Origin of the sequence: Enterococcus sp. DIV0358 (assembly GCF_051713465.1) — a bacterium.
Classification (GTDB): domain Bacteria; phylum Bacillota; class Bacilli; order Lactobacillales; family Enterococcaceae; genus Enterococcus; species Enterococcus faecalis.
Genome location: NZ_JBIOPX010000001.1, coordinates 1,115,515 through 1,346,200, shown reverse-complemented (window position 1 = coordinate 1,346,200; position 230,686 = coordinate 1,115,515). Strand labels below are relative to the sequence as shown.

Annotated in this window: 212 protein-coding genes, 3 tRNA genes, 1 pseudogene, 2 riboswitches and 1 other annotated feature (2 of these 219 running past the window's edge); of the genes and pseudogenes, 45 read left to right on the top strand and 171 right to left on the bottom strand. The window is 37.3% G+C overall.

The genetic code is table 11. The annotated features are described in order from the left end of the window. Positions 1-1,240, top strand: the 3' portion of a protein-coding gene (locus IGK70_RS06645) for a fructose-1,6-bisphosphatase (protein ID WP_104855917.1). 641 nt of this gene lie to the left of the window's left edge; the window shows 1,240 of its 1,881 coding nt (coding positions 642-1,881); its start codon lies beyond the left edge, outside the window; it ends in the stop codon at positions 1,238-1,240. Between the two features lie 154 nt (positions 1,241-1,394). Continuing rightward, the gene (locus IGK70_RS06640) at positions 1,395-2,282 is read left to right on the top strand and encodes a serine hydrolase (protein WP_162783037.1); all 888 of its coding nucleotides are present in this window, start codon (positions 1,395-1,397) and stop codon (positions 2,280-2,282) included. Positions 2,283-2,391: 109 nt separating this feature from the next. On the opposite strand, the gene IGK70_RS06635 is transcribed toward IGK70_RS06640, so the two are convergent. From IGK70_RS06635 to IGK70_RS06580, 12 genes are all read right to left on the bottom strand, one after another. Next, complete coding sequence (locus IGK70_RS06635; RefSeq protein WP_104855915.1) at positions 2,392-3,489, bottom strand: hypothetical protein; 1,098 nt, start codon at positions 3,487-3,489, stop codon at positions 2,392-2,394. Then, positions 3,490-3,999, bottom strand: a complete 510-nt coding sequence (locus IGK70_RS06630; protein WP_002357670.1) for an RNA polymerase sigma factor — start codon at positions 3,997-3,999, stop codon at positions 3,490-3,492. It lies immediately after the preceding gene. A gap of 137 nt (positions 4,000-4,136) precedes the next feature. Further along, positions 4,137-4,526, bottom strand: a complete 390-nt coding sequence (locus tag IGK70_RS06625; RefSeq protein WP_104855914.1) for a hypothetical protein — start codon at positions 4,524-4,526, stop codon at positions 4,137-4,139. Positions 4,527-4,598: 72 nt separating this feature from the next. Further along, entirely contained in the window at positions 4,599-5,234 is a 636-nt protein-coding gene (locus IGK70_RS06620) for a V-type ATP synthase subunit D (RefSeq protein WP_025187302.1), read from the bottom strand. Between the two features lie 4 nt (positions 5,235-5,238). Further along, the gene (locus tag IGK70_RS06615) at positions 5,239-6,615 is read right to left on the bottom strand and encodes a V-type ATP synthase subunit B (protein ID WP_438775199.1); all 1,377 of its coding nucleotides are present in this window, start codon (positions 6,613-6,615) and stop codon (positions 5,239-5,241) included. Beyond that, positions 6,608-8,389, bottom strand: coding sequence for a V-type ATP synthase subunit A (locus IGK70_RS06610; protein WP_162783011.1), 1,782 nt, complete (start codon positions 8,387-8,389; stop codon positions 6,608-6,610). The genes IGK70_RS06615 and IGK70_RS06610 overlap by 8 nt, the downstream gene beginning before the upstream one ends. A 17-nt stretch (positions 8,390-8,406) precedes the next feature. Continuing rightward, positions 8,407-8,718 (bottom strand): V-type ATP synthase subunit F, encoded by a 312-nt coding sequence (locus IGK70_RS06605; RefSeq protein ID WP_002357676.1) that lies wholly within the window; start codon positions 8,716-8,718, stop codon positions 8,407-8,409. Continuing rightward, positions 8,708-9,709 (bottom strand): V-type ATPase subunit, encoded by a 1,002-nt coding sequence (locus tag IGK70_RS06600; RefSeq protein WP_002366645.1) that lies wholly within the window; start codon positions 9,707-9,709, stop codon positions 8,708-8,710. Before IGK70_RS06600 ends, IGK70_RS06605 begins: the two co-directional genes overlap by 11 nt. Before the next feature lie 16 nt (positions 9,710-9,725). Beyond that, positions 9,726-10,307 carry a V-type ATP synthase subunit E gene (locus IGK70_RS06595; protein ID WP_010817260.1) on the bottom strand — a complete coding sequence of 194 codons (582 nt, stop codon included), beginning with the start codon at positions 10,305-10,307 and terminating at the stop codon, positions 9,726-9,728. A gap of 16 nt (positions 10,308-10,323) precedes the next feature. Next, positions 10,324-10,797 (bottom strand): V-type ATP synthase subunit K, encoded by a 474-nt coding sequence (locus tag IGK70_RS06590; protein ID WP_002363905.1) that lies wholly within the window; start codon positions 10,795-10,797, stop codon positions 10,324-10,326. Positions 10,798-10,824: 27 nt separating this feature from the next. Further along, on the bottom strand, positions 10,825-12,804 hold the full coding sequence (locus IGK70_RS06585) for a V-type ATP synthase subunit I (RefSeq protein WP_104855912.1): 1,980 nt from the start codon (positions 12,802-12,804) through the stop codon (positions 10,825-10,827). Next, positions 12,794-13,117: a V-type ATPase subunit F gene (locus tag IGK70_RS06580; protein WP_002381927.1), complete on the bottom strand. Its 324-nt coding sequence runs from the start codon at positions 13,115-13,117 to the stop codon at positions 12,794-12,796. The genes IGK70_RS06585 and IGK70_RS06580 overlap by 11 nt, the downstream gene beginning before the upstream one ends. 116 nt (positions 13,118-13,233) lie before the next feature. Beyond that, positions 13,234-13,281: a sequence feature (sodium ion sensor (DUF1646 type); this cis-regulatory element may regulate processes involved in with the transportation of sodium ions), on the bottom strand. A 208-nt stretch (positions 13,282-13,489) separates the two neighbouring features. Between IGK70_RS06580 and nrdI the strand changes: the two genes are divergently transcribed. Together nrdI and IGK70_RS06570 are read left to right on the top strand one after the other, a co-directional pair. Next, entirely contained in the window at positions 13,490-13,933 is a 444-nt protein-coding gene (gene nrdI, locus IGK70_RS06575) for a class Ib ribonucleoside-diphosphate reductase assembly flavoprotein NrdI (RefSeq protein ID WP_104855911.1), read from the top strand. A 58-nt stretch (positions 13,934-13,991) separates the two neighbouring features. Then, positions 13,992-14,171 (top strand): hypothetical protein, encoded by a 180-nt coding sequence (locus tag IGK70_RS06570; RefSeq protein WP_002357684.1) that lies wholly within the window; start codon positions 13,992-13,994, stop codon positions 14,169-14,171. A 65-nt stretch (positions 14,172-14,236) separates the two neighbouring features. On the opposite strand, the gene IGK70_RS06565 is transcribed toward IGK70_RS06570, so the two are convergent. Both IGK70_RS06565 and gdhA read right to left on the bottom strand, forming a co-directional pair. Continuing rightward, entirely contained in the window at positions 14,237-15,586 is a 1,350-nt protein-coding gene (locus IGK70_RS06565; RefSeq protein WP_002357685.1) for a glucose-6-phosphate isomerase, read from the bottom strand. Between the two features lie 181 nt (positions 15,587-15,767). After that, positions 15,768-17,114 carry an NADP-specific glutamate dehydrogenase gene (gene gdhA, locus IGK70_RS06560; protein ID WP_002360402.1) on the bottom strand — a complete coding sequence of 449 codons (1,347 nt, stop codon included), beginning with the start codon at positions 17,112-17,114 and terminating at the stop codon, positions 15,768-15,770. 137 nt (positions 17,115-17,251) lie between these two features. Here gdhA and IGK70_RS06555 point away from each other — a divergent pair, with 137 nt between their 5' ends. Continuing rightward, a complete protein-coding gene (locus tag IGK70_RS06555) occupies positions 17,252-18,538 on the top strand; it encodes an NAD(P)/FAD-dependent oxidoreductase (protein ID WP_220421657.1) in 1,287 nt (428 codons plus the stop codon). 40 nt (positions 18,539-18,578) lie between these two features. Here IGK70_RS06555 and abc-f read toward each other — a convergent pair whose 3' ends face one another. Beyond that, complete coding sequence (abc-f, locus tag IGK70_RS06550) at positions 18,579-20,045, bottom strand: ribosomal protection-like ABC-F family protein (protein WP_174114810.1); 1,467 nt, start codon at positions 20,043-20,045, stop codon at positions 18,579-18,581. A 245-nt stretch (positions 20,046-20,290) separates the two neighbouring features. On the opposite strand from abc-f, the gene IGK70_RS06545 reads away from it, so the two are divergent. Beyond that, positions 20,291-20,797, top strand: a complete 507-nt coding sequence (locus tag IGK70_RS06545; RefSeq protein WP_162783010.1) for a hypothetical protein — start codon at positions 20,291-20,293, stop codon at positions 20,795-20,797. Between the two features lie 25 nt (positions 20,798-20,822). On the opposite strand, the gene IGK70_RS06540 is transcribed toward IGK70_RS06545, so the two are convergent. After that, positions 20,823-22,217 carry a 6-phospho-beta-glucosidase gene (locus IGK70_RS06540; RefSeq protein ID WP_438775198.1) on the bottom strand — a complete coding sequence of 465 codons (1,395 nt, stop codon included), beginning with the start codon at positions 22,215-22,217 and terminating at the stop codon, positions 20,823-20,825. Between the two features lie 141 nt (positions 22,218-22,358). Between IGK70_RS06540 and IGK70_RS06535 the strand changes: the two genes are divergently transcribed. Next, positions 22,359-23,345 (top strand): LacI family DNA-binding transcriptional regulator, encoded by a 987-nt coding sequence (locus IGK70_RS06535; protein WP_104855430.1) that lies wholly within the window; start codon positions 22,359-22,361, stop codon positions 23,343-23,345. A 12-nt stretch (positions 23,346-23,357) separates the two neighbouring features. On the opposite strand, the gene IGK70_RS06530 is transcribed toward IGK70_RS06535, so the two are convergent. From IGK70_RS06530 to IGK70_RS06360, 35 genes are all read right to left on the bottom strand, one after another. Further along, on the bottom strand, positions 23,358-24,878 hold the full coding sequence (locus tag IGK70_RS06530) for a MucBP domain-containing protein (RefSeq protein ID WP_104855429.1): 1,521 nt from the start codon (positions 24,876-24,878) through the stop codon (positions 23,358-23,360). Positions 24,879-25,154: 276 nt separating this feature from the next. Next, on the bottom strand, positions 25,155-26,417 hold the full coding sequence (locus tag IGK70_RS06525; protein ID WP_002357698.1) for an ABC transporter permease: 1,263 nt from the start codon (positions 26,415-26,417) through the stop codon (positions 25,155-25,157). Further along, the gene (locus tag IGK70_RS06520; protein ID WP_104874310.1) at positions 26,410-27,309 is read right to left on the bottom strand and encodes an ABC transporter ATP-binding protein; all 900 of its coding nucleotides are present in this window, start codon (positions 27,307-27,309) and stop codon (positions 26,410-26,412) included. The genes IGK70_RS06525 and IGK70_RS06520 overlap by 8 nt, the downstream gene beginning before the upstream one ends. 104 nt (positions 27,310-27,413) lie before the next feature. Next, complete coding sequence (locus IGK70_RS06515; RefSeq protein ID WP_002363898.1) at positions 27,414-27,671, bottom strand: DUF3884 family protein; 258 nt, start codon at positions 27,669-27,671, stop codon at positions 27,414-27,416. A gap of 222 nt (positions 27,672-27,893) precedes the next feature. Next, the gene (tnpA, locus tag IGK70_RS06510; protein WP_000063801.1) at positions 27,894-28,349 is read right to left on the bottom strand and encodes an IS200/IS605 family transposase; all 456 of its coding nucleotides are present in this window, start codon (positions 28,347-28,349) and stop codon (positions 27,894-27,896) included. A gap of 207 nt (positions 28,350-28,556) precedes the next feature. Further along, positions 28,557-30,353 carry an excinuclease ABC subunit UvrC gene (gene uvrC / locus IGK70_RS06505; RefSeq protein ID WP_438775197.1) on the bottom strand — a complete coding sequence of 599 codons (1,797 nt, stop codon included), beginning with the start codon at positions 30,351-30,353 and terminating at the stop codon, positions 28,557-28,559. 164 nt (positions 30,354-30,517) lie between these two features. Further along, positions 30,518-30,832: a thioredoxin gene (gene trxA / locus IGK70_RS06500; protein ID WP_002357703.1), complete on the bottom strand. Its 315-nt coding sequence runs from the start codon at positions 30,830-30,832 to the stop codon at positions 30,518-30,520. 97 nt (positions 30,833-30,929) lie between these two features. Next, the gene (locus tag IGK70_RS06495) at positions 30,930-33,296 is read right to left on the bottom strand and encodes an endonuclease MutS2 (protein WP_104855427.1); all 2,367 of its coding nucleotides are present in this window, start codon (positions 33,294-33,296) and stop codon (positions 30,930-30,932) included. Between the two features lie 110 nt (positions 33,297-33,406). Next, positions 33,407-33,955 carry a CvpA family protein gene (locus IGK70_RS06490; RefSeq protein WP_002357705.1) on the bottom strand — a complete coding sequence of 183 codons (549 nt, stop codon included), beginning with the start codon at positions 33,953-33,955 and terminating at the stop codon, positions 33,407-33,409. A gap of 19 nt (positions 33,956-33,974) precedes the next feature. Then, entirely contained in the window at positions 33,975-34,418 is a 444-nt protein-coding gene (gene zapA, locus IGK70_RS06485; RefSeq protein ID WP_002357706.1) for a cell division protein ZapA, read from the bottom strand. A 268-nt stretch (positions 34,419-34,686) separates the two neighbouring features. Next, complete coding sequence (locus IGK70_RS06480) at positions 34,687-36,789, bottom strand: heavy metal translocating P-type ATPase (protein WP_010712414.1); 2,103 nt, start codon at positions 36,787-36,789, stop codon at positions 34,687-34,689. Between the two features lie 121 nt (positions 36,790-36,910). Then, on the bottom strand, positions 36,911-37,915 hold the full coding sequence (locus IGK70_RS06475) for an ATP-binding cassette domain-containing protein (RefSeq protein WP_002384570.1): 1,005 nt from the start codon (positions 37,913-37,915) through the stop codon (positions 36,911-36,913). Then, positions 37,912-38,583 (bottom strand): molybdate ABC transporter permease subunit, encoded by a 672-nt coding sequence (gene modB, locus IGK70_RS06470; RefSeq protein WP_002357709.1) that lies wholly within the window; start codon positions 38,581-38,583, stop codon positions 37,912-37,914. The genes IGK70_RS06475 and modB overlap by 4 nt, the downstream gene beginning before the upstream one ends. Positions 38,584-38,591: 8 nt before the next feature. Further along, positions 38,592-39,392: a molybdate ABC transporter substrate-binding protein gene (modA, locus tag IGK70_RS06465; RefSeq protein ID WP_104874309.1), complete on the bottom strand. Its 801-nt coding sequence runs from the start codon at positions 39,390-39,392 to the stop codon at positions 38,592-38,594. 18 nt (positions 39,393-39,410) lie between these two features. Beyond that, the gene (locus IGK70_RS06460) at positions 39,411-40,382 is read right to left on the bottom strand and encodes a molybdopterin-binding protein (protein ID WP_104855425.1); all 972 of its coding nucleotides are present in this window, start codon (positions 40,380-40,382) and stop codon (positions 39,411-39,413) included. Between the two features lie 3 nt (positions 40,383-40,385). After that, entirely contained in the window at positions 40,386-40,868 is a 483-nt protein-coding gene (locus IGK70_RS06455) for a MogA/MoaB family molybdenum cofactor biosynthesis protein (RefSeq protein WP_104855424.1), read from the bottom strand. Then, positions 40,861-41,295, bottom strand: a complete 435-nt coding sequence (locus IGK70_RS06450; RefSeq protein WP_002357714.1) for an MOSC domain-containing protein — start codon at positions 41,293-41,295, stop codon at positions 40,861-40,863. The genes IGK70_RS06455 and IGK70_RS06450 overlap by 8 nt, the downstream gene beginning before the upstream one ends. A gap of 2 nt (positions 41,296-41,297) precedes the next feature. Next, positions 41,298-42,272 (bottom strand): GTP 3',8-cyclase MoaA, encoded by a 975-nt coding sequence (moaA, locus tag IGK70_RS06445; RefSeq protein ID WP_104855423.1) that lies wholly within the window; start codon positions 42,270-42,272, stop codon positions 41,298-41,300. After that, positions 42,269-42,778 (bottom strand): cyclic pyranopterin monophosphate synthase MoaC, encoded by a 510-nt coding sequence (gene moaC / locus IGK70_RS06440; protein WP_104855422.1) that lies wholly within the window; start codon positions 42,776-42,778, stop codon positions 42,269-42,271. The genes moaA and moaC overlap by 4 nt, the downstream gene beginning before the upstream one ends. A gap of 263 nt (positions 42,779-43,041) precedes the next feature. Next, positions 43,042-44,244, bottom strand: coding sequence for a molybdopterin molybdotransferase MoeA (locus tag IGK70_RS06435; RefSeq protein ID WP_104855421.1), 1,203 nt, complete (start codon positions 44,242-44,244; stop codon positions 43,042-43,044). Positions 44,245-44,261: 17 nt separating this feature from the next. Continuing rightward, on the bottom strand, positions 44,262-46,982 hold the full coding sequence (fdhF, locus tag IGK70_RS06430; RefSeq protein ID WP_104874308.1) for a formate dehydrogenase subunit alpha: 2,721 nt from the start codon (positions 46,980-46,982) through the stop codon (positions 44,262-44,264). A gap of 2 nt (positions 46,983-46,984) precedes the next feature. Beyond that, positions 46,985-48,283, bottom strand: coding sequence for a complex I 51 kDa subunit family protein (locus IGK70_RS06425; protein ID WP_162783009.1), 1,299 nt, complete (start codon positions 48,281-48,283; stop codon positions 46,985-46,987). Between the two features lie 11 nt (positions 48,284-48,294). Next, the gene (locus IGK70_RS06420) at positions 48,295-48,783 is read right to left on the bottom strand and encodes an NADH-quinone oxidoreductase subunit NuoE family protein (RefSeq protein WP_002357722.1); all 489 of its coding nucleotides are present in this window, start codon (positions 48,781-48,783) and stop codon (positions 48,295-48,297) included. After that, complete coding sequence (locus IGK70_RS06415) at positions 48,771-49,352, bottom strand: hypothetical protein (protein ID WP_002357724.1); 582 nt, start codon at positions 49,350-49,352, stop codon at positions 48,771-48,773. Before IGK70_RS06415 ends, IGK70_RS06420 begins: the two co-directional genes overlap by 13 nt. Next, the gene (locus IGK70_RS06410; protein ID WP_002380244.1) at positions 49,342-50,166 is read right to left on the bottom strand and encodes a formate/nitrite transporter family protein; all 825 of its coding nucleotides are present in this window, start codon (positions 50,164-50,166) and stop codon (positions 49,342-49,344) included. The genes IGK70_RS06415 and IGK70_RS06410 overlap by 11 nt, the downstream gene beginning before the upstream one ends. Before the next feature lie 15 nt (positions 50,167-50,181). Then, entirely contained in the window at positions 50,182-50,757 is a 576-nt protein-coding gene (mobA, locus tag IGK70_RS06405; RefSeq protein ID WP_002380243.1) for a molybdenum cofactor guanylyltransferase, read from the bottom strand. Between the two features lie 140 nt (positions 50,758-50,897). Further along, positions 50,898-51,926, bottom strand: a complete 1,029-nt coding sequence (locus IGK70_RS06400) for a lysylphosphatidylglycerol synthase transmembrane domain-containing protein (protein ID WP_002360426.1) — start codon at positions 51,924-51,926, stop codon at positions 50,898-50,900. Between the two features lie 19 nt (positions 51,927-51,945). Then, complete coding sequence (locus tag IGK70_RS06395) at positions 51,946-52,212, bottom strand: DUF1294 domain-containing protein (protein WP_002360427.1); 267 nt, start codon at positions 52,210-52,212, stop codon at positions 51,946-51,948. Positions 52,213-52,357: 145 nt separating this feature from the next. After that, positions 52,358-53,587 (bottom strand): peptidase T, encoded by a 1,230-nt coding sequence (gene pepT, locus IGK70_RS06390; protein ID WP_220421797.1) that lies wholly within the window; start codon positions 53,585-53,587, stop codon positions 52,358-52,360. A 29-nt stretch (positions 53,588-53,616) separates the two neighbouring features. Next, a complete protein-coding gene (locus IGK70_RS06385; RefSeq protein WP_104855419.1) occupies positions 53,617-54,735 on the bottom strand; it encodes a Nif3-like dinuclear metal center hexameric protein in 1,119 nt (372 codons plus the stop codon). Further along, entirely contained in the window at positions 54,719-55,435 is a 717-nt protein-coding gene (locus tag IGK70_RS06380) for a tRNA (adenine(22)-N(1))-methyltransferase (protein WP_104855418.1), read from the bottom strand. The genes IGK70_RS06385 and IGK70_RS06380 overlap by 17 nt, the downstream gene beginning before the upstream one ends. 202 nt (positions 55,436-55,637) lie before the next feature. After that, positions 55,638-58,280 (bottom strand): alanine--tRNA ligase, encoded by a 2,643-nt coding sequence (alaS, locus tag IGK70_RS06375; protein ID WP_104855417.1) that lies wholly within the window; start codon positions 58,278-58,280, stop codon positions 55,638-55,640. A 345-nt stretch (positions 58,281-58,625) separates the two neighbouring features. Beyond that, positions 58,626-59,309 (bottom strand): helix-turn-helix domain-containing protein, encoded by a 684-nt coding sequence (locus tag IGK70_RS06370; RefSeq protein WP_002381934.1) that lies wholly within the window; start codon positions 59,307-59,309, stop codon positions 58,626-58,628. 547 nt (positions 59,310-59,856) lie between these two features. Continuing rightward, positions 59,857-61,215 (bottom strand): DEAD/DEAH box helicase, encoded by a 1,359-nt coding sequence (locus IGK70_RS06365; protein ID WP_002419772.1) that lies wholly within the window; start codon positions 61,213-61,215, stop codon positions 59,857-59,859. 53 nt (positions 61,216-61,268) lie between these two features. Further along, positions 61,269-62,450 carry a VanZ family protein gene (locus tag IGK70_RS06360; RefSeq protein WP_010712400.1) on the bottom strand — a complete coding sequence of 394 codons (1,182 nt, stop codon included), beginning with the start codon at positions 62,448-62,450 and terminating at the stop codon, positions 61,269-61,271. Between the two features lie 55 nt (positions 62,451-62,505). On the opposite strand from IGK70_RS06360, the gene IGK70_RS06355 reads away from it, so the two are divergent. Beyond that, positions 62,506-62,904, top strand: a complete 399-nt coding sequence (locus IGK70_RS06355; protein ID WP_025187065.1) for a hypothetical protein — start codon at positions 62,506-62,508, stop codon at positions 62,902-62,904. Positions 62,905-62,964: 60 nt separating this feature from the next. On the opposite strand, the gene IGK70_RS06350 is transcribed toward IGK70_RS06355, so the two are convergent. The 5 genes from IGK70_RS06350 to IGK70_RS06330 form a co-directional block, all read right to left on the bottom strand. Then, positions 62,965-63,303 (bottom strand): zinc ribbon domain-containing protein YjdM, encoded by a 339-nt coding sequence (locus IGK70_RS06350; protein ID WP_002357741.1) that lies wholly within the window; start codon positions 63,301-63,303, stop codon positions 62,965-62,967. A 113-nt stretch (positions 63,304-63,416) separates the two neighbouring features. Then, positions 63,417-64,370: a DHH family phosphoesterase gene (locus IGK70_RS06345; protein WP_002357742.1), complete on the bottom strand. Its 954-nt coding sequence runs from the start codon at positions 64,368-64,370 to the stop codon at positions 63,417-63,419. 13 nt (positions 64,371-64,383) lie between these two features. Next, positions 64,384-65,703 carry a DRTGG domain-containing protein gene (locus tag IGK70_RS06340; RefSeq protein ID WP_002357743.1) on the bottom strand — a complete coding sequence of 440 codons (1,320 nt, stop codon included), beginning with the start codon at positions 65,701-65,703 and terminating at the stop codon, positions 64,384-64,386. A 9-nt stretch (positions 65,704-65,712) separates the two neighbouring features. After that, positions 65,713-66,387, bottom strand: a complete 675-nt coding sequence (locus IGK70_RS06335) for a metal-dependent hydrolase (RefSeq protein ID WP_033601185.1) — start codon at positions 66,385-66,387, stop codon at positions 65,713-65,715. Positions 66,388-66,591: 204 nt separating this feature from the next. Next, entirely contained in the window at positions 66,592-68,025 is a 1,434-nt protein-coding gene (locus IGK70_RS06330; protein WP_002357746.1) for an MFS transporter, read from the bottom strand. 191 nt (positions 68,026-68,216) lie between these two features. Here IGK70_RS06330 and IGK70_RS06325 point away from each other — a divergent pair, with 191 nt between their 5' ends. Next, positions 68,217-68,567 (top strand): helix-turn-helix domain-containing protein, encoded by a 351-nt coding sequence (locus tag IGK70_RS06325; RefSeq protein WP_002357747.1) that lies wholly within the window; start codon positions 68,217-68,219, stop codon positions 68,565-68,567. A gap of 162 nt (positions 68,568-68,729) precedes the next feature. On the opposite strand, the gene IGK70_RS06320 is transcribed toward IGK70_RS06325, so the two are convergent. Continuing rightward, positions 68,730-69,098, bottom strand: coding sequence for a hypothetical protein (locus IGK70_RS06320; RefSeq protein WP_010777603.1), 369 nt, complete (start codon positions 69,096-69,098; stop codon positions 68,730-68,732). A gap of 143 nt (positions 69,099-69,241) precedes the next feature. Here IGK70_RS06320 and IGK70_RS06315 point away from each other — a divergent pair, with 143 nt between their 5' ends. The 8 genes from IGK70_RS06315 (at position 69,242) to tnpA (IGK70_RS06280) (ending at position 76,030) form a co-directional block, all read left to right on the top strand. Continuing rightward, positions 69,242-69,937, top strand: coding sequence for an ATP-binding cassette domain-containing protein (locus IGK70_RS06315; RefSeq protein ID WP_104855820.1), 696 nt, complete (start codon positions 69,242-69,244; stop codon positions 69,935-69,937). Then, entirely contained in the window at positions 69,938-70,249 is a 312-nt protein-coding gene (locus IGK70_RS06310) for a hypothetical protein (RefSeq protein ID WP_224798929.1), read from the top strand. It begins immediately after the preceding gene. Between the two features lie 20 nt (positions 70,250-70,269). Next, positions 70,270-71,070 carry a hypothetical protein gene (locus IGK70_RS06305; RefSeq protein ID WP_224798930.1) on the top strand — a complete coding sequence of 267 codons (801 nt, stop codon included), beginning with the start codon at positions 70,270-70,272 and terminating at the stop codon, positions 71,068-71,070. A gap of 287 nt (positions 71,071-71,357) precedes the next feature. Then, entirely contained in the window at positions 71,358-72,479 is a 1,122-nt protein-coding gene (locus IGK70_RS06300; RefSeq protein ID WP_002365588.1) for a baeRF6 domain-containing protein, read from the top strand. A gap of 297 nt (positions 72,480-72,776) precedes the next feature. Then, the gene (locus IGK70_RS06295) at positions 72,777-72,977 is read left to right on the top strand and encodes a cold-shock protein (protein WP_002357750.1); all 201 of its coding nucleotides are present in this window, start codon (positions 72,777-72,779) and stop codon (positions 72,975-72,977) included. Between the two features lie 154 nt (positions 72,978-73,131). Continuing rightward, positions 73,132-74,337, top strand: a complete 1,206-nt coding sequence (locus tag IGK70_RS06290) for a YdcF family protein (RefSeq protein WP_162783007.1) — start codon at positions 73,132-73,134, stop codon at positions 74,335-74,337. A gap of 16 nt (positions 74,338-74,353) precedes the next feature. Continuing rightward, a complete protein-coding gene (locus IGK70_RS06285; RefSeq protein ID WP_002357754.1) occupies positions 74,354-75,406 on the top strand; it encodes an AI-2E family transporter in 1,053 nt (350 codons plus the stop codon). A gap of 168 nt (positions 75,407-75,574) precedes the next feature. After that, positions 75,575-76,030 (top strand): IS200/IS605 family transposase, encoded by a 456-nt coding sequence (gene tnpA, locus IGK70_RS06280; protein WP_000063801.1) that lies wholly within the window; start codon positions 75,575-75,577, stop codon positions 76,028-76,030. Between the two features lie 122 nt (positions 76,031-76,152). Here the strand turns inward: tnpA (IGK70_RS06280) and IGK70_RS06275 are convergent, their stop codons facing one another. Next, positions 76,153-78,561 carry a hydroxymethylglutaryl-CoA reductase, degradative gene (locus IGK70_RS06275; protein ID WP_104855994.1) on the bottom strand — a complete coding sequence of 803 codons (2,409 nt, stop codon included), beginning with the start codon at positions 78,559-78,561 and terminating at the stop codon, positions 76,153-76,155. 185 nt (positions 78,562-78,746) lie between these two features. On the opposite strand from IGK70_RS06275, the gene IGK70_RS06270 reads away from it, so the two are divergent. After that, entirely contained in the window at positions 78,747-79,898 is a 1,152-nt protein-coding gene (locus IGK70_RS06270; RefSeq protein WP_002357756.1) for a hydroxymethylglutaryl-CoA synthase, read from the top strand. Positions 79,899-79,970: 72 nt separating this feature from the next. Here the strand turns inward: IGK70_RS06270 and IGK70_RS06265 are convergent, their stop codons facing one another. The 5 genes from IGK70_RS06265 to IGK70_RS06245 all read right to left on the bottom strand — a co-directional run bounded on the left by IGK70_RS06265 (position 79,971) and on the right by IGK70_RS06245 (position 84,026). After that, positions 79,971-80,753, bottom strand: coding sequence for a hypothetical protein (locus IGK70_RS06265; protein ID WP_162783006.1), 783 nt, complete (start codon positions 80,751-80,753; stop codon positions 79,971-79,973). A 123-nt stretch (positions 80,754-80,876) separates the two neighbouring features. Next, positions 80,877-81,479, bottom strand: coding sequence for a dihydroxyacetone kinase subunit DhaL (dhaL, locus tag IGK70_RS06260; RefSeq protein ID WP_002360441.1), 603 nt, complete (start codon positions 81,477-81,479; stop codon positions 80,877-80,879). A 12-nt stretch (positions 81,480-81,491) separates the two neighbouring features. Beyond that, positions 81,492-82,475, bottom strand: a complete 984-nt coding sequence (gene dhaK / locus IGK70_RS06255) for a dihydroxyacetone kinase subunit DhaK (protein ID WP_033599758.1) — start codon at positions 82,473-82,475, stop codon at positions 81,492-81,494. Then, a complete protein-coding gene (gene dhaM, locus IGK70_RS06250) occupies positions 82,476-82,874 on the bottom strand; it encodes a dihydroxyacetone kinase phosphoryl donor subunit DhaM (RefSeq protein WP_033599757.1) in 399 nt (132 codons plus the stop codon). A 12-nt stretch (positions 82,875-82,886) separates the two neighbouring features. Further along, the gene (locus IGK70_RS06245) at positions 82,887-84,026 is read right to left on the bottom strand and encodes a glycerol dehydrogenase (protein WP_002363858.1); all 1,140 of its coding nucleotides are present in this window, start codon (positions 84,024-84,026) and stop codon (positions 82,887-82,889) included. 160 nt (positions 84,027-84,186) lie between these two features. On the opposite strand from IGK70_RS06245, the gene IGK70_RS06240 reads away from it, so the two are divergent. Next, positions 84,187-85,173 carry a PocR ligand-binding domain-containing protein gene (locus IGK70_RS06240; RefSeq protein ID WP_002382271.1) on the top strand — a complete coding sequence of 329 codons (987 nt, stop codon included), beginning with the start codon at positions 84,187-84,189 and terminating at the stop codon, positions 85,171-85,173. 112 nt (positions 85,174-85,285) lie between these two features. Here the strand turns inward: IGK70_RS06240 and lpdA are convergent, their stop codons facing one another. The 9 genes from lpdA to IGK70_RS06195 all read right to left on the bottom strand — a co-directional run bounded on the left by lpdA (position 85,286) and on the right by IGK70_RS06195 (position 100,026). Next, positions 85,286-86,692, bottom strand: a complete 1,407-nt coding sequence (lpdA, locus tag IGK70_RS06235; protein ID WP_002357765.1) for a dihydrolipoyl dehydrogenase — start codon at positions 86,690-86,692, stop codon at positions 85,286-85,288. Positions 86,693-86,699: 7 nt separating this feature from the next. After that, a complete protein-coding gene (locus IGK70_RS06230) occupies positions 86,700-88,319 on the bottom strand; it encodes a dihydrolipoyllysine-residue acetyltransferase (protein WP_104855516.1) in 1,620 nt (539 codons plus the stop codon). Positions 88,320-88,461: 142 nt separating this feature from the next. Continuing rightward, positions 88,462-89,439 carry an alpha-ketoacid dehydrogenase subunit beta gene (locus tag IGK70_RS06225; protein WP_002357767.1) on the bottom strand — a complete coding sequence of 326 codons (978 nt, stop codon included), beginning with the start codon at positions 89,437-89,439 and terminating at the stop codon, positions 88,462-88,464. A gap of 2 nt (positions 89,440-89,441) precedes the next feature. Beyond that, on the bottom strand, positions 89,442-90,557 hold the full coding sequence (pdhA, locus tag IGK70_RS06220) for a pyruvate dehydrogenase (acetyl-transferring) E1 component subunit alpha (RefSeq protein ID WP_002357768.1): 1,116 nt from the start codon (positions 90,555-90,557) through the stop codon (positions 89,442-89,444). A gap of 598 nt (positions 90,558-91,155) precedes the next feature. Continuing rightward, positions 91,156-93,768, bottom strand: a complete 2,613-nt coding sequence (gene mgtA, locus IGK70_RS06215; protein WP_002413922.1) for a magnesium-translocating P-type ATPase — start codon at positions 93,766-93,768, stop codon at positions 91,156-91,158. A gap of 223 nt (positions 93,769-93,991) precedes the next feature. Next, positions 93,992-94,159: riboswitch (M-box (ykoK) riboswitch) on the bottom strand. A gap of 81 nt (positions 94,160-94,240) precedes the next feature. Beyond that, the gene (locus tag IGK70_RS06210; RefSeq protein ID WP_104846120.1) at positions 94,241-94,822 is read right to left on the bottom strand and encodes a TMEM175 family protein; all 582 of its coding nucleotides are present in this window, start codon (positions 94,820-94,822) and stop codon (positions 94,241-94,243) included. 169 nt (positions 94,823-94,991) lie between these two features. Further along, positions 94,992-96,605, bottom strand: coding sequence for a glycoside hydrolase family 13 protein (locus tag IGK70_RS06205; protein WP_104855515.1), 1,614 nt, complete (start codon positions 96,603-96,605; stop codon positions 94,992-94,994). Position 96,606: 1 nt separating this feature from the next. Beyond that, a complete protein-coding gene (locus tag IGK70_RS06200) occupies positions 96,607-98,232 on the bottom strand; it encodes a glycoside hydrolase family 13 protein (protein ID WP_104855514.1) in 1,626 nt (541 codons plus the stop codon). 27 nt (positions 98,233-98,259) lie between these two features. Next, complete coding sequence (locus tag IGK70_RS06195; protein ID WP_220421796.1) at positions 98,260-100,026, bottom strand: glycoside hydrolase family 13 protein; 1,767 nt, start codon at positions 100,024-100,026, stop codon at positions 98,260-98,262. A gap of 259 nt (positions 100,027-100,285) precedes the next feature. On the opposite strand from IGK70_RS06195, the gene IGK70_RS06190 reads away from it, so the two are divergent. The 3 genes from IGK70_RS06190 (at position 100,286) to IGK70_RS06180 (ending at position 103,832) form a co-directional block, all read left to right on the top strand. After that, positions 100,286-101,536, top strand: a complete 1,251-nt coding sequence (locus IGK70_RS06190; RefSeq protein WP_002395113.1) for an extracellular solute-binding protein — start codon at positions 100,286-100,288, stop codon at positions 101,534-101,536. Positions 101,537-101,621: 85 nt separating this feature from the next. Beyond that, positions 101,622-102,965: a carbohydrate ABC transporter permease gene (locus IGK70_RS06185; protein WP_002357775.1), complete on the top strand. Its 1,344-nt coding sequence runs from the start codon at positions 101,622-101,624 to the stop codon at positions 102,963-102,965. A gap of 3 nt (positions 102,966-102,968) precedes the next feature. Further along, the gene (locus IGK70_RS06180) at positions 102,969-103,832 is read left to right on the top strand and encodes a sugar ABC transporter permease (protein ID WP_002360454.1); all 864 of its coding nucleotides are present in this window, start codon (positions 102,969-102,971) and stop codon (positions 103,830-103,832) included. Between the two features lie 38 nt (positions 103,833-103,870). Here IGK70_RS06180 and IGK70_RS06175 read toward each other — a convergent pair whose 3' ends face one another. Next, positions 103,871-104,380 (bottom strand): MarR family winged helix-turn-helix transcriptional regulator, encoded by a 510-nt coding sequence (locus tag IGK70_RS06175; protein WP_162783005.1) that lies wholly within the window; start codon positions 104,378-104,380, stop codon positions 103,871-103,873. Positions 104,381-104,504: 124 nt separating this feature from the next. Between IGK70_RS06175 and IGK70_RS06170 the strand changes: the two genes are divergently transcribed. From IGK70_RS06170 to IGK70_RS06160, 3 genes are all read left to right on the top strand, one after another. Beyond that, entirely contained in the window at positions 104,505-106,844 is a 2,340-nt protein-coding gene (locus IGK70_RS06170) for an ABC transporter ATP-binding protein/permease (protein WP_104855511.1), read from the top strand. A gap of 119 nt (positions 106,845-106,963) precedes the next feature. Beyond that, positions 106,964-107,464: a plasmid sex pheromone cAM373 precursor gene (gene camE / locus IGK70_RS06165; RefSeq protein WP_002366593.1), complete on the top strand. Its 501-nt coding sequence runs from the start codon at positions 106,964-106,966 to the stop codon at positions 107,462-107,464. Between the two features lie 196 nt (positions 107,465-107,660). Further along, positions 107,661-108,122, top strand: coding sequence for a hypothetical protein (locus IGK70_RS06160; RefSeq protein ID WP_002355960.1), 462 nt, complete (start codon positions 107,661-107,663; stop codon positions 108,120-108,122). 41 nt (positions 108,123-108,163) lie between these two features. On the opposite strand, the gene trxB is transcribed toward IGK70_RS06160, so the two are convergent. The 21 genes from trxB to IGK70_RS06055 all read right to left on the bottom strand — a co-directional run bounded on the left by trxB (position 108,164) and on the right by IGK70_RS06055 (position 132,700). Then, positions 108,164-109,078 carry a thioredoxin-disulfide reductase gene (trxB, locus tag IGK70_RS06155; protein WP_002357780.1) on the bottom strand — a complete coding sequence of 305 codons (915 nt, stop codon included), beginning with the start codon at positions 109,076-109,078 and terminating at the stop codon, positions 108,164-108,166. Between the two features lie 157 nt (positions 109,079-109,235). Continuing rightward, on the bottom strand, positions 109,236-109,586 hold the full coding sequence (locus IGK70_RS06150; protein WP_240185194.1) for a hypothetical protein: 351 nt from the start codon (positions 109,584-109,586) through the stop codon (positions 109,236-109,238). 232 nt (positions 109,587-109,818) lie between these two features. Continuing rightward, positions 109,819-110,268, bottom strand: coding sequence for a DUF5085 family protein (locus tag IGK70_RS06145; protein WP_002361728.1), 450 nt, complete (start codon positions 110,266-110,268; stop codon positions 109,819-109,821). An 8-nt stretch (positions 110,269-110,276) separates the two neighbouring features. Beyond that, on the bottom strand, positions 110,277-110,723 hold the full coding sequence (locus IGK70_RS06140) for a hypothetical protein (RefSeq protein WP_025189366.1): 447 nt from the start codon (positions 110,721-110,723) through the stop codon (positions 110,277-110,279). 239 nt (positions 110,724-110,962) lie between these two features. After that, complete coding sequence (locus IGK70_RS06135; RefSeq protein ID WP_104855401.1) at positions 110,963-111,694, bottom strand: hypothetical protein; 732 nt, start codon at positions 111,692-111,694, stop codon at positions 110,963-110,965. A 20-nt stretch (positions 111,695-111,714) separates the two neighbouring features. Then, a complete protein-coding gene (locus tag IGK70_RS06130) occupies positions 111,715-112,365 on the bottom strand; it encodes a hypothetical protein (protein ID WP_174115020.1) in 651 nt (216 codons plus the stop codon). A 25-nt stretch (positions 112,366-112,390) separates the two neighbouring features. Continuing rightward, entirely contained in the window at positions 112,391-113,101 is a 711-nt protein-coding gene (locus IGK70_RS06125) for a hypothetical protein (RefSeq protein ID WP_029655937.1), read from the bottom strand. Next, positions 113,098-114,633: a T7SS effector LXG polymorphic toxin gene (locus tag IGK70_RS06120; protein WP_104855399.1), complete on the bottom strand. Its 1,536-nt coding sequence runs from the start codon at positions 114,631-114,633 to the stop codon at positions 113,098-113,100. Before IGK70_RS06120 ends, IGK70_RS06125 begins: the two co-directional genes overlap by 4 nt. Positions 114,634-114,648: 15 nt before the next feature. Next, entirely contained in the window at positions 114,649-115,293 is a 645-nt protein-coding gene (locus IGK70_RS06115; protein WP_002407018.1) for a DUF4176 domain-containing protein, read from the bottom strand. Positions 115,294-115,306: 13 nt separating this feature from the next. Then, complete coding sequence (locus IGK70_RS06110) at positions 115,307-115,579, bottom strand: hypothetical protein (RefSeq protein ID WP_002407019.1); 273 nt, start codon at positions 115,577-115,579, stop codon at positions 115,307-115,309. Between the two features lie 19 nt (positions 115,580-115,598). Next, positions 115,599-116,045 carry a YwqH-like family protein gene (locus IGK70_RS06105; RefSeq protein WP_002361714.1) on the bottom strand — a complete coding sequence of 149 codons (447 nt, stop codon included), beginning with the start codon at positions 116,043-116,045 and terminating at the stop codon, positions 115,599-115,601. A 12-nt stretch (positions 116,046-116,057) separates the two neighbouring features. After that, positions 116,058-116,930 carry a DUF6232 family protein gene (locus IGK70_RS06100; RefSeq protein WP_002361713.1) on the bottom strand — a complete coding sequence of 291 codons (873 nt, stop codon included), beginning with the start codon at positions 116,928-116,930 and terminating at the stop codon, positions 116,058-116,060. Positions 116,931-116,944: 14 nt separating this feature from the next. Beyond that, positions 116,945-121,393: a type VII secretion protein EssC gene (essC, locus tag IGK70_RS06095; protein ID WP_104855398.1), complete on the bottom strand. Its 4,449-nt coding sequence runs from the start codon at positions 121,391-121,393 to the stop codon at positions 116,945-116,947. After that, on the bottom strand, positions 121,374-122,546 hold the full coding sequence (essB, locus tag IGK70_RS06090) for a type VII secretion protein EssB (protein ID WP_104855397.1): 1,173 nt from the start codon (positions 122,544-122,546) through the stop codon (positions 121,374-121,376). The genes essC and essB overlap by 20 nt, the downstream gene beginning before the upstream one ends. Next, entirely contained in the window at positions 122,543-122,812 is a 270-nt protein-coding gene (locus tag IGK70_RS06085; RefSeq protein WP_010712367.1) for an EsaB/YukD family protein, read from the bottom strand. Before IGK70_RS06085 ends, essB begins: the two co-directional genes overlap by 4 nt. 14 nt (positions 122,813-122,826) lie before the next feature. After that, the gene (locus tag IGK70_RS06080; RefSeq protein ID WP_271854991.1) at positions 122,827-123,144 is read right to left on the bottom strand and encodes a hypothetical protein; all 318 of its coding nucleotides are present in this window, start codon (positions 123,142-123,144) and stop codon (positions 122,827-122,829) included. A 29-nt stretch (positions 123,145-123,173) separates the two neighbouring features. Then, positions 123,174-123,323: a hypothetical protein gene (locus tag IGK70_RS06075; RefSeq protein ID WP_010716970.1), complete on the bottom strand. Its 150-nt coding sequence runs from the start codon at positions 123,321-123,323 to the stop codon at positions 123,174-123,176. A gap of 2 nt (positions 123,324-123,325) precedes the next feature. Next, entirely contained in the window at positions 123,326-126,802 is a 3,477-nt protein-coding gene (gene esaA / locus IGK70_RS06070; RefSeq protein WP_104855395.1) for a type VII secretion protein EsaA, read from the bottom strand. A gap of 27 nt (positions 126,803-126,829) precedes the next feature. Continuing rightward, the gene (locus tag IGK70_RS06065) at positions 126,830-127,123 is read right to left on the bottom strand and encodes a WXG100 family type VII secretion target (RefSeq protein WP_002357798.1); all 294 of its coding nucleotides are present in this window, start codon (positions 127,121-127,123) and stop codon (positions 126,830-126,832) included. 415 nt (positions 127,124-127,538) lie between these two features. Continuing rightward, the gene (locus IGK70_RS06060) at positions 127,539-128,246 is read right to left on the bottom strand and encodes a GntR family transcriptional regulator (protein WP_002357800.1); all 708 of its coding nucleotides are present in this window, start codon (positions 128,244-128,246) and stop codon (positions 127,539-127,541) included. A gap of 206 nt (positions 128,247-128,452) precedes the next feature. Next, complete coding sequence (locus IGK70_RS06055; protein WP_438775330.1) at positions 128,453-132,700, bottom strand: acyl-CoA dehydratase activase-related protein; 4,248 nt, start codon at positions 132,698-132,700, stop codon at positions 128,453-128,455. A gap of 175 nt (positions 132,701-132,875) precedes the next feature. On the opposite strand from IGK70_RS06055, the gene IGK70_RS06050 reads away from it, so the two are divergent. Then, complete coding sequence (locus IGK70_RS06050; RefSeq protein WP_002357803.1) at positions 132,876-133,487, top strand: TetR/AcrR family transcriptional regulator; 612 nt, start codon at positions 132,876-132,878, stop codon at positions 133,485-133,487. Positions 133,488-133,609: 122 nt separating this feature from the next. On the opposite strand, the gene tnpA (IGK70_RS06045) is transcribed toward IGK70_RS06050, so the two are convergent. From tnpA (IGK70_RS06045) to IGK70_RS06005, 9 genes are all read right to left on the bottom strand, one after another. Continuing rightward, positions 133,610-134,065 (bottom strand): IS200/IS605 family transposase, encoded by a 456-nt coding sequence (tnpA, locus tag IGK70_RS06045; protein WP_002411089.1) that lies wholly within the window; start codon positions 134,063-134,065, stop codon positions 133,610-133,612. 210 nt (positions 134,066-134,275) lie between these two features. Further along, entirely contained in the window at positions 134,276-134,455 is a 180-nt protein-coding gene (locus tag IGK70_RS06040; protein ID WP_002357804.1) for a hypothetical protein, read from the bottom strand. Between the two features lie 154 nt (positions 134,456-134,609). Continuing rightward, positions 134,610-134,681, bottom strand: a tRNA-Gln gene (locus tag IGK70_RS06035). Positions 134,682-134,690: 9 nt separating this feature from the next. After that, a tRNA-Tyr gene (locus IGK70_RS06030) sits at positions 134,691-134,771 on the bottom strand. Positions 134,772-134,867: 96 nt separating this feature from the next. Then, positions 134,868-135,101 carry a DUF2969 domain-containing protein gene (locus IGK70_RS06025; protein ID WP_002357806.1) on the bottom strand — a complete coding sequence of 78 codons (234 nt, stop codon included), beginning with the start codon at positions 135,099-135,101 and terminating at the stop codon, positions 134,868-134,870. A 146-nt stretch (positions 135,102-135,247) separates the two neighbouring features. Then, entirely contained in the window at positions 135,248-136,717 is a 1,470-nt protein-coding gene (locus tag IGK70_RS06020; RefSeq protein WP_002357808.1) for a flotillin family protein, read from the bottom strand. Positions 136,718-136,733: 16 nt separating this feature from the next. Next, positions 136,734-137,267: a hypothetical protein gene (locus IGK70_RS06015; RefSeq protein ID WP_002357809.1), complete on the bottom strand. Its 534-nt coding sequence runs from the start codon at positions 137,265-137,267 to the stop codon at positions 136,734-136,736. 183 nt (positions 137,268-137,450) lie between these two features. Further along, positions 137,451-140,087 carry an ABC transporter permease gene (locus IGK70_RS06010; protein ID WP_104855942.1) on the bottom strand — a complete coding sequence of 879 codons (2,637 nt, stop codon included), beginning with the start codon at positions 140,085-140,087 and terminating at the stop codon, positions 137,451-137,453. A gap of 9 nt (positions 140,088-140,096) precedes the next feature. Further along, on the bottom strand, positions 140,097-140,798 hold the full coding sequence (locus IGK70_RS06005; protein ID WP_002379385.1) for an ABC transporter ATP-binding protein: 702 nt from the start codon (positions 140,796-140,798) through the stop codon (positions 140,097-140,099). Positions 140,799-140,958: 160 nt separating this feature from the next. Here IGK70_RS06005 and IGK70_RS06000 point away from each other — a divergent pair, with 160 nt between their 5' ends. Both IGK70_RS06000 and IGK70_RS05995 read left to right on the top strand, forming a co-directional pair. Beyond that, the gene (locus tag IGK70_RS06000; RefSeq protein WP_033626447.1) at positions 140,959-141,618 is read left to right on the top strand and encodes a DNA/RNA non-specific endonuclease; all 660 of its coding nucleotides are present in this window, start codon (positions 140,959-140,961) and stop codon (positions 141,616-141,618) included. Positions 141,619-141,631: 13 nt separating this feature from the next. Next, the gene (locus IGK70_RS05995; protein WP_002395104.1) at positions 141,632-142,018 is read left to right on the top strand and encodes a hypothetical protein; all 387 of its coding nucleotides are present in this window, start codon (positions 141,632-141,634) and stop codon (positions 142,016-142,018) included. 42 nt (positions 142,019-142,060) lie between these two features. On the opposite strand, the gene nagA is transcribed toward IGK70_RS05995, so the two are convergent. Both nagA and IGK70_RS05985 read right to left on the bottom strand, forming a co-directional pair. Then, positions 142,061-143,209 carry an N-acetylglucosamine-6-phosphate deacetylase gene (nagA, locus tag IGK70_RS05990; RefSeq protein ID WP_002357814.1) on the bottom strand — a complete coding sequence of 383 codons (1,149 nt, stop codon included), beginning with the start codon at positions 143,207-143,209 and terminating at the stop codon, positions 142,061-142,063. 100 nt (positions 143,210-143,309) lie between these two features. Next, positions 143,310-144,137: a helix-turn-helix domain-containing protein gene (locus tag IGK70_RS05985; protein ID WP_002381942.1), complete on the bottom strand. Its 828-nt coding sequence runs from the start codon at positions 144,135-144,137 to the stop codon at positions 143,310-143,312. 177 nt (positions 144,138-144,314) lie between these two features. On the opposite strand from IGK70_RS05985, the gene IGK70_RS05980 reads away from it, so the two are divergent. Further along, on the top strand, positions 144,315-144,491 hold the full coding sequence (locus IGK70_RS05980; RefSeq protein ID WP_002357816.1) for a hypothetical protein: 177 nt from the start codon (positions 144,315-144,317) through the stop codon (positions 144,489-144,491). A gap of 65 nt (positions 144,492-144,556) precedes the next feature. On the opposite strand, the gene IGK70_RS05975 is transcribed toward IGK70_RS05980, so the two are convergent. From IGK70_RS05975 to mgtA (IGK70_RS05920), 12 genes are all read right to left on the bottom strand, one after another. Beyond that, entirely contained in the window at positions 144,557-145,774 is a 1,218-nt protein-coding gene (locus IGK70_RS05975; protein WP_002357817.1) for a pyridoxal phosphate-dependent aminotransferase, read from the bottom strand. Positions 145,775-146,020: 246 nt separating this feature from the next. Beyond that, positions 146,021-146,104 (bottom strand) — tRNA-Leu (locus tag IGK70_RS05970). Between the two features lie 68 nt (positions 146,105-146,172). After that, positions 146,173-146,634, bottom strand: coding sequence for a SprT family protein (locus tag IGK70_RS05965; RefSeq protein WP_002365561.1), 462 nt, complete (start codon positions 146,632-146,634; stop codon positions 146,173-146,175). 26 nt (positions 146,635-146,660) lie between these two features. Then, complete coding sequence (locus IGK70_RS05960) at positions 146,661-148,853, bottom strand: Tex family protein (protein WP_002366578.1); 2,193 nt, start codon at positions 148,851-148,853, stop codon at positions 146,661-146,663. Positions 148,854-148,950: 97 nt separating this feature from the next. Further along, entirely contained in the window at positions 148,951-149,685 is a 735-nt protein-coding gene (locus IGK70_RS05955; RefSeq protein ID WP_104855715.1) for a metallophosphoesterase family protein, read from the bottom strand. Positions 149,686-149,923: 238 nt separating this feature from the next. Then, positions 149,924-151,093 carry a molecular chaperone DnaJ gene (gene dnaJ, locus IGK70_RS05950; RefSeq protein ID WP_002357822.1) on the bottom strand — a complete coding sequence of 390 codons (1,170 nt, stop codon included), beginning with the start codon at positions 151,091-151,093 and terminating at the stop codon, positions 149,924-149,926. Between the two features lie 54 nt (positions 151,094-151,147). Then, positions 151,148-151,270 (bottom strand): hypothetical protein, encoded by a 123-nt coding sequence (locus IGK70_RS05945; protein WP_002357824.1) that lies wholly within the window; start codon positions 151,268-151,270, stop codon positions 151,148-151,150. A gap of 114 nt (positions 151,271-151,384) precedes the next feature. Beyond that, a complete protein-coding gene (gene dnaK / locus IGK70_RS05940) occupies positions 151,385-153,214 on the bottom strand; it encodes a molecular chaperone DnaK (RefSeq protein ID WP_002357825.1) in 1,830 nt (609 codons plus the stop codon). Positions 153,215-153,273: 59 nt separating this feature from the next. Continuing rightward, a complete protein-coding gene (gene grpE, locus IGK70_RS05935) occupies positions 153,274-153,813 on the bottom strand; it encodes a nucleotide exchange factor GrpE (protein WP_002357827.1) in 540 nt (179 codons plus the stop codon). 54 nt (positions 153,814-153,867) lie between these two features. After that, positions 153,868-154,911: a heat-inducible transcriptional repressor HrcA gene (gene hrcA, locus IGK70_RS05930; RefSeq protein WP_002357828.1), complete on the bottom strand. Its 1,044-nt coding sequence runs from the start codon at positions 154,909-154,911 to the stop codon at positions 153,868-153,870. Between the two features lie 225 nt (positions 154,912-155,136). Further along, a complete protein-coding gene (gene hemW, locus IGK70_RS05925; RefSeq protein ID WP_002357829.1) occupies positions 155,137-156,285 on the bottom strand; it encodes a radical SAM family heme chaperone HemW in 1,149 nt (382 codons plus the stop codon). A gap of 243 nt (positions 156,286-156,528) precedes the next feature. Continuing rightward, positions 156,529-159,189, bottom strand: coding sequence for a magnesium-translocating P-type ATPase (mgtA, locus tag IGK70_RS05920; RefSeq protein WP_002397224.1), 2,661 nt, complete (start codon positions 159,187-159,189; stop codon positions 156,529-156,531). Positions 159,190-159,302: 113 nt separating this feature from the next. Next, positions 159,303-159,473: riboswitch (M-box (ykoK) riboswitch) on the bottom strand. Positions 159,474-159,725: 252 nt separating this feature from the next. Between mgtA (IGK70_RS05920) and IGK70_RS05915 the strand changes: the two genes are divergently transcribed. Next, positions 159,726-160,601 (top strand): LysR family transcriptional regulator, encoded by an 876-nt coding sequence (locus tag IGK70_RS05915; protein ID WP_002382245.1) that lies wholly within the window; start codon positions 159,726-159,728, stop codon positions 160,599-160,601. Between the two features lie 23 nt (positions 160,602-160,624). Next, positions 160,625-161,512: a LysR family transcriptional regulator gene (locus IGK70_RS05910; RefSeq protein ID WP_002357832.1), complete on the top strand. Its 888-nt coding sequence runs from the start codon at positions 160,625-160,627 to the stop codon at positions 161,510-161,512. 61 nt (positions 161,513-161,573) lie between these two features. Here IGK70_RS05910 and IGK70_RS05905 read toward each other — a convergent pair whose 3' ends face one another. The 24 genes from IGK70_RS05905 to IGK70_RS05790 form a co-directional block, all read right to left on the bottom strand. Continuing rightward, positions 161,574-162,722, bottom strand: coding sequence for an FtsW/RodA/SpoVE family cell cycle protein (locus tag IGK70_RS05905; protein WP_010827350.1), 1,149 nt, complete (start codon positions 162,720-162,722; stop codon positions 161,574-161,576). Continuing rightward, a complete protein-coding gene (locus tag IGK70_RS05900; protein WP_002377695.1) occupies positions 162,688-163,863 on the bottom strand; it encodes an FtsW/RodA/SpoVE family cell cycle protein in 1,176 nt (391 codons plus the stop codon). Before IGK70_RS05900 ends, IGK70_RS05905 begins: the two co-directional genes overlap by 35 nt. A gap of 157 nt (positions 163,864-164,020) precedes the next feature. Beyond that, entirely contained in the window at positions 164,021-164,281 is a 261-nt protein-coding gene (locus IGK70_RS05895; protein WP_002360471.1) for a DUF2087 domain-containing protein, read from the bottom strand. 24 nt (positions 164,282-164,305) lie between these two features. Continuing rightward, positions 164,306-164,647 (bottom strand): DUF1048 domain-containing protein, encoded by a 342-nt coding sequence (locus IGK70_RS05890; RefSeq protein WP_002395093.1) that lies wholly within the window; start codon positions 164,645-164,647, stop codon positions 164,306-164,308. Positions 164,648-164,650: 3 nt separating this feature from the next. Next, positions 164,651-164,974, bottom strand: coding sequence for a PadR family transcriptional regulator (locus IGK70_RS05885; RefSeq protein ID WP_220421774.1), 324 nt, complete (start codon positions 164,972-164,974; stop codon positions 164,651-164,653). A gap of 149 nt (positions 164,975-165,123) precedes the next feature. Then, a complete protein-coding gene (locus IGK70_RS05880) occupies positions 165,124-165,720 on the bottom strand; it encodes a GNAT family N-acetyltransferase (RefSeq protein WP_010827349.1) in 597 nt (198 codons plus the stop codon). Next, positions 165,720-166,670 (bottom strand): riboflavin biosynthesis protein RibF, encoded by a 951-nt coding sequence (gene ribF / locus IGK70_RS05875; protein WP_002363808.1) that lies wholly within the window; start codon positions 166,668-166,670, stop codon positions 165,720-165,722. The genes IGK70_RS05880 and ribF overlap by 1 nt, the downstream gene beginning before the upstream one ends. A 25-nt stretch (positions 166,671-166,695) precedes the next feature. Then, a complete protein-coding gene (gene truB, locus IGK70_RS05870; protein WP_002357840.1) occupies positions 166,696-167,616 on the bottom strand; it encodes a tRNA pseudouridine(55) synthase TruB in 921 nt (306 codons plus the stop codon). 152 nt (positions 167,617-167,768) lie between these two features. After that, a complete protein-coding gene (locus IGK70_RS05865) occupies positions 167,769-168,866 on the bottom strand; it encodes an SH3 domain-containing protein (RefSeq protein ID WP_010827348.1) in 1,098 nt (365 codons plus the stop codon). A gap of 142 nt (positions 168,867-169,008) precedes the next feature. Continuing rightward, the gene (tnpA, locus tag IGK70_RS05860) at positions 169,009-169,464 is read right to left on the bottom strand and encodes an IS200/IS605 family transposase (protein WP_000063801.1); all 456 of its coding nucleotides are present in this window, start codon (positions 169,462-169,464) and stop codon (positions 169,009-169,011) included. Between the two features lie 281 nt (positions 169,465-169,745). Then, a complete protein-coding gene (locus tag IGK70_RS05855) occupies positions 169,746-170,141 on the bottom strand; it encodes a phage holin family protein (protein ID WP_010827347.1) in 396 nt (131 codons plus the stop codon). A gap of 23 nt (positions 170,142-170,164) precedes the next feature. After that, complete coding sequence (locus IGK70_RS05850; protein ID WP_104855713.1) at positions 170,165-171,934, bottom strand: hypothetical protein; 1,770 nt, start codon at positions 171,932-171,934, stop codon at positions 170,165-170,167. 32 nt (positions 171,935-171,966) lie between these two features. Next, a complete protein-coding gene (locus tag IGK70_RS05845) occupies positions 171,967-173,424 on the bottom strand; it encodes a phage tail protein (RefSeq protein ID WP_104855712.1) in 1,458 nt (485 codons plus the stop codon). 12 nt (positions 173,425-173,436) lie between these two features. Next, positions 173,437-174,363, bottom strand: a complete 927-nt coding sequence (locus IGK70_RS05840) for a distal tail protein Dit (protein ID WP_002365553.1) — start codon at positions 174,361-174,363, stop codon at positions 173,437-173,439. Position 174,364: 1 nt separating this feature from the next. Then, positions 174,365-177,298, bottom strand: a complete 2,934-nt coding sequence (locus tag IGK70_RS05835; RefSeq protein ID WP_104855711.1) for a phage tail protein — start codon at positions 177,296-177,298, stop codon at positions 174,365-174,367. Then, on the bottom strand, positions 177,288-177,656 hold the full coding sequence (locus IGK70_RS05830; RefSeq protein WP_002361692.1) for a hypothetical protein: 369 nt from the start codon (positions 177,654-177,656) through the stop codon (positions 177,288-177,290). Before IGK70_RS05830 ends, IGK70_RS05835 begins: the two co-directional genes overlap by 11 nt. Before the next feature lie 17 nt (positions 177,657-177,673). Continuing rightward, the gene (locus IGK70_RS05825; RefSeq protein WP_104855710.1) at positions 177,674-178,033 is read right to left on the bottom strand and encodes a tail assembly chaperone; all 360 of its coding nucleotides are present in this window, start codon (positions 178,031-178,033) and stop codon (positions 177,674-177,676) included. A gap of 32 nt (positions 178,034-178,065) precedes the next feature. Continuing rightward, complete coding sequence (locus IGK70_RS05820) at positions 178,066-178,578, bottom strand: phage major tail protein, TP901-1 family (protein WP_220421773.1); 513 nt, start codon at positions 178,576-178,578, stop codon at positions 178,066-178,068. A gap of 12 nt (positions 178,579-178,590) precedes the next feature. Further along, positions 178,591-179,007, bottom strand: a complete 417-nt coding sequence (locus IGK70_RS05815; RefSeq protein ID WP_002382237.1) for a hypothetical protein — start codon at positions 179,005-179,007, stop codon at positions 178,591-178,593. A 221-nt stretch (positions 179,008-179,228) separates the two neighbouring features. Then, positions 179,229-179,636 (bottom strand): RinA family phage transcriptional activator, encoded by a 408-nt coding sequence (locus IGK70_RS05810; protein WP_002360491.1) that lies wholly within the window; start codon positions 179,634-179,636, stop codon positions 179,229-179,231. Between the two features lie 19 nt (positions 179,637-179,655). Then, positions 179,656-180,048 carry a hypothetical protein gene (locus IGK70_RS05805; RefSeq protein WP_002360492.1) on the bottom strand — a complete coding sequence of 131 codons (393 nt, stop codon included), beginning with the start codon at positions 180,046-180,048 and terminating at the stop codon, positions 179,656-179,658. Positions 180,049-180,114: 66 nt separating this feature from the next. Continuing rightward, positions 180,115-180,957, bottom strand: coding sequence for an ATP-binding protein (locus IGK70_RS05800; protein WP_104874305.1), 843 nt, complete (start codon positions 180,955-180,957; stop codon positions 180,115-180,117). Between the two features lie 18 nt (positions 180,958-180,975). Further along, entirely contained in the window at positions 180,976-181,731 is a 756-nt protein-coding gene (locus tag IGK70_RS05795) for a DnaD domain protein (RefSeq protein WP_162783035.1), read from the bottom strand. Between the two features lie 45 nt (positions 181,732-181,776). After that, positions 181,777-181,959 (bottom strand): hypothetical protein, encoded by a 183-nt coding sequence (locus IGK70_RS05790; RefSeq protein WP_104855707.1) that lies wholly within the window; start codon positions 181,957-181,959, stop codon positions 181,777-181,779. A 168-nt stretch (positions 181,960-182,127) separates the two neighbouring features. On the opposite strand from IGK70_RS05790, the gene IGK70_RS05785 reads away from it, so the two are divergent. Both IGK70_RS05785 and IGK70_RS05780 read left to right on the top strand, forming a co-directional pair. Further along, positions 182,128-182,610 carry a helix-turn-helix domain-containing protein gene (locus IGK70_RS05785; protein WP_002361687.1) on the top strand — a complete coding sequence of 161 codons (483 nt, stop codon included), beginning with the start codon at positions 182,128-182,130 and terminating at the stop codon, positions 182,608-182,610. A 34-nt stretch (positions 182,611-182,644) separates the two neighbouring features. After that, positions 182,645-183,130, top strand: coding sequence for a toxin (locus IGK70_RS05780; RefSeq protein WP_002382232.1), 486 nt, complete (start codon positions 182,645-182,647; stop codon positions 183,128-183,130). A gap of 372 nt (positions 183,131-183,502) precedes the next feature. On the opposite strand, the gene rbfA is transcribed toward IGK70_RS05780, so the two are convergent. The 8 genes from rbfA to IGK70_RS05740 form a co-directional block, all read right to left on the bottom strand. Then, positions 183,503-183,853, bottom strand: a complete 351-nt coding sequence (rbfA, locus tag IGK70_RS05775) for a 30S ribosome-binding factor RbfA (protein ID WP_002360497.1) — start codon at positions 183,851-183,853, stop codon at positions 183,503-183,505. Between the two features lie 24 nt (positions 183,854-183,877). Beyond that, on the bottom strand, positions 183,878-186,268 hold the full coding sequence (infB, locus tag IGK70_RS05770; protein ID WP_016617232.1) for a translation initiation factor IF-2: 2,391 nt from the start codon (positions 186,266-186,268) through the stop codon (positions 183,878-183,880). A gap of 12 nt (positions 186,269-186,280) precedes the next feature. Then, positions 186,281-186,586 (bottom strand): YlxQ-related RNA-binding protein, encoded by a 306-nt coding sequence (locus IGK70_RS05765; RefSeq protein WP_002357860.1) that lies wholly within the window; start codon positions 186,584-186,586, stop codon positions 186,281-186,283. Continuing rightward, on the bottom strand, positions 186,576-186,875 hold the full coding sequence (gene rnpM, locus IGK70_RS05760; protein WP_002363794.1) for an RNase P modulator RnpM: 300 nt from the start codon (positions 186,873-186,875) through the stop codon (positions 186,576-186,578). The genes IGK70_RS05765 and rnpM overlap by 11 nt, the downstream gene beginning before the upstream one ends. Before the next feature lie 20 nt (positions 186,876-186,895). Next, on the bottom strand, positions 186,896-188,095 hold the full coding sequence (gene nusA, locus IGK70_RS05755; RefSeq protein WP_002357862.1) for a transcription termination factor NusA: 1,200 nt from the start codon (positions 188,093-188,095) through the stop codon (positions 186,896-186,898). 143 nt (positions 188,096-188,238) lie between these two features. Further along, complete coding sequence (gene rimP / locus IGK70_RS05750) at positions 188,239-188,712, bottom strand: ribosome maturation factor RimP (RefSeq protein ID WP_002357863.1); 474 nt, start codon at positions 188,710-188,712, stop codon at positions 188,239-188,241. Between the two features lie 205 nt (positions 188,713-188,917). Beyond that, positions 188,918-190,804 carry an Ig-like domain-containing protein gene (locus IGK70_RS05745; protein ID WP_104874304.1) on the bottom strand — a complete coding sequence of 629 codons (1,887 nt, stop codon included), beginning with the start codon at positions 190,802-190,804 and terminating at the stop codon, positions 188,918-188,920. Positions 190,805-190,945: 141 nt separating this feature from the next. Beyond that, a complete protein-coding gene (locus IGK70_RS05740; protein ID WP_104855706.1) occupies positions 190,946-193,366 on the bottom strand; it encodes a cation-translocating P-type ATPase in 2,421 nt (806 codons plus the stop codon). A 218-nt stretch (positions 193,367-193,584) separates the two neighbouring features. Between IGK70_RS05740 and rnhC the strand changes: the two genes are divergently transcribed. Next, on the top strand, positions 193,585-194,502 hold the full coding sequence (gene rnhC, locus IGK70_RS05735) for a ribonuclease HIII (protein WP_002390139.1): 918 nt from the start codon (positions 193,585-193,587) through the stop codon (positions 194,500-194,502). A 66-nt stretch (positions 194,503-194,568) separates the two neighbouring features. Here rnhC and IGK70_RS05730 read toward each other — a convergent pair whose 3' ends face one another. After that, positions 194,569-195,741 (bottom strand): class I SAM-dependent rRNA methyltransferase, encoded by a 1,173-nt coding sequence (locus IGK70_RS05730; RefSeq protein WP_104855705.1) that lies wholly within the window; start codon positions 195,739-195,741, stop codon positions 194,569-194,571. 257 nt (positions 195,742-195,998) lie between these two features. Between IGK70_RS05730 and IGK70_RS05725 the strand changes: the two genes are divergently transcribed. From IGK70_RS05725 to IGK70_RS05715, 3 genes are all read left to right on the top strand, one after another. Further along, on the top strand, positions 195,999-198,107 hold the full coding sequence (locus IGK70_RS05725) for an LTA synthase family protein (RefSeq protein ID WP_002357869.1): 2,109 nt from the start codon (positions 195,999-196,001) through the stop codon (positions 198,105-198,107). A gap of 105 nt (positions 198,108-198,212) precedes the next feature. Next, positions 198,213-198,914 (top strand): hypothetical protein, encoded by a 702-nt coding sequence (locus IGK70_RS05720; protein WP_002360505.1) that lies wholly within the window; start codon positions 198,213-198,215, stop codon positions 198,912-198,914. 14 nt (positions 198,915-198,928) lie between these two features. Further along, positions 198,929-199,480 (top strand): hypothetical protein, encoded by a 552-nt coding sequence (locus IGK70_RS05715; protein ID WP_002360506.1) that lies wholly within the window; start codon positions 198,929-198,931, stop codon positions 199,478-199,480. Between the two features lie 38 nt (positions 199,481-199,518). Here IGK70_RS05715 and IGK70_RS05710 read toward each other — a convergent pair whose 3' ends face one another. Then, positions 199,519-200,976: a sensor histidine kinase gene (locus IGK70_RS05710; protein WP_002407008.1), complete on the bottom strand. Its 1,458-nt coding sequence runs from the start codon at positions 200,974-200,976 to the stop codon at positions 199,519-199,521. Continuing rightward, positions 200,976-201,695, bottom strand: coding sequence for a response regulator transcription factor (locus IGK70_RS05705; protein WP_104855966.1), 720 nt, complete (start codon positions 201,693-201,695; stop codon positions 200,976-200,978). The genes IGK70_RS05710 and IGK70_RS05705 overlap by 1 nt, the downstream gene beginning before the upstream one ends. Positions 201,696-201,909: 214 nt before the next feature. On the opposite strand from IGK70_RS05705, the gene IGK70_RS05700 reads away from it, so the two are divergent. Next, entirely contained in the window at positions 201,910-202,689 is a 780-nt protein-coding gene (locus IGK70_RS05700) for a Cof-type HAD-IIB family hydrolase (protein WP_025186293.1), read from the top strand. A 17-nt stretch (positions 202,690-202,706) separates the two neighbouring features. On the opposite strand, the gene IGK70_RS05695 is transcribed toward IGK70_RS05700, so the two are convergent. Further along, entirely contained in the window at positions 202,707-202,913 is a 207-nt protein-coding gene (locus IGK70_RS05695; protein ID WP_002357875.1) for a hypothetical protein, read from the bottom strand. Between the two features lie 231 nt (positions 202,914-203,144). Between IGK70_RS05695 and IGK70_RS05690 the strand changes: the two genes are divergently transcribed. Both IGK70_RS05690 and IGK70_RS05685 read left to right on the top strand, forming a co-directional pair. Continuing rightward, positions 203,145-203,921, top strand: coding sequence for a threonine/serine exporter family protein (locus IGK70_RS05690; RefSeq protein ID WP_002378231.1), 777 nt, complete (start codon positions 203,145-203,147; stop codon positions 203,919-203,921). Between the two features lie 11 nt (positions 203,922-203,932). Further along, positions 203,933-204,394, top strand: a complete 462-nt coding sequence (locus tag IGK70_RS05685) for a threonine/serine exporter family protein (RefSeq protein ID WP_002357877.1) — start codon at positions 203,933-203,935, stop codon at positions 204,392-204,394. 75 nt (positions 204,395-204,469) lie between these two features. Here IGK70_RS05685 and IGK70_RS05680 read toward each other — a convergent pair. The 5 genes and pseudogenes from IGK70_RS05680 to IGK70_RS05660 form a co-directional block, all read right to left on the bottom strand. Continuing rightward, positions 204,470-205,872 (bottom strand): annotated as a pseudogene (locus IGK70_RS05680) (IS3 family transposase). 72 nt (positions 205,873-205,944) lie between these two features. Then, positions 205,945-206,712 (bottom strand): ABC transporter ATP-binding protein, encoded by a 768-nt coding sequence (locus tag IGK70_RS05675; RefSeq protein WP_002357878.1) that lies wholly within the window; start codon positions 206,710-206,712, stop codon positions 205,945-205,947. Next, positions 206,709-207,596, bottom strand: a complete 888-nt coding sequence (locus tag IGK70_RS05670; RefSeq protein WP_002357879.1) for an ABC transporter permease — start codon at positions 207,594-207,596, stop codon at positions 206,709-206,711. The genes IGK70_RS05675 and IGK70_RS05670 overlap by 4 nt, the downstream gene beginning before the upstream one ends. Positions 207,597-207,620: 24 nt before the next feature. After that, on the bottom strand, positions 207,621-208,610 hold the full coding sequence (trpX, locus tag IGK70_RS05665; protein WP_104855901.1) for a tryptophan ABC transporter substrate-binding protein: 990 nt from the start codon (positions 208,608-208,610) through the stop codon (positions 207,621-207,623). Between the two features lie 859 nt (positions 208,611-209,469). Further along, the gene (locus IGK70_RS05660) at positions 209,470-210,129 is read right to left on the bottom strand and encodes a hypothetical protein (RefSeq protein WP_025191118.1); all 660 of its coding nucleotides are present in this window, start codon (positions 210,127-210,129) and stop codon (positions 209,470-209,472) included. A gap of 219 nt (positions 210,130-210,348) precedes the next feature. Here IGK70_RS05660 and efbA point away from each other — a divergent pair, with 219 nt between their 5' ends. The 3 genes from efbA to IGK70_RS05645 all read left to right on the top strand — a co-directional run bounded on the left by efbA (position 210,349) and on the right by IGK70_RS05645 (position 212,895). Beyond that, positions 210,349-212,061 (top strand): fibronectin-binding protein EfbA, encoded by a 1,713-nt coding sequence (gene efbA / locus IGK70_RS05655; RefSeq protein ID WP_104855902.1) that lies wholly within the window; start codon positions 210,349-210,351, stop codon positions 212,059-212,061. 155 nt (positions 212,062-212,216) lie between these two features. Then, positions 212,217-212,480 carry a hypothetical protein gene (locus IGK70_RS05650; protein ID WP_002381957.1) on the top strand — a complete coding sequence of 88 codons (264 nt, stop codon included), beginning with the start codon at positions 212,217-212,219 and terminating at the stop codon, positions 212,478-212,480. 73 nt (positions 212,481-212,553) lie between these two features. Further along, a complete protein-coding gene (locus tag IGK70_RS05645) occupies positions 212,554-212,895 on the top strand; it encodes an iron-sulfur cluster biosynthesis family protein (RefSeq protein WP_002391631.1) in 342 nt (113 codons plus the stop codon). 38 nt (positions 212,896-212,933) lie between these two features. On the opposite strand, the gene IGK70_RS05640 is transcribed toward IGK70_RS05645, so the two are convergent. The 3 genes from IGK70_RS05640 to IGK70_RS05630 all read right to left on the bottom strand — a co-directional run bounded on the left by IGK70_RS05640 (position 212,934) and on the right by IGK70_RS05630 (position 216,373). Further along, positions 212,934-213,392 carry a DUF441 domain-containing protein gene (locus tag IGK70_RS05640; RefSeq protein WP_002357887.1) on the bottom strand — a complete coding sequence of 153 codons (459 nt, stop codon included), beginning with the start codon at positions 213,390-213,392 and terminating at the stop codon, positions 212,934-212,936. A 473-nt stretch (positions 213,393-213,865) separates the two neighbouring features. Further along, the gene (locus tag IGK70_RS05635; protein ID WP_002419153.1) at positions 213,866-214,915 is read right to left on the bottom strand and encodes an oxidoreductase; all 1,050 of its coding nucleotides are present in this window, start codon (positions 214,913-214,915) and stop codon (positions 213,866-213,868) included. 24 nt (positions 214,916-214,939) lie between these two features. After that, positions 214,940-216,373 carry a glycoside hydrolase family 1 protein gene (locus IGK70_RS05630; protein ID WP_002366531.1) on the bottom strand — a complete coding sequence of 478 codons (1,434 nt, stop codon included), beginning with the start codon at positions 216,371-216,373 and terminating at the stop codon, positions 214,940-214,942. 242 nt (positions 216,374-216,615) lie between these two features. On the opposite strand from IGK70_RS05630, the gene IGK70_RS05625 reads away from it, so the two are divergent. Both IGK70_RS05625 and IGK70_RS05620 read left to right on the top strand, forming a co-directional pair. Continuing rightward, positions 216,616-217,329: a GntR family transcriptional regulator gene (locus IGK70_RS05625; protein ID WP_002366529.1), complete on the top strand. Its 714-nt coding sequence runs from the start codon at positions 216,616-216,618 to the stop codon at positions 217,327-217,329. Positions 217,330-217,599: 270 nt separating this feature from the next. After that, positions 217,600-218,130, top strand: a complete 531-nt coding sequence (locus IGK70_RS05620; RefSeq protein ID WP_002395822.1) for a DUF5067 domain-containing protein — start codon at positions 217,600-217,602, stop codon at positions 218,128-218,130. Between the two features lie 32 nt (positions 218,131-218,162). Here the strand turns inward: IGK70_RS05620 and IGK70_RS05615 are convergent, their stop codons facing one another. The 10 genes from IGK70_RS05615 to IGK70_RS05570 form a co-directional block, all read right to left on the bottom strand. Continuing rightward, a complete protein-coding gene (locus tag IGK70_RS05615; RefSeq protein ID WP_002357893.1) occupies positions 218,163-219,128 on the bottom strand; it encodes a LacI family DNA-binding transcriptional regulator in 966 nt (321 codons plus the stop codon). A 15-nt stretch (positions 219,129-219,143) separates the two neighbouring features. Continuing rightward, on the bottom strand, positions 219,144-222,419 hold the full coding sequence (locus tag IGK70_RS05610) for a GH36-type glycosyl hydrolase domain-containing protein (RefSeq protein WP_104874235.1): 3,276 nt from the start codon (positions 222,417-222,419) through the stop codon (positions 219,144-219,146). 17 nt (positions 222,420-222,436) lie between these two features. Beyond that, positions 222,437-224,587 carry a glycoside hydrolase family 3 N-terminal domain-containing protein gene (locus tag IGK70_RS05605; protein ID WP_104874236.1) on the bottom strand — a complete coding sequence of 717 codons (2,151 nt, stop codon included), beginning with the start codon at positions 224,585-224,587 and terminating at the stop codon, positions 222,437-222,439. Positions 224,588-224,591: 4 nt separating this feature from the next. Beyond that, entirely contained in the window at positions 224,592-225,356 is a 765-nt protein-coding gene (locus IGK70_RS05600) for an endonuclease/exonuclease/phosphatase family protein (protein WP_010822724.1), read from the bottom strand. Next, positions 225,337-226,254: an acetylxylan esterase gene (locus IGK70_RS05595; RefSeq protein WP_104855664.1), complete on the bottom strand. Its 918-nt coding sequence runs from the start codon at positions 226,252-226,254 to the stop codon at positions 225,337-225,339. Before IGK70_RS05595 ends, IGK70_RS05600 begins: the two co-directional genes overlap by 20 nt. Beyond that, on the bottom strand, positions 226,247-226,840 hold the full coding sequence (locus IGK70_RS05590) for a DUF624 domain-containing protein (protein WP_002357898.1): 594 nt from the start codon (positions 226,838-226,840) through the stop codon (positions 226,247-226,249). The genes IGK70_RS05595 and IGK70_RS05590 overlap by 8 nt, the downstream gene beginning before the upstream one ends. Positions 226,841-226,896: 56 nt before the next feature. Continuing rightward, positions 226,897-228,495, bottom strand: a complete 1,599-nt coding sequence (locus IGK70_RS05585; protein ID WP_002357899.1) for an ABC transporter substrate-binding protein — start codon at positions 228,493-228,495, stop codon at positions 226,897-226,899. 17 nt (positions 228,496-228,512) lie between these two features. Then, a complete protein-coding gene (locus IGK70_RS05580; RefSeq protein WP_104855665.1) occupies positions 228,513-229,394 on the bottom strand; it encodes a carbohydrate ABC transporter permease in 882 nt (293 codons plus the stop codon). A gap of 14 nt (positions 229,395-229,408) precedes the next feature. Beyond that, positions 229,409-230,320, bottom strand: a complete 912-nt coding sequence (locus tag IGK70_RS05575; protein ID WP_002382199.1) for an ABC transporter permease — start codon at positions 230,318-230,320, stop codon at positions 229,409-229,411. Between the two features lie 291 nt (positions 230,321-230,611). Continuing rightward, positions 230,612-230,686 carry the 3' end of a metallophosphoesterase gene (locus tag IGK70_RS05570; protein ID WP_002382198.1) on the bottom strand. Its footprint extends 816 nt past the window's final position, so only the last 75 of its 891 coding nucleotides appear in the window; its start codon lies beyond the right edge, outside the window — the gene reads right to left on this strand; the stop codon is at positions 230,612-230,614.

Here is a 230,686-nt window from a genome sequence, read left to right as displayed (position 1 = left end):
TATGATTTGGCTGGCTGCTTATAGTGGTTCACTGGCTTGTTTAGCCAATGTAGTACGTATTTGTGCTCGCTATGGAAATTTAGATTTGTTAGAAGAACGTTATGCTATCGATTTAACCGCCTTAAAAAAATTTAGTTTAGAAACGTATAAAGAAAATCCTGCTTTTGCACCCAAGAAAAATCCCTATCGTGCGTTAACTGAAGATGAAAAACAAGTAGCGATGCGTGTGCAACAAGCCATTGCCATTATTCAAGAAAAACTAGAAGGGCAAATTATTGGTCGACGCCCTGATTTTAACTTGGCACATCGGCTACGCTTAGATAAGATTCAAGGGGAAACTATTACTTTTGACGAATGTCGTTATACATTAATTAACAGCTGTTTTCAAACCGTTTCTGAAGAGCAGCCTTACCAATTAACACGTGAGGAAAAACAGATAATTGATGACTTATTAACGCAATTTCAGTCTTCGCCGCGGTTAACAAAACACATGCGCTTTCTAATGGAAAAAGCTTCTCTTTACCTTGTGTATAATCAAAATTTATTGATCCATGGCTGTCTGCCTCTGAATGCGGACGGTACTTTTCAAGCTTATACATTTAAAGGCCACTCCTATTCAGGAAAAGCTTTAGTTGACTTCTTTCAGAAAATGTTAGAAGAAGCTTACGCTCAGCCTGCTATTAAAGATGACTATGCGACAGATTGTTTATGGTATCTTTGGTGCGGCGAAGGCTCCTCATTATTTGGCAAACGAGCTATGAAAACCTTTGAGCGTTATTTTCTCGCTGAAAAAGAAACACACCATGAAGAAAAAAATCCTTACTACTCTTTGCGTGATACGGTTGAAGTTTGTGAAAGAATCCTAGATGAATTTGAAGTGACTGGTGAAAATCGACATATCATTAATGGCCATACACCAGTTAAACGAACAAAAGGCGAATCGCCAATCAAAGCAAATGGCACGCTTCTCGTAATTGACGGCGGCTTTTCAAAATCTTATCAGACAATTACTGGAATTGCTGGTTATACATTGTTGTACAACTCGTTTGGGTTACAACTGACCGCGCATAAATCTTTTTCTAGTAAAGAAACAGCCATTTTAAATAATCAAGACATTCATTCCATCAAACAAGTCATCGATCGCCCCTTACAGCGGCTATTGGTGAAAGATACCACTATCGGCAAAGAGCTATTAAAGCAATCGCAAGCACTCCAAAAACAAATGAAACAAAACCAGTAGTGCCGTTAAAAAGACGCTTGCGCTCTTATCCGAAAAATGATTAAATGGAGGAGTTGAGAAAAATATCTATTAGAGAAACGGAAAGGGTTTTACATTGAAGAAACAGCAACTCTCACTATACGGCATCATTTTCTTTCTTTGCTTTTTCCTAATTGTGGGCTTCTTCTTCTCAAGTCGTGGCGAAGATTATGCCAAAGAATCTGAACAAAAAGTTACAATTGATTCCGCCAAACATGAGAAGCATACGAAAGACAAGGAAGAAAATAATTCAGTAAATACAGTATTTTTTGATAAAATAAATGACCTGCTCGTCGCTTCTGTCAAAGAATTTGAAGGAACGGTCGGGATTAGTTATTTAGATTTGGAAACTGGCGAACAGCGTTCTGTGAATGGCCAACATGAATTTTATACAGCTAGTACTATTAAAGTGCCGCTGACGATGCTAGTCGCCGACACGGTTGCTTCTGGTCAAAAAAAATGGACAGACCTGATTCCCTACAACGCCGAAGAAGATTATGAAGAAGGAACTGGGATCATTGCCTATAATATCCAACCAGAATATCCATTAAAAACGTTACAAGAATATGCCATCACCTATTCTGATAATATCGCTAAAAATATGCTCTATGATACATTGGGTGGTGATGAAAAAGCAAAACGAGAAATGTATCAGCGTTATTTGCACAAGTCACCTTCGATTGAAGAACCACAATTTTCTTCGGAAGATGCGCTAGTTATTCTACAAAGATTATATACTGAAAAAGCAACAAAACCAGATTACCAAGCGATTTATGATTCTATGAAACAAAGTGTTTTCCATGAAAGAATGGAAACTCCCACAACTCAAGGAAAAGTTGCTCATAAAATTGGTTCCTATGATGAATTTATTCATGATATGGGGATTTTAGAAACACCTCACCCCTTTGCTTTAGCAATTTTTACTAAAGGACCTGATAATGCTAAGAGTGCTGCGTTTATTGCTTCAGTGACAGATAAGTTATGGCAATTACAGGTGTCTGAATATCCTAATGATAACCATTGATAATGAAAATAAAAGCATCTTTTTTTAATGACAACGCTCAATAAAAAAGATGCTTTTTTAGTAGTTATATTAATTAAAATATTTGTATTTTCCATAACCTTTTTAGCAATTATTTCTGAGTATTTTTTAACTCCAACGAACCTAATTCTTTTCCTGCTACATCATCTTCATAAGAATTTCTAACGATTACTTTATATAATGACTTATGATCCAAACTACTTAAGTCAAAAGAAATGTTAATTGTAGCATCTTCCCCTTTATTAAAGCCACTACCAATTTGACGTGCAATAGGTATCTCAAGACCGTTTTTATAAACTGAAATTAGAATCTCACGACTTTTTTTATTTTTTTCTGGATTTGGAATATCCATAATCAGCGTAGTTTGAAGTGCATCACTTTGGGCCTTAATATTTTTAATTTTTTTCACGTTTTTAATACTAGGTTTCGTTTCTTTCATAATGGGTTGGTAAGGAATTTTAAACGTCCAATCGCCTTGATACTCTAATGCATTCTCAACACTAAAAGATCGGCTACTTGCTTTGATTGCTTCTTTTAATTCATTATCATGCTGTTCTTGATCTTCCCAAGCTAATCGGTAGATATGGAGCGTTAATTGATCTTGACTAACAAGTTTTTGCTTATTGAAAGTTGAAATCACTGAACCATAAAAAACATCCTTCTCGATTCTATATAACGATGTTGAACTTACACCCCCAAATAAATCTTCTTTGCTTCCTTCTCTAAATAACCCTAGTTGAATATCTTGAGAATAATTATTTCTAGCGATTTTTTTCTGTAACAACTCTTTTAATTTTTGATCTTTAATCTTAAATTGATAATCAAACGCCATTTTATTTTTTGTCGATACAAATTTTGTTAATACGATTTCTCGCTCATTTTGTACACTCCGCAATTCTAGTTTTGTTGGAACACCAGAAGATTCTACTGTTTGAACACCTGTATCTTGACTAATCCCCAATACCTCTTCTATGGCACGTCCAATGGGTGTTTTTACTATCAAAGTAAAAGTCGTAGCAATACTAATTAGCCCTATAATTAAATGTTTACGCGATATTTTTTTCTTTGGCTGTCTGTATTGTTTTATTTCTCCCATTAATATCTTAGTTCTTTGTGTGTTTAAACGTTCCACTGTTTCTAAAGGCATCTTTTTTTCATATTTTAATATATCACTTCGTTTTCTATCCATTTACCATGTCTCCTTTAAATATATCCTTAATTTTTTTCGACCACGAGAAAGGCGAATTTTGATGGTATTTGTTGAAACATCAAGTTGCTGAGCGATTTCTTTTATACTAAAGCCAACATAATAGTACATAACTAGCGGAACGCGATAATTATCAGGTAATTTATGTAATCCTTTATCCAAATCATATAAATCATCAAAAGCAGGAACAGGAGAATAAGTATCCATCCAGTGAGTTGTTTTCTGCTTTTCTCTAAAAATATTTTGAACTTGGTTTAACATTATTTTAAAAATCCATGAATTAAACGCATGTTCATTTTTTAATGTTGTTATTTTTTCCCATGCACATAGTTCAGTTTCTTGTAAACAATCAGCAACGTCGACTTCGTTTAATAGCATTTTATATGCAGCATTGTATAAAACTGTTTCATATTTTTGACAAAGGTGAACAAATGCTTGCCCATCTCCTTTTTTTGCTTTCTGAACTAATTTTTTTGTTGAAATTTTATCCATAAAACACCTCTTTTCATTTAACTAACTATTAGACGTTAAGTATCTGTAAAAGGTTTCATATTTTTATAAAAAAATATCTGGGACAAAAGTCATTTTGACTACTGTCCCAGATACTAAAATCCACAATGAGTAGCTGGCTACTTTACAGACAACAACTTCGTAAAACGTTCTGCCAACATTTGGTGGCCATCAATTTTTTTGGTTCCTTGTGCTTTTGCTGCAAAACTAGCAAAGTTTAAGCCAGCCCCAAATAGTTGTAATGCACCGTTGCCTAAATCTCCCTTTTTAAGGGCTTCAAGCCCATCTTCGATAAACTGGTTACTTTCATCTAAATGACACTCAGGAAGATATTTCACGCCGTGATGATAACGTTTTATATTCAGAATGATTTGCTTCGCGGCTTCTTCTGAAATAGCTGCTCCCAAGTTTAACAGTAGCTCATTAATTGGTTCCACCAAGCGAGCATAGTCACTTTCGTATTTTTGACAATTCAGTGCAATCGCTTTGCGGCGTTCTTTATTTTTCATTTTTTCCACTCCTTTTTATTAAAAACGAGTACGAAAGCTACCAACTGGCTTCGTACTCGTTCTTTCTAACCACTAATTTTCTTTGTTCATGCTTTTAATTTTAATTAGACGTGTAATTTCGCCACGTTCATTTTCTTCTAATTTCATTTGAATGTAGTAAATTGTTTCTTCTAATTGTGGAATCGTCATGTACTCTAAGGCGTTGACACGACGACGCGTTTTTTCAATTTCTTTTGATAATAATTGGCACGTCTTTTCAACATTTGCAAGTGCTAATAATTTCGGTAAAATGCTTGAAATTTTAGCAAAAGCTTGATCAAGCTCGCTGTTTGAATTCACGTAGCCATAGTCTAAGGGGGCTTCTTGAACCGATTCATCGTAATCAAAAATCATTTTAGGAACTGGCACACTTAAGATGTTCTGTTCAATAATTTCTAATTCAACTTTTTCGGCTGGAATTGCCACTAACTCTTCAATAAAGGCTTCGTTCAACGTTGCGTTTGCCAATACAAAATTTGATAACGCCTCCGTCACTTCTTGTTCAACCTGAATACGTAACTCATTGTTTTCTTTGACTAGCGCAATAAACCGTCGCATCAATTCATCTTGTTTGTCTTTCAGCAACTTATGACCTCTCGTGGCCGTAGTTAACTGTTTTTTCAATCGGGAAAGTTCCATACGGGTTGGATTAACATTTAATCGAGCCATTTTTCTACTTCCCTTCAGTTAAGTATTGATCGAGCATATCCTCTTTAATTCGTTTTAGTTCTGTTCTCGGTAGCATACTTAATAGTTCCCACCCAAGATCTAACGTTTCTTCAATCGAACGGTTTGTATCGAATCCTTGATTGACATATTCTTCTTCAAAACGTTGGGCAAAAGCTGCGTAAATTTTATCGACATCGGAAAGAGCTGATTCTCCTAGAATGACAGCTAATTCTTTGGCTTGTTTCCCTTGTGCATAGGCTGAGAACAATTGATTCATCGTTGCTGCGTGATCCCCGCGCGTTTTGCCTTCGCCAGTTCCTTTGTCTTTAAGACGGGAAAGTGATGGCAAGACATCAATTGGTGGCTGGATACCGCTCTTATATAGTTCCCGGGACAAGATAATTTGCCCTTCTGTAATATAACCAGTTAAATCGGGAATTGGATGTGTTTTATCCTCCTCTGGCATTGTTAAAATAGGAATCTGTGTTACGGAACCTTTTGAGCCACGAATTCGTCCTGCCCGTTCATACAACGTTGCTAAGTTCGTGTAAAGATAACCTGGGTAACCCCGACGTCCTGGAACTTCACGGCGTGCTGCTGAAATTTCTCGCAACGCTTCGCAATAATTGGTCATATCCGTCATGATAACTAAGACATGCATGCCCTTTTCATAAGCTAAATATTCAGCAGCTGTCAAAGCCATTCTAGGTGTTGCAATCCGTTCAATGGCTGGATCATTCGCTAAGTTCATAAACAAGACTGAACGATCAATTGCGCCTGTTTGACGGAAATCTTCCATAAAATATTTCGCTTCTTCAAAGGTAATCCCAATGGCCGCAAAAACTACGGCAAATTCTTCTTCACTATTTAACACGTTGGCTTGTCTGGCAATTTGTGCTGCTAATTCTTTATGAGGTAAGCCAGATGCTGAAAAAACAGGTAATTTTTGACCACGAACTAAGGTATTTAAATGGTCAATCGCTGAAATCCCTGTTTGGATGAACTCATCGGGATAATCACGAGCAACTGGATTGATAACTTCGCCGTTAATATCTAATTTTTTCTCAGGTAATAATTCTGGTCCATTATCTTTTAAGCGACCTAAGCCGTCAAAAACGCGCCCCATCATATCTGGCGAAACCCCTAATTCTAAAGGATGTCCCAGAAAGCGAACTTTTGAATCACGAATATTGATGTTACTCGTTCCTTCAAAAATTTGGACCATCGCTTTATCTCCATTGATTTCTAAAACTTGCCCTTGGCGAATTTCGCCATTTTGCATGCGTACTTCAATTAATTCTTCGTACTTTACGCCTGCCACTTTTTCAACAATCATCAGAGGACCAACGACTTCATTGATTGTGCGATATTCTTTAATCATTCGTCATTCCTCCTTCAGCAATGATTTCTTTTATCGTTGTTTTAATTTCTGCTTGTAAACGATCCAATTTTTCTAATTCTTCTTCTGGTAAATACTTGCTACGAGCAATCCGATCACGGATTTCAACTGTTCCCGCCATTAACTCAGAGAAATAAGTGCCTAAACTTAAGGCTTTTTGACCTTCTTCACCAAAAGTTAGAATCAATTGCAACATTTTCGCTTGTTTGGTTCGAGAAGTGAACGTATCCACGTCATCAAAAGCATTTTGTTGCAAATAGTCTTCCCGTAATGATTTGGCTGTTTCCAACGTTAAACGGTCTTTATCCGACAAGGAATCAATCCCAACCAAACGAACAATTTCTTCCAGTTGAGATTCCTCTTGTAAAATCCGCATCCCTTCAGCTACCATAGCGGCCCAGTTTCCTTGCAATTCCAAGTCTAAATATTGCCCTACTTCTGTGGAGTAAAGAGAATAACTTTGCAACCAGTTAATAGAAGGAAAATGACGTTTTTGTGCTAATTGAGAATCTAAGCCCCAGAATACTTTAACAACGCGTAACGTATTTTGGGTGACAGGTTCTGATATGTCCCCACCAGATGGCGAAACCGCACTAATCGCTGTAATGCTTCCTTCACGATGATCTTTTCCTAACGCGATGACTTGTCCTGCTCGTTCATAATATTCAGCTAAACGGCTACCTAAATAGGCTGGATAGCCTTCATCACCAGGCATTTCTTCTAACCGGCCACTCATTTCTCGTAACGCTTCTGCCCAACGAGAAGTAGAATCTGCCATAATTGCGACTGAGTAACCCATATCACGGAAATATTCTGCAATGGTAATCCCTGTATAAATCGAGGCTTCCCGTGCCGCTACCGGCATATTTGACGTATTCGCAATTAAAATCGTCCGATTCATCAAAGACTCACCAGTTGTTGGATCAATTAATTCTGGAAATTCATTTAAAACATCTGTCATTTCATTCCCGCGTTCCCCACAACCAACGTAAACGACTAAGTCGACATCGGCCCACTTAGCAATTTGGTGCTGAACGACTGTTTTTCCAGCGCCAAATGGTCCTGGGACTGCTGCCGCTCCGCCTTTCGTAATAGGGAAAAAGGTATCAATTACGCGTTGTCCGGTCACCATCGGTACTTTGGGACTTAGTTTTTCTAAAATGGGACGTCCCCGCCGAACGGGCCATTTTTGCATCATGCTAAAACTTTTTGTTCCTTTAGCCGTTTCCACTGAGTAAACTGTTTCATCAATGGCAAAGTCACCTGCTTTAATTTCGTCAATCGTTCCTGAAACGCCGAAAGGCACCATAATTTTATGTTGAATAATCGGTGTTTCTTGAACCACACCGACGATGTCACCTGCCGACACTTCTTCACCAACTGCCACAGTCGGTTCAAACGTCCATTTTTTCTCACGATCTAACGCATCAATTTTAACGCCACGACCTAAAAAGTTACTGTGGGTTACTTCTTGAAATGTATCCAATGGTCGTTGAATACCATCAAACATTTCGGCAATTAAACCTGGGGCTAATTCAACAGATAATGGTTCTCCTGTTGAAATAACTGGTTCTCCTGGTCCAATGCCTGTTGTTTCTTCATATACTTGAATCGAAGCGACGTCGCCTCGCATTTCAATAATCTCTCCGATAACGCCTAAATCTCCTACATGACAAATGTCTTGGATACTAGCATCTGACATGTTTTCAGCTAAAATCAAAGGACCTGAAACTTTGACAATTTTTCCAATTTGCACGCTCATTCTCCTTTGCATTATAAAATATTTTGTCCAATTGCTTTTTCAACATTTTTTTCAATCTCACTTAAACCGATTCCGATTGTACCATTATGACTTGGGATTAAAATAATCGCTGGTGTCACTTGTTCTTTGTATCGTTCAATCGTTTCTTCTGCTAAAGTAGAGGCTTCTTCCGTTATGAAAATGACCCCAAACTTATTTTTCGCCATAGTTTCAATGGCTTCTCTAACTTGCATTTCTGAAATGGCATGATGGACCTCAAAGCCAAACAGTTTAAATGGTAAGATTGAATTTTTGTCTCCAATGACACCAATTTTATACCCCATTGACTTTTCGCATCCTTTCTCGAATTTTTTCATTTGAAAACCCACTATGTTTTCCGACCAAAATTAAACGTAGATTTTTCCATTCAACCTCTTTCGCATTCAAAAAGGCTAGTAATGGGAGCGGCCCAAAAGCAACCGTTCGACCGTTTTCATACATTGAGGTCAGGTAATCATCTTTGAGTTTTTCAAAAGCCAATAAATTTAATTCATTGGTTTCTTTATTGATAATCTTTTCTAATAGTTGTCCGTAATTCGTTGTTCTGACAAATGCTGTAAATTCTACAAGTGACTTTTCCGCATAGGTCAACAGTTCTTTCTTTGAGATACTGCCAGCGCTAGAAAGCACGGTTGATAAAAAGTTACTGTTTTGATGTTGAACAATCCCTCTAGCCATCGTTGATAGATTGGTTAAATCAATAAAAGCGATGACTTCCTTCGTTAACTCTTCATAGCCCAATTCATCCGCTAATTTTCGCTGTTGCTGTAAAAATGCTCGATCATAAAGGATATCAATTGCTTGTGGCAAACCGCCTTCTTCCAGATAGGCAAAAACATCACGGATCACTTCTAATAATGCTGGCTCAAGTTCGGAAGAGTTTTTTGTATGAATGGCACTTTTGACTGTGTTTAGAGAATAACGACCATCCTCTAAATAAAGATAATCAAAATCTTTACCTGTTTGCTCAGCTTTCGTCAAAATTTTCAAGTTATGGAAGGTAAAACGCATCGTATACAACGTTACTACAGCTGGTTCTGGAGCCATTTCATATAACCAGCGATAAAGATTTCCCAGCGCTTCAGAAGAATGGTAGTCAAATTTTTCTTCAAAAGTTTCGGTTAAATAAGGTTGATAAACCGTACTTTTTAACATATTTTTAACGTCTTCAACTGTTTCCGCTTCTAAAAGTTGTTGAAACTGTTGCTCAGAAAGCAGCTCCGTTTCTTTTAAACGAATCAGCGGATTAATTTGATGATACGTTGGTTTTCTCATGCTACGTCCTCCCTTCTTAACTGAAAAGTTTTTCTGCTACTTTAAAGCCTTCTGTTTTTTGAATCTCTTCAACTAATGCTGAAAAGAGAAAATTATAATCCAAACCGTCTTTTGCAACGATAAAGCCACTTTCTTTTGGAACAACTTCCTCTGAAAGCTCCCATTGAACAGTAGCATCAGAAAGAGCGGTCAGCCATTCTTGCGTCACTTTCGTTTGAGAATACTCGCCTAAAAGAATGGTTGCTTTTCCTGTTAATTCAAGTGAGCCTAATTGTGCTTTCATAAATTGTTGAAATTCTTCCGCTGACCATTCATTCATCTTTAAGACCACTTCGTCAAATAATTGGTTAAGATATGCTTGTTTTTTATTTAATGCATCCTGACGAATTTCTAGTGTTTGCCGTTGTTGGCGTTGTTTAAATTCTTTTAATAATTGTTGTTGTCGTTTTTCTATTTCATGTTCTTGCTTCAGCAAAATTTCTTGTTGTGCTGCTTGGAATTCTTGATCGATGCGCGTTTGTTCACTGGTGACATAGGCTTCGACTTCTTGCTTTCCTTGCTGCTTAATTTCACTGATGATTTTTTCAATGGCATCCATCCATCTGCCTCCTCAATTATTTGACGTTCAATACAAGTAAGAAGGAAATTACGAACCCTAAGATGGCATAAGTTTCAACCATGGCAGCATAGATAATTCCTTTTGTTGCATGTTCTGGTTTCTTCGCTAAAATTTGGATCCCCGCAGCGGCTACACGACCTTGGGCAATCCCAGAGAACAATCCTGCAAAAGCAATTGGTAAAGCTGCTACAAAATAGTTCAATCCTTGAACCATACTCATATCGTTTCCTAAGTTAATATAAATTAAGAAAGCAATAACGAAACCGTATAGTCCTTGTGTACCTGGTAATAACTGTAAAATCAACGCTTGACCAAATTTTTCTGGCTGCTCCGTCGTTAAAGCTGCTGCTGCTTCCCCAGTAAAGCCAACCCCTTTGGCTGATCCAATCCCAGCAAAAATTGTCGCCATCGCCATTCCTAATACTGCAAAAACAATTCCACCATTATTATTAATTAAGTAATCCATCATCTCTATTTTCCTCCAATAAATAATTTTCTATTTTTTCTCAACATTGACATACTTTTCTTTTGTTTTTAGCGGATTAAACGCCCGGCCACCGCCTGTGTAAAATTTTCCAAAGAACTCAACATATTGCAAACGTGCGCCATGAACATACGCACCTAATAACGATAAGAATATGTTTAACGCATGTAAAACAATTAACAGCAAGATGCCCACGCTAAAACGGGCAACTGGCGGCATGAACTCAACGAGCATATTAAACGCTGAAGCAATACTTCCCCCAGCAATTCCTAACGCCATCAAACGTGTATAACTAACTAAATCACCGACATAACCTGTCACACCGTATAGTCCATACAGTCCTTTGGCTAAGCCTTTTAATTTGGCCTTCGATTGAATCATTGGAATCACAATAATTGCAATGGCAGAAAGGCTTGCTAAAATCGCACCTGCTGTAAATAAGCCTTCATTTTTAACCACTAATTTACCAACGACTAACAATGCTAAACCAAACAAAATCCCTAACCAAGCGTAACTTTCGTTAATACTATCTAAATAGCGCTTTTGTTTTGATAACTGAATCCCATTAATCATTAAACCGACAACCAATTGGATAAACCCAAAAATAACCGATAAAATAAGAATCGTATTTACATCTTCGGTCGTTGATAAAATCGGAAATGGTGATTTGATTCCAAACATTGTTGGCGGTAATGCTGCACCGAAAAACGAACCGTAAATGAAGCCCCAAATAATTGTTGGAAATGATAAAATCAAGAAAAAGTCGGCAAAACGTTTCATGCCTCTCGGTAACACAAATGCTTTCAAAGCAATAATAGACAAGAGTAGCATCAGTAAGCCATAGCCAATATCCGCTACCATCATGCCAAAAAAGACTAGATAAAACGGCATCATCGCAGGTGTCGGATCAACTTCTTCATATTTTGGTAAGCTATACATCTCTGTTAACATTTCAAACGGCTGCACCAATTTATTATTCGCTAGTTTAACTGGTATATCCGTCTCAATTTCCGCCTTCGTAGGATTTTCAAAAGTAAGAGCTATTTCGTCCTTAGGAACTTTTTCTTCAATCGCTGTCAAAATATCGGCTTTTTCTTCGACTGGAATCCACGTTTGCAAGATGAAAAATGATGAAGCATTTAACAAATGTTGACGTGCTTGTTCTCTTTGGATAACCGCCAATAAGACTTCTTCAGCCAAGCAAAACGTTTCATAGAAGTCATGATAAGAAGCAAGTTGTTGCTTTAAGGCTTTTTCTTCTTTTTGTAAAATTTCATATCGTTCTTTGACTTGTTGATATGCCTCTTTAGGCGGAACATCATAACGGTATTGGAGTGGTTCAAAACTATATTGGTTTAATAACTCGGTTACACTCTGCTGATGTTCCTTCAGGTAAACGAGTGTAAAGTAACTATGATGCATACTTTGATAAATTTCTTCAAAATAAACCGTTGGCCATTGAGACAAAGCGCTCAAGAAACTGGCTTTATTGGCTAGATTTATCGAACCATGAACGACATAACTACTTTTTAACTGCTGTTTGTGTGGTAGAACATCCAGATATTGCCAGCGGCCTAATAATTCTTCTTCTGCTTCTAATCCTTGACGATCCGTTTGAATTTGTTTCAAAGATTCTTGAATATTCTTTAATTCCGTCAAATAGCTTTGTAATGTTTCTTCATCAAAGGTTTGTTCCAACTCTTCTAAGGTATAGACTTTTCTTTTTATCTTTAACCCTTTTCCTGAAGAGCGTGTCAAAAATAAAAGAAGCTCTTGCAATTGTTGTAGCATCGTTTCATATTTACGTAGCTGTTCAGTTGACTGTTCTGCTTGTAAAAAAGAATATTGACTCTTTAAGGCTTGTTCTTCTTCAGGCGAATGAAAAATCCGTTTTACTTCGACAATTTGCAGGCCTTGAATGGCTTGTAGAATTGCTGCTTCTTTTTCGGCAGCGGCAATTATTGTCATTTTTTCCATTTTACTAACTGCCATAAACGTCTTTCACCCTCTCAATAATTGAATCAATGACTTGTTCTTTGTTCGCTTCGTAACGTTCGTGAAGCGCTTGTTCAGTGCGCTTTGTTTCATCTAAAAGTTGTTCTTTTTCAAGTTGTAACATCTTTTCTTGCGTTGCTAGTGAATCCGTCAGCACTTTTTCAACAGCTTCTTCACTCTCTTGACGTAGTTCAGCTAAACGTTCTTGCTTCTGTTCTTCATATAAACGACAATTCATCTTAGCTTGTTGCCGATGCTCTTCCACCGCATCTTCCGCTGCCTTGATTTGCTCTAGTACTTCTTGTACCATTGTCTCCACCTCCTTAGTTTTTACACCTTTAGCATATAAGAAAAAGGACTAGCGAAATAGAGATACGCTCAGCCCTTTTGTTTTAGGTATGCAAAAAGGCGCAAACTCAAAAATTGTTCTTCTCACCCCTTGAAGAACTGAATCCTTGAAGCTTTCGCCCAACCATTCTTTATTCAATACTCTACCATCTTAGCAAAGTTTTTCGCAAAATTCAATACTTACCCAAATGAATTAAAATAACAAATTTTCACTTTTATAATAGGTAATAAAAAGGCATTATTTTTTTCGCTTTATAATTATTAATCTTGAATTTTTTTCACATAGATGTGCTATACTTACGTAAACAATTAAATTTATTTGGAGGGATCTCTGATGAATATACGATATATTTCAATCTCTGGTAATACACGCTCATTTGTTCAACGTTTAACAACTTATGCTGAAGAGCAACATCAGCACAACGAAAAAAATCCTACGATTACTTTCAAAGAAATTTCGGAAAATTCTCCGTTAGAAGTAGAAACAGAACCATTTTTTACCTTTGTGCCTACCTATTTAGATGGTGGCGATGGCATCAACAACGGCAATACCGAAATTTTAACAGAAGTCATGCGAGAATATCTTGCTTTTGAAAATAATTATCGTTATTGCTCTGGCGTGGTGGGCAGCGGCAATAAAAACTTTAACCACCAATACTGCCTGACAGCTAAAAAGTATGCGGAACAATTTAACTTCCCCTTCTTAGCTGACTATGAATTAAGAGGTACCCAAGCGGATATTGAACGAATTTATGCTACTTTAAAGGAAAACCAATAAGCAAGTTTCATTACTAAAAAGCTCACCTATGATAGACTACATTTTGAGGTGAAGAAAAATGAGAAATACATGGTTAGCAGAACAACTTCAGTCAATCAGCGAAGAACCCAATTCTTTTATTATCGAGGAAACCATCAAATATATTGAACAATTAGAAGATGATAATGAAAGTCTTCAAGTTGCATTGGAAGGAACTATTTGGAGTCCTAAAAAATGGAACGAACCATTGGAAAAATAATTTAAACAGAAGAAAAGAGCCAGAAACGTAAGTGTTTCTGGCTCTTTTCTTCTGTTATTTACAAATTATAGACGTGCATTCAAATCTTTTGCTAATTCTTCAAAACCTGGTTTACCTAATAAAGCGAACATGTTGCGTTTGTAAGCTTCAACACCTGGTTGGTCAAATGGATTAACCCCATTTAAGTAACCTGAGATGCCCACCGCAATTTCGAAGAAGTACATAACATAACCTAATGAATAAGCATCCATTGTTGGCACTTTAACGATCATGTTTGGCACACCACCATCTGTGTGAGCAAGCAACGTACCTTCGAACGCTTTTGTATTGACGAAGTCGATTTCTTTTCCTTGTAAATAGCCTAGGCCATCTAGATCTTCATTTTGTTCTGGAATTGAAATGCTATGGCGTGGATTTTCAATTTTAACCACTGTTTCAAATAAGTTACGCATACCTTCTTGAACATATTGACCCATAGAATGTAAGTCAGTTGAAAAGTCTGCGGCTGCTGGGAAAATACCTTTGCCATCTTTTCCTTCTGATTCACCATATAATTGTTTCCACCATTCAGAGAAATAGTGCATACCAGGCTCATAGTTAATTAACATTTCAGTTGTTTTGCCTTTACGATATAAAATGTTACGTAACGCAGCATATTGATAGGCTTGGTTTTCTTTTAAATCGCTCGTTGCGCCGTATTCTTTACGGGCATCATTTGCACCTTCCATTAAACGATCAATATCTGCACCGCTAACAGCGATTGGTAAAAGACCTACTGGCGTTAAAACAGTGAAACGGCCGCCCACATCATCAGGAATCACAAATGTTTCCCAACCTTCCGCATCGGCTTCAACTTTTACTGCTCCTTTAGCACGGTCAGTTGTCGCATAAATACGTTTATTGGCTTCTTCTTTGCCATATTTATTAATTAATAACTCTTTAAAGACGCGGAAAGCAATCGCTGGTTCTGTTGTCGTTCCAGATTTTGAAATAACGTTGACGGAAAAATCACGATCACCAATCACATTGATTAAATCAGCTAAATAAGTTGAGCTGATGCTATTTCCAGCAAAGAAGATTTGTGGCGCTTTCCGTTCTTCTTTTGATAATAGATTATTAAATGAATGTGTCAAAAATTCAATTGCTGCACGGGCACCTAAATATGAACCCCCGATACCAATGACTACTAATACCTCAGAGTCAGATTGAATTTTTGCTGCTGCTTTTTTAATACGCGCGAATTCTTCTTTGTCATAGTTTTCTGGTAAATCAATCCAGCCAGTAAAATCATTACCAGCTCCTGTACCTTCACGTAATGCTTTGTCCACTGCAGTGACTTGTGTTTGCATGTATTCCAATTCATGGTCAGCAACAAATGGTGCTAATTTGGAATAATCTAATTGAATGTGTGACATTCCTTTTCCTCCTCGAAAGTAAACTTACTACATGTATACTTTACGTGTTTTTAGACATTTTTTCAAGCAAATTCTTTTGGATAGACCAATTGTTTAATTTTAACTATTTAATTAGAGATATTTATTCTCTTAATCAAACAAATCAATAAAAAATGCTAGGAAATCCTAGCATTTTTTGTTATTAAACGAGTCCTTGACTTAGCATTGCTGCCGCTACTTTTTCAAAGCCAGCAATATTCGCACCTAAAACAAAGTTATCTCGTGCCTGATATTCGTTAGCTGTATCACGACAAGTCTCATAAATGTTTTGCATAATTTGATCTAGCATACCGTCAACTTTTTCAAAGGACCAAGCTAAACGTTCAGCATTTTGGCTCATCTCTAATGCAGAAACCGCAACACCACCTGCATTAGCGGCTTTGCCTGGACAATAAATTACAGCTGATTTAGCAAAAACGGCGACTGCTTCTAGTGTACAAGGCATATTTGCGCCTTCTGCCACGACTTTCACACCGTTTTTCACTAAAATAGCGGCTTGCTTTTCGTTGATTTCATTTTGTGTTGCACATGGTAACGCAATGTCATACGCTGTTTCGAAATCCCAAACAGATTCTTTGTCATAATAAGTTGCGCCTTTACGTGTTTCAACATATTTTGAAATGCGTTCACGATTTTTTTCTTTTAGTTCTTTTACTAACGCCACATCAATTCCTTCTGGATCATAAACAAAACCAGACGAATCGGAACATGTGATTACTGTGGCGCCTAGCTCAGTTGCTTTTTCCATGGCATAAATTGCGACATTCCCACTACCAGAAACAGCGACTTTTTTGCCTTCAAACGTATCGTTTTTATCTGCTAATAAATGTTTAACAAAATAAACCGTTCCATAACCCGTCGCTTCTGTTCTTGCTTGGCTTCCCCAGTATCCTAAAGGTTTTCCAGTCAACACTCCTGCATCATAGTTGCGCAAGCGTTTATACATGCCAAACAAATAACCAATTTCACGAGCGCCTACGCCAATATCGCCTGCTGGAACATCTGTACTTGGACCAATATGTTTTTGAAGTTCGGTCATGAAACTTTGACAAAAACGCATCACTTCAGCATCTGACTTGCCTTTTGGATCAAAATCACTACCGCCTTTGCCGCCACCGATTGGCAAACCAGTTAAACTATTTTTAAAAATTTGTTCAAAGGCCAAAAACTTCATCACACTTAAATTCACACTTGGATGAAACCGCAAACCACCTTTGTATGGTCCAATCGCTGAATTATATTGGACACGATAGCCTCTGTTCACATGCCAGTTGCCCTGGTCATCTTGCCACGGCACACGAAATTGAAAAATACGTTCAGGTTCAATCAAGACACCTAAAACATTTGCTTCAATGTATTGAGGATTTTTTTCTAAAAAACCTTCTACGGTTGGTAAAAACTCATCGACTGCTTGTAAATATTCTGTTTGACCTTGGTCTAATTGGTGAATCTTTTCTTGAATATTTTTAACATATTGTTTTGCGTCCATTTAATCATCCTCTCATTGTTATAGGTTTATTTTAACTGAAAATTCAAAAATTACCATAGTCAAACGTTTATTTTTTCCTTAAATCCAGAAAAAATCCCGTAATTATGGTACACTACCTATTGAATTGGAGGAGAACTATGAAGAAATTTGATGTAATTATTGTCGGTGCTGGGACGAGTGGTATGATGGCCACGATTGCGGCCGCAGAAGCTGGTGCTCAAGTATTATTGATTGAAAAAAATCGCCGTGTTGGGAAAAAATTATTAATGACTGGTGGCGGCCGCTGTAATGTAACCAATAATCGGCCCGCAGAAGAAATCATTTCATTTATTCCTGGGAATGGAAAATTTTTGTACAGCGCATTTTCACAATTTGATAACTATGATATCATGAACTTTTTTGAATCCAATGGTGTTCACTTAAAAGAAGAAGATCACGGACGCATGTTCCCTGTTACAGATAAATCGAAGTCAATTGTTGATGCGCTATTTAACCGTATTAACGAATTAGGAGTCACTGTTTTTACAAAAACACAGGTCACAAAATTACTACGAAAAGACGATCAAATAATTGGCGTTGAAACCGAACTGGAAAAAATTTATGCACCGTGTGTTGTATTAACAACTGGCGGCCGCACTTATCCTTCCACAGGAGCAACTGGTGATGGCTATAAACTAGCCAAAAAAATGGGGCATACCATCAGCCCACTCTACCCTACCGAATCGCCTATTATTTCTGAAGAACCTTTTATCCTTGATAAAACGTTGCAAGGTCTCTCTTTACAAGATGTTAATTTAACTGTTTTGAACCAAAAAGGAAAACCTTTAGTTAATCATCAAATGGATATGCTGTTTACACATTTTGGCATTTCAGGACCTGCCGCGCTCCGCTGTTCTAGTTTTATTAACCAAGAATTAACTCGCAACGGCAATCAACCTGTCACGGTAGCCTTGGATGTGTTTCCGACAAAATCTTTTGAAGAAGTGCTGAAAAATGTTGATTACATGATTGAGGAACAGCCAAATAAAGTGGCAAAAAATGCCTTTCATTCTTTAATACCAGAACGGCTGCTCACTTTTTATCTAGAGAAACTAGCAATTGAAGAAGTGCCTGCCAAACAACTGACAGAAAAGCAACGTCTTTCCTTTGTGGAACTACTGAAAGACTTTCAGTTCACTGTTACGAAAACATTGCCTTTGGAAAAATCTTTTGTCACAGGCGGTGGGATTTCCCTCAAAGAAGTGACCCCTAAAACAATGGAGAGCAAATTAGTCAATGGTTTATTTTTTGCTGGTGAACTTTTAGATATTAATGGCTATACTGGAGGCTACAATGTTACAGCTGCATTTGTCACTGGACATGTTGCTGGCTCCCATGCCGCAGAAATTGCAGAATACACCTATTTACCAATTGAAGAAGTCTAAATAAAAAGTCGCTAAAATAGCGACTTTTTGTTTACTTTTTTTATTTATCAATAATTTTCCCGTTTTCTAAATAAATAGTGCGGGTGGCTACTTTTTCCACAAACGTTTCATCATGCGAGGTAAAAATTACTGTTCCTTGATAGGCACTTATAAATTCTTCAAGTGCTTGGATTGTCTCTAAATCAAGAAAATTGGTGGGTTCATCCAATAAGATAATATTATTTGGTTCTATAAACAGTTGCGCCAAAGTAATTTTTATGGCTTCGCCACCACTTAGAGAAGATATCTTTGTCTGTAAATTTTCTTGTTGAAAACCTAGCCGATATAAAAGTGAACGCACAATCTTTTCAGAATAATTTGTCCGCTTCAATAAATAAGTCAACAGTGGTTCATCATTTTTTAATCGATAATCTAATTGATGATACGTTCCTAACCGGACTTTGGGAGAAAAGTAAATGGCCGGGTGACGAGCTTCAATTTGTTGAAGGAAGGTACTCTTCCCAGCACCATTTTTTCCACAAAGTGCTATTTTTTCGTTTAAAGGAATTTGAACGTTCACTTGGTTAAGAATTGTTCGATTCTCATAAGCGAAAGTTAAATTTTCAATTCTAATTGGATATGGATTGTATAAAGAGAACTGATTATTAGTAGGAAAAATAATTTTTCGCTCTTGTTTTGCTTGCGCAACATCGGGTAATTTGTCAATTCTGGCATTAATCGCTTTCGCTTGTTTTTGGAGTGTTTTTTGTACGGTATCTTTTTGTTTAGAACCAGCTAAACGACTAGGTTTAATTTGCTTTTGTTTTTGTTTTTTTGAAACATGACTAGATTTTTGCGCTTGTGCTTGTTTCTTTGCGTAAGATTCCTGTAATTTTTTCTTTTCCTTTTGATATTGATGATAGACATTATATTGTGTTTGCTGTTCCAATTCTTTTTGACGACAATACGCATCGTAGTTTCCTAAATATTCTTTGACATGTCCATCCGAAACTTCCCAAATTTTCTCTGCTAATTGATTCAAGAAAAAGCGATCATGACTAACAAACAAAACGGTCCCATAATAATACGTTAAATCTGCCACTAACAACTGACGATGTTCTTTATCTAAATGTGTGGTTGGTTCATCTAAAATAACCCCGGTTGGATACTCTGAAAATAATGTTGCTAAGCGTTTTTGGACTTTTTCGCCACCACTTAGTTTTTGATTTTTCTGATTTAGCAAACAGTTTTTGTCAGCTTTCTCTGATTCATTCGTTATTTCTTCAGCTACTTGTGCCAAGTAATGAAAGTCGTTCAATCTTTGAACTTTTCCTTTGTCTGATTGAATCTTACCCATAATTAAATTGAGCAGTGTTGATTTTCCTGCGCCGTTTTTACCAATAATCCCAATTTTTTCATTTTCATATACAAATAATTCATCAATTTCTAGAATTGGTTTTCCCGAAAAGTGAATACTTACTTCTTTCAGATGAATACTTAATTTTTTCATTTTGCCCTCTTCTTTCATTTCTGAAACGAAAGAATCTTGGGTACGCAAAAAAGGACAGCCTAATCGCTATCCTTGTAGTTTCGTATAAAAGTACACACGCCACCCATGAATTTTAATTTCAGACTTTTTGATAAGATTTATTCAATTTATTTTGTCAAAAAGTCAATCCAAATTCTGATAGATGCCAACATACAATTATACCTCCTCGTTTAATTACTCCCACATTAACACCTCTGCTTTCTTTTGTCAATTCTGACCCTAAAATGAGAGAATCGGACTTTAGTAGGATACAATTTTACCCAAACTATGGCAAAATAAAGACGGAGGTGAAAACCATGAAGATTACATTGACACGAAAAACATCAGCTTGGGGCGCGTTACGCTATTTTACATTTTATAAAAATGGTGTGCATCAAGGGAAACTTTTTACTAATGTACCTATTGAAATTGAGGCTGATCATGGGGATGTTTTAACGTTCTATGAAGGCTGGTTCCAGTTTTATCGGCGCATTGAAGTTACTGAAGATACCAAAGAAATCACGATTATCAATTCTAAAAAATTGCAACATGTTTTTTATACCTGTGTCGTCTTATTTTTAATTTTAACGCTATTATTCCTTTCCGCACAGAAACTTTCGACATTTATTATTGCTGAAATTTTAATTTACTCTGGTATTCAGTGGCTGTTCCGCCAACAAACCTATCATTTTACTGTCAAGAAAAAAACGGAATCCTTTGCTTCCTATTCTAAAAAAAATATCGCACACTAAACGAATCTTTAGCGTGCGATATTTTTTAATTACTTTTCATTAATTTGGCCACATATGTGACTGTTTCTGGTTGTGTTTCTTCAATTTTATTAATCGCATCTGCAAAATTCGGTAAATGCGCTTTGTGGGCAATTAATAATTCGTCCAACAAGGTCTTCGCCATGACGCCGCCAGGAACTAATGGATTAATAGTGAAAGCATGCAATGCTGCGCCGTAATCACCATTGATGGCTGCTCGAATAACCGTTTCTTCCATAGCTTTCATATTTTGAATAATTCCTCGTGCTGCTGGCGGAAAGGCCCCCCAGTTGTAAGGTTCATGGCCATGTGCTGTCACAGGACCAGACACTTCTACAACACAATCATACGGTAAATCAGTAATTGTCCCATTGTTTTCAGTAGAAACAACCATATCCGTTCGTTTATCATTATAAATTGATGCAATCATTTCACAAGCTGCATCGCTATAGTGTGTGCCGCCCCGTTCTTCTAATTCTTTTGGTTTGTAATCTAGTTTGGGATCTTTATACAATTCAAACAGACGACCTTCCGTTTCTTTAACCACTTGTGCTCTTGTTTCGCCCCGTTCATACTCTTCGATGGAATGCTTCAACATCTCATCTTCAATATAATAATAGCGATGATAACCACATGGTAACATTCCTAAATCTTTTAACTGTTCATAATGGAACGGCGCATCAAAAATATTTTTCAAATGACTTTCTTGCTCTTGCTTAGGTCCGTAAATTAAATCAATGAGTTCTTGTGTTCGCTCTTGTCCTTCTTTGTCCCAAACGCGGTGCCAATGGAAATGATTAATTCCAGCAAATTTAAAGAATAAGTCTTCTTCTGGAATTCCCAGCATTTCGGCCGCTTGTTTTCTATGACCAATCGGCACATTACATAAGCCAACTGTTTTTTTCCAACCGCCATGTTTAATTGCAGCTTCCGTAACCATTCCAGCTGGATTAGTAAAATTCACTAACCAAGCATCTGGGCAAAGGCGTTTCATATCGTCAATAATAGATAAAATGACAGGAATTGTTCGAAATGCTTTAAACATTCCTCCCGCGCCATTTGTTTCTTGGCCTAATACTCCATGAGACAAAGGAATCCGTTCATCTTTAATGCGAGCATCTAATAATCCTACACGAAACTGTGTTGAAACAAAATCCGCCCCTTTTAAGGCTGCTTCACGGTCCAAGGTTAAATGAACTTCCCAATCTAAACCAGCAGCTTTAATCATGCGCTTCGCCATCGCACCAACGATTTCCAATTTTTCTTTACCAGCTTCAATATCGACTAACCAAATTTCCTTAATTGGCAGTTCATCTTTTCTTTTAATGTATCCTTCAATTAATTCAGGTGTATAACTAGAACCGCCACCAATTGTTGCAATTTTTAATGCTCCTCTTGTCATCCGTCTTCTTCCTCCTTGATTAAATTGTTATCGTTTACATATTTAGGATAAATTATGGGAATGTTCCCATGTCAAGCACTATTTTCAAAAAAATGTATGCTATACTTCTTATAAGAATACATTCCACTTTGGAGGTAAAAAATGACGTCTATCATTGATGTAGCAAAAGTTGCCGGTGTCTCGAAATCGACTGTTTCTCGCTTAATTTCTGGAAAAGGATATGTGAGTGCCGATAGTCAAGAAAAAATTCTCAAAGCAATGAAAGAATTAAATTATACCCCGAATTATGTGGCGCGGAATTTACGAGCAGGTGCCACAAAAACCATTGGCTTTTTAGCCCCTAGCTATTTAGGTTCCTTAGGCATTTTCTTGAATCGCTTTATTTCAATTGCCAAAAAATACAATTATTCCGTAACCTTATTTTTTACAGATGGCGATCAGCAGAAAGAAATTGATGCCTTGAACCAATTAAAATACAAACAATTAGATGGCTTGTTTTTATTGACACGAACAAATGAATGGTCGGTGATTGAGCCATACAGCGCGTATGGCCCTTTAGCAACCTGGCATCGTATCGATTCACCCAATATATATTCTTCCTACATTGATCATTACTCTGGTTATTATCGTTCCTTAGAATATTTACAACAACAAGGATACCAAAAAATTGGTCATGTCCTCGGTAATCCCGAAAATTTAAACACGCACGCACGAAAACGTGCAATGAAAGATTTTTATGAAAACACTCAGGCACCTTGGCAAGCTGAGTGGCTGATTAATGATCAGTATACTAACCATTCTGGTCGCAAAATTGCCCATTACTGGCAACAATTAACCGACAAGCCAGAAGCTTTGGCCTTTTATAATGATCACGTAGCAGCTGAGTTTATTTCAGAACTTGAAAATCTAAATTATGCCGTTCCTCGCGATGTCGCTGTCATTGGCTTTGATAATAGTTATGTCAGTGAGTTGATGCATATTACGACTGTTGATTATGCCATTCAGTATCAAGCTGAAAACTCATTTATTTACCTATACAACCAATTAAATCAGACGAACATTCCTGAAAAAAAATTAACCGTTCGTCTAGTTGAACGACGAACGGTGCCTAAAAGACTTGAGTATTAATACTTAAGTCTTTTATGGTTCAGGTACATAAATACCATAGCCTTTTATTTGATACGTAACAATTGTTTCTTTATCTTGAATTATCCCTTGATAATTAGTGGGAATCTCGTCATAATTTTCCCAGTAACGAACACCTGATGAACTACCATTTGTATTTTGACTAATTAAATAGTCAACTGGCTGACCTTTTTCATCTTGAATAGTGAAACGAATTTTTTGTGGTAATTCATAATGATCCCCTATTTTTTTCTCAAATTCGATTGGTCCCACCAATTGATTTTGTTGATAATTATATGTTTGACCTGCTACCTCTTGTTCCATCCGAACTGTATATTTTTCCAAGTTAGGATACAATGGGACGAAATCCCCATTTTTCAATGTTGTAAAATCACTAATGGTAAACGGCGCTCCCGTTTCATTTACAAATCGAATGATTAATTTTGCAGTTTCTAATTCTTTTTGATACTTGTATGTTACCGATTGTGCTTGATTCGTAAAGGTTCCTTTTGCATTTTCTGGTAAATCATTTTGATTTAAAAGATAGCCTTTGATAGTTAATAAATAATCGGCAGTTGTTGCATCATAGGTTTGGCCGACTATTCCCGTTAACACTTTTTTATCAGCAATTTCTTTTCCTTGCTCATCTACATAATGGATAATGACAGGTGCAGCCACTTCATCATACACAAATATGATAACTTGTTTTTCTGCTTTAAAAAAGCCAATAGCGGAGCCCTGTACTTCTTTTTGAACATACCCATCGATTTCCTTTGTTTCAGCTTGATAAGATTCACCAATTGTTCCTTTTAAAATAGTAGGATCTGCTAGTGTTTTACCATGTACTGATTGATAACGGATCTCAACTTGTCCTTTTTCAAGCGGTATCGGCTGTGGTTTTTCTTGGTTACGATGCATGTGTAAATAACCGACATAGGTATACCCCTCAATTATTGGTGGCTGCTCATTTAAAATAGTTCCCTTTTTTATATCTTTGATTACTATCGGTTTCAATAAATCCGTCGATAGTGCATAACCTTTTGTCGTTTTCATCATACTTAAACCATTTATCACTAGGATAATCAATACCACTTGTTTTAATCGTTTTCTTTTCCATAGAAAAACTAGGATTATCATAATACTAAGTACTGATCCACCAACAATCAACCACTGACTTGTTCTCAAAGAACCTGTTTTAGGTAAGGTTTTCGTAACTCGATTAACTGTTTTATTTTGATCAAGACTCGTTAATGAAGTATCTTGGTCCAAGCTCTTATTAGAGCCCTGCTCTTCTGAAGATGGATTGACATTATTTTTTTGATAAATAAACTGGTATTCTTCTTCATCAAATGAAATTGTTTCATTAGGAACACCTTGAACAATGTTTGATTGTTCTTGGTTTGTTAACTGATCCATTGGTAAATAGTTAAACGTTACCCTTGCGTGGTTCATCTGTTCTGCCCAAACAGAGTTTGTAGCAACCAAACAACATAGCATGAAAATACTACTTAAAAAAATTTTTATCGAACGATTCATTGTTACCTCCTTGAAAATGTGAAAATGACGAAAATAGTCTGATATAATCTTAACACATTATCAAGAAACTGTTGTTTTTATATTTAAAAAATCTAAAAAAATAAAATAAAAAGGACTTGAGATAAAAATTTTTAACTCCAATAAATAAGAAAGGTATGCTTTTGTTCAGCTGATTATCTTCAGCTTTAAAAAGTGGGAAACAAGTTGAGCCGACCCCGAAAAGTTAGACCTATAAATCTAACTTTTCGGGGTCACTACCCACTTTCTTTATTTTTATTATTTATGCTTTTGTTCATTTTTTAAAATAGAAATTGACTGTTTTAAGGATTGAATCATGCCGCCTTCGCTGTATACAAGAACGTTTGATTTGTATAAACGAGCAGAGAAGATTGTTAAAATGATTCCAAAGACTGCCAAAATCACTAATGAGACAATTGCTTCCATTGTTGATGCCGTTTCGGTCGCCAAGCGCACTGGCATGATATATGACGAAATCAGTGGAATAAAGGAAGTTACTTTCACCACGATATTCTGTGGATCATTCGTTCCAAACGTAATGCCAATCATATAACCGATTAAACCAATATACATGATGGGCTGAACTGCTTTTGCTGTATCCTCTGGTTTGGAAACAAGAGAACCACAAAGTGCTGCCAAAACAGCAAAAACGAGAATACCAATAATGAAAAAGCCTAATGTAAAAATAAAGGTTGATGAAAAAATACTTTGTGGTGAAATACCACTTAATAGACTTTTCATAAAATCAAGATTTTTCAATTGAGAATAGCCGAGAACAAACGCCACTCCGTAAATGAAAATTTGTGTTAAAGCTACTAGAATAACCCCAGTTAATTTGCCATAAAAATGGGTTTGCGCTTTTGTACTAGAGAGAATAACTTCCATGATTCTAGTGCCTTTTTCAGAAGCAATCTCTTGGGCAATAATTGAAGAATAACTGCTGATGAAGACAAATAACAAAATTGTTATCCCCATTGCTAACGCCATTTGAATCCCTGTGTTATCTTCTCCTGTTTTTATTTTGCCATTTTCATCAAAACTAATTTTGGCTTTTTTAAATGTTGCTTGTTGATTCAACATGGCAACTTGCTCAGCTGTTAGGTTTAAACGATTGGCATTCGCCATTGTTTGTAATTGGTTTAACATTTGAGGGATTAGCATCTCGGTTGCATTTCCTAAAGAGCGTTCAGAGTAAAGCTGACCAGAAATCTGATTATCTGTAGTGTCCAAAAGTAAATAGGCATCAATTTTCTCGTCTTTTAATTGTTCTTGGGCCTTTTTCTCAGAAGAAACAGCTTTGAAAGAAAAGTCCTCTGTTTTATTCTTTGTCAACTCTTTAACGAGCGCTTGATTTTCCGAAACCAGACCAATGGTAGTATCTCCTGAAAAACCGCTAGCTAGAGAGCCCGCTAAGTAAACAATTCCTACAAGAAGAAATGGCGCTAAAATCATGATTAAGAAAGACAGCGACTTCACATTTTTCTTATAGACATCAGTCGCAATAATCCAAAATTTACTCATCTTGCCCACCTACTTTCATTTTGAAAATTTCTTCCAATGTTGGTGGTTGTTGATTAAACATTGGAATGTAGCCGTTGGCTGTCGCTTTATCAAACAACACTTTGCCCACTTCAGCGTTTTCTAATGTCGCTTCTAAGACGCCATCTTGTCGCAAGTGTGCTTCTTTCACACCTGCTGTAGCAGCAACTTCCTCAACAGATAACGGTGATTCTAAAAATAATTTTGTTCGACCAAATTGTTCTCGAATTTCATGAACCTGACCATCTAAAACCATGCGTCCATTTTTTAACATGACTAAATGGTCACAGATTTTTTCCACATTGTCCATATTATGACTGGAAAAAATGACACAAGAACCTTGATTTTTCAATTCAATAATGCCGTCTTTTAATAATTCTGCATTAACTGGATCCAAGCCACTGAATGGTTCGTCTAAAATAATTAACTTCGGTTCATGAATAAGTGTCGCAATCAATTGAACTTTTTGTTGATTGCCTTTTGATAAAGATTTAACTTTATCCGTTTTTTTGCCTTTAACTTGAAATTTTTCCATCCAAAAGTCAATTTTAGGTTCAATTTCTTTTTTAGTTTTTCCCCGCAATGAAGCGAAATAAATTAGTTGGTCTTCAATCGTAATTTTAGGATATAAACCCCGTTCTTCTGGTAAATAACCAATAATATTGTACTCTTTTTCGTTTAATGATTGACCATTCCATAAAACTGACCCGCTATCTTGTGTTAAAAAATTTAAAATCAAGCGAAACGTAGTTGTTTTCCCGGCACCATTTTGACCAATTAATCCTAAAATTTTCCCGTCCGGTATCGTAAAGGATACATGATCAACTGCTTTAAAATCCCCAAAGGTTTTGACTAACTCTTTTACCTCTAACACATAAACGCCCCCTTCACTTTTTCTAAACCGCTGTTTAGTTACTCATATCGTATCTTTACTGTGTTGGCTTGTCAATGACAATTGTTATGGAAAGATGTTGCACTTTAATCAGATGCTTTATTTTCTGCTAAACGAAAAAGGCCATCCGTCTCGGTAGAAATATGCACTTCATTTGCGGTCAAGCCTGTGCTTTCATAAAATGTATTTTTAAATTCCTTTGCCGATTTTGATGATTGACAGGCCCAAATTCGACCTGTACGATTCAGCCACGTACCCAATTCATTCATTAAACGCTCATCAATCAGTAATTGATTTGGTACTTTTTTAAATTTTATTTGATAAACGGGTGTTAGTATTTTCATGATCAGACGTCCTCTCTTTTAAGTTAGTATTAGTATATCACGAAAGAAATCGTTATCATATTTTCTTGAGAGTTCAACTTTTCATGAAAAAATTGAGTAAATATCCACCCGCATAGCGGGTGGCTTTTTAATAGCCCTAGAAGGGCTCGCTACCTGCTGCTCCCTTTAAGGGAGCTTTTTTTAGAGACTGCCAACCGCTACCATTCTATTCTTATCTAGTTGTTACTTCCTAAATGGATCTTTATACTCTCTTTTGTTTATACTATCCCTTATTCGATCTTCTGCTTCTTGTTCTCGTATATACTTAGCTATCGTTTTTTGGTTCAATCCTACAGTGCTCACATAATAGCCTTTTGACCAAAAGGATCGATTTCCATAATTGTATTTTAAATTCGCATGACGTTCATGAATGATTACTGCACTTCTTCCTTTTAAGAAACCCATAAAACCTGATACACTCAACTTCGGCGGAATTCTTACCAACATATGGATATGGTCGGGCATTGCATGCGCTTCAATGATTTCGACTTCTTTCATCTCACACAATTTCCTTAGTATTTTCCCTATATCTCGCCTCAATTGACCATAGATTACTTTTCTTCTATATTTTGGTGTAAACACAAGATGATACTTACAATTCCAACGAGTATGTGCTAAACTTTTATCGTCGTTCGACATTCAAAAACTCCTTTCGATTTGATAACGGTTGGTAGCCTTTATCTATTATATCGAAAGGAGTTTTTATCGCTAAAGCTCTGGCCTCCACGCGCAGTACGCGTGGTTTTTTTGTCGAAATCTCTTTAGAGATTTCGACTGACTAAAGTCATTAATAAAAAAAAACAGACAAATTAGGAAAAGCACCTAATTTGTCTGGTTCATTTTCATTTATTTTTCTATCTCAGAGGTTGTTTCTTGGTGCAAATGACGATACACATTCTTTGCGACAGTTTCAGGTAACCCAGCTTTTCTTAATTCTTCAACACTGGCTGCCGTAATATTTTTAAGCGATTTAAATTCTTTTAAAAGATTTTTTTTACGTTTTGGTCCCAAACCTTCAATGTTATCTAATTTGGAAGCAAAACTATTTTTACTACGTAATTGACGATGGAATGTGATGGCGAAACGATGGACTTCATCTTGGATTCGTTGCAACAAGAAAAATTCTTGTGAGTTTCTTTCCAATGGTACAACTTCTAAGTTTGGACCAAATAAAAGTTCACTCGTTTTGTGCTTGTCGTTCTTGGCTAATCCAGCTACAGGAATATCGACTCCTAGTTGATTGGCTAACACATCTTTGGCAACATCGACTTGACCTTTACCACCATCGATTAAAATTAAATCAGGAAAAGGCAAGCCTTCTTTTAAAACTCGTGAATATCTGCGATAAATGACTTCTCTCATAGAAGCGTAATCATCAGGACCTTGGACGGTTTTTATTTTATATTTTCGATACTCATTTTTAGCTGGCCGTCCGTCAATAAACACAACCATTGCAGAAACAGGGTTGGTTCCCATAATATTTGAATTATCAAATGCTTCAATTCGAATGGGCGCAGGTATGTTCATCGCATTGCCTAATTTTTCAACTGCGCCAATTGTTCGTTCTTGTTTCCGTACAATCAAATCGAATTTTTCATTTAGAGCAACTGCAGCATTTTTACTGGCTAATTTAACCAGTTTTTTCTTTTCTCCCCGTTGCGGCTGCAAGACTTTCGTAGCTAATAAAGCTTCGACGCTTTCTTTATCAATGTCATCAGGAATCAAGACTTCTTTTGGCACAAAATGCTCATTCTCTTGATAGAATTGTCCAATAAAAGTTAAAAATGCTTCACTGGCATCATCATAAAATGGGAAAATCGATACATCACGTTCGATTAATTTTCCTTGTCTGACAAAGAATACTTGGACACACATCCAGCCTTTATCAACAGCATAGCCAAACACATCACGATCAATTAAATCCACATTCGTCATTTTTTGGCGGCTCATAACTGTTTCAATCGCTTTAATTTGATCGCGAAATTCTGCAGCTTTTTCAAATTCCATATGCGCAGCTGCATAAGCCATTTTTTCTTGTAAGCGGTCTTGAATTTCTGTATGTCCACCAGAGAGAAACCCTTTAATCTCTTCCACCATATCTTTGTAGACTTGCGGATCCACATCAAAAGCATAGGGACACAGACATTGTCCTAAATGATAATACAAACAAGGTGTTTTTTGCGACGGATTACATTTTCGCAAAGGAAAAAGCCGATCTAACAGTTTCTTTGTTTCATTCGCTGCATTTACATCTGGATATGGGCCAAAATATAACGCTTTGTCTTTTAAAACCTTTCGAGTAATCATTAAACGAGGATATTTTTCGTTTGTGATTTTAATAAAAGGATAGGTTTTATCGTCTTTTAACATGATGTTATATTTGGGATTATTTTTATGGATTAAATTAATTTCTAATAAAAGTGCTTCAATATTCGATTCTGTCACAATATATTCAAAATCATCGATTTCACTGACTAATCGTTCTGTCTTAGTATCATGGCTACCACGAAAATAAGACCGGACACGGTTTTTCAAAATTTTGGCTTTCCCAACATAGATAATCGTGCCGTTTTTATCTTTCATTAAATAACAACCAGGTTGATCAGGAAGCAGTGCTAATTTATTTTTTATTCGTTCGTTCATACGATACTTCCTTTCTAACAAAATGCTTCATCTATTATACACCTCTTTTTGTAATTAAACAAAAAAAGCCGCTACTTTATGTACGAAAGAAACAGCCTGAAAAGACAATCGCTAATGATTTCTCTTCAGACTGAATCAGACTATTCGTAATGACTAATCAACGTTTATAAGTGTTTGGCAATCATTGCTTGCAATTGGTCTTTTGTATGAACACCGACTGCTTTTTCAACAACTTCGCCATCTTTTTTCAATAGCAATGTTGGGATGCTCATGATTCCAAAACTTGCTGGTGTTGCAGGATTTTCATCCACATCCATTTTGACGATTTTCACTTCGTCTTCATCATATTCTTCAGATAATTGTTCTAAGATGGGTGCTTGCATACGACAAGGGCCACACCAAGTTGCCCAAAAGTCGATTAAGACTAATCCTTCATCTGTTTCTGTTGCAAAATCTTTATCGGTAATTGCTTGTGTCATTTCACAAACCTCCTACTCTTTACTCTTATTACATGCTTAGTATAACACGTCATCTCTAAGATAGCGAGTGTTCTGCTTACTTATTGTAAGTCCTTATTTATTGGAATTTCACGACAGTCGCACCATTACCACCTTGGTTTTGTGGCGCAAATTCATAGCTTTTCACACTACGGTGATTTTTTAAAAATTCCGTTATTCCGGTTCTTAATGCACCTGTTCCTTTGCCGTGAACAATGGTTACTTGTGGATAGCCCGCTAGAATCGCAGCATCAATGTATTGGTCAACTTCTGCCAATGCTTCTTCGTAGCGTTTGCCACGTAAGTCTAGTTGTGTGCTAACATGACTGCTTTCTGCAGAACGAACCGTTGTAACTCTTGGTTTTGCTTCTTTTTGTGGAGCGACAGGCGTCATATCCTCTTCAGATACGTTCATTTTTAAAATGCCTAATTGGACTTGCCATTGTCCTTTGCCGTTGTCTTTTAATAAGGTCCCTCGTTGGCCGTAGGTATTGACAATTACTTCATCGCCAGCTTTTAATTTTTTCTGCTCTTTCGCCTTCTTCAGCACTTTGTTTTTAGCAAGCTTGGTTTCTTCGTGGTGTAATTGAGAAAGTTGTGTTTTCGCATCAATTAACTGATGTTCTTTGACACCACCTTGTTGGCCACTTTCCAATTGCATTTTGCGAATATCAGAAATAATGGTTTCTGCGTTTTCTTCCGCTTCTGCAATAATTTTATTCGCTTCTTTCCGCGCTTTTTGTAATTCTTTTTCTCGTTCTTCAAAAAATACTTGATAGGCTTCTTTCAGTTCCTTATGCAAAGCGGCCGATTCATCGACATAGTGGCGAGCTTCTAAATATTCAGTTTCGGCCATTTTGCGACGGTTTTCCAAGTCTTCAATCATTTCGTTTAAATCTTGACTTTCACCGTCCATTATTTGTTTTGCAGCTTCAATAATACTGTTGTCTAATCCAAGACGTTTCGAAATTTCAAAAGCATTACTTCGGCCAGGCACGCCAATTAATAAACGATAGGTTGGACTCAAAGTATCTACATCAAATTCCATACTGGCATTGATTGTTCCAGCTCGATTATAGCCATACACTTTTAATTCAGGATAATGGGTTGTTGCCATCACATAGGCTCCTTTAGCACCCAATGAATCTAAAATGGCAATCGCTAAAGCGGCTCCTTCTTGCGGATCTGTCCCAGCACCTAATTCATCAAATAGTACTAAACTTTGATGATCGACTTTCTTTAAGACAGACACGATATTCGTCATATGTGAAGAGAAAGTACTTAAACTTTGTTCAATCGATTGTTCATCCCCGATATCCGCAAATACTTCTGTAAAAATCCCCATTTTACTCTCTTCTTCAACTGGAATAGGTAATCCAGCTTGACCCATTAATTGTAAAAGACCTAACGTTTTCAGAGTAATGGTTTTCCCGCCGGTATTAGGCCCTGTAATCACAATTGCTTGATATTCTTCACCAATCACAATGTCATTGGCTACAGCTTTTTCTGGATTCAATAGTGGGTGCCGGGCTTGTTTAAAAACTACATGATTTGCTTGACTAATTTCTGGAACAACTGCTTTTAGTTCTTTTCCTAGTCGCGCCTTAGCATTAATAAAATCAAGTTTACCGATGACATAAGCATTATGCGTAATTTCTCGGCGATAAGGGACCAACTCAGCCGACAGTTCTGCCAAGATGCGAGTAATCTCATTTCTTTCGGCAATTTGTTGTTGTCGCAAGCGATTATTCATTTCTAAAATTTGTTTAGGTTCAATAAATAAGGTTTGTCCTGAAGCACTTTGGTCGTGAACCACGCCACCAAAAATATTTTTATATTCTTGTTTGACTGGAATCACGTAGCGTTCATTTCGCATAGTAACAAGGGCATCACTAAGGTAACGTGCGTTTTTCCCACGAATAATACTATCTAGTTCTTCTCGAATGGTCTGCTCACTACGTCGAATATTTTGCCGAATTGCCTTTAAGGCTGGCGAAGCTTCATCTGTGACGTAGCCATCATCATCAATGGCTTGTTTGAGTTGGCGATTTAATTCAGGCAAAACTTCTAGTTGCTCTCGCCACATATATAAACGTTCAAAATCTACTTCATTTTCACTTAACTCATCAAAAAAACGAGTCAGTTCTGAAGTAGTCGACAAGACACGGCCTACTTGTGCTAATTCTATGCCATTTAAATCCGCACCAATTTCAATCCGTTTCATGTGTGGTTGGATATTTTCTAATTTAGGAATGGGGATTCCACCACGTAATCGTTGAACTTTTAAACCATCCTGTGTTTCATTTAGCCATGATTGAATTTTATTTTCATCAGCAATCGGTAATAATTCCGAAACTTCGTTTGTCCCCTGAGCTGTCACAATAAATTGCAACAACTGTTGTTTTACTTTATCAAACCCTAATGTTGATAGAATACGCTGATTCATTTTTCCACCTACTTTTCAAACTTTTTCATTTGTTGAAAAGACTGAGACATAACATAAGAAGTTTCGCTTTGCTCACTTACTTCTTATCTCTATCTCAGTCCCATTCAGCTTTATTTCGTAATTGGTTCAACCCATAATTCATATGCTTGTTTTGTTAGAATTGGGGTATTTTTTACAATGCCTCGTGCCAAGCCACTTGACCGAAACTGATTTTGGACAATATCTGACGGAATCATTGACGCCGTAGCTAACACTAGAAAAAGACCCACGTATAATACAAGAACACTTAATACGCCACCTAATAGTCCATTTACCTGTTTCAAAACTGGAATAAATGTTAATCCATGTAAAAAGATAGCTAAAAAACGAACGACTAACCAGCCTGCAAACAGCAATAATAGAAACGCAACCGCTGAATAAAAGGCTTTGTCCAAGTCTAAAGAAATCTCTTGATTAAAAAAGACAAGCTTTGACGTTGGCGTAACCGATGGATATGGAATATACAATTCTAAATGAGAAGCGACCTCTTTATAATAGGTTCGAGCAACAAAATATGAAATTAAGTAACCCACCGAATAGAGCACTTGTAAAATCAAGCCTCGTTTAGCTCCTGTATAAAATCCAAAGGCTAAAAGTAATAAAATAAGTATTGTTAACATCTTGTCATCCTTTCAGGAACTACTCCGAAACACCTTTATTTTGAATCTGCTGTTTTCGATTTTCATTCAAAATTTGTTGGGCTTCCACATGATTATGAATTTCTACATCTTCTTGTCCATTCTTTTTCAAAACATCTCGTGCTTCTTCTTCGATAATTTCCATTCGGCGCACACGATTCTCTAATTCAGCCAAACGAATGGTTTTCTGTTTTAAGTCTGCTACTTGTTTTTCCAATTTTAAAGCATATTCTTGTTTTTTTAGTTGATCTGAAATTGCATTAATTGCTAATAAAACAGAAGCTTGTTCCGTATCAGTTTGCGGAGAAAGATGTTTAATTTCCGCCAGTTGTTCGTTGACAATTTTTGTGACTAAATCCATATGTTGTTTTGACTCTTGGCCAATAATTGTATACGTATGGTCTGCAATGATTGCTTTATATCGTGTTTTTTCATTTGATGCCATGTTGAGGTTCCCTCCTGTAAATCAATCCATTCTTGCTTATTGTACCATGAAAAAAAAGCGAAGCGCAATTTTCGTACAAATTCTCTCTTATTATATGCCACAAAGCGAAAAATTTAAAGATTTCTTTACAAGAACTCTGGCAATTTAAGAACGAATAGAAATTGTGTAGGAGAAAAAGCGTGGAACAAAAAGTCAAAGTGATTTTTGTCCCACGCTCAAAACCTGATAATCAGCTAAAAATGTTTGTTTCAGCTGTACTTTTTAAGGCTTAGTTATTATCTTGCATCTTTTCTACACGTAAACAACGCATAGCATTTAAAACAGCGATAATAGTTACACCAACATCAGCAAAGACTGCTGCTTGCATTGAAGCCAAGCCTAATGCACCTAGTACCAAGACAATGATTTTAACAGCAATTGCAAAGATAATGTTTTGTTTAACAATTCTCAATGTTTTTCTTGATAATTTAATTGCAGAGGCGATACGACTTGGTTCATCATTCATAATCACCACATCAGCTGCTTCAATTGCCGCGTCACTTCCTAAACCACCCATGGCAATCCCAACATCAGCCCGGGCTAAAACAGGTGCATCATTCATGCCGTCACCAACAAAGGCAACTTTGTTTTTAGGTGAAGATGCTTTTAACAACTCTTCTAAACGATCCACTTTGCCATCTGGTAAAAGTTCTGCATAAACTTTGTCAACACCAACTTCTTTTGCAATAGCTTCTGCAACTTGTTGATTGTCTCCAGTCAGCATAACAGTTTGTTTGACCCCTTCAGCTTTTAATTCTTTTATTGCTGAAATGGCGTCTGGTTTCAATTGATCCGCAATCACTAAGTAGCCTGCAAATTGATTATCAATAGCGACAAAAATTAAAGTTCCCGCTTCCTTCACTTCTGGTGCTTCGATACCAAATTGTTTCATTAACTTCGCATTACCGACTAAAACTGTTTTACCTTCAATTGTGGCTTTGATACCGTGTCCGGCAACCTCTTCAATTGCTGTTGCTGGAACAGTTTCTTTGCCATAGCTTTCTTTAATAGAAATAGCAATAGGATGAGTGGATAATTGTTCTGCTGTTGCTGTTAAACGTAACAACTCTTCTTCAGGTAAAACAACACTAGTTATGTTTTGAACCACAAAATTTCCTTTTGTTAGCGTACCAGTTTTATCAAAAACAATCGTTTCCGTATTCGCTAAAATTTCTAAATAGTTGCTTCCTTTAATTAAAACACCTAGTTTGCTGGCTCCGCCAATTCCACCGAAGAAACTTAAAGGAACAGAAATGACTAAGGCACATGGACAAGAAATAACCAAGAACGTTAATGCCCGATAAACCCATTCATTAATAGAAGTATCAGGGAAAATAAATGGTGGAATCACTGCCAATAAGACAGCTAAAACAACGACAACTGGTGTATAGTAACGAGCAAATTTAGAAATAAAGTTTTCTGCAGGGGCTTTTTTACTGCTAGCATTTTCAACTAAATCTAAAATTTTGCTAACTGTTGAATCCCCAAATTTTTTCGTAACATTAATGGTCAAGGCCCCATTTTTATTGATAAAACCACCTAAGATTTCATCGCCGACTTTAACCGTTCTTGGAACGGATTCACCAGTCAACGCAGAGGTATCTACCATACTTGATCCATCAATAATTTGACCATCTAATGGAACTTTTTCACCTGGTTTCACTAATATTTGTTGCCCAATTTCAATTGTATCTGGAGCGACCGCTTTTATTTGTCCATTTACTAAAAGATTTGCTGAATCTGGACGAATATCCATTAATTTGGCAATTGATTTTCTGGATTGATCAACCGCAGCACTTTGGAACCATTCGCCGACTTGGTAGAACAACATTACTGCCACAGCTTCGGGATATTCCCCAATAAAGAATGCCCCGATCGTTGCCACAGACATTAAGAAATTTTCATCAAACACTTCCCCACGAAAAATATTCGTTACCGCTCGTTTGACAATGTCGCCACCAATTAAGACATAAACGACTAAATAAGACGCCAAAGCAACCCAATTATTACTTGGCTTAATGATAATAAGTGCTAAAAATAAAACAAATGCAATAATGATACGAATTAAGCGATTCTTATTTGGATTACGTCCCTCTTCTTCTTTGACATCTTTTAAAGAAATAACTTTGACATCTGGTTCTAACTTACCAATCACTGCACGCGCTTCATTTTCGACTTCTAAATCATGTCCTGATTCAACTTCCAGTGTCATTTTTTCAGCCATGAAGTCTACACGCGCTTTTTCTACTCCGTGAATTTTTTGGACAGATTTTTCAATTTTATCTGCACAACTTGCACAATCAAGTCCTTCTAGTTTATAACTCTTTTGCATTTAAACACCTTCACTCCCTATATAATAGCGATTATTCCGTTTACATGAATAACCTTTCATGAATCTATTATAAATGAAGATGCAATCATATGTCAACCGCTTCACGTAATCTTTTTCTATTTTATAGACATAATGGCATAATTGCTGTAGGTGGAATGGATAACTGAGTAATAACTTTCGGATTGAGTCTATTGCTGCCTTTCCACCAAATTTTGGTTTGTTGGTGTTGAAACCAAGCACTTTGTTCAAAAGGTGCTGACAATGTTTGTAAGTGATGCACTTCGATCTGATTGGTTGCCTGCGGTTCTGTTGTGAAATCATGGGCCCGAATTCCAATAGAATGACAAGAAATAGGAACTTCTTGTGTAACCGTTAGTGTTTGTTGCCAGCCAATCACTTGGACTCTGTGCGCATCTATGCGTTTGACAGGCCAAATATTTTTACAACCAGTGAGTTTAGCTGCTTCAATCGTTTGAGGTTGGTTAAATAATTGATTTGTTGCACCAAAAAGTGTTTTGCTTTTTGTGATTATCACTAAACTCTGACATAACTTATACAGTTCATCTAAACTATGACTCACAATTAAGGCATGTTGATTTAAATTACTTAATCGCTGTTGAAGTTCAATTTGCAGCTCTTCCTTTAAGGGTGCATCTAATGCGGAAAATGGCTCATCTAATAACAGGTAAGCCGGCTGAGCCGCTAGCATTCGCGCAAAAGCCACTCGCTGTCTTTGTCCTCCAGAAAGTTGACTAGGATATTGTTCTTGGACTTTAGTTAAGTGAAAAGATGCAAGCAATTGAGTGACCAATTGTAAATCTTTTGTCACGCACGTCAGATTTTCTACTACCGACAAATGAGGAAACAACGCATACTGTTGAAATAAAAGACCAATTTTTCGTTGTTGCGGCGACAAATTGATCTTTTGTTCAGCATCGAATAAGACTTGATCATTTAAAACAATCTGACCTTTATCCGCAGTCTCAACACCCGCAATACATTTTAATAACATACTCTTGCCACAACCAGAAGCACCTAAAATTCCTGTTGTTTGAGTCTTTGTTTCAAACTGAATTTGCAAAGTATGACTTTTCAATTCTTTTTGAATATCAACAATTAATCTCATTCCGATCTTCTCCAAGCGCGCTGACTAAAAAATTCCGTAAAAAATAAAATAATCAGGCAAAGTAATAACATAATTACAACATATTGATTGGCTAAGCGCCAATCCCCACTTGCTACAGCAGAGTAGATAGCTAAAGGAAGCGTTCTTGTTTTGCCAGCAATATTCCCTGCTAACATTGTCGTCGCTCCAAATTCGCCTAACCCACGGGCAAAGGCTAACACGCCACCGGCCAAGAGACCGTTCATCGACAAAGGTAACGCAATTTTTCTAAAATATCGACTTTCCGAAAATCCGAGTGTCTGGGCCACCGCCAACAATTCACTATCCATTTGTTCAAACGCCGTTAAGGCTGAACGATACATTAAAGGAAATGAAACAGCAACGGCAGCAATAACCGTAGCTGGCCACGAAAAAACAACTTGAATGGCAAAAAAATCAAGTAAAAACTGGCCCACTGGTTGCTGAACACCAAAAATAGTTAAGAGAAAAAAACCAAAAACAGTCGGCGGTAAAACTAATGGCAACGTAAATAAACTATTCAAAAGAATTTTTAATTTACGATTTTTCAAACGAAAAACAATATACGCAACGCCTGTTCCTAAAACAAAAGTAAATAAAATGGCGATTATTGCTGTCTGAAAAGATAAAAGAATTGGTCGAACATCCATTTTCCCACCTACTTTGTTAACTTAAAGCCAATATTTTCAAAATATTTTCTGCATTGTTGACTCTGTAAAAAATTTAAAAAAGCATCCGCTGATTTTTGTTTCTTAGAGGCGGCAACTTTACCAACTGGATAGATGATTGGCTTTTTCAAAGCAGCTTCAGGCATGGCCGCAACAATCGCTACTTTTGAATTGGTTGCTGCATCTGTCGCATAAACTAAGCCAGCTTCTGCACTTGCATTAGCTACCCATTCAAGGACTTCTGTTACATTCGTGCCAAAGCTTGCGTGTTTTTCTACATAGGACCAAGCACCTAAAGCTTTTAAGCCTTCTTCGGCATATTGACCAGCTGGAACACTCGCAGGATCACCAATTGCTATCATTTGGGCCTTTTTTAAATCAGAAAAATCATGCCACTTTGCTTGATCTTGATTAGGTACGATTAGAACGAGCTGGTTTTCCAATAAAGGAACGACACTTTTCTTACTAATTAGTTTTTCTGCAACCAATGCATTCATTTGTTTTGTCGAGGCCGAGAAAAATACATCGGCTTTTAGGCCTTTTTCAATTTGCATCTGTAATTTTCCAGAACTATCATAGGTTCCAGTTACCTGAATATCTGGATGCTCTTTTTCAAAGGCTGGAATAATTTTCTTCTCCATGACTGATTCTAAGCTAGCTGCTGCCGCAAAGGTTATTTCTTCTTTTTTTGTTGAAACTGTTTCTTTTTGCGGCTGATTTGTACATGCAGCAATTAGGGCAACTAAACTGAATAAACTAAGCAAGAACACAGCCTTTTTTTGTTTAGACATTTGAACGCCTCTTTTCTTTTATAAATACCCGCCATAACTCAAGTCAATAATTTCAGATTTTTTTATCACTTCTTTGGCCATTAATCTTGGTAACAACAAATCAAAAACCGTTTTTTCTGAAAATAAAACACCACCTGGTAAGCCAATGATCGTTTGCTCTCCTTTATAAGCCAGCAAAAACATTGAGCCTGGTAAGACTGGTGTCCCATGGGTTACGATTTCAGCACCTGTCTGCTTAATTGCTAACGGTGTCAAGTCATCAGGATCTACACTCATACCACCTGTACAAACAATCAGATCAAGCCCTTGTGCTAACATCTTTTTGATCGCAACAGTAATTTTTTGCGGCTGATCATCGACAATTTCTTGCTTGACAATCGTAACTAAAGGATACGCGGAGAACTTGGCTTTTAACACAGGGTAAAAAGCATCCTCAACCAATCCTGTGTAAACTTCACTGCCAGTAGTTACAATCCCGACCCGTATTTTTTTGAAAGGTTTCACAGAGATTAGTGGCTCAGACGCGCTGAGCTGGCGTGCCTTTTCTAATTGGCTTTTAGAAATTGTTAGTGGAATCACTCGGAAGGCTGCAACTTTTTCATCTTTCTGAACTTCTATATTGGTAACTTTAGTTGACAAGGCGAGACCTTCAATTTCATTTAAAGCAATTAATTTTTCTCGATTGACTTTTAAAAGACCTCTCGTGCTAGCTTTAGCAACAATTTTTCCTTCATGGACTTCACTCGGCTGACATGAGTCATCTGTTAACAGGTTATACAAAAATGTCGCTGCCTCTTCTTCATGTATTTCTGCTGGATCCAAGGAAACAAACAGATGTTTTTTCCCTAATGATAAAAGAATTGGAATATCTTCTTGAACAACTATATGTCCTTTTTTAAAACACACTTCCTTGGTCTTCCCATAGTCAATTCGCGTAATATCATGACTCAACGGAAGGCCAACTGCCTCTTCTGTTCGAATTGTTTTCATGGTTTATTCCTCATCATGTATGATTTTTTTATTTGTGATTAAATCCAAAGCGTGGGGCAAAACAGGCAACAAAAAATGCAAATGTTCTGTTACACTTTTCGGGCTACCAGGCAAATTAACAATGAGCGTGCGTCCTCTTTGAACAGAAACGCCTCGACTTAACATAGCAAATGGTGTTTTTTCCAAGCTAAGTTGACGCAAGCCCTCACTGATCCCAGGAATGATTCGCTCTGCTACACGTAAGGTAGCTTCTGGGGTCCGATCCCGTTCACTCAACCCTGTGCCGCCTGTCGTTAAAATCAAATCACAGGTCTTAGACCACTCTTGCAATAGCTCTACTAATTGATTTTCTTCATCTGGTAAAATGGTTTGTTTGGTTACCTGGTAGAGCCCAGGTAACTGTTCACGAATCAAGGGACCCGATTGGTCGACAGCAAGCCCTTGAAAGCAACGATCACTTAATGTTACAATTCCCACTTTAAACAACGTCTAACTGGTCTCCTTTTTTAATATGACCTTCTGTCACAACGACTGCAAAGATTCCTTCTCTAGGCATGATGCAATCGCCCACTCGCGCGTAAATCTGACAGTGTTTATGGCACTCTTTCCCAATTTGAGTAACCACCAATTCGGAATCGCCTATTTTCATTTTCGTTCCAACAGGTAATTGACGTAAATCAATCCCTGAGACGATTATGTTTTCCCCAAAAGCACCATTGCCAACCCGAGCTCCTTTTTCATTGAAAGCCGTTATTTCTTCAAAAGATAACAAACTGACTTGTCGATGCCAATTACCGCCGTGCGCATCATTTTCTAATCCAAAGCCTTTAATTAAGTTGACTTCAGGAATTTCCTTTTTCTGTGTGCCTCTTCGTGGGCTAATATTTATTGCAATAATTTCTCCTGTTTTCATACTTACCCTCCTATTTGTGACATAAATCGTTGTTCTCCTTGTTGTTCCAAGAAAAGATGTTTTTCAGGCTTACAGGCAATACCACTCTTGATAATCCCTAACAATTCTGCTGTTTGTTCCTTAGCTAAAGCTTCCTTTAACGAGTAGCCGTCTGCAGAATGCAGGCACGTTTTTAAATGGCCGTCTGCAGTAATTCGGATTCGATTGCACGTCTCGCAAAAACAATGCCCTAATGCACTAATAAAACCTATTTTTCCTTTAAAATCTTTTAAGGCGTAATAACTAGCAGGGCCATTGCCCAATGGTTTTTGGTATGGTTGCAACGTTCCATAATGTTTGGTTAAAATGGCTTCTACTTCTTCTTGTTGCTTACCTGGATGCGCCTTCCCTAATCCAATTGGCATCATTTCAATGAAACGAAGATGCACAGTCTCTTTCTTAGCGATTTCAGCCAGTTCTACAATTGTTGCTTCACTTAGCTCTTTCCTAGCTACAGTATTAATCTTGATATTAGGTAGTCCCACATCAATCGCTTGTTCTAAGCCCGCCAGAACATTCCTTAACTGACCAACTCTTGTTATTTCTCGAAATTCTTCTGGATCCAAAGTGTCTAAGCTAATATTAATGCCGTCCAAGCCCGCCTCTTTTAACCCTTGAGCCTCACGAGCTAACTTCATACCATTAGTTGTTAGGGTTACTTTTTCGATGCCTGATATTTGCTTTATCCTTTTAATTAAAGAGAGTAAATTCGGTCTAACAAGCGGTTCACCACCTGTTAATTTAACTTTTTTGATGCCTTCTTTCGCTAATATCCTCAATAAAAAAATAATATCATCATCTGTTAGAAGCTGCTCTTTTTTTAAAAAGCAAAGACCTGTTGCTGGCATGCAATACGTGCAACGTAAGTCACAACGATCTGTTAAAGACAAACGAACATAATCAATTTCACGGTTAAATGCATCTTTCATGCTGTTCACTCATCACTTTCCTTTGATTTAATTGAAGAACGAATGAAATGACCACTGCGTCCACCATTTTTCTCTAATAAACCAATGTTTGTCATTGTCATTCCTCGATCAATTGCTTTACACATGTCATAAACTGTTAAGAGTGCTGCCTGCGCACCTGTTAGCGCTTCCATTTCAACGCCAGTTGAACCCACTGTTTTTGTAAAGCAACGTACTTCTAAACAAGTTTGATTGCGCCAATTAAACTGAATTTCACACTTTGTCAAAGCAACCAAATGACACAAAGGAATCCATTCAAACGTTCGTTTTGCGGCGGTAATCCCAGCGACTCTTGCTACCTGTAATACTTCACCTTTTTTAATCATTTGGGTCTGGATCGCTTCTGCTGTCGCTTCCAACATGTGAATTTCTCCATAAGCGAGGGCTGTTCTTTCAGTGTTATTTTTTTCCGAAATATCAACCATATGCACTTCTCCTTGTGTATTCAAGTGCGTAAATTCCTTACTTTGAACCATTTCTCCACCTCACATTTGACATTTGTTAACGTTTACACAATACTTCTTTTTCAAGTGTATCACTCTTGCATCAAAAAAACAATCTGGCATCCACAATTTTTTTTAGCGATAAATCGAAGTAAAAAAACGTTAAGCGACAAAAATTACGTGCTTCGCTTAGCCTGACCAGACTTTTGTCTAAGTCTTAAAACTTGATAAGCAATAAGCCACCAGTCGACTCGACTGATGGCTTACTTTCATACTAATCTTAGGTCAGGTTGTCATCAAGTTTGCCAATAATAGACTTTTACAAGCGCGCCTTTTTTGAGTAGTACACCAGCTGGTTGTTCTAGCAGGCAATTTGTTTCTAAAGTATTTGATAAATTGGATGAAAGATGACTTTTTGTCACTAAATTTACTGTGCCATCTATTTCTTTCGCTCGGTAAAATCGACGTAGTCTACTAGGGGCTAATTCATGCGCTAAAATTACTGTTCGTTCCTTGAGATTTAACTCGACACAATTAAAAAAAGTAGCTAATAATGTCCAGTAAAAAAGATGTAAATTAACCATTGCAGCAAACGGATTGCCTGAAACGCTTAAAATGAGTGTTTCTTGAAATTGACTTGCCATAACTGGGGTTCCAGGTTTCATATTTACAAAATGAAACAACTCTGTTCCTCCGATACGTTTAATCGCTAAAGGTAAATTGTCCTTTTCACCTACCGAAACACCACCACAAGTAATTAATACATCAAGTTTTGGTGAAATCTCAATCAGCCTATTCGCTAATTCTTCAGGGTCATCTGAACAATGGTCTAGGTGGATTACTTCATTACCACTCGCTTTGACAAAAGCTGCTAACATGTAGAGATTACTATTATAAATTTTCCCAACTGACAGTGGTTCTTCCAAAGAAACTAACTCACTACCGGTCGCTAAAATTCCCACCTTCATGCGCTTCAAAACAACAACTTTATCAATCCCTTGCATTGCCAACAAACCAATCATGCGACTATTAATCTGTTGATGTTTTGCTAAAATTTTTTGCTGAAAAGCAATATCTTCACCAATTTCCGCATAGTTTTGGCCCGCAGTGACAGAGCGAAAAATTTTAACATGGTCTTGCCCAAAATCCGTCCATTCTTGTGGCACTACAGCATCAAAATCGGTTGGAATAAAAGCACCTGTTGTTATTTTAATCGCACAGTTATTCGTCTGATTACAATAAAACATGGAATCCCCTGCCACTAAAGAACCGACGACTTTTAAACAACTTGGGCTTTCAGCAGTCGCACCTCGTGTTTCTACTGCACGAACGGCATACCCATCCATCCCGGCACGAGGAAAATGAGGAATCGCTGTCTCTGCAAAAATGGTTTCTCCGCTAATCCGCCCCAAGGAATCAAGCAGCGCCACTTCTTCTGTTTCACATTGACTCTTCATATGTTGGGTCATTTTCTCTCGTGCTTCTTCCAACTCGATCATGTTTTAACCATCCTTTTTTATTTATTCACTGGTTTAATCGCAACGGCACAAACTTTATATTCAGGAATTGTGGCGATATCATCAAATACAGCATTGGTGATTTCGTTAACATTCCCATCTGGAAAGTGGAATGTCATAAAGACTTCTTGCGGAAATACTCGATTTCCGACAGCCGCATAGGTTTCAATTTTGCCACGTCGAGAATGAACTTCAACTTTGTCACCTTCTTGGATTCCCAGAGCTTGTGCATCGACTGCATTTATCTCAATATAAGAGTGATTCGCTATTTGGTTAATCCCTTCCGTTCGTCCTGTCATTGCTCGAGTATTGTAATGGTAAAGCATTCGGCCTGTCGACATTAAATACGGGTACTCTTCATCTGGTAATTCTTGTGCTTGCTTATACGGAATTGCTTTAAATAAACCTTTCCCACGAGCAAAACTGCCCACATGCATAATCGGCGTGCCTGGATCTGTCAAGCTACGACAAGGCCATTGTAAGCTCTCCTTCTCTAATCGTTCATAATTAATTCCACCAAACGAAGGCGTCACAGCTGAAATTTCTTCCATAATTTCTTTTGCAGATTCATACGCACAAGGATAGCCCATCCGTGTCATGACTTCACAAAAAATTTCATAGTCTTCTCGCGCTTGTCCCCTTGGTTCAACAGCTTTACGGACTCTTTGCACGCGCCGTTCTGTATTTGTAAATGTCCCGTCTTTTTCTGCATAACTAATGCCAGGCAAAACGACATCTGCATAAGCAGCCGTTTCTGTCATAAATAATTCTTGAACGACTAAAAAGTCTAAACTTTCTAAAGCTTGGCGAACATGTCCTGTGTCTGGATCCGTAACAATTGGATCTTCTCCAAAAATATAAAGGCCTTTGACGTTTCCTGCCGTTGCTGCTGGTAAGACTTTAGTAGAAGTTAAACCGGTGTTGCGATTTAACGGCACATGCCAAGCTTTTTCAAATTTGTCGATTACTTCTGGATTATTGACTTTTTGATAGCCTGGGAAATCATAAGGCATACAGCCCATATCACAGGCACCTTGAACATTATTTTGACCTCGCAAAGGATTGACACCACAGCCAGGTTTTCCAACTTTACCAACCAACATTGCCAAATTAGACATACTCATAACACCCTCAGTTCCTGTCGAATGTTCCGTTACGCCTAAACAATAAATGATTGGTGCTTTCTCTGCTTTTGCATACATGCGTGCTGCTTGAATTAAATCTTCTGGATGAATATGACAAATTTCTGCGACTTTTTCCGGCGTATAATCAGCCACCATTTTTTCTAAATCTGAAAATCCTTCTGTCCGTTCTTCAATAAAGTGGCGATCTTCTAAACCTTCTTTCAAAATCACATGCATCATGCCATTAGCAAATGCGACATTCGTTCCCGCCTGAACTTGTAAATGCAGTGCACTATCCTTCACTAAGTTAATTTTCCGCGGATCAACAACAACAACTTGCGTTCCTCTTTGGATGGCTTGGCGAATTTGCGCACCAATAACTGGATGAGCTTCCTCTGGATTGGAACCTACTAATAAAATCATGTCGACATCTTCAGTGATATCAGCAATAGGATTGGTCATCGCACCAGATCCTAAGGTTTGGGCTAAACCATGGACCGAAGCCGAATGACAAACACGGGCACAGTTATCAACATTATTGGTACCAAAAGCAGCACGCACCATTTTTTGAAAGACATAATTATCTTCATTTGTTGCTCTAGAGCACGAAAAACCAGCAAGAGCATCCGCGCCGTTTTCTGCTTTAATTTCGTTAAATTTTAACGAAACAAGCGCTAAGGCTTCTTCCCAAGAAGCAGGTTCAAAAATGCCATTCCGTTTAATTAATGGCTCCGTTAAGCGATCTCCTGACCCAACAAATTTATATGAAGCAAATTTTCCTTTCACACAAAGTAAATTTTTATTAGCTGGTCCATCCAGGGGTTCAACACCCACCAAACGATTATTTTTAACGAGTAAATTCATCTGACAGCCTGTCCCACAATGCGGACAAGTTGTAGGGATTTTCTGGGTTTCCCATTTGCGGTACTCTTTCGTATCTTTTGCTGTTAACGCACCTGTAGGACAGGAAGAGACACAATTGCCACATGATTCACAGATAGATTGATCAAACGGATGCCCATAACTTGGCATCATTTTTGTTTCAAAGCCACGATTAGCAATACTAAGTACATCTCTTCCCTGCCGCAATTGACAGACACGGGCACAACGACGACACATGATACACTTTTCTGGATCATAAGAGAAAAATGGATTACTGGTATCTTCTTGGTGGCAAGGCATTCTTTTCCCCTCGGTAAAGCTAGTGGCATCAATCCCATAATCTAGCGCATACTGTTGTAATTGACAATCCCCGTTTTTTCCACAAGAAAAACATTCTAATTTATGATTACTCAATAATAAATCAAGAATAAAACGTCTGGAATCAGCAACTTTTTCAGAATGTGTTGACACAACCATGTCCTCTTGACAATGTGCCGTACAAGCAGTTGTTAAGCCACCACGTCGGCCGCCTTCCACCTCAACCACGCACATCCGACAAGAACCATCAGGTGCTAATTCCTTTAAATGACAGAGCGTTGGAATTTCAACACCTAGCGTTTTCGCTGCTTCGAGAATAGTAGTCCCTTTAGGCACAGTTACTTCTTGGTTATCAATAGACAACGTAACTGTTTGCGTATGCAACTTTGTTTTCATTTTTACCAACCTCCTTTGCTGGTGGCATAGATTTCTGTTTCAGCAGTCGTTTCAAATTCTTCTGGAAACAAAGCCAATGCACTCTTCATTGAAGTTGCGACGGATTGGCCCAAACCACAAGCTGATAATCGCGTGACATGCGTGAGCATCTTTTCCAATCGTGGCAAATCACTAGCTGTTGCCTCTTTCCGATTGAATTTACTCAATAATTCCAAAATCCTAGTTGTTCCCAATCGACAAGGGGTGCATTTACCACAGGACTCATGAGCAAAAAAGGCCGCCACGTGTACTAAATAGTCCACAACATTGACTGAATCATCCATTACTACAATTGCACCAGAGCCGACAGATAAGTCATGGGCCCATAAATCTTCGTAGGAATACAAACAATCCCTTAACGTTGCGACAGCACCAATTGGACCGGATTGTCCACCGAAGTGAATAAATTTCAATGCTCGACCAGTTGCAGAGCCTCCGCCGTATTGCTCGCCATAAATTATTTCTTCTAATGGTGTTCCAAGGTTGACCTCGTATAAGCCCCGATTTTTAATATGTCCAGACAAACAAATTAGCTTTGTTCCGCCACCATCGGCAGTACCCATCTCTAAAAAGGCTTGTCCACCTTCTCGTAAAATTACAGGAACACTTGCAAATGATTCAACATTATTCACTAATGTTGGTTGCAAATATAAGCCAACATCTGCTAAGTGTGGTGGTTTGACACGCGGCCGCCCCGTTTTTCCTTCAATTGAATTTAAAAGTGCTGAATTTTCCCCACAAATATAGGCGCCAGCACCAGAAATAATCGTAATATCATAATTGAATCCTTCAATTCCTAAAATGTTTTCCCCTAAAAAGCCAGCTTGTCGTGCATTATCCAGTGCTTCTTGAAATGTTTTTTGGATTCTGCGATATTCTCCTCGCATATAAATATAACCTGCTTTTGCTGAAAATAAATAGCCAGCAATGATCATTCCTTCAATCACACTCAATGGATCTTCAGATAAAAGTACTTTATCCTTAAAGGTCCCTGGTTCGCCTTCATCAGCATTACAAACAATGTACTTTGTGGTTCCTTTTGCATGATAAAGATGGCGCCATTTTTTTCCTAAAGGATAGGCTGCTCCACCGCGACCTCTTAAGTGAGCAACATCCAGTTCGTTTAAAATTTCTTCATCCGATAGTGAAATTGCTCTTTTTAAACCATCAAATCCATCGTATTTACAATATTCAGCAACATCGGTCGCAGATTGCATTTTTCCCATTCTCTCTAATAACATTGGTTGGTTTCTCTTAAGCATTGACTCACCTCCTACAGTCCTTCATAGCAATCATTTTGTAAATGTTGAATTAATTGATAAATTTTCTCTTCTGTTAGTTGACTAAAAACGGTGTCCTTAATTTTAATTACTGGACCTAAATCACAAGCCCCGATACAAGGAATACTGTGATACATAAATAAGCCATCTGGTGTCGGCTGATTCTCTGGCACTTCTAAAATGGTTTCTAAAACTTCGGCAACCATCGCCCCACCAGTATAATGACACGGTGTGCTGTTACAAATCTTCAAGACATACTTCGCTTGCGGTTCCGTCTTTAAAATGGCATAAAAACTGACGATTTCATAGACTCGCGCTTCCGTTAAATGTAGATGCTCTGCAACTAATTGAGCTGTCTCCTGATCGATATACCCTTCTTCTGAAGCAAATTGTAATTCAATTAAAATATTTAAAATTCGTTGTGGATCAGCATCGTTTTCTAGAATAATCGCTTCTTTTTCAATTAAGCTTAATGCACACATTCCTTTTTATTCCCCCTTTTTAGTGAAACTTGAAGTTGTTCTCCTTGATAATAGATACGCAATTCTTTTGGTATTTCAGCAGATAGTAAACAAAAATCGGCTTTATCTATGACTTTTTTTGCTGATTCTTTTTGGCGATTCTGGTTATTCATCATAAGAAATAGTCCTGGCTGCACAACATTACGTAATGAATTTGATTCACAAATGATTAATGCTTGGGCCGGCACAGCTTTCAGAAATTGCTGAATGGCTTCCGCCAAATTTTCTTGAAAAACTTTCAATAGAAAAACTTTTTGACAGCCTGCAGCTAATAATTTCATGGTATCTTTATTGCCAATCGTCTCTTGCTCTTCTACTAATTCATAACCAGCTGTAATACTGGTACAAATTCCGCATCCTTTTGTGCCTCGTTGACACACCCCTCGTTGACCACTAATCGTAATAATCTTCAAGCCATAAATTGGATAGACTTCTTGGTACTGTTTAATAAGGGCTTCGGCTAATGTCGTTTTGCCACTATTCCGACCAGTAGAACCAATTTGAATCATGTTTGGTATCTCAATTGCCATAGAGCTCCTCCGTCTGAATCGTTTTCTCAACTCTTGGTTTGACAGTTGCTGGTTTTGTCATAAAGATCAATGGTACGGCCATAAAAAGACTGCCACCTACTGCATTGCCTAAAAATACCCATAATGTATTCTGCAAATAATCCCACCAACTGATTGTGGTACTTTGTGAAAAAATTGCCGCTGGAATAATAAACGCATTGGCGACCACGTGTTGAAACCCACAAACAACGAAAACCATGACAGGAAACCATAAGCCAAACATTTTACCTAAATATGATTTTGCCAACGCTCCGAGATAAACCGCTAAACAAACAAAAATATTACAGCCAATCCCTGAAACAAAAGCAACTAGCGGTGGATCAGCAATTTTCGCCTGAGCAACTGCGACTGTTTTATCCAGAAACGCACCTTCAGTTAACCCAACAATATGGCCAAATAAATACGCCACAAGAAATCCGCCTAGACAATTGGTCAATAAAACAACTAGCCAGTTATAACAAAGAGCGCCCACTCGAACCTTTTTCTGTAATACGCCTAATGTCATTACCATCATATTGCCTGTTGCTAACTCACCACCAACAAAAGTAAGCGCTATCAATCCAACTGGAAATAAAGCTCCACCCAGAAAGTTGTTAAAACTTCCCCATTCTGTGGGGGCAGTTCCAGTGATACGAATAAACGCCAAGTAACCCAGTGCAATACAAAAACCAGCCATGATGCCTAAAATACAGAGTCGAACAAACGATAATTCCCCTTTCATTTTTGCCTTATCACCTAAGCTTGCAACTATTTCTTCACTACTGAAAAAATCCATTACGATTCCTCCTTTTTATCGATACCACTGAGACAATTCTTCTTTTCGATTGACATTTTTAAGTTGATTCTCTTTTGATAGTTGCACCGTTTTTACAGATAGACGCTCAAATTCTTGGCGAACCTGATAGTTATTTTGCGCAAGCTGTTTTTGAAATGTTGGTAAACAAGAACATCGATAAAAGCCAAATAATGGTTCTTGACGACCTTCAAAGTCAAAGATTGTTATTTGATTTTGTCCACGCTTAGAGGCTAACTGATACACAAGTTTAGGAGAAAAAGTTGGTATATCACAGGCAATTACAAACACTTCAGCTTTCTGAGTATAGTTCATTGCTGTCACAATCCCACCTAATGGCCCCTTTCCAAGATACATATCTTGAATGATTGTGCATTTTCTAAACGCCTTAGGAAATTTTTGACTATCATTCGTTACTAAAATAACCTCTTCGAACAGTTCCATTAACTTTTCAGCTGTTTGCAAGATCACGTATTGGCCTTGAATTTTCAATAATGCTTTATCAAATCCCATCCGTGAACTTTTCCCGCCGCATAACAGCACTGCTGTACAATCAGCAATAATTTTCGCCACCCCTTTACCATAATTTTTATTAGTTCAAAAAAATATTTTTTAGTCATGTATTAAGTCTATTATAAGACATCCCTCGTACAAGTCAATTCCTTTTAAAAAAAAAGAACGAGAAAAAGAGTCGCTCTTTTTCTCGTTCTATCTTATTCATCTGTTTGACGTTTTATTTCTTCAATCTCAATGCGTAATGATTTTCGTTTCTCAATGGCGACATAAACCAAGCCAATCAAAAAGGGTAACACAAAGCTACCAAATCGATACAGTAAAACAGATGCTACAGCATCAACATTGCCGACCAATGGTTTAAACAACAATAAGTAAACAAATTCAAATGGACCAATGCCAGCAGGTGTCGGAATAACTCCTGAAAGAATAACAGCAAAACTGGTAAAGGACATCACTAATAATAAATCAATATTCGGGTGATTTTCTACTAAAACAATGTAAGGAATAATGTACCAAAATAATAATTTAAATACATTCCATGAAAAGATTCGAAGCAACGCTGAGCGATCTTGTGTAATTGTTTGGACAGCTGCCCGCAAGGAATAGATTTGTAAATTACAATTATCCACCCAATCTCTTAGTTTTGGTCGTTTAAACCAACGATTGGCAAACTTAACCAATAAAACTTGCAACTTTAAGCTACTAGATAAAATAAGTAATGCTGCAATTATTACTAATGTTAAAATAACACCTGCTAAAATGAACGGAATCATCTTAGGCGCATTTTCATAAAACAGGGAAAATTGAATAATCAAACCAATAATTGCTAAAAAAATCACGGCTGCTTTGTACATAATCATATGTAATGCCGTTATCCCCACACTTTTAGAAACAGGAATTCCCTTTTTCTTATAAAAATAAATTTCTGAAAGCAAGGTTCCCGTGCCAAATGAAATAATCCGATAAAATGCTACATAACAAGAAGTAAAAAAACCATCCACTGTTGTAAAGTCTTTGTTAAAATAACGAGCTATTTCCTTGATTGAGCGCCCTTCTGCAAATTGATAAACTACTCCAAAAAAAATAACAGCAATCAGCACCAGCCAACTCGTTTCCATCAGTTGAGCAAAAATATCACTTAATGAATTATCCATGACATAAAAGATTACGCCTAAAACGATAATCATTAACAACATATTTAAGCCAATTTTTACTTTTCCTTTCATCGCTTCTCCTTTTTTGTTCTTACTTAAACGTTAGATAGATGCAACTAATCATCGCGATTACGCCAATTGAATAACACAATGCAAAAACTGGTTTTTGGGTTTTATGATGAAATTTCTTTTGTCCCATTAGCCCACCTAGACCGCCACCGACAAGTCCTATCGTCAATAAGCGGCGTTCTGGAATACGCCAGTTCCCACGTTTTGCTTGTTTTTTATCATAACCCATCATACTAAACAATACTAAATTAATGACGAGGAAATAAATGATTACTATCCACTGAAGCATTCTTTCTGGCCTCCTAACTAGTTACTGTACTAGGATACCTTGTTCTGATTCTAATTGCAAAAAAATTTTCAACGACTCATGAAACTACAACAGGAAAGTAAGTTCTCGGTTGCCCGTTTTCTTACTTTCCTATTGAGTGCCTCATTTATTTTGCATTTAATTCAGCAATTTTAATAATCACATTGGTCGCTTTTTCCATGGCTTGTAATGAAACAAATTCAAAACGGCCATGCATATTTTCGCCACCAGCAAAGATATTTGGTGTTGGAATCCCTAAATAAGAAATTTTTGAGCCATCCGTTCCACCGCGAACAGGTTCAATAATTGGAAGAATTGACAATTCTTCCATTGCTTGTTTAGCAATTTCGACAATGGACATATCTTTTTCAATCACTTCTCGCATATTATAGTATTGATCAAATAAATCAACTTTGATTCGTTCTTCATCAAATGGTGCATTCAATGTTTGCTGAATTTCTTTAATTTTAGCTTTACGTGCTTCAAAAATCTCGCGATTGTGATCGCGAATAATATACGTCATTGTAGCTTCTTCTGGCGTTCCAACAAACGCTGCTAAATGATAAAAGCCTTCTTCACCTGCTGTTTTTTCTGGAACTTCGTCAGCAGGTAAGGCATTATGGAAATCAATTCCTAATTGTAACGCATTAATCATTGTATTTTTTGCTGTTCCTGGATGAACGTTTTTCCCTTGAATTGTAATTTCTGCTTGCGCCGCATTAAACGTTTCAAATTGTAATTCACCTACTGGTCCGCCATCCATTGTATAAGCAAAATCCACGTTAAATTGAGCGACATCAAATTTGTCGGCACCTACACCAATTTCTTCGTCAGGACCGAAAGCCACACGAATGGTGCCATGTTTAATTTCTGGGTGATTAATTAAATATTCCATGGCTGTCATTATTTCCGCAATACCTGATTTATCATCAGCTCCTAATAAAGTGGTACCATCGGTTGTGATAAGTGTTTCACCACGATAATTTTTTAAGTTAGGAAAGTCTTTCGTATTTAAAGTGAATTTGCCTTCTTTATCTAAAGGAATCGTTGATTCTCCGTCATAGTTCTCAACAATTTGCGGAGAAACATTCACTGCATTAAAATCAGCCGTATCCATATGGGCAATAAAGCCGATTGAACGAACGTCTTTCTCCACGTTACTAGGTAACGTAGCAATCACAAAACCATTTGTTTCGTTATAAATAACATCGCTCATCCCTAATTCTTCTAATTCTTTTTTTAAGGTTTGTGCAAAGGCTACTTGTGTTTGTGTTGATGGTGTCGTTGTGCTTGTTGCATCTGAGCGTGTTTCTGTTTTCACATAGCGTAAAAAACGAGGTAATAAATTTTCATACATAAAAGAACACTCCTTTAATCTTCATTTTTTTATTTAAAACGAAATGGGTTGGTATTCGCTTCTGATTCAAAAATGGATACAGCCCACTCATTTTCTTGTTTCCATTGATTCATTAATTCCACAAGTTTTGGCTTACAAAGCGCTTCAATGTAATGACCAGGATCGATGACTGGTAAATCTTCAGCAATCATGTCATGTGCCGTATGATAATACACATCACCAGTAATATAGACATCGGCTTGTTTACGTAATGCATCATGATAGAATTTTTCACCACTTCCACCACAAATGGCTACCCGTTGAATCATTTTAGTGTCATCTTTTGCAATGACCCGCAAGCCATCCAATTGGAAAGCTTCCTTGACTTGCTGTACAAAATCAGAGAGTCTCACAGGCTTGTCTAATACTCCAACCCGACCTAAACCAAATTCTTTTGATTGATTTTCAATGGTATAAACATCATACGCCGGTTCTTCATAAGGATGCGCTTGTAACATAGCTGCAAGAACTTGTTCCTGCTTAGTTTCAGGGAAAATCACTTCGATTTTTGCTTCTTGGACGACACTTTCTTGACCAATTTCGCCAATCGTGGGATTTGCTCCTTGTGTTGGTGTAAAACGTCCTGTTCCAATTAAAGAGTAACTTGTTTTAGAATAATCACCTTGAGCTCCAGCGCCAGCTAGACCTAAAGCTTCTCTCATTTGCGGAGCTTCATCAACTGGCACAAAAACGGCTAATTTTTTATAAGGAACAGTATGTGTTTTAGTTAAAAAGGTGGTCTGTTTAATTCCCAATAATTCACAAAACCAATCATTTAGCCCATTGTCAATAATATCCATGTTAGTATGCGCTGCATAAACAGCAATATCGTGTTTTAATAAATCAGCGTACATTTTTTCTTGAAAATTATCTGTGGTTAATCGCTTAACTGGGCGGAAAATAGGTGGGTGTTTCGCAATAATTAAATCAACCTGCTTCTCAATTGCTTCTGCAACGACCTCAGGACGAACATCTAAGGTAACCATCACATTTTCAATTGGTTTATCTAACATACCAATGTGCAAGCCCACAGGATCTCCCGTTTCTGCTAACCATTCGGGACAATAGTCATTGAAGCGTCGAATCAATGTCTTACCGTTCACAGCCATTGGCCAGCACCTCCTCAATTAATTGTTGGTCTTGCTGTAGTTTTACTTGTTTTTCAATATGTTCTCCACTTGCTTTTGCTAGTTGTGCAAGAACAGTTTTGCGCTGTTTTAATTCTCGATGCCATTTTTTGGTAAAAACCGGTCCTTGTTTTTTAATTAAAACTGGCCCAAATAGTAATTCTCGGTCCGTATAAGAAACGGATTGCTCTGTTTTTTCGGCTACGATAATTTCATACAACTTACGGTTTTCTTCCACGATTGTTTCATCAATAATACTGTAGTCATTTGCCATTAACCAGCGGCGTAAAGTTGGTTCACCAATATTCGGTTGTAAAACAAGGCGTTCCTTCCCTGTTAAACGATTTTTTTTGCGTCCAGCTTCTAAAATATCTCGGATTAATGTGCCGCCCATTCCACAAATACTAATGACGTCTATTTGATCTTCAGGTTCAATTGCATCTAGCCCGTTCGCTAAACGTACGATAATTTTATCCGTCAAATTGGATTTACTGACTTGGGTTTTGGCAGATTGATAAGGGCCTTCTACCACTTCCCCAGCCACAGCAAAAGACAGTTTATTTTCTAACATTAAAGCAACTGGTAAATAAGCATGGTCTGAACCAATGTCTGCTAAGCGACTTCCTCTAGGGATTAAATCACCAACCGTTGCGAGACGTTTTGATAATTGATTTTCATTCATATTTTTGATTCCTCCGTTGCTTATTATACCATTGTCAATTGAAGATGAAAACTTACACATTCGTGCAATCTACTGTTTTCTCTCCGTAATCACTTATAAAAAAGAACCCCCTTCAAAATCAATTTCATAACTTTGAAGAGGGCTGTCATTATTGCTATAAAGAGCATTCTCCTTATATTAATAATAGGGAAAACATTTTTAATTAGGCATTTGCCAACCAGTTTTCAACTTCTGCTAAGGCATCCGCAATCCCTGCTGGATTTTTCCCACCAGCTTGAGCCATATCAGGACGACCACCGCCGCCACCGCCAACTTTTGGCGCAATTGCTTTGATTAAGTCACCGGCTTTTAAGCCTTTTCCGTTCATGTCTTTTGTCATAGCCGCTAACAAGCTTACTTTTTCATCTTGTGCAGTTGCTAGAACTAGTACATCAGACAATTCTTTTTGTTTCCATTGGTCAGCCAATTGGCGTAATTGATTCATGTCTTTAACATTGACTTGAGCGGCAATATAACGAACACCGTTGACGTCTTTGACATCTTTAAAAATGTCACCAGCTTGTTGGTTCGCTAATTTGCCAGCCAATTGTTCGTTTTCTTTTTGTAGATCACGTAATTGTTGTTGCAATTGCTCTGTTTTCGTAACCACTTCTTTTAATTGAGGTGATTTAACTAGTGTAGCAATCTCTTTCAATTGACGTTCTTCTTCTTGTAAAAGTTGATACGCTTCTTTACTCGTCACTGCTTCAATACGGCGTACTCCTGCACCAATCCCAGATTCAGAAACAATTTTGAAAATCCCGATATCTTCTGTATTAGCAACGTGTGTTCCACCACATAATTCGATAGAGTAATCCCCAATATTAACTACACGGACTTCTTTGCCATATTTTTCGCCAAATAACGCCATTGCGCCCATGTTTTTCGCTGTATCAATATCTGTTTCAATTGTGACAACAGGAATAGCTTCCCAGATTTTTTCGTTAACGATGGCTTCCATCCGCGCTAGTTCTTCTGATGTAACTTGCCCAAAGTGAGTAAAGTCAAAACGTAGATGTCCTGGTGCAACTAATGAGCCTGCTTGGTTGGCATGCTCCCCTAACACATCTTTTAAAGCACGATGCAATAAATGGGTTGCCGTATGGTTTTTCAAAATACGTGTCCGCATCCGTTCGTCCACTTGCAATTGATAAATTTGGCCTTCAGCTAATGGCGCCAAAACTTCTACTTTGTGTAAAAATTGACCATTTGGTGCTTTTTTCACATCCACCACGTTGGCAACGACTTCCCCTGCGGTATTTTTTACATAGCCGCGGTCAGCAATTTGTCCACCCATTTCAGCATAAAATGGTGTTTCAGCAAAAATTAATTCGGCTGTTCCTGCAGATGCTTCATTTACTAGTGCGTCACCTTGAATAATAACAAATAATTCACTATTATGTGTTAATTCTGTATAGCCAACAAATTTACTTTCTACTTTAATATCTGTTAATAAAGCAGATTGAACACCCATTGAAGTTTCTTTACTGCGGGCAGAACGAGCACGTTCACGCTGTGCTTCCATTTCTGTTTCAAACCCAGCATGATCGACTTTCAAGCCTTCATCTTCCGCAACTTCTTCCGTTAATTCTACCGGGAAGCCAAAAGTATCATAAAGTTTGAAGATAATTTTTCCATCTAATGTATCGCCTTTTGCATATTTAACTTCTTTAATAACCTCATTTAACATGCTTAAACCTTCATTGATGGTTTCATGGAAACGTTCTTCTTCTGTCCGAACCACTTTTTCGATGAAATCTTTTTGTTGTAATACTTCTGGATAGTAACTTACCATGATTTCGCCAACAACAGGCACTAATTTGTATAAAAAGGCTTCATTAATGCCTAATTTTTTCCCGTGCATTACCGCACGACGTAATAAACGACGTAACACATAGCCACGACCTTCATTTGAAGGAAGCGCACCATCACCAATTGCAAAGGATAAGGCACGAATATGGTCAGCAATCACTTTAAAGGAAACATCCGTTTGTGGTGCATCTCCATATTTTACGTTGGTACCTAAAGCTTCTACCGCATGAATGATTGGCATAAATAAATCAGTTTCAAAATTTGTTGGTGCATCTTGAATAATAGATACAACACGTTCCAAGCCCATGCCCGTATCAATGTTTTTATGTGGTAATGGTTCATACGTATCTTCTGGTGTATGGTTAAATTCAGAGAACACTAAGTTCCAAATTTCTAAATAGCGTTCATTTTCGCCACCAGGATAATTTTCTGGATCATCTTCTGGAATATCTAAAAATTCTTCGCCGCGATCATAAAAGATTTCCGTATCCGGACCACTTGGACCAGCACCGATATCCCAGAAGTTATCTTCTACATCAATAATATGGTCTTCAGATAAACCAACTTCATCACGCCAAATGCGTTTTGCTTCTGTATCTTTCGGATAAACAGTCACATATAATTTTTCTGGGTCAAAAGCAAGCCATTCAGCACCAGTTAAGAATTCCCAAGCCCAGTGAATCGCTTCATTTTTAAAATAATCTCCAATTGAGAAGTTCCCTAACATTTCAAACATTGTATGATGACGAGCCGTTTTCCCAACATTCTCAATATCATTTGTACGAATAGATTTTTGAGCATTCGTAATTCTTGGATTTTCTGGCACAACAGAGCCATCAAAATATTTTTTCAAGGTTGCAACACCAGAGTTAATCCATAATAATGTTGGATCGTTTACTGGTACTAAAGAAGCGCTTGGTTCTACTGAATGTCCTTTAGACTTAAAGAAGTCTAAATACATTTGGCGAACTTGACTACTTGTTAATTCTTTCATTGATTTTCCTACTTTCTATTAATAATTAACTATTTATATTTTGTACCCTCTTAAGTGGCAGATTGTGAACACAAAAAACACCATTGCAGTCAAGGACGATTGCTCGCGGTACCACCTTGATTGCAATGATGTTGGATCATTACCTCTTAAGCTCTATAACGCAGAGTCGCGTTGATATTTCTATCAAGTCCATCTAAAGGGAGCAAGTAAATTTATCTGATGCCCTTCTCTCAGCAATGAACGGCTTTCTGTGATCAAAATAAGATTCCTCATATCCTTTAGCTTATAGTCAAAAGTATAAGAAAGATCTGCTAAAAAGTCAATTGTTTTCGTAGGAATCTTTCCTTACTGAGCTGTTTCAAATAACGTTTGCTCTAAATAAGGCAAAATTTGTTCATTTATTTGATACCCTTTTCCCCAAGAGGTTGTAATAATCTCTTCGTTCATACCTGCATCACTAAATTTTTGTTTCACTCGTTTACATACGAAAGACAGCTGCGATTTTGTAGAAGCATCTGGTTCTTTCTGCCAAAGCAAGCGACAAATTTGATCACGATCCAACCCTTCGTGGGCATGCTGATACAAGATTTTTAAAAAGCGTTGCTCGTTTTTTGTAAAGCGAATCTTTTTTACTTGGTCATCAAGTAGCTCGGCTGTTACTTCGGCAAAACTTTGATCGACAGTGTCAATTTTTTCACGAATATCTTCCAATGAATCTTTGAGGCCTAACCACCGGATAATACCTCTTTCCTGCCAAATCTCTGCTTCACGTTTATTACACATCGATTGTGAACGTCGATAAATCGGCTTCTCTAACGATGAAAGACTTCCTAATAATCTCAAGCAATCGTTCTGAGAAAGTGTTTCGCTTAATACAATTGCATCAAAATAATTAAAAAAAGTTAACTCATGTTCTATAGTTTCTTCACAGCAGTTCGTACAAAAGACTTCATAATTTAAATGTTGTAATTGCTGCTGAAATGTTTGCTCAACTAAAATGTTCTTTGTTAATACCAAAATCCTTCTCATTTCTTCTTTCCTCCTAGAACTCTTTCTGCTACCAATAACTAAACGCACCAATCAAAATACGTTACCAAATCGCGTGTTTTCTCCATCGATTGGTTAATAAACACCTTTTTATCTTCATCTCTCTTCGCTCCTTTATTCTTTATTTTGGTGGTTATTTATATTATATTAGAAAATGATTTTTTTTGTGTGTAAAACTTTTTTATCCTCCGTAAAAAAAAATGAATTTCCTTTAATATCAACTAATAAAGCCGATTTTTTTACAAAAAAAAGGCCGAAACTTCCTACTTTTTGCTAAAACATGCCAAAAAATCTGTAATTTTATCATTTTTTTCTTGAGAAAACATCAAAATGTTAGTTCTAAACACCAACATTTTGATGTTTTTGACAAAATTCTTTACAATTAATTGGTAAATTTCTCTACTTTTAGCAATAGTCACTTTAAAAAAAGAGTTATTTTAAAAGTGACTTAAATATTTATCATATAAAAAAGTAAGGGGCTAGAATCTTTACGATTCTAGCCCCTTACTTTAAATAATCCACAACATTGTTAGTTAGAAGAATTCTTTTTTGCTTTTCTAGCAGAACGATCTTTTTGACGACGTTCAATTTTACGTTTTTTCTTATTGCTGTCTTCAATTGCCCAATTAATTTTTTTCTTGTATCCTGGTTTAATTTTTTTCTTTTTCTTTTTCACTAAACCAATTAACGTTGGGTCTAATTCTTCTCGAGATTTTTCTCGTTTTGTTCGACGATTGCGATCATATGTCTCTACAATCTCACCATTTTTAATTTCTTTTGGTTTGAAAGAAACACCTAACTGCTCAATCTGAGTAATCGCTTCATCATCTGCTGGTGAATATAATGTTATGGCAGTCCCATTCAATCCATTACGCCCTGTGCGACCAACCCGATGGATAAAGAAATCCAATTCATGTGGAACTTCTGCATTGATGACATGTGAGACCCCTTCAATATCAATCCCACGTGCGGCTAAATCAGTAGCTACCACATATTGGTAGTCAAGATTTTGAACTTGACGCATCACACGTTTTCTTTCGCGTGGTGTAATGTCTCCATGAATTTTGGCAACTTTTAGGCCTTGATCTTTTAAGTAATCGGTGATTTCATCAACTCTTTGTTTAGTATTTGCAAAAACAATCGCTAAATAAGGATGCCCGATAGTCAATAATTGATAAATTATTTGATTGCTGTTTTTTCCTTTGGTGGAAATCAACCAATTGTCAATTGTTTCTGAAATAACTGCTTTTGGTTTGATGTGTTCAATCACTGGATTTTCTAAATATTTTTTTAAAAATGGTCGTAATTTTTCTGGAATGGTTGCAGAAAAAACGAGCATTTGTAATTTTTCTGGCAAACGACCGGCAATTTGATCGACTTCTGCTAAAAAGCCCATATCTAATGTCATGTCTGCTTCATCGACAACAAAGGCAAAAGCTGTATGCACTTTCAAAGCTTGTTCATTCATCATATCTAAAATCCGCCCTGGTGTACCAATCACCACATGAGGTTGCTGATGCTTTAATTTAGTTAATTGACGTTGTTTATCTGTTCCGCCAACAAAATTTGATACGCGAATTTCTGGTTGACTGAAACGAGCCAGTTGCTGCGCTTCTTGATAAATTTGATTGGCTAATTCACGACTAGGCGCAGTAATCACAATTTGTACTTCGTCGATAGTTGGCTTAACTTTATCCATTAATGGAAGTAAAAAAGTATGCGTCTTTCCACTTCCTGTTTGCGATTGTCCAATGACACTTTTCCCTTTCTTAATGATTGGGATTAATTTTTCTTGGACTTCTGTTGGTTCTTCAAACCCTTTTTCTGCGAGTGCTTCGTTGATAAAAGGTTGAAATTGAAATTGTTTAAATGAAGGCACTTGCCTCACCTCTTCTCGTTAAATTCTTTATGCACTTTGGCATTATAACACAAAAACAACTTTTACTCACCTGCTGATTCCTTTGTTTTCGCAACTTCTAATGTACTGACTGTATAAGTATGGCTGGCTTTTTCATAAAACAAACGCCGTTTTTTACGAATCAAGGTTAACAAAACGTTGATCAAAAATAGTAAATATAAAATTAAACAGAATAAATACAGAAGCAGTGACACCATTTGCAACATCCGATTAGAAGAATTCAATAAATCAGTGGCATTAGCTAGATAAATACTAATTAAACCATACACAAAATACAAATAACCGTAGCGAACAAACAAGGCTTTTAAACGAATTTTTTCATGTCCTGTTTCAACCACCCGAATGCGAACAACTTTTTTCCCTAACGTTTGACCATTTGTCAGTTTCATCATGATGATAAAGACCGCAAAAACCATGATAAAGAACCACATCCGATCTGAAAAAATCGGATAATTGGTTGCCCAATTTTTATAAGCTGGAATGAAATTTAGTCCAAAAACGAGCAGGCCTTGCACAAAGCCAATCACCAACCAATCAATCCCCCATGCAAAGAAACGTCTTAACAGGCTAACTGTCTGCCCTTTTTCATAAGAGGTGGCATCAATTTCTTCTCTTGTTGGCAATAAAAAGGTAAAGAGTGGCGTCAACCAATAACCGACCATGCCTCCGACGGTATTATTAATTAAATCATTGACATCCGCCAGGCGATACGAACGTGGATAAATAAAATAAAGGCCAGATAACTGTGTTAATTCAAAAAATAATGACAATAAAAAACTCGCAAGAACTGTTTTTAAAAATGAACATTTGAAATAATACCGTAAATACACACCAAAAGGTAAAACTAATAAAACATTAAACAGTGGTTCTAAAACGGCATGCTGTTTTAATGCTGGCAAATACGTACTAGGATCTTTGAGCGAAAAAACAGTTTCGTTTAAAATCCCTGAAATAAAATGAAAAGGCCGCAGTTCCATTGTTGGTCCTGTGTATTGAGCCACTTCTGCCCGAGATGGCAAAGGTAAAATCACCAAGAAATAGGCACATAATAAATAAAAAACAAATGAATACAAAATCATTGCTCGTGTCCAAACAAATGAACCATATTTGCGGTATTCATAGATTAATAATGCCCCAGAAATAAAAAATGCTAGAAACGGGAAAATAATGATTGCCCATTTAATTGGTTCGCTATATACTGCCATAAAAATCCCTCCAAGATAAACAATTTCAAGTATGAATGCCTCAATAACACTATACTTGTTTCTAGAAAAATGTACCAACAATAAATTTTATTTTGCAAATCCTCTTCTTTGCAGTATCATTAAGAAAAAGGAGGACGTTCTCATGTTACAGCCATATTTTGCGTTTGGAGTGCCGCTATTTTTACTTGTGCTCTACTTACTCTTTGCACTGATTCACCGTCAAACAACGATTCATTATTTACGGTTTATTTTGTTACTTATTTCAACATTTCTCATGGTTTTTAGTTTCCAAGTATTGCAAGAATCATGGACCATCAACCCTGAAACGTTAAAAGATGCCGCTTATTCTCCGCAATGGTTATGGATTCCTTTAGGTATCGGGTTAATCCTCACACTTTACAACGCTTGGCACGGCCTTCGTACAATGATAAAATACAAGACCGATAAACATTAGTAAGAGTCTAGGACGATGGTTGTGTCCTAGACTCTTACTGTCTCATCATTCAAATGAAATTTAATTTTTCTTAACAAACTCTGATTTTAACTTCATTGGACCAAAGCCATCTACCTTACAGTCGATGTTATGATCACCTTCCACTAAACGAATGTTTTTCACTTTTGTGCCTTGTTTAATTGCGCCACTGGCACCTTTAACTTTCAAATCTTTAATTACAGTAACACTGTCACCATCCGCTAAAAGATTGCCATTTGAATCCTTGACTACTAAGCCTTCTTCTGCAACTTCTTCTGTTGGTGACCATTCATGACCGCATTCTGGACAAATAAATAATCCGCGATCTTCATAGGCATATGCCGACCCACATTCAGGGCAGTTTGGTAATTGCTCTGTCATTAACGTTCTCCTTTGTAAAAAATAATTCTTTTTCATTTTACCTTATTTTCTAGTGAATGAAAAGTAGTCCTAATGATTTATCAACGTCCGATAACTACTTTCTAATTACTTATTTATTTTTGCGCCCACTCTTGGCAAGCTGCTTGGATTTCTTGGTAAATCACTTCAATTTCAGCCGCATCACGGGCATTAGCGCCACTTGCCAAAGGATGGCCGCCGCCATGATGTTTTTTAGCAATTGTATTAATGATTGGTCCTTTGGAACGTAACCGAACGCGATAATAACCTTCCGGCTGTTCAACAAAGATTGCCCATGAGAGAACATCTTCAATTTTTCCTGGCATTGAAACAATGGCTGCCGTTTCAGAATCGACAATATCATAACTGTTTAAAATACTTTGTGGTAAAACGACACGAGCAGCGCCATTTGCGTCGATTTCTAAATTTTGATAAATATAACCCGCTAATTTAGCAACCTTTAAAGGCATTTGGTCTAACTCACGATTTAAGTCTGCGGCATTAAAGTTAAACGTACGCAATTGCGCAGCGACAGCGAGTGTATGCGCCGAAGTGGAAGGATAAAGAAAACGTCCTGTATCCCCCACAATCCCAGCATACAATAAACGAGCTGCATTATCTGTCATCGTTAATTCTGCTAAATGCTGTTGCCAAAAATCAACAATAATTTCACTACAACTACTTGCATTTGTATTCACCCAAACTAAATCTCCATAAGGTTCATCATTCGGATGATGATCGATTTTAATTAATTGATCGCCTAAAGAAAAACGCGCATCACTAATTCGTGGAGCATTTGCAGTATCTGTTACAATGACTAATGCACCTCGATAGACATCGTCAGTAATAACATCCATTTCAGCTAAGAACTCTAAGCCTTCCACTGGTCCGCCTACTTGATAAATATTTTTTTCAGGAAAGCTCGCTCTTAAGAGTTCTGCTAACCCAACCTGTGAGCCAATCGCATCTGGGTCGGGCCTTTGATGTCTATGAATAATAATTGTTTCATATTGTTTAATTGCTGCCATAATTTCTTTTACTACGTCCATTCTTTGTAGCCTCCTACGTTCTCTCCATCACTTGGCAAACAACAATTGCTTTTGCCACAATGACATTTTCTAAATAAACTTCAATATCTAATTTTGCAGAGCGACGACCAATTTCTAAAATCCGTGGACGAATGTCCAATTCACTTTCCAACTGGATTAGCCGCAAATAATGTAGATTCACTTGTTCAATTAGTACATTTCTTTTTTGATTCATCAACATTGTTCGTTGTGTCACATTAGAAATAATTTCACTTAGGACACCAAACGAGATGGTACCAACACTGTTAACCATTTGGGGCGCAACCGAAAAACGAAAACGGGTTGTTTCTTTGCCATTTTCTTCAACAGGCATCACTTCCCCGGAAATTTGATCTGAAATTGTATCTGCAATTTGTGGTTGTCGTTGCACCAATTGCATGGCTTTCATCACATCTTGGCGAGAAACAATTCCAACAAGCGCTAAATCATCTTCCACCACCGGCATGACTTCTAGACCATCCCAAATCATTTGATGACTGACACTCGCTACACTCATCATCTTTTTCACAACATTGGGATCCTTGGTCATGACTTTATCCACGGTTAAATGTTCACTTTTACCAATGACATCTTTGGCTGTGACAATCCCCACTAAACGTAATTTCTTATTTACTACTGGGAAACGAGAATGATGGGTACTTTCAGATAATGCCTGATAATCTGCAATCGTTTGAGTTGTCAACAAATAATTGGTTTTTTCAAGCGCTGTATAAATATCACTGACGAGTAAAATGTCTTTTTTAATCAGCTGATCACTTAAAGCACGGTTAATCATAGTAGCCACAGTAAATGTATCATATGTGGTTCTCAAGACAGGCATACCCAGACGATCTGCTAACTGCGCAATCTCTTCAGATGTTTCAAATCCACCTGTAATTAAAACGGCTGCCCCATTTTCTAAAGCAAGCTTTTGCACGCCTTGGCGGTTACCAACAATCATTAAGGATCCGGGAGTAATATATCGCGTCATCGCGGTTTCTGTCATCGCACCAATTACAAATTTATTAAGGACTTTGTCTAGACCAGAGCTACCGCCTAACACATCCCCTTCAATAATCCGGACCACTTCACCAAATGTTAATTTTTCAATATGTTTTTTTAACTTCCGCTCAATTCGTATCGTACCAACACGTTGAATGGTGGAAACAAGCCCAATATTTTCTGCATCTTTGATGGCCCGATACGCTGTTCCTTCACTAACACTTAAACTTTTGGCAATGCTTCGAACAGAGATTCGATCGCCAATCGGTAATTCTTCAATATGTTTTAAAATTTGATCATGTTTCGTCGCCATAATTTCCTCCTAAACTAGGATCGTCTCTCCTGGGTTTAATACTTTCCCGCCAACTACTTGCTCTACGAATATTGCTGGATTTTGTTGGATAACAGGAAAGGTATTGTAATGAATTGGAATGGTTATTTTGGGATTTAAGTAAGAGACTGCTTCTAGCGCATCCTCTGGTCCCATCGTGTAATTATCGCCAATTGGTAAGAACGCTACATCAATGGATTTGTCTTTTGCAAAAAGGCGCATATCTGAAAACAACGCCGTATCACCAGCGTGATAAATTTTTTTATCTTCTGCTTCTAAAATAATCCCACTTGCTTCGCCCATGTAGGTCATTACGCCGTCTATTTCATAACCGGAACTATGCAAAGCTGGCACAAATTTAACCGAACCAAAAGGAAAGACATAACGCCCACCTAGATTCATTCCATGCGCTTTTACCCCTTGCGACTGCGCATACGTAGCCACTTCAGCTATCGCAATAATTGTTGCCTTGTTGGCTTGAGCAATTGCTAGCATATCGCCAATATGATCGCTGTGTCCGTGAGTGATTAAGATGTAATCAGGGTGTAAGTCTGCAAGTGAAACGTCCGTTAAAGGGTTTCCATTAATAAAAGGATCAAATAAAAGGTTCGTGCCGTCGTTTAGACGAATTTCAATACATGAATGTCCATGTCCTATCAGTTCCATTTGTATTCCTCCTACGGTATTTTCTACACAATCTTATGATAATTAATCGTCAAATTCATTTTTAAAAGTAGTACAGTTTAGTACAGTTTACTTTCTTTATTGTAACAGAGAATTAGAAATATACAATCGCATTTGCTTATTTTCTTAGCTAGTAAAGAAACAGACGAGAAAAATCATGAATCTTTCTCGTCTGTTTCTTTTTACTTATTTGGTTGTTTTCCGAAAACGTAAAATCGTTAATATAAAGGCCGCCACACATAATAGAAAGGCGACAAAAAAGGTTTCACGCATTCCCACAATAAATATATCTGGGCGATTAGCCAGATACGTGGTTACTCGTTCACCATAGGCTTCGCTCATGCCACGATATAAAATGGTCGTTGACAACGCAATCCCAATGACCATTCCTAAGTTTCTAGCAAAAGAATTCATACTTCCTGCTACACCTAAATCTTGCTTTTCAACACTGCTCATAACCATTGTATTGTTTGGAGACTGGAAAAGTGCATTTCCCAAGCCCATAATGGCTGTTGCAATCACATAATACCAGATAGGCGAATTCATATCTAAAAACATATACATTAACGACGTACAGCACAAGAGCAACAATCCGCCAAACGTTAAAATACCTGGGCCAATCTTATCCGTCAAATAGCCACTCAGAGGAGCCCCAACCACCATTAATAACGGAAATACCATCATTAATAGACCAGCATAACTAGCACTTAGTTTGCGTGCATCCTGCAAATAAAATGGAATGACAACATTTACAAAAAAGTTTGAGGCAAAAATTAAAACGGCAGACAATAAACTTAAAGTAAAAATTTTGTTTTTAAAAATTGCGAACTTAATAAGTGGGCTTTTTCTTTTCCGTTCAACCATTATAAATAATCCTAGTGCGATTACTGCAATAATGAACAATAAATAGGATTGTAACGAGCCAAACCCGCTCTCTTGTCCGAGGAAAATCCCGCCGAAGAACGTCATAATCGCAATGGCAATACAAGCGAATCCTGAAAAATCGATTTTTTCTTTTGTTTTTGTAATATCTTTTGGTAGGAACTTTTCGCCAATTAAAATTGTAACTAGCCCTACGGGAACATTAATCCAAAAAATATACGACCAAGAAAAGTTTGATAAGATCAATCCACCAATCCCAGGACCAGCAATCGCGCCTAAAGAGACAAAGGCACCTACTGCACCAAGCGCCCGCCCTCTTTCATTTAAAGGGAATACTTCCGTAATAATTCCTGAATTGGTCGCCATGGTCATGCTAGCACCAATACTTTGAACGACTCGCGCAAATAATAGAAAGCTCAGCGATTGATTAAAGCCACAAAGTAACGAACCAATCGTAAAAATAACCGTGCCAATTCGATAAACTTTTATTTTTCCAAAACTGTCGCCAATTTTTCCAAATAATAATAAACAAGCACAGACAACCATTAAATAAATAGATACGACCCATTCCGCTTGATTCATGGGTACGGACATTTCTTTTGAAATAGTCGGTAAAGCAATATTTACAATGCTGGAATCTAATGTAGACATGAAGGTAAACATAGCCACAGAAACTAAGATCCACCAACGATTTTTCTGCACTTCAGAATCCTCTTGGTAACTTTTAATTTTCTCCATTGATTCATCCCCTCTCGCTCCAAAACAGTTTACTTACTAATAATAACTCTATTTCTTCTTTTTTTCATCGGAAATTTTCTAAAAAATCACTCATGAGATGTTCACCTTCTTATTACACGCTCGCAATTGACAACCATTCGCTTTTACGCTAATTTAAAATTAGCAAACGGAAAACGCAAGGAGGACTTGAAATGACCTTAATTTCTCGCATTAAACAACTAGCTCAGTCAAAGCAATTAACCCTCGCCCAATTAGAAAGAAACGTCGGCATTTCCAATGGACAAATTCGTCGTTGGGATACCTCTTCGCCTAAAGTAGAGAATCTTTTAAAAATAGCAGACTATTTTTCTGTTTCCTTGGACTATTTAATGGGCCGCACCCAACAAACAGAGATTAATCATCAGGCACCTATGACAAGCACACAAAAAGAATTACATATTCACATTACTACGGAAGAGTTAACAGAAGAAGAAATTACTCAGTTAGAGGAAGAAGCAAATCGTTTCTTGCGGTTCCGTAAATTTGAAATGACAAATTCTTAAGTAATACGACAGTCAGTGGCTCTGTGTTGTTTGTACTTATTAATTTATTCGACAACTAGCGTATTCATTGTATAATAAACCAAATAAATGCCAGAAGGAGACACCTTCTGGCATTTATTTGGTTTATCTTCTTTATTTATCCTTACTTATAAAATAATCGATTCACCATACTCGATAATTTTGTCTAAACTTGTGTTCAATCGTAAACCAATTAGAATTATTCGTTGTTCCCAAATACGTCCATCCATTCGCAGAATAACCATTACGCACATTGATTTTCCCATAAACATATCCATGTAAATTTGGCGCCCAGTTCCCTGTTGCTCGAGTTTGATATTGATGGAAATACCTCACGACCCAACCAACATAAGCTCTGTTTCTTGGGTTAACAGATTGACTACCAATCTCGTTTTGCAATTCAACTAACGCATCATTTTGAATGACTTCTTCTGCCTCTACTGGTGAATTAAACACCAAACTAACACCCAACAAATTTGTTAGAACACAACCATACACAACTTTCTTTTCCATTGTTTCTACTCCTAACATAATATATTTTCACTATTTATAATTTTATACTACCAAATAATTATTTGAAAAACAACCTTTCTCTTTCTTTAATTTAATGTTAATATAATCTATATAACTAATTTCTAATAAAAGGAGGAAAAAAATTGAATAATTCAATAGAAATAACCAAGATCTGCGTAGCATTGAACAATAAAAACATCTTGAATAACTTGTCGCTTACATTAAATACGGGATCAATCACATGTATTGTTGCCCCAAATGGTACAGGAAAAACGACTTTTTTTAAATCAATCGTCCAACTTATCCCGCTCGAATCTGGTGAAGTAATAGTTGACAAAACATCAATCAAAAACAGAACTGACTACAATAAAAAAATCTTTTTCATAGAATCCGCGAATCAATTATTTGCAAATCTTACCGTTTACGAGAATATGCAAGTAGCGGCCAAGTTATGGAAACATGATGCTAATTTTGAATCAATCATTAACTTAGCCGGTGTTAACACGTACATAAACAAAAAAATTAAACACCTTTCTGCAGGTATGAAGCAAAAAGCCTTGCTCTCAGTCGCCATCGCTAGTGGTGCGTCTTTTCTGATTTTTGATGAGCCATTAAATGGTCTCGATATTGAAAATGTTGAGTACCTAGCAACCGTCTTTCTTACTTTAAAAGAGCAAGGAAAAACATTACTTTTGTCATCTCATAATATTTTCGAAATAAGCAAGCTTTGTGATGCAATTTATTTTTTAGATAGCGGTATTCTGAAATCAGCGTCACTAGACTATCTACAATTAAAAGAAGAATACTACGAACTATATGCAACGAAAGGTCGTGCCTAAATGATAAAATTTGAACTAATTAAAATTTTTCGAGAGAAAACCACTTATTTTCTGTTTGCATTATTCGTTCTCGTTATTAGCGTTCCTTTTTTTCTAGGAAATGCCAATTTTAATTATGTAAAATATTACGAAGATAATTACTATGCCGGCATAACAACGATTGAAAGTATCAAAGATGACCCAACTGCAACAAGAATCGTTGAAGACATCAAGGAAACAAATGGTTATTTAAAAAAACTCATTGATTCTCTAAAGAAAGGAGATCAAAAAGCGATTGTTGAAAATGAGTATAACTTGGAAAAAAAACGCTAGAAGGAATTCTAGATGGTAGTTTGCAAGCTAGATCAATTAGTGAACAAAAAAGTATAGTGGCCGTACTGGAGTATTTAAAAAACAATGGGCTAAATAAAACGAGTGATAATCCAAAAAAGATGGGCGTGATCCAATATCTAAATTTGGTTTTTTCTTCTCCTCAATTAATGCAAATTATTTTAATTCTGATTAGTTTCCAGATTGCTTATTTATTTAATTTAGACTATAAAAAACATAATTTCATTTGGTATTGTGTTTCTCCTAACTCTTATGTACGAACATATTACACCAAACTTTTTGCCATTGTTTTGTCGCTCTTTGCAAACCTACTCAGCGCATTTCTCCTTGTACTTGCATTTGTCTTTCTGAAAAATGGACTGGGTGCGTTTAATTACCCGATTGCCACCAGTTCGAAAAATATGGAAGTCAGTTTGATAGCAACAGGTGACTTTGTCGTTAAAACAATCTTCTTTTTTATATTATTTCTAGCATTTCTAGCATTGTTAAGTTTAGTATTCAGCATTCTAACAAGTAATTTAATTCTAAATCTCTCTGTTTTAATTATTCCATTAGTGATTGGACAATACGATGTACTCAATACGTTACTTAACGAGAACTTAAAACCTTACATTCTCTTAAGCTACTTGGATATGCCTCATATTCTATTAGGTGGTGACATTATGAGACCTTTGCGAAATCCATTGTTAACCTATCAAAACGGGATCTTAATAACTCTTCTCACCATTCTCGTACTTGTCATAATCTCTCTAACTATCTTACTCTGTCCTTCTCAAAAGTTAATAGCAAAAACTAGAACCTAAACAAAAAAACCACCACGACCGTCGTCTGTGGTGGAAATGAAGGTTGTTATTTACTCTTGGTAGGAGTAAGTATGAAAAAACCAATTCGGGATAATTGGCATAACGTAAGTATAGTAGTTTGTGCCTTTTTTATCATGAGTTTCAGCTATATTTTTTATAAAACTTTTATTAGAACACCATTAACAGTCCTTTATTTAGATTATTTAAAGCGTTTTCTTTTATTGAACATATTGTTTTAAACATTCGATTTCCTGTGCTACACTTACTTTTAGAAGGGGGATTTTATTATGGCAAATCAAAAAAAAGATAGCTTATCAACATTATTTTCTGAAGAAGTTCATGGACCGTTTGTTACTTTCTTGTTTAACACCCATGTCGCTCATCAAAACGTAGAAAAAGATTCGCTTGTTTTGAAAAATTTTGCAAAAGCGGCAAAAACACGCTTTGAAAAAAAATTTCCTGAGGAAAAATGGTCTGTTTTCCAAGAAAAAATTGACGCACTTCTAGCTGATGCTTCCTTCTGGCGCAACGGCACAGCAAGTGTTTCAATCATCTTATCTCCAGAGAACACCTTTGTTCAACGATTAGATGTGCCCGTTGACGATCAATATTACGTGGACACGATTCCTTATTTACTTGGACTAGTCAAAGACAAACAATTTAACTACCATTATTACCTACTTGCTCTAAATCGCGATTCAATGAAACTTTACAAGGTCGATCATACGACTGTGACTCCTGTTGAATTGCCTAAAGACGCGCCAACAGACGTGGTTACAGCTTTAGGTGATGAATTAACGGGGGGTAATTTAAACTTTTCAACTCAAGGTAGTTCTAACGGTTCTAAAGAAGGTGTCGCTTATCATAGCATCAATACTAAAGATAAAGAAGTTGAAATTGATTGGGTGAACTACTATCAAGCAGTCGATACTTTCTTAAAAGATCAACTGGATAATCCTGAAAAATTACCGCTTTATCTTTATGCTTTACCAGAAAACCAAACACTCTTTAAAAAGATTGCTAAAAATCCTTATTATGATTGCTCGATTTCAGTTGCTGCTTCACCTGCACAAGCAACCATTCAAGATATCCGCAGCGCTAGTGAAAAAATAGCTGCAGAGTTAACAGAAAAAGAAACAGCTTCTTATAACAAATTACTAGATCGTAAATTCTTAGATCAATTTACAGATATTTCGCCAGCGGCAGCTGACGGCAAAATTTCCCATCTTTTTATTGCAACGTCACTCTTTGTTACTGAAAACAATGAAATGTCATCTGAAGAGTACGATCGTCGCAAACTTTTAAACACCATTGCTTACCAAGTCATTCAAAACGGCGGTCAAGTTTTTGTTTTAGACCAAAAAGCTGCACCAGATGAAAAATCTTTAGCGGCTATCCTCCGTTATTAAAAACAGGCAAAAAGCCCATTGTAAGAAAGCGCCTTACAATGGGCTTTTTTTCTGAGACTTATTGAAACAGCACTATAACAGCCTTATCTTCACTTTCTAGTTTTTAAAAAACATCCGATAAAAAAGAAAATAAGGTTATCGCTATACAAAAACCAGTTAGTATGCTATAGTAATAGATGTAGTTTTTGTTCGGTAATATGGGTAGCTGTTTCAAATAAACATCTTCCACATTTTTCACCTTTCAAGTAATTGCAAAATATGAATGTGTTATAACACACATCTAGGAGGATATTTATTATGGAAACAGGTACAGTAAAATGGTTTAACTCAGACAAAGGCTTTGGCTTCATCACTGCAGAAAACGGAAACGATGTATTCGTACATTTCTCAGCTATCCAAGGTGACGGCTTCAAAACTTTAGAAGAAGGTCAAGCAGTAACTTTCGAAATCGAAGAAGGTCAACGTGGCCCTCAAGCAACTAACGTTACTAAAGCTTAATTAAACAATACTGACTCAAAAACCTGACGTTAATCGTCAGGTTTTTTTTATAAAAAAAGAACAAGAAAACTTTCTGAAACTAAGTGCTTCCTCTATTTTTTTTGAAGAGTTTTCGTTATACTGAAGAGGAAAAATGTTTTAAAGGAGTTTATTTATGCAATTTTATGGTGATTTAACCTTTTTAGGTGTTTATTTATTGGGTCTCTTTTTCATTCCCTCGTGGCGTAAAAAGAAAAAAGAACACGATTGGTTGCCGTGGATGTTTGGCTGGACTGTCTTTATGTTCTTCTCATATGTTTTATATTTAGAAATCATTCGTGGTACAGCCTTCTTTTTAATTCCCATTGCTTTTTTTGGCTTGTTTGCGCTCTTCTACTTCAAAGAAAAAAGGCGTTTACTGAACGGAACATTGTTTAATATTTTTCTTGTGGTTCTAGCGACTTATTTAGGAATTACCGCGATTCGTACAAGCAACTACTTTCTAATCACCTTAGCAATTATTGCCCTGCTGGCGATTTTTATCGCTTTGGCTTTAGGACTCTATGCCTTAATTATTTTCCTCTATTGGAATGCGGTCGTTGTTATGAGAAAAGAGGGTCGTTCTTTAGGGAACTTGTTGACTTTGTTACTGGCGATTGGTTTGACATTATTGTTAATTTATAATTTCTTTTTCCAATCATTATTACCGACTTGGCTCTCCTTGCCACTAACTATTGCGCCATTTATTTTGACTTATTTCGCGTTTGTTTTTTATAATTTTTTAACTGTTTCTACGTTGTATCAATTTAATCAGCCAAAATATACACAGGATTATATTGTTGTGTTAGGTTCGGGGTTAATCAATGGTGAGATTGTGCCGCCGTTATTGCAAGCCCGCATCAACAAAGCCATTCAATTTTACAAGGCTCAAAATCGCGCAACGTTAAACCCACCAAAAATCGTCATGTCTGGTGGCCAAGGCCCTGATGAATTACTTCCTGAAAGTGTCGCGATGAAAATGTATGCTTTGACACAAGGTATTCCTGATGATGATATTTTAGTAGAAGCTCATTCAAAAAACACACTAGAAAATATGCGTTTTTCCAAAGAAACAATGATTGAGGATTTTGGAAATGCTAATTTCCAAGCCATTTTTACTACAAACAATTATCACCTTTTCCGAGCGGGTCTTTTCGCTCGAATGGCTGGCTTAAAAGCTGATGGCATTGGTGCAAAAACCGCTTTTTATTTTTTACCTAACGCGTTTATTCGAGAGTTCATCGCCATTGTAGTGATGTACAAACGCCGCCATATTATTGTTTGCGGCCTAGCTGCCATCGGTATGGTTATGTTATTCTTAACAGGATTGATTATTCAGTAAAGAAGGAGTTTCCCCTATGAGTTTGTATCAAAAATTTATTCAAAATGAACGTTTGCGACGTTTTTGCGTCCTTGCTTTGATTATTTTTGTGCTTTATTTATCCAGAAGCATGATTACAACAATTCTTTTAACATTTATCTTTACCTATTTAGCTGTTCGTTTGGTCCATTTTGTTCAACGCTATATGAAAATCCCGACGATTGTCATCGTTCTCTTAACCTATGCATTGGTTGTTTTTCTAATCTATTTAGCGATTACTAAATATGTTCCCGTTCTAGTTAACCAAACGACTCAAATGATTAATTCTGTAGTTGATTTTTATCAAAGTCCACATACAGATACAAATCAAGTATTGCAATTTATTGATCAATACTTGGAAAAATCTAACTTACTCTCTCAACTCCAGAATGGCGCTTCAATGATTTTACGCTACATTCAAGATATTGGCGCTGTCGGCTTATCATTTGTCATGTCCTTTATTTTAAGTTTCTTCTTTATGATTGAGAAGAAGCAAATGGCTGATTTTTCTAAGTTATTTTTAAAAAGTGATTTTGATTGGTTTTTTCAGGATATCTATTATTTTGCCAACAAGTTCGTCAACACATTTGGTGTCGTAATGGAAGCTCAGTTTTTCATTGCTGTGGTGAATACAGTCATTACTACCTTGGCCTTGGCGATAATCGGCTTTACTCAGTTACCTAGTTTAGCCATTATGATCTTCATTTTGAGCTTAGTCCCAGTTGCTGGTGTGATTATTTCCTGCATTCCGCTAAGTTTCATCGCTTATTCCCAAGGTGGCTTGAACGATGTGATTTATATCTTAGCTTTAATTACAATCGTTCATTTATTTGAATCTTACGTGCTAAATCCTAAATTCATGTCTAGTAAAACAGAGTTACCAATCTTTTATACGTTTGTCATTTTATTAGTTAGTGAGCGTCTCTTTGGTGTATGGGGACTTATTGTAGGAATCCCTGTGTTCACTTTCTTCTTAGATGTCTTAAAAGTAAAACCAATTCGTGGCCTGAAACGTCTACCTAATGTGAAAAAAAATAGTTCAGCAGAATAATTTCTGCTGAACTGTTTTTTTATTGTTAATGACTTTAGTCAGTCGAAATCTCTAAAGAGATTTCGACAAAAAAACTGCGCGTGGAGGCCAGAGCTTTAGCGATAAAAACTCCTTTCGATATAATAGATAAAGGCTACCAACCGTTATCAAATCGAAAGGAGTTTTTGAATGTCGAACGACGATAAAAGTTTAGCACATACTCGTTGGAATTGTAAGTATCATCTTGTGTTTACACCAAAATATAGAAGAAAAGTAATCTATGGTCAATTGAGGCGAGATATAGGGAAAATACTAAGGAAATTGTGTGAGATGAAAGAAGTCGAAATCATTGAAGCGCATGCAATGCCCGACCATATCCATATGTTGGTAAGAATTCCGCCGAAGTTGAGTGTATCAGGTTTTATGGGTTTCTTAAAAGGAAGAAGTGCAGTAATCATTCATGAACGTCATGCGAATTTAAAATACAATTATGGAAATCGATCCTTTTGGTCAAAAGGCTATTATGTGAGCACTGTAGGATTGAACCAAAAAACGATAGCTAAGTATATACGAGAACAAGAAGCAGAAGATCGAATAAGGGATAGTATAAACAAAAGAGAGTATAAAGATCCATTTAGGAAGTAACAACTAGATAAGAATAGAATGGTAGCGGTTGGCAGTCTCTAAAAAAAGCTCCCTTAAAGGGAGCAGCAGGTAGCGAGCCCTTCTAGGGCTATTAAAAAGCCACCCGCTATGCGGGTGGATATTTACTTTCTTAAATCATTTAAAATAGCCAAGGCTCGGTCTTGGTTCATCGTTTTTTGACGTTTTAATTGTTGAGCGACTGCCTCAACTTCTTTACCAGTAGCTCCGACCGTCATCGCTAAAGAACGTGCTTGTAGAGCCATGTGTCCTTTTTGAATTCCTTCAGAGACTAAGGCCCGTAACGCCGCTAAATTTTGTGCCAAACCAACAGCCGCTACTACTCGACTTAGTTCTTTTGCATCCGTCACTGCTAACAAATCAGCAGCTGCTTGAGATTTAGGTAAGACTTTTGTGGCACCGCCAACCGTGGCTAACGCAAGCGGAACTGAAATTTCACCAATTAGTTGTTCGCCATCCAGCGTCCAACTAGTCAAACCTTGGTAGCGACCTTCCTTCACCGCAAAAGCATGACAAGAAGCGCTAACAGCGCGTGTATCATTTCCTGTAGCTAAAACGACAGCTTCAATGCCATTCATGATCCCTTTGTTATGCGTGACTGCCCGATAAGGATCTAATGAAGCATAGCGTGAAGCTAAAACAATTTTTTCAGCAATTTCCCGGCCATTGCTCCCCTTACTTAAACGTGAAACTGGAATAGCCGTTTTCATCGTAACAACCGACTCCGTTGCGTAATTGCTTAAAATACTGAATAAAATCTTTTGCTCCGCAAACCATTCACGGAACAACTCGGCCACACCTTCCAACATAGCATTAACGATATTTGCCCCCATTGCATCCTTAACATCTACTAAAAAGTCGACAGATATAAATGATTCATCAAAAGCACGATACTGCAAATCTCTTAAGCCGCCGCCCCGTTTTACGATAGATGGATAACTTAACTCTGCTTGTTGAAAAATTTCCGCTTCTCTTACTTGTAGTTTATCAATCAATGACTCGGGATCTGCAACATCGTAAAAAACGATTTGTCCACGCATTAAGCGTTGTTGATTCACTGTTTTAAATCCTTGTGCTATTTTTGCACCATTACTCAAAGCCGCAATAACTGAGGGCTCTTCTGTCGCCATTGGTACCAAATAATCAGTTTCGTCCACTGTTAAATGTAAGCCAACGCCCATCGGCACTTCTGTTTCACTGATTTGATTTTCAATCATATGATTGGCAATCTGCGAAGATAAAGCCGTATTTTCAAATTCTTTTTTTGTATCAGCAGAAATCTGGCCTTCATTAAGAAGAGAAGCCAGGCGTTCCTCAGGACTCATTTGATAAAATCGGCTGTTTTTTTTTTGCTGAGGTCTCTCTAGTAGCATAGCGAGTCCTAAGCCACCGCCGATACATAAAGAAGCCACTCCATATTTCTTTTCTTTTTGATTTAATTGATAACTTAAACTCGTTAATAAACGAGCACCTGTGGCACCAATCGCATGACCTAATGAAATACCGCCACCATAAATGTTGACCTTTTCCTCTGGTAAAGCCAGTTCTCTTTGGACCACGATTGAAGTTGCTGCAAATGCTTCGTTGATTTCATACAGATCAATTTCTTCCGTAGTAAGTTGATTGCGCGCTAACAGTTTTTGAATGGCTTTAATCGGCGAAATTCCCATATAGGCTGGATCAATACCGACTTCCACACTGTCTCGAATAATAGCTAAATAAGGAAGACCGTGTGCTTCGGCATATTCTTGTGAAGCAATAATCAAAGCAGAAGCCCCATCATTAATGGTTGATGCATTCCCTGCTGTTACAGTACCGTCTTCTTTAAAAACTGTTTTAAGCGTTCCTAGCTTCTCAACGCTCGAATTAGGGCGAATCCCTTCATCTTTCTCCACAAGCGTTCCTGATACTTCTAATGGGGCTATTTCGTCAGCGAATATCCCTTCTGCTTGTGCTTGAGCTGCTTTTAATTGTGAATGTACAGAAAATTGATCTTGCTCTTCTCTAGTTACATGATACTTTTCGGCCACATTTTCAGCAGTTAAGCCCATTGCCTGACCACTAAAGGCATCCGTTAACCCATCGTACATCATACTAGAAAAAGGCGCATCATAGCTTTCTGTTTCGTAATTAAATCGTTGTAATTTAGGTGCTTGGGACATATTCTCAATCCCGCCAGCAATTAAAACTTCCGCTTCTCCTAATTGAATCAATTGTTTCGCCAAAATAACGGCCTTCATTCCTGATCCGCAGACCTCATTAACCGTCATTGCGGGAATTTCATGAGACAAACCGCTATTTATTGCTATTTGTCGTGCGGGATTTTGGCCATTTCCAGCTTGTAAAACATTTCCAAAGATTACTTGATCAATTTCTTCAGAAATAGTGGAATGTCTTTTTAAAAGTTGTGTTGTAACATGTGTTCCTAAGTCTACGGCACTTACTTGACTTAAGCTGCCTTTATATTTTCCAATTGGTGTTCGTAATGCATCAATAATAACTACTGTTTTCAACTAAATGCACCTCCATCTTGAAATATATCATAAAATCCCAGAATCACAAGTGCCAATTACTGAATGTTAACAGACTTATAAGATATTTTTTAATAATCTATGAAGTTAATACAAAAATTCCCCATTTTGGTTCATTTCGTGCTATTTTATATAATGAATCTATTTATCGTAAAGGAGTTAAAGAAATGACAATTGGGATTGATAAAATTAGTTTTTTTGTGCCCCCTTATTATATTGATATGACGGCACTGGCTGAAGCCAGAAATGTAGACCCTGGAAAATTTCATATTGGTATTGGGCAAGACCAAATGGCGGTGAACCCAATCAGCCAAGATATTGTGACATTTGCAGCCAATGCCGCAGAAGCGATCTTGACCAAAGAAGATAAAGAGGCCATTGATATGGTGATTGTCGGGACTGAGTCCAGTATCGATGAGTCAAAAGCGGCCGCAGTTGTCTTACATCGTTTAATGGGGATTCAACCTTTCGCTCGCTCTTTCGAAATCAAGGAAGCTTGTTACGGAGCAACAGCAGGCTTACAGTTAGCTAAGAATCACGTAGCCTTACATCCAGATAAAAAAGTCTTGGTCGTAGCGGCAGATATTGCAAAATATGGCTTAAATTCTGGCGGTGAGCCTACACAAGGAGCTGGGGCGGTTGCAATGTTAGTTGCTAGTGAACCGCGCATTTTGGCTTTAAAAGAGGATAATGTGATGCTGACGCAAGATATCTATGACTTTTGGCGTCCAACAGGCCACCCGTATCCTATGGTCGATGGTCCTTTGTCAAACGAAACCTACATCCAATCTTTTGCCCAAGTCTGGGATGAACATAAAAAACGAACCGGTCTTGATTTTGCAGATTATGATGCTTTAGCGTTCCATATTCCTTACACAAAAATGGGCAAAAAAGCCTTATTAGCAAAAATCTCCGACCAAACTGAAGCAGAACAGGAACGAATTTTAGCCCGTTATGAAGAAAGCATCATCTATAGTCGTCGCGTAGGAAACTTGTATACGGGTTCACTTTATCTGGGACTCATTTCCCTTTTAGAAAATGCAACGACTTTAACCGCAGGCAATCAAATTGGGTTATTCAGTTATGGTTCTGGTGCTGTCGCTGAATTTTTCACTGGTGAATTAGTAGCTGGTTATCAAAATCATTTACAAAAAGAAACTCATTTAGCACTGCTGGATAATCGGACAGAACTTTCTATCGCTGAATATGAAGCCATGTTTGCAGAAACTTTAGACACAGACATTGATCAAACGTTAGAAGATGAATTAAAATATAGTATTTCTGCTATTAATAATACCGTTCGTTCTTATCGAAACTAAGTATTTAAATCCCCCGATTCAATCAACAAAAGAGCTAGACATTCAAGCAAAAACTTGAATGTCTAGCTCTTTTTATGAAAGCCAAACTTCTTTGACCCCGTCTGTCACGGCGATACCATCTGTCAAAGCTAAACGTTGTGAATAAGAAACGTAGCCATAATAAACATCAACACCGCCGCCATTGTTCCAAGTAACAGTGATTTTAACATTTGGAGTAATCGATTTTATAGCTGGTTGGGTCGTCGGGCGATAACTAGTCGTATCATAACTTAAAATAGTGCCCGAAGCTCCACTTATTTCGGCTTTTCCTGTGTAAATTTCGCCATTCGTATTCGTCTGCGTGACCGCTCCATTCGCTTCAATGATTAAACCCGCTTGCTTTTGATCTCCTCGTGGATAATAAAAAAGATACGTGGTTGCCCATTTAGCAAATTCATCTGGAATTGGTTTAAGTGATTCCGTTGGAGCCGGACTCGACTTCGTTTGCTTTTCAACTGCGACTTCTTCTTGTCTTTTTAAGCCTTCATTATTTTGATTATTTAGTTTCTCAACCGTTTCTTTAACGATTGAATAGTGAGGTTTCCCTAAATCGCTAACAGGGATCGTAGCTAATTTTTCTTCTGATTCTTTATATTGCCCCTCTGCCGTTAACTTTTTAGCTTCTGTAATAATGGCATCATACTTGGTTTGGTCTACAGAAGAGGATGTGCTTTGTCCCGTAGCTTCGACTTGTTTTGTGACACTGGTTTTTTCTGTGGTCACGTCTGATGAATTTCCACAAGCACTTACAAACATTGTGCTAACGATTAATAAACATCCCACAATCACATGCTTTTTCATTTTTAAATCCCCCATTTGTCTATCTTTGTTATTTTTTGTTACTTAAATTATCCCATAGATGAACAAAAGAAACCATTATTTATAAAAAAGCTTAGCAAGCGCTTCAAGAGAGGCACTTGCTAAACTTTTTTCTCACTGTTATTGATTGATTACTTTGACTAGTTCTTCAAATAATAATGCACTAGATGCTGCTCCTGGATCAATATGACCAATTGCTCGTTCCCCTAAATAAGAGGCACGTCCTTTTTTCGCCACCCAATCTTTTGTTGCTTCAGCAAATTGTTCAATTTTTTCTTCATTAAATTGTTCCGTTCCAATTACTTCAGCAACAGGTGCCCAGACATCAACCATCGTTTTATCTCCTGGTTCAGCTTTGCCGCGCATCTGAATCCCAGCTAGACCTTGCTGAACAATTTCTTTTAATTGCTCTGGCGAACTGATGGTTTCCAAATCTTTTGTTGCTTTAGTCATATTCATAAACGCAGTACCATATAAAGGACCAGAAGCTCCGCCAACTTTTGAAATCAAAGCCATGGATAGGACTTTAAATGTCTCCGTGATTGTTGTTGGTACTTTTTTGTCAAACGCAATTTTGTATTCAGCCATACCACGAGCCATGTTGTTACCGTGATCCCCATCACCAATCGGCGTGTCTAATTCACTTAGATAGTCTTTTTTTTCTTCGATAACTTTTGAATAATTGTCTAACCATGTTTGAATGTCTTTTACTGTTAATTCCATCTTTTATCACCCTTACCAAGAAATTGTTGTTACTTTGCTTTCTAGCGCTGTTTGCCAGTCTTTTGTTGCCAAGTCAATCATCGTTAAAGATAATCCTTGCATGTCAATAGACGTCATATAGTTACCCACTTTATGGAAGGTCACTTGAACACCTTTATCTTCTAATAATGTTAGCACGTCGTTCATAAATACAAATTGTTCCATTAATGGCGTGCCGCCCATGCCATTGACAAGTATCCCCACTGTTTGTGGTTGTTGTTCATAGCTACTTAATGTTTTTTCAACTAATTCTTTCGCTAACTCTTTCGATGGTTGGATTTTTTCACGACGATAGCCTGGTTCTCCGTGAATCCCTACGCCAAATTCAATTTCATCTTCTGGTAAAGTAAAACCTGGTTTGCCAACTTCAGGCACAGTGGCTGCTTTTAAAGCCACTCCAATTGTTTTCGTGGCTGCTACAATCTTTTCTCCTAAAGAAACGAGCTCTTCTAAAGAAGCACCTTGGCGGGCATGATGTCCTAAAATTTTATGGACAAGAACAGTCCCGGCAACGCCGCGTTTTCCAGCGGTATAGGTGCTATCTTCGACTGCAATATCGTCATCGACAACGACCATTTCTACATGAATGTCTTCCATATCAGCCATATCTTTGGCCATTTCAAAGTTCAAAATATCGCCTGTATAATTTTTTACGATTAACAGAACACCGGCCCCTTGGTCCGCCGCTTGGATCCCTGTTAAAATTTGATCTGGTGTTGGTGAAGTAAAGACATCACCTAAAACTGCGGCATTTAACATTCCATCACCAACAAACCCAGCATGTGCAGGCTCATGACCACTTCCACCACCAGATACTAACCCAACTTGTTTGTTTGAGTCGTTGCGAGCAATCACGCGAGAATCTTCGACTTGATGAACAAGGTTTCCATAGCTTTTCACAATTCCTTGGAGCATTTCTTCGACAATTTTACCAGGTTCATTAATAATTTTTTTCATTTAGTTCCACCCTTTCTTACCAGCATTTTGAGCTTCTGCTAAAATTTGCGTCAAATCATCTGAGACACCTGCAGTAATTGCTGCCGCAAAGGCACCTTCAACCAATGGTGCATCGACTAAATGATAATGTTTCTGTTGGTCTTCTTCTAGCATATCAAAAGCTAATTCTGAACTTAAAACGGCACTGCCTAAATCGGCAAAAATTAAAAATTCTCGGTCAGAGTCCGCTTCGTTAATCGTGTCAATGATTTTCATTGGATCTGAACCTAATGAACCATCTGATGTACCACCAAGTGAATGAATTGTAATTTCTTCACCGGCGTTCATCTGTTCAATCATCTCTTTAATACCATCTGTAATCATTTTGCTATGTGAAACGAGTAAAATATCTGCTTTCATGTGGACACTTCCTTAATCTAATTTATGTCTTGTTTTATATTCTTGTCCGACTTTATCTGCAACAATGATTGCATTCGCTACTTCTTCAACGACAATTGGGAATGGCATTGAATGAATTGATTCTTCTGGAATGCAAGCAATTTTGGCTACTTCCAACGCTTCTTCATAAGTGATTTCATCGACACCAATGTCTGAAAGCGTTAATGGTAAACCTACAGAAGCGCTAAAGTCTAAAACAGCTTCTAATTCGTCTTTTGCTGCATCTTCTAATACAAGTTGTGCAATCGTTGCAAAAGCTACTTTTTCACCATGTAAATAACTGTGCGCACCAGGTAAGACTGTCATACCGTTATGAATCGCATGCGCTGCAGCTAAACCACCACTTTCAAAACCTAAGCCTGAAAGTAAGATATTTGTTTCGATAATCTTATTCAATGATTCAGTAACCACATTTGCATCACAAGCTAATTTCGCTTTTAACCCATCTTCCTGGAGGTTTTCCCAGCAAAGTTTCGCCATGGCCAAAGCTGCATATGTGCCGCTAGCAGCGGGCGTTAAGCCTTCTCTTGAACCCATTGGCAAACTAGCATTAACCCGAGAATATGAATTGTGTGTTGCGCGCGCTTCAAAATATGTGGATAAGGCATCCCCCATTCCAGCAACTAAAAATCTAGTTGGCGCTTTGGCAACCACTTTTGTATCAACCATCACGACGCTTGGACTTTGTTTAAAGTAAGCATAATCATCAAATGAGCCATCTTCATGATATAGTACAGCTGAATGCGAAGTTGGTGCATCTTGAGCCGCAATCGTTGGTACAATAATTAAGTTTTCACCTTCTGCTACGACTTTTGAAGCATCGATTGCTTTACCGCCACCTAAACCAATGATACAGTCTGCTTGTTCTTTTTGTCCAACGTTTTGCAAGCGCTTTGTTTCTTCACGCGTTACTTCTCCACTAAAGCCACCCTCTACGAAGGTAATGTCAAACTTTTTCGCTGTTTCTTCCAATTGTGGACGTACACGATCAACGTCAGCAGGATTTGCAATTAGTAACGCTTTTTTTCCAAAAGTTGAAACGAAGTAACCTAAGTTTAGTAATTCATCTTCCCCTTGAACATATTTCGTTGGTAAAATCAATGCTTTTCTCATGTTGATAGCCTCCTATATTTTGTTTACATACATAGTATAAAACGCTTTCATCAAAAAAGCATTGAACTTTTGGTATCGTTTTCTTGCAAAAAATGATAGAATTATTTTGTGAAATAATAAAATATTATGATTTTTAAACTTTAGATTGAAGGATTGCCTTATGACTGTAGAATTAAAAAATATTTTAGATTTAGAAAAGTGGGAAAAATTGCAAGAATCATTGGCCTTAAGCACTCGTTTAGCCATTATTTTAGTCGATTATAAAGGGCGACCTGTGACGAAACATAGTCAAGTTCAACCCTTTTGCCAACTGGTACGTCACTCCCCTGAGCTCTCGAAACTTTGTGAAAAATGTGATGCTCGTGGTGGCTTGGAAGCTGTTCGCACTGGTCAGCCTTTTATCTACCGTTGTCACTTTAACATCGTTGATATGGCCATCCCCATTATTGTTGATGACCAGTATGTAGGAGCCATTATGGCTGGTGAAGTTTTGCTCGAAGATCACCAAGAAGAGTTAGAACAGGTTTTAACCATGAATGATGCCTTCATTCAAGAATTTTTAGTAACACACCAAGAGCTGTATCAACAATACCCTGTTTTAGAACTAGCAGACTTAGAAAAGAGCGCGACATTAATCGCTGATCTAAGCCAATATATTATTTCTGAAGCCATCAAAAAAGATTATTTAATCAATACGTACAAACAGTCCTTACAGATTAGTTCGCGAAAAGAAGAGCTGGAGCCATTGAATATGATCCAAAAAGATATTCAACAAACTTTGTTAACTGCTCAATTAACTCCTTCAAGTGCCTATCAAACTAAAAATAAGCAATTGCAACCGGTTTTAGATGCCCTTTGGGAAAACAAATCGCTGCGTTTAAATTTACAAGAACTGGCAGACCTTGTTCATTTGACACCGACGTATTTAAGTCGTTTATTAAAAGAGGAGTTTGGTATTCCCTTTAGTCAATTTTATCGACAATTAAAAATCACATGGGCTAAACAGCTTCTTTTGGAGACAGATAAAACGATCGCCCAAATCAGTGAAGATTTAGGGTTTGTTGAAGATAGCTATTTTGTCCGGATCTTTAAACAAGAAACGGGTGAAACACCCCTTAAATACCGTAAAAGAAAGAACAGAGCATAAAAAAACAACGACTTCTAGGAGTCGTTGTTTTTTTACACCTTTTGCTCTTGCTGTGGCTAATGCAACAAGTGCAAAAGGCGCATTATATCTGTCGTGCGACAAAGTGATACTATTAAATATGAATTGGTAAACCTAAAGCCAATTCAGCTGTATCCATAGTAATTTCGCCCAATGATGGGTGTGGGTGGATTGTTAAAGCAATGTCTTCTGCATTCATGCCAGATTCAATAGCTAAAGCTAATTCAGAAATCATGTCACTTGCACCGACACCGGCAATTTGTGCACCGATGATGACATTGTCTTCTACAGTTGTAACTAAACGCATGAATCCTTCAGTTTTATCTAAAGAGATTGCACGGCCGTTACCAGCAAATGGGAATTTGTAGCCTTTTGCTTCGATTCCCGCTTCTTTTGCTTCTGCAACAGTCATACCAACGCTTGCCAATTCTGGATCAGTAAAGGCAACAGCTGGCATTGCTTTGTAATCAACTGCAACTTTCTTACCAGAAATTGCTTCAGCAGCAATTTTTGCTTCGTAGCTTGCTTTATGCGCTAACGCAGCACCTGGTACGATGTCGCCGATTGCGAAGATGTTTTTCACGTTAGTACGTCCTTGGTTGTCAACTGGGATTAAACCACGTTCGCCAATTTCAACGCCCGCTTGTTCTAAGCCTAAGTCGTCTGTGTTTGGACGACGTCCAACAGTGACCATTACGTAATCTGCTTCAACACTTTCTTCTTTTCCGTTAACTTCATATTTAACAGTGACGCTATCACCATTGTCAACAGCTTCTTTAGCCATTGCAGAAGTCACGATTGTTACGTTTTTCTTCTTGAAGTCGTCTGTGACAACTTTAACCATATCTTTTTCATAAGTTGGTAAAATTGATGGGCTACCTTCTAAAATTGTTACTTCTGAACCTAAGTTAGCATAAGCGCCACCTAATTCAGCACCGATGACACCGCCACCGATAATAACGAATTTTTTAGGAACTTCTTTTAAGTTTAAACCGCCTGTAGAATCTAACACGCGTCCGCCAAATTTGAATCCTGGGATTTCAATTGGACGAGAACCTGTTGCTACAATAGCATTATTGAATGAGTAAGTTTGTGCTGAGTCTGGGTGAATAACACGCAATGTATTTTCGTCAACGAAGAATGCTTCGCCTTCAATAATTTCTACTTTGTGTTTTTTCAATAACATGCCAACGCCGCCTGTTAATGATTTTACAACTGTGTTATCTTTCCAGTCTTGTGTTTTTGCAAAGTCTAATTCGACTCCTTTAGCTGTTACACCAAAAGTTGAAGAATCTTGTGCTTCTTGGTAATGATGTCCAGCAGCAATTAAAGCTTTTGAAGGAATACATCCAACGTTTAAACAAACGCCTCCGATGTATTCACGTTCGATAATCGCAACTTTTTGACCCATTTCTGCGGCACGAATTGCGGCAACGTATCCTCCAGGACCAGCTCCGATTACGACTGTATCTAGTTCAATGGCGAAATCTCCTACTACCATTTGTTAATCATCCTTCCATTAATAGTAATTCTGGATCAGCTAATAAGCGTTTAATGTTGTTCATTGCTTTTTGAGCAGTTGCGCCGTCAACGATACGGTGGTCAAAGCTTAATGATAATTTCATCATGCGTCCCACAACGATTTCGCCGTCTGCATTAACAACTGGTTCTTGTGCAATTGTACCAACGCCTAAAATAGCAACTTCAGGGTAGTTGATTACTGGTGTAAACCAGCCGCCACCGACTGAACCAATGTTACTAATTGTGATTGTACCATCACGCATATCTTGTGCAGTTAATTTACCTTCGATAGCCAATGCTGCTTTTTCGTTGATTTCATCAGCGATAGCAAACATGCTCTTCGTATTAGCATTTTTAACATTTGGTACATATAAGCCATGATCTGTATCAGTAGCGATACCAATGTTAAAGTAATTTTTGTAAACAATTTCTTGTGCTGCGTCATCGATTGATGCATTCAAGATTGGGAATTTTTGAACAGTTGAAGTCAATGCTTTTACAACGTATGGTAAGAATGTTAATTTTGTACCATTTGCAGCAGCAACATCTTTAAATTTCTTACGGTGATCCCATAATTTAGAAACTTCTACTTCATCATGTAATGTTACGTGAGGAGCAGTGTGTTTGCTGTTAACCATTGCTTTAGCAATTGCTTTACGTGTTGGTGTCATTTTTTCACGTGTTTCCATTTCGCCTAAATCAGAAGTAAAGGCTTTTGGCGCTGCTTTAGGTGCAGCTGCTTCCGCTTTAGGTGCTGCTTCTGTTGCGGCAGCTTCAGTAGCTGGTGCTGCTTGAGAGCCACCAGAAACAAAGGCATCAATATCCGCTTTAATGACACGGCCACCTTTACCAGTTGCAGTTACTTGTGTAATATCAACGTCTTTTTCACGCGCATACTGACGAACAGATGGCATTGCTAAAACGCGTTTGTTTGGATCAGCGGCTGCAACTACGCCTGTTGAAGCGGCTGGAGCTGATGCTTCCGCTTTAGGAGCGTCAGTAGCTGGTGCTGCGGCTGCCGGTGCTGCTGAATTATGACCAGGTGCGTCAATTTCAACTAACACGTCACCCACATTGGCAACTGTTCCTTCTGGTACAACGATATTTTTTACAGTACCTGTTACTGGTGATGGAATTTCTTCTACTGATTTGTCATTTTGTACTTCTAATAATGAATCATCTTCATTAATTGTGTCGCCCGCTTTAACGAACCATTTAACGATTTCGCCTTCGGCAATTCCTTCACCGATGTCTGGTAATTTGAATTGGAAAAATCCGCCAGCTGCTTTGGTTGTTGGTACAGCAGCAGGTTGTGCTGGTGTTTGTTCTTGTGCAGGAGCTGCTGGTGCTGCATCGTTATCTTCGTGACCAGGTGCGTCGATTTCGATTAACACGTCACCAACGTTTGCAACTGTTCCTTCTGGTACAACGATATTTTTTACAGTACCTGTTACTGGTGATGGAATTTCTTCCACTGATTTGTCATTTTGTACTTCTAATAACGTATCGTCTTCGTTGATTGTATCGCCAGGTTTTACAAACCATTTAACGATTTCGCCTTCGGCAATCCCTTCACCGATATCCGGTAATTTAAACTGATAAGCCATTTTTTAAGTCTTCCCTTCTTCGTTGGATCTGTCTATTTTCTTAGGAGCAAAACGCGGGGAAACGACTATAGTAGCTGAACATTTCATGCCTATAGCCGTATTCCACCTGTTTAATTCTTCGTTTATCTACTTCGAATAACTATTAAAATTCGACGATTTCTCTAGCTTTTGCTTCGATATCTTTCGCATTTGGTAACCAGATATTTTCTGCTTGTCCGAATGGGAAGATTGTATCTGGAGCAGATACACGTCCGATTGGTGCTTCTAATGATAATACGGCACGTTCAGAAATTTCAGAAACAACCATAGCGCCAACGCCAGCTTGTTTTTGTGCTTCTTGAACGACAACCACACGGCCAGTTTTTTCAACAGAGTTAATAATTGTTTCCACATCTAAAGGAGCCACTGTACGTAAGTCAATGATTTCTGCTGAAATATTGTCTTTCGCTAAGCTATCAGCTGCTTTAATCGCTTCACGAACCATAGCGCCGTAAGTGATGATTGATACGTCTGTTCCTTCACGAGTTACAGCCGCTTTATCTAAAGGCACTTCATAAGCTTCGTCTGGCACTTCCTCACGGAATGAACGGTATAATTTCATGTGCTCTAAGTAAACAACTGGATCGTTGCTACGAATAGATGAAATTAATAGTCCTTTTGCATCGTAAGGGTTTGATGGAATAACAACACGAACACCTGGTGATTGTGCGATTAATCCTTCTAAGTTATCTGAGTGAAGTTCTGGTGTATGAACACCACCACCAAATGGGGCACGAACAGTAATTGGCATATTACGAGTTCCACCCATACGGTAACGCGTACGAGCCATTTGACCAACGATTTCGTCAAATACTTCAAAAACGAAACCAAAGAATTGGATTTCAGGAACAGGACGGTAACCTTGCAAGGCAAGACCGAAAGCCAATCCACCGATACCAGATTCAGCTAAAGGTGTATCGAAGACGCGGTCTTCACCAAATTTTTCTTGTAAACCTTCAGTTGCACGGAAAACCCCACCGTTGTTACCAACGTCTTCACCGAAGATTAAGACATTTTCGTCTTTCTCTAATTCAAGAGCTAAGGCATCTGTAATTGCTTGGATCATAGTTTTTTGTGCCATTTTTATTTCGACTCCTTCGCTTCATAAAATGCAATTTGTTCTTTAATTGTTTGAGGTTGAACTTCAAACATATTTTTCAAGAAATCAGAAACTTTTTGTTTTGGCGCTTTATCCGCTTCTGCAATCGCTACTTTGATTTCTTCTTTTGTTTTTTCAATAATTTCTTCTTCTTTTGCTTCAGACCATAAGCCTTTATCTGTTAGATATTTACGGAAACGAGTCAATGGATCTTTTTGTACCCATTCGTCATCCATTTCTTTTGAACGGTAACGTGTTGGATCGTCTCCAGATAAAGTATGTGGACCATAACGATAGGTTAATGTTTCAATTAAAACTGGACCGTTTCCTGCAGCTGACCAATCACGTGCTTCTTTTGCAATTGCGTAAACTGCTAATGGATCCATACCATCAACTTGAATACCAGGAATTCCTGCTGCAACAGCTTTTTGAGCTAAAGTTTTAGCCGCTGTTTGTTTTTCACGAGGTGTAGAAATCGCAAAACCATTGTTTTGGATAATGAAGACACCGTTTGCTTGGTAAGCACCAGCAAAGTTAATTGCTTCATAGAAGTCCCCTTGTGAAGAACCGCCGTCACCAGTATAAGTGAAGACAACATTTTCTTTTCCACGTTTTTTCAATCCTAAAGCAACACCAGCTGCTTGGATGTATTGAGCACCAATGATAATTTGTGGTGGTAATGCATTTAAATCTTCCGCGTAGTAGTTCCCTGCTACGTGACCACGAGACCATAAGAAAGCTTCTCTTAATGGTAAACCATGTTGTACTAATTGAGGTACATCACGGTAACCTGGTAGTAAGTAGTCTTCTTTTTCCATTGCAAATTGACTTGCCAATTGGCTTGCTTCTTGTCCAGCTGTTGGTGCGAAGAATCCTAAGCGTCCTTGACGGTTTAATGCAGTAGAACGTTGGTCTAACACACGAGACCAAACCATGCGTGTCATTAATTCAACTAATTCCTCATCCGATAAATCAGGTACTAAATCTTCATTCACAATTTTTCCATCTTGATCCAAGATTTGGAAAGTTGGGAAATCAGCGTCGACTTTAGCCATTAGCTCTTTAAAGTCAATAGGTTTTTGTTTCTTAGCCTTTGCCATTTTGTCACACAATCCTCTCTATTACGTTTCTTTAATTTCGATAAAAGTAAAACAGAGTGCGAAACTGTATTACTTTTTATCGACTACACTTAACAAATTATCACTAAATTCGAAAAAGCGCAAGAAAAAAACTCTAATTTCTTCATTTTTTCACAAAAGAGCAAAACCGCATGTTTTTGCGGTTTAGTGATAATTTTCACAAACAAGAAAACGGTTTCTGTTCCACACTTCTTCTGTACTATTTTTCTCCTAACTGTTATATTCTATTTTGAAAATATTATATAACAGTTCTATTAATTCGAGCTCTCTCATCCCCGAGCTGGCTAGTAATCTGATTTCCGAACTTTGCGTTTTCATGAAAATTATCTTGAAAAAACCAAAAAATAAAAACCGTCAGCCGAGTAACCTACTCAGCATGCGGTTTTTTATTTTTTAGAGAACAAAGTTTTTTTCGTTAATTTTTATTTTTTTTGGCTCGTTTTTTTGCCAAATACTTTACCTTAGGTTTTATCACGAACATTCATTGCTTAAAATCACCAAATTTTCGCAAAACGAGTAATACAGCTTAGCAAATTCTTTTCTCTTTCAGTAGATTTTACTAAATCCATTCCTTGGTAATTTTAATATATAAACGTTTAGCTACTTCAACAGTTAACATGTACGCAATGATGATTCCAAAGAACCATGGCCAGTAGTTAGCCGGAAGTTTCACAAAGTCAAAAACCTCTCTTATAGGCGTTGCTACAATCAGGAAACCGAGTAAAATTGCGCCTAAACTACTTAACATCACAGGCATTGACGCACGACTTTGAATGAATGGTATTTTCCGCGTCCGGACCATATGAACAACTAACGTTTGACTAACAAGTCCCACCATAAACCAACCTGTTTGGAATAAATGTTGAGTGGCCAAACTATTGGCGCTAAACACAAACCACATGACAAGATACGTTAGAATATCGAAAATACTACTTACCGGGCCAATACATACTGTAAATTTCGCTAGTCCGTTCGTTTCCCAACGAACAGGGCTTAATAACTCTTCTTCATCGACATTATCCCAAGGAATTGTCAACTGAGCCACATCATAAATCAAATTTTGAATCAAGAGTTGTAAGGAAAGCATTGGTAGAAATGGTAAAAAGGCACTGGCTACTAAAATTGAAAAGACATTCCCAAAATTAGAACTGATGGTAATTTTAATATATTTCATCATATTGCTAAATACTTTTCGTCCTTCAATCACACCAGATTCCAGTACATTTAAACTTTTTTCCAGTAAAATAATCGAACTAGCATCTTTAGTAATATCAGCTGCAGTATCTACTGAAATGCCCACATCAGCTTTTCGTAATGCCGGTGCATCATTAATGCCATCCCCCATAAAACCAACCGTATGACCTTTTGCTTGTAGCAATTCAATAATTTTAGATTTTTGCATCGGATTTAATTTGGCAAATAAATTAGTTTCTTCTACTTGCGCCCGCAACTCTTCATCTGTCATTGCTTCAATTTGAGAACCTAATAACACATGGGAAACTTCAATACCTACATCTTTACAGACTTTTTTGGCGACAATGTCATTATCGCCCGTTAGCACTTTCACGTTGACACCATGTTCATGTAAGGAGCGGATAGCGCTGACGGCTGACTCTTTTGCTGGATCAAGAAAACCCATAAACCCAATCAATGTCATCTCTTTTTCATCTTCAACTGAATAAACTGCTTCTTTATGGACATCTTTTTTTACAGCTACCGCTAACACACGCATCCCTTGTTTGTTCATTTGAACATTCACTCGGCGTAGTTCTTCTCGTACAGCACTGCTTAATGGTACAATTTCGCCATTAATTTGCGCATGCGTGCACACTTCTTCCATTTCTTCCACGGCGCCTTTCGTAATCATCAATTGATGATCATCTGCATTCACGACAACCGTTAAGCGGCGTCTGGAAAAATCAAAAGGAATTTCATCAATTTTAGTGACATTTTTAAACGGCGTTTTCCATTGATGCTCTTCATAAAAATTAATAACGGCAATATCCATTAAATTTTTCCAACCTGTTTGATAAGAAGAATTTAAGTAGGCTAAATTTAGAACCTCGTCACTCAAATCACCTAATGGATTCAAATGTTGAACCAAAACTACACGATCTTCGGTAATCGTTCCAGTCTTATCTGTACAGAGCACATCCATACCACCCAAATTTTGGATAGCCGCTAATTCTTTAACAATGACTTTATGTTTCGATAAGGATAATGCACCCTTGGCTAAGTTACTCGTAACAATCATTGGCAACATTTCTGGTGTTAAACCAACTGCAACGGCAATCGCGAAGAAAAACGCTTCGCCCCAAGCACCTTTAGTTAAACCATTAATCAAGAAAACGATTGGAAACAAAATCATTACCATTCGTAATAAAAACTTACTGACTTTTGCTAAGCCTAAGTCAAAACTAGTTTTTCCTCGTTGTGTTGTAGCATTTTTAGCAATATCACCAAAAAATGTATGTTGCCCAGTTTTTAAAATAATCGCTTTTCCTTGTCCACTCAAGACATCTGTGCCCATAAACACTAGGTCTTGCATATCTAATGCAGAAACCTCTGTTTGTTGACGATCTACACCTGCATCCACAAATTTTTCGACGGGCATGGATTCGCCTGTTAGCGACGATTGATTAACGAATAAATCTTTGGTCCAAATCAACACGGCATCTGCAGGAATCATGTCTCCTGTAGCTAAAGTTACAATGTCTCCTGGAACAATTTCGTCCATTGGAATTTCTTTCGTAATCCCTTCCCGTGTCACTGCAGCGGTATTTTCAATTAATTCTTTTAAATCCAAACTCGCTTTTTGAGAACGATATTCTTGTATAAAAGCAATCAAGACACTGGCTAAAATCATCACGCCCATCACGATAGCGGCTTCGAAATCTTTCGTTAAAGTTGAAACGACCATCAATAAGGCTAAGACATAGACAAATGGATCTTTGAATGCACTTAAAAATAAAATAATTGCTGGGGTTGGCTTTTGTGCAGAAACTTCGTTTGGTCCAAATTCCTCTAATCTTTTTTCGGCATCTTCATTCGAGAGTCCTTTTTCAGATGTCCGTAATTCCATCATTAATTCCCGTTCAGAAAGCAACGCCAATTTACGTAATTCTTGATCTTTGGTTGCTTTTCTCATATCCATTGTTTTTTTGTTCATCATTTTCTTTTCCTCCAAGGTTGTGGTCACCTGCCGAAAAGAGCGCTAAAATCTTCTCCTTTCGTTGGTGACTGTATTTTGTTTCTCTGTTCACTTCCAGGGTCTTCCATGACAGTCATCCTTTCTTTTTCTTATTTATACTTCCAGTGAATAATTGTTTTTTTGCCAAACACACAAAAAAGGACCTACTCAACAATAGAGTACGTCCCAAAATACCATCTTTAAATAAGATTCTCTATCGTTGAGCTTTAGCACTATAGGGCGTAGATAACATGTATCAGCTACATTATGAATAACCTTCACGATTATTCCTGTTCAACCAACTAAGGGTCTCTCGATCCTTTCGCGGCAGCAGCATTTGTCCAAATAGGAGCCTCACCTAACAATTATTCAGTTTTTATCCACTTCTTATAATAGAGGAGTTTGACATTCTTGTCAAAAGATTTATGACTTTTTTGTTATAAATAAAAAATGACTACTTTAAAATTTCCTTTATTTCTGCTTTTCGCTCAGGAATAAACCACATGACTAAAACAATCGTATCAATAATCAGGACAGCGATTGGCGCTACCATTTTACCCACAATCAACGCAATAATATTCAACACAATCGAAAGCGTTAATTTTGGATAGTGGCCAAACAAACGTTGTACTTCGGATTTGGGCCCATTTGCCTGAATCAATGCCCGCACCACTAGATAATAAGCAACATCAGCTCCTAATACTACTAAGCCATACAAAGCTTGTGGCGGCCAAGAAAACGGATGTTCACCTACCCAACCAGTAACAAACGGGAAAAACGTCAACGTCAAAATTAAAAAATTATTCATCCAAAGGACACGTCCATCAATTTTACGGACACTTTGAAATAAATGATGATGATTGTTCCAATAAATTAATAAAGTAATAAAACTAATTAAATAAATAATGATTTTGTGTCCAGATTGGGTCAGAGCAGACCAATCTGCTTTTTCAGGAATTTTTAATTCTAAAATTAACAACGTTAAAATAATCGCAATGACTGCATCTGTAAATGCTTCTACACGTGTTTTCGGCATCATTTCCCCCTACTTTCATAAAATTAAATAACTTACCCAAAGTAAGTATAACGCATTTCTGCAAAAATTCAATTATTTATGAAGTCTCTCGGTTGTTGAAGTTCCTAAAAACGAGTGCAAGAGCCCCACTTAAAAGTAAGCCTTTTGCACTCGTTATAGAACAAATCAGTTATTGGAATACGCCTGCCTGATAAGGTGCTAACTGCATCCGTTTATTCACCGTAAAATCTTGATTCCCTAACAATTGTTGCCACTTTCTGCCTAGTAATTTATTCGGCAAGTCAAATTGGCACTTTTCTCCACTTAAATTGACAATCACTAACGCTGTTGCCTCAGTTGTTTTTCTTAAAAAAGCAAAAACAGACGGATGATTGGGCGCTAATAGTTCAAACTGTCCATCTGTAAAGACTGGATTTTCTTTCCGCAGCGCAATTAACTTTTTATAATAATTCAACACGGATTGCGCATCCGTTTCTTGGTCAGCCACATTTATTTCTTTGAAATTGGGATGAATTGCTAACCACGGATGCCCCGAGGTGAATGAACTTGCCTCTTGATTCGTCCACTGCATAGGCGTACGCGAATGGTCCCGCGTCCAATGCGCCACTTCTTTCAATGCTTGTTTCGCATCGTAGCCATTTTCTATAAGCAAACGATAATGGTTATGGGAATCTTTAGCATCTAACTCGTCAATCTGTTGAAACGGATAATTAACCATGCCGATTTCCTGTCCTTGATAAATAAACGGCGTTCCTCGCAAGAGCAAGGTGATTGTTCCAATCGCCTTAGCAGAATGAGAGGTTTCATTGCCTAAAATTGAATTGATTCTGGGATTATCATGATTTTCTACATATAATGCATTCCAGCCTTCTGTCCCTAAATGCTTTTGCCAGCGAGCCATTACTTTTTTATAGCCTAAAATATTTAACCGTTCTTCTCCTGGCTTTCCTTCTCGAACATTGTGCTCTAATTCAAAAATCATATTCAGATAGCCCGCATCATTGGTCCATTCCACCGCTTTTTTACTTGAAACGCCGCTAGCTTCCCCCACTGTCATGATGTCATACTCAGCAAAAATAGCTTTCAAATCTAGCATATAGTCTTCAATGCCTTTTACATTCATAAAGGGAGCCCACGGATTCGTGGTAATTTTAAAATCCCAAGGTTCTTTTTGGATATGACTAATCGCATCCAATCGGAAACCATCAATTCCCAAATCTAACCACCAGCGAATCATCGCATAAATCTCTTCACGAACTTTAGGATTTTTCCAGTTCAAATCAGGTTGCTCTTTTGCAAACACATGAAAATATGCTTGCTTTGTACCCTCGTCATACGTCCAAGTCGAGCCACCAAAAAAGCTTTGCCATTCATTCGGCATACGATCTGGTGTCGCATCGGCCCATAAATAATACTCACGATACGGATTATCTAAACTTTTTTTCGCTTCAGCAAACCACGGATGTTGATCACTTGTATGATTGACCACTAAATCAAGAATAATCTTCAAACCTAATTGATGCGCTTGGTCCAAAAGTTCTTGAAAATCTTCCATCGTACCAAATTCTGGCTGAATCCCTTGATAATCCGCAATATCATAACCATTGTCAACGTTTGGCGAAGTGTAAATCGGATTTAACCATAAAAAATCGACCCCTAGTTCTTTTAAATACGGTAATTTCTCAATAATTCCCTGCAAATCACCAATGCCATCCCCGTTGCTATCTTTAAAACTCCGAGGATAAATTTGATAACCGACAGCATTTTTCCACCATTGTTCCATCTTATTGACTCACTTTCACAACAAATGCTTGCCAAGGCGCTAACGAATAGTCTGCTAAAGCAGTGACATCTGTCGGCATATTTTCAATCATTACTTGTTCTACATGAACGTCTGCAGAAAATGGCTGAACTTTGTCAGAAAAGTTTGTTACAACAAGCCAGCGTTCCTCACCATAGGTACGATAAAAACTGATCACTTCGTCCACTGTTTCTAGCAATTCAAAGTTGCCCCAAACAATTAAAGGATGTTCTTTTCTCAAACGAATCATTTCTTGGTACGTATAGAATAGTGAATTTTTATCTGCCAAAGCAGCAGCGACGTTAATCGTTTGATAATTGGGATTAACATCAATCCAAGGTGTACCAGTCGTAAAGCCCGCATTTTTTTCAGCGGTCCACTGCATAGGCCGGCGTGCATTATCACGACCTTTAGTATTAATTTTCAGCAAAATTTCTTCTTTAGAATATCCTTTTTCTAGATACTCATGGTACATGTTAATCGTTTCGATGTCCCGCGCTTCACGAATATCTGTAATCGGCGTATTGGTCATACCAATTTCTTCCCCTTGATAAATATAAGGTGTGCCTTTCATCATGTGCAGTAAAATAGCGAATAACTTACTACTTTCCAACCAATATTCCTGATCATTTCCCCAACGTGAAATCATTCTCGGTAAATCATGGTTATTCCAAAACAAAGAATTCCAGCCATCATTTCCTAATTCTGTTTGCCATTTTGCAAAAACCTGTTTCAACTTGGCAACTTCCATTGGCTGAAGATCCCATTTTTCTTTACCTGGTTGTTGATCCAAGCTCATATGTTCAAACTGAAAAATCATAGATAATTCATGACGCTCTGGACTAGAGTACATTTTTGCAATCTCAGGTGTGGCCCCCCATGTTTCACCTACAGTTAACAGCTCTTTGCCGCCAAATGTCGCGGCGTTCATTTCTTGTAAATAACGATGTAAATGAGGCCCATTCGCGGTGATCTCTTCTCCTGGAATTTTACCCACTAAGTCAATTACATCTAAACGGAAACCGCCAATTCCTTTATCAATCCAAAAATTCATCATCTCGTAAACCGACTGACGCATTTGTTGGTTTTCCCAATTTAAATCTGGTTGTTTTTTACTAAACAAATGCAAATAGTATTGCCCACTCGCTTCATCAAACGTCCACGCCGAACCCGAAAAGGCAGATTTCAATCGGTTAGGCACACCGCCATCTGAAGCAGGATCAGCCCATACATAATAGTCTCGGTAGGGGTTCTCCTTGCTTTTTTTCGCTTCAATAAACCAACGATGTTCATCTGACGTATGGTTAACAACTAAATCCATAATAATTTCAATCTTTTGCTTTTTCGCTTCCTCAATTAGACGATCCATATCCGCCATCGTCCCAAACTCTGTCATAATCGCTTCATAATCAGAAATGTCATAACCATTGTCATCATTGGGTGATTGATAAACTGGTGATAACCAAATAGCCCCAATGCCTAACGTTTCCAAATAATCCAGTTTTTCAATAATTCCTGGTAAATCTCCAATGCCATCTCCATTGCTATCCTTAAAACTGCGAGGATAAATCTGATAAACCACGACTTCTTGCCACCAATGTTTTTCCATTCTTCTTCACATTCCTTTGCTTAATTATTATGCTTGATATAAAAGAAAACCTTTTGGTAAAACCATTATCTGTTCTGAAGCAATTTCGATAGAAGAACTTAGCAAAACTTCTCGATCAGTTCTATCAACAAATTGTGTCTCTTGGCCAGTATTAAAAATCCCATAGATCGTTTGTTCCTCCAAACGACAAGCGAGTCTAATCAACCCCGTTTCAAAAGAAGTTCCTGCCCAATCGATTGTTCCACCAGAAAAAACAGCCGCATACTTTTTGCGAAGGGCAATCAATGATTTTACAAATTCCTTCAAATCCAAATCTTGCTGATTTTCCTCCCAAACCATACAACGACGACAATCAGGATCCATATCACCTGTCATACCAATTTCATCACCATAGTAAAGACAAGGGACGCCTGGTTGAATATACGTAAACGCTAATACTTGGCGCATCAGCTCTTTATCCTCTTTCGTTTCATGCAATAAGCGTGGTGTATCGTGGGAATCTAAAACATTAAACTGCATTTGATTCGTTTGTTGTCGATAGAGCATTAACTGGTTGTTCATTTCAGAAAGCATCTTTTCCAAGGACAGTTCTTGCTTGACAAAGTAGCCCATAATCGCATCTGTGTATGCATAATTCATCACTGCATGAAATTCGTCTCCTTGGAGCCAGCTTTGCGACGAGTGCCAAATTTCTCCTAAAATATAAAAATCTTCTTTTGCGTCATCACATGTTTGCCGGAATTTTTTCCAGAACGCATGATCCACTTCGTTTGCCACATCTAAACGCCAGGCGTCAATATCATATTCCTCGATCCAATAACGAGCAATTTCTAAAAGATAAGCTTGCACCTCTGGATTTGCTGTATTTAATTTAGGCATATGCGGAGTGAATGCAAAAGTATCATAGGTAATGTTGCTTGCTTCTTCAAAATCAGCACTTTCTTCATAGCTAGCTGGAAACTCATTTACGTGGAACCAATCGGCATAAATTGAGTCCTGGCCATTTTTTAACACATCTTGCCATTGAGGGGAAGTGTCCCCCATATGATTAAAAACGGCGTCCAACATAATCTTAATGCCCCGTCGATGACACTCTTCGACTAAACGCTTAAAGATAGCGCCATCACCAAAAGCTGGGTCAATTTTTAAATAATCAATCGTATCATATTTGTGATTAGAAAACGCTTCAAAAATTGGGCAAAAATATAAGCCGTTAACACCTAAATCTTCAATGTAATCAAGATGATCTAGCACCCCTTGCAAATCCCCACCAAAAAAATCTTGTCGATCTGGTCTTTTAGATCCCCACGGCAACGTCCCTTCAGGATCATTGGCGGGATCACCATTTGCAAAACGCTCTGGAAATATTTGATACCAAACCGTTTCTTTTACCCATTCAGGTGCTTTAAAACGATCGATTTCATGAAAATACGGCATCCGAAAATAATTATTCGCCATCGCTAAATACTTTTCTTCTAAAGGATAAATGCCGTGTTCGCCATAAAACGCCGTCAAGCCATCCGCCCCTACTAAAGTAAAAGCATATGAAAGGCGTTTAAATTTTGCACTTAATGCAATAAACCAGTAATCATATAACTCCGTAGATACTAACTTCTCCATGGTTAACGACTGTTGGTACCACTTTTCTTTTCCTAAAAGATAAGGATCTCCTTGCATTAATCGGACAGAGGCAATGTCGCCTTTTGCCGTACGCAAACGAATATGCATGGTTTCTTCTGTATAAAGATAAGCAAATTCACTTTCTGGACGATGGTAGATTGCAGCAGTGTTCATTTAATTCTCTCCTTTAATTGTCGCTTTTCGTGTATTTTCTAATACTCGAACACATTTTAGCGCAAACGATTGCATTTGTATACCCTTTTTTATTTTTTTATTTAAAATGCTTAATTAGTGGTATACACCACTTTAAATAAACAGCATGTTATTTATAACAAAAAAACTTTTTTAACTTTCTCGATGAAAAACACTTGATTATTTCCGCAATCGGTTGCATAATAAGACTTGTAAAAAATAATTTTTGGAGGGTTCAAAAATGAAAGCGAATTGGAAAAAGATTTTAATGGGCGGTATCCTTTTAAGTGCTTCCGCGGTTTTACTTACTGCCTGTGGTGGTGCAGAAAAAACGAAAGCTGAAAATGAAAGCGGTTCAGCAAATAAAGCAGCTGGTGACGTAAAATTATGGGTTGATACTGAATATATGGGCGTCTTTAAAAAAGTTGTCGCCGATTTTGAAAAAGAAAACCCCGATATTAAAGTTAACTTAACTGCTGGAAATTCGGCAGATGCTAAAAAAGACATTGCAAAAGATCCTAAAGCTGCCGCAGATGTTTTCATGATGCCACATGATCAAATTGGTCAAATGGCAGAAGCTGGTCTGATTTACCCTAACACAAAATATGAAAAAGAAGTCAAAGAAAACAATATCGACTCAGCAGTTGCAGGGGTCACTTGGAAAGACAAAGTCTATGCCTACCCTTATGCCGTAGAGTCACAAGTTCTTTATTATAACAAAGATACGTATTCTCCAGAGGAAATCAAAACTTGGAAGTCTTTAACTGAAAAAGGCAAAATCGGTACCAATTTTGGCGAAGATGGCGCAAATTATATCTTCGGTCCTCTATTTATGAGTAACGGCGATTACTTATATGGTGAAAATGGCGAAGATCCAAAAGGTACCAACTTTAATAACCAACAAGGTATAGAAGTATTACAATGGATTGCCGATCAAAAAAATAATCCTGGTGTGATCCAATCAAATACAGAAGCATTGTCTAATCTAGGTTCTGGCAAAACGGATGCCTTCCTTTCTGGTCCTTGGTCTAAAAACGATGTAGAAAAAGCTCTTGGCGACAAAATGGGGGCTGCTGCCTATCCAACCATTGATTTTGGCAATGGAGAAAAACAAATGAAAGCTTTCTTGGGCGTTCGTAGTTTTGCTGTCAACCAACAAACACAAGCACCATTGGCCGCAATGACATTAGCAAACTATTTAACAAGTGAAAAATCACAAATGACTTACTTCAAAGAAATCGGTTTTGTCCCTTCAAACAAAAAATTACAAACAAACGAAGAAATCACACAAGATACTGTTGCAAAAGCTATCTTAGAAATGGCGCAACCAACTCACTCTGTGGTAATGCCAAAAATCCCAGAAATCGTTTCATTCTGGCCTGCGATGGATGCAGTGATCAATGATACGTACAAAGGCAATATCAAACCTGCGGATTATCAAGCAAAATTAGATAAATTAGTCCAAGACACATCAAAAGAAGCAAAAGAATAAAAAGAGTAAAGAAATGGGACGAGCTTCAATCTGCTGTCCCATTTCCTCTATCTTTTTTATTTAAGTAGAAAGTGAGTGAACGAAGATGTTCAAGAAAAAGAAAGCCCAGACGTCATTTCGAGAGGTCTTTAAAAAAGGCGACTTCGCTACAAAACTATCTTTTTTAGTTATGGGTGCTGCAAACTTCGCCAACAAGCAGTGGTTAAAGGGAATCATCTTTTTAACAGCTGAAATTGGCTTTATCTATTGGTTAATCCGTAATGGTTTCCACGCATTAATGATGCTAGGAACCCTAGGGACCCAACAGCAAGGATTAGTATATGATGATTCTTTAGGGATTGAAGTTCTAAAAGAAGGCGATAATTCAATGCTCTTATTATTATTCGGAATTGCAGCAATTTTAGTCTGTTTATCGCTAATCATTTTATATGTAATCAATTTAAAAAGCGCCCGTCACCTATATGAATTAAAGACAGCCGGCAAAAAAATTCCAACAACTATGGATGATTTACGTAGCTTGTTAAACGAACGTTTCCATGCAACTTTAATGACGATTCCCTTACTAGGCGTTCTTTTCTTTACCATCTTGCCGTTGTTATATATGATTTCCATTGCCTTTACCAACTACGACCATAACCATTTGCCACCGAAAAACCTTTTTACTTGGGTTGGATTGGCAAATTTAGGTAATGTAATCACAGGCGATATGGCTTCAACGTTCTTTCCAGTACTTGGCTGGACCTTGATTTGGGCTGTTTTTGCAACCGCAACTTGTTTCTTTTTTGGAATCATTTTAGCCTTGCTTATCAATACAAAAGGCTTAAAATATAAAGCGTTTTGGCGGACTATTTTTGTCATCACGATGGCCGTACCTCCGTTTGTTTCACTTTTAATTATGCGAAACCTCTTAAATGGTTCCGGACCTATCAACGCTCTGTTGTTAAACTGGGGCTTAATCGATTCTTCTATCCCCTTCTTAACAGATCCGAATTGGGCAAAATTAACCATTATTGTTGTCAATATGTGGATTGGTATTCCTGCTACGATGTTAATCTCTACAGGGATTATCCAAAATCTCCCTGAAGATCAAATCGAAGCTGCTAGAATTGACGGCGCCAATAAATGGCAAATTTTTAAAAGTATTACATTTCCACAAATTCTATTTGTGATGACCCCGGCGCTGATTCAACAGTTTATCGGCAACATCAATAACTTCAATGTCATTTATCTATTAACAGGCGGTGGTCCAGCCAATTCTAACTTCTACGGTGCAGGCTCAACTGACCTTTTAGTTACCTGGCTATACAAATTGACTGTCGATACAATGGATTACAATTTAGCCTCTGTGATTGGTATTTTAATCTTCATTCTCTCCGCAGTCTTCAGTTTAATTGCCTATACACGGACGAATTCATTTAAGGAGGCGTAACTTATGGCTAAAGCAAAAAGTTACCAGAAAAAACAACGCACTGCACTTACCAGCGTTTACATCATTCTAACCATTTTAGCAGTTTTTTGGATGTTCCCCATTGTGTGGATTATCTTAACAAGTTTTCGTGGCGAAGGCGGTGCATTTGTTCCCTATATCATTCCCAAAACATTCACTTTAGAAAACTATAAAGTATTATTAACAAATCAGACTGGCAACTTCCCCTTTGTCCGTTGGTTTTTGAACACCTTGTTCGTTTCCATCGCAAGCTGTCTGTTATCAACTTTTATTACAATCGCAATGGCTTATGCGCTGTCACGGTTGCGTTTCCGCTTAAGAAAACCATTTTTAAAAGTGGCGCTCGTTTTAAATATGTTCCCTGGTTTTATGAGTATGATTGCCGTTTACTATATTTTAAAAGCCTTAAATTTAACTGAAAGTTTATTCGCTTTAATTCTGGTTTACTCTGCAGGCTCGGCGCTAGGTTTTTACATCGCCAAAGGGTTCTTCGACACCATTCCGATGGCTTTAGACGAATCGGCTATGATTGACGGTGCCAACAAGTGGCAAATTTTCACAAAAATTACGTTGCCATTGTCGAAACCAATTATTGTCTATACTTCTTTAACCGCCTTCATGGGCCCTTGGATGGATTTTATTTTCGCAAAAGTTATTATGGGTGATAAAGTTGAAAATTACACCGTTGCGATTGGTCTCTTTTCGATGATGACCAAATCAACAGCCAATTCACTATTCATGGCTTTTACAGCAGGATGTGTGCTAATTGCCATTCCAATTACTATTTTATTTATATTAATGCAACGTTTCTATGTAGAAGGCGTGACTTCCGGCTCTGTCAAAGGCTAGAAAAAAACATCGTTTGGTTTATAGCCAAACGATGTTTTTTATTTTTTGGCGTTGTTTTCCTTACACGTTTTTCTTCGTAGCGCTTGATAATTGGACAAAATTTTCATGACCGCCAAAAAGTGTTGATTGACTTCTTGATAATCCTCTAACGAAAGAACACTAAGCGTTTCAGATAGTTGCTGTTTTACTTGATTTTCTTTTTGTTTAAAGAGCTTCTCGCCTTCTTTTGTCGTATAAACATTAACCATGCGGCGATTTTCTTGATTATGGCGACGTTGAACAATCGCTCGTTCTTCTAACCCCGCAATAGAGCGACTCACTTGAACTTTCGACGTTCCTACTTGGTTGGCTAACTCTGTCATACTGATTCCTTCATTCGTTGCCACAATTAATAAAATTAACATGTCTAACTTTGTTAATTTTAGATCCTCCAAGTCTAGGTCTTTAAAAAGCAATTGGCTCATATATGAAAAAATTTCAGTAAAGACACTAATATCTAAATTTGATGAATGCTTCTCTTTATCCATATGTTCTCCCTCGTTTCCCACCTAGTGTATACTAAATTCACTTGATTATCAAATGGTAATGATTGATTTTTGTTAACTATTATGTTACGTTATACACTAACTTAAGGTTGTGTTGTTGATAAATTGGAAGAAGGATGCGAAAAATATGCTAGAACTCAAAGAGATAAAAAAATATTATACTGTCGGCGGAACGACCACTAAAGCTTTAGATGGCGTCTCTGTCGCTTTTCGAAAACAAGAATTTGTAGCCATTCTGGGTCCCAGCGGCTCTGGTAAAACGACGATGTTGAATGTGATTGGCGGATTGGACAATTACGATTCTGGTGACTTAATCATTAACGGCAAATCAACAAAAAATTTTAAAGAAGCCGACTGGGATGCTTATCGGAATAACTCAATTGGTTTTATTTTTCAAAGTTACAACTTAATTAGTCATCAAGGGATTTTGGATAATGTCGAGCTTGGTATGACACTGAGTGGTATTTCAAAAGCAGAAAGACGCCAAAAAGCCGAAGATGCACTCATCCGTGTCGGTTTGAAGGACCATATCCATAAAAAACCTTCCCAATTATCTGGCGGTCAAATGCAACGGGTTGCCATTGCTCGCGCTTTAGCTAATGATCCCGATATTTTACTTTGTGATGAACCAACTGGTGCATTGGATTCAGAAACCAGCCTGCAAATTATGGCACTTATCCAAGAACTTTCGAAAGAAAAATTAGTTATTATGGTGACCCACAATCCTGAATTAGCTCACGAATACGCTGATCGAATTATTGAATTTTCAGATGGCCAAATTCGTCATGACTCGCGTCCTCATATTGAACATGAAAAAAAAGAACCTTTCGAATTGAAACGCACCAAAATGAAATTCACGACTGCGCTGCGTTTGTCTTTTAATAATATCCGCACTAAAAAAGGGCGAACTTTTTTAACCGCCTTTGCTTCAAGTATCGGGATTATCAGTATCGCGATTGTCCTTTCTCTTTCAACAGGATTCCAGAGACAAATTGATAAAACTCAGTCGGAAACGTTAGCGCAATTTCCGATTACCATTTCTAAAATAGCGACCGATCAAGATCCAGAAAGTTTCAATAATCAGGACAAAAAAGGGACCTTCCCGAAAGAAAAAGAAGTGACTGCTAAAATTAGCGATGCGGACCGTGCGCAACACACGAATTTAATTGATCAAAAGTTTATTGACTATGTCAATCACATTGATCCTGAATTAAGTAATAATATCGGCTATACTCGTCTAGTCAATATGAACTTATTAAGAGAAATCAACGGGAAAGCACAAACTGTCAAATTTTCAAACGATGCACCCGACGGCCAATCAAACGCGATGGCTTCTATGATGGCCGCCCAAACTGGCGTCGGCGTTTCTGCTTTTCCTAAACAACTAGAAAATGGAAAAAACAATTTCTTAAAAGACAATTACTCGTTGCTTGAAGGAAATTATCCAGAAAAAGAAACCGATGTCGTTTTAATCGTCGATAGTAACAATACCACCAATATTAATGCTTTAAAAAATCTTGGCTTTGACGTGAAAGATAATCAAAAGATTGCCTTTTCAGACATTGTTGGCACAAAAATGAAATTAGCCAATAATAATGCATTTTACACCAAATTACCGACAGGCAACTTCATTCCTAACCAAGATTTGCAAGCTGTTTACGATAACCCAGAAAATACTGAATTAACAATTTCAGGGATTTTGCGAATTAAAGATTCTTCAACAATGAATCTATTAGCACCTGGAATTGCTTATAGCGATGCACTTTCAACTAATATGATTGCCAAAAACAAAACCTCTGACATTGTTAAAGCGCAAGAAGCCAGCAATACTAACGTTATGACTAACGAAACATTAGATGCTTCCGCGAAAGAAAACCTGTTGTCTTATTTAGGAGCGAATGAAATTCCTTCAAGTATTATGATTTATCCAAACGATTTCAAATCAAAAGATAAAATTCTTGATTATTTAGATGCTTATAACAAAGGAAAAGATAAAAAAGACCAAATCATCTATTCTGATTTAGCTGGAACAATGACCCGCTTAACAGGTGGTTTAATGGATGCCATCACCTATGTGCTGATTGCATTTGCTGGGATTTCCCTTGTTACAAGTATGATTATGATTGGAATCATCACCTATACTTCTGTCATTGAGCGAACCAAAGAAATCGGTATCCTGAAAGCGTTAGGAGCTCGTAAAAAAGATATTACCCGGGTGTTTGATGCCGAAACTGCTATTTTAGGTGTTGCCTCTGGCATTCTTGGTGTTGTGATTGCTTTTCTCGCAACATTTCCGATTAACGCAGTACTCTATAACCTGACTGATTTAGAAAATGTTGCCACCTTAAATCCAATTCACGGTATTATTTTGATTGTAATTAGCACAATCTTAACCATGATTGGTGGCCATATTCCTGCCCGAATGGCAGCGAAAAAAGATGCGGCAGTTGCTTTACGTGCAGAATAAATAACAAAAAAACAATCCTTTAATTTCTCTTAAAGGATTGTTTTTTATTTGTATTTCTTATAAAACCTCCGTATACTAAGTGATTGTGAATACTTAATAAAAGGAAACGAGGTAATTTCATGTTAAAAAAACCATTTTTACTATTTTTTTCACTTTTAGGAGCTATTTTTATTTTAGCTAGTTGCGGCGTAGGAAAAGATGCCGTCACGGATACAAAGTACAAAGTTAGTTTGCAGCAAGCTGCTGAAATCTACGAAAAAGAAGCCGGCAACAGCAAACCATTAGTAAATGTCCAATTTGATACAAAACCAGAAAGTGACTACAGCTATATCTTTACCAACGATACAGAAACACTTTACGTGAATCCTGAAACAGGAAAAGTCACCAAAAATACTGAAGCAAATCAACTTGGCGAAAACGAGACAGCCTTTTCAGCTGCTGAAGTCAAAGAATTAGGCGCTGTTAACGACGTCTTAGCCAAAGCAAAAAAAGAAGTTGGAGGACTTTCTCCACGTATTTTGACTTGGAAGTTAACCAAAAATAACAACAAACTTGTTTATACAGTAGATGTTAAAACGACTACAGCAGATGAAAAAGTTACCTTAGATGCCAATAAATAAGTACAAGCGTATAACTTATCACGAAATAACCAAATCTTAAAATACTCTTCGGGACAGAACCTACGCTTTCGGAAATCTTAACATTTTCCGAAAGCGTAGGTTCTGTCCCAATTTCATTCTTTTAAGTAATAATAATTGTTCGTTACCCCTGCTGCCGTTATACTTAGTTTAAAAGAAAAGATGGGAGTATCAATTCATGGTTTATACAGTTGATTTTAAAGAAGTAGCCACTATTGGTTTAGAAAGTTCACCAGTGGCACCTGCTCTGGCTGGACTAAGAGCGAATGAAGCTCGCTATTTTTGGAATAAATACAAACATCGCTTTACGACCGTCCCTGCCTCTGAAGCTCCAGAAACATTGGCCTGGATTGAAAAAATTTTATTAGAACGAGAATTACATTTCCCTTACAAGCCACTTGAAATTTCTTCTTTCACTTTAGATGGCATAAAAATGGCCTATGTATTTTATGAAAACGGCTTAGCAGTTAACGTGATGTACACATTAGCTGAGGAAGGCAAACGCGCCGTTGGGTTTAAACTTTCAGATGGTATGGCAATCCCTGCAGAATTTGAAGGAAAATTCAAATTTGCTCGTCAAAAATCAAAATTAGCTGGAACCATTCGTGGCTCTTATTTTGTCATTAAAGGAACCTATTAAAAAATGCTTTTGCCTTTAATAATAAAGGCAAAAGCATTTTTTTATTTTAATTCTTCAATGTAGTTAAATACTTGTTGTCCAGCAATACCGCCTTCACCGACCGCTGTCGTGATTTGACGCAATGTTTTTTCACGGACATCACCAATGGCATAAACACCAGGAATTTTTGTTCTCATTTCTTGGTCTGTTTCAATCCAACCAGCCTCATTCGTAATACCAGCTTTCTTAAATGGTTCTGTTAATGGATCTAGCCCCACGTAAATGAACACGCCGTTTGCTTCAATTTCAGAAACTTCATCTGTTTTGACATTCCGGGCTTTCACACCTGTCACAACCATTTCATTGCCAACAATTTCTTCGACAACTGTATCCCAAACAAAGGAAATCTTTTCATTTGCAAAGGCACGATCTTGAATGATTTTTTGCGCACGCAATTCATCACGACGGTGAACAATCACTACTTCAGAAGCAAATTGCGTTAAATAGATTGCTTCTTCAACTGCAGAATCGCCGCCGCCAACGACTACTAAGCGTTTATTTTTAAAGAAAGCACCGTCACAAACGGCACAATAAGAAACACCACGGCCAGCAAATTCTTCTTCGCCTTTTACACCCAATTTTCGGTGTTCACAGCCTGTTGCAATAATTACCGCTTTAGCTTCATAAGATTTGTCATCACAAATCACTTCTTTATAGGATCCGTGGTCTTCGATGCCCATCACAATGCCATACGCATTTTCCGTACCAAATTTTTCTACATTTTCATACATTTTATAGGCCAATTCTGGACCCATAATAGAATCAAAGCCTGGGTAATTCTCTACCTCAGCAGTGTTGTTCATTTGCCCACCAGGCGCACCGCGTTCAATCATCAATACAGAAAGATTAGACCGTGATGCATAAAGTGCTGCCGTCATCCCAGCAGGACCGGCACCAATGATAATTACATCATACATTTTATTTCCCCCAAAATTTTAAGTAAGTTTACTTTACTCCTTAAACAATTTCTTGTCTACTTTTCTGCCCTTTTTTGACATTCGGAGTAGGTGTGTCTATTACGTAAGTTATTGTACCACGGTTTTGTGTTTTCTAGGAGGGGGAATGAAGATTAATTTAGCTATTGTATTTAAACCAGAATTCTTCAATTTTTTCTTTGAATGCTATCGTTGGATAATTCCCTCTTAAATCAAAAGTGTGTCTATCATCATCACTAAATTTTATTTGATAATTATAAATAACTTCACTTTCCATTTGTCTGAAAAGTCCTACATCAATGACCTCCGACCAACTACGCACTATTAGAAATCCCTTTTCATGATATGACAAACCACGACTGTCCATTCTATATAAAATGCCACCATATTTTCTGATATACTTAGTCTCATTAATCCCGGTTTCGATTATCAAAAAAGCAAACATACATATTAATTTAAGTAAGGATAAAGCACTGATTAGTATAGCCACTACTGTTAAAAAAACAAAAAAATTATATTACTTGTCACTGGATTTTTATAGAGTGGAAAGTAAAACCATACCAAGCAACTAAGTGTGACAAAAATAACACCTAGTCCTATACCAATTTTTTTGTACCCATCTGCCTTAGTCAGTCTCACTTCAAATATCTCTTCCTCATTTATAAGCAAACTCAAACTTTTCTCTCCTCTTTCCTTACAACAAAACTCTAATCAGTTCAAAACTATTTAACACCAATCATCAAATCAGTGTATACCTTATTATCTATTACTTGCGGACAATAGAAAATTGGTGAAACAATTGTCAAATCTTCCTGAACAACTATAGTGATTAACTCTTCTAATGCTTTAGAGAATTCAGATAGCTTATCGCCTTTTGCTCTAGTTGCTAACATATTGTTCACCTGAAAATAAGATTGGAAACGATATTCTGCTGGAAGATTCTCTTGGCATTCTTCATTGACAGGTAAAAAAACTTGAATCAGCAATTCTTCTTCACGAATGTCAGAATTCATTGAATAGAAAAAGCTGTCTGATAAAGAATAATCTGCTTCAAAAATTGTTTCCAAAGCATCTTCTAAACAACGACCCATCTCCTCTGAAGTCGTTACATAATAACGACTGATGACATTTTGATAATGTAATGATTGTTTATAGCCAATTGTTTTTCTCATTTTTTCACCTACTCTTTTGTTGGGATTAAAACATCTACCCAATATTCATCATAAACTAAGGTCATTACCAACAATAATTTATCATCAAATTCAATCTTTTGTTCCAGCAAGTAATCCGTCATTTCCTCAATATTAGCGCCAAGTTCATCATCAAAAGGAATTCTTTTACGAACTAGATGATCATAGTGAATATTTTCTACAGTAAAAATCTCGCCACTTTCAACTGGCTCATTCACAGGAATATAAAATTTATACGTTTGTTGTTCTTCACTTAATTCAGTTGGTTTTAGTTCAATCATTGTTGGTCCATTTTTATAAAAACCTTCTTCATAAGTTAATTCTTCTGATTGTAAAATTAAATCCACTAATTGATCTGTTGTTGCTCGTTTTTCAATATACACTAAATTGTTCATTTCCAATGAAACTTTTTCAATCATCTTTTTCCCTCTTTTCATTAAATTAATTTCCTAAAATCGATCTATTTTTAAATTTTTCAATACCTACCAATTCCTTTGATTGAATCTTTGAAGGCTGGTTTTAAGCCTCCTTGCGTGCTTGGAGTCAAGTAAAGTCTTTACCTTTTCTCATAACGTTATCAATGCCAGTTAATTTATCTCATTTATTCAACCATTTCCCGGCTTTTTTGATCACTAAAGTACCTTCTGACATTCGTTTAATCATGGAAGAAGTATAGCTATTTTTTGGTTCTCTTGTTCTTCATCATTTCAATGGAATTTCCATATGCAGATTTGTTTAAGTCAATCTCTGGTGGTTTCTTCCAATATCGTATTACGCGAGGGAAATGGAAAATTCCAACACATAAAAAACTACTTATTGCCATTAACATTCCAGTATGAAGAAGATTTTCATTATTTATTTGAGTTGCTAAAACAATCAAAATACCACCTATTATTGTTATCAAATTTATATAGTAATTGGCTCCTTTATCTCGAATAGACAAATTTGATTTAGACAGCGAAATACTCACCAGTATAAAATTATATAGAACCTCTATAGTTACAAGAATGATTACAAAAAACAATTTAAAGATAAAAGTTTCATAAGACCTATTCACTAAAGAAGTTAATAAAGCGACTATACATACACAAAAGAACATTCCCGAAAAATACAAACCTAAAGCAAAATATTTCTGAAATTCAATTTTTTTATCAAATAAAAGAAAGCCAATGATATTAAATAAAATAATTAATATCATTAAGTACGAAAAAGTATTGATAAAACTATTAGATACCTTAGATATAACTCCTTCTGAATTTCCTGCCCACTTACCCACTAACCAAAAAATAAGAAAGGAAAAATAATATCCTACAACAATCAAAAAAGATTTTTTTGTATATATTTTTTTGCTAGTTTTTTTATAAAAGTTTGGAAGGAAGTTTTTAAAGATTTCTTTTATTTGAACCATCCAGACACTCCTTTTATCATTTAATTAATTGCCCCTTTAGCTTTTTCCGTAAATTTATTATCTTTATCTACTTTATTTACAAGCCAACCAACTCCCATCCCTGCTACCACAACTCCCCATACAGGTGTTCCAACTATAGCCAAAGCTGCCCCAGCCGCTCCTATCGCCACTTTCCCGACATCCATCAATGCACCGCCAACTTTACTTGCGGTAAATTCATGCCCTTTCAAGCCATCTTTTCTGGCTTGTTTTTCACTCTTGCTTATTCCTTGCACGACATCTATAGCTCCTAAGGCTATGTTCAACCCTGGCACAATTTTTCCTGCACCTTTTGCATTCACTAAGGTCTTGACATCTTTCACAACACCGTTAATCCCAAAACTTACGCTTTTTTTCAAAGCATTTCCAGCTCTCTTTAAAGTTCCTTTGCCAATTCCTTTGATTGCTTCTTTAAATGCTTGTTTTGATCCTTTTAACACAACATTTTTATCCACTAATTTCAATTTATCTAGTAATGAATCACCTAAATCTGTAAATTGTTTTAAGCCTCCTGAGGTGCTTAGGCGTGTAAATGATTTCCCTTGTTTTACGTATTTATCAATCCTTGTTAATTTATCTAGTTTGCTTAGATATTTTCCAGCTTTATTTATGACCAACTTACCATCTGCCATTCACTTAATTCTTGAAGAAATATAGCTATTTTTTTGTTTTCTTGTTCTTCATCATTTCAATTGAATTACCATAGATTGACGTTTGATCATTATTCGAATTATTTGGTTTCCACAGAAGAAGGATTCTATTTAAATGAATAGTTGCTAAAAGAAGAGTCATGATTAAAATACATGCACAACCTAAGATTCCCAAAAACCAATTATCTGTAAAATCTGATATAAACAGAAATACTATCCCTAATAAACTAACTCCATTGAGCAGAAAGTTAAAAAATTTATCTCTTATTTTATAATTATTTTTGATAACTGAGCGTTTAATAGAGAATAGATATAAAATTTCAGCTATTACAAATGTAACTAAAGTAGCTATACTAACTTCGACAAAAGTTTCAAAAGAATTATCTAATAAAAATGATATACAACCTAGTATCAAAAATATATCCACTATCATAGATACATAGAAAAAAATTCCTGCCCACTTATTTATACTGCTTTTGAAAACATAATTTAAATATATACTTAGATTTACAACTATTATAAATATAGTGATAAAGGTTAATATATCTAGAAATAGCTTATCAATTACTATATCATTACCAAATACATAATAAAAAATCTGCAATAAGAATGTAGCTAAAAGTATATACAAGCCTCTTTTTATTGTTCTGGTTGTTATTTTTTTCTTGCTCCTTATTTTGTATTGATTTGGAATGTAATTTTTTATTATATCTTTCATTTTCCCCACCCCCGAATGCCTTTTATCATTGAATTAACTCCATGTTTTAAATTTTCTGTTGCTTTAAACTTCTTATCTAAGAAATTTATTCCCCAGGACATTGCAATACCTGCTCCTACCACACCCACAACAGGAGCGCCAAAAAATCCTGCTACAGCACCTGCCGCTCCTATCGCCGCCGTTGTCACCGCCACTTTCCCGACATCCACCAATGCACCGCCAACTTTACTTGCGGTAATTTCATTCCCTTTCAATCCGTCTTTTCTGGCTTGTTTTTCACTCTTGCTTATTCCTTGAACGACATCTACAGCTCCTAAAGCTATGTTCAACCCTGGCACAATTTTTCCTGCACCTTTTGCATTGACTAATGCTTTGGCATCTTTCACAACACCATTAATCCCAAAACTTACGCTTTTTTTCAACGCACCACCAGCACTCTTTAAAGTTCCTTTGCCAATTCCTTTAACTGATTCTTTGAATGCTTGTTTTGATCCTTTTAATACAACATTTTTATCCACTAACTTCAATTTATCTAGTAATGAATCACCTAAATCAGTAAATTGTTTTAAGCCTCCTGAGGTGCTTAGTCGAGTAAACTCTTTGCCTTTTCTCATATATTTATCAATTCCAGTTAGTTTATCAAACTTACTCAACCATTTCCCGGCTTTTTTGATGACTAAAGTGCCGTCTGACATTCGTTTAATTCTGGAAGAAATGTATAAGTTTTTAACATGCTTTGTCCACCGCTTCCCTTCTTTTATAGAACCTGCCAACGAACTATTTATCAATTTATCCAATTCCTGCAAATCTGCTTCGGTTAGATTCTCGTTCATGGCTGCTATGAGTGGATGTTCTTTTTTAAAATCAAGTTTTTCTTCTTTTTTTACAGTTTTATGCGCTTCTTTTATTTCATTTTTAAATGTCTTATCCGTAAATATTGCCAATGATTTAGGATTGGTATAGCTTAATCCTCCGACGTTCGTGATTTGACTAGATTGTTGGGCTAGTTTGTCTTTGACAGTACTGCCTGCTTTGCGTCCATTAAAAGTGTCCATGCCTTTCAGCGTTTCCGTCAAGACTTTCTTAGCCTCTTCCATTTTTTTATTAAATTGATTGGATGGTGCGGAAATAGGGACGATATGTGCCACAGAACTGTAGATGTTGCTAATTTTCTTATCTAATTTCGCAAAATTTGATAATGGTGTTGAAAATTTTCCTTTCGCTTCATTTAAGGCATCTGTATCAATGATGGCTGATTCACTATTTTCCTTCACACTAGCTTTAAAATCACTAATTGTTTTTTCCATTTCTTGTGCTATTGTATGTAAAAGATCATAATAATTGGTTAGCATCGGTAGTTGGTAATTACCAATTTCACCATTAATAGCTGTTTTGACTTTTCCAGATAAAGCATCACTTCCTTGGACTGTTTTCCAATCGCTTTTGGCACGATTGATTTCTGCTTGTAGTTTATTTCTGGAAGAAGTAATTTTGTTTTTAGCTTCCATTACTTCACGCATATTAATTTTCATTTGCCCACCTCCTCATTAGACATACGTACACGAATATTTTTCATCTTGCACCAATTGTTTTCTCAAAACTTCAAAAGTAAACTTTTCCTCATATGCATTAGTAGGCCCTTCTGAAATAACTCGTTTTACCATGACCGAGTTAAAATAAATTGGCTCCACCTCTGCTTGTAATCCAAATGGCCATAAAGTTCCTACGTAATCAATCATCATTTGCGTTTCTGGAATGGTTAATTTTCTCCCTTGAACAGAAACAAATAAACCTAATTCATCTGTAGTAAAAAGCGCTTTAACATCTTCGGTTAATAATTCTTCATCTAATTCGACAATGGTTCCAATTGGATAGATTTCTGTAAAAATTGTATCAACGAAACCCATAAATCGTTTAAATTGTGGCACGGTCAATACAACTTGTTTTTTTAACCAAGCAAAAGTGACTCTTTCCTCTTCATAATCAAAACTAATATGAATAATCGCGCCAATTCTTGGTTTATGTTCATAACTTGTGGTTTGATTGAGGAAACTTTGATAAATATTTTGAGCTAATTGGGGTTGACCGCCCAAAATTAAACCGAGTTCGTTTATGGTGTCCTTTGTTATTTCTCCAGTCAGGTTACTACTTTCTATAGTAGCCACCCACAACTCCTTTTGTTGTTGATTCATTTTTCTTCACTCCTTATTGACTAATTTTCATAGTAGCAGCTCCCGCTTTATCATCATTGGCTTTATTTTTTCCGGCAGCAATCATTTTATTGGTGCTTCCTTTTGCAAATTCTTTGTAACTTTCTAGAGAAGAATTGATTTGCTCTATCATTGTTTTGAATTCTGTAAAAGGTCGCGCATTTGTTTGAGAAAAAGATACAGTTTTCATTTTGCCAATTCCTGAAATTGTGCTGTTTGCTTTATTGACAGATTGCATCCATTCCGATAAATTTACACCGCTTTTCATTATTTTTTTCACTCCTTTATTAAGAATCCAAACTCATTGCTATTGATAATAGTGCCGAAATTTGTGAATTTAATGAACTGATTGTCATGGCTTCACGTTGCGCTTCTTCTTGTAAGTTAGACAATTTCCGTTGAAATGTTTGTAAATTTTCTTGATTTTTTGTGGCATATTTTGATAAATCACTATCTACTTTTCTAACTTTTTCATTATACTTATTCCGTCGTGTGCCTTTAAAATTACTTCCAGAAATACTCTTTAACTGACTAGAAACGGTTGATTTCAATTGATGAATACTAAGAATCTCTCGACTTAATTCACGAATTGCTTTTTCTAATTCTCGAATTTTCTGATCAATTTGATTTTTGTTGGCTTGTGCCGTGTTGACCTGACTACTTAAATGACTGGCTTCAGCACGCTTTCCGGCTGCCAGTGCTCTTTTTTGCGCTTTTATTGCTTCATCACTCATGAGGTTCCTCCTTTACCGAATCCCTAAAATCGTTGAAATCACTTGAGCCAATACACCACTAGCGGTATTTAAAAATAGATTAGACGTAAAAATTTTCCGATTCATTTTAATGATTGTCTCAAATTGTTTTGCGTCTTTTTCTTCAACAGCTTTTAGCACTTGCCTGTTGACTTGTTTTGTTTCGTCTTCATTTTTCAATGAAGTGATGACTGCTTTAAAATTAGCTTCAAGTACCGGCCAATCATAAACAGATTGTTCATTTTTTTGATGATTCTGGTTGCCAAATGTCGAATGATGAATAGTACTATCTGTGATATCCCCAACAGTAGTTGACGAATGTTCTTCATGATTATTCGAATGCATTGTATTGCCTTGTTGAATCCCTGTGTTTAGGTTGGCCTGGTTGCCATGAATCACATGGTGATTTCCTTGAATAATTTTTTGTTCCGCAATATTGATTTCTGAATACACATTTTTGTGATTGAATGCTGCTTCAACTGCATTACGGACTTTGTTTAAAAATTCAGCATCTTGAAAATAAAGGGAGTAATTATCTCCAGAATTTAGTTGAAAGATTAAATATTCTTTATTACTTTGATGTCTTTGATAAACCATATAGATATACAATCCTGTCAATCCCATAATAATTAAACTAATCCAACGTAATCCTTCAAACCGAATAGTTCCAAAAGCTAAAACAAAAATGCTTATCGCCATCACAGGAATTCTCATCCGCTTAGTTCCAGCATATATTCTGGAAATGTTACTTAATTGTAAAGTTAGATGATCAAACCTTAAAATGTTATCTTTGATAATAAAATTATTTGTTTCAATTTCTTCTTCGCTCTTTTTCATATCAATTAATTTTGACAATTCATTATTCATAATTCCACTCCTTTTTATTCACTTACTAACTTCACCCGCATTGCTGTTCGACCTTCAAAGAAATGAGATTCATCCAATTCCACGGCAGGTTCATTATAATCACTTTTCGTTTTAACAAAGCTTTGGTCTGCGAGTCTGGTACCAACCATACCCGCTGGGATATTAGCACGTAATAATTTATCGGCATCATTAAAACTGTTTTCCAATAATTTTTGATTGGTTTGGAAAATAAAATACATCGCGACTTGGCTACCTTTTTTCAGTAGGATATTTAGGTTTTCAGCACTAATAAAGGATTTTTCGACAAATTGTTGCGCTTCGGGAATATAAATCAACATCGGTTCATACTCACTAATCATTTGTCGTTGTTCAATTTCCTGTAATAATTCATTGACAAAGCTTCCATATTCAGTTCCTGCGATCACTGTATCAAAGCTATCTGCATAACCGCCAAAACGGTCACTATGGTTAAAGATAATCCGTTCGGCACGCCCTCTAAAATGCTTCATGTCTTCGATAATCACTTTTTCAACAGATTCATTTTGTTGTGGTGTATCATCACCAATCACAAAATAACCATGTTCCGTTGGTTTGAAGCCCACTATGTTAGTCGTTTCTTTATCAAAGGTAATAGGGAACTCCATATTTTCCAGCATTTGTTGAGCGTGTGGATGATTGTATAGATTCGCCATAGCGATTGTTTTCGGTAACATTGGAATTGGTAGTGGTCGTTCACCGCCCCATTTTTGGTTCATCTTTTCAATTTCTTGTTCTAAACGGTTTAAACGAGCGATATCATTTTCCCCTTCTGTTGGTAGATAGATTTGAATTTCTTGCGGCTGTTCCAATTTCACTTGTGCACGTCCCATAATTTCTTGTGGAATCAAAGCTTCTCGTCCAACAACATCACGAATCGCATCTTCTTCTACTAAATACAAACCGATATGTGTTGGGATATTACTTGTCATACTCATTTTAAAGCTATTTGTTCTTAAGACCGTAATAATGGTATACAAGCCAACACTTGCTCCTTCTCGTAGCAATTGATTTAAAACAGATTCAATTGGATCTTCTAATGGGCTTTCTTTGACTGCATCAAACCCATCTACAATCGTAACAATCACTGGTAATTTCTGTCCTGATTTTTCTTCGTATTGATTTAAACTAGCAACACCGTATTCAGTAAAGGCATCTTTACGCTCTTGAATTTCTTTACGAATTCGTTTTAAGAATTTAACCAATTTTTCCTCTTCTTCCAAACGGACTAAATCAGCAACGTGTGGTAATTTTTTCAATGGTAACAACCCATTTGTACCAAAATCAAACAAATTAAATTGAACTTGTTCTGGTGTATTTTTACGAGCAAAGTTCATTACTAGGGTTTGCAAAGCTGTTGATTTACCGAACCCCGGTGAACCATATAAGGCAGTATGATTTAATTCGTGCAAATCGAAATTGAAATTGACTTGTTCTTGTTTTGCTGGAATATCCATAAAACCAAAAGGAACAGAAAGTTCTCGTTGTTCTTGCCATTGCGTTTTAAAAAGTGGTGAAACAATTTCTGTTGCTAATGGAGGTAACCAAGGTTTCTCTGGTAAAGTTGCTTGACTTTCTTCCGCATGCTTGGCAATTTCTTCAACAATTGCATCTAATTGTGTTAACTCTTCCTCCGTTTTAATAGAAACCTCTTCTTCTTCGGAAAGGTCGGCAGTTAATAATTCGTATTGTCCTAATTGATTAATTGACCAAATCCTTTCATCCACTTTTTCTTCCTTGGTAGCGAATGGATCATAGTTAGCACCACTCCAAGCAGATTGGAATAATTCGTAAATTTCATTATTCCCTACTTGCAAATAAGCACGACCCGGTTGAGTAATACTAGCAGCATCTGGGGTTTTAATAATCTCATTGGAATCATTGGCGTCAGCAACTTTTAATGCCAGCTTAAACCGTGAGTTTGACCAGATTTGGTCATCCACTACGCCGCTTGGTTTTTGTGTCGCTAAAATTAAATGTACACCTAACGAACGACCAATCCGCGCAGTAGAGACAAGTTCTGCCATGAAATCTGGTTCATTGGCTTTTAATTCAGCAAATTCATCGCTGATTAAAAATAAATGGGGTAAGGGCTCACTTGGATAGTTTTTCTTTTCTTCTGGGTCAGTAATTTCTTTTCCTTGTTTATATAATTTCGTATAACCATTGATGTGGTTAACCCCGTATTCTCCAAATTTTCGTTGCCGTTTTTGTAGTTCTGCACGAATACTTTGTAATGCTCTAGCTGAACTAGCTCCATCTAAGTTAGTAATTGAACCCAACAAATGAGGTAATTTTGCAAATAAGTTAGCCATTCCGCCTCCTTTAAAATCAATAGGTAAAAAACCTACATCTTCTGGAGCAAAATTAACAGCTAATGACAACATATAACTTTGAACGATTTCAGACTTACCAGAGCCAGTCGTTCCTGCGACAAGTCCATGCGGACCATGGGCACGTTCATGTAAGTTCAAGTAAACAATGTCATCTTTGCCACGAACGCCAAGAGGAACTGCTAAAGACTTAGAAGTATCGGCTCTTTTCCAACGGTCTGTTACATTTAAATCCTTTATTTCCTTTACATCATATAATTCTAAAAAGTCAATTGCTTCAGGAATAGCATTCTTCTCCACTTCCACATGCTGCAAGTTCGCCAAGCGCTGAATCGCATAAGCAAGCGGATAAGCAGTCGGTAAATGATTAGGAACGAAGTTTTGGTTCACATATTTATTATTTTGATTAATTAAAGTCGCCGCTTCACTACTTTGATACTCAATCAGTGTAGTTGTCGTTTCTGGTAACATATTTAAAGCATCTTTTCCCCAAATAACTGTCACACCATATTGACTCATATCTTCAGCTAAAAATTCATTTAAGCCATGCCCTGACAACCAGCTTTCCTCTAAAATCGACAGAATATACTGTGGTTGAAAGTGAACTTTTTCATTGCCGGCTTCGCGCACTTGTTGTCGACGTTTCGTAATCATTTGATAGAAAGAATTTAAAACCATATCCCTTGTTTGAGGATCGTGAACAATCCCACGCAAATTCAGGCTGCGGATTTTGACGTGTGGCAACCAACGCCAAGAATGCCAATCTTTCTGATAATCTTCCTCTGGTACTAAAGTAACAAACTCTACGTCACGATAGGAATGTAAAACAGAAACTTGAAATAACAACGTTTGAATGGCTGTCCTTAAAACAGCAGGTGTTCCCGCCAATCCTAAGGTTTGTCCCATTAGTGGTACAACAATCGGCGCCTTTTCTAATTGTTTATATGGCCATACTAATTGTTCTTCAGCTTCTTGACTTAGTGAATCATCTTCCGTTGACTGATAATTTGTCGTAAAACTTGAAGAAATTTCACCAACCCCTAAGCGAACTGTCAAAAAATCTTCATTAGTCATCATGCGTTCATATATCCGCGCATGATACTCTTTTGTCATTAAGGCTAATTCGTTCATGGCAGGATTCATATATTCCAAGGCCTCTTTTTGTTCTTGTTGCAGTATACTTAAACGAGCTTTCTCTTGTATTAAATATTGTTCGTAGCTATTTTTCCGTTCGATATTCTTTTGCTTTGTTTCTTTTTTATTGGTGAAATAACTAGAGACTGAAAAGCCAGCCGTCAATAAACTCGCTCCGCCCATACTAAGCATCATAATTGGATTGCCCCCACTTAAAAAGCTTGTTGTGCCACTCAAAACGACCATTCCTAAAGGTGGGACAATCGTCCGTAACAGTTCATTTTTCCCTTCTGTTTGCTTGGCTTTTGGGGCAGCAATTTCTATTTGTTTTTTTGGCTCCTTCAAGTGAATCCGTGGACTTCGTCGAAATGACGGGAAATCGACAGGATATTCTGGAATAACCTCCTCTTCTACAATTTGCCAAGGATTCAGGGAATATGTAGCTCCTAGACTTGTTAACTTTAATTGTTTTTCCCGAACTTCAATGATTAAGCCATTGACAACTAATTGATCACCGACTGTAAAAGCATAGCTTCCTTTTTCAACTAAATAATGATTGTAGTAAATCGTATCTTCTCCGGGATAAATCGTTGCTGTATATTCCCCAGTTTCTGGTGCTAGTGTAATATTGATGATGGCATCTGTTTCTAATGAAATCGCAGCATTTTTGGCAGAGGCAATTAAAAAATCTTTCTGCGGTTTATTGGTGGTGACAGTAATTAATTCTTCGTGGGGAAAAACAGAAAAATTTTCAGCAGAATCAAAGGTTTCACCATTACAGAATAATTCTTCATTTTCGTAAAAAAATAATTGTTGATTGATTGAAACACTTGGGTTTTTAGCCGTAATTTGACGGTGAAGAAGTTGGCGACCAAAATAAAAAATGTCAAAATAAATCATGCTAGATGTATGAATTTGATCATTCACAGAGACCAATTTTTTACTGATTTTCGTTGTCATCCGTTTTTCCTCCCAAGATTTTCATGTATTTATCAATCGCTTCTTCATATTTTGTTAACAATGCTTGTTTTTTCTCGCCGTTCATTTTGTTATTGGCTTTGGTTGCATCATATAATTTTGTATAGGCATGTAATATATATTGGTTATCGCCTAAATTTTGGGCAATATCTAATGATTTTTCAAAGTCTCCTTTGCCAATATAAATCCAATAAAGTAAGGTATTTTCACTAGATTTTTGAGATAAATTATTTAAAATTGCTGTTTTTTGTTCATTTGATAAATTATCTAGTTGGACAGAACTAACAGCAGCAACATACTTAGCTCCTATCGGCAATTCTTCTGGTGTATCTTCTTTTAATGTTTTCGTAACACTTGCATAGTCATTAGAAATATACTGCGCTTCTGCCAAACTCACTCGCTCTTGGGCTGGTAATTTTTTTAAGACATAAATCCCTGTTGTAGTTGCAAAAAGTAGCGTTAAAGCCAATAACACTAAGCTGGCCCATTTAAAGGTTAAATAACTTTTTTTACTCACTAATTTGGTTTCTGCTTCACGCTTGGCTTTTTGACGAATGACTTGTTCACCAATAATTTGCTCAATTTCATTGATTGTTTTCGCCTCTTGTAATTGTTTAGATAGCGTATCTTTCAGGGTGCCATTCCCTTGAATCAATTGTTCATACTCATACTTTGGATGTAAGATTGCTAAAATCAGTGCTCGATATTGTTTAAAAAATTCTCTTTCATCTGCTGAATAAGGCACAATGACCTGCATAAAACCACGATGAGCAATTAATAATTCTTCTCCCAAGATATAGATGTTTTCTGGATGAATAAAGGGTTGGACCGGCGTACCTAAGAAATCAACCAAATAATGAACTCTTTGCGCTAACAATAATCGCTCATATTGATCCATTTTTTTTATCGCTTGTAAAATGGATTGCATATATTGATCCTTATGGTATTGAATCACTAACGCTTCTTCCGTTGCTTGTATTATTTTTCCCGATAAAAATCCACGACTTGATTTTAAAAATTGTTGAAACTGTTCTAGTCTTTCTAACTGATATTGATTTGCTTGTAATGTCACTTGAACATATTCTTTTGCTGCTTCTAACGTGATTGTCTCTGAAATATCCTTTAACTCGCTCATCCATGTGTCTCCTTTATAATTTCTTTTACTACTAGTTGGTCGCCATTCCCTAATGGATAATCTGCAATTAATTGATTATCAGCTAAATGAATTGGTTTATTCAAAACAACCAATTCAAATGATGCTGGCAAACGGTTTGGCAACAGCTCAAACGATTCGAGTAACAATTCTTTTAAACGTGCAACTGATACCTGATTAGGGATTTGCAAATCAATAATTTGATTCGACACATGTAAGCCGATACCAATCGATGTTCTTTTGTTCATGTTTCTTTCACTCCTTAATTTCCGCTTTGTGCACGATGATATGAAAAACGGTTTCCTAGAAAAACACCAACGAATAAAATAACTATACTTCCTAAAAAAATACCATTGTACAACCAAAAGTTTATGGATATTTCTCGGTGAACCTCAAGAGATTCAACGCTTTCAGGAGAAGTGACCGTTGCCGTCTCTTTGAACAGAAAAGGCCTTACCTTTTTATCAACTGCTAATGTTTTTGCATTCTGTTCTGTCCTAAATACATCATTTTTTGCTTCGTTGACAACCCTCGCTTTACTTTGATTGACTTCTTTTTCTTTCTCTTCTTTTATCGGCAAAAACAAATCTGGAATAATGAAATTCACTTCTACGTTTTTTTCTGCTGATTGTCTTGGTAGATCACTTGATTATTTATTTTTAAAGCGCCTACTTCTTCTGCTTTTGTTTTTGTTGATGACAATGACAAATAGAGCATATTAACACTTAAAACAATCACTATTTTTATTAATTTTCTCATGGCTATTCCTCCGGTCGTACAAACAAGTTAAGGACAACACCTAAAACAAGTAAAACGATTAAAATAAGGTAACTAACCCAACTAATTTGTATCCCATTTACTAAAGCAGTAAAGCCATTTTGGATATTTTGAAGCGGCGATAAACGATAGAGCCAATTGCTTAATGAGCCTACCTTTGTTGCAATGCCTAATAAAGGTGTCAACATGAAAAATAACCCCAGCATAGCTCCATAAACATATAAAGTAAGTTTTTTAAATTGGCGCAAACAAGCACAAACCAAAAGTGCACCGCTAGCAAATACTAAGAAACTATAGCTAAACCAAGCGAATCGATTTATTTGAGATACATTGAACACCAGTAGAAGTGAAAAGACACTCCCAAACAAAATAACCGTAATCAAGAGTAATAATAGATTTGGTATATTTTGCCAAACTCTGGTTGGTTCAACTAACGCATCCGCTACAGTAACTGTTCTTTTCTTCATAAAGCCTTGGAAAGTTAGCGCAATAACGAATGTTAAAATACTAACAATCAAGGTAGCGTAATAGGGAATTAAAGAGACTTGTCGTGTTTCGCCAAAGATTCCTTCTCCTTGAATTGGGCTCGCAAGGAAACTAAATACCCGTGGATTATCAGCACCGCCGTCTCTTGTATTAGCCAATACTTTTTCAAATGTTTTGGCATACTCTTCATTTTCTTTGGTTGTTTTCTTTGACTCATCAATTGAATCATTTAAGTTTGCTAAGATATTTTGCGCATGATCTTGAACTTTGGTTGTTGAGGCTTTCAACTCTTTGATAGTCGGGGCAACATCTTTGACTTTGGCTGCTGAATCAGCTGTTGTTAGACTAGTTTCTTTCGTTGTTTGCATTAACGTTTGCATCATTTTAACTAAATTTTCTGTTTCTACATCTAAAGTGGTGGTTTGATTTTCTTCTGGATGTGGATTTCTTTCATCAATTACAGAAGTAGCTCCCACTTTTCCAGCTTCTTGCCAAGTAGCATATGTCGCATTGACTTGTTTTGTTGCTTCATCAAACCATGTATTTAATTTCTCCGCTTCTCGTAACAATTTTTCAGGGACTGTCATTAAATTTAATGTTCCGTAAAGTGTTGTAGGTCGTCCGTCTGTATTTTGATCTGTCTCAGTACCAATTAATTGTTTTAATTGATTAATTTGTTCATCTGTTTCTCGATATAATTGATTTCCTGTTTTTTTATATTCGTCTAATAATTTATCTGTAATCATCATGGTTTGCTCGTTTTCAGTGATATTGTCGTACATCCAATAAATGGATGTCTCACCCGCTAACTCTTCAATTGTTTTATCCTGATTTTCAGGAGCGGTTAACATTGCTGCATACTCTTGAATAGATAGACTTTGATTAGGCGTACCATATAAAGTCACAATTTGTTGTGATACAGTATCTAAAAGTTGAAATTGCTTCATAATTTCAGGAATATCGGTTACTAATGGTTGGTCCATTGCAATATACACAGCAAACGAACGTGCATTTTGAAGCTCATTATTTACCCACCAAGAATAATTGATCTGATTAAATGCTGTTTTTTGTTGTTCTGGTGTCAGTTGCCAAGCCATTGGTAAGTCAATTGTTAAAGAAAGTTTTTCTGGAAGTGGGGGCAAATCATTTGCTGGCTCAGTTACTTTTTCAGATTCTTCTTCGGATTCTTCTGCCAACTCTTCTTGCATATTTTCTTCGTTCACTTCATCATTCTCAGGAATCTCAGCTTGTATTTTCACTGGTTTGGTAATTGTTAGCTGTGTCGGGGTAATTGCTGAAATATCAATGCTGTAACCTGCACCTGCTAACTGCTGATTCAAAGATATTTTAATTGTTTGAACTTTTAAATCATCTAAAAGAAATGACAATTCGCCATTTTGTGTATTGGTTTGTCGTAATGAAATAACCGACTCTTGATTTGTCGCTAGTGAAAAAGTTACTTTTTCTTGTGGAATCGCTATAGTATCTTCATGAAATTGTTTAGGTTCCAAATACATAAAGCGGCTTGAATTGGTGAAATCAAGTTCATGTTGTTCTGCATATCGCTGAATAATTTGTAACTCATCACGGAAAAGATTGCCTTGTTCTACTGAAATCCTATTATTCATTTCTAATTCACTAACGAGACTTTCTAAACTTACAAAAGAAATTTCACTTAGTGATTCTTCCAATCTTTCCTGATAATTTTTATCTAAGTTAGGTATATTTTCTTTTTCGTTCGTAATTAACTGAATAATCGCTTGCTTAATTTGAGTGTCTGTTGCTATCTCAGGTGTTGCTTCAAGATCATTATAATATGTAGCCGCAATTTGCTTTTTTAACGCAGTTAATTGTTCTACTTGCATATGTAGTTCTGCGATTTCTTTTTGTAGTTCGCCAATGCGATTGCTCTGTGTTTCTTGAAATAATTTAGATTCTGATAAAAAGTCAGCATAAATCCCTGAGCTTCCTTGTTCACTTGGTGTATAGAAGGAGCTAAACTGATTGATTACCATTCCATTTAGTTGATCGAATTGTTGTTTGTATACTGTCGTGTCACTTTCCCATTGATTAGTCAATTCTTGTTTTTGTCTCTCAAACTGTTCATTAAATTGTGCAATTGATTTTTTTATTTTTTCATTTGCTTCTTTCGAATACTCGCCCACTGATTTTTTCGTATCTTCCGTTGTCTTACTGGTTGATTCTAAGCTCTGATTATTGCTTTCTAATAAGGTTTGTACTGATTTTACAAACGCTTCTTGCTCGGTTGTAAATAATTTATTGTCCTCATCTAAAATACTAGCCGTACTTAATACTGTCGTATAATTCATGGGAATTTCTTTAAATGGTTGCTGAATTGTTTCTTCTAATTGATTTTGATACAGCAACTGCATATCAGTAATTTGATTAACGTTTTGTTGTGCGATAACTAAATTTCCAACAATACTGGAAAAATACATCTGAATTACGCGTTGGTTAAAATCTTTCAAAATAGTATTTACTTTGTCTTGAATTGCTTGATTGGTCAATTCATTTTGTCCGTCTCGCACTTGGTATTCAACAGAAGCCTGCTCTGGACTAACAGCTTGTAGTGACAATAATTTCTCCGAAAAATCTTGCGGAATAATAATTTGGGCATCGAATTGTCCATTTTCAACCCCAGATGTTGCGATATTCCGAGTCGTTGTTTCCCATCGATTAGCTGTATCTTTGTTAATTAATGTGACAAAATCAGAACCTAATGCATAACGTTTTCCTTCAAAACTTGCGCCTTTATCTTCATTAACTAATGCGTACTGCATCTTTGTTGTCTGATCTTTGCTACTTCGAGTCACGTTCTCATCTTTAAACCCTAAATGAATGAAAAAAAGTAATAACAAGAAAGTTGCTCCAATTGCTAAGGCAAAAGGGATACCTTTTTTTATTTTCCCTTCCATTATCTTCTCTCCTTTAGAAAAAGCGCTAGTGCAATTCATTGCGCTAGCGCTTCAATCTTTGATCAATTAAAAGCCAAATGATCCTGCATCTTGACGATCACGTTCTGCGACAGTATCTGCATATTTGTTTAATTGTTGATTAATACTAATCAATAATTCTTCCATCTGTTTGACATTACCTTCCAATTGATTATACTGTTCCAGATACGCTTGAAATGCTTGCCCTTTCCATTGTTGTGAAATTTGTTGGTTCATTGAATTCACTTTACGAATTGCATCTTGAATTTGAGACGATGCTTGCGAATATACTTTCGCTTGTGATTTCAGTTGTTCTGGTGTTACAGCAATTGATCCTGCCATAAGTAATCCCTCCACATTTTTTATAGTTTTATTACCTGTTACAAATATTATAACTATATATAAAAAATATAGTCAACAACTATTTAAAAATATACGTATTCGCATAAAAATAATTATAACAATAAAATAAACAAATAAAAACTCTTAAAAACAACATTACAAAACCACCAAAATCAATATTTATTAAAATAAAAACAAAAATAACTGATAAATAAAAATTATTCAAAAAATATTTAAATAAAATTTTAAAAAATAAACAAATTCCATTGAATCGTTATTTTTTAACGTCAGATAAATTAATAAGTAAATATGCATTTTATTAAAAAAACAATTTATTTCTTTAGCAAAAAAAATTAAAAGATAGGAAAACTTATCAATGTGATAAGTTTTCCTATCTTTTATTCATTCATTTTCTCTACTTCTCTAAATAAAACTCAAATCGACTTCCTGCATACTGCGTACGAACATATTCAAAAGGTAGTCCGTTTTCAAAATAGGATACTTGGCGCACACGCAGAATCGCATCGCCTCGTTTAATCTCTAAATATTCTGCAATCTGCTCCGATGCTTGAACAGCAGAGATTGTTTGGTTAGAATGGCCAATTTTGTGGCCAGATTTGGCTTCAAGTGTTTTATAAAAGGAGTTCGTAATTTCAGATTTGCCATATTGCGAGACCAATGAATAAGGAATGCTCGCCACCTCAAAACAAATCGGAATGTCATCCGCAAAACGAATTCTTTCCATTCGTAAAATTGAATCTTCTGGACCTAGTTGTAATTTTTCCATCTCACTAGAACTAGGTTTCGCTACAAAATAAGACACCGTCCGACTAGAAGGTACGCGATTTTGAGACAAGGTAATTTCTGTAAAACTAGTGGTACCTGTCATTGTTTCTTGAACTTTCTTACGTGCTACATACGTTCCTGAACCAATTTTTCGTTCTAAAATTCCTTCGTCCGCTAAAGTCTGAATGGCTTGGCGTAAGGTCATTCGACTAACGTCAAATTTCAAAGCTAATTCTCGCTCAGAGGGCAAACGATCCCCGATACTCCAGACACCTTTTTCAATATCTTCTTTGATTTTATCGTGAATTTGAATATAAATTGGTATATTTTGAACCATTTACGCTTCCTCCTCTTCATTCATCTCCTCTTCTATTATAACTGGTATAGACCGTGTAAACAACCAAAAAATGATAAATAAAAGAGGAATTGGAATTTTTATCAAAGTTGGTCTAGTTGCATGCTTTCTTTTTATAACAAAAACATTTGGCTTAGTCAGTAAAAAGTGACCAAGTCAAATGTTTTTAAACGAATTGCTATTAGTTATTATCTTTTTACATTTTCTTCTTTCAACAACTTGTTCGCTGTGGCCATCATCAAACGGATTCGGTTCAACTGATTGACCAAAGATACCCCTGGATCATAATCCACCGCCGCAATATTTGCTTTCGGATATTGACGTCGTAGCTCTTTCACGACCCCTTTTCCAACAATATGGTTTGGTAAACATCCAAACGGCTGCATACAAACGATGTTATTCACCTCGTGTTTTAAGAGCTCAATCATTTCAGCTGTTAAAAACCAACCTTCACCCGTATGATTGCCAATTGATAAAATTTTACTTGCATCTGCTGCCATATCATAAATGGAATGAATGCCATCAAAACGGATCGACTTTCTCAATGCCTTATCCATTGGTTTTTCTACCAATTCAATGATTTTTATCGCAAATTCTGCTAAACGTTTGTTTTGTTTTGACATGCCCATATTTTCGTATTTCCAAATTTGATTGTACAAAGAATAGTTCATAAAGCCAACAATATCTGGTACAACTGCTTCAGCACCTTCTTCTTCTAGCAAACGCACAATATCATTATTCGCTGTCGGCGAATATTTCACTAAAATTTCCCCGACCACACCGACTTTTGGTTTTTTTATCTCTTGTAAAGGAATTTCATCAAACGTCCGAATAATTTTTTTCATGAAGTGATTAAATTGTGTCAGCGAACCATTCCGGACATTGGCTTCCACTCTTTTTAACCAATCTTGGTGCAGTTGATCCACCATTCCTTTTTCTGTTTCATAAGGTCTTGTTCGATAAACTACTCGTTCGAATAAGTCACCATATAAAAAGGCAACTACTAAGCGTTTGATCATTGGCAACGTAAATTTAAATCCTGGATTGGATTCGACTCCTTTATTGCCCATCGAAACTGAAACTACAGGAACTTGAGAAAAACCAGCATCATTTAAGGCTTTTCGTAATAAGGGGATGTAATTCGTTGCGCGACAACCGCCCCCTGTTTGCGTCATTAAGACACTGACATTATCCAAATCATATTGACCACTTTCCAAAGCTTCAACTAGTTGTCCGATGGAAATAATTGCTGGGTAACACGCATCATTATTGACATATTTTAACCCGACATTCACAGCTTCTTTGTCTTGCGCAGGCAAACAGACGACATGATAGCCAGAAGCTTGTAATGCTACATCGACTAATCCAGATTGATGAATCGGGCTAAGCATTGGTAACAGTAAAGTATGTGTTTTTTTCATTTGTTTTGTAAACACAATTTTCTTCGGCTCTTCCATTTGCATATGCGGAACAAACTGTTGCTTCTCCCGCTCATTGACAGCCGCTTTCAAGGAGCGCAACCGAATACGAATTGCGCCCAAATTCGCGCCTTCGTCGATTTTGAGGACTGTATAAATTTTGCCAGACCGATCCATGATTTCTTCTACTTGATCGGTTGTCACAGCATCTAAGCCGCAACCAAAGGAATTCAGTTGGACAAGTTCTAAATTTTTCGTCTTAGCCACTACTTTAGCCGCCGCATATAAGCGAGAATGATAGACCCATTGATTCACCACACGTAAATTCTGCACGTCTCCAAGATGCGAGATACTGTCTTCTGTCAAGACATGGAATCCTTCCTGTGTAATGACTTCGGCAATGCCGTGATTAATCTCTGGATCCAAGTGATACGGTCGCCCCGATAAGACAATCCCTCTCTGGCCTTTTTCAGTTAACATGGCTAACGTTTCTTCGCCTTTTTCTTGAATTTCTTTTTTAAAAGCTGCTAATTCTTGATAACCATGATGCAGCGCTGTTTGAATTTCTTCTAAGGAAATCCCTAAATCAGCAAAATTTTCAGCTAAAACTTTGGCAACTGCAGCTTCATTCGCTAGATTAAGATAGGGATTTCGATAATCCACTTGGCCCTCTCTGATGGCATCCACATTATTTCGAATGACATCTGGGTAGCTTTGCACAATTGGACAATTAAAATGATTATCCGCTTCCAATGTTTCTTGCTGTTCAAAAACAACACCAGGATAAAAGATAATTGGCACTTGCGCATCAATTAATGCTTGAATATGTCCATGTGCCATTTTCGCTGGGTAACAAACCGTATCACTGGGAATCGTTTCAAGGCCTTGTTCATAGATTTGTTTATTAGAACGTGGCGATAATTCGACCCGAAAGCCTAAGTCAGTAAAAAATGTATGCCACAAAGGATAATTTTCATACATGTTTAGGACTCTAGGGATACCCAAGCGCCCACGAAACGCTTTATTTTCCCGCAAAGGTCGGTACTTAAATAACTTGCGGTACTTATAATCAACCAAATTTACTTTGCGTTCTTCTCGTTTAATTTTAATTCGTGCACCACGTTCACAGCGATTTCCCGTAATAAATTGGCGCCCATCTGAAAACACTGTGACCGTTAATTGACAATTGTTTTCACACAAGCCGCAATGAGTAAATTCCTTTTCAGAGGTAAATGCCGCTAACTCTTCTAAAGAAAGAAGCGTGGTTTCTTCCCCAATTTCATAAGCGTCCAAAGCAATCAGCGCTGCCCCATAGGCCCCCATCAAACCAGCAATAGAAGGACGAACCACTTCACGACCGCTAATTTTTTCAAAAGCTCTCAAGACCGCTTCATTGTAAAATGTTCCTCCCTGGCAGACAATCTTTTCTCCCAACTCTTCAGGTCGGCAAACCTTAATAACTTTATAAATGGCATTTTTGATGACTGAATAAGATAGTCCAGCAGAAATATCGCCGACAGAGGCCCCTTCTTTTTGAACCTGTTTCACTTTTGAGTTCATAAAAACAGTACACCGAGAACCTAAATCAACCGGCGCTTGCGATTCTAAAGCCGCCAAAGCAAAATCCTTCACGTTATAGTTTAAGGATTGCGCAAAGGTTTCAATAAAAGAACCGCACCCAGAAGAACAAGCCTCATTTAATTGAATGGAGGAAAGCACGCCATTTTTAATGGTCATCGCTTTCATATCTTGTCCTCCGATATCCAAAATAAAATCCACACCTGGCTGAAAATGGTTGGCTGCTTTGTAATGGGCCATCGTTTCAACTTCACCAATATCGACTTTTAACGCATTTTTTATTAGCTGTTCTCCATATCCTGTAACAGCCGCTTTTCCGATAAAAACTTCTTCAGGCAGTTGTTGATAAAGTGATTTCAGTACTGTCATGGTGGTTTCTAAAGGTTGCCCTTGGTTATTACCATAAAAAGAAAACAACAAATGACCATCTTCATCAATCAATGTGACTTTTGTCGTTGTGGAGCCTGCATCAATCCCTAAAAAGGTCACGCCAGTATGTTGAGATAAAGGTTTCTCCGTTGCTTGGGCTTGCGCGTGTCTTTCTCGAAAATCTGCTAAATCTTCTGCGCTGTTAAATAACGGTGGTAACGTGTCGCTCGGCTGTAAATCAGTAGCCTGGCTGTTCACTAAGCGCTGAATTAATTCTTCCAATGTACATTCGCCTGCATCTTCTGAATAAAGTGCTGCTCCCATTGCTACAAACAGTTGCGGTTGTTCTGGAAAAATAACATCTTCTGGCTGAATTGCTAAGGTTTCAACAAACCGTTTTCTCAATTCTGACATGAAAAATAAAGGTCCCCCTAAAAACGCTACTTTACCTTTAATTTTGCGACCAGCAGCTAACCCAGCGATTGTTTGATTAACTACCGCTTGAAAAATACTCGCCGCGATATCTTCTTTCGCTGCTCCTTCATTGATTAAAGGTTGAACATCTGTTTTGGCAAAAACCCCACAGCGGGAAGCAATCGGATAAATAGTTTGATAATTCTTCGCCAATTCATTCACTCCATTGGCATCCGTTTTAAGTAAAACAGCCATTTGATCGATGAAGGCGCCTGTCCCACCTGCACAACTACCATTCATTCGTTGCTCTAAAGCACCATCAAAAAAAGTGATTTTTGCATCTTCTCCGCCAAGTTCAATAGCAACATCCGTTTCTGGGATTATTGTTTCAACAGTTCGTGTACACGCGATAACCTCTTGAACAAAGGGAATCCCTAATACCTCAGCCAGCCCCATACCACCAGAGCCAGTTATGCTCATTGTCACAGGTTGGTCTGCACCGATCCTTGCTAGCCCTTCTTTTAAAATGCGTTCCGTTGCTGCTTTGACATCTGAAAAATGGCGTTCATATTTTGTAAAAATAGGCTGATTTTGCTTATTTAAAAATACTAATTTTACTGTCGTTGACCCAACATCAATCCCTGCTCTCATAACCATCAATTAAAATACCCCTTCATTTTTCAACAGTTTGTTGATTATTATACAAACTGTTTGTTATAATAGATATACCTATTTTAGAAAGGTTCTAAATGATTTGCAACAAGCAATTTACCCTATTTTGTGAGATAAACAACAAAGTTTCCGCGAATGTTGACTATCTCGAAAGGAATTTATGATGGCAAAGAAAACAGACCTTAGAGTACAACGAACCAGAAAAATGATTATTGAAGCTTTTTTTAAACTTGTAGAAACGAAAGGCTACGAAGCGGTGACGATTCAAGATATTGCTGATGAAGCTATGATTAATCGTGCGACTTTTTATGCTCATTTTAAAGACAAACAGCATTTATATGATGCAATCTTCACCTTTACGCTTAGTGCTTTCACCGCTATTCTTGATTCGCAACAACTGGTTAATGGCAACCGTGTCCGCGTGAAGCACATTGAAGAACTTCTGACGCAGCTCTACATTAACATTCAAGAGAACAAATCTTTCTTCTTAACTATCATGGACAATAATTTCAACGAACACTTTCGAAAACGCTTAGCTGAAATTATCGAAGAAAAATATGCGACGATTTTTTCGCAGTTGCGTATTACCGAAAATGATATTGACGTACCGATAGATTTTGTTATTGAATACATGACCTCTATCTTCATCGGTACCCTTCATTGGTGGATTACTAGCGAGACGGATATGACACCCAACCACTTAGCCCAATTAGTTATCAAATTAGTCGGTAATGGGCATTTAACTGTCTTAGGCATCGAATTAGAAAAGTAAATATCCACCCGCATAGCGGGTGGCTTTTTAATAGCCCTAGAAGGGCTCGCTACCTGCTGCTCCCTTTAAGGGAGCTTTTTTTAGAGACTGCCAACCGCTACCATTCTATTCTTATCTAGTTGTTACTTCCTAAATGGATCTTTATACTCTCTTTTGTTTATACTATCCCTTACTCGATCTTCTGCTTCTTGTTCTCGTATATACTTAGCTATCGTTTTTTGGTTCAATCCTACAGTGCTCACATAATAGCCTTTTGACCAAAAGGATCGATTTCCATAATTGTATTTTAAATTCGCATGACGTTCATGAATGATTACTGCACTTCTTCCTTTTAAGAAACCCATAAAACCTGATACACTCAACTTCGGCGGAATTCTTACCAACATATGGATATGGTCGGGCATTGCATGCGCTTCAATGATTTCGACTTCTTTCATCTCACACAATTTCCTTAGTATTTTCCCTATATCTCGCCTCAATTGACCATAGATTACTTTTCTTCTATATTTTGGTGTAAACACAAGATGATACTTACAATTCCAACGAGTATGTGCTAAACTTTTATCGTCGTTCGACATTCAAAAACTCCTTTCGATTTGATAACGGTTGGTAGCCTTTATCTATTATATCGAAAGGAGTTTTTATCGCTAAAGCTCTGGCCTCCACGCGCAGTACGCGTGGTTTTTTTGTCGAAATCTCTTTAGAGATTTCGACTGACTAAAGTCATTAATAAAAACACCGGAGTAGACAATAATTTTGTCTGCTCCGGTGTTTCTGTTAAAGACGAATTAGTTTTTTGAACGCCATTTGATATTGTGGGCTGTATTTCTTGAAGAAGTGACTTTAACACCACTTTTGATGTTGCCTTTTTTACGAGGAATTAAGTCAACTTTGACATCATACTTACCATCGCGTGCTAAATCGTAAACATTTTCAACCATTTCTGTAATTTTTTCTTTAAAGTTCATTCTTATCAACTCCAGACTATTCTTTCTTTATACTTTAGCATATTCTTATATAAATGAAAACTTTTCTAGCCTGTACATGAGGAAAATCTTACCTCATTTTTGTTATATAATTATACAAAAAAAGAACATCTCTCTACCAGAAATGTTCTGAAAACTGGGGTAGCTGGATTCGAACCAACGCATGACGGAGTCAAAGTCCGTTGCCTTACCGCTTGGCTATACCCCAAAAAGAAAATGGAGGAAAGTGGATTCGAACCACTGAACCCTAAGGAACGGATTTACAGTCCGTCGCGTTTAGCCACTTCGCTATTCCTCCAAAAAGTCATTGTCGCTGTAACGACCTGACTTAGTTATAATACAATCTTTTCCAGAAAAAAGCAACCCTTTTTTAAAAAAAATTGTTATTTATTTTTTATTCACTTAAATTCCATTGACGAATAATTGTTTCAAAGGCTTCGTCCAGATTTTTTGCTGTACCTTCTTGCTTGCCATCAATTTCAATGATGAATTTTTTATCATTTTGCGGAATGACACGACCGATTTCTTTTTTACCAATAAATAATTTGTTCATTAAAACATTTGCTCCATTGTATTGGGCTTTTTCTTCTTCAACACGTACTTCAATATCTTTATTCTTTTTTGACATCTCTATCCCTCCAAGAACTCTATGTTATCAGAATCTTTGAAACAAAACAAGCACCCGCTATTTCTCTGTCAGATTGTTTGTTTATCGTTTCAATGCAGCATTAAGGAGTAACGAAATGCGATTCGCTACTCCTTAAAGGCTGATTTCTATTCTTTTTCTGAACCTTCTGTTGCATGATAGTTCACGCTATTTGAGGTACCTTTTTTAGAAAAGTTTTCAATTAGCTCTTTCACGTCGAGGCCCGTTGTTTCTTTTAGTGTTTCTTGTGTACCAGCCAACAAGTTTGTTGCATAATTGGTAATACGGTTGGCGCCAGAATTTTCGCCACCTGCGCCTGTATCTACCACTGAAATCTTGTCAATGTTGCCCAATGGTTGTGCTGCTTCTTTCATTAATTGTGGTAACATTTCCATCACCATACTTAACACAGCTGCTTCACCATATTCTTTAAAGGCATCAGCAATCTTTTGTTTGGCTTCGGCTTCTGCTGCACCACGAGCTAAAATAGCTTCGGCTTGCGCTTGACCTGTTAAACGCGTTTTGTTGGCTTCCGCTTCGGCTAATGCTTCAACTTTGAAACGTTCTGCTTCGGCTTCTGCCACTTCGCGTGCTTTTTGAGCAAGAGCTTCTTGTTCGCGTGCATAACGATCTGCATCGGCTTTTTTCTTCACTTCTGAGTCGTATTGTTTTTCACGACGCGTAATTTCTTTTTCTTCTAACTCAATTTGTTTTTGACGTTCAACGACTTTGACTTCCATTTCTTGTTCCACCACGTGTTGTTGTGCACGCGCGCTTTCCAAGTTATAGGCTTGGTCTGCTTTGGCTTTGGCAATGTCTTGTTCTTGTTTGTATAACGCTAATTTCAATTCTTTTTCTTTTGAAGCTTCTGCAATTTCTGTTTGACGTTGCAATTCCGCTTGTTGTGATTCTTTTTCTGCTTCCGCTTTTTTGATGCGAGTTTCTTTCAAAGCTTCTGCTTCAGCAATATCTGCATCACGTTTAACTTGAGCGATTCTTGGTTTCCCTAATGAATCCAAGTATCCATTTTTATCACGAACTTCTTTAATTGTGAACGACACAATAACTAAGCCCATTTTAGCTAAGTCAACACTGGCAACTTCTTGTACACTTTGGCTAAATTTATCACGATTTTGGTAAATTTCTTCCACTGTCATTGAACCTAAAATCGAACGTAAATGTCCTTCTAATACTTCACGTGCTTCATTTTCTAATTCTTCCGTTGTTTTTCCTAAAAATTGTTCCGCTGCTGTCGCAATTTCTTCAACTGACGAACCAATTTTAATGATTGATGTCCCATCACACATCACAGGAACCCCTTGTTCTGTGTACACTTCTGGTGTGGAAACATCTAATTTACTTGAAAGCAAACTAATTCGATTTGAACGTTGGAACACTGGTAAGACAAACGCACCACCGCCACGAACGATTTTAATTTTGTTGCCACCTTCGTCTACATGAACATTTTTAGAGCCTAGATAGCTCCCGCTGATAATTAACGCTTCATCAGGTTTGGCGGTCTGATATTTAGAAACAAACACAATTAATAACATTAATAATACTAAAACTGCAATAATAATCGGTAACAAAATCCCCATTTTCTTCTCTCCTACTCTATATTTTTAGACTGCCTTCGTAAGGAATGACATAACAAACCCGTTCTTTCAATTCAATAATCAATACCTCACTACCTCTTGGCGCAGCCACTTCTTGTGGCACATAAAATGCTGCTGGTCGACTTAACGAACCTGTGACACTCTTCAATTGAATCTCGCCCATTCCCCGGACAGGAATTGGGGTAATCACAGTAGCAACACGACCCTCCATGTCTTTTTCCGAAATAGAAATTGTGGCCTCCGAATTTTTCAAAGGGACCAACACATAAAAATTTAGGAAGAAAACAATAATGGTTGAAAGAATACCACTGACAATTAAAATAAGCCAACTATTCACCGCTGTTAATTCTTCCCCAAGGTACCCAAACAGCGAGGTAAAAGCAATCCATGGAATAATCAGCATTGGGTCCACCGGTCCATCAAAATTAAAAACATCCCCAAAAATAATTAGTAAAAAAGCGAGGACCGCGCTCCCCACTAATGCATAAAAATAAACCGTTTCCAATGGTAGACCTTCTAACACTTTTCCCACACTCCTTTCTGTGCTATAACCTAGTAATAGTGTACCAATTTTTAAATAAAAAGAGTAGTAATTTCCAAATAAATCTCAAAAGATACATCTTAAGACCTATTTTTTCTTAATAAAAGAAGCAGCAATAAACGAGCAGCCCTAGAATTATCGAACTTCTACGGACTCCTCGTTTTTTAAAATGTGCTATTCATTTGATTTTAACGCTTCAATCATATTGATTTTCTTCAATTTCCGATGCATAATGACCATCACAAACAACGTGAAACACATGGTGATGACTGCGGAATACAGATAACTTGGCCAATGAATAATTGGCGAAAACATAATTAAATCAACTTCAACGGTTGCTAAAATATACTGATGCAAAATTTTCCCAAAGAAGCAGCCAACAATAATACCAATGAACGTTAAAATAATGTTTTCACGGTAAACATAGGTAGTGACTTCACGATCGTAAAATCCTAAAACCTTAATCGTGGAAAGTTCTCGAATCCGTTCAGAAACATTAATGTTGGTTAAATTATATAACACAATTAACGCTAAAGAACCAGAAACAGCAATTAGTACCCAAATGACAATATCAAGGCTTTTCAGCATATCATCAAACGAACCTTTCATCGCAGTTAAAAACGTAATGTTCAACACTTTCGGCTGTTTTGTCAACGCCTCTCCGATTGAGGTTTCTTGTTTTGAGGATAACTTTTTGTCAAAAAGTAGGAATTCTGTATTATACTCCGGCTTCTGTTTCGTCATCGTCTGGTAGAGTTTCGGCGTCATATAGACAAAATGACCCGTGTAGTTCTCTGCAATCGCGGCAATTTTCACGTGATAGGTTTGATTATCACTATTTTCTAAATTTAATTGATCTCCGACTTTATAGCCAAATAATTTAGCTAATTTTTGATTAATGATTACACCGTCATCGTTGAGGGAATATTTTTCTCCAGTGACTCGATCATTAAATAACTGAAAATCAGCCATTTTCGAAGGATCTTGTGGCACATAAAGAGTAATATTTTGAGTTGGTGCGCCTTTGCCCTTCGTTTTAAAGATTTCTGAATATAACGGAATTGTTTTATTCAAACCATCCAGTTTGCGCAACGTTTCTTGATACTCTTTTGTCTCTTCAGCTGTTGTTTGCTCTTTAAAAGTCACGACTGCTTGGTAATGCCAGATTTTATTAAATTGAATTGTAGCGACATCCACAATTGAATCGCGTAAACCAAAACCAACAATTAACAGCCCCATACAACCAGCTATTCCGATAACGGTCATCAGCATCCGTCGTTTATAGCGGAACAGATTTCTAGCGGTCACTTTTTGAATAAAGCTCATGCGTTGCCATAAAGGGCGGATTCGTTCTAATAAAATCCGTTGGCCTGCTTTCGGCGCTTTGGGTCTTAGCAAGGTAGCTGGGGTACTTAATAAATCGATTCTTAATGTCACTAAGGCCGCTCCCACAGTACAAGCTAAGGCTACAATGATGCCCCATAAACTGTAGTTTAAGTACCACGGTGTAACTAAATCAGGAATATTGTACATTTGACCGTAGGCATCAAAAATTATTTTAGGGAATAGATAATAGCCAACTGCCAATCCTAATAATGCACCTGTTAAGCTGGCAACCGTTGCATAGGTAATAAAAATCGAAGCAATTTCACGATTACGATAACCTAAAGCTTTCAAACTACCAATTTCCATTCTTTTTTCTTCCACCATACGTGTCATGGTAGTTAAGCTGACTAATGCCGCAATTAGGAAAAAGAACAACGGGAACAGCGTGGCTAAAGAAGAAATCCGACCAGCGTTATCTTGATATTCAGAAAATCCTGGATTGTCTTCCCTAGTAAAATAATAATACGTTGGGGCTTTCAAATTGGCTAGCTCTGTTTCTTTTTCAGCCAACAGTTGTTCTTGTTTAGCCAATTCGTTTTTTTGCTTTTCAAGCATCTCAGCTGGAATTCCTGGCTGTTGCTCCAACTGCGCAAGTGCTTGTTTTCCCGTTTCCAGCGCTTGCCGACCTTGGTTAATGTCCGGCTGAGCCGAATCACGCAGAGCCGCAACCTGTTCTTCTGGCCGATTTTTCAGTGCCTCTTTTACCTGATTTAAGGCCTGCTCTCTTTTCTTTTCATAATCAGAGGAATACGTATTTTGATGTTTTAATGAACGAAATGAGATTAGCAATTCTGAATACCGTTGACTGTCAAAGGCTTTTTCCGAAACCACGCCAAAAAAGTTTAACGTTCCAGACCCGACCGTTGTGGTTCCCCTGGATGTATTATCAATATATTCTGGTGAATTGATAAATCCAACAACAGTAAAATGGGTTTGCGTCAGCCCTTTTTCTTTAATCGCTGCATCGTTTAAAGTGATTTTATCACCCATTTTATAGTCATATCTAGTTTTCGCTAATGTATCTAATGCAATTTCATTTGTTTGTTTAGGTAACCGACCGTCAACTACTTGATAGTTAACCGATCCTGCTTGATTTTTTCGATAGCCAAACAATTTTACTGCATTATTTTGCGGCCCAATCGTGGCATCTATTGTATACCGCGGCACAACTGTTTCGACATCTTTTAAAGACTGTAGTGTTGTTAAATCTTTCTTTTCCAGTCCCATTGCAGAAATTATTCGCGCATCTGGAAGCTGCTCTTTCTGGTAATAATTATTCGCGGTTTTAATCATATCTGGTCCAGTAGCTTTCAAACCAACAAAGACCATTACACCAAGGAAAATAATCCCCATAATCGATAAAAACCGTGTAGTAGATTGTCTAATTTCACGTAAGCTTGTTTTAATTAGCGCTGTTTTCTTCATTTTAGGCACCTACCATTCAATTTCAGCAACCAATTTAGGCTGATCATTCACAGTCATTTCGCGAACTTTCGCATCATTAATTCGAATTACCCGATCGGCCATTTCTGCAATGGCTGAATTGTGGGTAATAATTAAAACGGTCGTTCCTGTTTCACGTGCAGTATTTTGCAAAATGGTTAAAATTTGTTTCCCTGTTTCATAATCCAGCGCTCCTGTCGGTTCATCACATAAAAGTAACTTGGGCTTTTTAGCAATCGCACGGGCGATGGTTACTCGTTGTTGTTCACCACCAGAAAGTTGCGCTGGAAAATTATCTAAACGTTCCCCTAAACCCACCGATTGTAAAACATTGGTCGAATCCAACGCATCCGCAACGATTTGCGAAGCCAATTCGACATTTTCTTTTGCCGTTAAATTTGGGACTAAATTGTAAAATTGGAAAACAAACCCGACATCATTTCGTCGATAAGTGGTTAATTGTTTCTCTGAAAACTGAGCGATATCTGTGCCATCAATAATAATTTCCCCTTCATCACAGCTGTCCATTCCACCAAGAATATTTAAAACAGTTGATTTTCCAGCACCGCTGGGGCCTAAAATAACCGCTACTTCTCCTTTTTCCACTTCAAAAGAAATGCCGTCATTCGCAGTAATAGTTGTCTCTCCCATTTGGTAACGCTTGTATTCATTTTTGACTTCAATATAGACCATCCACTATCCCTTCCCTTCTACATTAAAATAGTAACATATCTGAGAAAACAAGTCTTTCAAAGAAAAGCCCTTTTTGATTTTTTAACAAATTTACGTATAATAGAAAAGATGGTCCACTTAAATTTGGACTATTGCAAGTATAAAATTAGAGGAGCACGTTATGGCAAACAGAAAGAAGAAACCACCATTTAATTCAACCATCATGCTGATTGGCGCATTAATCATTTTAATTTTAGGCGCGGTTGGCATTAAAGTTCCTGATGCTTTACAAGATTTATTTAATGTTCAACCACAAACAACCACCCCTTCAAGCACACCAGCACCTAAAGGAGATAATCCCGGACCCATTGAAAATGGTAAAGCCACATTTTCAGCAGAGGAATTAAAGGATAACTCAAACGGCTGGATTACTTATCATTCTCTAGATCGTCTAAAACGAGCGACAGGCGCTGATGCGCTATTAAAACCCGCAATGGTCAATACAGGAACTTCCGCTAATAAAGATATTCGACCAGCTGGTTTCATTTCAGGAAAAGCTAATCATTCGCGTGGCCACCTAATCGGCCGTCAAATGGGAGGCAGTGGTGATGATCCACGTAACTTAACCACCTTGTATCAGAATCCTGTCAACACTCCTTATATGACGAAATATGAAAATCAGATTCGGGCAGCTCTTGATCGCGGCGAAACTGTTCGCTATCGCGTGACACCTGTATATAACGGAAACGATTTGTTGGCTGAAAAAATCATCTTAGAAGCCAAAAGCCTTAAAACAAATTCACCCATTGATTTTTCAGTAACTATTTTAAACAAACAATAAGGAGGAACTTTCATTGGATTTTGAACAGCTAAAAGAAACATTACCCGATGCAAAACCACAAACATTTTTGCAAGCAATCCTCTCTCAACCTCAAGAAGAGGATGCTGAATTAACTTTCAGTGAAGAAATTGATGAACAGTTTGTCGAAAATTGTAAATTTTTAGCCTCTCCAGAAACCATTTCTGAAACAGATGTAGAACGTTGGCGCGAACAAGAATTTTTAGTTGTCGCCCAAAGTTTAGATGGCGATTATCTAGCAGGCACTCTAGAGCAAACCTTTGTGATTCCTAGCTCCCTTTACAAAGAGGATATTGAGCAATTTAACAAGCAATTAATCGATTTTTTTATTGCCTACGAGAACAAAGAAATCACTTCTGCGATTTTACCAAAAGAATTATAAAAAAAGCTTGCGGATAAATTTCCGCAAGCTTTTTCTTGTGTCTTATGCTCGATAACGTTCTACGCCATCTAAATAAGTGGCTGCTAATTCCATGGTTGGTTCTAATACGATAAAGTCAGCATCGCGACCATTTGCAATCATGCCGCATTGATCATCAATTTTACAGCTGATCGCAGGAACTAATGAAGCCATCATAATTGCTTGTGCAGGTGTTGCAATACCCCAATCAACTACATTTTTAATTGCTTCTTTTAGTTTTAAAATACTTCCTGCTAAGTTCCCAGTATCCAAACGAGCCGTTCCTTCTGCTACCACAACAGGAAATTCACCTAAATTGTAGTTGCCATCTGGCATACCGCCAGCCATCATGCAGTCTGTAATTAACGCAACGTGATCATGGCCCGCTTTTTCCATCAATACTTCAGCCGCTTGCGGATGTACATGATGTCCATCACAAATTAATTCAGAGAAAACGTGTTGTAACGTTAACAATGCACCAACCATCCCTGGTTCACGGTGATTTAAGCCACGCATCCCATTATATGCATGAACAAAAACGCTAGCGCCCGCTTCAACTGCCACATCAGCTTCTTCTAAGGTCGCATTACTATGGCCTAAAGCAACAACGACACCTTCATCTGTAACGGTTTCAACAAATTCTTTCACACCATTACGTTCTGGTGCCAACGCAATTTTCTTAATAATTCCGCCTGAAGCTTCTTGCCATTCGTGGAATGTATCAAGGTCTGGATCTCCAAAATAACTTGGATTTTGTGCGCCTTTATGTTCTTCAGTAAAGAAAGGTCCTTCAAAGTAAATCCCTTGAATTTTTGCACCAGGTACTTCTTGGTAGACTTGACCAATCGTACGTGCAACATCTGTTAAACGTTCTTTACTTGAAGTTAACGTTGTTGGTAAAAATGAAGTTACACCACAAGATAATAAGCCTTCAGACATCACTTTAATGCCTTCTGCATCGTTATCCATTACGTCATGATTCATGTAACCATGAATATGAGTATCCACTAAACCTGGGGCAATCCATTTGCCTTCCTCACGAATAATTTTTACGTCCCCTTGCGGTTCATCTTTTGTATAATTACCAAAGATACCATCCGTGATTTCTAAATAACCAGGTCCTTTAACATCGCTTTTTAAAAAGAACTTGTCTGCAAAGATAAATGTTTTCATCTTCATCCTTCTTTCTTTATTTTACTTACTTCAAAAGTACTCTTAATCAGTACAAAAGTCAAGAAATGGTGTAGACCTTTTAAGCAATTCTGAGGATTTTTTAAAGATTGCCACTTTCCACATTTTTCATTTGTTGTGCTAAGTTCAGATAACGTTCTGCTTCTTCATGTTTATTCTTTCTCATTAAAACTAAATATTTTAGATTTAATAATTCACTTAAATAATAATAACTATTTTTTTTGCGGGCCCAAGTAATTCCTTGATCCACATAAATTTCGGCATCTTTTTCTGTATAATTTTTGAATAAGAAATCAGCATAATTAAAAAATATTTTCGTTAACTCTGCATTACTGCGTTCATTTGGCAATTGATTAAAATAATGAATACTCAAACTTAAAAATCGTTCTGCCTCTACTCGATTGCCCATGTAACCATAAGTGGCACCTAGACAACTAATTAATTGAATCTCTAAATCAGAAACATTTAACTTATCGGCTTTATAGGTGAAAGATAACCCTTTACGCAAGCTAGCAATAGCTTTTTCGTAATCATTTAGAACAAACAATTCACAACTACCTAAATAATAATAATATTTTTGCCAGTCCGTATCTAAATACAATTGTTCTTCAATACGATTTTCCTTTAAATAATTTAATAATAATTGATATTTTTTATGGCGAAAATATTCAGCCATTTTTTCAAATGAATACGTAACAACGTGCACATCACCAGATTTATAACGCATAATCTGGTCAACCGTCACACCTAAACGATCACAAAGTTGTTGCATTACAAGAACATTTGGCAACTCTTCATTGTTTTCAATGCGACTTAAAACACTTTGCGAACAGATGTCTTCTGATAACATTTTCTGTGTCAATTTTCTATTTTTTCTAATTTCTTTAATAACTGCACCTAAAGAATTCATCACAATAGCTCCTATTTATATCGGCCATTTTCCTTGCAAAATGGGGATTTTGTCAAAATATGCGAATTCGCATTATGCTTTTATTGTACTTTATTGCATAATATACTGCAAGAACATTATCTAAGGTTTTCTTAGAAAATAAATAGGTTCATTTTTATTAAAAAGGAGTGTTATTGTATGGCCGAAGAGAAAAAGGTTCACTTCATTTGGGAAAAAACAAATTATTCAGGCTTTGTGGAGAAGGAGTATGAAAATTCTTATCTCATCGTAGTAGCAAATCCTAGTCCTGATATGGAAGAAAAATATACCAACCGAATGATTATTAGTAAAAAAGCATGTGAAACCGCAGAATAGTATTGTTGATAAAACAAGAACTACCAAAAAATAGCTTCGTTAGAGGCTATTTTTTGGTAGTTCTTTTATTTTTGTTTGTAGGTACTTAAAAATTCACGCATTTTATCTGCTGTAGTTTTTAAGTCTTCCATTTTCGGTAAATAAACAATACGGAAGTGATCTGGTTGTTGCCAGTTGAACCCACCACCATGGACTAATAAAATATGATGTTTGTGTAAGAAATCTAAAACAAATTTTTCATCATCATAAATGTCAAATTTGGCCGTATCAATTTTCGGGAAAATATAGAAAGCTGCTTTAGGCTTCACGGCTGATAAACCAGGAATATCATTTATCGCATTGTAAATAAATTCTCGTTGTTCGTAAATTCTGCCACCTGGTAAAAGTAAGTCATCGACACTTTGATAGCCGCCTAATGCGGTTTGAATGATTTGTTGTGACAACACATTCGAGCATAACCGCATGGAAGCAAGCATATTTAGCCCTTCGATATACCCTTTTACTCGTGATTTATCTCCACTCAACACCATCCAACCGCATCGGAAGCCTGCCACTCGATGTGATTTTGACAAACCATTCAATGTTACGACAAATAAATCAGGTGCTAATGTAGCAATCGGTACATGAACCAAACCATCCATGACCAAACGATCATAAATTTCATCGGAGTAAATAATTAAATCATTTTGACGTGCCACTTCGACAATTTCTAATAATAACTCTTTCGGATATAAAGCACCAGTCGGATTATTGGGATTTATAATAACGATTGCTTTTGTATTCGAAGTTATTTTTGATTTTATATCATCAATGTCTGGATACCATTCTGCTTGCTCATCACAAATATAATGAACGGGCGTACCGCCCGCCAAAGAAACAGATGCAGTCCATAAAGGATAGTCTGGCATTGGCACAAGTACTTCATCGCCGTTATTTAACAAGCCTTGCATACACATGGTAATTAGTTCACTCACGCCATTACCAGTGTAAATATCATTAATCGTTACATTAGGAAATTTTTTTAATTGGCAATATTGTTCAATCGCTTTTCTTGCAGAAAAAATACCTTTTGAATCGGAATAACCTTCTGAATCGCGAACATTTACAATCATGTCGCGCACAATTTCATTTGGGGCATCAAAACCAAATGGCGCTGGATTCCCTGTATTTAATTTCAAAATACGTATGCCCTCTTCTTGCATGCGTTCTGCTTCTTCTAAAACAGGACCACGGACATCGTAACTTACGTTATTTAATTTATCGGATTTTTTAAAATTTCTCACACGGACTCCCTCGCTTCACAAATTTATACTCTAAAGTTACGCCAACTATAATGAAAAAGCAATAATAAATATCAGAATTTAATAAAAAATTGATGGTTTTTCCGTAATAAACAAGAGCGTGGGACAAAAATCACTTTGGATTTTTGCTCCACGCTCAAAAACTGATAAACGGTGGGAACAGAAGCAACTCCTTCTTATTTCTCGGAGTTAAACACTTCTGTCCCGACCTCTTGTTATACTAGTCGATGCAGATGATGGGACTCGAACCCACACGGACATCTGTCCACATGACCCTCAATCATGCTTGTCTGCCAATTCCAACACATCTGCATTTTAAGAGCACTTATTTATCCTAAAATAATTACTGGTCTTTGTCAAGATAACAAAGACCAGAATCGTTAGATTTGTTCTTTTTTCGCTTGCCAGGACAAACGCCCATGACATTTTCCGCAGACATATCGTGTCGTATCAATTCGTCGTTTTCTGAGGATGACTTCTCCACAAGACTGACATTGGTACTGATGGAAAACTGCTTTTTTCCGTTCTACCAGAGGCGGTGCGTAACGGGCACCGCCAGTCTTAGCCAATAACTCTTTAAAGTCCTTATCTTTATGCTGATAGCCTTTGCCAGCTAAATGTAAATGATAGTGACATAACTCATGCTTAATGACTTTTTCCAGTTCCTCTTGTCCATACTTTAAAAAGACAGTTGGATTAAAATCCAGGTGATGCGAAGCTAAATGATAGCGACCGCCCGTAGTTTTTAACCGCCGATTAAATGTAGCTTGATGCAGAAAAGGTTTCTGAAAAAATACGATTGAAATTTTTTCCACTAGCGTTTGAAGCGCTTGATCTGTCATCAAGACTGGTTGAGACTCTTTCATTGTTACTCTTTTCTATCAGCCCGAGGCAACATGGTTAAACTAATACGCCCCTTTTTCAAGTCAACATCTTCTACCCAAACTGTGACTACATCCCCCACCGCAACAACATCCGTTGGGTGCTTAACAAATTTGGTACTTAACTTAGAAATGTGGACTAAGCCATCTTGCTTCACACCAATATCGACAAACGCGCCAAAGTCAATTACGTTTCGAACAGTCCCTTGCATTTCCATTCCTGGTTTCAAATCTTCCATCGTCAACACGTCTTTACGTAAAAGTGGCGCTGACATCTCATCGCGCATATCACGACCTGGTTGGATTAAACTAGCAATAATATCTGTGAGTGTTTCTGAACCTACTTCTAACTCAGTAGCTAATTGATTCACTGGTAACTGTTTCAATTTTTCGATAGCTTCTGCTGTCCCTAATTCTTTAGAAGCAATCTCTGCTTTTTCTAAAATTGCTTGTGCTACTGGATAACTTTCTGGGTGAATGCCAGTGTTATCTAACACATTTTTGCCATTAGGAATTCGTAAAAAGCCAATTGCTTGTTCAAATGCTTTTGGTCCTAAACGAGGTACTTTTTTGACTTGATTTCGTGCTGTAAAGACACCATTTTCATCACGATAAGTGACTAAGTTTTGCGCCGTTGTTTTATTTAAGCCAGAAATATGTTGTAAAAGTTGAGCACTCGCTGTATTCACATCAACACCAACTTGGTTTACCGCAGTTTCTACAACAAAATCCAATTGCTCGGCAAGACGTTTTTGCGATACGTCATGCTGATATTGACCGACCCCGACTGCTTTGGGATCAATTTTTACTAATTCTGCCAACGGATCTTGCAAACGACGTGCAATGCTGACCGCACTTCGTTCTTCGACTTGTAAATCAGGAAACTCTTTACGAGCCACTTCACTCGCAGAGTAAACGGAAGCCCCTGCTTCATTAACAATCACGTAAAAGACGTCACGCTTCACCGCTTTTAATTGCTCTGCCACAAACAATTCAGATTCACGACTTGCCGTTCCGTTTCCAATAGCTACCATGTCCACTTGATAGTCTTCAATGATCTTTTTAAAGGCTGGACCAGCGGCTTCACGTTTCGCAGCAGTCGCTGGTTTATGTGGATAAATCACTTGAATTGCTAAAACTTTACCAGTTTCATCGACAACTGCTAATTTACAGCCTGTCCGATAAGCCGGGTCAAATCCTAGAACAACTTTTCCTTTAAGTGGTGACTGTAATAATAAATTACGTAAATTTTCACCGAAAATTGCAATCGCTTGTTCATCAGCTTTTTCTGTTAATTCATTGCGAATCTCCCGTTCAATCGCTGGTCCAATGAATCGTTTATAGCTATCTAAATAAGCAGCCTCAATGTATGGAGCAGCTAAACTTGTTGCTTGCTTGCCGATTAGTTGACGTTGGAAATAATCATTAATTTTTGTTTCATCAGCGACAAGGGAAACCTTTAAAATGTCTTCTTTTTCACCACGATTCGTTGCTAAGACACGGTGCGGCACCATTTTGCTAACTGGTTCTGCAAAATCGTAATACATTTCATAGGTCCGCTTTTCGTCTTTTTCTTCGTCCTTAACTACGCTAACGTATTGCGCATGTTTAACCATATAATCACGTAACCATGTTCGGTATTTTGGTTCATCGCTAATACGTTCTGCTAAAATTTCATGAGCACCTTGCAAGGCTATCTCGGCGGTTGCAACTTCTTTTTCTTCATTAATAAAAGTAGCCGCTTTAGCTAAGATATCCGCGTTTTCAGGTAAAGAGAGCAACCAATCTGCTAATGGTTCCAACCCTTTTTCTTTCGCGATAGTCGCTTTGGTCCGACGTTTTTGTTTATATGGTCGATACAAATCTTCCACTTGTTGCATTTTTACTGCTTTTTGAATATCTGTTTTGAGTTCTTTTGTTAGTTTTCCTTGCTCTTCAATTAAACGGAGAACTTCTTCTTTCCGCTTTTTCAAGTTTTGTAAATAATGATAACGTTCTTCTATTTCACGGATTTGGACTTCATCTAAACTTCCAGTCATTTCTTTCCGGTAACGGGCAATAAAAGGAACTGTATTTCCTTCATTTAATAAAGTTAAAACCGTTGTTATTTGTTTTGAACGATACGTTGTCAATTCTTTTTGAAGTAGCGCTACTACTTCTTCGTTATAAGCTTCTGCCATTAACTAGATACCTCTTTTCTTATGCATACTTATCTATTTTAGCATATTTTTGCTTCTAAATATAGAAGTGAGGTAACTGATTCGTGCGATTAAGGAATCAAAATTCTGGTTGCCACGCAGGGGTGCGTTTTTGATATTCGATATCTTGGACAATGCCTGTTTCATTAAAAATTACACCATGTAAAGAGCCGCCAAAAATAGCACCACCATCTATCCCAATTTTTCCATCACTTTGCCAAAGGTCCGTGGTCTGCATATCACCATGTAACATCGGAGTAATGGTATGACCAAAAACAATGGTCTTGCCTGTATTATTTTTCCCTTGATGAAAGGGTTCGCGAATCCACAAAAAATCCTTAGGTGCTGTTTGCCGCCAATCTTCCATCGTTAAATCAACCCCAGCATGCACAAATAAGTAATGCTCCCATTCAAAATAAAGTGGTCGTTTTGTTAAAAAATCAATTAACTCTGGATAGCGACTACGGATCATTAAGGCCATTTCTGTTGGTGAGTATTCTGCAGTAGCTCCTGGATGCAAGAGACTTTCAATTGTTTCCTTGCCACCATTGCGAACATATCCTGCAAACCAGTCCTCTGGATTTTGAAGAAACTGCAAAAAATATTCTTCATGATTGCCTCGTAAATAAACAGCGCCGTGTTGCTCGACAAGTTCTTTTCCTTTGAGAAAACAGGCTTTAGAATCCGGACCACGGTCGTTTAAATCACCAATTAAAACTAGCTGATGCTCGACTGGGTCATAGTCTGTGAGTAAGGCATCAAACAAATCTGCTTGTCCATGAATATCACTGATTACATAAACATATGGTTTCATAAATAAGCCCTCCTAACTTGCTTATATTAAGTATACGCTAAATTTTAAAATATTCTCGTAAAATGTTTGGAAATAAGAAACGAAAATAGGACATAAGTCAAAACGACTTATGTCCCACTCTCTAAATCTTAAAATAATCAGTTGAACAAAAGCAGCACCTGCAATTACTCGTTGCAATTTAGCTTTCAAGAGTGATGAACACTTGGAGCTAACTGCTTTTGTCTCTGACTCGTTTGGTTTATTTTTTCTTCTTACCGCCAAACGCATCTTTCATTTTATCAAAGAAGCCTTCTTCTTGTTGTTCAGTTACATTTTGTCCACCAGCTTTTGCAAAAGCTCGTAGGGCATCCTTTTGTTCTTCATTAAGATTTTTTGGTGTTATTAATTTCACTTTCACGTGTTGATCACCATTGCCCCCACCACGTAAACGTGGCGCACCTTTGCCTCTTAAGCGGAAGTTTGTGCCAGTTTGTGTTCCAGCCGGAATTTTTAATTTCACGTCACCATGAACAGTTGGGACAGTTACTTCGTCCCCTAGAGCCGCTTGGACGAAACTTACTGGTAAATCATAGTAGATTTCTGCGCCATCTCGATCGAAAATATCACTATCTTCAACACGAAAGACTACATATAAATCACCATATGGTCCACCATTGGTACCCGCTTCTCCTTGGTTAGCTAAGCGCATTTGTTGACCGTCTTCTACTCCAGCAGGCACATTTACTTTGACAGTATGTGCTTTTTTCTCATGACCTGTGCCATGACAAGTTGGACATGGTTCTTTAATTTCTTTCCCTGTGCCATGACACACATCACAAGTTTGACGACTCATCATACGACCTAATGGCGTTTGACGTTCAACATTGATTGTTCCAGAGCCATGACATTTATGACAAGTTTCTGGGTGCGTGCCTGGTTTGGCACCATTACCGCCACAGGTTGCACAAGTATCTTCTCGATTGTACTTAATCTCTTTTTCGACACCGAAAATAGCTTCTTCAAATTTCAATTGAATTGTATATTGTAAATCGGCGCCTTGTCTTGGTGCATTTGGATCAACAGAACGGCCACCGCCGCCGCCAAAGAATGAATCGAAAATATCTTCGAATCCACCAAAACCACTACTGCTAAATCCGCCGCCACCGAAACCGCCAAAGCCACCAGCGCCGCCACCGTAATTAGGATCAGTTCCTGCATGGCCATATTGGTCATAGGCCGCTTTTTTCTGTGGATCACTTAATACTTCATACGCTTCAGAAACTTCTTTAAATTTTTCTTCCGCATCGGCTTCTTTGTTAATATCTGGATGGTACTTTTTGGAAAGTTTGCGGTATGCTTTTTTAATTTCATCATCTGAAGCACCTTTTGCTAATCCTAGCACTTCATAATAATCTCGTTTCGTCGCCATTGACTTCCCTCCAACTTTCTTCAAACTTTACAATGTGTTTAGAACCAGCCAAATTCATCGATTGCTTTCGGTCTCTCTGGTTGGATTATCTGTCACACCTTGAATCAGTGTTACTAGCTGTGAATAGGTATTTTCAGCTTGTTTAACATCGTTGTAATCATACCACAGTTCTTTCAAAACCTAAATAGTTTCTTGCTAACTTGATTGTGGTTGATTTTCTCACAAAAGACAAGGGACTGGGACATTAGTCATTGTACTAATGATCCAGTCCCTAAAATCAATTGTTATTGATTATTTGTCATCACCATTTACTTCTTCAAAATCAGCATCAACAACATCATCAGCGCCACCTTGAGCAGCTTCAGGATTTTCTTGTGCTTGTTGTTGCGCAGCTTGTTCGTAAAGTTTTACTGTTAAGTTTTGGACGATTTCATTCAATGAATCACGTTTTGCTTTCATTTGTTCGATATCGTTTGCTTCGATGGCTGCTTTTAATTCATCACGCGCATCTTCTGCTTTTTTCACTTCTTCAGCGTCTACTTTGCCTTCTAATTCTTTCAATGTTTTATCAACAGTGAATAATAAAGCATCTGCATCGTTACGTAAGTCAACTTCTTCTTTACGTTGTTTATCTGCTTCAGCGTTTGCTTCAGCATCTTTCACCATACGTTCGATTTCATCATCAGATAAACCTGAAGAAGATTTAATCGTGATTGTTTGTTCTTTTTGAGTGCCTAAGTCTTTCGCACGAACATTTACAATCCCGTTTTTATCAATGTCAAAGCTTACTTCAATTTGTGGTACACCACGAGGAGCCGCAGGAATATCTGTTAATTGGAAACGACCTAATGTTTTATTATCAGCGGCCATTGGACGTTCACCTTGTAAAACGTGAATATCAACAGCTGGTTGATTGTCAGCAGCAGTTGAGAAGACTTGTGATTTACTTGTTGGAATCGTAGTGTTACGATCAATTAATTTTGTAAATACGCCACCCATTGTTTCAATACCTAATGACAACGGTGTTACGTCTAATAAGACAACGTCTTTAACATCACCAGTGATTACGCCACCTTGGATGGCAGCACCCATTGCTACTACTTCGTCAGGGTTAACTGATTTGTTTGGTTCTTTGTTTGTTTCTTTGCGAACAGCTTCAACTACAGCTGGAATACGTGTTGAACCACCAACTAGGATAACTTCGTCGATTTCAGAAGGATTTAAACCAGCATCTTTCAAGGCTTGACGTACTGGTACTTTTGTACGTTCAACTAAATCACTTGTTAATTCATCAAATTTTGCACGAGTTAAGTTCATTTCTAAGTGCAATGGTCCTGCTTCGCCAGCAGTAATAAATGGCAAGCTGATTTGTGTGCTTGTTACACCTGATAAGTCTTTTTTCGCTTTTTCAGCAGCATCTTTCAAACGTTGTAATGCCATTTTATCGTTAGCTAAGTCAATGCCATTTTCTTTTTTAAATTCTGCAACCATGTAGTCAATGATTTTATTATCAAAGTCATCCCCACCTAGGTTGTTATCACCTGCTGTTGATAATACATCGAAAACGCCATCGCCTAATTCAAGGATTGACACGTCGAATGTACCACCACCAAGGTCAAAGACAAGAATTTTTTCATCTTTGTCTGTTTTATCTAAACCATAAGCTAAAGCTGCTGCTGTTGGTTCGTTAACGATCCGTTCTACTTCTAAGCCAGCAATTTTACCAGCATCTTTTGTTGCTTGACGTTGCGCATCGTTGAAATATGCAGGAACTGTAATAACTGCTTTTTCAACTTTTTCACCTAAATAGTCTTCAGCAAAACCTTTTAAATATTGTAAGATCATTGCAGAAACTTCTTGTGGTGTATATGATTTTCCTTCAACATCAACTTTGTAGCCAGCTTCACCCATGTGACGTTTAATAGATGAAATCGTGTTAGGATTTGTAACAGCTTGACGTTTTGCTACTTCGCCCACTTGAATTTCACCGTTTTTGAATGAAACGACAGAAGGAGTTGTGCGGTTACCTTCTGGGTTTGCAATAATTTTTGCTTCGCCGCCTTCTAGCACTGCGACAGCTGAGTTTGTTGTTCCTAAGTCAATACCAATAATTTTACTCATAGTGAATATCTCCAATCTGTATTAGTTTTCTATAATAATATATTTTTAATTAACGTTTGTTATTGTGCAACAATGACCATTGATGGTCGTAACACACGATCTTGTAATTTGTACCCTTTTTGTAGAACTTCAACAATGGTATCTGCTGGGGTTTCTTCAGAAGCAGGGACTGTTTGAACGGCTTGATGTAAATTTGGATCAAAGGTTTCACCCATTGCTGGGATTTCTTCAATTCCTTCTTCTTTTAAAGCCACAGTAATACTTTCTAGCACCATCGAAATACCTTTTTTCAAGCTTTCGCCTTGTTCATCTGATACTTCAATAGCCATTGCTCGTTCTAAATTATCAATGGATGGTAAAATCTTTTTACCTAAATCTTGTGAGCGGTAACGAACTAATAATTCTCGTTCGTTTTTATTTCGATTGCTCATATTAGCAATTTCGGCTCTTGCCCGCAAGAACTTGTCTTCCATTTCGGAAAGCTCTGCTTTAAGATTTTCAATCTCTGTTGCTTCAACTTCTACTTCAGAAACGCCAGCAGCATCAACAGCTTCCATTTCTTCTTGTAATTCTTCTTGCTTCTCTTCTTTTTTACTCACTTCAGCAACTTCCTTTCTCTTTATGCATCTACTTCTTATCCTAACAAGGTTTGCTTAATTACCTAAAAAACGGTAATAGTCACCTAGTTGTGAAGCTAGCTCATGTCGAAACGTGTCTACCAAACCGAATATTTTTGAATACGGCATACTGGTTGGTCCTAGCAGGGCAATTGTTCCTTTGCCATGTCCTGATACTTCATACGTAGCAGTGATCATGCTCATATCTTCTAAGAGATTGTTGCCAATTTCTGAGCCGATACGAAAAACAATTGGATTTTCTGTTGTTGCAGAACCATTTAATAAATGCGTCAGCTCATCAGAATTTTGCATAAAGGAATAGACAGATTTCAATTGTTCAATATCTTGTTTGATGCCAAAATCTAACAAATTCATGCGACCACCGACAAAGACTTTTTCTTCAAAGGCATGTCCTAACATCTCATCGAATAAGTTCATCATTCCTTCTGGCGTTTGGAAATAGCGATGTAAAATCATCGGAATCTCCGTCCGCAAACGATGATAAACGGTCAACAAAGGTTGTCCAACCAACTTATCATTGATGATTTGTGTCATTTTTTCAAGATCTTGGCTAGAAACAGCGGCAGGAATGGCAAATACTTGGTTTTCAACATTGCCTTTATCTGTCACTATAATAGCAAGGACTTGCCGATCATTCAAAGGAACCATTCGAAAGCCGGTTAATTTCCGTTCTTTCACTTCAGGTCCTAATGAAAAAGCAGTATAACTTGTCAATTCTGATAGAATTTCAGCTGATTGTCGAATAATATCATTAATCTCATGAAATTCTTTTCCAAAAGATTGACGAATCCTTCTAAGTTCGTTCTCTTCTACTTGTGTTGGTTGTAAAAGATGATCCACGTAGTAACGATAACCAGCCATTGAGGGGATTCGCCCTGAAGAAGAATGAGTCTTAGCTAATAAGCCGTATTCTTCTAATGCTTTCATATCATTACGAATTGTGGCAGAACTAGAGGCAATGCCATCCTCCATCAATTTTTTAGAACCGACAGGTAAGCCCGTGTTCGTGTAATTTTGGATGATAAGTCTCAAGATATTTTGTTGTCTTTCTGTAATCATCGTTATTACCACCCTTCATTAGCACTCTTAACATCTAAGTGCTAACTACATATACTAATATAACAAGTCCTTACCTTTTTGTCAAGGGAAATACGCAACTTTTTAGCACTCTTAACACAAGAGTGCTAATTACTGCAAATCACCTTCAAAACCCACTAATACCAGCCTTTGTGATAAAAAAACCATCGAAATGCTTTGTCACACTTCGATGATTTTTTTATTTTTTTACTCTTTTTCACTTAACAAAAATGCTTCAAAAACATTATTCCCCACAAATAGTCCTTTTTTCGTTAAACGTAAGATATCTGCTTCTTCAATTAATAATTCTTCTTTGATTAAGCGTTGAATGACCTCTCCATAAATTGCTTCAATTGGTTCATGAAATTTTTGTTGGAATTTTTGTTTAGAAATGCCTACTTTTTTACGTAAGCCTAAAAATAGCTCTTCTTCTATTTGATTTAGACGAGTTAATTCTTCAGTCTCCACAATTGGCAATTGATTTTCTCGCAAGGGTTTCAAATAATGTTGGATTGGACCGTGATTTTTGTAACGAGTTTGCCCAAGATAGCCGCTGGCACCTGCGCCAAATCCATAGTAGTGGTCATTATTCCAATAAGCCAGATTATGCTGGCTTTCTTTTCCTGTTAAAGCAAAATTACTGACTTCATATTGGTGACGTCCTTTTTTCTCCATTGCTTCAATCGTTTCGTCAAACATTTGTGCTTCGATTTCTTCTTCAGGCAGCTGTAACCGTCCTTGACGAACCCAGTTCATGAACATTGTTTTATTTTCAAGAATTAATGAATAAAGCGAATAGTGCGGCAAGTCCAATGCTAAGGCTCTTGTCAAAGTATCGCGAAAACTTTCCAATGTTTGTCCAGGTAAAGCATAGATTAAGTCAATACTGACATTGGTAAAATTTTCTTTCTCTAAAAATTTCATTGTTTCATAAACATCTGCGGCGGTGTGCTTGCGACCGATTTTTTTGAGCAAGCGATCATCAAATGTCTGAACGCCCATCGAAAGACGATTGACGCCATAGTTTTTCATGACTTGTAATTTTTCTTGGGTTAAATCACCAGGGTTTGCTTCCACCGTAAATTCATTTCGGTCATCAAACGTTAGCTGTTCGCGAACCCCTTTTAGTAGCACATCTAACTGTTTCGCTGATAATGAAGTTGGCGTGCCTCCGCCAATATAGATGGTTTTCATTTCTTGTTCTGGATACAATGCTTGTGTAAGTTGAATTTCTTTTAATAAACTCTGAATATATTCATCAACTGGTTGTCCTTCTAAAAAGACCTTGTTAAAATCGCAATAATAACAAATATGCTCACAAAATGGAATATGAATATAGGCCGACCGATCGAACATCGGCGTTGAAGTTGAAAGTTGGTTTGTTTTGGTCATTAGCTCGTTTTATCTCCTTATTACCAAAAAGCTCGTTCTTTTTGGAAAGTCTCTACTAGCCATACTAACTGTAAATGACAAATAAATCCATAAAAAAATTCGCACAGTCACTTAAAACAACAACGAGGAGCTGTCATAAAAACCGACACCTCCTCAACCTTGAAAGAAAAGTAAAAAAATTTTTCTATATATAATAGTACAAATCAGTTACAGTAATTGACCGTAACGTTTGACGTATAAAACTTTAATGAACGCAACCAGTGCTAAATAAGCAACAATTGTCGGGATTAAATACAAGAAATAGCTTGGTGATAAACCGACAAATCCTAGTTCTGCACCGAAAGCGGTAAAGGGTAAAACAGTTCCGAGAACAATCCCTGCTGTAGTGACTAACGTCATAATTCCAGAAGCACTACTTTGAAGGAAAGGCATTTTTTCTGTTCGTAGGAAATGCAAGACGAGCATTTGGGACCATAAGGACTCAATGAACCATCCTGCATGGAAAATACCGATAAAGAGCAATTGATCTGCTCCATTTAATTCAAAGAATGAGCCACCTAGGATAGCCGGACACACAATGAAATACATAAATAAATAGGTAACAATATCAAAAATAGAACTCGTTGGACCAAACCAACGCATAAAATTACCAATTGATTTTGGTTCCCATTTTTTTGGTTTTTCTACGTATTCTTCATCTACTTTGTCCCAAGGAACTGACATACACGAAGTATCGTAAATTAGATTTAATAATAGCGATTGAATCGGAGCAATCGGTAAAAATGGTAAAAAGATACTTGCTGGGATCACGGAAAAAACATTGCCAAAATTAGAACTTGCTGTTAATTTGACGTACTTCATCGTGTTCGTAAACACGCGCCGTCCAGATAAAATTCCTTTTTCCAAAACCATTAAATCTTTTCTCAATAAAATTACATCCGCCGATTCTTTCGCCACATCGACAGCTGTATCAACAGAGATTCCTACATCAGCAGCACGCATTGCTCCAGCATCATTTATTCCATCACCTAAAAAGCCAACAGTTTGACCATTTTCAGTTAACGCATTTACAATACGAACTTTTTGGTCAGGCGTAATTTTGGCGAAAATATTATACGCTTGAACGGTTTTTCTTAATTCTTCTTGGTTTAATTGTTGAAGTTCATTTCCTGTAATAATTTTTTCGCCAGCCAGACCAACTTCTTTACAAACAGAATGTGTCACATACTGATTGTCCCCCGTTAATACTTTCACAGCTACATTATGTTGATGCAAGGCGTGAATAGCTGCCGCTGCTGTTTCTTTTGGCGGATCCAAGAAGGCAAGATAACCTTGTAAAATCAACTCTGATTCATCTTTAGTTGTATACTCCCATTCAGCCGTTTCGACTTTTTTATCGGCAATTGCTAGAACGCGCAAACCATCTCGATTTAAAGCTTCAACGTCTTTGGTAATTTTTTGACGCAGCGTCTCTGTTAAGGGCACAATTTCGCCATCTAAAAGTACCTGTGTGCAGACCAAGAGCATTTCTTCAACCGCACCTTTGGTAATTAAGCGTGTTTCTCGCGTTTTAAACTCTTTGATAATCACGCTCATTCGACGTCGATTGAAATCGAAAGGAATTTCATCTACTTTATAAAAATCATCTGATTGTATATCACTTTCTTGTGTCGCCGCTTGAATAACGGCGTTATCCATTAAATTACGCAAACCTGTTTGAAAATAACTGTTTAGAAATGCTAAATCCAAGACTTTTTGATCTTCTTGGCACCCAATATTATAGTGGTATTCTAAAATTACTTTATCTTGTGTTAAGGTACCTGTTTTATCCGTACAAAGTACATCCATCCCGCCAAAATTTTGAATGGCATTGACATTTTTCATAATCGTGCCTTCTTTAGCCATTTCTCGAGAACCTTTGACTAAATTGGTTGTTACAATCATAGGTAACATTTCTGGTGTCAAGCCGACAGCTGTGGCAATCGCAAACATTAACGCTTCCACCCAATCACCTTTTGTTAACCCATTAATTAGAAAAACAGTTGGCGTAATGACCAACATAAAGCGAATCAGCACCCACGTTGTTTTATTAATTCCTGTTTCAAAACTCGTCTGCTGCTGCTCTTCTCCGTTATCAGAAGCCATCCTTCCGAATAAAGTTTGATTACCAACTTTAATGACAATGCCCAAACCAGTGCCACTAATGACATTTGTTCCTAAAAACAAAAGATTGTCGTATTCTGTATCAATTTGATCACTATCTTTTTGATGAGTCGCGTGTTTTTCAATGGGAAAACTCTCTCCAGTCAAGGATGATTGGGAAACAAATAAGTCCTTAGATTGGATTAAACGTAAATCGGCTGGAATCATATCGCCAGCGGATAGTTGGACTAAGTCGCCACACACAACTTCCTCAATAGGAATTTCCATTTGCTTCTTGTCGCGAATGACTGTCGCTGTAACTTTAATCATATTTTGTAATTTTTCAACTGCATTGCTTGATTTGACTGATTGGACAAAACTCATCGTGCCACTTAAGATGACCATCGCTAACATGATTAACACGCCAGTAACATCTTTTTCTTCTGGCGCAGCATAGACATATTCTGTAAAAAATGAAATCGTGGCTAGTGCTAGTAACACCAAAGTAAACGGCGTGATATACGATTTTATAAAAAGTCGCAGCCGTGAAGCTTTTTTTTCATTCATAATTTTGTTGCGGCCATAACGTTCTTGTAATTCTTCAATATCTTGGTGTTTAATGCCATCCCAAGTTGAGCCGAAACGTTGTAAAACTTTTTCTACTTCTGAATGGGCAAACTTTTTGTAACTATAGTCATGGCCCAAGTGACGCATTTTCTTTTCCATTTTCTTTCACCTCATTTATCTGTTGTTGACTTGAATTGACGATCGGTTCATCTTCCATTTTCCTCACCCTTTCCACAAAAAAAGACACGCTGAAAACTCAACGTGTCAAAGAATAATCGTTCTTATCGTTGAGCTTTAGCACTATACAACGTAAAAAGCGATTGCTTTTAGCTACCTTAAGAAAAGCCTTCATTCGACAGTTCCTGTTCTACCCATTGGCGTCTCTCGACATTTTTGGGCAGTAGCCTATGTTTGTATAGGAGCCTCACCTAACAAATCTTATTTAATTACAACAGCAAGTATAATTCTTCCTTGAAAAAATAACGATATAGAAAAAGTTTTTAGCAGATAACTTTTTGTCCATTCAGTAACAAAAAGAAAAATAATCCGCTTATTTACTATGGTTTTCTGGTATGATTCGTATTTATTCATAGAATCATAACTGGTTAAATTAATCTAAAGACCGTCAGATAGCCTTGTCGAGAAGCTTTTCTTCTGCTATTTTTTGTATAGTTAAAGAAACGGCGGTGAGGAAAATGAAATTACAACAACTAGAATATTTTATGGCAGTTTCAAAGTATGCGAGTTTTACTTTAGCTTCTCAAAAGCTCCATACGAGTCAACCTTATTTAAGTACCCAGCTCAAGGAGTTGGAACGTGAATTAGGTGCTTCATTAATTTTAAGAGACAAGAAACATTGTCGGCTTTCTCCAGCAGGCGAAGTCGTCGCCAAGCGAACAGAAATGATTTTTGCACTCATTAAGGAAGCGCAAGAAGAGATTAATGAATTAGTGACCCAAGGATCGACAACGACCATTCGGATTGGAACAAACTTAATTGATATAGATAAAGCATTTGGAGAAGTCTTGTTGTTATTTAATCAATCCTATCCGTATGTAAGTATTGATTTTAAGTATTATTACGATCTTGAAACAGCCTTGGAAACAGATTTAATTGACATTGGGATTGGGATATTTTTGGATACCTCGATTCCATTAGAGAAAGAATTAATTTATACAGAAAGCTATCTCCTTTGTGTCAATAAAAATCATCCTTTAGCCCATGCCGATAGCGTAACGATTGACGAAATTCGTTCTTTACCTTTTGCTGCATATTCCGATCAAGTATATGAAAAAAAAGTGTTTAAACGTTGGGAACGTAAAATCAATTGGGAAAATCGGCAAATCGTCATCGAACTCCCTTCTCTTCATTTAGTCTTAGACATGGTCCAACGAGAAAAAGCCTGTAGCATTCTTCCCTATTCACTCACTGATGAACTAAACAGACGTAACTTAGTTGGTATCCCTCTGGAAGATAGTCCAGAACGAGCCATCTATTTAGTTCAGAATAATCATCACGGACATTGTGAAGCACACCGTTATTTATTCGAACAATTACGTTATTTATTCTAGGAATAGAAAAAGGAGGAATTCCCATGGAACTATTTCGTTTACATTATTTTTTAGAGTTATGCAAAGTGAAACAATTTACTAAAGCAGCCGAAAATTTAGCAATTTCTCAAGCTGCATTAAGTAAGCAAATAAAAATTCTTGAAGCAACGTTAGGCGCTGAACTTTTTAATCGCCAAGGTCAAACTACCACCTTAACACCGGCTGGATTAATTTTAGAAAAATATTGTTGGCGCATCACCAATGAGTTGGTCTCAATTGAAGAAGAGCTAAAAGAAATTAATCATTCTTCCAACCATATTTATGTAGCCACTTATCTCTGTGATTTAGAATATAAATTGAATGACTTACTAATGACAACATTAACGGATCGTTCATCCAACTTACAAGTCCATACTATTATTACAGAAAATATTCTTCAATCCTTGGAAACAATGGATGCAGATTTTGGTATTTCCTTTGCTGACTTACCATTACCTGAACATATTGGCAAAATTGATTTATTTACAGCAAATTATCAATTCATTTTAAGAAATGATCATCCAGCTTTGGCCAAAGCCACGACGGAAGAAATTTTAAAAGAACTAACAATGTACCCCTTCGTCCGTTTAAATACCGAATTTTCCGAGCAAAACAAATTAACCAATTGGCTAGATACTACGTTTTCTAATTTTTCTCCAGAGAAAGTCATTCAAGTGGATACTCTTTCACTTATTACTCACTTGGTGTCTCATTCCGATAGTTTCGCTATTGTCCCCGAATACACAAATATTCAACTTTTAGACAATTCGATCCATACACTAACTTACCAAGAACTACCTAAACGAAACATGGCAGTTTATTATTTAAAAGAACGTTACATGAGTCGACAACTTCAACAACTTTTGGCTGAATGCCAAAAACAATTTCAATAGTAAAAACCAAGACTAGAGCTTGTCGGCAAGCGAGTTCCAGTCTTGGTTTTTATTTGTGTTTTCAGGTAGTGGCTTCTCTTCCTTTGACAAATCCTAAAGAAGTGATAGCCATCACTAACGAAGTGCCTCCTTGACTTAAAAACGGAAGCGGAATACCTTTTAACGGCAACAGTCCAATCACCGCACCGATATTCTCCACCGTTTGAAAAACCAGCGAAAAAATGAGGGCGACACAGATGTACATACAAAAACGCGAATTGCTCCGCAAGCCAGCTACTAAAACTTGATAAAACAAGTAAAAATAGAGAAAAACAACGGCGGCACTGCCCACAAAGCCCCAGGCTTCCCCGATAAAAGTAAAAACCATATCAGACTCACGAACAGGAACATACACTTCAATCCCATGCACACCCTTGCCAAATAAACCACCCGAACCAATTGCCAATAAGCCTTGTACTTGTTGATAGGAGATTTTATCGACATAATCATAGGGATGAATCCATGCTAAAATTCGATCCAATTGATATTGTTTAAAATGTAAAAAGAAGAGTACTTTGTGCCCCCACTCTGTAAAGACTAACAGAATCAAGACCACGCCTAACGTTGCTAAAGCACTGAAAATAATGATTAAAATTTTGCGATCAATTCCTGAAATAACTAAAAGAGATAGAATAATCGTTACGAAAACAAGGGATGTCCCAAAATCTTTTTGTACCGCCATCAAGAAAAAAACAGGGACACTAACCGCAACGATTTTTTTTAGAAGTTGCTTGTCTGAACGCCATTTATCGGACCAGTCTTGTTGCTCATGTTGGACAATAATTTTTGCCAACATTAAAATAAACGCAATTTTCGCAATTTCTGATGGCTGAAATTTAATAAACCCTAAATCTAACCAGCGCTTTGTGCCCGTCAATAAATACATTCCTTTGTCATAGGAAAAATACAAAGCGCTCATCAAGATTAATGAAAACCCATAGAAAAAAGGAGCTACTTTCCAAATAAACTTCTGTGACAGCCGACTAGCTAAAAACATGCCTGCATAGCCAACAAAAATAAAGAAAAGTTGTTTTAATGCTGGCACAGTTCCATCTTTTCCTTCATTAACGGCAATCCAATATTGCACACCAGAAGATAAAAGTGTGAGTAAAAAAATGGGCAATAATAAATCATAATTAAGATGTAAGTTGAATTTTTTTGTATTGACCATTTAACTGCCGCCTTTCGTTTGCAATAATTTTAATGACGATTCCTAATGCCACTGAAAAGATTAAATAGCTTGTCCCACCGTAACTAACAAACGGTAAAGGAATTCCTGTCATTGGAATCAAACCCAAAACGCCACCAATGTTAATCGCCGTTTGAGCTAAAATCAAGGTCCCGACCCCTAACAAAAACAAGCCGTAACAATGATTTTTTATTACACAACTACTCCGCAAAATCGAGGCCGCTAAAAATAACAAAAGAAATAGCAATAGTAAGCCGCCAATCAGACCAAGTTCTTCCACAATCACCGCAAAAATAAAATCGGTTTGACCTTCTGGCAAGCCACCTTTTTTTACCATACCATTGGCTAGTCCAGTGCCCCAAAACCCACCGTTATACATCGCTAAATAGGCCATTGAAGGCTGAAATCCGCGATCATGAAAGGATAAAAACGGATTTTTCAAAACAACTAAGCGGTCATACACATGCGCAAAAAAATGTGGTAAGTACTGGTGATCGCCTAGAAAAATAATTATTTTAGAAAGAAGCGCCGCGCTAGCAACGACAATCCCCGCAGCAATTACACTAAATTTTGCATGAATACTTGCTGAGAAAATCAAGACACTGCCAATAACTAAAATAAGAATGGCCCCGCCAACTTTGGGTTGAATCAAAACTAAAAATGCAACGACCAAAACAAACAGCCATTGTTTCCTTAACTGCTTCGTTGTCAAGCCATTTTCTTTTTCACCTAAATAACAGCTCAAGTAATAAATAATCGCAAAATTACAAAGTTCTGATGGCTGAAATTGGATTCCAAAGAGAGAAATCCAACGTTGTGCGCCATTCGCTGCTACACCAAAAAAAGGTAGTCGAACCATTAACAGTAATAGTACCGAAACTAAAAGCAGTCCAATCGCAATTTTTTTATTAAATAACACTTCTAGTCGAACTTTGTAAATCACGAACATTAGCACCCAGCTGAGACACATAATAATGCCTTGTTTAATAAACACAGCAGTGGGCTTCACGCCTTGCATCAGCAAGTCATAGCTACTGGCGCTATAAATCATTAACGCGCCAATAATACTTAATATAATAAAGGTCAAAAGAATTTTTGTTAGACCTAAAGTACGTAGATTCATTCTCTCACCTCTATCTTTTTCTAATTAAATCAATCTTACCAGTCTGAATTAGAAAACAAATAGAGAGTTTTTTATAGAACTATTACTAAGCTTACATAACAAAAAGTAGCTAGACTTGGTTCATTTCACCTAGTTTCGCTACTTTTAAAAAAAACATTTATATAATTTTTGTGTGTTGCTCACATTTCTGATAAATTTTTCCAAACTTATCTCTTTCTAAATACTGATAATCTACTAAATACCGTCTCAAAAGTGCATAATCTTCATAGATTTCTCTAAGTCGCTGATTGACTTCTTTTTCCGTATATTCTTTCCCAAATTCAAATTGGTTGGCCACACGTTGAAACACTTGGACTTTTTTCGCATTTTTCTTGGGAATAACCAGCAACTTTCCTTCTTTAAAAAAATTTTCAACCATGTTTATTCTCCTTTTTTGTTTTGACTATTGTTTAGAAAATTGATGATTCAGTTTTTCTTTCTGTTTATCGGTCCATTTGCCAGCGACTTCATTGACAATTGTTTCAGCAAAATCGCCTACTTTTTCTCCCGTAATATTTTTGATAGGTGTTCCGTTAGCAGCTCCTTCTTCAAACAAATCAAGTAAATCAGTCAACGCATTGAACATATTGGCTCCGCTATGATCTGAAAAATGCCATGCATATTTTTCAATTTCTTGAAATACTTGTCGATACTCTGCTGGTAATGCTGCAATCCGTCGTTTATATTCTTTGTACTCTTTTTTATCCCCAATAACTTTTTTGATCAACGCTTTAAAATCTGACATGCTCTATCCCTCCATTTTTTTCATCTTGTTTACTTGTTTTGAAAGCAACGTCCAACGCTGCCAAAAATCAGCGAGTACTGCTTCTCCTGATGAGGTTAAGCGATAGAACTTCCGCATTGGTCCTTTTTCTGAAGGCTTTTTTTCAGCTATAACCCATTGATTTTTTTCTAAACGCAGTAAAATCGTATAAACGGTTCCTTCAACAATTTCAGTAAACCCTTGGTCATTTAAAATTTTTGTAATTTCATAACCATATGTTTCTTTCCTTTGGATGATGGCTAAAACTAAACCTTCTAAAATGCCTTTTAGCAACTCTGTCTGCTTCACTGCTTTTCCTCCCCAAACTACTCTTTAGTACTATGTACCACTACATAATAATACTGAGTACCGATTCTGTCAACTACTTTGTAATAAAAAGTAGTAAAGACGCGACAACCACCAGTACTTAACTAGTAGTTGTCGCGTCTTATTATTCTTTATTCATTTATTCCGAGGTCTGCTTCAAAGGCTTCTAATTCTGCAAGGTGTGTTTCTGGATAAGCAAAGCATGTTGAAAAATGCCACTCCCCACCACTTGTACCAAAATAACCTGGCAGTAATTCCAAAGCCAATAATGCTTCTGATGTTTCTTTTTCCGGTAACGTAATCTGAAAAGTAGTCGCTAGAACAAAACCGAACTTCTTATAGTAAGTTGGATGGCCCAAGATAATCAATCCGCCGATGCCTAATTCTTTGGCCTTCTGCACAGAATGCTTAATTAACGCGGAGCCTACGCCCGTGTTCTGAACTTCTGGATGGACACTTAGCGGCCCAATGGTCAAAACAGCCTTTTCTGTATGATCAGGTAATCGTAGTTTGGCTTTTGAAGACATAATATGACCCGTTAATTTTCCTTGATCAGTTTCTGAAACTAAGGACAACTCCGGAATAAAGTCGGCACTTTCTCTTAATAAATGCACGATAAAATGCTCTGTGGGACGCCAGTTTTCGGTCAAGTTTAATTCCTTAAACGCTTGATACGTTAAACGTTCTACAGCTTGATACTCTGCAGGTTTTTCTTGACGAATCTTCATTATTTGTCCTCTGATTGTTGGAAATAGTCAGCCGTATCTCGTTCATCTTGTTTTAATTGGTCGATCAAGGCTTCAGCCCCATTGAATTTCACTTGGTCACGTAAATAATGATTCCAACGAACCACCACTTGTTCACCATAGATGTCTTGATGGAAGTCCAAAATATAGACTTCCACGGTTAAATCGCGGCCTTCTCCAAAGGTGTCATTATGACCAATTGAGCCCATGCCAACATACCATTTGCCACCGACTTCGATTTGCACAGCATAGACGCCAATTCTTGGTAAGCGCACGGTGCTTTTCACTTTGACATTAGCGGTCGGGAAACCCAATAAACGGCCCCGAGCATCGCCATGGACAACTGTTCCTTCTGTTTCATAAATATATCCTAACAACTCCGTGACCTCCTCCATTTCGCCGGCTTCCATTTTTTCGCGAATTCTTGTTGAGCTAATTTTGGCACCAGTCATTTCTTCTTTTGGTACTGTCACCACTTCAAAACGGCCTTGCGCATAAGTTGGTAACTGTTTGACTCCAGCGATTTCTTTAGGACCATACGTATAATCAAACCCAGAGACTGCTACTGCACTATTTAAATTAACGATATACTGATCGACAAAATCTTGCGGCTTTAATTGAGCAAACGCTGAAGTAAATTCGACAATATATAAAATATCAACGCCCAAGTTGGCCATTAGGCGTTCTTTTTGTTCCAAGCTAGTTAAATATTTCATATTTTCTGGTAAAACTTTTTGAAAAACGATTGATGGGTGTTGGTTGAAGGTCATCACAGCTAACTTCAAGCCTTTTTCCTCCGCAATCTTTTTGCCTGTTTCAATTACTTTTTGGTGGCCTTTGTGAACACCGTCAAAAAAGCCTAGGACCATCACGACTTCTTCATTAGGAATTTGATTGGGTTCATAGGGATGATGTAGTTGAATAACTTGCATGTGCAAAAACTTCCTTCTTTTTTATTTAATTGTTCCGTAGAACTTTACTTGGTTTCAATAATTTATCATGCGTTGGGTGTGGCATGTATAAACTAACCACTTGATTTTGGTAAAATAAGGCAACTAAGGATTCTGGCATTGCCTTTATTCCTAATTCTTTTTTGTGCAAACGCATGCCATTTTTTACTTTTTGATACAATTCATCTGATAAATCAATTCGTGGGAATTGTTCTACTGCTGTCTCAATGGGCAATAGGCATTGATCGATTGTTTCAGCAGCCATTTGTTTGGCTACTTCTTCTAACGTTAAGCATTGCGCAGCTTGCAAACCGCCACTTGCCGTTCTAGTTAAATCCGACATATGGGCAGGATAGCCTAATTTTTTGCCAGTATCCACGGATAGTGTCCGCACATAGGTTCCTTTGCCACAGACCACTTTAAACCGCCAACTTTGTGTTTGAGCAGATTCATTAAAAATTGGTTCACTAGTACGTTCAAATGAATAAATCATAGCTTTTCGTTGGGGCCGTTCAACTTCTTCCCCGTTCCGGGCATATTCATATAAACGTTTACCATTGACTTTCACCGCAGAAAACATCGGTGGGATTTGTGTGATTTCACCTGTCATTTCGGCCATTGCTTGATCAATTTGTTCAGTTGACAGAGGTGTTGTAACTGGTTTTTTTTCAACAATTTCGCCACTAACATCTTCGGTTGTCGTAGCAAATCCAAGTGTAATTTCACCTTCATAGGTTTTGCCAGAATCTACCATGTATTCGATCACTTTCGTTCCTTTGCCAACGCAGATGGGTAAGACCCCTTCGACATCTGGATCTAACGTACCACCATGACCAATTTTTTTGGTATGTAAAATTTTTCTCAATTTAAATACGCAGTCATGACTTGTCATGCCACGTTCCTTCCATAACGGTAAAATGCCGTCCATTATAGTTCCTCCAGTTCCGATAATACTAACTTTGTCATTATAGCATAAAAGTACCTAGCTTCGCAGTCTCCATTGCTTATTCCCTTTGGCAAAATCTCTGCTAAATGCAAAAAAAGCCACAAACTCTGATAAAAGCAGAGTTTGTGGCTTTTTTAGCTAGTAAATGATCCCCATGTATTCTGTGCGTTGCCATCGTTTGGTCCGATTGGCAAATAAATTCTCGCGCCTGTCGTATCTGTTCCACCAATGAAAACATACCCATCTGCAATATAAAACGCATCGTAATAAAAGCGAGTATTTTTGGGCCAGATACCATAAATTGGGGCTGACAGACTAGGTTGTCCTGCTCTTAAAACAATGCCTTCGTCCACACCAATTAGAAATGATTTCTTCGTTTGCGGGCGCCAAAGTTCAGCAATGTCGCCGTCGTTCACATAACCTAACAAATGTCCGCTATTTTCAATACGGTAAAGGTTTTGTCGGTCCGGTAATTTCGCTGTAATTGTTCCTACCTGTGTCCAAAGTGCCTCTGCTGATAGATGTTCATTGATTAAAGCATCTGGTGTTGGATAGATTGAAGTGAAACGAATTGCTTGTCCTACTTGATATTTTGGTGCATTAGGTTTACCCGGCTGAACAATGACAGTCTCACCTGTTTCAGAAACGCCCGTTTGTAAATCTTGTGCCAACTGCGCTTTACTAATCCCCCAACGCGCTAAATAACCATAAGGATCTGTATGATCTCCCCACCAATTTTTTGTAATCCAATCATGAGTGACTATTCCATAACCTGTTCCATCGTCCAGCGAAAAATCAGCACCAATGTTCTGAGCTAAATCACGGGCCAAATTAACATAGGCAGCATAATCTTTTTTAAACGTCGCCGCATTATTTGTGCGAGCCAATTCGATTTGCGCATAGGCTTTTTGATTAGCTAAAGCACCTGCGCCATATTGAATTTGGCCAGCAGGAGCTAATTGTTTCACTCGTCCACCAGATCCGATAAAATATGAGACATAAGCATTTGACCAATTTCGTTTCATATAGGCCACTTCATTGTCTAAACTGTGTGGTCCTAGGTTCCGCTCGTTTCCTGATTCATGTAAAACAATTAATTCATTGCTTGCAGAGCCTGGAAAATAAGTAAAGTTGATTGGATCCGCTTCGATGGTGTAAGCGCAAGCCGTCATCGGAATCGTTAAACTTAAGCCAATCACTAAAGCAAGTTGAATCATTAATTTTTTAAACATAGCATACTCCTTTCTAGTAAATATCCACCCGCATAGCGGGTGGCTTTTTAATAGCCCTAGAAGGGCTCGCTACCTGCTGCTCCCTTTAAGGGAGCTTTTTTTAGAGACTGCCAACCGCTACCATTCTATTCTTATCTAGTTGTTACTTCCTAAATGGATCTTTATACTCTCTTTTGTTTATACTATCCCTTATTCGATCTTCTGCTTCTTGTTCTCGTATATACTTAGCTATCGTTTTTTGGTTCAATCCTACAGTGCTCACATAATAGCCTTTTGACCAAAAGGATCGATTTCCATAATTGTATTTTAAATTCGCATGACGTTCATGAATGATTACTGCACTTCTTCCTTTTAAGAAACCCATAAAACCTGATACACTCAACTTCGGCGGAATTCTTACCAACATATGGATATGGTCGGGCATTGCATGCGCTTCAATGATTTCGACTTCTTTCATCTCACACAATTTCCTTAGTATTTTCCCTATATCTCGCCTCAATTGACCATAGATTACTTTTCTTCTATATTTTGGTGTAAACACAAGATGATACTTACAATTCCAACGAGTATGTGCTAAACTTTTATCGTCGTTCGACATTCAAAAACTCCTTTCGATTTGATAACGGTTGGTAGCCTTTATCTATTATATCGAAAGGAGTTTTTATCGCTAAAGCTCTGGCCTCCACGCGCAGTACGCGTGGTTTTTTTGTCGAAATCTCTTTAGAGATTTCGACTGACTAAAGTCATTAAAAAAAAGCCATGAAAGGAAAGTCAAAATAACTTCCCTTTCATGGCTTAAACCTGCAGATAAATGGCGAGACAGAAGTAATTTCTTCGGCAATCAGCCGAAAGTTCTACGTTTATCCCGACCACTTCTACTTAATCATCTTTATTTTTTAACTGAATAAATAACTCTTTTAACTTTTTCGGCATAGGAATAAAGGTCGCAATATTTTCAAAAAAAGAAAGTCCTTCGTTCGCAATGTAAAAAATCAGAACCATTTCCCGAATTGGCACATTGTTCCCCACAACTTTTTCAACACGAACAGCTACGGCAACCACAAATAACATCGTCACTTTTTTCGCAATTCCGAGCATACCAATCCGACTGGACAATTCTTTTGTGGCGATTGCCTTAATCCAACCTGTGATGAAATCGACAATAATTAAAAAGAGGAAGACATCCAACAATTGATCTAATCCGCCTAATAAACGTACGACAATCCCACCGAAAATGCTTAAAAGCATTGTTATTGTGTTGAGATAACGTTCCATAAAAAGTCTCCTAAACTAGCTTGTTATTTTGTCGGAAACGGATCGTCCGTGTACCAACTTCCTTGGAGGTAAACATTTCCGGCTCTGCTTGAGGCAAAAATTATCCCTTGATTTCCAATTTCATATAGTGCATTACAATTAGGATACGGAAAAACGTAAGGTGCAACTGAGAGCGGAATATTCCAGACACTAGCACTTATTTTTGAGGACATTTTGTACCCAGTTGGTATGTTAAATACTTTAGGCATGTGGTTATTCAATTTCGTTGGATCACTCAAATTACATCTTACAAATGCATCGACACGATTTCCCACCCTAATTAATACAAATTTCATATTATCCTTATTAAAGGCCGCCTGATATTTTGCCTCGACTTCACCGACTCCACTAGCTTCATAAATGGCCATTCTAGAAGATTCCAAAGGCACACCATTGACGGTTGGCATAGTTACAAAATTCTTCACCCCAGCAATCTCTTGATCACCTGTTTGTGTCACAGCTTGACCTTTAATCGCTTCCGCAACGTTTTTCGGGTGCATATATTTACTCGTTAAAGTTCCCGCGACTGCTTCGCTGTCTGATGCGAAGCCATAATTTTCTACATTGCCTAGCCCCACTTGTTCAGCGGTTACTTGGTGCGGATTATCCTGATTTTCCACATGGGTATTGAGTTGCTCTGCTTGAACAAAACCACTCTTCGCTAAAACCGCTTGGGCATCAACAGACAGACCAATATGAAGCCCCACGTAATCAACTTCTAAGCTAGCTGGCGTTACCCCATTCGATGAATCTGTATAGCTCATTAAATAAATGAAACCTTCATCTGTGATAAAATTCTGATCATTGATTTGAATTGAAAAATCAATGAACTCTTTTGCTGATTCTTGGATTTGAGTTACCCAATTATCCGTAGTTGGTAAATACGTAGCGATTTTAATCGTTTGATTATTGGGCGCAGCGGCTTTCACACGTTGATTAATCGTAAAAAATTGAACGTTCTGGCGAACAAATGCCACCGCCTCGTCAGTTGTGAATGTTTCAAACATTTGTGGAATTAATTTTTTTGCGGCTTCAACGAGATTGAAGGCCGCTAATTGTTGTGGAATCACACCACTTTGGGTGGAACCTGTTTTCACACCCTCATCATCACGGCTGGCCATTTTATTGTAGTCCGCTTGGGAAACTTCCTCCCAAACGTCTGTTGGCTTCTTAAGAATTTTAGCCGTAAAATCAGTGGAATAACTGTTTGCATTGGTGGCTGTATTGCCGGCCGTTTTACCATTAAAGTCTAACTTCATTTTGACAGTAGTTGGCTTAGCCAATAAAGAAATGCCATCTGCTTTTGTCATGCGGTCATTCAAATCAATTTGAAGACGATTCGCCAGAGTAGCTTGTTTGATGCCTTGTGTATCTGTGCGTGCTTGAACAATTTCTGGATTACTATCACCCGCTTCTGCTACTAATTGATCGAAATCATTTCGTAAAGTATCAAATTCTTGTTTATTATTATTTGCCGTTGAAACTGCGTTTCCTGCAATCGTGATGGCTGTTTTGGCATTATTCATCGCTTGGTTAGCTGTTTCATTTGCTTGATTGCCTGCATCGGTGGCAATTTGTACGGCTTCTTTGCCAGCTTCATCTGCGATGTTTTTCGCTTCAGAAATTCCATTCGTTAACTGGACTTGGTAAGCATCAACTTTCTCAGCTGATGCGTTCGACTGATCCAAGATTGCATTGATTTTAAGGCGACCTTGATTCAGGGTATCTAATTCTTCAATATGTTCTACTGACATTTCGTCACACTCCTCTAGTTTTCATTATTTTATTAAAACTGGCCACCCAATTGGGATTGAATATACACACGACAGATGACCGAAGCATCCAACCATAGTGGCTGATGAGAGAAAAATTGAAGCGTGTGATTGCCGCGTTCGATTTTTCCATCTGTTGTTTTTCGTAAATAACTCAAAATGTTTAGCCGTTGTTGTTGCAATGATAGTTGGGGTAATTTTTTGCCATCCACTACCAAATCAATGTTCGTTACAGAATGCGAAGGTCCTTTAGCAGTTGCCTTGAACGTTAATTCTGCGGTGTTTATATAAAGAATGTCCTCGTCAAAGTATAAATTCAGCTCCACTGGCTGTGTCTTGCTAAGTTCTCCTTGTATTGAACGATTTAAAAGTGTCGTCGCCCCTTGTGCGTAAGTTTCGCTAATCTCTTGTTTCCGACTGAAAGCTGTCATGGTACTATGAATTGTTTCTTGCAGATTTCCCAACTCTAGCTGAATGTCTTGGGGGGCACCAAAGACATCTTTTTTACTTTCTTTTTTGATACGAAGGTTGACACTCCCAAACTCATTCGTATTAATCATGATAACCGTACCCAACCGCAAACGATCGATTGCTAAAGGTTGATCTGTTAATTTAATTAAATCAGCTGCAGTCACTACCCAAGAAACTTGTGGTTTGGTCCATTCTTCTAACATTCGCAAAGCATTTTCCTTTAATGCCTTGGGATCAGAAAAACGCTGTTCCACCCAAATTGACTCCAATAAACCATAGCGGTCAATTGCGGCCTTGTTCTCTAAATACGGAACCCCTTGATTGACCGAGCGAATATTGACTTTGTTAACACCTTCGCCTGAACCTAATGGATAAATCCGATTGATTAGCATCTTGGGATTACGTTCTATTTCAAATCCTTGCATATTGTAACCTTCTTGAATTCGCGCAACTGGTTCTGTTGGTGGTTTGACTAATGAAAGTTCAAAAGGATAGACCTCTGTATTCCATTGCCAAAGATATTCCTCTTCGAAATCGGCTGGGATGCTAAATAAAGGCTCGACTAGCCCATTTTCATTCTCCCATTTATAGGTTAATCTCCTTGAAAAATCACATTTTTTTAGGACCCAATGCTTTGTTTTTTGTTTATTCAATAGAAATTGAATGGCCTCTTTCGTTGTTTTGTTTTTAATTTCGTGACAACCAAATAGGACAGTATCGCCTAAGGTACATAATGCTTCTGTGGCAGAGTAGTGAATTTGATTATTGTTCGCATCTTTCTTAATTGTGGTTGGCATCACGCGATATAAACCAATATATTCATTCTCATTGTCGGTTAGTTCCACCCATTGCATTTCTGCAATAAATTCATTTTTAGGATCATCTAGTGGCATGGTAAAATCTAAACTGCCAATTTTGTTCTCTATTTTTTCATAACTGACTTGATAGGCATTGTCCAAAATTGCCGTATATGTTCTTTTCAAATCCAGCGCCATTAACATTTAATCACCCTCCTACACAAATCGGTTAGGATAGCGAATCGTCAAGCGGAAGTCGCTATCTTTGGCTTGAATATACAGCGGTTCATTGGGATATAGATAAAAATCGTTCATTGGTCGAATCATCGGTGCACCATTTTTTGTCAGATAAAAATTTTCAGTATCAATGATAATTTCCGAACGATCAAAGTCTCCTAAGTTAATTGTATCGTTCCGTGTTTTAATCCAAACACCACGTCCGGTTCCTGTTAAAATAATGGTCGGTTTGACTTTTAATCCTTCGACCGTAGGATAAATTTCAATTGGCCGAACTTCTTTGCCTAAATCCCCCATCGTGTAAGCCCGATTTTGAAAGGTAATCATGGTTGATCCCCAATAAGCCCCGCCTTCAATTAAAATTGGAAAATCAACTGCACCTGAGCCTGTATTCCCCATTAAGTAATTCGCTTGAAATGTAATGGTTGGCGAACCCCACATCACACTAGTCGCATCACTCCGTGTGTATTTATACGGATCAGAAAGCAATAAAGTAAAGGTGCCTGTTACTTGGTTAACACCTTCGGGTACATCACTCACTGAAGACTTACTGCCAAACCACAGCATTTCCGGTTCATCGTTAAACCAAATAGAAACGTCTTTTTCCGTAAACAAAGCAACGTTTAAATGATTAAATGCATCTCGAAACGCTTCATTATTCACAGCTGAAAGGCGATATTTGACTGTTAATTCTCGTTCTGGGATTCGCGCATAAACGTGACGTTTACCATCACGAATCCCTAATTGATAGCTTTCAATTTCGCTTGGAACTAATTCTCGTCCTGAAACTGATAATGTTTGATAGCCAGGGATGACTTTTTCTAAAAATTGGCCGTTAAAATTCAACGCTTCTGAAGGAAGAGGCGTTGAATGAGTTGCTTGATTGGTATCAACAAATTTATACATGTTATCCTCTCCTTCCTAAGCGGTTATTTTGTTTCACTTGTTGTCGTTGTAACTCCGTTGCTAAATAAGGCGCAGTAGTTGCTGCGACAACTTTTCCATCTAACGTTGACTCTACTGTCACAAATAATGGTCGATTGTATGCATCATTTTCTAAACGATGGTCAATCGTTGCTGTGAAGTTTCCTCGACCAGCTAAGTTCAAGGCAAAATCATTTAACAGCGGTAAGTCTAAAATAGAAGCCATTGCTCTACTAACGGCTGTTTCGCCTGCATAAATCCCCGTGGCAATCGTGCCGCCGAAATTCAATTTATGCAAATCAGATAAGGGACCTTCTTTTGCTGGTGAAAATGGTAAAAAGTTACGAATTTTACTGACGACCCCATCGATTGCTTCTTTGGCTTTTCCAATTGCACCTGTAATTCCATCAGCAATCATGCCGACAATATTCGCACCGGCATCGGTGAATTTTGAAAACCAACCTTGGATTGCTTGCCAAGCACCTTCAATTACAGAACCAATGGCATTTTTTACCTGATCGGCTGCATTGGTAACCCCATTTTTGATATTTTCAACTAACTGTCCGCCCGAAGCTAACAGTTGACCAAAATAAGAACCAATCTTCGTGATCATTTGTGAGATTAATGTTCCTGCTGCGGACAGCAAGGCACCCAATAGACTGAGTACACCATTAATTAAGGCTTGAATCAGTTGAATCCCAGCACTTAACAACTGTGGCAACGCATTGATTAACGCACCCATTAAAGCGGTAATGAGCGTAATTGCTGCAGTAACCAGTTGCGGTAAAATTGAAATAATCCCTTGGATCAAAGCCATTAGCAATTTGACGCCTGCGCTGATGATTTGTGGCAAGGCACCAATTAAGGCATTTACCAATGTCAAAATTAAGGTAATAGCTGCCGCAACTAAGGTTGGTAAAATCGAAATAATTCCTTGAATTAACGCCATTAACAATTTGACACCTGCGCTGATAATCTGTGGTAAGGCACCTATCAACGCTGTCACTAACGCTAGAATAATCGTCAGCGCTGATTGAATTAACTGAGGTAAAATCGTCATAATCCCAGTGATTAATGCCATCAAAATTTGTAAACCAGCAGTCAAAATCAACGGTAACATAGTAACAAATGCATTGAATAAGGCCGTGATAATTGAAACACCTGCTGTAACTAGCATTGGTAACGCTGTGACAAAAGCTGTCACTAATGTAGTGATGATATTAATCGCTGCAGTTGTAATTGTTGGCAAGGCGGTGACAATCGCATTAACTAAAGTCATTAATAAGCTCAAACCAACTTCTATCAACATTGGTAAGACTGTTGTAACCCCCTGAATCAACGTAGTAATAATTTGTGTTGCCGCTTCAATTAAGACTGGCAAATTGGCAACAATCGCACCAACAATTACCGTAATTAAACTAGATAACGCGGTTACGATGCTTGGAATAGCTTCTGTTATTTTCCCGAGAATACTGGTTAAGACGGTTGTAAAAAGTTGTATAACTTTCGGTAGATTAGCTGCCAGCATTGTTGTAACCGATGTAATCGTGTTACCTAAATTATCAAAGACTTGGGTAATACCACCCGCACTCAAATCACCGGTTTTCATCCAGGCCGTCACGAATGAAACAATCAAGGAAATAATTAGACCAAACGGCCCAGAAATTCCTAATGCAGCCAGTGCAACTTTTGTCAGAACTTTTACCAAAAGACCAACCGCTAAACCAGCTTTGTCAAAGGTGCCACCAAATTGCCCTAATAAGTTACTACCTAATTGCAAACCGCTGGCAAAAACGCCTGTTAGCACACGACCAATTGTTGAAAAAATAGTCGCCATTTTCTCTAAGCCTACTGCAAAAAATTGTTTAAAAACTGCCATTACTTGCTGAAAGGCCGGCTGGATCTGTTGTAGCAATCCTACCAATTTGCCAAACGCCGCTGAAACAGCTCCTTGAATGGCACTAGCTAAGCTATTGATACTATTTCTAAATGTTTCATTGGTTTTATAGAAATAAATAAACGCTGCTACAGCTGCTAAAACGGCTGCTACAATTAAAATTAATGGTCCTCCACTTAAGGCACTAAAACTAGCACTTAGTTTTGATAAGCCACCACCTAACTTCCCAATGTTTCCTTGTACAAGAGCCAAACCAGCACTAAACTGTTGAAATTTTTGCTGAGCCATCGTTACCATAATCAACATGGGCCCAATGGCGGCTAAAATGCCCATAATGGCAACAATAAAAACTTGGACGGGTTTTGGTAATTTGATAAACAAATTCACCAAAGCTGTAATGCCTTTAACGACTGTGATAACCACTTGAACCAAAATTTCCATTCCTGGAGCCATCACGCTTTGAATCACTTGTGCCGCCGCTTCAAATGATTGATTCATCTGAGTCAATGCCCCTTGCAACTCGCCTTGCAATGAATCAGAAATCCCTCCTGCACTAGCCATAATCAGTCCTTGCATTCCTTGAAATTCGCCACTGACCCCAGCACCGACGCCCATAGCTGTTTTTAAAACATTCAGCATAGGTAAGGAAACGGCACTAGTCATGGCCGTCCCAAAGCTCAGCATATTATTTTGTGCATTAGTAAAGCCATCAGTGGTTTCTTTCCCCGCTTTTTTAGCTGCTTCACCGGCTTGTTCAGCAGAATCTGTTAACGCTGTGTTCATTTGATCTGCTGCCTTTGCTGTTTCGTCTCCTGTTTTTTTCACTGTTTCTCCAGATTGTTGCATGACGGTTTTAAATGTGTTCATGACCGTGGCTGACTGATTGACACCCGCACTAATTTTCCCTAAATATCCACTTAATAAGGCATACTCACCGCTCATACTTTTTAATGCTTGTTGGACGCCTGCAAGGCTTTTCTTTGCCTCCGATAACGGCGTTTTTTCTTTGTCATTCTCCATCTACTCTCCTCCCTTCTCGATAGCGGCGTAGACGCTCTGCCACAGTGGCAAGTTGCGTTTTTTTCCGCTCATTTAATTTTGTTCGTTGTGGCTGGTTAGCTGCCAGAACTTCAGCAACTCGTTTTTCATAATCATAAAAACTTTTAAAGCTTTCAAAAACGGGTTTTCCTTTTTTATTTGTCGCTTGCGCTTTAACATTTAAGTAGGCAAGCTCGTGCCTTTTCCGCTCTTCATCTACTTCTGCTAAATTAAAAGCAATCATTCGTAATTCAAATTCAGACATGGTCATCCGGTCCACTTCTTCAAATGAACGACAGCCTAAGTAGCGAAAAGCAGAAAGAGCGATGTCGTGATACACGTCATCGCTCGTTTTAATTAGTTGGTCGCTTGCGTTTCTGCTTTCTTCGCTTCTTTGCTGAACTGATCGATCATTGGTTTTGTAAGAGGTTGCTTTCCCATTTCTTTAAGCAAATCATCTGAAAGTTTTTTGACATCTTGGGTCATTAACCATGCTTCAATTTCCGACTTACCTATTTTTAATTGCCCACTTTGTAAAGCTTCCATGATGTCAACTAAGATTACTGGATTGTATTGGCGTAAATAAATCATTGCTGAACTGATGCCCATGCCGAATTTGGCAGCGCCATTTTCAATTTGGTAACGTTTATCTAATTCGCGAATCGCGCCAATCGTAAATTTCACTTCAATTGTTTTTCCGTTAATCTCTAAATTCATTTTTTATCCTCCTAAAATTCAACACTTTTTGATTATTCGCCAGGTTGTGGTGCTTTCTCTGGAACGGTATCTTGGAACGCATATTGTGCTTCCGCAATAATATCTGCTTCTACTGTTGCAAAGCCATCTTGTGGCTTGCCATTAATAGAGGCTTCTGTTTCGATTTCTACTAATTCTTCTATATTGGCTGGTAAACTCCATGAATTTACATAACCTTGGGCATAAATTGCTGGATATTTACCTTCCGCATTTTTTTCACCTTTTAAATCAACGTCCCAAAATTCCATTAAGATGCCATCTTCAACTGCGTCTTTCATGTATAAATTTTCATCATCTCGAGAGGCTAAACCGCTTAACGATAACGTAACTTCTAAACCAGAAACAGCATTCGCAACGCCATCTTTTGTTTGCGTACCACTCGATTCACGTGAGAATTCCCATTCATGTTCAATTTGAAATAAGGGTTTCATTGCTTTCTTTGTCGCTGCTTCATCCAAGCGACGAACTAATAAAATACGGTCTTTTCCTTGCATAACTTCTCCCATTGATAATTCCTCCTAGTAAAATTGCATGTGTAATGGTAGTACAGCATGCCAAATTGTTTTTTTCATTTGTTTGGTATCTTTTACCATTTGTGCTTTGACTTCTTGATGTTTGATACCCCAATTAAAATGAGCCGTTCGTTTTAAATTACTGGTTGCCTGCCGTAAAATCGTTCCTTTAATTGTAGAAATTTGTTGTCGTTCAGATAACGCACCATAAACATGCATTATTAATTCAATTTCTCCCAAAATAGCTGATTTAGTTGGCTTAGGTAATTCTTTACTATCACCTAAGTAAACAAATGGCTGATCTGGTAAATCTGTCGGCAGTTCCTCTAGCAATAAAAATCCTGACGTCTGGCAGATTGCAACAAGGGCTTCATATAACTCTTGTTCCGCTTCATTCATTTTTAGCGCCACCTTTCCATTCAAAAAATTCAGGATTGGTTAACAAATTGGCTCTCTTCTAGTCAAAATGAAGGCTCTTGAAAGTAGCCGGCATTTTCTGCTCCTTCATAGCTGACACAAGAAAGCAGTCAAAATTATAGAATTCCGTGTCTTCATTTTTTTGGTTGCCTCACGTTTATCTATCTCTTTCGACACTATTAATTTACCATGTTGACACCTGAAAAAATTCCACGCTTTTTCCATGTCTACATCCCTAGTTCATCCGCCACCGCTTCAAAGAAATGATTTCTTAATTTATAGGCTTGGCTTTTACTAATAAATAATTGCTGGGCAAGTCCAATTAATGTTAAAGAGGGCCGTTTTTTCATATATAGTTCTTCAATAATCACGCGCGTTTGTTCATCCGCTTCAGCTAAACAATTTTTGATAATGTCTCGATTTCTCTCTAAGTTCCACAGACGACGATCCATAGCTATCGTAATCGCCATTCGTTCGGTCACTACAGAGTGAAGTCCTTGTCCTCTAATACCAGCATTTAAATCTGCTTCTTGATAAGGGTGCCGTAATTCTTCTTCCCGTTGACGGATATACTCATCTGTTTTATAAAAGTCTGCTAAAATATCTTTGATATAATTAAATGTTGACGTACGCATTGGTTAATCTCCTTTACTTTTATTCATTTAAAAGTGTTAATCGATAAATAAAATAACACTCTTTCGACATGTCTAAGCCGTGACGAATCGCTTCATCTGAATAACCGAGCCAAATTAAATAGAGATACTCGCTTTTTGTAAACGATGCGGCCTTGATGGATTGGATGGGTCTTGATTGATCCATCGACCAATTACCGATTGCTTGTCCTAATTCTTGAATTTCCTGCATAATAAGTTTATTTTTTTGACTTGCCCAATCGGGATATTGATTCATTAATTGTAAGAGTCGTTTTCTTTTTTGTGCTTTTTCGCTTTGTTGCTTTGAAATATCTTTAAATACAACGCTTTTCATTTCAAATAAATCTTTTTTACGTTTTGTTAAATTACTCATGTTTACGGCCTTCTCTTTCACCAATTAGATAACCTAACATCAGTGTCATTGTCCAAAAGATAAACCCAATAATAATTGTTAACATATTTATTTCACACTCCTCATTCGTTTGTCTGTTGTGTCTTTATATTGGAAAACATAGCCACTGGCGTGCTTCATTAGACGAGAAATAATGCGTGTTCCATAGGCCTCCACCAGTTGTTTCCCAGAAAAATTAGTAGTAAAAATAGTTGCTTTATTCTGTCTAGCTTCTAAAATTCGATTTAAGATGTCATTATTAAAATCCGTACTAACTTTATTTTTAATTCCTAATTCAGCACCTAAATCATCTAAGACTAAAACGTCTGCTTTTTTCATTCTAGTAATATAAGCTTGAGCCTTTGCTTGGCTTTTGGCCGATTCATTCATGGACATTTTTAGTTTTTCTAATAACTCAGAGTAGCTGACAAATAAACAATACTTTTGATATGCAGAGCGTTCTAAGACTTCAACTAAAATACTGATAGCCAAATGACTTTTACCGACACCAGGTTTCCCTGAAAAAATAACGTGAATTGGCTTTCCTTCAACAATCGCTGAAACTGCTGCTAAGGCCCGTTCTTTTGCTTGTCTTGTTTCTAATTCAGTGGTTTGGTAATTGGTTAAGCGACATTGCCGTAGCGCATCATCAGCAATTAAGGACCCTTGATGAAAAAATTTTTGTGTACGCGCTATAAAACTCTCTTGAGAACGTTGTTGAGTGGCTTCTTGTTCATGTTTTTTTAGCATTTTATACCCACACGACCAACAAGTTGGGGCACAACGTTCTGTGCCATCTTTATTTTTTTGTTGCCAAACATATTGTTCACTGCCACATTCAGGACAACGGTCTTCAACTTTTTCTAACAATTGACTCAATAGTATTTGAAAAGTTTGATCTGTCGCATGCATACTGATTTCCTCCTTTCTTTAAAAACCTAACTCTTGATATTCTTCTGTCATTTGCGGCGCGTGCTCCGACACTTGTTTTTTATCATTTACCAGAACTTCATGTACGGATAAATAATTTTGTTGCTCCCAACTTTTCAAAATAGCATTTACATAGCCGTAATTCCGTTTATTTCGATCGACGGCAATTCCTAAAGCATGCAAGATTAATTGGCATGCTTCCTCTTGGCTAGACCCTTTTTGTATAAAATCTTGCAACCAATACTTAAAATCTTGGCTTGTTTTTGAGGCCAGTGTACCAAAGCCGTTTTCCTCATAAAAATGATAAATCATCTTCAAACAATCGTTTTCTGAACTACTACCTTGACTCTGACCTAACTTAGACTGGACTATGCTTTCCTGCGGTAACCGTTGGTAGTCAGCTGGTTGACCACTGACAGACGATTCTGCTTTAAACGTATAAGCTTTGCTATTTTTTTCAACAATCTGATTTTTCTCTTCTTGATACAAGGTTGGTTTGTAACGATCACTGCGAATATAATTATGAATTTTCCAATGTTTGATAACGATCACACCACTTTCAAATACTAGAATAAATTTTTTAACCATTAGCAATTTTAGATCGTCTTCCCCACAACCAACCATTCGCTGCAATTTTTTGGGATTATTGATAAATCCATCATCATCGGCACGCATCGCTAAATGAAAATACAGAGCCTGACTTGATAAGGGCATATCTAAAAACGCATCACTATCAATAATCGTTTTTGCAAACATGCGTCGTTCTGCCAATCCGCTTCTCTCCTTTTGACTAAATTATTGTTACTCTGTTAGTAATTCCATGAGGCCAATCATACCAATCACGATGGCCCCAATTTTTATTGAGACACTGCTTATTAATAAAATAATTGCTAAAAGTAACATATCCGACAACGTTTTTTTATAGTTCTGACTCATTTCTTCACCCTTTCTAGAAAAATACGGTTTTCCGAACAAAGTGTTCAAAAAAATAGTTCAGTTAACCGAACATTTGAATGGCTCTATCTTAGCACCAAATATTTTCACTGTCAACTCATAAGTTCGGTTTTATGAACCGCTAATTTTAATTGCGATTGTTACTTGCCTTCTCCAAACAGATATAGTATACTTTGAGGCAATAGGAGGTTCGGAAATATGAACATTTTTGCTGTCCGTTTAAAAGAGGCTTTAACAGCCAAGAACATCAAACCTAGTGAATTAGCGAAAAAAACTGGCATCGGTAAATCTTCGATCAGCGATTGGCTAGCTGGTCGTTACGAAGCAAAACAAGACAAAGTTTATCGCATTGCAGATGCATTAGACATTAATGAGGCCTGGTTGATGGGACAAGAAGTTCCCATGGAAAAAAATGCCTCAACTATCGACCGCATTTATAAAAAATTAGAACCCCAACGACAAGCCATCGTTTATCAATTTGCCGAACAACAATTACACGAACAACAAACGCAAGCAGAAATTCTCTCATTCCCTCGCCGTGACGAAATGACACTGGCTGCCCACGCTGGGGATCCAGAAAAGATATTTTCAAAAGAAGAAATCGAGAAAATTCACGATTACTTGGATGAAATTGATGCCAAATATCAACAATCGATTTCTTCTGACAAAAAAGAGGATTAACTTCCCATCTACTCTTTTTATTAAGTAATGGCAGGTGAATGGTAAAGTGAATGATTATGAAAAACTCGTCAGTTCCATTCAAAAGGATGTGACGGTTTTAGAAATTGATTTATACAATCAAACAGGTTGTTATGGGTTGTATCGAAATGGCAAAATTTATATTGAAAAAACATTGAGTACCCGTCAAAAGAAGAACATTTTAGCCGAGGAATACGGGCATTATCAAACATCCGTTGGCACTATTTTAAATCAAAATTGTACAGAAAATCGGAAGCAAGAGTTGAAAGCCCGTAATGTGGCCTTAGAGCAATTAGTTACATTAGACGATTTAATTCGTTGCTCTGAAGCTGGCTTAAGCAACCATTATTCTTGTGCTGAATTTTTGGAAATCGATGTTGAAACATTAAAAAATGTGATTACGTACTATCGACAAAAGTATGGCGCCACTTATCTTTATAAAGGACGGATTTTTGAATTTAGGGATTATTCTGTGATGGTATTAAATACTGGGTTAACTTAAAAAGCATGGAACAAAATCAATAAGGATTTTGTTCCATGCTTAAAAGTATTCTGGAAAATTCAAGAGCGGTTTTTGTACCAATGGTTAATATGTCCAACGCCAAGCATAAGATTGGGGACAAGTATAAGGACGAATATAAATGACGGCCAAAATCCGATGAACTGAATAATATGTTTCCGCATACTATGTAGTACAAAGAAGAAAAGAAAAAAGTACAGGGAACTCTTGCCTGAACCCATTTCTTTTAAATAACGATCTCCATTTTTATAGAAAACAACAATTCTTTTCATCTTTGCACCTCCATGACTATTTTATCAAGAAATCATGAAAAGAAAAAGCACACCATTCGTCTGGTGTGCTTTTTCTTTTTAATTATTCACCTTGATTCAACTTACGAATCAACTCATCAATGTGATTTCCGTATTGGACAGATTCGTCTCTTTCAAAAATCAACTCTGGTGTTTTATACAAGGTTAACCGTTGTCCTAATTCTTTACGAATCAGTCCTTTGGCTTTGTCTAAGCCTTGTTGAGCTTTTTGTTGTTCGGAAGCTAAATCAGATAACAAGCTGTAATAAATCGTTGCTTGTTGTAAATCACCGGTCACACGAACATCTGTAATAGTGATGCCTTGGACGCGTGGATCTCTGATGCGTTTGTTCAAGATATCATTCACTTCACGCATGATTTCTTGACCTACACGACGGTCACGATAATTTGCCATAGTGTCTTCCTCCAATTACTAAAATTATTGTTTGATTTCTTCCATAATGAAGCCTTCAATCGCATCATCTACACGTAAATCATTGAAGTTTTCAATCATAGCGCCACATTCAAAACCAAGTTTGACTTCTTTCACGTCATCTTTAAAGCGTTTCAAGCTTGCTAATTTACCTTCATAAATAACAATACCATCACGAATGACACGCACGCCACTATCGCGGCGAATAAAGCCTTCTGTAACATAACAGCCAGCGATTGTGCCAACTTTAGATACTTTGTACAATTCACGAACCGTCATTTGACCCGTAATTTTTTCTTCAAATTCTGGATCTAATAACCCTTTCATCGCTGTTTCGATTTCTTCTAGGGCTTTATAGATAATACGGTGTAAACGAATATCAACTTCTTCTTGTTCTGCTTGTTGTTTTGCTTGTGGTGTTGGGCGAACGTTAAAGCCGATAATAATCGCATTACTTGCTGCAGCTAAAGTTACGTCGCTTTCATTGATGGCCCCAACTGCCGCGTGAACAATTTTCACACGAACGCCTTCTACATCAATTTTTTGTAAACTTGCTGAAACGGCTTCGGCAGATCCTTGTACGTCTGCTTTGACAATGATATTAACTTCTTTTAATTCGCCTTCTTTTAGACTTTCAAATAAGTTATCCAATGTCACACGGCTACTTGCTGAACGTTGTTCAAGCAACGCACGTTTAGCCCGTTCTTCCCCTGCTTGACGTGCTGTTTTTTCATCTTCAAAGACTACAAAACGATCACCCGCTTGAGGAACATCATTTAATCCGGTAATTTCCACAGGAGTTGCTGGTCCTGCTTCTTTATCACGGCGGCCCATGTCATTGGTCATCACACGAACACGTCCGTAAGTATTACCAACAACGATTGGATCACCAACATGTAAAGTTCCTTGTTGAACGAGTAATGTCGCAACCGGACCTTTACCTTTATCCAAGCGCGCTTCAATCACTGTTCCAATTGCTTTTTGCGTTGGATCAGCTTTTAAGTCTTCTACTTCAGCAATCAATAAAATATTTTCCAATAGCTCATCAATGTTTTGATTGAATTTCGCTGAAATATTGACGAAAATCGTATCTCCGCCCCACTCTTCAGGAATTAATTCATGTTCACTTAATTCTTGTTTCACATGATCAGGGTTCGCACCAGGCTTATCAATTTTGTTAACTGCTACAATAATTGGCACTTTTGCCGCTTTGGCATGGTTAATCGCCTCGATTGTTTGTGGCATTACTCCATCGTCCGCTGCAACAACTAAGATGGTAATATCAGTGATGCTGGCACCACGCGCGCGCATACTTGTAAAGGCCGCATGTCCTGGTGTATCTAAGAACGTAATTGGTTTGCCATCAATATCTAACTGATAGGCACCAATATGCTGCGTGATACCGCCTGCTTCACCTGAAGTCACACGAGAATGGCGCAATGTATCTAATAATGTTGTTTTCCCGTGGTCTACGTGTCCCATGATTGTGACAACAGGGGGACGTGTAGTTAAGTTTTCTTCAACAACTGCTTCTGGTTCGAAGAATTTATCAATGTCCGCAATATCAACTTGAACTTTTTCTTGCGGTTCCATGCCATAGTCCACAGCTAATAATTCAATTGTATCTTTATCTAAGGCTTGGTTTTGGTTAACCATGACACCCATCATAAATAATTTTTTGATGATTTCCGCTGGTTCGCGGTGGATTTTTTTCGCAATATCCGCCACGTTCATACCTTCTGTATATTCTAAAACATCTGGTAATTCACGGAATTTACGTGCTGGTACTGCTGGCTTCGCTGATTCTTGTTGATGTTTGCCTTTTTTCCCTTTTTTATTGAAACGATTGCGGTTTTGGTTATTAAAGTTATTCCGGTTATTACGATTTTGACCGCCACCAAAATTGTTGTTACGGTTTTGGCCGCCACGATTTTGGTTGTTCCCGCCATTGTTATTTTGGCTGGTCCGATTTTGATTCGTTGTAGAACCGTTATTGTTTTGGGTATTGCGGTTTTGATTGTTTGTATTTGTTTGATTGCTACGGTTTTGTGTGTTGCTTTGGCCGTGACGATTTTGGTTATTTCTTTGTTGTCCATTCGTTGATTGATTGTTTGGACGATTTTGATTATTTCTTTGTTCACCAGGTTTATTGTTCATTGGTTTCTTATTGGCTGGTTTATTTTGTGTTGTTTGTTGCTTTTGGTTGTTTGTTGCTTTTGATTGAGTATTTACGGTACTTCCTCCTCCGAATGCTTGACGAAGCTTTGTTTCTTGCTCGGAACTAATTGCGCCCATATGGTTTTTAACATCCATACCTAATTGATGCGCTTTATCGACAACGTCTTTGCTTGCTTTATTCATTTCTTTTGCTAGTTCATAAATTCTTTTTTTTCCCATGCAATCACCTTCCTAACCTTTTAGTAATTCCTTGATTTTGGTGGCAAATCCTGCATCAGTTACTCCGATAACCATTCGTGGTCGCCCAATCGCTTGGCTGAGCTCGAATTGACTGAACAGTTCGCTAACAGGAACATTATAATAAGAACTTTTGTCCTTGATTTTCTTTCTAGTATTCTCACTGGCATCTTGCGCAACAAACACAAATTTCGCTTTGTTTGCACGAATATCTTTAAGGGTTAATTCCTCGCCTGTGACTAATTTACCGGCGCGCATTGCTAAACCTAAAAGGTTCAAAATTTTGGTTTTATTTTCCATCGCCAAACAACTCTTTGCGGGCTTTTTGATGTGTTACATAATCCAATAGTTCTTGATAAAATTCATCACTTAATTTTGTTTCTAAGACACGATCAAGAATTTTTTTATCCCAAGCTTTTTGGACTTCCGCAGGATCCAAATCAACGTAAGCGCCACGTCCAGGTAATTTACCAGTTGGATCTAAGGCCACTTCGCCTTCTTTGGAGCGAGTAATTCTGACTAATTCTTTTTTCGGTTTCATTTCGCCTGAAACAACCGATTTACGCATTGGAATTTTTCTCTTTTTCATTTTTTCACCCTCCAAAAACGTTATTCTTGTTCAGGTAATTCTTCTGTAATTTCTGCTTCAACAACTGCTTCTTCAGCAGCCAAGTTTTCGTAATCATCTGCCGTCATATCTGAATGGATAATTGCTTCATCCATTTCTTCTGCAACTTCGGCAACTTCTTGATTGGCTTGTTGTTCATAAAATTCAGCCATATCAGATTCTGATTTGATATCAATTTTATGGCCCGTTAATTTAGCAGCTAAGCGCGCATTTTGACCACGTTTACCAATTGCTAATGACAATTGATAATCAGGTACAACAACTGTACATGCTTTGCTATTTTCTGGATCAAAAATAACATCTAATACTTGAGCTGGATTCAAGGCATTACTAATATAAATAGCTGGATCTTCGTTCCATTCCACAATATCCATATTTTCGCCTTTTAATTCATTCACAATCGCTTGGACACGTTGGCCTTTTGGACCAACACAGGTACCCACTGGGTCAATATTAGGATCTGTTGAACGAACGGCTACTTTTGAACGATCGCCAGCTTCACGAGCGACACTTACGATTTCAACAATTCCATCATAAACTTCTGGAATTTCTTGTTCAAAAAGACGTTTTAATAAATCTGGGTGACTACGGCTTACAAAAACTTGTGGGCCTTTTGATGTGTTTTCAACACGTGATACGTAAACTTTAATCCGATCATGCGGTTGGTAAAATTCATTTGGCATTTGATCTTGTTTTGATAAGACTGCTTCGATTTTACCCAAGTTTACATAAATATAACGACGATCTTGACGTTCAACAATTCCTTGCATGATGTCATTTTCATATTCGCTAAATTCATTATAAATAATTGTTCTTTCTGCTTCACGGACACGTTGTAAAATTACTTGCTTTGCTGTTTGGGCAGCAATTCGGCCAAAGTCTTTTGGTGTAACTTCAAAACGAATTTTGTCGCCGATTTCATATGCACCATTTAATGCAACGGCATCTTTTAATGAAACTTCCAATTGTGAATCAAATACTTCTTCTGTTACTTCTTTGACAGCATACACGTGAATATTGCCTTTTTTTGGTTCAAATTCAACTTCGACGTTGCTTGCTTGTCCATAATGTCTTTTATATGCAGAAACTAAAGCTGCTTGTAACGCTTCAATCACCGTATCTTTAGGAATCCCTTTTTCAGCTTCTAATACGTCTAATGCATTTAACATTTCTTTGCTCATTGTTTTTCTTTTCCTCCTATGGATTCGTTAAAGCTGAACGAGTGGTTCTTCTTCCAAGGGAAAAACTTCTCGTTAAAACTTGTCACAGGCCTAGCTAAAAGTAAAACTTTTAGTGGACCCTTTTTTACCTTCGAGTCTGTTGATTAAAATTGAATGGCTAAACGAGCTTTTGCGATATTTTTACGTTCAAAAGTCATTTCCTTCACTCTGGTTTTAATTTTTACACTTAATGTTAATTGTTCTGAATCAAGATGGACTAAGGTACCCTCAATCTGTTTTTCTCCATCAACTGCTTGATAAAGAGAAATATGAATGTACTTACCTACCGCTTGTTCATAATCGCTTTCTTTCTTTAACGGACGTTCTGCTCCCGGAGAAGAAACTTCCAGAAAGTACGCTTGCGGAATTGGATCTGGATCCATTGCATCTAGTTTTTCACTTAATTTTTCGCTGACAAAGGCACATTCCTCAATATCAATGCCACCTTCTTTATCGATAAATACTCGTAAAAACCAATTTTTTCCTTCCTTAACAAACTCTACTTCCACAAGTTCAAAATTTTGTTCTTCTAAGATTGGTGTGACTAACTTTGTTACAGTTTCCACAGCACTACTCAAAATTTTCGCCTCCTTCGAGATTGATGTAACGAACCGTGTCCTGATGACTTTTCCATCAAAAAGAGTGAGCAGAAATCCGCTCACTCCCAACTAGTATCATTACGCTAAAGATAGTATAGCACAGAACCACTCCAAACTCAAATGAACAAGCTAAATCTCTCGAAATTTGCACATTTTGTCTCGATTACTGAAACTATCTAAGCGATTATTTTTTCGTTTTAAAATAGATAAATACTCCTTGAATCAAAAGAAGGCTACCTAAGAAAAGAAACGCGTTTTCTTTTGTTTCTCCTGTTTTTGGCAATTCCTTATTATGAACCGCCTGTTTTTCAATGGTTATTGAAGTAGTTTCTGTGGTTGAATTCGTGGTAGTATCTGTTGTCCCACTCGTTGGTGGTGTGGTACTTTCTATAGGTTCTTCTGGCGTATAGTGATTAGTAAATACTTGACCTCCATCATACTGAGTAGTCGCCACAAGATTTCCTAAAAGTGCCTCGACGGTTACTTGAACTTGAAGATTATGCGTATCGTAGGAAACACCTGCCTGTCGCGTGTTTACTTCCCGAATGGTGTATTGATAGTTTCCAGGAGTTTCAAAGGTTAATGGTGAAAATTGAATTTTCCCTAAAGTATCGTTACTAACCGTTTCTAGTACTGTACCTTTCTCATCTAACAATTCAAATTGAAATTCAGCATCCTTCAGTGGTTTTCCTAAAAGAACTTTTCCAGCTAAAAATGAAGCAGCGACTGGTTGATATGAAATCTTATGATTCACAACAGTTTTCAGTGCAACTAAGTTTTTATCAAAGTCTTCAGGTGTTATTGAAATCTTGTTTTGCGAAAGCTGGTAACCGGTAGGTGCTTTGGTTTCTACTAAAGTATAGTTATCTTTTAACAAGCCTTTAACAATCGCTGTTCCGTTTTGATCTGTTGTGATTTTGGCCACTGTTTGATTGGTTGAGTTACGAATGAGTTCAAACTCTGCACCTGCTAAACGCTGGCCTGCTTCATCTTCTTTATGAATTTCAACAACATATTGTTCACCATTGGCTTCTCCACCACCCGTTTGTGAGACACGACTCACTTCGACTTCTTCCACCACCGTTTGATTTTCTGTTAATTTTGCATAATTTGTGAAGGTTTCACCTTTTTCGGGAAGATGATCGATTTTGGTTTTATAAGTGATACGATATTCGTTAGTCCCAATATTGCCAAAATGCACCGAAAAATTGCGGTCACCAGGACCATACTGGACAGCCAACTGACCAGTTATATCTTCCTCTGGCGTGAACTGCCAAATAGCATTTCCATCCAGTGTCCATTGTCCTCGTTCAATTTTCATAGTGTCTTTGATATAACTTAAACTTGCTGTTTTTAGCACATCTTCCACTTCTAAATCAGTATACGTTTGCCCTGTTGGATTAATCCGTAGTACATTGTAAATTTCGGTTGGATCGTCTTCGATAAACCACGAATACTTGCTAAATTTTTCGTTAACATCATCGCCTTCACCTTGGTAATCAAGATCGCCAGCAAATATTTTTTCCCCTTCAACCGTGACGTAAATAGGAATCTTGGATTCATTTTCGACATTTTCGAAATCAATCAAACTTGTAAAATATAAAGACCCACTAATATTGGCATGGTTTTCTACGTAATCTGTATACGTTAACGTGACCGTTTTATTTGCTACATCGGTCTGTGCGATTGCAACCACAGCACCTGTATCATCTACTACATTAAAGGTCATATTTTTCTCGAGACGTAGCTCTTCGGGCAAAGTAATCACACTCGTATCCCCACTATTAACGGTATTATCCGGTAAGTTGAACTCAATTCGGAGGTAGATGTCTGTATATTGATTAATAGTCCCAAGTGGGTTTCCCTCTTTGTCCGTTAGTTGAATCGCTGTCACAATGTTGCCCACTTGTTTACGCGGTACTACGTTTGGCGTAGCAGAAATTTGATTGGTTTCACTGGTACTAGTTGGTTCCGTTTGTGCATATCCTGTTTCAAGTTTCAGAAAAGGCGTTATCAGCATCGACAAAAGAATGAAAAACATTCCCCAATAGACAAAACTTCTTTTTTTCATTTTTATTCAATCCTTCCTACCTAAAATAATTGGTTAGGTTTATACTATCAAGGATTAACTAGGTACAAGTGTTTTTATTTTTCCCAACGATAAAAAACAAAAAACACCAAACCAAAATAATTTTGGCTCGGTGTTTTGCTCCTAATGTCTTTTCTTATAAAACCATAATTGAACTTTTTCAGAAATGGTTGATAAATGTTGGAAAGTTGAGTCTGCTGCAAAGAAAAGAATGGCTAAAAGTAACAAGGCTGTTGGCGATACCGAAGTTAACGAGAACAAGTTTTTCATGGAAATACTTGTAATAACCATTCCGATTAAACAGCCAATCATTACGCGCTTGCGGTAACGATTCATTGGTGAACTAATTTTATAAAGAACCATAAAGCCGACTGAAACTAGCAACAATGTTGCAGTCGTTGAAATGTCCGTTTTTTGAAGTGCAAGAATATCACCACAAATTAGTAAAGCACCGACTACTAACATATCCGTTAACCCACCAGGAATTGCTTTTGATAACACATTGAAAAGAAATTTCCCTTCAATGCGACGATGATTTGGTTCCAAAGCTAGAAATGTCGAAGGAATCCCAATTGTAAATAAACTAATCAATGTGACTTGTGTCGGTTGTAAAGGATATGTCACGGCAAAAATCATAGCAAAGACAGACATCAGCAAGGAGAAAATATTTTTTACAAGGAATAAACTTGAAGAGCGTTCAATGTTATTAACTACTTGGCGGCCTTCAAAGACAACCTCCGGCATCGTTGAAAAATCAGAATCCAACAACACAACTTGCGAGGCTTGTGCTGTAGCTTGATTTCCTGAAGCCATGGCAATACTACAATCTGCTTCTTTCATGGCTAAAATATCATTGACTCCATCCCCTGTCATCGCCACTGTATGATCTAATTTTTTCAACAATAATACAAATTGTTTCTTTTGTTCTGGCGTGACACGACCAAAAACGGTGTATTTTTCTAAAGCTTCTGTCTGGGCTTCCATTGTAGTTAATGTTCGCGCGTCCACATAATTTTCAGCACCAATAATGCCTGCCGCTTGTGCTACATTGGATACTGTTAAAGGATTATCGCCAGAAATGACCTTAATAGCCACATTTTGTTCAGCGAAATATTCAAAAGTTGCTTTAGCTTCTTTACGAATCGGATTCCAAAGAAGAATGTAGCCAAGAGGTTGAACCTCTGCTGTCAACGTTTCCTGAAATTCTCCTAAATACTTTCCGAACACCAATAAGCGATAGCCTTGACTTGTATAATGTTCCACTTCAGATTGATACATTTCATAATTGTCTCTCAAAATCATCTCTGGCGCCCCAAGAATATACGTCGCTTCCGGGAAAGTCACGCTACTAAATTTTTCGACAGACGAAAACGAGGTATAGCTAACGGCTTCCCTCTGATTATTAGTAACAAAAAATTCTTTCATCGCTTTCATCGTATCGTTGTCAGCTGACATTGTTCGACAAAAATCGCCAATTAATTTTTCGACATTGGTTAAGTCTGTACCATCATTTTCGATACTCACCACAGGAACCAACTCTTGGACTTCCATCGTGTTTTCAGTAATTGTTCCTGTTTTATCTACACATAACACATCGACACGTGCTAAGGATTCGATACTTTTCATGTTGTGCAATAAAACGCCGCGCTTCGCTAAGCGCATTGTGCTGGCAGCTAATGCAACGGTTGTTAAAAGGTACAACCCTTCTGGAATCATCCCAATCAAGGCAGCTTCCATGGAGACAATGCTGTCATGAAGCCCTTGATGGTTGATGAAATAACTTTGGAAAAATAGAACACAGCCGATTGGAATAATAATAATCCCTACCCATTTCACCAAACGGTTAATGGAACCGACCATCTCTGATTGTTCCCCTTTTTTAATTGATTTCGCTTCAAGCGTCAATTGATGAACATAGGCCTCAGCGCCAATTTTATCAATTCTTGCATAACAAGAACCTGACACAATAAAGCTACCTGACAAAAGTTGGCTATCTGCTACTTTGGTAATCTCATCAGATTCCCCAGTTAACAAGGATTCATTCACACGGACTTCACCAGATAAGACAATTGCATCCCCAGAAATCTGTTCACCCGATTTAAAGAGCACCACATCATCCAAAACCAGCTCATCTGGCGAAATTTCTTGTTCTTGGCCATCTCTCACAACGGTTACTTTTGTAGCGTTTAGAATATTTAAGCTATCTAATACTTTCTTCGACTTAATTTCTTGGTAAATTCCAATGACCGTATTAATGATTACTACTGGCAAAAAGGTCATATTTTTATAAGATTGTACCAGCATTAATAACACGCCTAGTACCACAAAAATTAAGTTGAAATACGTAAATATGTTATTAATAACAATCTGTTTCGTTGTGATAAACTCTGTATCGACGGCGGCATTGACTAAGCCTTTTCGCTTTCTTTCTTCAACTTGTGCGGCCGTCAAGCCTTGTTTATCATCTGGATAATAGCGTTCCGCGTTAGCAGTCACTGCTATTGGTTCATTTTCTTGCATTTCTTTTTTTCTTCTCAAACACATCACCCCTTGTTCTAGTCGACTCTTTCATCGTCTCCTTCTCTCCCACAGTATAGCACTGAATAAAAATTTAGATAACAACTAGCGCCCAACTATAGAAAAAAATTATACATTTCCTAAACATTGTCATTTTCAGGAACAAGCTAACGCAAAACCTTTTCATTTACTTGTTTTTCCTTTACTATAGTAAAGAAGAAATATCAAGAAATGAGGAACAATTGATGGCACAGAATCACGTAATTAAAGTTAGTAAAAAAACATTAGCAGAGATGACCACTGTTTATCAACCCAATCGTTTAAATAAAACGGTCCCTTATACTGTCTTTGTGGCCAAGGTTGGCACCACTACCATCACTGCTTATCAATCAGGTAAAGTCATGTTTCAGGGACCTCAAGCTGAAAAAGAGGCCGCTCGTTGGGAAGGAACGAGTACCACACCACAGAAAAAAGTGTCCCCCCAGACTACAACGCTGCCTGCTGATTTTGGCAACTGGTCTGTGATAGGTTCCGATGAAGTCGGTAATGGTAGCTATTTTGGTCCAGTAACTGTCTGTGCTGCCTATGTTGACAAAAGCATGATTAGCAAACTAAAAGCATTAGGTGTTCGTGATTCCAAAGAATTAACCGACCCACAAATTATTCAATTGTCACATGTCATTAAAGAACTGATTCCTTACAAGTTATTAATCGTTGAACCCAAAAAATACAATGAGATCCAACCAAACTACAATGCTGTACACATGAAAGTCGCTTTGCATAACCAAGCGATTTATCTGTTGCTGCAAGAATTGGCTCCCACAAAGCCAGAAGGGATTTTGATTGACCAGTTCACCCCTGAAAATAACTATCGGAAATATGTTCGTAATGAAAAAAATCAAGTCACTGAAAAATTGTTCTTCGTCACTAAAGGAGAGCAGTATCATGTTGCTGTTGCTGCCGCCTCTATTATTAGCCGCGCTGCTTTTTTAGAAGAGTTAGACAAAGAATCTGCAGAATTGGGTTTCTCTGTGCCCTCTGGTGCTGGCAGCAAATCAGACCAAGTAGCCGCACGTATTTTGAAAAAAGGCGGCCTAGACTTATTAGCCAATTACGCGAAGCTGCATTTCGCAAACACCCAAAAAGCCCAAAAGTTACTATAAAATAAACACCAAGCAAAAGTCCCAATGCCGATTAGCGGCGCTGGGACTTTTGCTTGGTGTAAAAAATTATTTTTCAATTTCGATAAATAGGACTTTTAAGTAATTACCTTCTGGAAAATTAGGATTCACTTGAAAGTCTGCCGGTAATTGATACGTGTCCGTAATCTTGTAACGGACATTTTTCTCTTGCAAGGCAGTAATCACCATTTTTTGATATTTGGCTAAGGATAAATTTGCCGCATTGGTTGAGGCAATAAGCGTTCCCTTATCCGCTAAAATATCAATAGAATCTTTCACTAGCTCCCCATAATTTTTAGCAACGGAAAAAACTTTCTTTTTGTTACGAGCAAAACTTGGCGGATCCAAAATGATCATGTCATAGCTCAAGCCTTTACGTGAAGCATATTTAAAGTAGTCAAAAACATCCATGACAATAATCTTTTGCGGGGCAAGATTTAAATGATTGACTTCAAATTGCTCAGTCGTTTTCGGTAAGCTTCGTTTAGCTAAATCCACACTAGTGGTGGCCACGGCACCCCCCATAGCGGCAGCTACTGAAAAAGCACCTGTATAACTAAACATATTTAAGACTGTTTTACCTACTGCAAAACCATCTACTAATCGACCACGAACTTCTTTTTGATCTAAAAAGATGCCTGTCATTAATCCTTCGTTTAAATAGGTAGCAAATTGAACGCCATTTTCAGTGACAAGTAATGGCTCGGGTGCTTGTTCGCCATACAAAAACTGTGATTCTGGTAAATCTTTTGTGGAAAAGCGAATCTTTTCGTAGGCACCAATAATGTCAGGGTAAACTGTGCGAAACGCCGTCAAAAGTTCGGCTTTTTTCTGATAAAGGGTTTCATTATACCATGAAAAAACGGCGTAATCTGCATAGCGATCGATGATTAGACCCCCAATGCCATCCCCTTCTCCATTAAATAATCGATAAGCGGTTGTCAGCGAATCCTTTTCAAAAGACGTCCGCTTCTCACGACTTATTTCAAAAAGTTGCTGAAAAAAAGATTGATTAATTGGTCCATGCCATGACAGCAACCAACCAATTCCTTTATTTTGTTCGCCTAAATATCCTTCAGCTAAGCGCTGGCCTTTACTATCAATCAAAGTAAGCCAATCTGTTGGTAACTGCGCTGGCACTTGTTGCAAATCTTCTTTCTGAATTAAAGGATATCCTTTTTTAAATTTATGTTCTGCTTTTTTAGTTACTTGAAGTTTCATTCTGTACACCTACTTTTCAAAGTCCTATCTAGTATAGCAAAAAAAGGCCCATCTGTCTTTAAAGGATTCAAGCTTCACGTCATTTAACGAACTAAAAAGTTTAAGGAAATAGTAAGTTTTCTTTAACATCACCATTCCTCACTTCGGTAAGAATTGACATAAAATTTGTGAAAGAGTAAAATTAAAGCGATATTGTAAAATACGAAATTTACCTAATTTTACTTTTATAGAATCATCGTTTAGAAAGGACGTTTATTTTGAAAAAATTATTTAAAACAAATATTTTGAACACGCGACTGGGGTTATTCTCGCTAATCGCCATCTTACTGTGGCTAAAAAACCTCTTTGCGTACGCCGTTGATTTCCATTTACGTTTGGAAAATATTAACGAGTATTTCATACTCTTAATTAATCCAATTGCCACAACGGTCTTTTTATTAGCCATCGCTTTGTATGTTCGCCGTAAAAAAGCTTCTTATATTACAATGATGATTATTTACTTCTTGATGAGTTTACTGCTCTTCTCAAATGTCGTGTATTATCGAGAATTTACTGACTTCATCACAGTTAATACGATGCTTGGTGCTGGCAAAGTAGCTAGCGGTCTTGGCGAAAGTGCCTTACGTCTCTTTAGACCTTATGACGTCATTTATTTCTTAGACTTCATTATTATTGGCGTATTATTATTAACGAAAAAAATTAAAACAGATGCGCGTCCAGTCCGCGCACGTGTAGCAGTCTCTGTCACACTCCTTTCTGTTGTCTTTTTCTTATTCAATCTATTTATGGCTGAAACAGAACGTCCCCAATTATTAGGACGTCAATTCTCTCGTGACTATATCGTGAAATTCTTAGGCTTAAATGCCTTTACCGTATACGATGGCATTACAACTTACCAAACAAACCAAGTCCGTGCCGAAGCTAGTGCTAACGATATGAAACAAGTTGAAGATTACGTGAAACAACAATATGCGGCACCCGATGATAGTAAGTTTGGTATTGCAAAAGGCAAAAATGTAATTTATATCCATTTAGAAAGTTTCCAACAATTTTTAGTTAATTACAAATTAAAAGATGAAAATGGCGTAGAACACGAAGTCACACCATTTATCAATAGTCTTTACAATAGTAAAAGTACCTTTAGCTTTGATAACTTCTTCCACCAAGTTGGTCAAGGAAAAACAAGTGATGCCGAAACGTTACTTGAAAATTCACTATTTGGTTTAGACCAAGGTTCACTCTTTACACAAGTTGGTGGGAAAAATACGTTTGAAGCAGCACCCGATATTTTAAAACAAACGCAAGGTTACACTAGCGCTGCTTTCCACGGAAATGCCGGTAACTTCTGGAATCGAAATGAAACCTATAAACGTTTAGGCTATGACTATTTCTTTGATGCTAGTTATTATGATGTTAATTCAGATAACTCATTCCAATATGGGTTACACGATAAACCATTCTTTAATCAATCCGTTCAATATTTAGAACATTTACAACAACCGTTCTATTCTAAATTTATTGCTGTATCCAATCATTATCCTTATTCTCAATTTACAAACGATGAAGCAGGATTCCCAATTGCAAAAACCTCTGACGAAACAATTAATGGTTATTTCGCAACAGCGAATTATTTAGACAAAGCGGTAGAAGAATTCTTTAACTACTTGAAATCTTCAGGTCTCTATGAAAACTCAGTCATTGTTCTTTATGGCGATCACTATGGGGTTTCTAATTCAAGAAACCAAAACTTAGCAGAATTAGTAGGTAAAACCAAAGCAGATTGGAACGATTTTGACAACGCCAATATGCAACGTGTTCCTTATATGATTCACGTTCCTGGTCAAGAAAATGGCGGTGTGAACCATACGTATGGCGGCCAAGTTGATGCCTTACCAACCCTTCTACACTTGCTTGGTGTCGATACGAAAAACTACATTCAGTTAGGCCAAGATTTATTCTCTAAACAACACAATCAAATCGTTGCTTTCCGCAACGGCAATGTTGTAACACCTAAATATACTATTTTAGGTTCTAGCATTTACGATACTAAAACAGGCACTTTAATTACAGAGCCAACCGAAGAAGTTAAGAAAGAAGTCGCTGATTTAAAAGCCAAAGCGACGAAACAATTAGAAACGTCTGACCAAATTACTAACGGTGACTTGCTTCGTTTCTATACCAATAGCGGCTTAAAACCAGTTAACCCAGAAGACTATGATTACAAGAACCAATTGCAACAACTGGAAGCAATTGAAAAAGAAAAAGGTGAAAAATCAACGAGTGTTTACAGTAAAAACAATAATAAATCAACCGTTGATGAATATCACACTGACAGTTATCAAGGCTATCAAAAAACTGGTAAATAAATCTTCAAAAAGCTTGAGCAATTTGCTCAAGCTTTTTTGCTACTTTTTCATAATTAATTCATATTATTTCACTATACTAAAGATAGTTTAGAGAGGTGAAAGTTGATGAGAAGTGTCCGTTACGCTACAGCTAGTAGTTTTTATCATAAAAAAATCACGTTAATCACTGCACTCTTCTTCTTCCTGTTCTCTTTCTTATTGACTGGGCTGTTTAACTTGATTGATTTTGAAAAAGAGTTTTTACGAACGATGCCAGACTTTGTCGATATTGAAAAACAAACTAGTTACCATTACCAACTGATTCAATACTATTGGCACCTCTATCTAGGTAGTGTCATTTTCTTTGGTGTTACTTTTCTTCTGTTGATGTATGTGACACTACGCATAAAAAAGGAAGAAATACATACATGGTATCACATGCACTTTTCAAATATGTATGTCACCAAACAGCTCTTACTAGAATTGTGTTTACCGGCTCTATTAGGAATTTTCAGTTTTTTACTTTTCACTTTAATGTTTCAAGAAACGTATAATACTGTTCTTTGGGCTGCTCGTGATGCTATTTTACAGTGGTCTCATTTGGAAACTCCAGCATTTTTAGCTAAAAGTACCGACCAGGATGTCACGATTACAAATATCCAGCATTTAGGGATTCAAACGATCCAAGCATTTTCTTTTGATTTTAAAAGTATGCAGTCACTTTATACAATCCGTAATTGCTTTGTTAACTGCTTAATCTTGCTTGGCATTCCTCTTGTTTGCGGGACTCCTTTCACGTTGATTTATTTACGCACACATAAGAAATAAGGGAGGGATTTTCTATGAATGTCACACCATCATTCAAAAAAACAACCGAAAAAAAATCCTCATTCGACGCGTTAGCTTTGCGAGAAGTTTATGGAATCATTTATTCTGCTCCAGAACAAGAACTCGCATTGGCCGATTTTTTCCAAACAAATCAACTAACCATTACTAGGCTTTCTTCTAGTGAAACCTTTCTGCCCTACTTGCCATTAGAAGAAAATTTATTTATCGCTAGTACAATCAAAGAACGGGATCGAAAAGTAGTTCTAGCCGAAGCTTTCCAGGTGTTCCAATTAGAACCTGCCTTACTTGGTCGTTCCTTTACTTCTTTTACGACTTTTGAAAAAATTAAAATGCGCATAATACAACTTTTGCTTTCAAAAACAAGTACGTTAGTGATTGATGACATCTTTTCTTCATTAACGATTGGACAACGTCAAGAAATTTTACCTCAATTAAAAATAGCAGTTCAAAAAAGAAACAAGCGCTTGCTATTTCTGACAAAAGATCCACAAATTATTGATAGTCCCTATGTGCACCCCCTGTCTCTACATGCGTTATTAAACTAAAGAAAACGTCTGGCACTGATTGTGACCAGACGTTTTCTTTAGTTTTCAGTAATTTCAACATCAGGAAATGAAATAATAAACGTGGTGCCTTTACCAAGTTCACTCTCAACATTAATTTTTCCTTTATGCAAGCGGACCAATTGTTGAACGATTGGTAAGCCTAATCCTGATTCTCCATATTTCGTATTTTTACGGGATGGATCTACTTTGTAATAACGATCCCAGATATTCAGAATTTGCTCTTCCGTCATGCCGATTCCTGTATCAGAAATACGGACAATAGTTTCTAAATAGCCTTTTTCTAAAGCAATATGAATTTCGCCATTTTCAGTAAATTGGATAGCATTTTGAACAATATTGACAACCACTTGAACGAAACGATCATAATCGGCATACACATCAATTGGTTCGGTGGTGTCTAAATACAATTGATTACCGGCGGCTTCAGCTTTGGCCGTTAGTTGAGTCACAATATTTTCTAAAGCTTCTGTTCCGTTGAACTTCTTCACAACAATTTGAATCTGGTTGGTCCGAATTTTTTCATAATCAAGATTTTCATTGACTAAGCGAATCAAGCGAGCGGTCTCATTTTGCATCAGTTTAATCGCATTCTCTTTTTGATTTTCAGGAATAGCATTATACTGCAATCCCTCTAACAAGCCATTAATAGTTGTTAAAGGCGTCCGCATTTCATGAGAGGCATCCGCCATAAATTGACGACGGCGCTCTTCTTGCCGATTGATTTCTTCTTGTGATTCTTTTAAAGACGCAGCCATTTTATTAAAATCTTCTGCTAGGTCATCAAATTCATCTTTGTCATGAACCGGTAATTGAATATCAAAATTTCCACTAGTGATTTCTTTGGTGGCTTTACGCATCCGATTAATTCGTTTCACTTGGAAAGTCGCAAATAGATAACTTAGTAACAAGGCAATCACACCAGAAAAAATAAAGCCTTTAATCAAGTTTTGTGTCACGGACTGAACACTTCGGTCAACGTTTTTGGCAGGTTGTGTAATAACTATTGCACCAAGCAGATTATTAGTATTTTTATCACGCACAGGCAGCATCACATAAGCTGAAGTATTCTTTTCCCCATAGATATCAATATTTTCTGTTGCATAAACACGATTACCTTTCATGATTTGATCCCAATTTTTATCGATTAAGGAAAAGTCTAATTTTTTTGTGCTATCAACTGGTGGGTACTGCACTACGCGGTCCTTATTAATAAACACAAATTGCACATCTTGCTTTTGGAGTACACGCTCAGTCAACTGAAATGAATAGGATAAAACATCTCGATCTGAAACACCTGCAACATTAATAAAAAAGTCACGTGTTTCTAAAGCCGATTCTGCATAACCATACAGCTGTTCATAGTTATTTTCTTGCATTGTGCGCTTGGTCAATTGTGTGAAAGACGTCCCGACAATGAGAATAATCAGAGCGATCACACCTATAAAAGCAAGTAATTGTTGATACAAATACTTCATTAAGCAACACCTGAATCGTCGAATTTATACCCTACGCCCCAAACCGTTTGGATGACTTGAGGACCCACTTTTTCAATTTTTTGTCGTAATTTTTTGATATGGGCATCAACTGTCCGTTCATCGCCAAAGTATTGATAGTCCCAAACCAATTCTAGTAGTTGTTCGCGTGAAAAGACTTGGCGTGGTTTTTTTGCTAAAGTGTATAGCAAATCAAATTCTTTAGGTGTTAAGCCTTCAATTAATTGATTATCTAAATATGTTTCTCGTGTTTTCGTATTCATTTTAAAATGATCCGTAATCACATCAAATGTTTCATCTGTATTCTCAGACGGATCATGCGCAGCCTCTGCCACCTCGGCACGACGATGTAGAGCTTTCATCCGTGCAATCAAAGTTAATGGACTAAATGGTTTTGTCACATAATCATCCGCACCCATTTCAAGGCCAATTACTTGGTCACTTTCAGAATCACGAGCGGTCAACATAATAATGGGAACATTGGCTGAAACTTTGCGAATTTCACGACAAACAGCCATCCCATCCATACTAGGTAAGTTTAAGTCTAACGTAATCATGTCCCACTTTTCTGGCGAAGCAAGAAAAGTCGTCAATCCTTCTTTGCCATCATCTTTAAAGGTAGCTTCCCACCCTTCATTTAAGAAAAACATTTGCATCATTTCTGAGACGGATTCATTGTCTTCAATCATTAATATATTCATTTCATTCACTCCTTATTCACTTTTCATAAAACTGCTCTATTGTAGTATACTCTAAAATTGAATTTGTACCAACCGATTCTATATTTCTTCAAAAATCCTTTACAGAACCATCAAAAATCACTTTTTTTCCTGCTCTTTTAAAGAAAACGAAAGGAACCCATTGTCTTTTCAGAAAAGTTTGTTAAAATAACAAGCGTAGAGAGGATGTTAGGGTATGGATAAAATGAAAGCTATTACTTTTTTTGATTTAGATGGAACTTTGTTAGATGGAACATCGCAAATAACTCCTGAGATTACCGCAGCAGTGGCGACCTTGAAAGACAATCAAATTTTACCTTTAATTGCGACAGGACGGACCTTGTGTGAGATTCAGCCAATTATGAAAGCCAGTGGCATTGATTCTGCGATTGTAATGAACGGGCAATTTATTCATTATGAAGGAAAAACGATTTATTCAGATGAATTTACAACAGAGGAATGTGTTTCACTGCATGAACATGTCAAACAGCGTGGTCATGAATTGGCTTTTTACAATGAGCGCCGTATTTTTTGTACAGGGCATACTGGCACAGTGAAACAAGCCTATGATTATATTCATTCAGCTGTTCCAGAAATTGATCCCACAGGTTATGAGAATGATGCCGTCAACATGATGTTGGTCTTAAGTCAACATGGCGATGATGATGAATATTACTATGAGCGGTTTCCTGAATTGACCTTTTATCGCAATGGTCCTTTTTCAATAGATATTGTTCGTAAAGGGGTCTCTAAAGGCTCTGGTGTCAAAAATCTTTTTAACACCTTGGGATTAAACGGCATTCCCACTTATGCCTTTGGTGATGGCATCAATGATTTGGCGCTGTTTGAGGCCTGTGATTATGGAATTGCCATGGGTAATGCGCGAGAAGAACTAAAAGAAAAAGCCACCTTTATTTCAACTAAAAATACTGAAAATGGCATTGTTAATGGCTTGAAAAAATTTGATTTACTATAAGAGAAAACTACCTTCTTCTATTGATGTACTTTAGAAGAAGGTAGTTCTTTTGTATGTTCATTTTTCTTTTTCTGCTGAGCACAGAGAGCTACTCCCACTACTTGAATCAGCAAAATCGCTCCCAACAAACAACTTAATACGATGTTTCCTGATAGGATTGTTCTTCTGATTAAAATAATTAATACGACACTGCTAATTCCGTAGAGTAACCATTGGTTGTCCATTTTTATTGACCCCTTTGTTTTTCTATGTTTAGGATAGGATGTTTCCTACTAAAATGCAAGGAAAGATCCTAGATTCTTACAACTAACCCATAATTTTTACTAATTCCTTATTTGTTTTCATTTATTCTTAAGATTCGTTTCATTTTTGTAAAAAATCACACTTTTTTTCTATCTCTGTTTTAAATTGCGTACAGTTCTTAAAAAAAATGATACACTAAAAGTGAACTCGAAATGAAAGGAGCCATTCCTTTGGTTAATAGCGAAAAAAGAAAACAATTAATTATTGATACATGCATTTTAGCTGGAAAAATTATGCTGGAAAGCGGATCTGAAGTATATAGAACCGAAGATACAATTACTCGGATTGCAGCAAATGCTGGCGAGCCAGAGAGCGTTTGTTACACGACGGCTACAGGGATTTTCGTGGGCTTTCGTTCCAGTAATTATACGCAATTAGAAAACATCCCCCAGCGCTCGATTAATTTGGAAAAAGTTAGCCTTGTCAATCAATTATCAAGAGAATTTGCACAAAAAGAGATTACTCTACCAGAGCTTTATCAGCGCTTAACTCTATTAGAAACAGATACCCCCACTTTTTCAATTTCGTTACGCTTGTTAGCAGCCGGGATTGTTAGTTGTACGTTAATGTACATTTTTGGTGGCACTTGGCAAGATTTTATTGCAACTTTTTTTGTTGGCGTGATTGGGTATGCCAGTTATCTTTTTACCCAAAAGTTATTCCAAGTTCCTTACCTCGATTCATTCGCAGCCGCTTTTGTCATTGGTTTGTTGGCCTATTTGGCTGTGCATTTTCACTTAGCGGTCAACATCGATAATATTATTATTGGTGCGGTGATGCCGTTAGTTCCAGGTGTGGCGATTACGAACTCTTTTCGCGACATTTTAGCGGGCCACCTCATCAGCGGGACGGCGCGAGGGACAGAAGCTATTTTTATTGCTGGGTCTGTTGGCCTGGGAATTGCCTTGATTTTTAAATTATTTATGTAAAGAGTGTTCAAATGGAACTAATTTTTCATCTTCTCTTTAGTTTTTTAGCGACTGTGACGTTTGGTATTATTACGAACATTCCTCGTAAAGCACTGGTGGCTTGTGGCATTACTGGCATGACAGGCTGGATGATTTATTATGTCTTAACGCAAACTTTTGATGCTAGTCAAACCTTTGCAAACTTTTTAGGAACGGTCGGGTTAGGAATCGCTAGTATCTTTTTTTCCCGTTACAAAAAAATGCCGATGATTATTTTTTATATTCCAAGTTTGGTTCCTTTAGTGCCAGGAGGCCCTGCCTATCAAGCGGTTCGGAGCATTTTGTTAGGAAATATTGATGACGGTTTGCAGTTGATTTTAAAAGTTGTCTTTACTGCTGCAGCTATCGCAGCGGGCTTTATGGTGACCTCGCTACTGGAACGAATTGTCAAACGTTTTTTCCCCAAGCGACTCTTCCGATTGGTCAAAAAATAAAAAAAAAACAAGCTCAGAATGTAGCGACCCCAAAAAGTTAGACTTTTTATAGAGTGGATTTTTCCACTCTATTTTTTATGCAGTTTTTTGATTGAATTGTCGAAATTCTACTGGGCTTTTCCAGTTAAGTTTTTCTTTGATTCGGTGATGATTGTAATAATAAATGTAGTTCTCAATTACTTCTCTCAATTCATTTTGACTTTGATAGATTTTTCCATAGTACACTTCTTGTTTTAGGATACTGAAGAAATTCTCCATAGGAGAATTATCTAAACAGGTTCCTTTTCGAGACATACTTTGAAAGATATTGTTGTCCTTTAATGTTTGTATATAGACATTCATTTGATAAGCCCAGCCTTGATCAGAGTGAAAGGTGCGCCGATAGGGACAATCATTTGTTTGAGAAATTGCTTCTTTCAGACCTTCCATAACTGTTTTACCATTTGGTTGAGTAGAAAGGCTATAGCTTAGAATTTCACTATTATACATATCCATAAATGGATCTAAGTATAGTTTTTTCTGACGAAAGATGCCTGCGTTATCTGCTTCAAAGTACTTAAATTCAGTTGTATCAGTTGTAATTTTTTGATGAGGAACAGAGGTTTTAAATCGGCGACGAATCAAATTTTTAGCGATTTTACCAACGATTCCTTTATAGGAATTATATTTTCTGGATTTCTTAGTAAAAGCTTTGACTTGTAACTTTAACTTTTGTATTAATCGCTGGACTTTCTTTTTATTCACTTGAAATCCACGTCGTTTCAATTCTTGGGTTATCCTTCTATAGCCATAATGCTGATGTTTTTTACAAATCGCTTGAATTTCTTCTTCAATGATTTGTGTTGAAGCTGTTCTGTCGAGGCGTTTTTGCCAGTACATGTAAGTAGATTTTGGAAACCTTAGGGTTTCCAAAATATCTTTTAATCGAAAGTGTCTTCGGAGACTGTGAATGATTCGTGCGATTCGTTCATTTTTTGTTCGTCCTCTAAACGCAGTCTCCTCAATTCTTTTAAATAGGCATTCTCAATTTTTAACATTCTATTTTCTTTTTCTAGTTTCTCTACTTGAGATCGTTCACTTGGTAGTGGTTGGGGTTCATTTCGTTTCTTTTTAGACATGGTAGGTGGACGTCCTTTCTGTTTAGAGAGTCCCTCTATACCAAACTTCTGATACGTTCTAAGCCAATTCGCAATCAATGATGGATTGTTCATTTTTAGAAGATTAGCTACTTCTTGATAGGACAACTCTGTTGTTAAATATAACTCTATCGCATCTAGCTTAAATTGAACAGAGTAATTCTTATTTTTTCGACTGCGAAGTAGGCCTTCTTCACCAAGTTCTTTATAGGCATTTATCCATTTGCTTATTTGAGAACTATCTTTAAATCCATACTTCTTTGCGAGAAACCTTAGACCTCCTTGACCAGATAAGTAGTCATGAACAAGTTTAAGTTTAAATTCAAAACTGTATTTTGCCATACAAAAAAACCTCCAAAAGTTAGATTTCTAGGTCTAACTTTTGGGGGTCGGCTCAGAAAACGAGCTTGTTTTTTATTCTACTTCTTCAAAGAACAGCAACAAATCTTGTAGCGTTAATTGTGCTTTTTCAGCAGCGTTTAAATCTTGAACAATTTTACCTTTTTGTAAAACAATTAAACGATTGCCATATCGTAAAGCATCTTCCATTCGATGGGTAATCATCAAACAAGTTAAGTTCCCTTCTTCAATCCGTTGTTCCGTTAAGTGCATCAGCTGCTTGGATGTTTTGGGATCTAAGGCAGCAGTATGTTCATCTAAAAGTAATAATTCTGGTTTTGTGATAGTGGCCATTAATAAACTTAAGGCTTGGCGCTGACCGCCAGAAAGGTTACCTGTCGGTGTATCCAGATGATTTTCCAAGCCATTGCCAACTTCTTGACAGATTTTTGTAAACAAGGCGCGTTGCTCATTTATCTTCCGTAATGTTAAGGGACGTTTTTGTCCGCGTTTCATGGCAAGCAATAAATTTTCTGCCACAGTCATTCTTGGTGCTGTCCCCATTTTAGGATCTTGAAAAACACGCGCTAGAGATTTGGCCCGTTTGACTTCAGAAAGATTGGTGCGATTGACTCCTTCAATTAAAAATTGTCCTTCTGTTAGTGTCAAAGTTCCTGCTAAACTATTGAATAGCGTACTCTTGCCTGCGCCATTTCCACCTAAAACAGTAATGAAGTCCCCAGGATAAATGGCTAAGTTCACATGATCCAAAATCACTTTTTTTTCATTCATCCCATTATCAATGATTTTTGTCGCATTTTTTAATTCAACAACTGGTTTCATTTCGTTTCCCCCTTATCAGAAAAGCCGTGTAGTCGTAATGCTTTTTTCAATTGTGGGATCATTAAACAGATTGCTAAAATCACTGCTGAGAAGATTTTCAAATACGTCGTATCAAAGCCTAATTTAATCACTAATAAAATCAATAGTTGATAAATAATACTCCCTACAACAATCGCCATCAGCCGTTCACCAAACGTTAATTCTCCAAACAGTACTTCACCAATAATGAGTGAAGCCAAGCCAATCACAATGACACCGGTTCCTTTACTTACATCCGCATATCCATCATTTTGGGCAATCAAAGCGCCAGATAAGCCAATCAAGCCATTCGATAAAACCAATCCTAAAATTTTCATGCGATCCGTTTGAATGCCAATCGAGCGAGCCATTTCTTCATTGTCGCCTGTCGCAATATAGGCTTGTCCCAAACTAGTATTAAAGAAAAATAACAGTAAAATCATTACCACAGCCAAAACACTAATCCCTAAAAAAATAGTATCATAATAATCTGGTAAGGCCATTTTTTGAAAAACATCTTGAATCTTCGGTTGGTTTAATAAAGACTTATTTGGCGATTTCATCACAAATAAAATCACGGAATTTAAACCAGACATTACTAAAATTCCTGCTAAAATAATTGGAATTTTTCCTTTTGTAAATAGTAAACCAGTCACTAAACCGGCAAGCATTCCTGCTCCGACCCCTAAAAGAGTCGCTACAAATGGTGAAACCCCTGTAGTAATGGCAGTTACACAAACCGCCCCTCCTAACGGAAATGAACCTTCTGTGGTCATATCTGGAAAATTTAAAATACGATAAGTCATAAAAATACCTAGTCCTAACAAGGCCCATAACATTCCTTGTCCAATTGCTGAAACAATCATCGCTTCTCCTACTTTCTTTGATAATTAGTTAATCAATTTCGATTTTTTTGCTAACTCTGCGGGAATCGTAATCCCTAACTTTTGAGCTTGTTTTTCATTGATAATTGTGTCGCCTGTATTAAAGGTATAAATGGGTGTAGTTGCTGGTTGACTTTTTCCAGACAGAACCTCTGCTGCCATTTTGCCGGCTTGTACCCCCAATGCATGTTGATTAATCCCAACAGTTGCTAAACCGCCTTGTTCTACCATTGTATCCACTGAAGGAATAATCGGCGTCTTGGTTCGATTTGCTTCTCCGACTACCGTTTGCATGGCATTAGCAATCGTATTATCAGTTGGTATATAAATCACATCTGTTTCCTTAGTCATCACTTGAACCGTTTGTGCAATTTCATTACTTGATGGCACAGCATATGTTTTCACTGTCAATCCTTTGGCTTCAGCTGCTTTCTGCGCTTCAGCTACTTGGTATCGAGAGTTTTCTTCTGAGGAAGCATAGAGAATACCTATTTTTTTGGCAGCTGGTATCAATTCTTTTAGTAAATCCATCTGGGCTGACAAAGGTGATTGATCACTAACACCCGTGATGTTACCGCCTGGCTTTTGATTGTCTTTCACCAATCCTGCACTAACAGGGTCCGTAATGGCGCCTAAAATGATTGGGATTTCTTGGGTAGTGTTGGCTAACGCTTGCGCAGCTGGCGTGGCGATGCCAATTAAAACGTCTGCCTTTTTTTGTACTAATTGTTGACTCATGATTGCTAACTTACTCTGGTCGGCTTGACCATTTTGAAAAATAATTTCTAAGTTTTTGCCTTTGTCATAACCATTTTCCTTTAACCCTTCCTCAACACCTTTATAAATTTCATCCAATGCGGGGTGACTGACAAACTGCAAAACCCCTACAGTAACTATTTCTTTCTTTGAATTCGTCACTTTTTGATTCACAAAAAAAGCACCAATTAAATAAATAGCTAATAAAGACACGACAAACGTTAAACGTTTATTTTTCATTTTGCATTCTCCTAACTGCCCTTTTGTTTGGCAACTTTTTCTTTTTAATAATAAAACCATTATCTATAGGGCGTTTCTTCCGTTGAAAGTGAAACTGAGATTCGTAATCCTCTGCTTAGTCAAAATCCTAGGAACACTTTTTTACAAATGTCAGGATTTAACTGCGACGAGGATCGCAACTTTGGTGAGAATCGCAGGAGCACTTTTCTACGATTGTGACAACGTTCTCTTCGTTCACCTTGTGCTACTCATCATCTACTCTGTCACTTCGTGCCAATCGTAGTGATTCGTAGCAAAAAAACAACGACTTATCCTAAGTGTTTAGGAGTGGTCGTTGTTTTTATGCAAAACAAAAACCACATAGATGGGTCCTCTATGTGGTCGTTTTTTCTTCTTGAATATAACCAGCATAGATACACTTTTTAGAATAAGTCTTCTAAAGTTGTATCTATGAAAGAATCATACATACAACTATCTACGCCAGTTTTGCCATGATTGGTGCATTTCTTTTACGTTAGATAATTGTGTCATGTATTTTCCCTCCTAGTTATGTTGTTAAAGGTAGTCTACACTATATTGATTTTGTTCGTCAAGAAAAAGTTTTTATTTTCTTGCATTTCTTTTACTTCTAAAAAACGAGCCACTCTTATGAGAGGCTCGTTTTTCTTTATTTCAGCATATTTACCACTTAATTGTTTCGGTTTCTTTCAATTTTCACGGGAACTTTAACTGCTTGTTTTTGCGATTGAATCAGCCATAAACTTACTAAAATCGTCATTGAAATTACTAATGCCATCGAAAATCCCCTCTTTCTAATTCCTTAAAACTTTCTACAATCTAAGTTTAACATAGCTAGCTATTATTCACCAGTTTCTGGTACTGTATCAGTGCTTTCTGTCGTCGTTTCAGTAGATTGAGCAACGCCAGTCGTGCTGGTCGTCGTCTGTGTTTCAGCGGTCTTTGCTGCTTCTTTTTCAGCTTCTTGGGCTGCCTTTTGTTGGTCTTTCAAAACGCCAGCCATTGGTAATCGATTTAATTCTGGTATTAATTGTGTTTTTAAATCCATAGATTTTTCGACAACCGTCCGTGTCTTTTCTTTGCCGTTTTCAAAGAAAACAAGCGTAATCTCATCGCCGCTAACATTGTATTGCTCTTGTGCTTTGCCAGCATTATAAATTAACGGATAGATATACAGCGAACGATGAAATTCATTCATTTTATCTGAATTAAACAGCTTCACCATTTGATCGTATTGCTTGCCAGATGGTTTAGCAAACATGACTGACATGGCTCCTGTTTCTTGGATTTTCTTATCTGCTGTTTTGTAATCTAAGACACTGACTTTCTCTGATTTGATGGGTCCTGCGACTAACGATTCAACTTGAGCAGCTCGAATATTTTTCTGCATCGTTGGAATAAAAATGATTGAGCCAATTATTAATACTAATGCTACAATAGCGGTAATCATTAACAGTTTTCTTTGTCTTAATTCATAAAATGCCTCTTTTAGTTCTTCCATAAAATTATTCAACTTCTAATCGCTCCTCGCTTTTAGTTCTTATCTATTATACTAATCATTTTCTTTCTTGCCTACCCTTGCGCTTTAATTACTAAAAAAACCAACAAACTTCCCCAGCTTTCTAAGGAAAACCCAACTCCTTTTTAACAAGCTTCTTTCTTAAATTCAAAAACTCCGCTATAATAAAGCTATTAGTCGGAAAGAAACGAGGGATTTATTATGTCATTTGATGGCGTATTTACTCATAGCATGGTTCATGAGTTGACAGAAACACTCGTAAGTGGCCGGATTTCAAAAATCCATCAGCCTTATGAAAACGAAGTCGTTTTAGTCATTCGTGCGAAAGGTAAAAACCATAAATTATTATTATCAGCACATCCTAGTTATGCGCGCATACAACTATCTACAATTACCTATAGCAATCCAGAAACACCTCCTAATTTTGTGATGATGTTACGAAAATTTCTGGACGGTGCCATTTTAGAAACGATTCAACAAATAGAAAATGATCGCGTGATTCACTTCACCTTTTCAAAAAGAGATGAACTAGGTGACTTACAAAATATTGTTTTGATTGTTGAATTAATGGGACGTCACAGTACAATCGTTTTAGTTAACCAATCTTCTGGAAAAATCTTAGATGCGATAAAACACATTGGAATGAGCCAAAATAGTTATCGTTCGTTGCTTCCTGGAGCAACTTATATTGAACCGCCAAAACCAATGGGACTTAATCCGCTCACGGCTTCAAAAGAAGAAGTCTTTGCGCTTCTTTCTACAGCTCCTGAATTAAACGGACGCTATTTACAACAGCATTTCCAAGGTCTAGGCAAAGATACAGCAGACGAATTAAGTGCCCGTTTACTTGCACAACCAAATGAAAAAATGGCCATCTGGACGGAATTTTGGTCCTCAGTCACTGAAGCTGTTGTACCGACATTAACTATCACTGAAAAAAAAGAATATTTTACGCCCATTCCTTATCAATCATTAGTTGGTGAACAAACAACGTATGCGACACTCAGTGAATTACTAGATGCCTTTTATTCTGGTAAAGCAGAGAAAGACCGTGTCAAACAACAAGGCGGCGAACTAATTCGCAAAATTGAAAATGAACTAAAAAGAAATCAAAAGAAACTTAAAAAATTACAGCAAACCTTAGCCGATACAGAAAACGCTGAAAATTACCGTCGCGACGGAGAACTATTAACAACCTTCATGGCACAAGTACCAAAAGGAGCCACCGAGGTGGAATTACCAAATTATTATGAAGAAAATGCACCGTTGCGTATCTCGCTAAATCCTGCACTTTCACCTAATCAAAATGCACAAAAATATTTTCAAAAATATCAAAAATTGAAAAATGCTGTCCGAGTTGTTAAGACACAAATTCAGCAAACACAACAAGAAATTTCTTATTTAGAGTCAGTTGTGGCACAACTTGAAATTGCGACACCAATGGACATTGAAGTGATTCGTGAAGAACTGATTGAACAAGGCTATTTAAAACGTAAAAAAAATAAAAAACAAAAACAGCCGAAAAAAAGCCAACCCGATCTTTTTTATGCCACAGATGGCACACCTATTCTCGTTGGAAAAAACAATTTGCAAAATGATCAATTAACTTTACGAACCGCTAAAAAAACTGATTATTGGCTCCATGCCAAAGATATTCCTGGATCTCATGTAATTATTCGTGACGCACATCCTAGCGAAGAAACCCTTACTGAAGCCGCACTTCTAGCAGCTTATTTTTCAAAATATCGACTTTCTTCACAAGTGCCTGTTGACTATGTCCAAGTAAAACATGTGCATAAACCCAATGGAGCAAAACCAGGTTATGTGATTTATGAAAACCAACGAACGTTATATGTGACGCCAACAGAAGAATCGATCAAAAAAATCCAGCAAAATAAGGATTCTACTTCCTAATTATATTAAACTAAAAAACAACGTACTGCCGATTGATCGTACGTTGTTTTTTTGCATTGGCAAAAACATTTATCAAGTGATAAATAACACAAGTAAGCTCAATTAGTTTACAAACTAGCTATTTCTCTCTATACTGACTGTTGGAGGTGAAATTCATGGTCTTTTTACACATTATTTTTGGGATGTTTGCCTTTATTGGCGCTTTAGGTTTAGGTGTCGCCTTCCGCGATAGCTTTACAGAACTTTCAACACCAAAGAAAGCAGCGATTATTTTATCTTACGTAGGTGCGATTGGTTCAACAGTCCTAGGGTTCACATCAGCAACAAAAAATCCATTTGTTTTAGCTGCAACAGTTGTCTTAGTTGTCGCCTTTTCTATTGCTCTTTTCAAAAAAAGCAGTAAAGAAACAAGCAAATAACAAAACCTTTGAAGAGCGGCATAGCGACAAGCTACCCTCTTCCTTTTACATACTATTTAAAGGAGTGAGGCAAATGTCTCTGACTATTTCTGAAGAAGTAAAACAACGTTTAGCCCCTTTCTTAACTGAAACGAACACCTTCTTGTTGGTAGCAAATGACGGCTCTAATCCTTATTCTTCCGCAGAAGGTTGTTGTATGATTGGCGATCGTTTCATTATCGTTCCTGTTGATCAAGCAGAAGCGCCTTATACCGAAACAATTGCTAATGATTCTTTTCACGTCTATACTTCGACGTATGACCAAATGTTTTTAACAGGGCATTTACAGCTAGTGATTCATCCGAATGCGGGAACCATTACTTTAAAAAATGAAAGTGGCATATTAGATAGTAATGTGGACATTTATCAACACTAAAAAAGCAAACAAAACGTTTACGCGTTTTGTTTGCTTTTTTAGTGTTGAAAGGCTTGAAAGGTAGTAATGATTACGTACATCATGCCCGATGCAATAATCGGACCAGCTGCAATTCCTTTTAAAAAAACGACGCCAAGAATCGTTCCAAAAACTAAGGCCACCGTAATCTCTGGCGATTGATTAATTAAACCTACTCCTTTTGAGGATAAAACAGCCACCAGAATTCCACAAAGTATCCCCAGCCATCCCATCGGTGTTTTGAATGATTGGATTAAATCCTTTAAGCCAATTTGTCCTGTAGCAATCGGGACTAAAATGGTAATTGAAATAATTGTGACGCCTAAATTAATGCCTTTATCTGACAACCACGACATGATTTTCGCACTATTTGGTAAAGCCTTTAAAGCAAGCACAACAACTGACGCAATTAATAAACTTTGATTTTTTGCAACAAACGCAATCAAGGCAATCAGTAGTAAAAAAAGCCAACTTTCCACTGGTTGTCCTCCTTTCTGATTTGGTTCTTTCGTTAACCAAACTTTCTTGTCTTTCCTATTTTAGCAAAGAACCTCTTTAATTACCATTCAGCTTCAGTAATTATTGTCTTTTTCACACGAATCTTGCTTAGAAAAAACGAGTTAAAAATTAATTTTTTCTCATAACAAGCCTTTTTCTCTTTGAAAAATTATTTTATGAAGTATACTAATATTAACTATAAAGTAGTTTACTTGCATTTATACTGGATATTCGATATCCTATTTAAGGCTCTTCAATTGAGCGAGCATCACAAAAGACATTTTAGTAGCAATTCTTGGGGAAGTAGTGCTACTAAGATGTCTTTCCTTTTTTTATTTTCACTAACAATATACGTTTCTTATATTAAAATTCACAACTCTTTATAAATAAAAGCGCCTGCCCTACAGTTGTCTGGACTGTCGGGCAGGCGCTTTTCAAGTCATTTAAACACGCTTTAGTTTTCTTTCAAACGATAAACACTTGGACTTGGGTTAAGAAAACCTGCTTCTAAAATTTCGATGTTAGTTAATGCTTGCTCTTCAGTTACTAGTTGCGGTGCACCATTTTTCAACGTTTCATAGACGGCATCATAATAACGACCGTAATCACCTACAGGCGTTTTAATTTGTTTTTTAATCCAGTCGCCATTGCCATTACGGTAAGTCACTTCTCCATAATACATTGGTGAATCTTCTCCAAAGCCTGGTGCATCTGGCATGATTCCGGCTTTTAAATCATTTTCTTGTTGATCTTCGCCATATTTGATGAACGAGCCATTGCTGCCATGAACAATAAAACGTGGATACGGACTAGCGACAGAATGATTCGTTTTAACTTTTACTTTTAATTTTGAACCATAATGTAAATCAACGTCAAAATAATTATCGACTGCCTCACTCACTTCATTATTACGAATATCATAAGTGACTTGATCTGGACGCCCGAAAAGAGCAATCATGCGATCCATTAAATGAATGCCTAGTCCGTAAAACGAACCATTTTCTTTAGGTCCTTGTTCCGTGATACTTCCTGGTCGATAATAATCAATATGTGTTTCCACTTCATTGATTTCTCCTAAAAAGCCTTGCTCTACTACTTGCTTCATCGCTAGGTAATCGCCGTCGAAACGTCGATTTTGATAAGGCATCACTACTACCCCTTTTTCTTGCCCTAAAGCAAATAATTCCTCTGCGTGTTCTAAAGTATCACAAAATGGTTTTTCCACAATCACTGATTTACCAGCTAAAATGGCTTGTTTGGCTAAATCATAATGTGTATGCGCCGGCGTGCAGATTGTGATCAATTCAATTTCTGGATCCGTCAATAATTCATTAAGGTCAGTGGTAAAATTTACACCTTTTTCTTTAAAGGGCGCTGCTGCTTTTTCATTAACATGTAAATCGAAAATTGTTTTCACTTCTAGTGTTTCTCGAATCATTACGTAAGGTAAATGGTAACGATTGGCACTTTTACCAAATCCAATAAACCCCATTTTTACTGTCATATTTTCCACACTCTTTTCTTATAATTAGATAAGTCCATTTGTTTCAATGACTTTTTGATACCAATAATAACTGTCTTTCGGGATTCTTTCTAAGGAACCTTTTTGTGTTTCATCTTGATCCACATAGACAAAACCATAACGCTTTTGATAGCCGTTGAGCCACGACAGTAAATCGGTGTAACTCCATGTACAATAACCAATAACTGAAACGCCATCCGTAATCGCCTCTTGAATCGCTTGGATATGGCTTCGTAAATAATCAATGCGATACGTATCATGAATTTGTTTATCTTCTGTTAAGGTATCATATTCGCCTAACCCATTTTCAGTAATTAAAATAGGGACTTGATAGCGACTAGCTAATCGTCGTAAGGCAATTCTCAAACCTTGCGGGTCAATGGCCCAATCCCAGTTCGTCCGTTCAACATATGGATTATTTACTTTTTTAAATAAACCCGGTACCCCAGATTCCGTTTCAGAACCCTTTTCACCCGTTGTATTCATCTTCCCTATTCCGACGCCATCTAATGGATTAGCAGCAACCGTATCCGTCCGATAATAATTAATACCTAGAAAATCAGGTTTGGCTGAACGTAGTAACGCTAAATCGCCCTCTTTTATCGTTGGGGCCACACCTTGCTCCTGTAAGTAATTTAATGCGGCAATTGGGTATTCTCCCCAAAGATAGACATCTAACCAAAAATGCGACAACAAATCTTCTGCATTTTCTGCCGCCAAAACATTGGCAGGATGCGCATCAACGGCATAAACAGGCGTATAAGCAAAGCTAGGGCCAATTTTGCCAGGCATTTCTAATTCATGAAACGCATTAATCACTGCTGCATTGGCTAAATTAGCAATATGATTGGCCTCATACATCCGTTTATTATCTGTTACGCCGGGAGGATGCACGGCTAATTGATAACCTAACGAAGTAAACACATTTTGTTCATTTAAACTAATCCAATAGCGAACTTTGCCACGGAAAGCGTCAAATAAAATTTTCGCATAGGCCACAAAATCATCAATAATTTTTCTTGATTCCCAGCCACCATATTCTTTTTGCAAAACAGCTGGCAAATCCCAATGATACAAAGTTACCATTGGTTCAATTCCTGCCGCTAATAACTCATCAATTAAATCTGAATAAAATTTCAGTCCCGCTTGATTTACTTGACCACGCCCTTCAGGTAAAATTCGTGTCCATGCAATCGAGAAACGATATGCTTTTAAACCTTGTTGTTTCATTAAAGCCACATCTTCTTTGAAACGATGATAATGATCGACGGCTAAATCGCCAGTTGTCTCTTTGAACGTTTTTCCTGGTAGCCGAACAAATTCATCCCAAACAGATGCGCCTTTGCCGTCTTCATTCCAAGCACCTTCTACTTGATAAGCGGCCGAAGCAGAGCCCCATAAAAAATCTTGCGGAAATGCTTTTAGTTGGTGATGTTCCATTGTCATACCTCCCTCTTTTCTGTGCTGCCCTTTTATTGTAAAAGGTTTTCACAAAAAGTACCAATCAGATCAATAAGTTCTTCTGTTTACTTTTAAAACTATATAGTTTTAAAAAGAATAAGTCAACTACTTTTATTTAAGCACTTGATTATTAAGTGGTTACGGTAAAAATAAATATATAGTTTTAACACGTTAAATTCATGGTATAATGAGAGAAATACTGGTGATAAAGGAGGACTCTGATGCGGACAAATACACGTTATAAAGAAATTTATGCAGCTATAAAACAGGATATTGAAGCAGGTGTTTATCCAATTAATCAAAAGTTACCCCAAGGTCGTCTTCTTGCAGAAAAATATCAAGTCAGCGAACTAACCATTACAAAAGCCTTACATTTGCTTGTGCAAGAAGGTTATGTTGTCAGACGACGTGGCTCGGGCAGCTTTGTTCAAGACTTTCAAAATCGAACCATTACTAAATTTTCTCCGTTAACCGGCACTTACTCAACCTACGATGGAAAAGTTGAATCCGTGGTTTTAGGCTTTGCAACAGAAGTACCTGAGCCTTGGGTGACTGAAAAATTAAGTATTACAGAAGAAGAGTTAGTCTACAAAATTATTCGCTTACGGATTATCGAAGATGTGCCCTCAATTATTGAATATACTTGGATGCCCGTTGCCCTAATTCCGAACTTGACAATGAAAGAATTGAAAGTCTCCATTTATCAATATATTTCGGAACAATTGCATCAAAAAATTCAAAGTGCGCGGGTCAGCATTTCTGGGATCCGTCCTTCTGCGTTGGAAAAAAAATATTTAAACTTAACCGATAATGATTTCCTGATGCGTGCAGAACAAATTGCTTACCTAGGCAATGGACATATTTTTGAATACTCAATTGCGAATCATATTCCTAGTGAATTCACTTTTGAAACTGTCTTAATTGCAGAAAAATAGAAAACTTTTATGTTGCCATTTCTCATTTCTAACAAAACGATCTCTTTACTTTGAGCCAATACTTTTTGTTAGAAATGTTTTTCTGCTAGTTAAAAATATTTTTCAAATTATATTTCCAAACATGAATTTTGATAAAAGTATTGCTATTTACTAGAACTACGATTAAAATATTGCTTGTAGCACTCTTTTTTATATAGATACAAGCAATTTGTTTTTTACATAGTCAATCAACCAAAGTGAGGACTTTATATGAGGAAACCCTACATTTTAATGAGCTTACTCGTTCTAAGTACCTTATTAAGTGCTTGTTCAACTGTAAGTGGCAACCCAGCAAGTCAAAGTGCGCCCGCACCTGATGAAGTGTTGGCGACAAGTATTGGGACGTATGAAAATCGAACATTGTTGGTTCCAGATGGGCGTTTAGCCTTAACTGCCTTGCATAAAGGAAAAGATTATCAAGGCAAACCAATGTTTTATGTCCTGTTTGAATTAACCAATACAACCGAAAAAACACAAAATATTCAGCTAATGATTCAAAGTTTTATGGAAGTTAGTCAAACTGTCCACGGAAAAGCCCAAAATTTACAATATGCAGTCTTAACAGATTCACCTTTCCAAGACAAATTAGATCGTTTAGCAGATGAAATCAATCCTGGTGAAACAATACAAGGCGCTTACCCGTATGAATTTATTAATGAGAACAAGCCGGTCCATTTTAAATTTAGAGATCGCCTTCTCAGTCTGGATGAACCCATTGCATCAGAAGAAATTACCATTACAGAAAAAAGTTTGGTCCGCTAGCTTAGCTAGCATTGGACCAAACTTTTTATTTATTATTCAGATGGAAAAGATTCTCCTTCTATAAAACGTGTGTAAATGTGTTCGCTCTCAGCAAGTTCTCCCCGCATTAAATGAATAATTTTCTCTGCAGCCACCATGCCCCATCGATGTTTAGAATAGGCAATTGTTGCTAATCGCGGTTGCACAAACGCACCTAGTTCAGAATTATCAAAACCAATAATCCGAATGTCTTTCCCCATTTGGTAATTTGTTTCTGCAACATATTTATAGACACCGATCGCCATTTCATCATTAAAAGCAAAAACATCGACTGGTTCTGTCTGTGGTTGACTCAAAATTTTTTTAGCAGCCGCATAGCCAGAAGGTTCGGTAAAATCGCCTTGGATAATTTCATAAGGTATCCCAAAACGAGTTAATTCTCGTGTACTAACAGCCAATCGTTCTTGGCTATCATAACCTTTTTCTGGTCCAGAAAGCAGAAGAACTTTTTTTGAACCCACATTGACAAATTGCTCAATTGCCTGCGTGGCACCGCCACGATTATCCAAGAGAACTTGCCGGATATTCCTATGTTCAGTGGTTCGATCAAGGACAACGATCGAATGGCCACGTTCAGCAAACTTTTCAATTTCTTTTGTTGGAAATGTCCAATCTAAAATAATTGCCCCATCCACCATTTTTTCAGGAATGAAAAGATGTGACTTTTTACCGCTACAGACAATCATCTCATAATCAAACAGTGCTAAGCCTTTCTTAATTCCCTCCAACAATTCACCATAAAAACTACCGCCATAATCGGCCAAATAGACACCAATAATATTGGTTTGACGACGTTTTAATGTGCGAGCGGCCATGTTAGGAACATAGTTTAGCTCTTCAGCAATTGCTTGGATGCGCGTTCGTGTTTCTTCAGTTACCTTTGAACTACCATTCAATGCGTAAGAAACGGTCGAGATTGATACGCCTGCTTTTTTTGCAATATCTTTAATTCCTACCATGGACTACTCTCCTTTCTAATGGTAAATTTCAATAACACTTGCTTCATTTAATAATGAAAGCACCTCGTCTTTTTGAACTTCCATTCCCCCTTCTCGATAAGGGTTTTCTTCAAACTTAAACGGAACCTCTTGACCATCGATAACTATTTTCGCTGACTGATTTGGATAAAATTTATATGTGACAGGTTTATCAAACAATTGGTAAGTTAGTGTTAAACCAGACAATTTTTCTGGTAACATGGGATCAAAAACTACACTTTGGGCCTTTTGCCGAATCCCTAAAACAGCTGTAATTAATTGATTTAAATAAATTCCCGGCCCGCTTGAATAAATTCGCCAACCACCTTTTACCCCAATACTTCCATCTTTTAGTTTACCAAAATTTTCTTGTGATTCATACCTTGTTTTAAAATCGCCATCGGAACTACTAAAATAGGCATTGGCTTGACGTAACTCTGCATTGTGAACCACTTCTTTTAATTGAACTGGATTGATTTGCATTAATGCTTGCCAGGTTTTGTCTCGCTGACCAATTTTCGCCATCGCTTCTGTATAGCGAATGTGCGCATGAACATACTGTAAACCAATTTCGCGACCAAAATTAGCCGCCTGTTCTGCTCGTTTAAAATTAGTGCTCACACCGCCTCGATAGTTCGCTGGTTTGTTCATTAAGCGCACGCCATCAGGAAACGTTAATTCTTTTTCAATAATTTCTAAATGATGACTTACTTGTTCCGGTGTTAATAATTCAGCTAACATACTACGAGTCATTGGCAATAATCGATATTGAATCCCTGTTTTTTTGTCATTTGGGTGAATCATTTGTTCAAAAGTTTCTGGCGTTTCCATATAAATAAACCCTGGAATCGTTTCATCCGCCAACATATATTTTTGAAAATCGTTCTTTATTCCTGCGACTAAAATTGCTAAGTGCTGACTATAAGTAGCATCGATTTCCGTAATTAAAGCCGCAAATTTTTTCAACACTTGATACGTTAAGGCAACGGTCCAACTACTAGCCATTTGCTCTTTAAGACGATTATCATAAGGTTGTAACGTGTCATCCCAATCGCCGTCACCATAACAGGATAGAAAAGTTTCTGGTAAAAAATGTTGTTCAATATAATTTATTTCTTTTTTCAAATGTTCAAATAAAGATGCTGTTTCTTTTGTTTTGTGATTATCTTTGCGACTTGTATAAGGGATTTCCGTAGCTAAGATTGAATAATCTGCGGTTTGTTCCAAATAATCAGTCACTACTTTCAATGGCCAGACGATAATATCGCCATGGCTTTCACTGGCTTTTTGTTCTTCGTATCGGTCAAACATAAACCATTGCGGCCAGTTGCCATCGTCCTCAAATTGATTTTCAAATAGATGCTGAATAATGGAGGCCACGATCTTAGGCTGTTGCGTCGCAAAGAAAAATTCTGTCGGTCCCTGCGACACATCACGTGTGCCCCAAGCTGCTCCACCATATTGTTCTAAGCCATGTGGCGACAAATAATGAACGAGCATATTATGAGTATACCAACGAGTTAATTGATTCATTTGCTGCACACTTGAGTCTGTGTGTGTTAACTCAAAATGATGTAACAAGCCATTAATGAATGCCAAATATTGACTTTCTGCTTTTTCAAAATCTAATGGTGTATTGACTAATACTTGGTCCTCTATACTGCCCGTAATAAGTAGTGAAAATTTTTGGGTCTTTTCGATTGCCAAGACTAATAAGTCTGCTTCAGCTCCACCAAATAATGTGCTATCGGTTACTTGAAATGATTTATCAACTGTCAATGCATAGGTTAGTTCTGGGTAATAATTTTCTGTAGCAGAATGATTTCCCGTCACTCGAAGTGTTTTGCCAGCTTGTTCTAATTGATAGGTTGGTACTTCTTCCGGTCCTAATAACAAATGGTTAGAAACAGCCCACATATATGCATCCTTTTGACTGGTCACTTCCAATTGAATCACTCTTGAATCAGGCGAAGTGAAGGTGCGTACACGAATTGTATCCTTTGGCAACTTATAATACCACGTAGCAGAGTTCAACCCCATTTCAAAAGCAGAAGGCATTGTTAGTAAGCGCCATAAGCCATTCTCTAAAATGTAGATTCGTTGACCAGAGCGTTTCATAACATTTAAAGCGTTTCGGCTATTACTCATTAATTTGTTCATGGTCGTATTTCCTAAAACTACTTGTGAATTGAAAATGCCATACATATACACTGTCGTACTAAGCAAAGGTTCATCAACCGTTAAGCCTTTACCACTTAATAAAATGTGGCCATGCGCTCTTTCCATGGCAATTTCTTTTTCTTGAAGAACAACGTGATGGTAATTTTCCGTGAAAAAGGAATACGTCTGACCTGCTACTTTTTCAATTTGTGTCTGAAGGGGATAAAGTGCGGCCAACTCTTCTTCTGTTAATGGATTTCCTGTGATAGGTTCTCCTAAAAGTTTCGGAGGAGAGTCCTGTGTTTCTTCTAATGAATCGAATGTCACAGTTTCATAAATAGCTTGTAAGTCTTCTTTCGATAAAAAAGGTTCAGCTAATGCTTGCGGATGTGTTTCTGTTACCGCACCATAAAAAACAAATTCCTTACTTTCATTCGTTAATTGGACGGCTTCCGTTTGTAAAGCGGTGTAAGCAAATTCATATTGATAGACTTCATTTGCTAAATATCTTTTCCTCAATGCTTCTGGTGTGTTCGTTTGTTTAAATGAACGTCCAAAAAATTGATAGCCGTCCGTTGAGTAGCCTGCTAATTTTTGAAAACTCCCTTGAATAAGGGCTGGAAACTTCTCATTTTGCGGTTGATTTTGTCTTGATAAAACAACAAGCTCTTCGCCCTCTTGCCAAATGTGATGATCAAGATACTGCGACACATACGCTTCATTTGACTGAACGGCTCCTTTTGTCGCTAAGCCAATATCTTGACCATAAACAATATCTACTAAGCCAGTTCCAGTGACATTAACCCGCCAGAACCATTGATTGCTTGGCCCCAAACGAAAGTCAACTTGGTAACGAACCGCTTCAAATTCACCCCGCCATGTCAATTGATTATCTGAAAGATAAAAATCACTTTGACTGTTGGAACCAATCATTGGTCGATAATTAATTGTGTCCCCTGTAATTATCCGCAAATAGAGTTGGTTCATACTGCCGTCTAAAGGATTACCTTCTAATTGATTAATCATCATGCCACAGCTATTCAATTCTTTTAAATCACCTGTCTCTAGAAATGTAGCGACTGTGTCTGCTTGCTTAAGCTTCTTTATCTGCATAACTTATCCTTCCCATCTTATTCATTTAACGTGACTGTTGCGGTTTGTACATCGCGACTATTTCCACCAATCATTACGATAAATTCACCTGCATCACTGGTTACCTGATTGTCTGAATGAACATAGCGCACCATATCCTCTGAAAGAAGAAACTGAACTTCTTTTTCTTCCTTTGGTTCCAGCCAAACTTTTTGGAAATCTTTTAACTCTTTAATTGGGCGAACCACTTGTCCCACCAAATCACGTACATAAAATTGCACGGTTTCCTCTCCAGCGATTGGACTGTCATTTCTTACTAAAACAGAGACCGTGACTGGTTGTTCTTTGGTAAATGTTAATGCACTTAGTTGAATTGGTTGATAAGAGAAATGACTATAACTTAAGCCAAATCCAAAGGGATATTTAGCGTAATTAGAGACATCTAAATATTTAGAAACATATTTTTCTTCTGGTGCTGACTCATAAGGACGCCCAGTATTGTCGACATTGTAAAAAATTGGCACTTGACCAACCGTTTCTGGAAACGACATACTTAAACGACCACTTGGATTGTACTGTCCCCACAAAATTTCTGCTAGCGCATTGCCCCCTTCTGTTCCAGGTTGCCAAGCTTGCACAATTCCTTTTGCAACATCTATCCCTTGTAAATCTAAGGGCCGGCCACTGTAGACCGTGACAACAACATTGGGATTTTTCTCAATAATTTGTGCCACTACTGCTAATTGTTTTTCGGGTAGACGAATATCACTGCGACTGGCAGCTTCCCCACTCATCCAATCTGTTTCGCCTAGTGCCACTACTACTTTATCTGCTTGACTAGCTAACGTTAAAGCCTCTTCAATGGCCGCCGCGGTCGGTTCAAAGTAATCAAAGTGTTCTTGGGCAACTAGAAGATTTGTGGTTAATTTTTGGGCACCAGCCACGAGGGAAATGGCTTCTTCTTTCTTTCCTTGCCATGACCAAGCCCCTAAAATATCTTGTGATTGGGCCCCTGGACCGACAAGCGCGATTTTTTCTTGCGGTGTAAAAGGCAAAATATTTTCATTTTTTAAAAGAACCATTGATTTTTGAGCAATCTTTTTAGCTATTTCTCGATGCTCTTTGCTTAAAATCACTTCTGCTTCCGCTTGTTCATCCGCACCACGATAGGGATTTTCAAATAAGCCTAGCTCATTTTTTAGTTTTAAAATTCGCATAACTGCTTCATCAATAAGTGTTTCAGCAATCCGGCCTTCTTCAAGTAATTCTTTTAAATAATCTGGATAACACGTGGTCATCATTTCAATATCTACACCAGCTTTGATAGCCAATTCTGCTGCCTCTTTTTCATCTTTGGCAACGCCATGAGGAATTAATTCTTTAATCGCTCCCCAGTCTGAAATCACAACTCCTTCAAAGCCAAATTCATTTCGTAATACGTCTCTAAACAGCCATTGGTTGCCTGTAGCAGGAATCCCATCCACTGTATTGAAGGACGTCATAACAAGTTTTGCACCCGCATTTAATCCAGCTTTATAGCCAGGTAAATACATTTCTCTTAGCTGCCGTTCAGACATATCTACCGTATTATAATCCCGACCAGCTAAGGCACCACCATATGCCGCAAAGTGCTTCACGCACGCGGCTACTCGCCAATTGTCTTCTTTTAAATTTTCTCCTTGGTAACCTCTAACCATTGCAGCAGCTAAGCGGCTGTTGAGTAATGGATCTTCACCTGTTGACTCCATGACACGTCCCCAACGTGGATCGCGCACTAAATCAACCATTGGCGAAAAGGTTACATGTAATCCTGAAACAGCAGCTTCTTTTGCTGAAATCTCCGCCATTTTTTCAACTGCTGCTTCATCCCAAGTGCTTCCTAAAGCCAAAGGAATCGGAAAGATGGTTCTGAAACCATGAATAATATCCGCCATTAAAAGTGTTGGAATATTTAAGCGATGATTTTGCATATATTCTTTTTGAACACGTTTCGCTTCATTTGCACCGGAAACACCCAGTGTTGTCCCCGCCGTATCAATCGTTTCTTGACTTAGTCCTAGCTCTGACATAGGGCCGGTCTTTTCTTCTGCTTTATCTGAATAAAACGCTGCTGCTAATTGTAATAATTGATTAATTTTCTCATCAATTGTCATTTCTTCGACTAATTGAATCAGTTGATTTTCTTTCATACTCTCACCTTTCTTCAATACATACTTCTGCTTCTAAAGGAAAATGGTCGGAGGGAAAACGTCCATCGATACTATCTGTTAAACTTGCGGTTTGCTGTACTTGCCAACCTTTTACATAAATATAATCAATTTCTTCTAATTCCGCCCAAGGTTTTGTGTAAGTAAAATTTTGAAATGTTCCTCTTGGGCCATAATGAGTAGCTAAATTTTTGCTATCTTGAAATTTTTTTTGAACAAGTTGATGAACTGCTTCCTCCGACTCTGCATTAAAATCGCCCATTAATAAAGTTGGATACTGTGCAATTTTGTCATGTAACTCCTCTAAGATAACGGTCATTCCTGCTAAACGAGCATGAGCTGAAATATGATCCAAATGAACATTGATGACTAAAAAAGGCGTATTTTGAGTCGTTTCCTTAAATAGTCCCCACAAAGCAATTCTTGGACAGCCAGCTTCAGGATGGATACTTGGCTGCTGAGGTGTTTCAGATAACCAAAAATACCCTGTATCAATAGCCTGAACTTTTTGTTCGTTATAGAGAATCGCTAGTCCTTCTCCTTGACCATCCCCTTCTCTTTCCGCAGAAAGACAGGTGAATGTTGTATACGCCTTTAAATCCCTGACTTGATTCGGTCGTACTTCTTGAATACAACAAAGGCTCCAATCATGAAAATTGATTAACTGACAAACAGCCTCTTTACGAAAAGACCATTGCCAATCTTGGTCATACTCTGTATCTACCCGGACATTATACGTAGCTATTTTCATTTTTAACCTCCTGCAATAGTTGTTGAATTTGACGCATCTCACGACGGATCTGGGTTGTTTCACCGCCACCATGGCCTTTTTTCCAATACACTCTGACTGCTTTTCTTGCCTTTATCTGATGATAAGAAGGGAAAAAATCTTTCATTGGACATATCGGATCGTGACTCCCAACAGAAGCAAAGACTGGATTTTTAATTTGCGAAACAAAGTGACGACTATCAAAATAAGGAAGAACCGCGGCAATTTTTTCATGCGCTTGAGGATGCTCTTGTAAGTACTGATGAATAATTTGATACGAACCCGTTCCTTCTGCTACTCGATTTTCTAAACAAGAATGACTTGGAACATCTGCAAAAGTAGCTAAAATCGGGAAGTCGACTAAACTGTTCACCATTAACACTACGCCACCCCCTTGGGAACCACCACGAAGAATGATTTGGTCCTGATTAATTTCAGTAAAGGTCCGCACCACTTCTACGCTACGTAAATGGTCGGCAAACAAGCGGCGTTGGTACCAATCTTCTTTGTCTAGAAATCCTCGTCCCATTGGTGCTTCATGCCAAATTGTTTGATATGGCACGCGATCTCTGGTTAATCCCCCTTGACCTCGATTATCAATGACAAAACAAGCACAACCAATTTGTGTCCAATGAGCAAATTGCCAAGGTTCTTGAATATGATTCATATAGCCTAAACAGTCAATCACTATTGGCTGTTTTCCCGCCGTTTTAGGAAGTAACAAATAGCCAAAGATGCGCTCACCTAGGAAACTTAAAAAGTCGACCTGTTCCACTTGAACATTCTCCAATGGATAGTCAATGACCCGCCGATGTATATCTAGCGGTATTTTTTGAAGTTCTTCCTTAGTCTTTTCCCAAAACTCAAAATACTCATTCATGTTCCACACCTAACACTTTCTGAAAAAACGCAACTTGAAGAAAAGCCGTTGTCCCGAATCCTAACGCAATATATAAAAACAAATTAAGCTTATAGAAAAAAACAAACGTTAAAAGAGGTAAAATAAACAAAATAATCGCATTGGCACTATTACTTAAGACCACATAAACCGTCTCACCTAGTGTCTTTTTAACGGACCAATTAAAAACGGAAAAGAGAAAAAGAAAACTCGTCAAAAATAATGCAACAAAACTTAATAGAAAAATAGCTAAGAAACCTAAACTAGTGGCTATTTTAAATAAACTTGTTACGACAATACCGCCCAGTAAAAAAGCAACGAACAAGACACCTGTTAAAATAAAACCTCGCATGATATTATTTTTTAACGCTGTCCAAAACGTTCGCAAAACAGGAATATCTTTTTCACGATACAAACGATAGATCGTTCGATACAACGCAATTAAGCCGACACCGCTAAAGATGCCTGTTATACAGGTAATTAAAAAGAGAAAATTAATAATGATCAAGTTGGCAATAAAAGAAAAAATCCGATAATACCAACCTTCATATGCAAATAGCTTATTCATATTAAAAGAGAAAAGCGGATTTCTCGTTGCTTTATCCGCTTTTCTCTCCTCCTCTCTTACTTAAGTTTGTCTCTGTTTTCTGCCATTTTCTCAGATTTTATTTTTTCAATTGCATCCCATTTATTTGATTTTAAGAATGCTTTGTAGTCTTCTAAAGATTTGTCAAAGGCTTTATCATCTTTCGCACGAATCATTGAAATAACGGTTGTATTTAGTTTGGTTTCAATCGCTTCATTCGCCCGAGCTTCCGGTGTTCCTGCATCTGGATTAATATTTTCAATTACAAAATGTGGGACTAATTTTCCTTTGCCCCATTCTTGCATTTGCGTTAAGGCACTTTCCATTGGCACTTTTAGTTTATTAACACGGTCATTGTTAAAGTATAGGAAACGACTAATGCCATATTTTTTGTTGTAGGCATCATTGTCTGTTTGTTCTAATTTTTTCACTTCTGGTAAATAATCAATTTTCCCTTGATCATTGTACGCATAAGTTACTCCTTCAACGCCATATTTTGTTAAAATTTGTCCCGGTTCATCAATTAAATATGTGAATAGTTGAGTGACTTTCGCTGGATCTTTCGCATCTTTCGTAATGTAATTACTTAACCAACCTGAAATGCCGGTTTGATTTAATGTTGGTTTTCGGCCAGAAGTGCTACTTGGTCCATCAATGGCTATATAACGTGTGCCAGATTTTTTCATAAATTCTGTAAAGTTCCCACCTTGACCACTGGTTCCAGCAACGAGCATGGTTGCATAATTTCCTTGTTTCACTTTTTCATCAAACGTCGCCCCATCATCTGTGAAGCTATCATCACTAATATTGCCTGCTCGGTAAACATCATTAAATGTTTTTAACCATTCTAAATATTCTTTATCTAAATTTCGATCATAGTATTTACCATTTTTATCCTCTAAAGGAACACCTAAGAAGTCTTGTAATTTGTCTAAAAATGGTCCTGCACCATCGCCCACTGTGGTGAAGCCCATTGGGGTCATCTCAGGATATTTTTCTTTAATCTGTTGCATGACTTTTTCAAAATTTTCTGGTGTTGAAACGTCTGGCTTGCCTAATGCATTATAGACATCTTCACGAATAACAAAATTATCATTTACTGGGATATTTCCACTTTCATAATCCGCTTTTGTATTAGAGTAATTAGGGTAACCATATGTTTTTCCATCCTCTAAGGCATACCATTTAAACGTATCTTGGTTAACAACTTTCATTAAATAGGGGTCATATTTTTTAGCTAAATCGTTTAAAGAATAGGCCCAAGAATCTGCTTTCAATGCTGCTTGTCCAGTTTTTTCAGTTAATGTCACGATATCAGGCATATCTCCACTTGAAATCATGGCATTTAATTTTGAATCATCGCCGGAAATAAATTCAATATCCACATTTAAATCTTTTTTAATCTGCGCAGTGGTCACATCTTTTCCAAAAGGCAATGCCGTCCAATCTGAGTTAATATACCATTTAATCTTGGTCGGTTCTTTCTTCTTATCTAACTTCCAAGCAGGCGTCTTTTCATCTAATTCATACCGATCCTTAATTGAGACATCTGAGCTAGCTTTCTTTTCCCCACCGCTACATGCCGCTAAACTAACGACCGCCGTTGCCACCAATAAACCGCCTAAAACTTTTTTCATATTGTTCCCTACTTTCTTTATTCTTTTACTGCACCGGCCATCATACCGCCGATAAAGTGTTTTTGTAGTAATGGATAAATGATTAAAATTGGTATCGTTGTAATGACAATTGTTGCCAGCTGAACACCACGTGTCGTTGCCTGCACCACCATATCTGTACTGCCGCTCTCTGTCATGGTACTCAAGTTTGATTGAACAATAATTTCATAAATTTTCATCTGCAATGGATACAGATATTCTTTGGTAATGTATAATTTCGTGGTCATAAAGTCATTCCATTGACCAACCCCATTAAATAAAATAATGGTGGCTAATGCCGGTTTTGTTAAAGGTAAAAAGATTTTATAAAAAATTTGAAATTCACTGGCGCCGTCTATTTTGGCGGATTCTTCTAAAGATGGTGGAATTTCTCGGAAAAAGTTCATTAAGATAACTACATCATAATAGCTAAATAAAGCTGGAATGATATATACCCAGAAGGTATCTAAGAGTCCTAATGACTTAATCAAAAGATACGTGGGAATCATGCCCCCACCAAAGTACATTGTAATAACACCCATCGTTGTATAAATGTTACGCCCGACTAGTCTAGTTTTACTAAGTCCATAGGCGACAATTGCACAGAACAGTGTATGCGTCGACGCACCAATAACTGTTTTTAAAACAGAAATCAAAAACGCTCGCGGAATGCTACTATCCGAAAAAACTTTCCGATAATTTTCTAGCGTAAATCCTTTCGGCCATAAAACCAAGCCTTTACCAGCTAAACCCGAACTTGACGAAACTGAGGAAACTAAAATATTCCAAATTGGTACGATAATTAATAAAGAAAACAACACAAGAATTAACGTATTGAAAAAGTAAAACCATTTGTTTTCTTTTGATTTTCTTTTAATCACAGCTGTTGCCTCCTTTATAAAATAACCGACCGACCATTGTTCATTTTTCTAGTAATGCGATCTGTAATGACTAATAAAACAATTGAAATAACGGAAATACCTAAACCAACTGCCGTCGCATAAGAAAAGTCCCCTTGCGTTAGCCCCATACGATAAACAAATGAATTAATTACTTCTGATTTGTTTTGGTTTTGAGCATTCATTAAAACCAACGTTTGATCTAAGTTCGATCCCAATAAACCGCTAACATTTAGAATTAAGTTCAACGAAATAATCGGCGCTAATAAGGGCAAAGTAATCGTTCGGATTTGTGTTAATTTTGAAGCACCATCAATTCTCGCCGCTTCATAAAACGTTGGATCAATGCGAGACATGCCAGCAAGATAGAGAATCGTGCCCCAACCTACTTCTTTCCACAAATCAGAAAGAACAGCAATCCACCAATACTTATCAGGATCTAACAAATGATTGACGCCCTGATTCATTAAGCCTAACGACATCATGACTTGGTTGATAAAGCCATTTGTTGAAAGCCACGAAATCAACATCCCGCCTAAAACGATCCAAGAAAAAAAGTGCGGAATATAAGAAATCGTCTGAATCACTTTTTTTAAATGTCCATCTCTCATTTCAAAAATCATTACTGCTAAGATAATCGGAATAGCGAATCCTAAAAAAAGTTTCATTAAACTAATCGCTAAGGTATTACGAACTGCTTCCCAAAAAAAACTATCTTCCATAATGATTCGAAAATTTTCAAGTCCAACCCATGGTGCAGAAGAAACCGTATCAACAATCGTATAATTTTTAAAAGCAATGATAATTCCATAAATTGGAATGTAGTTAAAGACAATCATGAATGCTACACCCGGAAGTACCATCCAATGCAATTGCCGCTGATCATAAAACTTTTTTAGTTTTTTCATAAGCAGGGTTCCTTTCTTTTTAGTGAAACGTTTCTACAAACAGATTATACATTCACTTCAAACAGTTGTAAACCCTTACATTATGGTTTTATTTAAAAATAACAGCATTAAAAAGCGCTATAGACCATTTATAAAGAAATTATTTTCCCTGCTTCTTTTTCCATAAAAATACTCTTTTCTAGATATTTTAAAGCATTTTACAGAAACGTTTCACCAAAATATGAACATCTTTTTCTTAAAAATAATTCTGTTAAATAACAGAAAAAAGTCTGGTCAATCCGACCAGACTTTTTAAATATAGATAGTAAAATGTGTAATTTCAGGGATCACTCCAAAACGGGCATGAATGGCGGTCGTTCCTAAGCC

Bases quoted from the DNA above. Each gene is read 5' to 3' on its own strand.
- IGK70_RS06635 (WP_104855915.1), bottom strand. From the start codon at position 3,489: ATGGATAGAAAACGAAGTGATATATTAAAATATGAAAAAAAGATGCCT.
- IGK70_RS06630 (WP_002357670.1), bottom strand. From the start codon at position 3,999: ATGGATAAAATTTCAACAAAAAAATTAGTTCAGAAAGCAAAAAAAGGA.
- IGK70_RS06625 (WP_104855914.1), bottom strand. From the start codon at position 4,526: ATGAAAAATAAAGAACGCCGCAAAGCGATTGCACTGAATTGTCAAAAA.
- IGK70_RS06620 (WP_025187302.1), bottom strand. From the start codon at position 5,234: ATGGCTCGATTAAATGTTAATCCAACCCGTATGGAACTTTCCCGATTG.
- IGK70_RS06615 (WP_438775199.1), bottom strand. From the start codon at position 6,615: ATGATTAAAGAATATCGCACAATCAATGAAGTCGTTGGTCCTCTGATG.
- IGK70_RS06605 (WP_002357676.1), bottom strand. From the start codon at position 8,718: ATGGGGTATAAAATTGGTGTCATTGGAGACAAAAATTCAATCTTACCA.
- IGK70_RS06600 (WP_002366645.1), bottom strand. From the start codon at position 9,709: ATGAGAAAACCAACGTATCATCAAATTAATCCGCTGATTCGTTTAAAA.
- IGK70_RS06595 (WP_010817260.1), bottom strand. From the start codon at position 10,307: ATGGATGCCATTGAAAAAATCATCAGTGAAATTAAGCAGCAAGGAAAG.
- IGK70_RS06590 (WP_002363905.1), bottom strand. From the start codon at position 10,797: ATGATGGATTACTTAATTAATAATAATGGTGGAATTGTTTTTGCAGTA.
- IGK70_RS06585 (WP_104855912.1), bottom strand. From the start codon at position 12,804: ATGGCAGTTAGTAAAATGGAAAAAATGACAATAATTGCCGCTGCCGAA.
- IGK70_RS06580 (WP_002381927.1), bottom strand. From the start codon at position 13,117: ATGGTACAAGAAGTACTAGAGCAAATCAAGGCAGCGGAAGATGCGGTG.
- nrdI (WP_104855911.1), top strand. From the start codon at position 13,490: ATGAATATACGATATATTTCAATCTCTGGTAATACACGCTCATTTGTT.
- IGK70_RS06570 (WP_002357684.1), top strand. From the start codon at position 13,992: ATGAGAAATACATGGTTAGCAGAACAACTTCAGTCAATCAGCGAAGAA.
- IGK70_RS06565 (WP_002357685.1), bottom strand. From the start codon at position 15,586: ATGTCACACATTCAATTAGATTATTCCAAATTAGCACCATTTGTTGCT.
- gdhA (WP_002360402.1), bottom strand. From the start codon at position 17,114: ATGGACGCAAAACAATATGTTAAAAATATTCAAGAAAAGATTCACCAA.
- IGK70_RS06555 (WP_220421657.1), top strand. From the start codon at position 17,252: ATGAAGAAATTTGATGTAATTATTGTCGGTGCTGGGACGAGTGGTATG.
- abc-f (WP_174114810.1), bottom strand. From the start codon at position 20,045: ATGAAAGAAGAGGGCAAAATGAAAAAATTAAGTATTCATCTGAAAGAA.
- IGK70_RS06545 (WP_162783010.1), top strand. From the start codon at position 20,291: ATGAGAGAATCGGACTTTAGTAGGATACAATTTTACCCAAACTATGGC.
- IGK70_RS06540 (WP_438775198.1), bottom strand. From the start codon at position 22,217: ATGACAAGAGGAGCATTAAAAATTGCAACAATTGGTGGCGGTTCTAGT.
- IGK70_RS06535 (WP_104855430.1), top strand. From the start codon at position 22,359: ATGACGTCTATCATTGATGTAGCAAAAGTTGCCGGTGTCTCGAAATCG.
- IGK70_RS06530 (WP_104855429.1), bottom strand. From the start codon at position 24,878: ATGAATCGTTCGATAAAAATTTTTTTAAGTAGTATTTTCATGCTATGT.
- IGK70_RS06525 (WP_002357698.1), bottom strand. From the start codon at position 26,417: ATGAGTAAATTTTGGATTATTGCGACTGATGTCTATAAGAAAAATGTG.
- IGK70_RS06515 (WP_002363898.1), bottom strand. From the start codon at position 27,671: ATGAAAATACTAACACCCGTTTATCAAATAAAATTTAAAAAAGTACCA.
- tnpA (WP_000063801.1), bottom strand. From the start codon at position 28,349: ATGTCGAACGACGATAAAAGTTTAGCACATACTCGTTGGAATTGTAAG.
- uvrC (WP_438775197.1), bottom strand. From the start codon at position 30,353: ATGAACGAACGAATAAAAAATAAATTAGCACTGCTTCCTGATCAACCT.
- trxA (WP_002357703.1), bottom strand. From the start codon at position 30,832: ATGACACAAGCAATTACCGATAAAGATTTTGCAACAGAAACAGATGAA.
- IGK70_RS06495 (WP_104855427.1), bottom strand. From the start codon at position 33,296: ATGAATCAGCGTATTCTATCAACATTAGGGTTTGATAAAGTAAAACAA.
- IGK70_RS06490 (WP_002357705.1), bottom strand. From the start codon at position 33,955: ATGTTAACAATACTTATTTTATTACTTTTAGCCTTTGGATTTTATACA.
- zapA (WP_002357706.1), bottom strand. From the start codon at position 34,418: ATGGCATCAAATGAAAAAACACGATATAAAGCAATCATTGCAGACCAT.
- IGK70_RS06480 (WP_010712414.1), bottom strand. From the start codon at position 36,789: ATGCAAAAGAGTTATAAACTAGAAGGACTTGATTGTGCAAGTTGTGCA.
- IGK70_RS06475 (WP_002384570.1), bottom strand. From the start codon at position 37,915: ATGAGATTAATTGTTGATATTCAAAAAGAATTGAAAAGTCATACTTTG.
- modB (WP_002357709.1), bottom strand. From the start codon at position 38,583: ATGGATGTTCGACCAATTCTTTTATCTTTTCAGACAGCAATAATCGCC.
- modA (WP_104874309.1), bottom strand. From the start codon at position 39,392: ATGTCTAAACAAAAAAAGGCTGTGTTCTTGCTTAGTTTATTCAGTTTA.
- IGK70_RS06460 (WP_104855425.1), bottom strand. From the start codon at position 40,382: ATGAAAACAATTCGAACAGAAGAGGCAGTTGGCCTTCCGTTGAGTCAT.
- IGK70_RS06450 (WP_002357714.1), bottom strand. From the start codon at position 41,295: ATGAAAACAGGAGAAATTATTGCAATAAATATTAGCCCACGAAGAGGC.
- moaC (WP_104855422.1), bottom strand. From the start codon at position 42,778: ATGGTTCAAAGTAAGGAATTTACGCACTTGAATACACAAGGAGAAGTG.
- IGK70_RS06435 (WP_104855421.1), bottom strand. From the start codon at position 44,244: ATGATCGAGTTGGAAGAAGCACGAGAGAAAATGACCCAACATATGAAG.
- fdhF (WP_104874308.1), bottom strand. From the start codon at position 46,982: ATGAAAACAAAGTTGCATACGCAAACAGTTACGTTGTCTATTGATAAC.
- IGK70_RS06425 (WP_162783009.1), bottom strand. From the start codon at position 48,283: ATGCTTAAGAGAAACCAACCAATGTTATTAGAGAGAATGGGAAAAATG.
- IGK70_RS06420 (WP_002357722.1), bottom strand. From the start codon at position 48,783: ATGTGTGCATTAAGCTTAATTGAAAAAGAAGCGATTATTCTAGAAAAC.
- IGK70_RS06415 (WP_002357724.1), bottom strand. From the start codon at position 49,352: ATGGCAATTGAGATACCAAACATGATTCAAATTGGTTCTACTGGTCGG.
- IGK70_RS06410 (WP_002380244.1), bottom strand. From the start codon at position 50,166: ATGGATTTTTTCAGTAGTGAAGAAATAGTTGCAAGCTTAGGTGATAAG.
- IGK70_RS06400 (WP_002360426.1), bottom strand. From the start codon at position 51,926: ATGAAAGGAAAAGTAAAAATTGGCTTAAATATGTTGTTAATGATTATC.
- IGK70_RS06395 (WP_002360427.1), bottom strand. From the start codon at position 52,212: ATGCTTCAGTGGATAGTAATCATTTATTTCCTCGTCATTAATTTAGTA.
- pepT (WP_220421797.1), bottom strand. From the start codon at position 53,587: ATGTATGAAAATTTATTACCTCGTTTTTTACGCTATGTGAAAACAGAA.
- IGK70_RS06385 (WP_104855419.1), bottom strand. From the start codon at position 54,735: ATGGCTGTGAACGGTAAGACATTGATTCGACGCTTCAATGACTATTGT.
- IGK70_RS06380 (WP_104855418.1), bottom strand. From the start codon at position 55,435: ATGAATGAAAATCAATTATCAAAACGTCTCGCAACGGTTGGTGATTTA.
- alaS (WP_104855417.1), bottom strand. From the start codon at position 58,280: ATGAAAGAATTAACAAGTAGTCAAGTTCGCCAAATGTATTTAGACTTC.
- IGK70_RS06370 (WP_002381934.1), bottom strand. From the start codon at position 59,309: ATGAGAAGGATTTTGGTATTAACAAAGAACATTTTAGTTGAGCAAACA.
- IGK70_RS06360 (WP_010712400.1), bottom strand. From the start codon at position 62,450: ATGGCAGTATATAGCGAACCAATTAAATGGGCAATCATTATTTTCCCG.
- IGK70_RS06350 (WP_002357741.1), bottom strand. From the start codon at position 63,303: ATGACAGAGCAATTACCAAACTGCCCTGAATGTGGGTCGGCATATGCC.
- IGK70_RS06345 (WP_002357742.1), bottom strand. From the start codon at position 64,370: ATGGACGTAGTAAAAGAAATTATGGCAGCAATTAAACAATATGAAACA.
- IGK70_RS06340 (WP_002357743.1), bottom strand. From the start codon at position 65,703: ATGGCGACGAAACATGATCAAATTTTAAAACATATTGAAGAATTACCG.
- IGK70_RS06335 (WP_033601185.1), bottom strand. From the start codon at position 66,387: ATGGAACTGATAGGACATGGACATTCATGTATTGAAATTCGTCTAAAC.
- IGK70_RS06330 (WP_002357746.1), bottom strand. From the start codon at position 68,025: ATGGAGAAAATTAAAAGTTACCAAGAGGATTCTGAAGTGCAGAAAAAT.
- IGK70_RS06325 (WP_002357747.1), top strand. From the start codon at position 68,217: ATGACCTTAATTTCTCGCATTAAACAACTAGCTCAGTCAAAGCAATTA.
- IGK70_RS06320 (WP_010777603.1), bottom strand. From the start codon at position 69,098: ATGGAAAAGAAAGTTGTGTATGGTTGTGTTCTAACAAATTTGTTGGGT.
- IGK70_RS06310 (WP_224798929.1), top strand. From the start codon at position 69,938: ATGATAAAATTTGAACTAATTAAAATTTTTCGAGAGAAAACCACTTAT.
- IGK70_RS06300 (WP_002365588.1), top strand. From the start codon at position 71,358: ATGGCAAATCAAAAAAAAGATAGCTTATCAACATTATTTTCTGAAGAA.
- IGK70_RS06295 (WP_002357750.1), top strand. From the start codon at position 72,777: ATGGAAACAGGTACAGTAAAATGGTTTAACTCAGACAAAGGCTTTGGC.
- IGK70_RS06290 (WP_162783007.1), top strand. From the start codon at position 73,132: ATGCAATTTTATGGTGATTTAACCTTTTTAGGTGTTTATTTATTGGGT.
- IGK70_RS06285 (WP_002357754.1), top strand. From the start codon at position 74,354: ATGAGTTTGTATCAAAAATTTATTCAAAATGAACGTTTGCGACGTTTT.
- tnpA (WP_000063801.1), top strand. From the start codon at position 75,575: ATGTCGAACGACGATAAAAGTTTAGCACATACTCGTTGGAATTGTAAG.
- IGK70_RS06270 (WP_002357756.1), top strand. From the start codon at position 78,747: ATGACAATTGGGATTGATAAAATTAGTTTTTTTGTGCCCCCTTATTAT.
- IGK70_RS06265 (WP_162783006.1), bottom strand. From the start codon at position 80,753: ATGGGGGATTTAAAAATGAAAAAGCATGTGATTGTGGGATGTTTATTA.
- dhaL (WP_002360441.1), bottom strand. From the start codon at position 81,479: ATGGAATTAACAGTAAAAGACATTCAAACATGGTTAGACAATTATTCA.
- dhaK (WP_033599758.1), bottom strand. From the start codon at position 82,475: ATGAAAAAAATTATTAATGAACCTGGTAAAATTGTCGAAGAAATGCTC.
- dhaM (WP_033599757.1), bottom strand. From the start codon at position 82,874: ATGAAAGCAGATATTTTACTCGTTTCACATAGCAAAATGATTACAGAT.
- IGK70_RS06245 (WP_002363858.1), bottom strand. From the start codon at position 84,026: ATGAGAAAAGCATTGATTTTACCAACGAAATATGTTCAAGGGGAAGAT.
- IGK70_RS06240 (WP_002382271.1), top strand. From the start codon at position 84,187: ATGACTGTAGAATTAAAAAATATTTTAGATTTAGAAAAGTGGGAAAAA.
- lpdA (WP_002357765.1), bottom strand. From the start codon at position 86,692: ATGGTAGTAGGAGATTTCGCCATTGAACTAGATACAGTCGTAATCGGA.
- IGK70_RS06230 (WP_104855516.1), bottom strand. From the start codon at position 88,319: ATGGCTTATCAGTTTAAATTACCGGATATCGGTGAAGGGATTGCCGAA.
- IGK70_RS06225 (WP_002357767.1), bottom strand. From the start codon at position 89,439: ATGGCACAAAAAACTATGATCCAAGCAATTACAGATGCCTTAGCTCTT.
- pdhA (WP_002357768.1), bottom strand. From the start codon at position 90,557: ATGGCAAAGGCTAAGAAACAAAAACCTATTGACTTTAAAGAGCTAATG.
- mgtA (WP_002413922.1), bottom strand. From the start codon at position 93,768: ATGATGAACAAAAAAACAATGGATATGAGAAAAGCAACCAAAGATCAA.
- IGK70_RS06210 (WP_104846120.1), bottom strand. From the start codon at position 94,822: ATGCCGAAAACACGTGTAGAAGCATTTACAGATGCAGTCATTGCGATT.
- IGK70_RS06205 (WP_104855515.1), bottom strand. From the start codon at position 96,605: ATGGAACAATGGTGGAAAAATGCTGTCGGTTATCAAATTTATCCTCGG.
- IGK70_RS06200 (WP_104855514.1), bottom strand. From the start codon at position 98,232: ATGGAAAAACATTGGTGGCAAGAAGTCGTGGTTTATCAGATTTATCCT.
- IGK70_RS06195 (WP_220421796.1), bottom strand. From the start codon at position 100,026: ATGAACACTGCTGCAATCTACCATCGTCCAGAAAGTGAATTTGCTTAT.
- IGK70_RS06190 (WP_002395113.1), top strand. From the start codon at position 100,286: ATGAAAGCGAATTGGAAAAAGATTTTAATGGGCGGTATCCTTTTAAGT.
- IGK70_RS06185 (WP_002357775.1), top strand. From the start codon at position 101,622: ATGTTCAAGAAAAAGAAAGCCCAGACGTCATTTCGAGAGGTCTTTAAA.
- IGK70_RS06180 (WP_002360454.1), top strand. From the start codon at position 102,969: ATGGCTAAAGCAAAAAGTTACCAGAAAAAACAACGCACTGCACTTACC.
- IGK70_RS06170 (WP_104855511.1), top strand. From the start codon at position 104,505: ATGCTAGAACTCAAAGAGATAAAAAAATATTATACTGTCGGCGGAACG.
- camE (WP_002366593.1), top strand. From the start codon at position 106,964: ATGTTAAAAAAACCATTTTTACTATTTTTTTCACTTTTAGGAGCTATT.
- IGK70_RS06160 (WP_002355960.1), top strand. From the start codon at position 107,661: ATGGTTTATACAGTTGATTTTAAAGAAGTAGCCACTATTGGTTTAGAA.
- trxB (WP_002357780.1), bottom strand. From the start codon at position 109,078: ATGTATGATGTAATTATCATTGGTGCCGGTCCTGCTGGGATGACGGCA.
- IGK70_RS06145 (WP_002361728.1), bottom strand. From the start codon at position 110,268: ATGAGAAAAACAATTGGCTATAAACAATCATTACATTATCAAAATGTC.
- IGK70_RS06140 (WP_025189366.1), bottom strand. From the start codon at position 110,723: ATGAAAAGAGGGAAAAAGATGATTGAAAAAGTTTCATTGGAAATGAAC.
- IGK70_RS06135 (WP_104855401.1), bottom strand. From the start codon at position 111,694: ATGGTTCAAATAAAAGAAATCTTTAAAAACTTCCTTCCAAACTTTTAT.
- IGK70_RS06130 (WP_174115020.1), bottom strand. From the start codon at position 112,365: ATGGCAGATGGTAAGTTGGTCATAAATAAAGCTGGAAAATATCTAAGC.
- IGK70_RS06125 (WP_029655937.1), bottom strand. From the start codon at position 113,101: ATGAAAGATATAATAAAAAATTACATTCCAAATCAATACAAAATAAGG.
- IGK70_RS06120 (WP_104855399.1), bottom strand. From the start codon at position 114,633: ATGAAAATTAATATGCGTGAAGTAATGGAAGCTAAAAACAAAATTACT.
- IGK70_RS06115 (WP_002407018.1), bottom strand. From the start codon at position 115,293: ATGAATCAACAACAAAAGGAGTTGTGGGTGGCTACTATAGAAAGTAGT.
- IGK70_RS06110 (WP_002407019.1), bottom strand. From the start codon at position 115,579: ATGAAAAGCGGTGTAAATTTATCGGAATGGATGCAATCTGTCAATAAA.
- IGK70_RS06105 (WP_002361714.1), bottom strand. From the start codon at position 116,045: ATGAGTGATGAAGCAATAAAAGCGCAAAAAAGAGCACTGGCAGCCGGA.
- IGK70_RS06100 (WP_002361713.1), bottom strand. From the start codon at position 116,930: ATGAATAATGAATTGTCAAAATTAATTGATATGAAAAAGAGCGAAGAA.
- essC (WP_104855398.1), bottom strand. From the start codon at position 121,393: ATGACAACGAAAATCAGTAAAAAATTGGTCTCTGTGAATGATCAAATT.
- essB (WP_104855397.1), bottom strand. From the start codon at position 122,546: ATGAGCGAGTTAAAGGATATTTCAGAGACAATCACGTTAGAAGCAGCA.
- IGK70_RS06085 (WP_010712367.1), bottom strand. From the start codon at position 122,812: ATGAACAAAAGAACATCGATTGGTATCGGCTTACATGTGTCGAATCAA.
- IGK70_RS06075 (WP_010716970.1), bottom strand. From the start codon at position 123,323: ATGAGAAAATTAATAAAAATAGTGATTGTTTTAAGTGTTAATATGCTC.
- esaA (WP_104855395.1), bottom strand. From the start codon at position 126,802: ATGAATTGCACTAGCGCTTTTTCTAAAGGAGAGAAGATAATGGAAGGG.
- IGK70_RS06065 (WP_002357798.1), bottom strand. From the start codon at position 127,123: ATGGCAGGATCAATTGCTGTAACACCAGAACAACTGAAATCACAAGCG.
- IGK70_RS06060 (WP_002357800.1), bottom strand. From the start codon at position 128,246: ATGGTTCAAAATATACCAATTTATATTCAAATTCACGATAAAATCAAA.
- IGK70_RS06055 (WP_438775330.1), bottom strand. From the start codon at position 132,700: ATGGTTATGAGAGCAGGGATTGATGTTGGGTCAACGACAGTAAAATTA.
- IGK70_RS06050 (WP_002357803.1), top strand. From the start codon at position 132,876: ATGATGGCAAAGAAAACAGACCTTAGAGTACAACGAACCAGAAAAATG.
- tnpA (WP_002411089.1), bottom strand. From the start codon at position 134,065: ATGTCGAACGACGATAAAAGTTTAGCACATACTCGTTGGAATTGTAAG.
- IGK70_RS06040 (WP_002357804.1), bottom strand. From the start codon at position 134,455: ATGAACTTTAAAGAAAAAATTACAGAAATGGTTGAAAATGTTTACGAT.
- IGK70_RS06025 (WP_002357806.1), bottom strand. From the start codon at position 135,101: ATGTCAAAAAAGAATAAAGATATTGAAGTACGTGTTGAAGAAGAAAAA.
- IGK70_RS06020 (WP_002357808.1), bottom strand. From the start codon at position 136,717: ATGGGGATTTTGTTACCGATTATTATTGCAGTTTTAGTATTATTAATG.
- IGK70_RS06010 (WP_104855942.1), bottom strand. From the start codon at position 140,087: ATGAAGAAAACAGCGCTAATTAAAACAAGCTTACGTGAAATTAGACAA.
- IGK70_RS06005 (WP_002379385.1), bottom strand. From the start codon at position 140,798: ATGGTCTATATTGAAGTCAAAAATGAATACAAGCGTTACCAAATGGGA.
- IGK70_RS06000 (WP_033626447.1), top strand. From the start codon at position 140,959: ATGGCAAACAGAAAGAAGAAACCACCATTTAATTCAACCATCATGCTG.
- nagA (WP_002357814.1), bottom strand. From the start codon at position 143,209: ATGAAAACATTTATCTTTGCAGACAAGTTCTTTTTAAAAAGCGATGTT.
- IGK70_RS05985 (WP_002381942.1), bottom strand. From the start codon at position 144,137: ATGAATTCTTTAGGTGCAGTTATTAAAGAAATTAGAAAAAATAGAAAA.
- IGK70_RS05980 (WP_002357816.1), top strand. From the start codon at position 144,315: ATGGCCGAAGAGAAAAAGGTTCACTTCATTTGGGAAAAAACAAATTAT.
- IGK70_RS05965 (WP_002365561.1), bottom strand. From the start codon at position 146,634: ATGACAGATCAAGCGCTTCAAACGCTAGTGGAAAAAATTTCAATCGTA.
- IGK70_RS05960 (WP_002366578.1), bottom strand. From the start codon at position 148,853: ATGGCAGAAGCTTATAACGAAGAAGTAGTAGCGCTACTTCAAAAAGAA.
- IGK70_RS05955 (WP_104855715.1), bottom strand. From the start codon at position 149,685: ATGAAACCATATGTTTATGTAATCAGTGATATTCATGGACAAGCAGAT.
- dnaJ (WP_002357822.1), bottom strand. From the start codon at position 151,093: ATGGCGACGAAACGAGATTATTATGAAGTGCTAGGATTAGCAAAAGGT.
- dnaK (WP_002357825.1), bottom strand. From the start codon at position 153,214: ATGAGTAAAATTATTGGTATTGACTTAGGAACAACAAACTCAGCTGTC.
- hrcA (WP_002357828.1), bottom strand. From the start codon at position 154,911: ATGATTACAGAAAGACAACAAAATATCTTGAGACTTATCATCCAAAAT.
- hemW (WP_002357829.1), bottom strand. From the start codon at position 156,285: ATGTTCGATCGGTCGGCCTATATTCATATTCCATTTTGTGAGCATATT.
- mgtA (WP_002397224.1), bottom strand. From the start codon at position 159,189: ATGGAAAAGAAAATGCGTCACTTGGGCCATGACTATAGTTACAAAAAG.
- IGK70_RS05915 (WP_002382245.1), top strand. From the start codon at position 159,726: ATGAAATTACAACAACTAGAATATTTTATGGCAGTTTCAAAGTATGCG.
- IGK70_RS05910 (WP_002357832.1), top strand. From the start codon at position 160,625: ATGGAACTATTTCGTTTACATTATTTTTTAGAGTTATGCAAAGTGAAA.
- IGK70_RS05905 (WP_010827350.1), bottom strand. From the start codon at position 162,722: ATGGTCAATACAAAAAAATTCAACTTACATCTTAATTATGATTTATTA.
- IGK70_RS05900 (WP_002377695.1), bottom strand. From the start codon at position 163,863: ATGAATCTACGTACTTTAGGTCTAACAAAAATTCTTTTGACCTTTATT.
- IGK70_RS05895 (WP_002360471.1), bottom strand. From the start codon at position 164,281: ATGGTTGAAAATTTTTTTAAAGAAGGAAAGTTGCTGGTTATTCCCAAG.
- IGK70_RS05890 (WP_002395093.1), bottom strand. From the start codon at position 164,647: ATGTCAGATTTTAAAGCGTTGATCAAAAAAGTTATTGGGGATAAAAAA.
- IGK70_RS05880 (WP_010827349.1), bottom strand. From the start codon at position 165,720: ATGAAGATTCGTCAAGAAAAACCTGCAGAGTATCAAGCTGTAGAACGT.
- ribF (WP_002363808.1), bottom strand. From the start codon at position 166,670: ATGCAAGTTATTCAACTACATCATCCCTATGAACCCAATCAAATTCCT.
- truB (WP_002357840.1), bottom strand. From the start codon at position 167,616: ATGGACGGCATTTTACCGTTATGGAAGGAACGTGGCATGACAAGTCAT.
- IGK70_RS05865 (WP_010827348.1), bottom strand. From the start codon at position 168,866: ATGTTTAAAAAATTAATGATTCAACTTGCTTTAGTGATTGGCTTAAGT.
- tnpA (WP_000063801.1), bottom strand. From the start codon at position 169,464: ATGTCGAACGACGATAAAAGTTTAGCACATACTCGTTGGAATTGTAAG.
- IGK70_RS05855 (WP_010827347.1), bottom strand. From the start codon at position 170,141: ATGGAACGTTATCTCAACACAATAACAATGCTTTTAAGCATTTTCGGT.
- IGK70_RS05850 (WP_104855713.1), bottom strand. From the start codon at position 171,934: ATGTCAGTAGAACATATTGAAGAATTAGATACCCTGAATCAAGGTCGC.
- IGK70_RS05845 (WP_104855712.1), bottom strand. From the start codon at position 173,424: ATGTTAATGGCGCTGGATTTGAAAAGAACATATACGGCAATTTTGGAC.
- IGK70_RS05840 (WP_002365553.1), bottom strand. From the start codon at position 174,363: ATGTATAAATTTGTTGATACCAATCAAGCAACTCATTCAACGCCTCTT.
- IGK70_RS05835 (WP_104855711.1), bottom strand. From the start codon at position 177,298: ATGGAGAATGACAAAGAAAAAACGCCGTTATCGGAGGCAAAGAAAAGC.
- IGK70_RS05825 (WP_104855710.1), bottom strand. From the start codon at position 178,033: ATGAATTTAGAGATTAACGGAAAAACAATTGAAGTGAAATTTACGATT.
- IGK70_RS05820 (WP_220421773.1), bottom strand. From the start codon at position 178,578: ATGGGAGAAGTTATGCAAGGAAAAGACCGTATTTTATTAGTTCGTCGC.
- IGK70_RS05810 (WP_002360491.1), bottom strand. From the start codon at position 179,636: ATGCGTACGTCAACATTTAATTATATCAAAGATATTTTAGCAGACTTT.
- IGK70_RS05800 (WP_104874305.1), bottom strand. From the start codon at position 180,957: ATGCATGCGACAGATCAAACTTTTCAAATACTATTGAGTCAATTGTTA.
- IGK70_RS05795 (WP_162783035.1), bottom strand. From the start codon at position 181,731: ATGTTTGCAAAAACGATTATTGATAGTGATGCGTTTTTAGATATGCCC.
- IGK70_RS05785 (WP_002361687.1), top strand. From the start codon at position 182,128: ATGAACATTTTTGCTGTCCGTTTAAAAGAGGCTTTAACAGCCAAGAAC.
- rbfA (WP_002360497.1), bottom strand. From the start codon at position 183,853: ATGGCAAATTATCGTGACCGTCGTGTAGGTCAAGAAATCATGCGTGAA.
- infB (WP_016617232.1), bottom strand. From the start codon at position 186,268: ATGGGAAAAAAAAGAATTTATGAACTAGCAAAAGAAATGAATAAAGCA.
- IGK70_RS05765 (WP_002357860.1), bottom strand. From the start codon at position 186,586: ATGGAAAATAAAACCAAAATTTTGAACCTTTTAGGTTTAGCAATGCGC.
- rnpM (WP_002363794.1), bottom strand. From the start codon at position 186,875: ATGAAAAAGAGAAAAATTCCAATGCGTAAATCGGTTGTTTCAGGCGAA.
- nusA (WP_002357862.1), bottom strand. From the start codon at position 188,095: ATGAGCAAAGAAATGTTAAATGCATTAGACGTATTAGAAGCTGAAAAA.
- IGK70_RS05745 (WP_104874304.1), bottom strand. From the start codon at position 190,804: ATGAAAAAAAGAAGTTTTGTCTATTGGGGAATGTTTTTCATTCTTTTG.
- IGK70_RS05740 (WP_104855706.1), bottom strand. From the start codon at position 193,366: ATGTGTTTGAGAAGAAAAAAAGAAATGCAAGAAAATGAACCAATAGCA.
- rnhC (WP_002390139.1), top strand. From the start codon at position 193,585: ATGGCACAGAATCACGTAATTAAAGTTAGTAAAAAAACATTAGCAGAG.
- IGK70_RS05730 (WP_104855705.1), bottom strand. From the start codon at position 195,741: ATGAAACTTCAAGTAACTAAAAAAGCAGAACATAAATTTAAAAAAGGA.
- IGK70_RS05720 (WP_002360505.1), top strand. From the start codon at position 198,213: ATGAGAAGTGTCCGTTACGCTACAGCTAGTAGTTTTTATCATAAAAAA.
- IGK70_RS05715 (WP_002360506.1), top strand. From the start codon at position 198,929: ATGAATGTCACACCATCATTCAAAAAAACAACCGAAAAAAAATCCTCA.
- IGK70_RS05710 (WP_002407008.1), bottom strand. From the start codon at position 200,976: ATGAAGTATTTGTATCAACAATTACTTGCTTTTATAGGTGTGATCGCT.
- IGK70_RS05705 (WP_104855966.1), bottom strand. From the start codon at position 201,695: ATGAATATATTAATGATTGAAGACAATGAATCCGTCTCAGAAATGATG.
- IGK70_RS05700 (WP_025186293.1), top strand. From the start codon at position 201,910: ATGGATAAAATGAAAGCTATTACTTTTTTTGATTTAGATGGAACTTTG.
- IGK70_RS05695 (WP_002357875.1), bottom strand. From the start codon at position 202,913: ATGGACAACCAATGGTTACTCTACGGAATTAGCAGTGTCGTATTAATT.
- IGK70_RS05690 (WP_002378231.1), top strand. From the start codon at position 203,145: ATGAAAGGAGCCATTCCTTTGGTTAATAGCGAAAAAAGAAAACAATTA.
- IGK70_RS05685 (WP_002357877.1), top strand. From the start codon at position 203,933: ATGGAACTAATTTTTCATCTTCTCTTTAGTTTTTTAGCGACTGTGACG.
- IGK70_RS05675 (WP_002357878.1), bottom strand. From the start codon at position 206,712: ATGAAACCAGTTGTTGAATTAAAAAATGCGACAAAAATCATTGATAAT.
- IGK70_RS05670 (WP_002357879.1), bottom strand. From the start codon at position 207,596: ATGATTGTTTCAGCAATTGGACAAGGAATGTTATGGGCCTTGTTAGGA.
- trpX (WP_104855901.1), bottom strand. From the start codon at position 208,610: ATGAAAAATAAACGTTTAACGTTTGTCGTGTCTTTATTAGCTATTTAT.
- IGK70_RS05660 (WP_025191118.1), bottom strand. From the start codon at position 210,129: ATGGAAGAACTAAAAGAGGCATTTTATGAATTAAGACAAAGAAAACTG.
- efbA (WP_104855902.1), top strand. From the start codon at position 210,349: ATGTCATTTGATGGCGTATTTACTCATAGCATGGTTCATGAGTTGACA.
- IGK70_RS05650 (WP_002381957.1), top strand. From the start codon at position 212,217: ATGGTCTTTTTACACATTATTTTTGGGATGTTTGCCTTTATTGGCGCT.
- IGK70_RS05645 (WP_002391631.1), top strand. From the start codon at position 212,554: ATGTCTCTGACTATTTCTGAAGAAGTAAAACAACGTTTAGCCCCTTTC.
- IGK70_RS05635 (WP_002419153.1), bottom strand. From the start codon at position 214,915: ATGACAGTAAAAATGGGGTTTATTGGATTTGGTAAAAGTGCCAATCGT.
- IGK70_RS05630 (WP_002366531.1), bottom strand. From the start codon at position 216,373: ATGGAACATCACCAACTAAAAGCATTTCCGCAAGATTTTTTATGGGGC.
- IGK70_RS05625 (WP_002366529.1), top strand. From the start codon at position 216,616: ATGCGGACAAATACACGTTATAAAGAAATTTATGCAGCTATAAAACAG.
- IGK70_RS05620 (WP_002395822.1), top strand. From the start codon at position 217,600: ATGAGCTTACTCGTTCTAAGTACCTTATTAAGTGCTTGTTCAACTGTA.
- IGK70_RS05615 (WP_002357893.1), bottom strand. From the start codon at position 219,128: ATGGTAGGAATTAAAGATATTGCAAAAAAAGCAGGCGTATCAATCTCG.
- IGK70_RS05610 (WP_104874235.1), bottom strand. From the start codon at position 222,419: ATGCAGATAAAGAAGCTTAAGCAAGCAGACACAGTCGCTACATTTCTA.
- IGK70_RS05605 (WP_104874236.1), bottom strand. From the start codon at position 224,587: ATGAAAGAAAATCAACTGATTCAATTAGTCGAAGAAATGACAATTGAT.
- IGK70_RS05600 (WP_010822724.1), bottom strand. From the start codon at position 225,356: ATGAAAATAGCTACGTATAATGTCCGGGTAGATACAGAGTATGACCAA.
- IGK70_RS05595 (WP_104855664.1), bottom strand. From the start codon at position 226,254: ATGAATGAGTATTTTGAGTTTTGGGAAAAGACTAAGGAAGAACTTCAA.
- IGK70_RS05590 (WP_002357898.1), bottom strand. From the start codon at position 226,840: ATGAATAAGCTATTTGCATATGAAGGTTGGTATTATCGGATTTTTTCT.
- IGK70_RS05585 (WP_002357899.1), bottom strand. From the start codon at position 228,495: ATGAAAAAAGTTTTAGGCGGTTTATTGGTGGCAACGGCGGTCGTTAGT.
- IGK70_RS05575 (WP_002382199.1), bottom strand. From the start codon at position 230,320: ATGAAAAAACTAAAAAAGTTTTATGATCAGCGGCAATTGCATTGGATG.